178 protein-coding genes and 1 pseudogene (2 of these 179 running past the window's edge) are annotated in these 230,686 nt (G+C 35.2%); 86 read left to right on the top strand and 93 right to left on the bottom strand.

The window, feature by feature from the left end; all coding sequences use genetic code 11:
• Nucleotides 1-427, top strand: partial view of a cryptochrome/photolyase family protein gene (locus tag QMG60_RS12985; RefSeq protein ID WP_281865188.1) — the 3' end only. 1,112 nt of this gene lie to the left of the window's left edge; 427 of the gene's 1,539 nt are visible here — the last part of the coding sequence; the start codon falls outside the window, past its left edge; the stop codon is at nucleotides 425-427.
• Entirely contained in the window at nucleotides 424-1,716 is a 1,293-nt protein-coding gene (locus QMG60_RS12980; protein WP_281865187.1) for a DASH family cryptochrome, read from the top strand. Before QMG60_RS12985 ends, QMG60_RS12980 begins: the two co-directional genes overlap by 4 nt.
• Nucleotides 1,717-2,978: 1,262 nt before the next feature.
• Here the strand turns inward: QMG60_RS12980 and QMG60_RS12975 are convergent.
• From QMG60_RS12975 to QMG60_RS12940, 8 genes are all read right to left on the bottom strand, one after another.
• Nucleotides 2,979-4,190 carry an MFS transporter gene (locus QMG60_RS12975; protein ID WP_281865186.1) on the bottom strand — a complete coding sequence of 404 codons (1,212 nt, stop codon included), beginning with the start codon at nucleotides 4,188-4,190 and terminating at the stop codon, nucleotides 2,979-2,981.
• Nucleotides 4,191-4,252: 62 nt separating this feature from the next.
• Nucleotides 4,253-4,834, bottom strand: a complete 582-nt coding sequence (locus QMG60_RS12970; protein WP_281865185.1) for a TetR/AcrR family transcriptional regulator — start codon at nucleotides 4,832-4,834, stop codon at nucleotides 4,253-4,255.
• Between the two features lie 85 nt (nucleotides 4,835-4,919).
• A complete protein-coding gene (locus QMG60_RS12965; protein WP_281865184.1) occupies nucleotides 4,920-6,005 on the bottom strand; it encodes a nitronate monooxygenase in 1,086 nt (361 codons plus the stop codon).
• A 16-nt stretch (nucleotides 6,006-6,021) separates the two neighbouring features.
• Entirely contained in the window at nucleotides 6,022-6,474 is a 453-nt protein-coding gene (locus QMG60_RS12960; RefSeq protein ID WP_281865183.1) for a nuclear transport factor 2 family protein, read from the bottom strand.
• A gap of 1 nt (nucleotide 6,475) precedes the next feature.
• Nucleotides 6,476-7,210, bottom strand: a complete 735-nt coding sequence (locus QMG60_RS12955) for an SDR family oxidoreductase (RefSeq protein ID WP_281865182.1) — start codon at nucleotides 7,208-7,210, stop codon at nucleotides 6,476-6,478.
• A gap of 5 nt (nucleotides 7,211-7,215) precedes the next feature.
• The gene (locus QMG60_RS12950) at nucleotides 7,216-7,434 is read right to left on the bottom strand and encodes a 4-oxalocrotonate tautomerase family protein (RefSeq protein WP_281865181.1); all 219 of its coding nucleotides are present in this window, start codon (nucleotides 7,432-7,434) and stop codon (nucleotides 7,216-7,218) included.
• 4 nt (nucleotides 7,435-7,438) lie between these two features.
• Nucleotides 7,439-7,993, bottom strand: a complete 555-nt coding sequence (locus QMG60_RS12945) for a YceI family protein (protein ID WP_281865180.1) — start codon at nucleotides 7,991-7,993, stop codon at nucleotides 7,439-7,441.
• 83 nt (nucleotides 7,994-8,076) lie between these two features.
• The gene (locus QMG60_RS12940; protein WP_281865179.1) at nucleotides 8,077-8,652 is read right to left on the bottom strand and encodes a Crp/Fnr family transcriptional regulator; all 576 of its coding nucleotides are present in this window, start codon (nucleotides 8,650-8,652) and stop codon (nucleotides 8,077-8,079) included.
• 414 nt (nucleotides 8,653-9,066) lie between these two features.
• Here QMG60_RS12940 and QMG60_RS12935 point away from each other — a divergent pair, with 414 nt between their 5' ends.
• On the top strand, nucleotides 9,067-9,288 hold the full coding sequence (locus tag QMG60_RS12935; protein ID WP_281865178.1) for a hypothetical protein: 222 nt from the start codon (nucleotides 9,067-9,069) through the stop codon (nucleotides 9,286-9,288).
• A 271-nt stretch (nucleotides 9,289-9,559) separates the two neighbouring features.
• Here QMG60_RS12935 and QMG60_RS12930 read toward each other — a convergent pair whose 3' ends face one another.
• The 28 genes from QMG60_RS12930 to QMG60_RS12795 form a co-directional block, all read right to left on the bottom strand.
• Nucleotides 9,560-10,666: an SGNH/GDSL hydrolase family protein gene (locus QMG60_RS12930; protein WP_281865177.1), complete on the bottom strand. Its 1,107-nt coding sequence runs from the start codon at nucleotides 10,664-10,666 to the stop codon at nucleotides 9,560-9,562.
• Nucleotides 10,667-11,027: 361 nt separating this feature from the next.
• Nucleotides 11,028-11,702: a bifunctional 4-hydroxy-2-oxoglutarate aldolase/2-dehydro-3-deoxy-phosphogluconate aldolase gene (locus QMG60_RS12925; protein ID WP_281865176.1), complete on the bottom strand. Its 675-nt coding sequence runs from the start codon at nucleotides 11,700-11,702 to the stop codon at nucleotides 11,028-11,030.
• A gap of 7 nt (nucleotides 11,703-11,709) precedes the next feature.
• Nucleotides 11,710-12,732 carry a sugar kinase gene (locus QMG60_RS12920; RefSeq protein WP_281865175.1) on the bottom strand — a complete coding sequence of 341 codons (1,023 nt, stop codon included), beginning with the start codon at nucleotides 12,730-12,732 and terminating at the stop codon, nucleotides 11,710-11,712.
• Nucleotides 12,733-12,873: 141 nt separating this feature from the next.
• Nucleotides 12,874-15,093 carry a beta-glucosidase BglX gene (gene bglX / locus QMG60_RS12915; RefSeq protein WP_281865174.1) on the bottom strand — a complete coding sequence of 740 codons (2,220 nt, stop codon included), beginning with the start codon at nucleotides 15,091-15,093 and terminating at the stop codon, nucleotides 12,874-12,876.
• A gap of 153 nt (nucleotides 15,094-15,246) precedes the next feature.
• On the bottom strand, nucleotides 15,247-16,899 hold the full coding sequence (locus tag QMG60_RS12910) for a sodium/solute symporter (protein WP_281865173.1): 1,653 nt from the start codon (nucleotides 16,897-16,899) through the stop codon (nucleotides 15,247-15,249).
• An 80-nt stretch (nucleotides 16,900-16,979) separates the two neighbouring features.
• A complete protein-coding gene (locus tag QMG60_RS12905; protein WP_281865172.1) occupies nucleotides 16,980-19,820 on the bottom strand; it encodes an FAD-binding and (Fe-S)-binding domain-containing protein in 2,841 nt (946 codons plus the stop codon).
• A gap of 65 nt (nucleotides 19,821-19,885) precedes the next feature.
• On the bottom strand, nucleotides 19,886-20,854 hold the full coding sequence (locus QMG60_RS12900) for a mannonate dehydratase (RefSeq protein ID WP_281865171.1): 969 nt from the start codon (nucleotides 20,852-20,854) through the stop codon (nucleotides 19,886-19,888).
• A 16-nt stretch (nucleotides 20,855-20,870) separates the two neighbouring features.
• Nucleotides 20,871-21,614 (bottom strand): RraA family protein, encoded by a 744-nt coding sequence (locus QMG60_RS12895; protein WP_281865170.1) that lies wholly within the window; start codon nucleotides 21,612-21,614, stop codon nucleotides 20,871-20,873.
• Nucleotides 21,615-21,637: 23 nt separating this feature from the next.
• Complete coding sequence (locus QMG60_RS12890) at nucleotides 21,638-22,477, bottom strand: SDR family oxidoreductase (protein WP_281865169.1); 840 nt, start codon at nucleotides 22,475-22,477, stop codon at nucleotides 21,638-21,640.
• Nucleotides 22,470-23,876: a glucuronate isomerase gene (gene uxaC, locus QMG60_RS12885; protein ID WP_281865168.1), complete on the bottom strand. Its 1,407-nt coding sequence runs from the start codon at nucleotides 23,874-23,876 to the stop codon at nucleotides 22,470-22,472. The genes QMG60_RS12890 and uxaC overlap by 8 nt, the downstream gene beginning before the upstream one ends.
• Before the next feature lie 146 nt (nucleotides 23,877-24,022).
• Nucleotides 24,023-25,759, bottom strand: a complete 1,737-nt coding sequence (locus QMG60_RS12880) for a RagB/SusD family nutrient uptake outer membrane protein (protein WP_281865167.1) — start codon at nucleotides 25,757-25,759, stop codon at nucleotides 24,023-24,025.
• A 21-nt stretch (nucleotides 25,760-25,780) separates the two neighbouring features.
• On the bottom strand, nucleotides 25,781-28,843 hold the full coding sequence (locus QMG60_RS12875) for a TonB-dependent receptor (protein ID WP_281865166.1): 3,063 nt from the start codon (nucleotides 28,841-28,843) through the stop codon (nucleotides 25,781-25,783).
• A gap of 390 nt (nucleotides 28,844-29,233) precedes the next feature.
• Nucleotides 29,234-31,855 carry a glycoside hydrolase family 3 C-terminal domain-containing protein gene (locus tag QMG60_RS12870; protein WP_281865165.1) on the bottom strand — a complete coding sequence of 874 codons (2,622 nt, stop codon included), beginning with the start codon at nucleotides 31,853-31,855 and terminating at the stop codon, nucleotides 29,234-29,236.
• Nucleotides 31,856-31,881: 26 nt separating this feature from the next.
• On the bottom strand, nucleotides 31,882-34,080 hold the full coding sequence (locus QMG60_RS12865; RefSeq protein ID WP_281865164.1) for a glycoside hydrolase family 3 N-terminal domain-containing protein: 2,199 nt from the start codon (nucleotides 34,078-34,080) through the stop codon (nucleotides 31,882-31,884).
• Between the two features lie 11 nt (nucleotides 34,081-34,091).
• Nucleotides 34,092-35,090, bottom strand: a complete 999-nt coding sequence (locus QMG60_RS12860; protein WP_281865163.1) for a GRP family sugar transporter — start codon at nucleotides 35,088-35,090, stop codon at nucleotides 34,092-34,094.
• 19 nt (nucleotides 35,091-35,109) lie between these two features.
• The gene (locus QMG60_RS12855; protein WP_281865162.1) at nucleotides 35,110-36,705 is read right to left on the bottom strand and encodes an ADP-ribosylglycohydrolase family protein; all 1,596 of its coding nucleotides are present in this window, start codon (nucleotides 36,703-36,705) and stop codon (nucleotides 35,110-35,112) included.
• Between the two features lie 6 nt (nucleotides 36,706-36,711).
• Complete coding sequence (gene rbsK, locus QMG60_RS12850) at nucleotides 36,712-37,620, bottom strand: ribokinase (RefSeq protein WP_281865161.1); 909 nt, start codon at nucleotides 37,618-37,620, stop codon at nucleotides 36,712-36,714.
• Between the two features lie 3 nt (nucleotides 37,621-37,623).
• The gene (locus tag QMG60_RS12845) at nucleotides 37,624-40,188 is read right to left on the bottom strand and encodes a beta-L-arabinofuranosidase domain-containing protein (RefSeq protein WP_281865160.1); all 2,565 of its coding nucleotides are present in this window, start codon (nucleotides 40,186-40,188) and stop codon (nucleotides 37,624-37,626) included.
• A gap of 26 nt (nucleotides 40,189-40,214) precedes the next feature.
• Nucleotides 40,215-42,230: a glycoside hydrolase family 2 TIM barrel-domain containing protein gene (locus QMG60_RS12840; RefSeq protein WP_281865159.1), complete on the bottom strand. Its 2,016-nt coding sequence runs from the start codon at nucleotides 42,228-42,230 to the stop codon at nucleotides 40,215-40,217.
• 35 nt (nucleotides 42,231-42,265) lie between these two features.
• The gene (locus QMG60_RS12835; RefSeq protein ID WP_281865158.1) at nucleotides 42,266-43,864 is read right to left on the bottom strand and encodes a glycoside hydrolase family 31 protein; all 1,599 of its coding nucleotides are present in this window, start codon (nucleotides 43,862-43,864) and stop codon (nucleotides 42,266-42,268) included.
• 48 nt (nucleotides 43,865-43,912) lie between these two features.
• Nucleotides 43,913-44,749, bottom strand: coding sequence for a sialate O-acetylesterase (locus tag QMG60_RS12830; RefSeq protein WP_281865157.1), 837 nt, complete (start codon nucleotides 44,747-44,749; stop codon nucleotides 43,913-43,915).
• A gap of 128 nt (nucleotides 44,750-44,877) precedes the next feature.
• Complete coding sequence (locus QMG60_RS12825) at nucleotides 44,878-46,245, bottom strand: right-handed parallel beta-helix repeat-containing protein (RefSeq protein WP_281865156.1); 1,368 nt, start codon at nucleotides 46,243-46,245, stop codon at nucleotides 44,878-44,880.
• Between the two features lie 721 nt (nucleotides 46,246-46,966).
• On the bottom strand, nucleotides 46,967-48,658 hold the full coding sequence (locus tag QMG60_RS12820; protein ID WP_281865155.1) for a hypothetical protein: 1,692 nt from the start codon (nucleotides 48,656-48,658) through the stop codon (nucleotides 46,967-46,969).
• A 153-nt stretch (nucleotides 48,659-48,811) separates the two neighbouring features.
• A complete protein-coding gene (locus QMG60_RS12815; protein WP_281865154.1) occupies nucleotides 48,812-51,034 on the bottom strand; it encodes a GH92 family glycosyl hydrolase in 2,223 nt (740 codons plus the stop codon).
• A 264-nt stretch (nucleotides 51,035-51,298) separates the two neighbouring features.
• Entirely contained in the window at nucleotides 51,299-53,251 is a 1,953-nt protein-coding gene (locus tag QMG60_RS12810; RefSeq protein WP_281865153.1) for a DUF4861 family protein, read from the bottom strand.
• Nucleotide 53,252: 1 nt separating this feature from the next.
• The gene (locus QMG60_RS12805) at nucleotides 53,253-54,911 is read right to left on the bottom strand and encodes a T9SS type A sorting domain-containing protein (RefSeq protein WP_281865152.1); all 1,659 of its coding nucleotides are present in this window, start codon (nucleotides 54,909-54,911) and stop codon (nucleotides 53,253-53,255) included.
• Nucleotides 54,912-55,000: 89 nt separating this feature from the next.
• Nucleotides 55,001-56,806 (bottom strand): endo-1,4-beta-xylanase, encoded by a 1,806-nt coding sequence (locus QMG60_RS12800; protein WP_281865151.1) that lies wholly within the window; start codon nucleotides 56,804-56,806, stop codon nucleotides 55,001-55,003.
• A 30-nt stretch (nucleotides 56,807-56,836) separates the two neighbouring features.
• On the bottom strand, nucleotides 56,837-58,297 hold the full coding sequence (locus tag QMG60_RS12795; RefSeq protein ID WP_281865150.1) for a beta-galactosidase: 1,461 nt from the start codon (nucleotides 58,295-58,297) through the stop codon (nucleotides 56,837-56,839).
• Between the two features lie 442 nt (nucleotides 58,298-58,739).
• On the opposite strand from QMG60_RS12795, the gene QMG60_RS12790 reads away from it, so the two are divergent.
• Complete coding sequence (locus tag QMG60_RS12790; RefSeq protein WP_281865149.1) at nucleotides 58,740-59,810, top strand: substrate-binding domain-containing protein; 1,071 nt, start codon at nucleotides 58,740-58,742, stop codon at nucleotides 59,808-59,810.
• A gap of 206 nt (nucleotides 59,811-60,016) precedes the next feature.
• On the opposite strand, the gene QMG60_RS12785 is transcribed toward QMG60_RS12790, so the two are convergent.
• The 3 genes from QMG60_RS12785 to QMG60_RS12775 all read right to left on the bottom strand — a co-directional run bounded on the left by QMG60_RS12785 (nucleotide 60,017) and on the right by QMG60_RS12775 (nucleotide 64,128).
• Nucleotides 60,017-62,275, bottom strand: coding sequence for a hypothetical protein (locus QMG60_RS12785; RefSeq protein ID WP_281865148.1), 2,259 nt, complete (start codon nucleotides 62,273-62,275; stop codon nucleotides 60,017-60,019).
• 84 nt (nucleotides 62,276-62,359) lie between these two features.
• The gene (locus QMG60_RS12780; protein ID WP_281865147.1) at nucleotides 62,360-63,181 is read right to left on the bottom strand and encodes a TIM barrel protein; all 822 of its coding nucleotides are present in this window, start codon (nucleotides 63,179-63,181) and stop codon (nucleotides 62,360-62,362) included.
• A 101-nt stretch (nucleotides 63,182-63,282) separates the two neighbouring features.
• On the bottom strand, nucleotides 63,283-64,128 hold the full coding sequence (locus QMG60_RS12775) for a phytanoyl-CoA dioxygenase family protein (protein ID WP_281865146.1): 846 nt from the start codon (nucleotides 64,126-64,128) through the stop codon (nucleotides 63,283-63,285).
• A gap of 136 nt (nucleotides 64,129-64,264) precedes the next feature.
• Between QMG60_RS12775 and QMG60_RS12770 the strand changes: the two genes are divergently transcribed.
• Nucleotides 64,265-65,158, top strand: a complete 894-nt coding sequence (locus QMG60_RS12770) for an AraC family transcriptional regulator (RefSeq protein ID WP_281865145.1) — start codon at nucleotides 64,265-64,267, stop codon at nucleotides 65,156-65,158.
• Nucleotides 65,159-65,303: 145 nt separating this feature from the next.
• On the opposite strand, the pseudogene QMG60_RS12765 reads toward QMG60_RS12770, so the two are convergent.
• From QMG60_RS12765 to QMG60_RS12670, 20 genes and pseudogenes are all read right to left on the bottom strand, one after another.
• Nucleotides 65,304-65,430: pseudogene (locus tag QMG60_RS12765) on the bottom strand (IS6 family transposase); the annotation flags it as partial.
• A 125-nt stretch (nucleotides 65,431-65,555) separates the two neighbouring features.
• The gene (locus QMG60_RS12760; protein ID WP_281865144.1) at nucleotides 65,556-66,701 is read right to left on the bottom strand and encodes a serine hydrolase; all 1,146 of its coding nucleotides are present in this window, start codon (nucleotides 66,699-66,701) and stop codon (nucleotides 65,556-65,558) included.
• Between the two features lie 29 nt (nucleotides 66,702-66,730).
• A complete protein-coding gene (locus tag QMG60_RS12755; protein WP_281865143.1) occupies nucleotides 66,731-67,750 on the bottom strand; it encodes a LacI family DNA-binding transcriptional regulator in 1,020 nt (339 codons plus the stop codon).
• A 219-nt stretch (nucleotides 67,751-67,969) separates the two neighbouring features.
• A complete protein-coding gene (locus QMG60_RS12750; RefSeq protein WP_057116271.1) occupies nucleotides 67,970-69,232 on the bottom strand; it encodes an MFS transporter in 1,263 nt (420 codons plus the stop codon).
• Nucleotides 69,233-69,274: 42 nt separating this feature from the next.
• The gene (locus tag QMG60_RS12745; RefSeq protein ID WP_281865142.1) at nucleotides 69,275-70,660 is read right to left on the bottom strand and encodes a sugar porter family MFS transporter; all 1,386 of its coding nucleotides are present in this window, start codon (nucleotides 70,658-70,660) and stop codon (nucleotides 69,275-69,277) included.
• Between the two features lie 43 nt (nucleotides 70,661-70,703).
• A complete protein-coding gene (locus QMG60_RS12740) occupies nucleotides 70,704-71,804 on the bottom strand; it encodes a DUF4434 domain-containing protein (protein WP_057116272.1) in 1,101 nt (366 codons plus the stop codon).
• Between the two features lie 42 nt (nucleotides 71,805-71,846).
• On the bottom strand, nucleotides 71,847-72,728 hold the full coding sequence (locus tag QMG60_RS12735) for a hypothetical protein (RefSeq protein ID WP_281865141.1): 882 nt from the start codon (nucleotides 72,726-72,728) through the stop codon (nucleotides 71,847-71,849).
• Between the two features lie 14 nt (nucleotides 72,729-72,742).
• On the bottom strand, nucleotides 72,743-75,064 hold the full coding sequence (locus tag QMG60_RS12730; RefSeq protein ID WP_281865140.1) for a glycoside hydrolase family 20 protein: 2,322 nt from the start codon (nucleotides 75,062-75,064) through the stop codon (nucleotides 72,743-72,745).
• 21 nt (nucleotides 75,065-75,085) lie between these two features.
• Nucleotides 75,086-77,329, bottom strand: a complete 2,244-nt coding sequence (locus QMG60_RS12725) for a GH92 family glycosyl hydrolase (RefSeq protein WP_281865139.1) — start codon at nucleotides 77,327-77,329, stop codon at nucleotides 75,086-75,088.
• Nucleotide 77,330: 1 nt separating this feature from the next.
• Complete coding sequence (locus QMG60_RS12720) at nucleotides 77,331-78,512, bottom strand: hypothetical protein (RefSeq protein ID WP_281865138.1); 1,182 nt, start codon at nucleotides 78,510-78,512, stop codon at nucleotides 77,331-77,333.
• A 125-nt stretch (nucleotides 78,513-78,637) separates the two neighbouring features.
• The gene (locus QMG60_RS12715) at nucleotides 78,638-79,768 is read right to left on the bottom strand and encodes a family 10 glycosylhydrolase (protein WP_281865137.1); all 1,131 of its coding nucleotides are present in this window, start codon (nucleotides 79,766-79,768) and stop codon (nucleotides 78,638-78,640) included.
• Between the two features lie 53 nt (nucleotides 79,769-79,821).
• Entirely contained in the window at nucleotides 79,822-81,648 is a 1,827-nt protein-coding gene (locus QMG60_RS12710) for a hypothetical protein (protein WP_281865136.1), read from the bottom strand.
• Between the two features lie 93 nt (nucleotides 81,649-81,741).
• On the bottom strand, nucleotides 81,742-83,598 hold the full coding sequence (locus tag QMG60_RS12705; protein ID WP_281865135.1) for a RagB/SusD family nutrient uptake outer membrane protein: 1,857 nt from the start codon (nucleotides 83,596-83,598) through the stop codon (nucleotides 81,742-81,744).
• A 4-nt stretch (nucleotides 83,599-83,602) separates the two neighbouring features.
• Nucleotides 83,603-86,623: a TonB-dependent receptor gene (locus tag QMG60_RS12700; protein WP_281865134.1), complete on the bottom strand. Its 3,021-nt coding sequence runs from the start codon at nucleotides 86,621-86,623 to the stop codon at nucleotides 83,603-83,605.
• 33 nt (nucleotides 86,624-86,656) lie between these two features.
• Nucleotides 86,657-87,859: an AGE family epimerase/isomerase gene (locus QMG60_RS12695; RefSeq protein WP_057116281.1), complete on the bottom strand. Its 1,203-nt coding sequence runs from the start codon at nucleotides 87,857-87,859 to the stop codon at nucleotides 86,657-86,659.
• A 28-nt stretch (nucleotides 87,860-87,887) separates the two neighbouring features.
• Nucleotides 87,888-88,433, bottom strand: coding sequence for a GDSL-type esterase/lipase family protein (locus tag QMG60_RS12690; RefSeq protein ID WP_281865133.1), 546 nt, complete (start codon nucleotides 88,431-88,433; stop codon nucleotides 87,888-87,890).
• A gap of 118 nt (nucleotides 88,434-88,551) precedes the next feature.
• Nucleotides 88,552-90,351 carry an FAD-dependent oxidoreductase gene (locus tag QMG60_RS12685; protein WP_281865132.1) on the bottom strand — a complete coding sequence of 600 codons (1,800 nt, stop codon included), beginning with the start codon at nucleotides 90,349-90,351 and terminating at the stop codon, nucleotides 88,552-88,554.
• A gap of 34 nt (nucleotides 90,352-90,385) precedes the next feature.
• On the bottom strand, nucleotides 90,386-91,795 hold the full coding sequence (locus tag QMG60_RS12680) for a DUF5009 domain-containing protein (RefSeq protein ID WP_281865131.1): 1,410 nt from the start codon (nucleotides 91,793-91,795) through the stop codon (nucleotides 90,386-90,388).
• A gap of 84 nt (nucleotides 91,796-91,879) precedes the next feature.
• Nucleotides 91,880-93,007 (bottom strand): family 10 glycosylhydrolase, encoded by a 1,128-nt coding sequence (locus QMG60_RS12675; RefSeq protein WP_281865130.1) that lies wholly within the window; start codon nucleotides 93,005-93,007, stop codon nucleotides 91,880-91,882.
• Nucleotides 93,008-93,450: 443 nt separating this feature from the next.
• Nucleotides 93,451-94,677, bottom strand: coding sequence for an ROK family protein (locus QMG60_RS12670; RefSeq protein ID WP_281865129.1), 1,227 nt, complete (start codon nucleotides 94,675-94,677; stop codon nucleotides 93,451-93,453).
• A gap of 332 nt (nucleotides 94,678-95,009) precedes the next feature.
• Here QMG60_RS12670 and QMG60_RS12665 point away from each other — a divergent pair, with 332 nt between their 5' ends.
• The 4 genes from QMG60_RS12665 to QMG60_RS12650 all read left to right on the top strand — a co-directional run bounded on the left by QMG60_RS12665 (nucleotide 95,010) and on the right by QMG60_RS12650 (nucleotide 99,522).
• The gene (locus QMG60_RS12665) at nucleotides 95,010-96,266 is read left to right on the top strand and encodes a DUF3370 family protein (RefSeq protein ID WP_057116286.1); all 1,257 of its coding nucleotides are present in this window, start codon (nucleotides 95,010-95,012) and stop codon (nucleotides 96,264-96,266) included.
• A gap of 40 nt (nucleotides 96,267-96,306) precedes the next feature.
• Complete coding sequence (locus QMG60_RS12660) at nucleotides 96,307-98,181, top strand: PQQ-binding-like beta-propeller repeat protein (protein ID WP_281865128.1); 1,875 nt, start codon at nucleotides 96,307-96,309, stop codon at nucleotides 98,179-98,181.
• A 314-nt stretch (nucleotides 98,182-98,495) separates the two neighbouring features.
• Nucleotides 98,496-98,783: a transposase gene (locus QMG60_RS12655; protein ID WP_281865127.1), complete on the top strand. Its 288-nt coding sequence runs from the start codon at nucleotides 98,496-98,498 to the stop codon at nucleotides 98,781-98,783.
• 253 nt (nucleotides 98,784-99,036) lie between these two features.
• Nucleotides 99,037-99,522, top strand: coding sequence for an IS3 family transposase (locus QMG60_RS12650; protein WP_281865126.1), 486 nt, complete (start codon nucleotides 99,037-99,039; stop codon nucleotides 99,520-99,522).
• A 384-nt stretch (nucleotides 99,523-99,906) separates the two neighbouring features.
• Here QMG60_RS12650 and QMG60_RS12645 read toward each other — a convergent pair whose 3' ends face one another.
• Complete coding sequence (locus tag QMG60_RS12645; protein WP_281865125.1) at nucleotides 99,907-102,351, bottom strand: arylsulfatase; 2,445 nt, start codon at nucleotides 102,349-102,351, stop codon at nucleotides 99,907-99,909.
• A gap of 874 nt (nucleotides 102,352-103,225) precedes the next feature.
• Here QMG60_RS12645 and QMG60_RS12640 point away from each other — a divergent pair.
• From QMG60_RS12640 to QMG60_RS12620, 5 genes are all read left to right on the top strand, one after another.
• Nucleotides 103,226-104,974 carry an amidohydrolase gene (locus QMG60_RS12640; protein WP_281865124.1) on the top strand — a complete coding sequence of 583 codons (1,749 nt, stop codon included), beginning with the start codon at nucleotides 103,226-103,228 and terminating at the stop codon, nucleotides 104,972-104,974.
• Between the two features lie 73 nt (nucleotides 104,975-105,047).
• Nucleotides 105,048-105,920 carry a DUF1254 domain-containing protein gene (locus QMG60_RS12635; RefSeq protein ID WP_281865123.1) on the top strand — a complete coding sequence of 291 codons (873 nt, stop codon included), beginning with the start codon at nucleotides 105,048-105,050 and terminating at the stop codon, nucleotides 105,918-105,920.
• Nucleotides 105,921-105,923: 3 nt separating this feature from the next.
• On the top strand, nucleotides 105,924-106,169 hold the full coding sequence (locus tag QMG60_RS12630; RefSeq protein WP_281865122.1) for a DUF1214 domain-containing protein: 246 nt from the start codon (nucleotides 105,924-105,926) through the stop codon (nucleotides 106,167-106,169).
• A 39-nt stretch (nucleotides 106,170-106,208) separates the two neighbouring features.
• The gene (locus QMG60_RS12625; RefSeq protein ID WP_281865121.1) at nucleotides 106,209-107,954 is read left to right on the top strand and encodes an amidohydrolase; all 1,746 of its coding nucleotides are present in this window, start codon (nucleotides 106,209-106,211) and stop codon (nucleotides 107,952-107,954) included.
• Between the two features lie 94 nt (nucleotides 107,955-108,048).
• Nucleotides 108,049-108,864, top strand: coding sequence for an alpha/beta hydrolase (locus QMG60_RS12620; protein ID WP_281865120.1), 816 nt, complete (start codon nucleotides 108,049-108,051; stop codon nucleotides 108,862-108,864).
• Between the two features lie 335 nt (nucleotides 108,865-109,199).
• Here QMG60_RS12620 and QMG60_RS12615 read toward each other — a convergent pair whose 3' ends face one another.
• Nucleotides 109,200-109,640 (bottom strand): hypothetical protein, encoded by a 441-nt coding sequence (locus QMG60_RS12615; protein ID WP_281865119.1) that lies wholly within the window; start codon nucleotides 109,638-109,640, stop codon nucleotides 109,200-109,202.
• Between the two features lie 651 nt (nucleotides 109,641-110,291).
• Here QMG60_RS12615 and ppsA point away from each other — a divergent pair.
• From ppsA to QMG60_RS12590, 5 genes are all read left to right on the top strand, one after another.
• Nucleotides 110,292-112,706 carry a phosphoenolpyruvate synthase gene (gene ppsA, locus QMG60_RS12610; protein ID WP_281865118.1) on the top strand — a complete coding sequence of 805 codons (2,415 nt, stop codon included), beginning with the start codon at nucleotides 110,292-110,294 and terminating at the stop codon, nucleotides 112,704-112,706.
• Between the two features lie 104 nt (nucleotides 112,707-112,810).
• The gene (locus QMG60_RS12605) at nucleotides 112,811-113,998 is read left to right on the top strand and encodes a PAS domain-containing sensor histidine kinase (RefSeq protein WP_281865117.1); all 1,188 of its coding nucleotides are present in this window, start codon (nucleotides 112,811-112,813) and stop codon (nucleotides 113,996-113,998) included.
• Nucleotides 113,995-115,044 carry a response regulator gene (locus QMG60_RS12600; RefSeq protein WP_281865116.1) on the top strand — a complete coding sequence of 350 codons (1,050 nt, stop codon included), beginning with the start codon at nucleotides 113,995-113,997 and terminating at the stop codon, nucleotides 115,042-115,044. The genes QMG60_RS12605 and QMG60_RS12600 overlap by 4 nt, the downstream gene beginning before the upstream one ends.
• Nucleotides 115,045-115,164: 120 nt before the next feature.
• Nucleotides 115,165-115,995: an ATP cone domain-containing protein gene (locus tag QMG60_RS12595; RefSeq protein ID WP_281865115.1), complete on the top strand. Its 831-nt coding sequence runs from the start codon at nucleotides 115,165-115,167 to the stop codon at nucleotides 115,993-115,995.
• A 1-nt stretch (nucleotide 115,996) separates the two neighbouring features.
• Complete coding sequence (locus QMG60_RS12590; RefSeq protein ID WP_281865114.1) at nucleotides 115,997-117,352, top strand: MBL fold metallo-hydrolase; 1,356 nt, start codon at nucleotides 115,997-115,999, stop codon at nucleotides 117,350-117,352.
• A 4-nt stretch (nucleotides 117,353-117,356) separates the two neighbouring features.
• Here QMG60_RS12590 and QMG60_RS12585 read toward each other — a convergent pair whose 3' ends face one another.
• Nucleotides 117,357-119,864, bottom strand: a complete 2,508-nt coding sequence (locus tag QMG60_RS12585) for a cation-translocating P-type ATPase (RefSeq protein WP_281865113.1) — start codon at nucleotides 119,862-119,864, stop codon at nucleotides 117,357-117,359.
• A gap of 73 nt (nucleotides 119,865-119,937) precedes the next feature.
• Nucleotides 119,938-120,375, bottom strand: coding sequence for an OsmC family protein (locus tag QMG60_RS12580; protein ID WP_281865112.1), 438 nt, complete (start codon nucleotides 120,373-120,375; stop codon nucleotides 119,938-119,940).
• Nucleotides 120,376-120,656: 281 nt separating this feature from the next.
• Here QMG60_RS12580 and QMG60_RS12575 point away from each other — a divergent pair, with 281 nt between their 5' ends.
• From QMG60_RS12575 to QMG60_RS12555, 5 genes are all read left to right on the top strand, one after another.
• Nucleotides 120,657-121,187 carry a hypothetical protein gene (locus QMG60_RS12575; protein WP_281865111.1) on the top strand — a complete coding sequence of 177 codons (531 nt, stop codon included), beginning with the start codon at nucleotides 120,657-120,659 and terminating at the stop codon, nucleotides 121,185-121,187.
• A 33-nt stretch (nucleotides 121,188-121,220) separates the two neighbouring features.
• Nucleotides 121,221-121,889 carry a BON domain-containing protein gene (locus tag QMG60_RS12570; RefSeq protein WP_281865110.1) on the top strand — a complete coding sequence of 223 codons (669 nt, stop codon included), beginning with the start codon at nucleotides 121,221-121,223 and terminating at the stop codon, nucleotides 121,887-121,889.
• A gap of 113 nt (nucleotides 121,890-122,002) precedes the next feature.
• Nucleotides 122,003-122,167 carry a hypothetical protein gene (locus tag QMG60_RS12565; RefSeq protein ID WP_281865109.1) on the top strand — a complete coding sequence of 55 codons (165 nt, stop codon included), beginning with the start codon at nucleotides 122,003-122,005 and terminating at the stop codon, nucleotides 122,165-122,167.
• 35 nt (nucleotides 122,168-122,202) lie between these two features.
• On the top strand, nucleotides 122,203-122,682 hold the full coding sequence (locus tag QMG60_RS12560) for a hypothetical protein (RefSeq protein WP_281865108.1): 480 nt from the start codon (nucleotides 122,203-122,205) through the stop codon (nucleotides 122,680-122,682).
• Between the two features lie 21 nt (nucleotides 122,683-122,703).
• The gene (locus QMG60_RS12555; RefSeq protein ID WP_281865107.1) at nucleotides 122,704-123,534 is read left to right on the top strand and encodes a universal stress protein; all 831 of its coding nucleotides are present in this window, start codon (nucleotides 122,704-122,706) and stop codon (nucleotides 123,532-123,534) included.
• Nucleotides 123,535-123,633: 99 nt separating this feature from the next.
• Here the strand turns inward: QMG60_RS12555 and QMG60_RS12550 are convergent, their stop codons facing one another.
• Nucleotides 123,634-124,080: a hypothetical protein gene (locus tag QMG60_RS12550; protein ID WP_281865106.1), complete on the bottom strand. Its 447-nt coding sequence runs from the start codon at nucleotides 124,078-124,080 to the stop codon at nucleotides 123,634-123,636.
• A 156-nt stretch (nucleotides 124,081-124,236) separates the two neighbouring features.
• Between QMG60_RS12550 and QMG60_RS12545 the strand changes: the two genes are divergently transcribed.
• Entirely contained in the window at nucleotides 124,237-124,890 is a 654-nt protein-coding gene (locus QMG60_RS12545) for a hypothetical protein (protein ID WP_281865105.1), read from the top strand.
• Nucleotides 124,891-124,952: 62 nt separating this feature from the next.
• Here the strand turns inward: QMG60_RS12545 and QMG60_RS12540 are convergent, their stop codons facing one another.
• The 3 genes from QMG60_RS12540 to QMG60_RS12530 are packed head-to-tail and all read right to left on the bottom strand — an operon-like array spanning nucleotide 124,953 to nucleotide 127,041.
• The gene (locus QMG60_RS12540; protein ID WP_281865104.1) at nucleotides 124,953-125,663 is read right to left on the bottom strand and encodes a TIGR00730 family Rossman fold protein; all 711 of its coding nucleotides are present in this window, start codon (nucleotides 125,661-125,663) and stop codon (nucleotides 124,953-124,955) included.
• A 21-nt stretch (nucleotides 125,664-125,684) separates the two neighbouring features.
• Nucleotides 125,685-126,356 carry a BON domain-containing protein gene (locus QMG60_RS12535; RefSeq protein WP_281865103.1) on the bottom strand — a complete coding sequence of 224 codons (672 nt, stop codon included), beginning with the start codon at nucleotides 126,354-126,356 and terminating at the stop codon, nucleotides 125,685-125,687.
• A 25-nt stretch (nucleotides 126,357-126,381) separates the two neighbouring features.
• Complete coding sequence (locus tag QMG60_RS12530; RefSeq protein WP_281865102.1) at nucleotides 126,382-127,041, bottom strand: BON domain-containing protein; 660 nt, start codon at nucleotides 127,039-127,041, stop codon at nucleotides 126,382-126,384.
• 353 nt (nucleotides 127,042-127,394) lie between these two features.
• On the opposite strand from QMG60_RS12530, the gene QMG60_RS12525 reads away from it, so the two are divergent.
• The 6 genes from QMG60_RS12525 (at nucleotide 127,395) to QMG60_RS12500 (ending at nucleotide 131,025) form a co-directional block, all read left to right on the top strand.
• A complete protein-coding gene (locus tag QMG60_RS12525) occupies nucleotides 127,395-127,829 on the top strand; it encodes a thioredoxin family protein (protein WP_281865101.1) in 435 nt (144 codons plus the stop codon).
• Between the two features lie 40 nt (nucleotides 127,830-127,869).
• Entirely contained in the window at nucleotides 127,870-128,763 is an 894-nt protein-coding gene (locus QMG60_RS12520; RefSeq protein ID WP_281865100.1) for an FAD:protein FMN transferase, read from the top strand.
• The gene (locus QMG60_RS12515) at nucleotides 128,760-128,993 is read left to right on the top strand and encodes a DUF4266 domain-containing protein (RefSeq protein ID WP_057116344.1); all 234 of its coding nucleotides are present in this window, start codon (nucleotides 128,760-128,762) and stop codon (nucleotides 128,991-128,993) included. The genes QMG60_RS12520 and QMG60_RS12515 overlap by 4 nt, the downstream gene beginning before the upstream one ends.
• A gap of 18 nt (nucleotides 128,994-129,011) precedes the next feature.
• Entirely contained in the window at nucleotides 129,012-130,196 is a 1,185-nt protein-coding gene (locus tag QMG60_RS12510; protein ID WP_281865099.1) for a DUF3570 domain-containing protein, read from the top strand.
• Nucleotides 130,197-130,508: 312 nt separating this feature from the next.
• Nucleotides 130,509-130,754, top strand: a complete 246-nt coding sequence (locus tag QMG60_RS12505) for a CopG family transcriptional regulator (RefSeq protein WP_281865098.1) — start codon at nucleotides 130,509-130,511, stop codon at nucleotides 130,752-130,754.
• Complete coding sequence (locus QMG60_RS12500) at nucleotides 130,747-131,025, top strand: type II toxin-antitoxin system RelE/ParE family toxin (protein ID WP_281865096.1); 279 nt, start codon at nucleotides 130,747-130,749, stop codon at nucleotides 131,023-131,025. The genes QMG60_RS12505 and QMG60_RS12500 overlap by 8 nt, the downstream gene beginning before the upstream one ends.
• A 411-nt stretch (nucleotides 131,026-131,436) precedes the next feature.
• Here the strand turns inward: QMG60_RS12500 and QMG60_RS12495 are convergent, their stop codons facing one another.
• From QMG60_RS12495 to dnaK, 5 genes are all read right to left on the bottom strand, one after another.
• The gene (locus QMG60_RS12495) at nucleotides 131,437-131,778 is read right to left on the bottom strand and encodes a helix-turn-helix domain-containing protein (protein WP_281865095.1); all 342 of its coding nucleotides are present in this window, start codon (nucleotides 131,776-131,778) and stop codon (nucleotides 131,437-131,439) included.
• Between the two features lie 107 nt (nucleotides 131,779-131,885).
• The gene (locus tag QMG60_RS12490; RefSeq protein ID WP_281865094.1) at nucleotides 131,886-132,638 is read right to left on the bottom strand and encodes a hypothetical protein; all 753 of its coding nucleotides are present in this window, start codon (nucleotides 132,636-132,638) and stop codon (nucleotides 131,886-131,888) included.
• A complete protein-coding gene (locus QMG60_RS12485) occupies nucleotides 132,635-133,894 on the bottom strand; it encodes a site-specific integrase (RefSeq protein ID WP_281865093.1) in 1,260 nt (419 codons plus the stop codon). Before QMG60_RS12485 ends, QMG60_RS12490 begins: the two co-directional genes overlap by 4 nt.
• Complete coding sequence (locus QMG60_RS12480; RefSeq protein ID WP_281865092.1) at nucleotides 133,891-134,334, bottom strand: helix-turn-helix domain-containing protein; 444 nt, start codon at nucleotides 134,332-134,334, stop codon at nucleotides 133,891-133,893. Before QMG60_RS12480 ends, QMG60_RS12485 begins: the two co-directional genes overlap by 4 nt.
• 315 nt (nucleotides 134,335-134,649) lie before the next feature.
• Complete coding sequence (gene dnaK, locus QMG60_RS12475) at nucleotides 134,650-136,536, bottom strand: molecular chaperone DnaK (protein ID WP_057118534.1); 1,887 nt, start codon at nucleotides 136,534-136,536, stop codon at nucleotides 134,650-134,652.
• A 380-nt stretch (nucleotides 136,537-136,916) separates the two neighbouring features.
• Here dnaK and QMG60_RS12470 point away from each other — a divergent pair, with 380 nt between their 5' ends.
• From QMG60_RS12470 to QMG60_RS12415, 12 genes are all read left to right on the top strand, one after another.
• The gene (locus QMG60_RS12470) at nucleotides 136,917-138,188 is read left to right on the top strand and encodes a Na+/H+ antiporter (protein ID WP_057118535.1); all 1,272 of its coding nucleotides are present in this window, start codon (nucleotides 136,917-136,919) and stop codon (nucleotides 138,186-138,188) included.
• 59 nt (nucleotides 138,189-138,247) lie between these two features.
• Nucleotides 138,248-138,715 (top strand): hypothetical protein, encoded by a 468-nt coding sequence (locus QMG60_RS12465; protein WP_281865091.1) that lies wholly within the window; start codon nucleotides 138,248-138,250, stop codon nucleotides 138,713-138,715.
• A gap of 85 nt (nucleotides 138,716-138,800) precedes the next feature.
• On the top strand, nucleotides 138,801-139,262 hold the full coding sequence (locus tag QMG60_RS12460) for an SRPBCC family protein (RefSeq protein ID WP_281865090.1): 462 nt from the start codon (nucleotides 138,801-138,803) through the stop codon (nucleotides 139,260-139,262).
• Between the two features lie 78 nt (nucleotides 139,263-139,340).
• Entirely contained in the window at nucleotides 139,341-139,814 is a 474-nt protein-coding gene (locus QMG60_RS12455; protein WP_281865089.1) for a DUF1203 domain-containing protein, read from the top strand.
• Between the two features lie 127 nt (nucleotides 139,815-139,941).
• Complete coding sequence (locus QMG60_RS12450; RefSeq protein ID WP_134141103.1) at nucleotides 139,942-140,379, top strand: acyl-CoA thioesterase; 438 nt, start codon at nucleotides 139,942-139,944, stop codon at nucleotides 140,377-140,379.
• An 89-nt stretch (nucleotides 140,380-140,468) separates the two neighbouring features.
• Nucleotides 140,469-141,332 carry a mechanosensitive ion channel family protein gene (locus tag QMG60_RS12445; protein WP_281865088.1) on the top strand — a complete coding sequence of 288 codons (864 nt, stop codon included), beginning with the start codon at nucleotides 140,469-140,471 and terminating at the stop codon, nucleotides 141,330-141,332.
• Between the two features lie 155 nt (nucleotides 141,333-141,487).
• Nucleotides 141,488-142,480, top strand: coding sequence for an alpha/beta hydrolase (locus QMG60_RS12440; protein WP_281865087.1), 993 nt, complete (start codon nucleotides 141,488-141,490; stop codon nucleotides 142,478-142,480).
• Nucleotides 142,481-142,581: 101 nt separating this feature from the next.
• The gene (locus QMG60_RS12435) at nucleotides 142,582-142,971 is read left to right on the top strand and encodes a DUF1398 family protein (protein ID WP_057118542.1); all 390 of its coding nucleotides are present in this window, start codon (nucleotides 142,582-142,584) and stop codon (nucleotides 142,969-142,971) included.
• Between the two features lie 29 nt (nucleotides 142,972-143,000).
• On the top strand, nucleotides 143,001-143,831 hold the full coding sequence (locus QMG60_RS12430) for a ThuA domain-containing protein (RefSeq protein ID WP_281865086.1): 831 nt from the start codon (nucleotides 143,001-143,003) through the stop codon (nucleotides 143,829-143,831).
• Nucleotides 143,832-143,837: 6 nt separating this feature from the next.
• Nucleotides 143,838-144,689 (top strand): sulfurtransferase, encoded by an 852-nt coding sequence (locus QMG60_RS12425; RefSeq protein ID WP_281865085.1) that lies wholly within the window; start codon nucleotides 143,838-143,840, stop codon nucleotides 144,687-144,689.
• A 15-nt stretch (nucleotides 144,690-144,704) separates the two neighbouring features.
• The gene (locus tag QMG60_RS12420) at nucleotides 144,705-145,946 is read left to right on the top strand and encodes an ATP-binding cassette domain-containing protein (protein WP_281865084.1); all 1,242 of its coding nucleotides are present in this window, start codon (nucleotides 144,705-144,707) and stop codon (nucleotides 145,944-145,946) included.
• On the top strand, nucleotides 145,947-146,558 hold the full coding sequence (locus tag QMG60_RS12415; protein ID WP_281865083.1) for a family 16 glycoside hydrolase: 612 nt from the start codon (nucleotides 145,947-145,949) through the stop codon (nucleotides 146,556-146,558).
• A 215-nt stretch (nucleotides 146,559-146,773) separates the two neighbouring features.
• Here QMG60_RS12415 and QMG60_RS12410 read toward each other — a convergent pair whose 3' ends face one another.
• Nucleotides 146,774-147,820 carry an RluA family pseudouridine synthase gene (locus QMG60_RS12410; protein WP_281865082.1) on the bottom strand — a complete coding sequence of 349 codons (1,047 nt, stop codon included), beginning with the start codon at nucleotides 147,818-147,820 and terminating at the stop codon, nucleotides 146,774-146,776.
• Nucleotides 147,810-148,430, bottom strand: a complete 621-nt coding sequence (locus QMG60_RS12405) for a PASTA domain-containing protein (RefSeq protein ID WP_057118547.1) — start codon at nucleotides 148,428-148,430, stop codon at nucleotides 147,810-147,812. The genes QMG60_RS12410 and QMG60_RS12405 overlap by 11 nt, the downstream gene beginning before the upstream one ends.
• Nucleotides 148,431-148,682: 252 nt before the next feature.
• Between QMG60_RS12405 and QMG60_RS12400 the strand changes: the two genes are divergently transcribed.
• The 4 genes from QMG60_RS12400 to QMG60_RS12385 all read left to right on the top strand — a co-directional run bounded on the left by QMG60_RS12400 (nucleotide 148,683) and on the right by QMG60_RS12385 (nucleotide 151,758).
• The gene (locus QMG60_RS12400; protein WP_281865081.1) at nucleotides 148,683-149,654 is read left to right on the top strand and encodes a D-alanine--D-alanine ligase; all 972 of its coding nucleotides are present in this window, start codon (nucleotides 148,683-148,685) and stop codon (nucleotides 149,652-149,654) included.
• 157 nt (nucleotides 149,655-149,811) lie between these two features.
• Nucleotides 149,812-150,504, top strand: coding sequence for a YetF domain-containing protein (locus tag QMG60_RS12395; RefSeq protein ID WP_281865080.1), 693 nt, complete (start codon nucleotides 149,812-149,814; stop codon nucleotides 150,502-150,504).
• Between the two features lie 53 nt (nucleotides 150,505-150,557).
• Nucleotides 150,558-151,016 (top strand): pantetheine-phosphate adenylyltransferase, encoded by a 459-nt coding sequence (gene coaD / locus QMG60_RS12390; RefSeq protein ID WP_057118550.1) that lies wholly within the window; start codon nucleotides 150,558-150,560, stop codon nucleotides 151,014-151,016.
• A gap of 163 nt (nucleotides 151,017-151,179) precedes the next feature.
• Nucleotides 151,180-151,758, top strand: coding sequence for an alkylphosphonate utilization protein (locus tag QMG60_RS12385; protein ID WP_281865079.1), 579 nt, complete (start codon nucleotides 151,180-151,182; stop codon nucleotides 151,756-151,758).
• Between the two features lie 262 nt (nucleotides 151,759-152,020).
• Here QMG60_RS12385 and QMG60_RS12380 read toward each other — a convergent pair whose 3' ends face one another.
• Together QMG60_RS12380 and QMG60_RS12375 are read right to left on the bottom strand one after the other, a co-directional pair.
• Nucleotides 152,021-152,464: a hypothetical protein gene (locus tag QMG60_RS12380; protein ID WP_281865078.1), complete on the bottom strand. Its 444-nt coding sequence runs from the start codon at nucleotides 152,462-152,464 to the stop codon at nucleotides 152,021-152,023.
• Nucleotides 152,465-152,655: 191 nt separating this feature from the next.
• Nucleotides 152,656-154,020, bottom strand: a complete 1,365-nt coding sequence (locus QMG60_RS12375; protein WP_281865077.1) for a DEAD/DEAH box helicase — start codon at nucleotides 154,018-154,020, stop codon at nucleotides 152,656-152,658.
• 228 nt (nucleotides 154,021-154,248) lie between these two features.
• Between QMG60_RS12375 and QMG60_RS12370 the strand changes: the two genes are divergently transcribed.
• Nucleotides 154,249-155,976 carry a M14 family metallopeptidase gene (locus QMG60_RS12370; protein ID WP_281865076.1) on the top strand — a complete coding sequence of 576 codons (1,728 nt, stop codon included), beginning with the start codon at nucleotides 154,249-154,251 and terminating at the stop codon, nucleotides 155,974-155,976.
• A gap of 403 nt (nucleotides 155,977-156,379) precedes the next feature.
• Nucleotides 156,380-157,120: a DUF6882 domain-containing protein gene (locus QMG60_RS12365; RefSeq protein WP_134141081.1), complete on the top strand. Its 741-nt coding sequence runs from the start codon at nucleotides 156,380-156,382 to the stop codon at nucleotides 157,118-157,120.
• Between the two features lie 135 nt (nucleotides 157,121-157,255).
• On the opposite strand, the gene QMG60_RS12360 is transcribed toward QMG60_RS12365, so the two are convergent.
• Complete coding sequence (locus tag QMG60_RS12360; RefSeq protein WP_057118556.1) at nucleotides 157,256-157,909, bottom strand: NUDIX domain-containing protein; 654 nt, start codon at nucleotides 157,907-157,909, stop codon at nucleotides 157,256-157,258.
• A 7-nt stretch (nucleotides 157,910-157,916) separates the two neighbouring features.
• On the opposite strand from QMG60_RS12360, the gene pyrE reads away from it, so the two are divergent.
• A complete protein-coding gene (gene pyrE / locus QMG60_RS12355; protein ID WP_057118557.1) occupies nucleotides 157,917-158,564 on the top strand; it encodes an orotate phosphoribosyltransferase in 648 nt (215 codons plus the stop codon).
• 236 nt (nucleotides 158,565-158,800) lie between these two features.
• Nucleotides 158,801-159,193 carry an orotate phosphoribosyltransferase gene (locus tag QMG60_RS12350; RefSeq protein WP_095954711.1) on the top strand — a complete coding sequence of 131 codons (393 nt, stop codon included), beginning with the start codon at nucleotides 158,801-158,803 and terminating at the stop codon, nucleotides 159,191-159,193.
• A 209-nt stretch (nucleotides 159,194-159,402) separates the two neighbouring features.
• On the opposite strand, the gene QMG60_RS12345 is transcribed toward QMG60_RS12350, so the two are convergent.
• Nucleotides 159,403-160,131 carry a biotin--[acetyl-CoA-carboxylase] ligase gene (locus tag QMG60_RS12345; RefSeq protein WP_281865075.1) on the bottom strand — a complete coding sequence of 243 codons (729 nt, stop codon included), beginning with the start codon at nucleotides 160,129-160,131 and terminating at the stop codon, nucleotides 159,403-159,405.
• 94 nt (nucleotides 160,132-160,225) lie between these two features.
• On the opposite strand from QMG60_RS12345, the gene rsfS reads away from it, so the two are divergent.
• The 8 genes from rsfS (at nucleotide 160,226) to QMG60_RS12305 (ending at nucleotide 166,979) form a co-directional block, all read left to right on the top strand.
• On the top strand, nucleotides 160,226-160,597 hold the full coding sequence (rsfS, locus tag QMG60_RS12340; RefSeq protein WP_007809313.1) for a ribosome silencing factor: 372 nt from the start codon (nucleotides 160,226-160,228) through the stop codon (nucleotides 160,595-160,597).
• 15 nt (nucleotides 160,598-160,612) lie between these two features.
• Nucleotides 160,613-162,538 carry an ATP-dependent zinc metalloprotease FtsH gene (gene ftsH, locus QMG60_RS12335; RefSeq protein ID WP_057118560.1) on the top strand — a complete coding sequence of 642 codons (1,926 nt, stop codon included), beginning with the start codon at nucleotides 160,613-160,615 and terminating at the stop codon, nucleotides 162,536-162,538.
• 117 nt (nucleotides 162,539-162,655) lie between these two features.
• A complete protein-coding gene (locus QMG60_RS12330; RefSeq protein WP_057118561.1) occupies nucleotides 162,656-163,261 on the top strand; it encodes a hypothetical protein in 606 nt (201 codons plus the stop codon).
• A gap of 1 nt (nucleotide 163,262) precedes the next feature.
• Nucleotides 163,263-164,153 carry a phosphatidate cytidylyltransferase gene (locus QMG60_RS12325; RefSeq protein WP_134141075.1) on the top strand — a complete coding sequence of 297 codons (891 nt, stop codon included), beginning with the start codon at nucleotides 163,263-163,265 and terminating at the stop codon, nucleotides 164,151-164,153.
• On the top strand, nucleotides 164,143-164,796 hold the full coding sequence (locus tag QMG60_RS12320) for a phosphatidylserine decarboxylase family protein (protein WP_057118563.1): 654 nt from the start codon (nucleotides 164,143-164,145) through the stop codon (nucleotides 164,794-164,796). The genes QMG60_RS12325 and QMG60_RS12320 overlap by 11 nt, the downstream gene beginning before the upstream one ends.
• Nucleotides 164,797-165,066, top strand: coding sequence for an acyl-CoA-binding protein (locus tag QMG60_RS12315; protein ID WP_057118564.1), 270 nt, complete (start codon nucleotides 164,797-164,799; stop codon nucleotides 165,064-165,066). It begins immediately after the preceding gene.
• Nucleotides 165,067-165,074: 8 nt separating this feature from the next.
• A complete protein-coding gene (locus QMG60_RS12310) occupies nucleotides 165,075-165,854 on the top strand; it encodes a superoxide dismutase (protein ID WP_057118565.1) in 780 nt (259 codons plus the stop codon).
• Between the two features lie 66 nt (nucleotides 165,855-165,920).
• On the top strand, nucleotides 165,921-166,979 hold the full coding sequence (locus tag QMG60_RS12305) for a glycoside hydrolase family 130 protein (protein ID WP_281865074.1): 1,059 nt from the start codon (nucleotides 165,921-165,923) through the stop codon (nucleotides 166,977-166,979).
• A gap of 70 nt (nucleotides 166,980-167,049) precedes the next feature.
• Here the strand turns inward: QMG60_RS12305 and QMG60_RS12300 are convergent, their stop codons facing one another.
• Nucleotides 167,050-168,921, bottom strand: coding sequence for an alpha-amylase family protein (locus QMG60_RS12300; protein WP_281865073.1), 1,872 nt, complete (start codon nucleotides 168,919-168,921; stop codon nucleotides 167,050-167,052).
• 294 nt (nucleotides 168,922-169,215) lie between these two features.
• On the opposite strand from QMG60_RS12300, the gene QMG60_RS12295 reads away from it, so the two are divergent.
• The 7 genes from QMG60_RS12295 (at nucleotide 169,216) to QMG60_RS12265 (ending at nucleotide 178,827) form a co-directional block, all read left to right on the top strand.
• Nucleotides 169,216-170,880 carry an OstA-like protein gene (locus QMG60_RS12295; protein ID WP_082586835.1) on the top strand — a complete coding sequence of 555 codons (1,665 nt, stop codon included), beginning with the start codon at nucleotides 169,216-169,218 and terminating at the stop codon, nucleotides 170,878-170,880.
• 312 nt (nucleotides 170,881-171,192) lie between these two features.
• Nucleotides 171,193-172,386 carry an aspartate aminotransferase family protein gene (locus tag QMG60_RS12290; protein ID WP_281865072.1) on the top strand — a complete coding sequence of 398 codons (1,194 nt, stop codon included), beginning with the start codon at nucleotides 171,193-171,195 and terminating at the stop codon, nucleotides 172,384-172,386.
• 261 nt (nucleotides 172,387-172,647) lie between these two features.
• On the top strand, nucleotides 172,648-174,042 hold the full coding sequence (locus QMG60_RS12285) for a tetratricopeptide repeat protein (protein ID WP_057118569.1): 1,395 nt from the start codon (nucleotides 172,648-172,650) through the stop codon (nucleotides 174,040-174,042).
• Nucleotides 174,043-174,044: 2 nt separating this feature from the next.
• Nucleotides 174,045-174,797, top strand: coding sequence for a shikimate dehydrogenase (locus QMG60_RS12280; protein ID WP_057118570.1), 753 nt, complete (start codon nucleotides 174,045-174,047; stop codon nucleotides 174,795-174,797).
• 67 nt (nucleotides 174,798-174,864) lie between these two features.
• Entirely contained in the window at nucleotides 174,865-175,611 is a 747-nt protein-coding gene (locus tag QMG60_RS12275) for a hypothetical protein (protein ID WP_057118571.1), read from the top strand.
• Between the two features lie 247 nt (nucleotides 175,612-175,858).
• Nucleotides 175,859-177,838: a DUF349 domain-containing protein gene (locus tag QMG60_RS12270; protein ID WP_281865071.1), complete on the top strand. Its 1,980-nt coding sequence runs from the start codon at nucleotides 175,859-175,861 to the stop codon at nucleotides 177,836-177,838.
• Nucleotides 177,839-178,407: 569 nt separating this feature from the next.
• Nucleotides 178,408-178,827, top strand: coding sequence for an OsmC family protein (locus QMG60_RS12265; protein ID WP_134141064.1), 420 nt, complete (start codon nucleotides 178,408-178,410; stop codon nucleotides 178,825-178,827).
• 72 nt (nucleotides 178,828-178,899) lie between these two features.
• Here QMG60_RS12265 and QMG60_RS12260 read toward each other — a convergent pair whose 3' ends face one another.
• Entirely contained in the window at nucleotides 178,900-180,168 is a 1,269-nt protein-coding gene (locus tag QMG60_RS12260) for a tetratricopeptide repeat protein (protein WP_057118574.1), read from the bottom strand.
• Between the two features lie 45 nt (nucleotides 180,169-180,213).
• The gene (gene gyrA / locus QMG60_RS12255; RefSeq protein WP_057118575.1) at nucleotides 180,214-182,856 is read right to left on the bottom strand and encodes a DNA gyrase subunit A; all 2,643 of its coding nucleotides are present in this window, start codon (nucleotides 182,854-182,856) and stop codon (nucleotides 180,214-180,216) included.
• Between the two features lie 257 nt (nucleotides 182,857-183,113).
• On the opposite strand from gyrA, the gene QMG60_RS12250 reads away from it, so the two are divergent.
• The 3 genes from QMG60_RS12250 to QMG60_RS12240 all read left to right on the top strand — a co-directional run bounded on the left by QMG60_RS12250 (nucleotide 183,114) and on the right by QMG60_RS12240 (nucleotide 187,780).
• A complete protein-coding gene (locus tag QMG60_RS12250) occupies nucleotides 183,114-185,660 on the top strand; it encodes an ATP-dependent Clp protease ATP-binding subunit (RefSeq protein WP_057118576.1) in 2,547 nt (848 codons plus the stop codon).
• A 141-nt stretch (nucleotides 185,661-185,801) separates the two neighbouring features.
• Entirely contained in the window at nucleotides 185,802-187,169 is a 1,368-nt protein-coding gene (gene rimK, locus QMG60_RS12245; protein ID WP_057118577.1) for a 30S ribosomal protein S6--L-glutamate ligase, read from the top strand.
• Between the two features lie 95 nt (nucleotides 187,170-187,264).
• On the top strand, nucleotides 187,265-187,780 hold the full coding sequence (locus QMG60_RS12240) for a YetF domain-containing protein (protein ID WP_134141061.1): 516 nt from the start codon (nucleotides 187,265-187,267) through the stop codon (nucleotides 187,778-187,780).
• 10 nt (nucleotides 187,781-187,790) lie between these two features.
• On the opposite strand, the gene QMG60_RS12235 is transcribed toward QMG60_RS12240, so the two are convergent.
• The 6 genes from QMG60_RS12235 to hutH all read right to left on the bottom strand — a co-directional run bounded on the left by QMG60_RS12235 (nucleotide 187,791) and on the right by hutH (nucleotide 193,011).
• Nucleotides 187,791-187,922, bottom strand: a complete 132-nt coding sequence (locus tag QMG60_RS12235; protein WP_281865070.1) for a hypothetical protein — start codon at nucleotides 187,920-187,922, stop codon at nucleotides 187,791-187,793.
• Between the two features lie 221 nt (nucleotides 187,923-188,143).
• A complete protein-coding gene (locus QMG60_RS12230) occupies nucleotides 188,144-188,776 on the bottom strand; it encodes a hypothetical protein (RefSeq protein ID WP_281865069.1) in 633 nt (210 codons plus the stop codon).
• Nucleotides 188,777-188,967: 191 nt separating this feature from the next.
• Nucleotides 188,968-189,219: a hypothetical protein gene (locus QMG60_RS12225; RefSeq protein ID WP_281865068.1), complete on the bottom strand. Its 252-nt coding sequence runs from the start codon at nucleotides 189,217-189,219 to the stop codon at nucleotides 188,968-188,970.
• Between the two features lie 222 nt (nucleotides 189,220-189,441).
• The gene (locus QMG60_RS12220) at nucleotides 189,442-190,773 is read right to left on the bottom strand and encodes an inorganic phosphate transporter (protein ID WP_281865067.1); all 1,332 of its coding nucleotides are present in this window, start codon (nucleotides 190,771-190,773) and stop codon (nucleotides 189,442-189,444) included.
• Between the two features lie 30 nt (nucleotides 190,774-190,803).
• Nucleotides 190,804-191,448, bottom strand: coding sequence for a DUF47 family protein (locus QMG60_RS12215; RefSeq protein ID WP_057118584.1), 645 nt, complete (start codon nucleotides 191,446-191,448; stop codon nucleotides 190,804-190,806).
• Nucleotides 191,449-191,496: 48 nt separating this feature from the next.
• Entirely contained in the window at nucleotides 191,497-193,011 is a 1,515-nt protein-coding gene (gene hutH / locus QMG60_RS12210; RefSeq protein ID WP_281865066.1) for a histidine ammonia-lyase, read from the bottom strand.
• Nucleotides 193,012-193,652: 641 nt separating this feature from the next.
• On the opposite strand from hutH, the gene thrA reads away from it, so the two are divergent.
• The 5 genes from thrA to QMG60_RS12185 all read left to right on the top strand — a co-directional run bounded on the left by thrA (nucleotide 193,653) and on the right by QMG60_RS12185 (nucleotide 201,032).
• Entirely contained in the window at nucleotides 193,653-196,100 is a 2,448-nt protein-coding gene (thrA, locus tag QMG60_RS12205; protein WP_281865065.1) for a bifunctional aspartate kinase/homoserine dehydrogenase I, read from the top strand.
• Nucleotides 196,101-196,243: 143 nt separating this feature from the next.
• The gene (locus tag QMG60_RS12200; protein ID WP_281865064.1) at nucleotides 196,244-197,164 is read left to right on the top strand and encodes a homoserine kinase; all 921 of its coding nucleotides are present in this window, start codon (nucleotides 196,244-196,246) and stop codon (nucleotides 197,162-197,164) included.
• A 151-nt stretch (nucleotides 197,165-197,315) separates the two neighbouring features.
• Complete coding sequence (thrC, locus tag QMG60_RS12195) at nucleotides 197,316-198,605, top strand: threonine synthase (RefSeq protein WP_281865063.1); 1,290 nt, start codon at nucleotides 197,316-197,318, stop codon at nucleotides 198,603-198,605.
• Nucleotides 198,606-198,856: 251 nt separating this feature from the next.
• The gene (locus QMG60_RS12190; RefSeq protein ID WP_281865061.1) at nucleotides 198,857-199,765 is read left to right on the top strand and encodes a hypothetical protein; all 909 of its coding nucleotides are present in this window, start codon (nucleotides 198,857-198,859) and stop codon (nucleotides 199,763-199,765) included.
• A 130-nt stretch (nucleotides 199,766-199,895) separates the two neighbouring features.
• Nucleotides 199,896-201,032: a hypothetical protein gene (locus tag QMG60_RS12185; RefSeq protein ID WP_281865060.1), complete on the top strand. Its 1,137-nt coding sequence runs from the start codon at nucleotides 199,896-199,898 to the stop codon at nucleotides 201,030-201,032.
• A gap of 184 nt (nucleotides 201,033-201,216) precedes the next feature.
• On the opposite strand, the gene QMG60_RS12180 is transcribed toward QMG60_RS12185, so the two are convergent.
• Both QMG60_RS12180 and QMG60_RS12175 read right to left on the bottom strand, forming a co-directional pair.
• Nucleotides 201,217-201,612, bottom strand: a complete 396-nt coding sequence (locus QMG60_RS12180) for a helix-turn-helix transcriptional regulator (RefSeq protein WP_281865059.1) — start codon at nucleotides 201,610-201,612, stop codon at nucleotides 201,217-201,219.
• 220 nt (nucleotides 201,613-201,832) lie between these two features.
• On the bottom strand, nucleotides 201,833-202,609 hold the full coding sequence (locus QMG60_RS12175; RefSeq protein WP_281865058.1) for a hypothetical protein: 777 nt from the start codon (nucleotides 202,607-202,609) through the stop codon (nucleotides 201,833-201,835).
• A 172-nt stretch (nucleotides 202,610-202,781) separates the two neighbouring features.
• On the opposite strand from QMG60_RS12175, the gene QMG60_RS12170 reads away from it, so the two are divergent.
• The gene (locus QMG60_RS12170; protein WP_281865057.1) at nucleotides 202,782-203,288 is read left to right on the top strand and encodes a GNAT family N-acetyltransferase; all 507 of its coding nucleotides are present in this window, start codon (nucleotides 202,782-202,784) and stop codon (nucleotides 203,286-203,288) included.
• A 202-nt stretch (nucleotides 203,289-203,490) separates the two neighbouring features.
• Here QMG60_RS12170 and QMG60_RS12165 read toward each other — a convergent pair whose 3' ends face one another.
• Entirely contained in the window at nucleotides 203,491-204,063 is a 573-nt protein-coding gene (locus tag QMG60_RS12165; protein ID WP_057118596.1) for a Crp/Fnr family transcriptional regulator, read from the bottom strand.
• A gap of 240 nt (nucleotides 204,064-204,303) precedes the next feature.
• Between QMG60_RS12165 and QMG60_RS12160 the strand changes: the two genes are divergently transcribed.
• Entirely contained in the window at nucleotides 204,304-205,413 is a 1,110-nt protein-coding gene (locus tag QMG60_RS12160) for a pectate lyase-like adhesive domain-containing protein (RefSeq protein ID WP_281865056.1), read from the top strand.
• 408 nt (nucleotides 205,414-205,821) lie between these two features.
• On the opposite strand, the gene QMG60_RS12155 is transcribed toward QMG60_RS12160, so the two are convergent.
• The 3 genes from QMG60_RS12155 to QMG60_RS12145 form a co-directional block, all read right to left on the bottom strand.
• Entirely contained in the window at nucleotides 205,822-206,205 is a 384-nt protein-coding gene (locus QMG60_RS12155) for a DUF3037 domain-containing protein (RefSeq protein WP_281865055.1), read from the bottom strand.
• Nucleotides 206,195-206,977, bottom strand: a complete 783-nt coding sequence (locus QMG60_RS12150) for a HipA family kinase (RefSeq protein WP_281865054.1) — start codon at nucleotides 206,975-206,977, stop codon at nucleotides 206,195-206,197. The genes QMG60_RS12155 and QMG60_RS12150 overlap by 11 nt, the downstream gene beginning before the upstream one ends.
• A gap of 302 nt (nucleotides 206,978-207,279) precedes the next feature.
• Nucleotides 207,280-208,137 (bottom strand): NAD(P)H-hydrate dehydratase, encoded by an 858-nt coding sequence (locus QMG60_RS12145; protein WP_281867936.1) that lies wholly within the window; start codon nucleotides 208,135-208,137, stop codon nucleotides 207,280-207,282.
• A 234-nt stretch (nucleotides 208,138-208,371) separates the two neighbouring features.
• Here QMG60_RS12145 and gcvT point away from each other — a divergent pair, with 234 nt between their 5' ends.
• From gcvT to QMG60_RS12095, 10 genes are all read left to right on the top strand, one after another.
• Nucleotides 208,372-209,454: a glycine cleavage system aminomethyltransferase GcvT gene (gene gcvT, locus QMG60_RS12140; protein ID WP_281865053.1), complete on the top strand. Its 1,083-nt coding sequence runs from the start codon at nucleotides 208,372-208,374 to the stop codon at nucleotides 209,452-209,454.
• A gap of 204 nt (nucleotides 209,455-209,658) precedes the next feature.
• Complete coding sequence (locus QMG60_RS12135; RefSeq protein WP_281865052.1) at nucleotides 209,659-211,695, top strand: carboxy terminal-processing peptidase; 2,037 nt, start codon at nucleotides 209,659-209,661, stop codon at nucleotides 211,693-211,695.
• A 314-nt stretch (nucleotides 211,696-212,009) separates the two neighbouring features.
• Nucleotides 212,010-212,723, top strand: a complete 714-nt coding sequence (locus QMG60_RS12130; protein WP_012024626.1) for a YebC/PmpR family DNA-binding transcriptional regulator — start codon at nucleotides 212,010-212,012, stop codon at nucleotides 212,721-212,723.
• 291 nt (nucleotides 212,724-213,014) lie between these two features.
• Nucleotides 213,015-217,739: a hypothetical protein gene (locus QMG60_RS12125; protein ID WP_281865051.1), complete on the top strand. Its 4,725-nt coding sequence runs from the start codon at nucleotides 213,015-213,017 to the stop codon at nucleotides 217,737-217,739.
• A 2-nt stretch (nucleotides 217,740-217,741) separates the two neighbouring features.
• Nucleotides 217,742-219,817, top strand: a complete 2,076-nt coding sequence (locus tag QMG60_RS12120) for a hypothetical protein (protein WP_281865050.1) — start codon at nucleotides 217,742-217,744, stop codon at nucleotides 219,815-219,817.
• 4 nt (nucleotides 219,818-219,821) lie between these two features.
• On the top strand, nucleotides 219,822-221,120 hold the full coding sequence (locus QMG60_RS12115; protein WP_057118604.1) for a SprB repeat-containing protein: 1,299 nt from the start codon (nucleotides 219,822-219,824) through the stop codon (nucleotides 221,118-221,120).
• A 123-nt stretch (nucleotides 221,121-221,243) separates the two neighbouring features.
• A complete protein-coding gene (locus QMG60_RS12110) occupies nucleotides 221,244-222,407 on the top strand; it encodes a hypothetical protein (RefSeq protein ID WP_281865049.1) in 1,164 nt (387 codons plus the stop codon).
• Nucleotides 222,408-222,412: 5 nt separating this feature from the next.
• The gene (locus QMG60_RS12105; protein ID WP_281865048.1) at nucleotides 222,413-223,414 is read left to right on the top strand and encodes a SprB repeat-containing protein; all 1,002 of its coding nucleotides are present in this window, start codon (nucleotides 222,413-222,415) and stop codon (nucleotides 223,412-223,414) included.
• Between the two features lie 4 nt (nucleotides 223,415-223,418).
• Complete coding sequence (locus QMG60_RS12100) at nucleotides 223,419-229,793, top strand: T9SS type A sorting domain-containing protein (RefSeq protein WP_281865047.1); 6,375 nt, start codon at nucleotides 223,419-223,421, stop codon at nucleotides 229,791-229,793.
• A gap of 93 nt (nucleotides 229,794-229,886) precedes the next feature.
• A protein-coding gene (locus tag QMG60_RS12095) for a hypothetical protein (RefSeq protein WP_281865046.1) crosses the window boundary here: on the top strand, nucleotides 229,887-230,686 show its 5' end (the start). It continues 1,648 nt past the right edge of the window; the window shows 800 of its 2,448 coding nt (coding positions 1-800); it begins with the start codon at nucleotides 229,887-229,889; the stop codon falls past the right edge of the window.

Below are 230,686 nucleotides of genomic sequence, written 5' to 3'. Positions count from 1 at the left end.
GCGTTTGATGATCACCGGAAATTTTGCCCTTTTGGCCGGAACCGATCCTGATGAAGTCGACAACTGGTATCTTGGAATATACATCGACGCGCTGCATTGGGTTGAAATAACCAATACACGCGGCATGAGCCAGTTTGCAGATGGAGGAATCGTCGGCACCAAACCTTATGTCAGTTCAGCTTCTTATATTGATAAAATGAGCCATTACTGCAGTACCTGTTTCTATGATAAAGCAAAAAAAACAGGCGATAAAGCATGTCCTTTTAACAGCCTGTATTGGAATTTTTATGATAAACAGGAAAAGAAGCTCGCAGAAAATCCAAGAATTGGAATGATGTATAAAACATGGCATAAAATGAAGCCCGAAGATAAAGCTGCAATATTGAAACAGGCTGGTTACTATTTGAAAAATATAAATAACTTATGAAAACAGCAGTAGTTTGGTTTAAAACAGATTTACGAATAACCGATAATGAAACATTATTAAAAGCAGCTGCACAAAATGAAAGTGTTATTCCTGTTTATTGTTTCGATGATTCACATTTTGCAGTAACATCGTATGGATTTAAAAAAACAGGAAATTTCAGGGCCCAATTTCTTATGGAATCCTTAATTGATCTGGATAGGAATTTAAGAGCATTAGGATCTGGACTGCTTATTTTGAAAGGAAAGCCTGAAATTGAAATTCCAAAAGCAGTGAAATACTATAAAGCCGTTAAAGTGTATGCCAAACGGGAAGTTGCTTTTGAAGAAAAGTGTACTGAAAATTTAGTTCAGTCTGAGCTCTGGAAGCTTCGATGTGAATTTTTGACCTTTAGCACCAGCACTTTGTATCATGCAGAAGACCTGCCGTTTTCAATAAAAAATATACCGGATGTATTTACTGATTTCAGAAAAAAGACAGAGAAAGATGCTGCAATACGATCGGCGTTTGAAAAACCGGCAAAAATAAAGTCGCCTGAAATTCCTAAACTTGAACTGCCAGATCTCAAGCAGCTTGGTTTTAACAAAATAATTATGGACCCAAGGGCTGCTTTTGAATTTGCTGGGGGAGAATCACAGGCCTTAAAGAGACTGAATCATTATTTTTTTGAATCTCACGCAATTTTAACATACAAACAGACCCGGAACGCTATGACAGGTGCAGACTATTCTTCCAAGTTTTCTCCCTGGCTCGCCCTTGGATGTATTTCGCCAAGGTTTATTTACCAGGAACTTAAAAGATATGAATCAATTTATAATGCAAATGAATCGACCTACTGGCTGGTATTTGAATTGCTTTGGCGGGATTATTTTAGATTTATGATGAAGAAATATCACAACAGTTTTTTTCAGAAAAATGGAATTACAAATAACTGTTCAGACACAAAAAAAATAGATTTTCAGAAGCTTCAGAACTGGATTGAAGGAAAAACAGGTGTCGATTTTATTGATGCCAACATGATTGAACTCAAATTGACTGGCTTTATGAGTAATCGTGGCCGGCAAAATGCGGCAAGCTATCTGTGTAACGATTTAGCACTAGACTGGCGCTATGGTGCATCTTACTTCGAGCAGCAGCTCATAGATTATGATGTCTGCAGCAACTGGGGTAATTGGGCTTATTTAGCCGGTGCAGGCAATGACCCAAGAGGCAGCCGTTATTTCAATATTGAAAAACAGGCAGCAGATTATGATAAAAATAAAATCTTTAGAAATTTATGGTTAAACCATTAAATGGGCGTTGGCTGCATCTGTAAGAATGAAATAGAGTTTTTAGAAGATTTAAAAGTTAGCCCGCTAATTTACAGAATGATTTAAACATAGATATCTCTTGTTCAATCATCTGATTCTTTTTCAGTATATGCACAACTTTCTGCAGATTCAAAAACCTGCAAATTGTAAAGAAATCTGATGATATTCCCCAAAAGCACATCTAAACCAAACCATTTAAACATGTAAAGAAAGCCTCTTTAAATCCTCAATAAAATGATGCGAAATCTGTCCTTTACGGGTCACTGAACAGATAAATGGCGCCAATTGAAGACAATTGAGGCCATTTTTTATATAACCTTTTATTTTATTAGTCTAAAGACATAACAGCCAGAAAATATCTTACGGAAAAATACTTTATTATTTTTCGCCGCTTATAAATTAGAAATACAATATTTAGGTTCAAATTTAATTTCTCCAAGACAAAATAAGGGGCCTCAGGAGTCTTCAGCCCCGATAGCAGAGGAAATCCTTTTGTGCCGATGTTCGCACAAAAGATTGCAGCGTACAGCAGGAAGAGCTCCTAAAAATAATATTAGCCTAAAAACTAATGTCATATACAATTGACGATACTCCACTCAAAATTAAATTCCTCCAGCAGCCCTTAAACCCGATGAACTAAACACCTGGTTACCCAGACCCTGCACAACTGCCCTCATTTTGTACAATCAAAAAAGAAAAAGCATTACTCTGGCGGACAGCAAAACAGAGATCCCCAAATACCCCAAAACAGCTCCAGGACGCATTCGGACCGGCATAAATACAAAATGAACGGGTATACTCCTTTGATGTTCAGCTTTATTAAAAAACTACAACAGGGTATTTGCTCTTTAAAATAAGACAATAAGAAAACAGCGAAATTTCAGGGATGCCTGCCAAAAAAATTGAAAAGAAAATTATCTGTAAAAAGCTAAAAACACCTGCTGAAATATTAAAAATTTGTAATACTTTATACCAAATTCTATATTCATTCAATTTTATTTAACAGTTATTGTTAAGTATTATTAAAAAGAAATTATAATTAAAGCCCATAATTATGAACATTGGAATTATAGGAATCCGCAGTTTTAACTCAGAGATGGCGTTCATAAGCTTTATTAATTAAATTGACATACAAATATTTAAAAATCAACAACATATATTTTTAATAAATCAACAAATTTCAAGACTTTTTTTGTAAAAAGCCCGCTTAATTTTACTAATCGATTTAGATAAATCAACTATAGTTATACCTTTAAAGAAGAAAAGACATGACGCAGTCTATATTTATTAAAAACCATAAAAATTAAACCAATAATTAAAATCAAAGATAAGTTTGCCAATCCAAGTAATAATTGACTTTTTACTGCATACAAATTAACAAATCCATAACTAAATAATGAACTTACCACATAAGTAGCACCACCTGTAAGTCCGCTTGCGATACCAGCATTTTTTGAAAAACGGCTTAGACAATATCCATAAATAATATTAAATGTAAATCCTCCGCATAGATTTATTGCCATTGTAAAACCAATTACAGTATAAATAGTACTTACAAATTGTGACGTAGAGATCATTAACACTACTAGCACAAGTTGTGCAGATACCGCAATTGAAACTTTTTTTGCCAACGGTTTATGAATAAGAGATTTGGCTATAATTCCTCCGGTCATCACAGATAAACCTGATAATAAAGAGCTATAACCTGTTGTAATTGCCTGATAACCAAATAAACGTTCTATAATAAAAGGGCTAACTAAATTATAAATTACCACTATGCCAAAACAAATGCCGAGTATTACTATCCCCAATGTAAAATCAGCTGTTTTTAGCATTACTGAATAAGTTTCTCCAATGGATTTTAATTTAAATGGATGAAAATATTTTAGTGATTCTCCGCTATATAAAAGTTCTAAAACCAGAAAAAGCAATGATAATACCCCAAGGAAATAAAAGTTTGATCTCCACCCAAAAAGGCTTTGCATATAACCTCCTAAAAACGGGGCCATTATTGGCGCACAGGCCCAAATTATAGAAAATAAACTGATATAGTTTTTTAATTTATCACCTGAATACAGATCGACAAAGTAAGCACGTTTGGAAACTACAATAAATGCAATTGCAATTCCCTGAATAATACGCATGGCATATATGATATAAATATTAGGCATAAAAGCGATAACAAAACTTGTTGCTGAAAACACAGCCAATGAAACAATACTTATTTTAAAACGCCCAAAACTATCCAATATACTTCCTATAAAAATCTGGCTTACTCCCAGACTGAACATGAAAAAAACTAATGAAAGCTGAATTGTCCCCGCAGTTACATTTAAATCTTTTGCCATTGCAGGAAGCGATGGTAAATAAATATCTGTTGCAAATCCGGACAATGGTATAAGCACCAATGCCAATAATGTACTAAAACCTTGATGGTTTTCTTCTAAATTTCTCATTTGTAAAATTATAATTAATTAAAAATAGACCGATCGGTCTTAAATTATTAAAAAAAAATAGGTCATAAAAGATATTTTTCAAATTCCTTTTTGATACTATCCAGAACTATATTAATCTGGTCATTGTTCCTAAATACTTTTCGGCACAAAACAGCGCCTTCTATTAAAGCAAAAGTCCTGATACTAAATTCTTCTGCATTCATTTCTGAAGACAATTCTTTATCCTGAATCCCGTCTTCTACTATATTGAAAAATCTTTTCTGGGCAGAAAGAATTGCTTTTTTTACGTGTTCTCTCATGACTGAATTTGTGTCATCGGCTTCTGTTCCAAAATTCATAATCGGACAGCCTTCAACCATATTTTTGTCATTGCCGTAAACATCCAGCAAATTAAAAAGTTTCTCTTTTGCCGATTTCCCTTTAGTAACAGCTAAATCTAATTTGGAGGCTAATTGTGTCCTTAGAAATAAAAAAGACTCCGTACAGATTTCTTCTTTATTCTCAAAATTTCCATAGATTCCACCTTTAGCCAGCTTTGTAGCTTCCATAATATCACTCAAAGAAGTACCGGCCATGCCTTTCTTATTAATAAGAGGTGCCGAGGTTTCAATTATAAATTGTCTGGTTCGTTCAGCTTTAGTCATGATTTCCAAATTATAAGTTACAAATATAGACCGAACGGTCTTTATTATGCGGCTATTTTAACTATTAATAAAAAATGTATTTCGATTACCCTTTCAAATCAACAAAATACGCCGTTGTTTCTTCTATCAAAGAATCCATTAGCTCTTTTGCTTTTGTATGCTTTAAAATGGGAGCAATTTGTCCTCCCCAAAACAAAATCATATCCCATTTTTCTTGATCGAGAGCTGCTTTTCGCAAAGATGACATAAAAGTAGTTTGCAATGGAAATGGCAAAATATCTCTCTCTTTCCCCATCATTTCCTTAGTAATTCTACTGGTTAATCCACGGCCTAATCTTCCTGTGTAGGCGCGTGACAAAGTAGAATATTTTGCTGTATCTGAAAATAACATTTGTTTGTGAACAGGTAATGCATTCGATTCATCAACAGCTAAAAAAGCCGTTCCTATCTGCGCTGCACTTGCCCCCAAAGCTAATGCTGCTGCTACACCTTTTCCGTTAGCAATTCCGCCTGCTGCAATAACCGGAATTTTAACTTTTTCCTGAATTAACTGTAGTAAAACAAAAGTTCCATTTAAAGAACTTTCTGCCGAAGCTAAGAAAGAAGGCCGGTGTCCGCCAGCTTCAAAACCTGAAGCAATAATCATATCAACTCCTGAATTTTCTAAAAAAATAGCTTCGTCTACAGTTGTTGCTGCTCCAATTGTTACAATTCCCAATCTTCGGCATTGTTCTAAAACATCAGGAGGCAACGCACCAAACATAAAACTAAAAACTTTTGGGCGAACATCTAAAATCACTTGCAATTGATTCTCAAATCTGGATTGAAATGACGCTGGTCTCTCTGGTAACGGAATTCCGGTTTCCTCAAAATAAGGTTTGAATAATGCCGCAGCTTTATTGAATTGTTCATCTGTTAAACCAGATTCACAAATATCATGATCTGAAACCCAAAGATTAATGTTGTAGGGTTTATCAGTTGCGGCTTTTATTTGTTTATCAATATCAAAAATTTCCTGCGGCGTCATTGTATAGGCTCCATAACCGCCAAGTCCGCCAGCATTCGAAACGGTAGCTGTCAAGGCCACAGAGGATAAATTACCTCCTAATGGGCCTTGTAATATTGGATATTTAATTCCAAGTAATTCTGTTGCTTTTGTATTGTACCACATGACTTTACTTTTAAAGTTATTCACTTACATTCGTCAGCATTTTATTGACAATATACCATTTGCCATTAATTTTATGGAAAGATAAAAAATCCCGGTAATTAAACTCGTACATTTTTAAATTAACCTCTGCCATCGCAATTGAGTTTACCACTTTTATATTCAGAATTTCGCCTTTAAAAGGTTTACCTGAATCTTTCGGACTTTGTCTGTTTTTAACGCCGTTTAAATAAAGATCTGCTGTTTTAAAGTACGGCTGCCCGTTTACATCTCCATAAAGTAATGTTCCAGGCTGAAAAATACTTCCTAACAACATTTCATCTCCTTCGTAAATTCCTTTAAAATAATTATTTTCTATTGCAGCTGTAATGGCTTCTGTGTCTAAATTATGACTTTTCATTGCGTTACTGTTTTGTGCTTTTATGCCTTGGAATGTCCAAAGCATAAAAGCAGTTAATAAAATAGTTTTCATCTTAATTTAAGTTATGTCCAGCACCTTTTCCACCGTCAACATTGATGATTGATCCGGTAATAAAAGTGCTTTTTGCAACAGCATATACCATTTCGGCAACGTCATCGATTTCTCCCACTCTGTTCAATAAATGCAGACCAGCATTCTGATCGGCTTTATCCCCGTGCATTGGGGTTCTGATAACACCAGGAGCAACTGTATTAAAACGAATGTTTTGTTTGCCAAATTCTGCTGCCAATTGAACGGTTAACGCATGAATGGCGCCCTTACTCGCTACAGGAGCCGAAGCAGGCCAGCCGCCTAATCCATGATTTACCAATGGTGTTCCGATATTGATTACAACACCGCCTTTTTGTTCTAACATTTGAGGAACAGCTGCCTGAGTCGTAAAATAAGTTCCTTTTAAGTTTGTAGTCAAAAACTTGTCAAAGTAAGGTTCATCCACTTCTAAAAAAGGTTTGCTGTCAAAGATTCCTGCATTGTTCACCAATACATCTACAGAACCAAATTTTTCGATTGCGATTTTTACCAGTTGTTCACCAGTGTTTTTATCGCTGATATCTCCTGCATACATCGCAAGATTATCTCCTGCGCCAAATTCGTTGTAAGCAATTTCCAATGAAGCTGGGGTTACTGAATTGATTACTACACTATCGCCTCTGTCTAAAAAATATTTAGCGATTCCTTTTCCTATACCAGATGCGGCACCTGTTACAATTATTGTTTGTTTTTTCATGATATTTATTTTTTATCGGCTTTAATGCCTTTTTCTCTTAATACTGACGCTTGTTCTCCTGCATAACCCCAATCATCTAAATCGACTTCCTGAATCACGATATGAGTTAAATGCGGATCTTTGTTTAATACATCTGTAATCAGGTTGGTTATACCACTGATTAATTCCTGTTTTTGCTCTCGGGTTACTCCTTCCCGGGTCAATTCGATTTTTACGTAAGGCATGGATTTAGTTTTGAGATTGTTCTGAAATTAGGACTTCAGCAGTGATGTTAAAATCCAACTCGAAGTCGTTATAAATTAATGTGTCTCCCAAATCTTTGAAAAAATTTCCTGAACGGAATCTGATATCATATTTAGTACGATCAATAATTAATTTACCTGAAAGTTTAATTGCATTTCTGTGATTTTCTAATGTTGCTTCAAAACCAACAACGTTTGTAATATCTTTTATGGTAAGATGACCTTCAAGATAAAAAATATTCTCTGACACTTCTTTTACTGAAAGAATATCAAATGATGCTGTAGGAAATTTTTCGATTGAGAAAAAATCATCAGAGGCAAGATGACCTGCAAATTGCGTGTTAATTGCCGGATCTGTTACATCCAGAATTTTAATGGAAGCTGTATCGATAATAACTTTTCCATTGTTTAATTTTCCATCGTTTAAGATGAAATTACCTTCTTTGATACCAATAGTACCATTATGAGCACCAGTAACTTTTCTACCGGTCCATTCTACGTTGCTATTTGAGCTTACGATTTTAAAATTTGTTGTTTCCATTTTTATTGTATTTAAAAGTACAATGCAAAGGAACGGCGACTATAGAAGTTGGTTACGTGACCTAGATCACATTCTGATTTTGATTAATGAGAAGAGTAAAGTCTGCTTAAAGTTTCTCGTGAAACCCCAAGATATGCAGCAATCAAGTGCTTCGGCACAAGATTGTATAATTGAGGATATAATGCCATAAGTTCTTCGTAACGAATTTTGACATTATCATTCATAAAAGACAAAAGCCTTTTTTGAGAGGCTACATAACCTCGGTTTGTTCTCCATCGAAAAAAATGTTCAATCTGATGAAATTCTTTACAAAGTTTTTCACGATTATCATTAGATAGGCAAAGAACTTCTACATCTGTAATACAATCAACATTTATGGTTGCAGGAGTCTGATTGTATAAAGCAGCATAATCAGATGCCCACCAAGTTGGCATGGCGAACTGTAGTATGTACATTTTGACTTCATCATTAATAAAAAAAGCTTTCAAACAACCTGAAATTACAAAATACTCACATACTACTCTATCTCCTTCACTAAAAATGGTTTGTCCTTTTTTAAAAGACTGCATTTTAAAATGAGAAAATATATATTCAAATTCTTCTTCTGTCAATGAAGTGATTTTGGCAATATGTTGTTGCAATAATTCTTTGGCTTCCATTATAAAATCAGAATAAATCTTTTTTGTAAAGTTATGAAATACGTTGAACTTATTAAATTTTAGACAATTACAAAGGGTTCTGTCGCATCTGTCAGAATCAAATATAAGAATTCTAAGTAATTTAAAAGTTAAACTGCCAATTTACAAAATGATTTAAACATAGTTTTGCCGGGATTACCATCTGATTTTTTCCAAGCATATGCACAACCTCAATTCTGCTCAATGTTCGTCTGGCCGATTCAAAACTTTTAAAACCTAATCCGTTTTGTGTGCGCCATTTTATAAATCGATTGTCTTGTTTGATAATATTGTTAAGATATTTACACTGCCGGATTTTAATTTTTGAGAATGAACGTTTGTTATAGAATTTGATCGCTGCTGTATTAGAACCGCTTTTAACAATGTTTATAACTCTTGGCGCAGTTATTGCTAATTGCTTTAATTAGAAAACAAATTAATTTTATAGGCTCCTTTAGGTACGCTAATATTTTTGATGAAGCAATTAATTTAGTATCTATGGGAAGGATTAATTTGGATCCTTTTTTAACAGGTGAATTTCCTATTTCCGATACTCAGCAAGCAATGATTGCGGCAGGAGATAAAAAAAATTCATTAAAAATACATCTTGTACTCTAATACCTCAATCTTATCCTTTTGCGTTGAAGTTAATAAATATAGGCTAATCATACTTGCCAAACATGGAGACTGAGTTTGGGCAAAAGTCTCATTCATCTAAAACGTAAAACTTGATTTTTCTGAGCGCAAAATTATCCTTATTTTAAATATAAAAAAGCTTCTGAAAAATCTGAAGTTTTTTTTTTTCTTAAAGCGATCCATCCAGTTTGCTTTAGAAACAAAAAGTATCGCAATTACCTGTCATCCATAATTTATAAACTGCTCATTTGAATTAAAAAAAATGATTGTTTTCTATGAACTGAATCAAATCATCCGCCATTGCTTGCTGTTCTTTTTCTTTTGGATGTCCATTTGTGTTTTTATATGAAAAAAAATGAGAAACTATTTTTTTGTCATTTAGCTTTGCCACGGCAGCATTGACTAATTCTGGCCATATTGATCCTTCTCTGACAATATCCATATTTCCAAGGCAACAAATGATTTGAGCATTTGGATAATGCATTCTTATTTTTGAAATAAAATCAATATAAGCCTCTATAATAAATTCATTATTTGGTTTAGTAGTGCCAAAGCGAATTTTAAACTGTTCATTTTGAGGCATATTTACAATCCAGCTATCGTTTTGAAATAAATTAATGACCACTATATCCGGAACATACCCCGAAAAATTCCATTTAGAATTTGAATCCTCAGGATTTATACGATCATAAATTTCCGGCATAATCTGTGGAAACCAACTCACCATTACCCCAATTCCGCTTTTGGCGGTGCAATGATATTGTGCATCAAAGTGTCTGGCCGTGATAGCATCATAGGTCTTAAAATTATTAAAATATTTGGGGGCGCCAGAGTCTGTGCTGTCAATAGGTACATCAACACCATGTCCACAGGTTATAGAATCTCCAAAAAATTCTATCTTTCTCTTTTTTTCTTTCTTTGGCTTAAGGACGGTTGCGTTTTTATCAATTTCAAAACCATAGAATAAGGTCGTGTTTTCATCTGTGTTTGTAATTTTTACCAATTCGACCTGATGCTTTTTTAAGTCGGAGAAAGTAGCTATAATATATGCTTTTTTCCCTTTACCAACTTTTATTTTTTCAAGATTACTCGTGTTACCATCAACAATAGCATAATAATAATTGAAATCCTTTTTTACATCCAACAAGGCCTTAACCTCTTTGGTGCCTTTTACATTAATACTGACACTGGTTCCTGACCAATAGAATTCGGCACTGGAGTTCGAAAAGCCAACTCTTCCCATATAATACAGATGCTTGTCTTTTGAAAAAATGAACTTGGCTCCATTCGTTTGGGCTTGCATTGAGACAAAATGAAGAAGCAAAAAATTTAACATTATAAACCGGATAACTACTTTCATATTTTATATGTTTATTATTATTTTTTGAGCCTATATAATATCGTCTTTATATTAGGATATAAAAAGACAAAAAGTTTTGTAAAGATTAATAATACAATATATATTAGTTCTAGTTATATATTAATTATTTCATCTTAAATCTTTTATTTTTAAAGCTGAGCTATTTTAAAACTGTAATTATTTGTGATGGCATCCTAAAAATGGCTCCTTTACAAAATACCATCTCCAGCATTATAAAGGTTATTTTTTAAAAAGAAACATTACACTTGAGCTGATTAATAAACTACTTACCAAAATTTTATCAAACAAGTGCAATGCTCTTAAAAACAAAACAAAATTAGTCTTTACAATGGCGTTATTTTTATCCCTGAATTCTAATATTTTTAATGATCTCCAAAACCTGACTTACTTTAGCCTGTAAACCTTCAAAATCTTGTTTATCCAATATATCTTTTGAAATTAACTGCGAACCTAGGCCAACACAAGTTGCTCCGGAATTCAGCCATGAACTCAGACTTTCAACCGTTTGGTAAACACCACCCGTTGGCATAATGTTTGTCCACGGACATGGCCCTTTTATCGCTTTGATGAACTCAGGTCCGTAAATATCAGCTGGAAACAGTTTTACAATTTCGCAACCCAATTCTTCGGCTCTTGCAATTTCAGTAAGCGTTCCGCAGCCTGGAGACCACAATACTTTGCGTCGATTACAAGCAATTGCAATATCTTCCCTAAAAACAGGAGTTACTATAAAATTTGCTCCTAAACTCATGTAAAGCGAAGCTGATGCAGCATCTGTTATCGAACCAACTCCCAACATCATTCCTGGTAATTCTGCCAAAGCATATTTGTTCAGTTCACCAAAAACTTCATGAGCAAAATCGCCCCTGCTTGTAAACTCCATTAAACGTGAACCTCCATCATAACAAGCTTTCAGTACTTTTTTGCTTAATTCTATATCAGAATGAAAAAACAGCGGAACCATTCCGTTTTCTTTCATTTGCTGTGCCACTTCAATTCTTGAATATTTTGCCATTTTTATTTTATCTTGAAACTAATGCCGAACCATCGCCATCAATCCTATTTTCAACTTCTTTCAATGTTACCAGGTTATAATCACCGACAATCGTATGTTTTAAACAGCACGCTGCAACAGCAAAATCTAAAGCTCTTTGATTATTATTTTTATATTGCAGTAAACCATAAATCAATCCGCCCATAAAAGCATCTCCACTTCCTACACGGTCAACTACTGGCGTTACTTCTTTAACTGAGGTGCTATAAATTGTTTTTCCGTCGTATAAAATCCCACCTATTCTTTGATGAGAAGCACTGACAGAGTAACGAAGTGTCGTTGCAACAACTTTAAGATTCGGAATCACTTCAAACAATTTATTATACACTGCTGGAAGTGTTTTTTCATCCTGATAATTCGGATTCACTTTAGGGATTCCAAGCATAAAATAGGCAGTGTCAATATCTCCCAAAATCACATTACTATATTTTAGCATTTCTGGCATTACTTCACTTGGAGTTTTGCCATATTGCCACAATTTTGATCTGTAGTTCAAATCACAAGAAATTGTTATTCCTTTTTTGTGAGCGACTTTAATTGCTTCCAGACAAGCTTCGGCAGCACTTTGAGAAATGGCTGGTGTAATTCCGCTCCAATGAAACCATTCGGCACCATCCAAAACTTTATCCCAATCAATATTTCCTTTTTGAATAGTTGCCATCGAACTGTGCGCACGATCATACACCACATTGCTTCCGCGGGTTCCTGCACCTGTTTCAAGAAAATAAATCCCTAAACGTTCTCCTCCGTAAACAATGTTTTTAGACTCGACATTCATTTTTCGGATTTCTTTTAATGCAGATCCTCCTATTTCATTTTCAGGCAATCTGGTTACAAACTCCGCATTTACGCCATAATTTGCCAAAGAAACACAAACATTAAATTCACCGCCTCCATAAGATGCTCCAAACTCTTTTGCCTGAGAAAAACGAAGATGTCTCTCTGTTGAAAGACGCAACATTATTTCGCCGAATGCAACTACTTTACTCATATTTTTTTATTGTTTTACCTGCATTTTCTACATTAGTAATTAGCTGCAAAAGATAAACCGAAAGCTCAAATTTAATAATACCATAATCTCTTTGAAGGTTTGATGCTGTGCATTTCTACTTTCAGAGACTAGATGGAATCATTATTGTTTTATAGTAAATTCTTCACTCAGTTTAATATCAGATGAAGAAGCACCCAACATTACTTTAAAAGTTCCCGGCTCCAGCGACCACTTCATATCTTTATTATAAAATGACATATCTTTTGGTTCAATAACCATTTTAACCGTTTTATTTTCACCTGGTGCCAGGCCTATTTTTGAAAATCCTTTCAGCTCCTTGCCAGGTCTTGTAACAGAAGACAACAAATCTGCCAGATATAATTGCACCACTTCTTCTCCAAATACTTTTCCTGTGTTGGTTATGTCTATTGACACATATATACTTTCCCCTGAATTTATAAGATTGCTGGACAGCTTTAAATTTGAATATTCAAAAGTCGTATAACTTAATCCGTATCCAAATGGGTATAAAGGAGTAATAGGAATATCCAAATATTTATTGGTCCAGCGCACGTTTTTATTGGATTCGTTTACATCATGAGACGTTCTTTTGTAATTATAATTTATTGGGATCTGTCCGGTATTTATTGGAAAAGTTACTGTTAACTTACCGGATGGGTTGTATTTTCCAAGCAAAACATCTGAAACAGCCAGACCAGCCATTGTACCGGGCATCCAAGCTTGAAGGACAGCCAAAGAAACCTTGCTTACCAATTGAAGGTCATAAGGTCTTCCACTAAATAGAACGGTAATGATCGGCTTTCCTGCCGCAGCCACAGCTTCAATTAATTTTTCCTGTCCGCCCGGCAGTGTTATGTTGGATATGCTTGCGCCCTCACCGCTCATCCAGTATTGCTCTCCTACTGCCAGTATCACAACATCTGATTCTTTTGCCAATGCTGTAGCTTCAGGGATAAGCTCTAGTCCTTTGGGTTCAAAACCGTCAAGTTTTACCCCCTCCGCATACGAGATGACAACCGATGGATCTACACTTTGTTTAAGCCCTTCCACAAGAGAAACTACATCCTCTGGTTTCCCCTGAGAATAATTGCCTCCCCACCATGAAAGCATGTCTTTTTTGGCATTCGCCATAGGACCTATTACTGCAATTTTTTTTACCTGTCCATCAATAGGAAGCAGTTTATTTTCATTTTTAAGCAATACCATTGACTCCCTGGCCGCTTTTCTGGCAAAATCAAGATGGGCTTTGTTTAGAAGGGTTTCTTTTTCTCTTTTTGCATCAAAAAAAGCATAAGGATTATCAAAAAGCCCAAGCTTATATTTGGCTTCCAGCACATGCTTCACTGCCGAGTCAATAATTTTAATATCAACCTTTCCCTCGTTCACAAGCTCCTCCAGATATTTTAAGTAAATACCACTTGTCATATCAAGTTCAACCCCGGCATCAATTGCTTGGAGGGCAGCCTGCTTCTGATCTTGGGCAGCGCCAATTTTTACCAGATTATTTATAGTTTCCCAATCTGTAATTACCAAGTTTTTAAAACCCAATTCTTTACGAAGGATGTCAGTAAGCAATTTTTTATTTGCACTTGCCGGGATACCGTCAAAGGCAGAATAAGCAGTCATTAATGCTCCTGCTCCCGCCTCTATGGCAGCCTTAAAAGGCGGAAGATAAAGCTCTCTTAAGGTGCGCTCTGAGAAATCCGCAATATTATAGTCACGGCCTGCCAGCGCGGCACCATAGCCGGCAAAATGCTTGACACAGGCCATAACATTTTTACCGCTCTTCATCTCTGTTCCCTGAAATCCCTTTACTCGTGCTGCGGCTACAAGGCTCCCATAATAAGGGTCTTCGCCAGCCCCTTCAATAATTCTTCCCCATCTTGGGTCAAAAGTGATATCTACCATTGGGGCATAAGTTAGGTGAATACCGCCTGCAGCAGCTTCTCTGGCGGCAATTGAGGCGGATTTTTCGATATTCTCCAGATTCCAGCTTGCAGCCTCTCCTAAAGGAGAAGGGAATATAGTTTTGTATCCATGAATTACATCTTCCTGAAACATCATCGGAATACCAAGACGGGTTTCTTCTACAGCAATTTTCTGCAACCGAAGGTTGGTCATTGCTCCGTTACTTTTTAAAATGCTTCCAACTGCTCCTTTTTTAATTAGGGTTTCTAAAGAATTAGTGGTGTTGTTTTCATTGACATAGGTAGCCAGATTTAGCTGTCCCACTTTTTCTGCCAGCGTCATTTTACTGAGCAGCGCCGAAACTTTCATATCCATTTGCTTATCGCTTTGGGAACTCACTTCAAATGCACAGAACATTATTAAAGCAGTCATTATATTTTTAAGTCTATTTATGAAAAATCTTGAGCTCATATAATAATTTAATTAAAATTGTGTGCCTCCGAGACGCGTTAATCCTGTCCTGAAAGGAAATTTTACACGATTGTTACAGGATCGAATGATCCCATTTCTTTTTCTCTTACTACTTTATGTTTTCTTTGCCTTACGTCCTTTGCTGTAGAAAATTACTGCGCCAATAAGACATATAATGCCTGAAGAAATAGCAAGCTTTCCGCTCATCCCTGAAATGGAAGGAAATCCCATGACAACGAACATAGTTCCTGTTACTGAAAAAGCAACAGCATACAGCATCATTAGCCCGCCAATTACTCCATCATTTTCCTCTTCTGTCTTAGTACTTGGTGTAGACAATTTGATAAAAAAAGCTTTTACTTTTTCGTTGTAGCGGCTGTCCTGAGATAAAAACAATCCTGATAACATGAACACTCCCACACAAACTGCAACTTCTATAAGCGTTGCTATTTCCCAACTAAAAACTTTCGTATAATTCAATATAATGCCAAGTAAAATTCCAATGACCATCGAAGCAAGGGCACCCCAGGGTTGAGGCTTCCAGAAAATCACTCCCATAATTACCGGTATAATCATTGGAATTGAAAAAATACCTGATAAATATTGATTTACTTCAAAGGCTCCCCCAAGTTTCTGAACATAAAGAGCACCAATCGACACAATGGTGCCTACCAAAAGGGTCATAATCCTTGCTGCCCAAAGTGACTCTGTTGGAGAAGCATTTTTTCTAAAAAGGCGCTGATAGATGTCTCGGGTCAATACACTTGCCGTAACATTAAACTCTGCACTTAAAACAGACATTGTTGCTGCAAACATCGCAGCTATCATCAGCCCCATAATTCCAGGAGGAAGCAATTTTAAGCATAAGGCAACATAGGACATTTCAGGATTTTCTAAATCAGGCAAAATAACCCTTGCCGCTACGGCAGGAAAAAGAAAAATTACTGGAAATATAAGAAAGAGAACCGCAGACAATATTCCGATTTTCTTTCCGTCAGATTCACTCTTAGCACTGTAAAATCGCTGTATGAAAGTCCAGTTTCCTAAATATTTAATAATGATGGTCAGATAATACACCATAAGGTAAATTGGCATTCCTTTCTCACCGTTAAACCAATTCATATTATTTGGGATCACTTCCTGCATGTGCGCAATACCTCCCGCAGCATCATACGCTAATGGTACTAAAATAAAAGTTGAAAATAATAAGATTACAAATTGCACAACATCAGTCACAATGACTGCGAGGAATCCGCCAACTACAGTATATACGGAAACAACAATCCCACAATATATAATAGCTGTTTCAAAAGGTATCCCTGACGCTGCCATAACAAAAATGCCAATAGAATATAATTTAATCATGTCGTCCAATAACTTCAATAAAACACCACACCAGGAGAATATTTGGCGTATAGGCGCGTTGAACCTGGTTTCCAGAAACTCTACAGGACTGATAATACCTGCACGTTTCCAAAGTTTGGCATAAACAAACACGGCTATTAAAGAAGGAAAGATAGTAGACCACATTATAGTTATGGCTACCAGTCCATCTGAATAGGCAATTCCCGCATAAGCCACAAATACAAATGTGCTGAATTTGGTCATAAAATTACTAATACCTCCTGCTACCCATGAGACGGCACTCCCGCCTTTAAAATAATCGCCAATATTTTTAATGTATTTGCCTAGAAAAATACCAATACCAGCCATAAGCAGCATGTAAATGATAATCGTAACATAATCCAGCGTTTGTAATTGATTCATCTCTTCTGATTGTTAATTTTTTTTATTTTTTTATTTTTTCTTAGAAGCCGGTTTTCAAAAATAGCATTATTCAACTATTTTTATCTGGTACTTCTCCGACCTTCGCTGACCTCATCTACTAAATATACAATAGACTGATGTGAAATGCCTGAATGCAGGCTTAAGCCGATTTCACAGGTTCTGCTGTTTGAATATCCTCTTTTCACTTCTGGACCAAGCTGCTCCCGAAGCTCTGAGAGACCTGATGCATTAAGCTCCGGAATTTCAAAACCTTTGTCTCCAGAGAATCCGCAACAATTAGTCTGTGGTACAATTACCTGGGAAGCACATTTTTGAGCCAGTTCGGTCAGTTTGTCTTCGAGACCCATTTTTTTCATACTGCATACAGGAAAAACCGCAACAGTTTCCTGCAGAGGGTTAATTTTTAAAAAATGCAGCAAAATATCATTTATAAACTCGACAGGTTCATAAATTTTAAGTGTGCTTTTTGTTTTTTTTGCGTTCTCACGCATGGTATAAAGACAAGGGCTCATATCAGACAGTATTGGCCATTTCCCGTTTTCACTGGCTGCCGTAAGAGCATTTTCCAGAGTAAGGCCTGTTTCAGCAGCGATATCGGAATATCCTTTGCTTGAAAAAGGCATTCCACAGCACAAGTTATTGAGTTTTGAAGGATAGATCACCTCAAAACCGCCTTTGTGCAGTAGCCTGACGATTACGTCGGAAAGCTGTTGCTGACAATTATCTTCAGCAGAAACACCCATTGTCCTGTTAATGCAGGAAGGATAGTACACAATCTTTCTATGACTAGTAATCTGATTTTCTAAAGACTTCAAAGAAGATGCTCCACTAGGCATAAAATTGTTCCATTGCGGTATTCTGTCTCCTGAAACAAATCTCATAAAACCTGAAATCTTGTACATTATTTTATTGCCAAGCAGTAATTGAAATAAACGCACCACAGAAAGCATTCTATTTAAAACTGCTGTTATAAATGATAAATGGGCTGCAATCCAATATGCTGTCCTAGAAGGTTTTCCTATATGATTTTTTCTAAGCTCCTTTACAAATGTACCCGTATCAATGTTCACAGGACAACTTAGTGCGCAAAGCCCATCGGTTGCGCAGGTGTCATCAGCCTTAAACTGAAAATTATCAAGAAGGGCTTCAAGCTCTTTTGGATTTTCTCCCGTCGCATGAAGTCTGCTAATCTCACGGTTAACCGCTATGCGCTGTCTTGGAGAGAGTGTAAAATCAGCCGAAACACAGTTTGGCTCACAAAAACCGCATTCAATACAAGGATCAATAATAGCATTAGAAACTGGAATAGGTTTTAAATTTTTCAGATGAATTTTAGGATCGTCATTTAAAATAACGCCAGGATTTAGAAGGTTTTTGGGATCAAATATGGCTTTTATTTCTTTCATTAGTCCATAGGCTTGTGTGCCCCACTCCATTTCTACATAAGGAGCCATATTTCTACCTGTGCCATGCTCTGCCTTAAGAGATCCGTCAAATTTATGTACCACAAGATCTGCCACATCATCCATAAAATTAGCATAGCGGTCAATCTCACTTTGAGAATCAAAATTCTGGGTAAAAACAAAATGAAGATTACCTTCAAGTGCATGCCCAAAAATTACGGCCTCCTTATAGTTCCATTTCATGAACAGCTTTTGCAGTTCCAGGGTTGCCTCCGCCAATTGCTCCACTCTAAAGGCAATATCTTCAATAATAACAGTAGTGCCACTCTGTCTCATGGCTCCTACTGATGGGAAAAGTCCTTTTCGGATTTTCCATAATAGCGCATACTCCAATGGTTCATCAGTGAAAACTGCCGGAAATTCTATAGGATACGGCGATACAATATTTAAAATAGACGAGATCTGTACTTGTAAAGTCTGTGAATCTGATGCTCTTGTATCTACCAGCAGTGCACAGGCATCGGGTCCTAATGTCTTAATATAAGCCGGAACACCTCTATCGCTTTCTACTGATCGAAGTCCCGAACGATCAATCAGCTCTACCGCCGCTACAGGAGCATTCTTTAATAAACTTACCACCCGGCAGGCACTCTCAACGTTTTGAAAAATCATGAGAGAGGCCGCTTTGTACTTATGGTTTTCTACTGTCTGCAGCGTAATTTCTGAAATAAAACCCAGCGTGCCTTCCGAACCGATCATTAAATGCTCGATAATTTCAAAGGGATCATTATAATCTATCAGGGCATTCAAACTGTAGCCCGTTGTATTTTTCATTTTATATTTGCCTGAGATTCGTTGCGCCAGCACAGTATCTTCTTTGGTGCGTTGAGCAAGGCCCTGTATTTTTTTTAGAAGATCAGGCTTTTGTTTTTGAAAAGCTGTCCTGCTGATGGCATCGGCTGTGTCAAGAATTGTCCCATCAGCAAATATAATGCGCATTGATTTTACAGTATTGTAAGTATTCTGAGCTGTACCACAGCACATACCGCTTGCATTGTTGGATGCTATGCCTCCAATCATTGCCGCATTTATAGAAGCCGGATCGGGCCCTATTTTTTTGTTATAGGGATCCAGTAAAATATTTGCCCTTGAACCTACAATTCCGGGCTGCAGACGGATGGCGTTTCCATTGTCTAATATCTCATAATCTTTCCAATGCTGTCCGGCAACCACCAGAACAGAGTCCGTTACGGCCTGTCCTGATAAACTAGTTCCCGCAGCCCTGAAAGTTACGGCAAGACCTAGTGCAGATGACTCCCTTAAGATAAAGCCGACTTCCTGCTCGTCTTTTGCCTTGATGACAATTTTAGGGATCAGTCTGTAAAAACTTGCATCAGTTCCATATGCCAAAAGCGACAACGAATCATGATAGACCCTCTGCTTATCGATAGTGGAAACTAATTTGTCAAACAATATTTTATAATTACCTGAAAGCATTCTATTTTGGATTTGCTCCCAAAGGAAGCAGTTTATTTTAATTGATCAATGGAATTAAATAATTTTTATTTAATTCCACAGCCATGCATAAGTCCTTTTATATAGCCAATCCCAAACAGATTTCCTTTCATCTCATAACCGAAATGTTCGTTGCTCTCTCCGGCCATTGTTGGTACGTGGTCTGACCGCAGCGGACCGTCAAATCCGACTGCCTTATAGGCCTGCATCATTTTGAACATATCAGTTGGCCCGTTATCATGGAAGGTTTCCCTAAAATTTTCAGGTGTTCCCACAACATCTCTTATATGCACAAAAAATATTTTATTGCTTTTTCCGTGCTTTTCAATCATTGCTTCTACATTTTCATTCATGGTGGTATAGGTTCCCTGACAAAAAGTAAGACCATGTGAGGGACTTTGTGAAAAAGATAAAGCCTTGTCGATAGCATCGGCCGATGTTAAAATACGGCTGATACCGTGCAGCGGGGTAATAGGCGGATCATCAGGATGAAGCGCCATTTTTATTCCGTTTGACTCCGCCACGGGCATAATCTGCTCTACAAACCACTGGTAATTTTCCCAAATTTGATTTTCAGTAAATATTCCATATTGCGATGCCGGCTCAAGAGCAGCCTCTTTCATGGAAAATCCGCTGACAATCGCACCTCCTCTTTCCTTAATATCTTTGCGGGTTCTGTACCAGCCGGTCACCATAAAATTGTAACAGAGCAATCTCACGTCCAGTCTGTTCATATTTTCAAGCATTCGGCAGTATTTTTCAATATCCTGTTCTTTGCCCGGAAGCCCTAATTTTATTCGGGTCATATCAAACTGATCTCCTTCCAGTCCGTATAACTCAAAGCCTGCATTGGTATAAATTTCCTTTGACTTTTCAAAAGAATCAAAATTGTCAATAGAAGGCATTCCTGTAATTTCAGGTGCTAATTTTGCAATCGCATAGTCAATCCCCATCTGTCTGCACAGCTCCCATTTTTCATCAGGGGTATTGCCAAAAAATAAAAATGATAATTTCATTGTATTTTATTAGAAATTAAAAATAGCCTCCCTTGTCTGTAATATCTCTTACACTCTGTCCTTCAGCAACCCACCCGAATATTTTTTTCTCGTTTTCCTTAATTTCCTCAGCACGCACAAGTACCTCAAACGCAATATCTCTTGGAACTACTAGTACGCCATCAACATCACCCAGAACGATATCACCTGGCTTTATAATTACATGTCCGATCTGAAGCGGCACCTGATAATCTGTAATCAGACAACGTCCAAGACTTCCATTAGAGGAACGGTATTTATAGAAAACAGGGAAATCAGCTTCAAGAATCTGGTGGGTATCACGAATGCCTCCATCCAGACAAGCTGCCCTGATTTTTTTTCCCTTTGCAGTCGCGGTCATTACACCGCCCCATGAAGTTGATTCTTCGTCCTTGCTGCTGTCCCATACTACAAAAGCATTTTCATGCATTTCATCAAGCATCTGAGTACGAAATTCCATTTCTCCTGATACTTTTGTACTTGTTGAACTCTTAACGGTGAAGGCAAATCCGGCTACAGTTCTATATTCTCTTAAAGGCAAAATATAATTTGGCAGGGCCTGATTCATCAAACAGAATTCTCTAAGCACATCATTAATAGCACCTGTATATAATTCCTGGAACCTGTTTAGTAATTCATCATCTGAAACCGGAAAGGTTGCCTTCGAAATATTCTCGCGCATTTCAATAAGCTTATCAAGCTTCATCATGCTTACTTCTTTTTTGTATTGATCTGTACTCATATCTTTTTAATTTTAAATTTAGTTTAAACTCCTGATGATGATAAAAAACCGCCATCTATAGGAACAACAATTCCAGTTACAAATGAAGCGGCCTTATCATCGATAAGCCAGTTCATGCATCCGATTAATTCCGACGCTTCTCCAAAACGTTTCATTGGAGTATGCCCCAACACATTTTCAGCACGGGCTGTCTGGGAGCCATCCTCATTGTACATGATTTTTTTGCTTCTTTCATTTAAGAAAAATCCCGGTGCAATTGCATTTACTCTCACATTGGCTGGTGCAAGATAAGTGGCAAGCCATTGTGTAAAATTGGCTATTCCGGCTTTTGCCATTCCGTATGCTCCTACTTTTGTCAAAGGACGGTAACTGTTCATAGAGGCAATATTGATGATCACACCCGATTTTTGTGACGCCATATCTCTTCCGAAAACAAAGGAAGGAATGACTGTACCCATGGTATTGACATTAATTACATTTTGAAAGACGTCCATATTTAGATTAAAAAAACCCTTAACGCCATCTTTACCATTAAGTTCGTCTTCCTGAAATTCAGTAGTATTTGTAAGGGCATCCATTTGATTGCCACCCGCTCCGTTTATAAGTACGCTGCAGGTGCCTAATTCTTTTTTTATAATTTCTTTAGCCTCAGCAACGGATTGGGTATTGGAAACATCAACAGCTATAGAAATAGCAGTACCGCCCTGTTCTTTAATCTGTTCCTCTACTAATTTTAATTTCTCAAGTGTTCTGCCAAGCAGTGCTAACTTATATCCCTGAGATGCCAGATTACGGGCCATCTCCGAGCATAATGTTCCACCCGCGCCTGTAACCACCGCAACTTTTGATTGTGTATTATTCATTTGATATCATTATTTTACTATTGTTATAGCATATATCGGTTATTAATTCTTTTAAGTACAAGTCATTTTTTGGCAGTAATCCTTTCTCTACCCATTCACCAATTATATTGCACAAAATTCTTCTGAAATAATCATGTCTGGAGAATGATAGTATGCTTCTTGAATCTGTGGTCATCCCTACAAAACGACTTAGCAGCGAATAATTGGCAGAAGCCAATAACTGCGCCTTAATGCCTTCAATATGGTCATTAAACCACCAGGCAGGTCCGAACTGAACTTTTCCAGGCGTGCCGTCTTCTGCAAAAGAGCCCGTAATTGTAGCAAAAGCTTCGTTATCAGATGGATTCAATGTAAAAAGCAATATATTTGGCAGCCTATTATTTTGTTCCAGTGTATCTAAAAAACTGCAGATGCTGGCTACGGCAGCACAACTTCCAATGGAGGCGTACCCTCCAGCAGCTCCAGCCAGGTTTCTAAGGCGTGAACTGGTGTATCGCTGTGCACCTATATGCAATTGTAAAGTCCATTTTCGTGACGCAAATTCTGCTCCAAGTACTACTAAAATATGCGACTGAAGTTGCAGTTTTTGATCTTCATCTAATGTCTTACTGTTCAGTACAAATTCAAAAAGTTCCGAAGCATCTTGTTCTGATACCTCTAAGAAAGTAAAGCCAGCATCAAGCGCCTGATCTGCCAGCCTGCAGCCATTTTCATGAAAATGATCAAGCTGGAATTGGATCGCAGACCTAAAGTCAGCGTAATTGTTTATTGCTATCCCTGAATGTTTGGATAAATTCTGTAGAAAACCAGCCGTTTCCCATGCATCGATTTGTAATGCGAGATCACATCGCAGTGAAGGCAGTACTGTAAAATTAGAATTTTCTGAAGCCTCTTTGTGCACTGTTAAATCATCAAACCAATTGTCTGAGGTACATAAAGTATCTACATTGAATTTTTCCATTAAAGATCTGGCAGAGAATTCATCACTTTTTAGCAGCTCATTACAGCGGTTCCAGATAGTCTCGGCACTTTCCTCATTAAGCAGTTCTTCAATTCCAAAAATATTTTTAAGTTCTAAATACGACCAGTGAAAAAGAGGGTTGCCCATTGTTTTTGGAAATGTTCTGGCCCAAGCCATAAATTTTTCCTTGTCACTTGCGTCACCTGAAATATAATGCTCTGCTATACCGTTAATACGCATTGCCCTGTGTTTGTAAGGATCATTGCATACCCATAATTCGGCGATATTGCTGAACTTTTTGTTGCTTGCCAAATGGTCTGCATTGATATGGTTGTGGTAATCCACAATTGGAAGTCTTTCGGCTATTTCATGAAAAAGAAATAAAGCCATAGGATTTTCCAGAAAATAATCTTGTCCAAGAAAATTAAAGTTTGACATTTATAGTAGTGTATGTAATTCAAAGTCATTTATATGTCTGAATAAATATTCAAAGGCTGTCCATAAGAAATTGGTATTGTATATAACCCCGTATACAGTTACATATACGGGGCTACTCTAAAAACAAAAACTAAGTAAACCAAAACTTAATATCCAGGATTTTGGGCTAGTACGGCCCCTGTATTGGCTTCAATTTCCTTTTGGGGAATCGGCCATAAGTCATATTTAGGTGCGTAGGTAGGTCCAGTAAGCCAATTATATTTAACTACACGCTCTCCATATTTTCCAACACGGCGCAACGTAATTTGACGCTGTTCCTCAAAAACCATTTCCCTTGTTCTCTCATCCAAAATGTAGTCTATGTTAACATTTCCAGGGGTAACATTTACTGCACCTGCTCTAGCACGCACAACATTAATATCATCAGCAGCTGCAGATAAATTACCTAAAGCCAGATATGCCTCAGCTCTTAATAAATAGGCTTCTGGTAAACGAAGAATATACGTATCATGATATGTTGCTGCAGCTCCGCTTCCTAAAAGAAGTGGATTTGCTGGATCATATAAACCAGCCGGATGGTCTCCTGGAGTTGTTGCTTTAACAAACCACTTATAAAATCTCCAGCCTCCGGCATTTGCCACCTGCAACGGAGTACCCACGCCGCTTCCCATATTTTTTCCTCTAAACTGCGATACTTTTTTTCCAAAATAGGCAGAAGCTGGATTATCATAGACGGCATCTTTTATTAAATTAGCATCATTACAGCGGATATCACCTGCATAATTTGCTGGCCATAATCCGCCACCTGTATCATTTACAGTATTTGTAGTGTAAGCTGTAGGCTGTAAAAACGATACTCCGTTTCCGCCTACATTATCATCAGAGCGTCTTCCCAAGAAGCCGGGCTTACCATCCGGATCTGTAATACTCCAAACAGCAGGATTGCAATTACGCTCAAACATATTAGCTCCTCCTGCATCTGTCGATTTGATAATACCTCCTGGTACATCGGTCTCAAACTGGGCTACCCAAAGTGCTTCCTTATTACCAGACGATCTGTTTTGATTTCCCCTCTGCCATAAATCCCAAAAAACATCCTTTCCAAAAACTGTAGAACGGGTTCCAAAACGTGCTTTCATTAAAGCCACATTAGGATCATTGACCACTTTTGAAATTTCAGTAACTGCTTCTGCATGGCGCCCTAATGATATTAAAGTTTCACCTAAATAAAAACTGGCCACTATGTTAGAAACCCTACCGTCTTTCACTTTGTTGATCGGCAGCATGCCATCAGCGGCGTCTTTAAAATCAAGCGCCATCTGATTTAGAATTTCTTCTCTGGTTGCTCTTACCCTGTCCAGAACCGGAGTTTGTGAAAATTCGGTAACAAGCGGAACCCCGCCATATAGATATACCATGTCACGATAAGCTTTTCCTCTAAAAAACTTAGCTTCCGCAATTACCGGTATTTTCTGCTCGGGAGTTAAGCTTGATTTATTGACATTATCAATTAATAGGTTAGCCAGTGCTATAATTTTAAAATTTTCCTGATAAAAAAAAGTCGGGGCATAATTAGAAGGTACCAAAGCAGTAACTAAAGAGCCCATTTTTTCATTTGTTCCAGTTCCTCTGGAAGAAAAATAAGAATCTGTTGCATAAAGTAAAGAATACGAAACATCAGAGGTACCAATGTAATATATATATCTTTCCTTTACATAAAAATTGGCAATAACCCCTTCGATTCCTGCACTATTTGAAAACACATTTTCTGCAGTATAAAGCGCTATAGGATCTTCCTTAAGAAACTCGTCCTCATTGCATGATGCAAATGTGCCAAATAACAACAATGCGGCAAAAAGTTTTGTATAATTAGAATTTTTCATTTTAGATGTATTTTTAAATTATTAGAAAGTAAGGTCCAGTCCTAAATTAACACTCTTCATAACTGGCAGGGCAGGATAAAGATCATTTTGAGTGCCAGGAATTTTTGGAGAAATACCCAATCCTGAAACTGTTTCCGGGTCCCAGCCTTTCCACTTGGTCCAGGTTGCAAGATTCTTTCCGCTTACATATAATTTTACATTAGCAAGCCCTGCTTTCTTTACAAGATCTTTGTCCATTGTATAGGCAAATGATATATCCTGCAACCTCACAAAACTTCTGTCTTTATATGGTGAAAAGTCAGATACTGGAGAGATGGAGTTAGGTCTGGCATATTCTGCATTAGGATTATTTGGAGCCCAGGAATCAATATCACTAAAATGATTATTTGCAACATAGGTAGTCAAACCATAATATCCTCCATTATTTGACCATGGATCATTTAAGGCAATACCTCCCTGAATTGAACTGATAAAGAATTTAAGCGAAAAATTTTTGTAAGTTAAATTATTACTGATACCAAATTGATAATTTGCCTCTGTATGTCCGATAAATGTCCTGTCTTTTGCATCAATTATTCCATTATCGTCCAAATCTTTAAATCTGTAAGATCCTGGCTCTGAGCCCGCAGGTATCGCATCACCAAGCTGATAAATTCCATCCTGAACATAAGTATATACCGTTCCTATTGATTTTCCAATAAAAAAGTTATTTTGAACTAAGTCATCTTCTTTACCATCATTATTTAAATCTTCACCTGTTAAGTGAGTAATTTTATTGTCATTATGTGAAAAATTGAAACCCAGATCCCAATTCCAGTCTTTGGATCTAACAGGGTTAAAACTTAAGTTAAACTCAAATCCTGTATTTTGAACTTCTCCAATATTTACCCTTACGGAATTAACACCCGAGGTAGCACTTAAAGCTCTGTCAAATAGCATGTCGTTAGTTGATGAGAGGTAATAATCTGCACTACCTGAAATACGGTTATTAAAAAATGCGAAATCCAGTCCAATATTATAACCTTCTGTTTTTTCCCATGTTAAATCCGGACTTACCAATCCATTTAAGGTAAAGCTATTCACTGTTTGTGTATTATCTCCAAAAACATATTGATTATTGGTACTCGAAGAATAAGTATACTGTGATGAATAACGTGGTGAAGTATTACCATTTAAACCGTAGCTAGCTCTCAATTTAAGCAGGTTAATCTGCGAATATTTAGATAGAAAATCTTCCTTTGACATAACCCAGCCCACAGAAACTGCAGGGAAATAGCCTATTTTATTTCCTTCTGCAAAAGCAGAATGGCCGTCCCTGCGAATACTTGCATTAAATAGGTATTTACCATCGTAATCATAAATAATTCTGGCTGTTGTGGATAGGAAAGATTCTTTATAACCTCCTGAACCTACTTTTGGAATAAGCCCTACTCCTAGGTTATTGTATCCTAAAGTCTGATTTGAAAATTGGCTTGCAGATGCATCGGTGAATTCATTTTCAATTCTGTTCCATCCATAAACCAAGGTGGCATTTAACCCATGCATATGTTTTTCATCTAAATGAGTAACATAACTCAGGATATTATCCAGAGCAGTATCATAGGTACTTGAATTATTCTTATAAGCGGTCCCTTGTTTGTTGGCTCCGTTTGGATTCGAATTAAATCTTTGATTCCATCGGTAATTGTTATTATAATTTATTCGATAGTTTAGCCCTTTGATTCCTGGGATATCAATAGAAGCATAGGCCTGAGCGCCGATATTATTTTGCTTATCCAAATCATCGGACAGAACTGATAAAAATGGATTTTGCAAAGCATTTCCTGCAGGGTTTAATCGCAAGCTGCCATCTGTATTATAAGAAGTATTCAACGGACTCATTAAAATAAAATCCGAAAGACTTGGTGAAACTCCGGAACGATCAGAAAAAACTCCAAAAGCATTAACTCCAACTTTTAGCCACTTATTCACCTGCGTATCAATATTTATACGTACAGAATTACGTTTATAATTATCATTTAGAATCCAGCCAAGCTGATCGGTATAACCAGCAGATAAAAAGAAAGTAGTGTTTTCACTTCCTCCTCGTACACTTAACTGATGATCTACTATAAAAGGACTGTTATTCTGACCTGCCTCAAACCAATTAAAATCAGTTCCGTTATTAATAGAATTTTGAATATCAAGATTAGCTGCTATACCACTATCAGTTAAATAGTTGTAATTTGGATTTGGTGTAATATAATCAGGTGCTAAAAATCCTTTTGTATATTGGTTTAATCTTGAGGATTCTATAAAGTCCTCTCTATTTAAAGTTTTTCTGTTTTTAATAGGAGATTGAATAGAGTAAAAAGTAGAATAACTCACCTCTGTTTTCTGGCTTTTTTTACCCTTTTTTGATGTCACCATAATGATACCATTTGCTGCCTGAGCACCATAGATTGCCTTGCTGCTTGGATCTTTCAAAACATCTACAGATTGAATATCTGCCGGATTTAAATCTGTAAAAGCCCCGCGGTATACTGCACCATCCAGAATAACTAAAACTCCGGTATTACCTCCAAGAGTATTTCTTCCACGAACTGTAATTGTTTGATCGGTACCTGCTGTAGCGGTTTGTCCGATGGTTACTCCAGGAAGAGACCCCTGAAGTGATTGTAAAATACTGGTATTAGGAGAATCTTCAAATTGTTTTAAATTTGCAGAACCAACCGCGCCTGTCAAATCCTTCTTCTTTTGAGTACCATAACCTACAACTACGACCTCATCCAAGGCTGTTCCTGCCTCGACAAGAACTATCTTTAAAGATGTTCCCTGACCTGCCGCAGTTTCCTTAGTTTTAAAACCTACATAAGTAAATATTAGTATAGATTTTGAATCCTGCACCTTCATTGTAAACTTACCGTCAAAATCTGACGAGCCACTATTTGTGGTTCCCTTCTCTAGGATATTTACGCCGGGAATTGGCTGACCTTGCGAATCAACAACTACTCCATTTACCATTTTTTCTTGTGCATTCATAGAATGAACAACCAAAAACAAAACAAATGAAATAAATAAATTAAACTGCTTTTTCATTTTCATAATAAGTTGGTTAAATAATAAGTTAGTTAGTTTTTTTGATCTGTGCTCGGGCACAGAAATGTTTTTTAAAAAAAGCTCTTTAGAAGCTTTTTTAATCTGTGCCCCTGCACATATTATAAATACAAATATATATTTAAAATTTTAGTTTCCTAATTTAATTTCTAATAACTTAAAAAATGTAAATAAAAAAAATGAATACATCAATAATAAACACATTTAAATAATAATTAAATAAAATACAAACTAATATTTACGAATTTATTGCTAGACATTCAACAATTTTACCGCTATTACATTAAATAATTATCGATTAAACATGGAATTAGTAAGAAAAATGTAATAAATTAGAAAATCTTAAAGAAAGGGTTTTCGATTTAAGTCTTAATTAGACTACGGTAAAATTTTTATTGATTTTTCGGCAACAGTTCCATTTTTAAGAAATTGTGATGAAGGCTGAGCGCCGCCAACTGAAATTACAATATTTCCAGTCCATTCTATTGCCAGACCGTTTTCATCTATTACACTTAAATCTTTTGCGGAAACTTTAAATGTAAGAGTCTGAATTTCCCCTGCCTTCAAATGAATTCTTTGAAAACCTTTCAGGGAACGAATAGGCACCTTTACATCAGTACCATTATGTGAAATATACAATTGAGCAACCTCATCTCCTGCTCGCTTGCCGGTATTTTCTACTTTAACAGAGATAGAAATATCCTCCCCTTTTTTAACACTTGAAACTGCCTGCAGATTACTATATCTAAAACTGGTGTAGCTAAGACCAAAGCCAAAAGGATACAAAGGTTCGCCTCTATAATATCGGTAGGTCCTGTTATCCATTGAATAATTTTCGAAATCCGGAAGATCTCCCACATTTTTGTAAAAAGTAACAGGAAGTCTTCCTGCCGGATTATAATCTCCAAACAATACATCTGCAATTGCCTGACCTCCCTCCTGTCCAGGATACCATGCCTGAATAATAGCAGGAAGATTTTTAGCTTCCCACTCAAATCCCATTGCACTGCCTGACATGTTGATATAAATTACTGGTTTTCCTGTTGCCTTTAAAGCCTGCATAGTTTGTGTCTGCAAGGCCGGAAGATTGATATTAGTTCTGTCGCCTCCTTTAAATCCATCGACTGAAACCGGCATTGATTCTCCTTCAAGCTGCGCCGATATACCACCAGCAAAAATAATAACATCAGCATCTTTTACTTTTTCGGCCAAAGCCTCAGGAGAAATAGCTTCGGTTACCCCTATATCGAATTTTACCTCAGCATTATCATTATACTGCACATATTCTATAACAAGCTTGTATTTTTTTCCCTTTTCAGCCTTAAAGGTATAGTAGGAGGTTTTTAAATCCGTATCTATGACTTTATTTCCGTCAAGATATAAAACCGCATGATCGTCTCCCATCAGGCTAAATGTTGTTTCTTTGGTATCATTAGGTACAAAATCAGTTGTCCATCGAACTGAAATATCTCTTATTACAACCTTATTATCAATAAGATGTCCGTCTCCCCATTTAAAATCGACATTTTTATCAAGTTTCTCAATAAGCGGGCTGCCTTCAAATTTTGTGTTTTGAAAATAGGAGGCTTTAAAACCTAACTTTCCTTCGGAGACAAATTCTTTTTCATTATAACGCGACTTGAATACTTTATTGTCGACTAAGTTAATTCCCTGTTCAAACAGCACATTGCCACCAACCTTACTTTTTATTCCTTCCAAAAGGGTGCTAATATGTGAAGGATAACCATAATAGTTAGCCAACATAACCGACTTATCATTTGCATTTGGACCGACCACTGCTATTTTTTTTATCTTCTTACTTAGTGGCAGCAGGTTGTTTTCGTTTTTAAGAAGCACCATTGACTCCTGCGCCATTTTTAAAGCATGAGCTTTATGCGAAGGACTTTCCAAAGCTGAAATATTGATCTTTGACATCGGAGCTGATCCTTCTGGGTCAAACATTCCCAATCGAAAACGTATCGTCAGCAGTCTTTTAACCGAAACATCTACACTTTGTTCCGAAAGAAGTCCCTGAGCAATTGCGCTTTTTAATGCTTTATAAGTAGGATCTGAAGAACATTCGCAATCCGTTCCGTTTAAAACTGCATCTGCGGCCGCGGTTTCCTTATTCGAATGCGTTTTATGCGTTTTCCAGAACATGCTAATTCCTCCGCAGTCTGAGGTAACGTAACCTTTGAAGTTCCATTGTTTTCGAAGAATATCCTGCATAAGAATATCACTTCCGCAACAAGGTTTGCCTTCAAATTGGTTATAAGCGCACATAACACCGCTTACCTTCGCATCTACTATTAAATCACGAAAAGCAGGCAGATAGGTATCCCACAAATCATGTTTTGAAACCTGGGCATTGTAGGTACTACGACTCCATTCTGGTCCACTGTGCACGGCAAAATGTTTGGCACAAGCCGACGCATTAAGATAGACAGGGTCATCACCCTGAAGTCCCTCTACGAATGCCTTGCCAAGTGAGCTAGTCAGGAACGGATCTTCTCCATAGGTTTCCTGTCCTCTTCCCCATCGTGGGTCGCGAAATATATTGATATTGGGAGACCAGTAGGTAAGTCCGAGATAAATACCTGATTTTCCTTTCTTTCTTGAGTCATTATATATAGCCCGTCCCTCAACGGCACAGTACTCTGCCATCTGATGAATAGACTTGGGATTCCAAGAGGCTGCCATAGCAATTGCCTGTGGATAGGAAGTTACATTATAAGGTGTTCGCGCTACGCCATGAAGGCTCTCATTCCACCAATTATAGGCTGGAATATTCAATCTTTCAATAGCAGGTGAATTGTTTACCATCTGGCTCAGTTTTTCATCCAGAGTCATTTTGGAGAGCAGATCCTCTACCCGCTGCTCGATGGTGTATTTAGGATTGTTGTAGCTATTTTGTGCCTGTAGTTTAAACTGGCAAACTAAAATAAAAAAGAACACTATTATTTTATTGAAGTTAAGAGGCATTGAGAAATGAATATTCATAGTTAGTATTTTTTAATGAACCTTACTTACTCAGTAACTTCGAATTTTATCTTTTGATCATTTGCATATAAATAAAACTCTCCGGGTTCAAATAAAAGTTTTCCGTCTGAATCGGGAAAGCTTAAATCGCGTATTGGGTCTATCTCGTAGGTGTAAACCGTTTTTTGTCCAGATTTTATCTCTTTTTTCTCGAAAAACTTCAGTTCCTTTAAAGGTCTTGAAATCGATGCAACAGGATCAGAAACATACCATAACACCGTTTCTTTTCCATCGTATTTTCCTTCATTGGAAATAATGACCTGAAACTTAATTTTTTGTTTTTTGCTGACTTTTACCGCTGACGATTCTACAGGGCTGTACTTATAGTCTGTATAGCTTAAACCATGTCCGAAATTATATAACGGCTGGGTTGAAATATCCTGATAATCGCCTTGTTTATCAAAAGGTCTGGCACTTTGGCGCATACCGTAATAGACAGGTATCTGTCCTGTAGTGAGCGGAAAAGTTATAGCTAATTTGCCTGAAGGATTCAGTCTTCCTGAAAGAATTCCTGCCAAAGGAGTTCCTCCTTCAATTCCTGGCTGCCATATCTCAATGACCGCAGCTGCAGTTTTCTCAAGTCTTGCCAATTCTAGTGGGCGGCCACTGGATAAAACCAGTACAATTGGCTTGCCTGTCTTTTGCAGGGCCTGTGCAAGCTTTTCCTGTATTTCAGGAAGCGCAATTGTAGATCTTGAGGCGTTCTCCCCGCTCCACGTCTTTTTCTCTCCTAAACAAAGTACAATAACATCTGACTGCTGCGCTATAGAAAGAGCCTCAGCAAAGCCTTGCTCATCTGATCCGTCAAAATCACAGCCTTTCGCATAATTAACAGAAACATTTTTAAATTCATTTGCTATGCCCTCAAAAATTGATTCAGCATCTTTTGCTTGTCCGTTAAAAGACCATGATCCAATTATGTTTTCCTTGTCTTTAGCCATAGGGCCAATTAAAGCAATTTTTTTAGTTTCATTTTTAAGCGGCAGAATATTGTTGTTATTTTTTAGAAGTACCATGGATTCTGCTGCCAGATTTGCTGCCAACTGTTTGCTCTGTGGCTGAAGATAGCGCAGATTCTCATCTATAATTTCTGTGTATGGATTGTCAAACAATCCAAGCTCAAACTTAACTTTCAGCACACGGCCTACAGCTTCGTCAATGGCCTTTATTGTGATTTTTTTTTCTGCGAGTAGTGCCGTAAAATTTTCAAGGTAAATATTATCTTTCATGTCCATTTCTACTCCTGCCATAAAAGCTTTCTGAGCTGCTTCTTTTTTATCTTTTGCAACTCCCTGATATGTTAATTGCTCTACTGCATTCCAGTCTGATAGGACAAAGCCTTCAAATTTCCAGCGGTTTTTAAGGATTTCAGTTAATGTGTAATAATTAGATGTAGCCGGAACTCCGCTGATATCGTTGAAACCGCTCATAACAGTGGCGGCACCAGCATCAATACAGGCTTTATAAGGTGGTAAATAGGTTTCCCACAGTGATTGAGGCGATACATCACTAAAACGATAATCGCGTCCGCCTTCGCTCATTCCATAACCTACATAGTGCTTAAGACAGGCGGCGATAGAAAAAGGATCTGAAAGTTTGGCTCCCTGATAGCCTCTTACAGATGCGGCGCCAAAGACAGCGTTTACATATGGATCTTCTCCATAACCTTCAGAAACTCGTCCCCATCTGGGATCTCTTGCAACATCAATCATAGGCGAAAAAGTCCAGTCTACACCGGATAAAACAGACTCTCTTGCCGCTTCGGCGCAATTTAATTTTACAAGCTCCGGATTCCACGAACAGGCTTGCGCAATTGAAATTGGATAAACGGTGCGAAAACCATGAATAACATCAAAGCCAAAAAGAACCGGAATTCCAAGACGGGTCTCCTCCATTGCTTTCTTTTGAACTGCGTTTCTTAAAACCGGATCAGCACTGAAATAGATTAAAGAACCTATTCCCGCAGGAAGTTTTTTAATCTCTGGCCCAATATTATTGGGATTACTGTTGAGTCCGAAAGTATATTGATTAAGCTGAAGTACTTTTTCCTCAAAAGTCATCCGTTTAACTAAATCAGCGACTCTTTCCTGGACTTTTACTGACTTATCCTTATATAATGGCACTTGTCCACTTACCAGGTTCAGTGTAAAAATCACAACCATTGTTTGAATTATAGTAGGTCTCATAATAATTGTTATTATTTTTTTGCTAGAATGATTAAAAGAATTCCAACAAGATATAATGCAAGCATTAAATACAATTTTCTTGTGGTTCCCGGAGAAGCATCTGCAAATTCTTTCCATATAAAAATTCCCCAGATTGCCGCAATAATTGTTGCTCCCTGCCCTAATCCATACGATATGGCAGAACCAGCCATGCCAGATGCTATTATATTAAAAGACATTCCAAGATGCCAGACAGCACCACCAAAAATTCCTATTAGATGATCTTTGGCAGAACCTTTAAAATAATCACGGGCACTTAAGCGGGTTCCCGAAAAAGGAAAACGCATTAACAGCCCATTAAAAATAAAATTGCTCCCCACTATACCCAGTGCAAAAAATACCAGCGCAGTGTACGGAGTGAGTTTACCCGATTCAGGAACTGTAAAATCAGCATATATCGAAGCAGCAACATATTTATAGAAAAAGCCCATCAGGACTCCAGCAATAATAGCAAGCAAAAGTCCTTTAACTGAAAATGATCCTGCAATTGTGGAAACCTTCTTATAGGCGTTTGCATTGAGTAAAATGGCTATTGCAATTAATGCAACCCCGCCAAAAAGCAGTATTGCATTGCCCTGTGGATTGTCAGCATAGTTTACCAGAACTCCTAATATTAAAGCTATTCCTATCCCCACCGGGAATGCAACGCTCATACCGGCTAGGGCAATAGCTGAAACTAAAAGGATATTGGCGAGATTAAAAACAATACCGCCAATAAGTGCAGAAAATATATTTTCTTTATTGGCCTGTGCCATGTTCTCTAAAAATGGCATTCCGGTATTGCCGTAACTTCCCATAGTAAAGGCCATCAATAATGACAAAAGCAAAATGCCTATTGCATAATCCCAATAAAAAAGCTCAAAACGCCAGTGCGAAGAACTTAATTTGGTGGTATTGGCCCACGATCCCCAGCAAAGCATGGTGATAAAACAAAATAAAATTGCTGTGTTATATGAATGAATTACAAACATAATTTAATGTTTTTAATGATTATAAAATTGTGATATTTTTCCAGTAGGCACTCCCGCCAAGCTTGTTGCTTGCCTTAATTAATACATTTTGGAATATTCTTATCTTTACCTCCTGACCCTGATATTTTTTCAAATCAACTAGTACTTCCTGCCATTTTTGGTTTTCTGAAACAGATTCAATAACAGTACTATTAACTTTTTCATCGTCTACATAAACTACTAGTTCCCATGGCCGATCCGTATCTGAACCCGCTATAATTTTTAGTTCCTTTTGTTGTTTTAAATTAATTATACGGCTTAGATTGAGCCTGCGCACTTCATCTCTTGGGTAAGTAACTAACACATTTTGGTCAAGATCTAAATAGGTGCCGCCCTTTGGTCCAAAAAAACCTGCACCTGCAAGCTGCCATGCCGGATTCCAAGTCTTTGTATATTCGGCAAGACTAAAAAGCTCTGCAGGCTGGGGAATAATTTGATCAAGGGGAATAGAAAGACCTTTTGCTGATATCGAAGCTCCATTTTTTAATAAAATTTTCTGACCAATCAAAGCAGTCCGTTTTGAAAGCTCAGTAATACTTTCATCGATAGCCGGCACAAATTCAATCTTGCCCATTTTATCTCCAATTATTCTGTCACCTAATTGCTGCATTAATCCGGAAGGGATTCCCGAAGTTCCTTTCATTGCCATAATAACTCCCGCAGCATTGGCAGCATTACAGTCAGAATCTGTAAAATCAAGACTTCTGGATGCCAGATTAACCGTTTTTAAAAAATCCCCCTCTCCAAACCACAGGCAGGCTGCTATGATGCCGCCATTTGCAACAGCATTGTTTGTATTAGGGTATTCAATATGCCACTTCTGCTCTATAGTTTCCAGAATTTCCTGCACTGGTGTGCCCCCTTCAGCCATAGCAATGACCATGTTCAGACATTTTTTGTACGGGGATTTGTCATCAAGTATCGAAGCTGCTTTACGTACGATTGTTTTGGTATCCTTCTCTATAAATCCCAGACTAATGGCTGTAGCTACAAAAACTGCCCCGTCAGCACCCTCTGCATATCCGTTGACATGACCATATTGCCTTGCCATCCGACCAGCAAGATTAGGCCTTCCGGGTGATAATGCACCATAAACATCTGCACTGAACTGAGGGCCAATTGTAAACCAGAATCTATTATAAAGAGGATGGCCTGTTAAAGGTGCCTTTACTCCTTCATCAAGCAGTTTTCTGGCTTCAGCACTGGATCCCCATGAACCGCATTTATTTTCCTTCCACATTTCCCCAAGCTCTGCTGCAGTCATTTCGGTACCATATTTTTCAAAGCCTTTGATGGCAATCATCTCATAATACCAATCATCATCAAGAAGTCTGGAACGCAATTGTGGCTGGATTTGATCAATCCATTTAACAGAGGCCACAGTGTGCTCAGAAGGCAATGCCATAAGTGTGGCGATGATCTGTCCAGCCCATATAGCGTGAACCCTATCCTCATAATCCTCAAGGGATATCTTAAAAACTTCTTTATGTGTATCGCTGCTGTTTCGTTGTTTTATATCTTGTCCGAAGGCGACAGTACAAAATAATAATGTGAATATTGATGGAAGTAATTTCATAGAACTTTATATTGTAATTTCTTCTCTAAAAGGTGCAGATATTTGGGCTCCCATTCTTGTTACTGATACCGCGGCAGCCTTGCAGGCAAATTCAACTGCTTCTTTCCAGCCTCTATCTTCAGACAAAGCAACAATAAGGGCACCGTTAAAAATATCTCCGGCAGCTGTTGTATCAACTGCATTTACTCTTGGAGATTCAATAAGATCCTTAAAAGATTCAGCAGACACGTAAGCGCCTTTGCTTCCCATGGTAATGATGGTATTTTGTACTCCTCTTGATTTGAAAATTTCTGCAGCCTTTCCCGCTGAAATGGCATCGGTAACTTTAATTCCTGTCAGCAGTTCTGTTTCGGTCTGATTGGGTGTAATTAGAAATAATCCATCATACACTTCATTAGGTAAAATCGCTGCAGGAGCAGGATTTAATATCAGGTATTTATTGTTTATTTTAGCATGTCTTGCAAGGTCTGCAACAACCTCTATAGGCGATTCCAGCTGTGTAATAATCCATTTGGAATCAGCTGCTTTTTCAATCCCCGCCAATACATCATTTGGTCTAAGTAATGCATTGGCTCCTGACGCCACTATGATGGAATTCTCACCCTCAGAATTAACTGTTATTACAGCCACACCCGTAGGTGCATCCTGATCCTGTGCAATACAGCTTATATCAATATTTTCCTGATTATAATGCGCCATGGCATTGTATCCAAAAGTATCGCTTCCGACTCTGCAGATAAATTTAACATCGGCTCCGGCTCTGGCAGCTGCAACAGCCTGGTTGGCACCTTTTCCTCCTTGAAAAATGTAAAAATCACCTCCAAGAATCGTCTCGCCTGGTTTTGGAAATCTTTCTGTTCTTAAAACCATATCGGTATTAGAACTTCCTACTACAATTATTTTACTCTTGTTCATGGCTTATTTTATTGTTTTAATCCACGTGGAAATAACCCCGCCACTTTGCCCCGCATCAGCATAGGGCACTAACAAAACATCTTGCGGGCCATTTTTAGCTTCTGCTTTCACTTTAAATATTTCACCTCCTATCCAATTCTTCGGCAAAGAAAAACCCGAGAACTGCAATTCAAGATCTTTTGGATTTACGCTAATAGCGCTCAAATCCAGATCACCGTTAAGGCTCTTATCGAAGGCCAGTATTTGAGGACCGCGCTGCAAGGCTACCTGATCGGGGTAGCTTTTACCTCCCTGAAGTAGTATAATTGGCAAATGAAACCAGATCTCTATTTGATCCCCTTTTTTCCAAACCCTGTCGATAGAAATGATTTCAGTATTAGTCTCTGTTTGCTTTTGACCATTTACCTTGATAGTAAAATCAGCAGTCCAGTATGGCTTTCTAAATTCAACTGGAAAGTGACTTTTAGCATTATTGTTCACAGTAATAAGTACTTTTTCATCTTTAAGAAAATCTCCTGTCGTGGTAAAAGAAATTTTATCACTTCCTGAAGTCGTGCTATATGTTCCAGGCTGATACAATAGAAAAACCGGGTTGTGGTTTAGGCTTCCGTTACCAAACAGCGGTATCATGGCAATTCCTCTTGGCACACTGCTCATGCAACAGGTAATGACACTGCGATATGGTTTTTTACCCACCAAAGGCGTATAATAACTGACTGCTCCTGTCTGCGGGTTTTCTGCCCCTGTTAGATGATTATAAATTGAACGTTCCAATTCGTCGAGATATTTAATCTGCCCTGTAATGCAGAATAATTGGTAATTGAGCTGTACCCAGGTAGTGGTTACACAGCCTTCTCCCATATTGTCCTTATCACTTGCAGGGAGAACATGATCATCCTGAAAATGTTCAAAAGAGCTTGTCGTGCCGGTTATATACAACCTGTTGGCAACAATATCATTCCAAGCGGTCAGTATAGGCTCCAGAAATTGCTGATCGCCCGTGAGACGATACAATTTTGTTATACCTAAAAAGTTCGACATCATTTCATAGGCTTTGGCATTGGCAACTTTATCGACTCTTTGTTCTGCATTCAACGTGGTTATGATTTTCGGTCCGCCTGCATTATCAAAAGCTTTGATCACCGTATAACAATAATCCAGGTATTTTTTATCGCCCGAAAAGCGATACAGTTCGGCCATAGATTCCAAAATACAAGTTGCTGCCATGCCCACATGGCCTCCTGCCTTTACGATGTCTTTCTGTCCTTTCTCAGTGCCAAAGGTTTTCATGATCAGATCGCCTATTTTCTCACTGGAATTGAGTGCTGGTTTGAATCCCGACAGTTCATAATAACGTAGTAATCCCATCAGATCATAACGGTGGCTCCAGACATCCCAGCTGGTCCAATGGCTGTCCATATCATATGTTCCCAAATAACCGTCTGATAACTGTGCCCCTATAAGCTGTTGGGCAGTCCTGTCGATCTGATTTTTCAATACAGTCGTGGGATGGTTTTCATACGAATTGCAGGCTGCTTCCAAAAATTTGCCAACGTGTTCCCCTATCCACGAATGATTTCCCGGACGATTGATAAAACCTGCCAGCAATGCATCCTCATCTACTTGATAAAGGCGCTTCTCTGTATTTGCTTTTATTTTTTCGCCAAGCCAGCCCTGAATCGCAATCTTGTTTAAGTCAGACGGAACATATTTTTGCTCGGCTTTATAATTGACCGCAGGCAGAGCCCTTTTATAAACGATGTCTTCAAACCCATACTCTGCATTCCACTTCTTAATATATTCCATTGAAGCAATAGACACAGTGTAAACTACTTTCACAAAAGAAGTTTTGGTTTTATAAGGAAATCCTATTTGAGTCTCTCCAACGACAAGTGATGTTTGTTTTTGTGCAGTATAAATCTTATTGCCCTGAAAATTATAAAAATCTGCCTGTATTACTCCTGAAATGATATTTGGGGATTTGTTTGCCACAATCAATTGGTACTCCAAATCTTTATTCTGGATTGGCGCTTTTGTGTCTGCATTGCTGAGGTTTGTTTTATAAGCAAAAAAATTGGCAGGTGCAGCAGCGATAAAGGCAGGCGTTTTTGAAATTTTAAAGGATCCCCAATGTCCTACCCTGATGGCAATTGTATTTTCCTTGTCCCATAAAATATCCTCTCTGGAAACAAGGTAATTTCTATAGGTATCCCCTGATCCGGTAGAACCCAGCAGCTTTCCATTTAAGTAAGTGTCGTCTGTCTGCAGAATTTTACCCATGCTCAAGGTAAGCAATCCTGTTTTTTTGAATTCTGACTGAAGTGAAGATGGAATTATGACTTTCTTGCGAATCCAAAGCGTCCTGTTTGCAGTTGTCTTATGATCGTCGCTCCACTGCAGATCCTTTAACTCTTCCCAGGAAAGATCATTATATTGCATCTGGCTGAATTCGCTTTTATCCTCAAAAGAAATTTTCCAGGGTCCTTCTATAACGAAGTTTTGTGCTGAAGCCTTTATTGCTGTCAGACAAAAAACTAAAATTAAAATGCCGGTATTAAATATTTTCATAATTATTGTTCAGATTTAATTTTATGCTATTGCTTTTTCAACATCAAAACAACTGCATCATTAGCAGCGATAGTTAAAGATGATCCTGAAGGCTTACTGCCGTATAATGCTGATTTTACATTCCAGCCCTCTTTTATTTTAATTTCAGCAGTACTATTCTCTGCACTGTAATTAATAAGAATAACTACTTTCTCACCGGCAGAAATCTCATGCTCAGTTGTACCAATAAAAGAATTAGACTGCTTTAAAATGCGCTTGTTGATTAGCGGTTTGGCAATTTCTTTATATATCGCTGCATAGGCAGGCTGTTCTTTATCAAAAGCCCCAACGGTGGTGGTAAGGTTGTTTTCAAGCGGAAAGGTCAGCAGGTAAATAAAACCTTTTCCATAACTGGTTTTTAAAAACAACGGATTACCATCTTCCTCGGAAGCCAGTACGGTTGCATTTTTAGGATTTATTGCTAATTTACGTTCTGATTTTGTACTGAAATTCAGCACTGATCCATCTATAATGGCATTAAAACCCACCGACCCCCTGCGTTTCATATTGGTTAGAACTTCAATATCCAAAGGTTCATTAAACGTAGGCAGATAGGCATCATCCAGTGACATATATAATGTCGCGCCATTTTTAACCTTTTCCAAAAGCTTAAACCAGTAATCCTTGTAAAAAGGATCGATTCCTTTTAGGGAAGGCAGCAAATATAATGGGGCATCAACTATTTCCTTATCGGCCTTTTGGAATTGAAAATCAAAGCCTGCCTGCTTAGCGAGAACAAAACTGGAATAGGCTACAGACCATATGTCCTGTCCCTCGGTTAAAATACATACCGCCTCTGTTTTTCTCGCTGGCAGTGTTTTAAAGGGAAGCTTATCAATGAAGCTGCTGAAATCCTTAAAGACGTTCATAACCGGTTTAAGTGTTCTATCTTCTTTAATAAGTCCTAACTCAGCTTCAACAGAAGCATAATTGTAAGGCGGATATTTAAAACTGAGCTGATCATACGCGCACCACCAAAATGTACCCATACAATCATGTGCCCAATTAGAAAACAAAGCAGTTCTGGCAAAAGCAGCCTTTTCTTTTTCACCACCTGTCATAGGTCCCATAACTCCTGTTTCTTCTGTCAGGGCTGGTTTCCCGCCAATATCTCCGTACAATCTTGTTTCAGCCGCGGCATGTAAAATCGTCCGCATAGAATTAATTGGGTCCTGACTAGTAAACCTGGTCCATAAAGAATACGGATGGGTGGTTAAAATATCGGTTGTTGCGGCCTGGTCTATAATTCTCCATACGGCATTTTTCTCTGCCTGCAAGCTGTGCATACCCGATATGACAGGTCTTGTAGTGTCTTCACTTTTAATGGCACCGGAAATAACAGACGACCATAAATAGGCCTGATTATTATTTTCTAATTTCTGCATTTCATTACATTCATTTCCAAAATCCCACGCAATAATAGCAGGTTTGTTTTTTAAACGTTTGACAAAAGAAGCAACAAATTTCTGTTGCCAGACCAATGCTGCTGGATCGGTCATGATATCCTTTCCTTCCAAAGCAGGCGGAACATATAATTGTCCGCTCATCCATCCTGTAATAAGTCCCACAACTAATTTTAAGTTATACTTCTGTGCCAGATCAGCCAAAATCTCAAAATGCTTTAATTGCTCTTCGCTCATGCCATCGCTTCCGTTGTCTGCCAAAGGCAGTGGTTGCTCGTTCTTGTCGGCAAAATATTTAACCTCTCCACGGCCACCATAGACTATATGCAGCGGTTGGAAATCCGGCCAGAGCGGAAACACCCTTAAGACCTTGATTCCGTTTTCAGAAAGCTGTTTGAAATCTTTTTCTATAATCTCGGGTTTCCAGTCCTTCCACATGTGAGTTCCTGCATGTGAGGACCAATAATTAACCCCAACTGCAAAAGTACCCGGAGTTTTAAGCAGTCTCTCCTGTGCTTTGATACCTGCAATGCTTACCAACAAGAACAGCAGCATATACATATAAGGCATACCCTTCCTGTTTATCTTATTACTGTTCATAATGTAATTTGTTATTAAGAAATACTATTTTCAATTTATTTCTGCAGTATAAAATACGGCAGACGGTTTAAAGGGACTTCAATAGTGATAGCCTGACCTCCTTTATATTTCTTTCCTAAATCATCTATCCAATTTCCTTTAGGCAGTTTTACAGATCTTGTATTTCCTTTTACTACCATAGGAGCAACCAAATATTTTTCACCTAGCATAAACTGCGTGTCACAAGACTCAAAACCCTGATTAGGAAACGAATATTCAAGATGACGCACAATTGGCTCACCATCAATCGCGGCTTTTTGTGCCAACCCAACTATGTAATCACCCATTTTCGCATGCAGCTGAGCAGCTTCTCTTACAATTACTAAATGTTTTTCATCCAAGACCCTCCATGGAGCAACAGAAAACTGCATCATTGGCATTAATGCCTGAATCTGAGCTGAACGAACCATCAATTCCTGATCGAATTTTGAATAATCAATATTCTCGAAATTAGACAGTAGACCTCCTCCTATCATATCCGGACACGTAAAAGGATGCCCTATTAATCCAGCAGATACCATATCGGGAATTAATATTTTTAATTCATCCCACGAATATCCCTTATCCTGAAGACGTTGCGCGAGAGGCTGATTTCCGTTTTTCCATCCTGCTCTAAATTCATTAAATTTAAACTCCGCTCCCAGTTTTCCAAATAGTTCTGCCTGCACAGGACCGCTGGTATTGGTGTCTTCATTAGAGAACACCTTTGATCCTTTTGTGTAGAAATCAGAATCAACGGCATCGAACTTAAAGCCGTCAATATTATAGGATGTCTGGAGTTTGGTCAGTTTAGACCTCAACCAATCAACAGCAAACGGCTGGCTTAAGTCCAAACAGCCACTGTATCCATTCCACCATTTAATAATGGCAGGTCTGGCTGAGTCTTTCTTCAGCACAAGGGCTTTGTTTTTTGACAAATATCCAAACTCTTTCCCATCAGGGCTGACAAAAGGGGTTAGCCATAACATAACTTTAAAACCTTTTTGATGAAGTTCTTCCACCATGCCTTTGGGATCAGAGAATTTAGAAGTATCAAAATCAAAGTTTCCATAGTCTTTCGACCAGATATCATCAATCATAAAGACGCCTGAAGGAAAATTATTGGCTAGAATATCCGCTGCATATTTTAATATTTTTGGCTGGTCCTGATTGTAATTTAGCTCAATCCACATATTGTATTGTGGCATTTTGAACATCAGTTCATCAGGAGTTTTGCCCGAGGCAGGAAAATGTAGTTTCATTGCCCCCAGATAGGCATCACGAAGCGATGAACCAGAAGAAACTGCATTTATCTTTTCAAAATCGGAATGAAGGACCACATTGCCTTGCTTCAATTCAAAAGCAAAAGGTTGGTCGCTCCAAATATAGCGTCCTTTATTGGAAATTAAAAGTGGTGCTGCCTGGTTACCGCGATTGTCTGTACCCAAATTGTTTAATTTTTCATCCGGTCCGTAGGGCTGAAAGGTAATATCCTTCAGCGGTGTGTTGCAGAATGCCTTTGCGGTATACGCTCCATACCATTTTTCATTAGGAAGGGAGGTAACGGTTGAAAGTATATTTTGTGCCGATAATCCAAATGAGTAAATCAAGAGCACAAGGGTAAAAATTTTATTTTTTTTCATTGCCAGGGTTAATTATGATATTTATTTTAATGTTTCAAGATATTTTTGAGCCATTCGGATACCCATTTTTCTTTGGGATGGAGCATCAAAATGCAAATTGTCTCCTATATTGGTAAAGTCATCTGTAGGTATCGTATATACATTTTCATCCTCCGAATCCACCGCATCTATTGCCTTATTAATGTTTTTTATATATTTATTATCAGTGAATTCACCAATGTGGCCCGTTATAACAGTAATTTGCTGGTTATCGGCAATACTTCTGAAGGAAGCAATAATATTTTTTAGTTTTAAATGATAATCCTTACTTCCCTGCGCTGTAGCGTCGCTTTCTCCCTGGTGCCACAGGATGGCTTTTACAGTTCCGTAATTCGCTCCCATTTGCAGTTTGTCACGAAAATTTGATAGCAATTTTATATTTCTGTGAATAGAATCTCCAATCCATTTATTTATCGAACTTCCGCCAACTGCTACTGGAATTAAAATTATATTGACAGAATCATTTGCATGTGCAAGAATTTCATTTGCAAAAGAAACTCCACAGTCCAGCCCTTTCATGCTCTCTTCAAAATCATGCAACGGCTCCCTGGCCTTAATTAAATTTCCATCCTTATTTATTGTAAGGATGCGAGGGCTGCTAATGGTATCCAAAGGACTCACTTTTGCACGGCCCGCCATATTGGACTGGCCTGCCAGTACAAAAACCCAAGTATTTGATTTCGAATAATTTTCGGGCAGATTTTTTAAAACTGCTGAAGATTTCTGCTTCCTGTCACTTTGTGCAAATAGGGATCCTGCTGTGTAAAAACACAGAGAACCCATAAAGAAGAAGAAGAAGAAGAAATAAAAAGTTCTCAAAATGATATTTTAAAGATGAATAGTATATTATTTTTTGGGCAGAATAGAGAATTGAAAAACGAGCCCTAATGGTGTGAGATTTGCTCATTTCCTAATCTTTTTTGAGATATATCTTTATAAAAAAACAGTTATTTAATTTCGTAAGCACCGCAGTCAATACTTGCCCCTTTGTATCGTGCATTACCTAAAATATCAAAAGCTGGATAGTATTTTTTTATGTAACCAAAATCTATTGCTTTGCTATTCTCTTTGAGTTTAAAATCACCAGCTTCCGCATTCACAAACATCGGATTTACTGTACTCCCTAACGTTGGCAAGTCATCTCCTAAAGTACTATTGAAATAAATGTTATTTCGCTGGCTATAGTTTTCAGCATTCGCTACAGTATTTACTTTCTCTCCTGTTCTTGCGTAAAGGATATTATTATAAACGGAGCAATTTTTGCTTTTAATAGTGGCTGATTTTCCAATAATTGTAATTTCTCCTTCGCTAATTTCAGGAGTTGAACAATTTTGATAGCAAGTATTATTTACAATATTGACATTACTTGAATTGTAAACATGGATTCCTCTGCCACCATTATTATATACAACATTATTCTCAATTAGTGTTTTACCACTGTAATCATTTACATTAGCATAATCAATAATAATCCCGTTACCGTCAGTAAATTTACAGCCACCATCTCGCCATGGAACTAGCATTTTGTTATTATAAAGAATATTGTTACGTATAATATTTCTATTAGCATCTGTATCTGTATTGAAATTTTTTAATTCCAATAAACTGATACCGCTGGTACCATAAATTGAATACCATGCGTTATCATATATGGTACAATTTTCAATTTTGATATAATCACAATTTATGGCGGCTACTCCTGCACCTCCACAATCGTAAACAATACAATTTTTTATATTGATATGATGATAAAATTCTCCCAAAGGATTATTAAATGCAGAAGTTCTGCTATCTGCTAAAATTCCATTGCCATTGTAAATTGATTGAGGAGCACCTGTAACTTTGCATCCGCCGGGCTGATTTAACGCATCGGTAAGCGTTATATTATCATTATTTCCCTGTACAGTAAAACCATCTATTTCAATATAAGATCCCTTAATGTAAATACCCACCCAGCTTGTATAAGTGATTTTTGGTTTGTGGCCCGGAAAATTTCTCCAAACCACCCAAGCCGTAGGGGTACCTGATGTTTTTTCTTCGAAATTTGAATAAGTTCCATTTTTTACCAAAACACCGTCCCCGGGAGCAGTAACAGCGGCTGCCTCTGAAAGTGTTTTAAATGCTGTTGCTTCAGTTAATCCGTTTCCACTTGCAGTAACAGAAGCGTCCACATAATATGTTTTTCCTGTTATGGGAGTTTGTACCTCTGTATTAACCGTTGTAGTTTCATCTTTAACTGGATCATTGTTGTCGCTACAGCTATATGCTAATAATATGGTAAATAATAATGTTTGAAAGATGGTCTTTTTTTTCATTTGTGGTTATTTAATTTAGTTAGTAATCAGCGAATAAAGTAAAAAAATTAACTATGTGCCCCTGCACAGAATTTAAAAACATACAAATATCAACTATTTTTTATATTTACTTTTAAATAAAGAGTGTTTTTTTATTAAAAACCTAATTTTTGAGATTCTAATAAGAAATAACCATTTTTTTTTATAATTTTCACAATCCTTTATTCATTCCTTAAAACAACTAAAAAATCATCAGCATTTTAAAAGCCCTTCAATGCCATCAGTTCCATTTTCCAATGGAACATTTAGTTTAAAAGAAATTTATTGTCAAAAAAAACTATGAGATAAAGAATATTATAAAAAAAGCCATGAAAAATCATAGCTTTTACTTTTATTAATCTATTTAGAAAGTAGTAACGTTTTACTTGACCAATCACCGGGCTTATCAGCCATCTCAAAAACTAAAATTCCTCCCTGCATGACTTCATCATGCTAAATCCAGGATTTATTGAAAGATTTATTATTAAGAGTAGCAGATTTATATCTCTATTTTTATCACTTAGATTCTTGGCAATAATCTTCAACGACTTATTTCTGTTAGAATTTGAGAAGTGTTTGTTGGCAATCAAATCACAAATTTTAATGATATTGGCTTAACAAAAAGCAGCAGAGACTACTCTGCTGCTTTTTAGTTCAAGATTAAAATGTACCCGATTTCTAACTATTTTATTTGAATATTAATTTACTCGAACACCTCACCGGTTACGTATGCATTTTTAGTAATGTGCGCTGCGCTGAGACTCATCATCTTACTGCCACCCATATAAAGGTTAGTGAATTTTAATCCAGTAACACTTAAAGCGGGCGCCAGAATACCTTCACCATCTGTGGCCGAGTTTTGATTGGGAAGACGTACGTTATCAAACACAAAATTAGATACTGAATATTTGCCTGTATTAGTAGGGGCATATAGACTAAAAAACCTATTTTTCCAATACGAGCTTGGGGCAGTACGTTGCTCTACAAATACGTTTTTAATGGATATATTATTGAATGTTCTATTTGTGGGTTGTGTAGCCTTTAAAAGCACTGTTTCCATAACATTTTCCTGCCCTATAAGATCTATATTATCATAAGTAATGGTATTCGAAGAACTATAATTATCGAGCATAAGCAGATGTCCCCCATTTCCACCCTGCCAGATTACAATATTAGACAGAGTACAATTATTAGAACCATGTGAAGTTACATCATCGTTAGCAAATAAGAAGCAATCGTTGACAGTATTATAATCACCGTCAAACCAAATCGGATCTGTTTCTGGGTTCCAGTGTACTTCTTTTAGATCCCTAAAAGTATTATGATGGCTGGAATGGGTTTCGTTGTTAGTACCTTCATTACCATAAGTACAGGCAAAAACCCATTGAGCGGCATTTACTATGGTAAGCCCCTCCCATGTAACATTGTTAACGCCATTCCAGGCACGGTGCCCCTGATCTGGAGCGAAAGTGGAATTGTCCCATTTGATATTTCCGGTTGAACTAAAATTAAGGTTACCGCTTGTTATGATTCCCTGTCCAAGAAACTTTACATTATTTGTGCCTTTTGGCAATACAAAATTTCCCTGAACAATGGCTCCGGCCGGAATATTTATTCTGGCACCTGAATTAATAACCATATGGTCCACATTTGTAATAGTTCCTGGTGCAAAGTTGACAGCTCCTGGCGCAGCAGTTTCTAAAGTTGGTTCAGGAGGGTTGCCAAATATGAAAAGCGGGTTTAGCCTATTGCCATTCATGTCTAGAGAAAGCTTTTGATTCGCATTGATAGAGAATGTATATTGGTAAGTATTTAATTTTACTGGGATGATGCCTAATCGATTAGGTCTAACTACACAACCCGATAAGGCCTGAATGCCTGTTACGCGAATATCTATTGTGTTCCCGCTGGCAAAAGAAAAGTTCGCAAAAGAAGCAGAGGTTTGAGGCCGTCTGTCAGAACCATTTGCTACAGCATAATTATCTGTCTTAAAAACCTGCACTTCCTGATAGATACTAGAAGAGCTTAATTTTACTTCAACCCGATAATCATTAGAAATGGTCAAATGCTTAAGCGGGTTAGAACTGTTTGCAGCGTTAAAATTGTCAATAGTAGTCTGGCTAATAATTGGAGGTACTGTTAGCACACCCGCAGAGGCTAACACAGCAGTTTTTGCTGAGATGCTGTTTTTTTCAATTTGTACTTCTCCAGTTTCCTCTAATTTTTCACAGTTGGTAAACCCCACGAAGATAGCAGTGAGGTAAAATACTTTTTTTAAAGTGTTAATTTTCATAATGGTTTTTTCTTGATAGTTAGTAATAGTTTTATAGCTTGCGGCCGTACGCTCGCCCAGATTGTTGTGGTTATTTGTATTGTCGGCTTTAATATTTTGCATTTAAGGCAATTTTCGCAACTCTAATTTGAAACTGAATCTTCGATGTCTTATCAAACTAAAATCTAAAACTAAGCTGTACTGCCCTAGGAATATACTGTATTTTGCTTTATATAAATTTTATATACAGATTCTGCCTTTATCTAAATAATATTATTAAAGCAAAACTGGTTTTTCTCCCATTACAAATTCAATGGTACCTCCATTTTCAATCTCCTTATGAGTAAAAATTGAGTTTTTCCATGTCTTGCCATTAATTTTGCATGACTGGATATAGACATTTTTATCCGAGGCATTTTTTGCTGTTATTATTACTTTTTTTCCGTTACCAAGGGTCAGTACCGTTTTCTCAAAAGGAGATCCCGTCAGGTAATAGATATTTTGACCCGCATTAGGAAAAAATCCCATTGCTGAAAACACATACCAGCTGCTCATCGCACCACTGTCGTCATTCTCTGCATTGCCTTCAAGAGTAAATCTTTCTTTCATTAATTTTCTGATATAAAAACTCGCGAGATCTGTACGGTCAGCATAATGAAATGCATGCACTGCCAAAAAAGCGGGCTCATTTCCATAATCAATCAGATTGTTGTCAAATGCATATTGCAGCTTTTTGGCAAATGCTTCTTTTCCTCCGCTTATTTCAACCAGCCTTTCAAACTGATGTGGAGTAAAATAAGAATAGGTCCAGGAACTTCCTTCATAAAAATAGTCCTTCCAGGATCCCCAGTTCTTTTTTATGTCTATGGTTACAAATTGTCCATCTAAATTCTTAGGAACTATAAAGCCATTAAATGCATTGCTTTGCGCGTTTTTATCCCAAAGATTTATCCATTTCGTGCTTCTGTCAAAGTATTTTTTATAATCCTCTTTGCTCCCAAGGGATTTTGCCATTTGTGATGCGCAAAAATCATTATAAGCGTATTCTAAAGTCACGGAACAGCTCATTTTTCCTGCCGGAATCCAGCCGAGTTCTTTATACATTCTGCTGTTGTCAGGCTTTCCATAGCTGATGCCGTTTCGCTCGTTATCTGCATTAAATTTAACAACTTCATAAGCCTGCTTCCAATCCACTCCTTTAACGCCTTTAACAAAAGCATCTGCTATTATGTTATCAATGTTATTTCCTCCCTGTTCAGACATCATGTCGTTCCCTGCGACATACGCATCTTTGACCCTGCCATTTTTTTTCAGGCGGGCTATAAACGAGTTAATTGTTCCGCTAACCATCTCAGGATTGGTGAGTACTTTTAGCGGATAAAGCGTACGCCAGGTATCCCATACCGCCAGATGGTCATCCCATACTGCAGTGTCTTTGCCAAAACCAACCATATCGTTTGTTTTGTCACGCGGCATAATAGAGCTATGATATAAAGCAGTATAAAAAATACGCCTTTCTGCTTCTGTTCCTCCTTGTATCTGGATTTTTCCCAATTCCTGATTCCATTTTTTTCTGGCATTTTCCCTTACCTGATCATAATCCCAATGAGGAATTTCGGTATCAAGCCAGGCTGCTGCGTTCTCTGTACTCTGCATCGAAACGGCAACTTTCAAATAAACAGCCTCATCTTCTTGCGTAGTATAGTGTGCATAGGCGCCAATACGGTCTTCCACTTTATCTGTAACCTGCTCAGCGCTTCCTTTATTTATACTGCCATTACTAAATGTACCTTTTGACTGAGGCACTTTGCTTAGTCTTATGCAAAAGAAAATTTTATAAGGACCGTTGGAAAAACCGCCAATGTATTGACCGTAACCTCTTAATTCTGTACCGTCTGAGTTACTGAAAGCTACTTTTCCTTCTAAAAAATTTCCCTTTGGAATCTTCATTACAGTTGCGATATCCGTAATATTATGACTGAGGTCAAAGAGAATATTTGATTTGTCTGACTTCGGAAAAGTAAATCTGTAGATTGCAGAATGCTGCTGTGGTGCGATTTGAGTTTTGATTCCATAGCGGGTCAAAGACACCGAATACTCAAAAGGAAGTGCCGTTTCAGCTGTTTTAGGAGAATCGTGTTCAGCTTCTCCTATAGCCAGTCCAATCTGTGGTGAAAACAAAATTTGACCGTATTTGCCCCATCCCGTTCCGCTGACATGCAACTGGGCAAATCCTCTTATCGGCTCTCCCATAATGTATCCGTCCATATCATAATTTACAGCTCCGGGAGCCGTCTGCGGACTTGGACTTATAGACGCATTAGGAAGCTGTGGCCCTAATATGCAACTAGTGTTTTTATCTCGGACACCTATAAAATTGTCCACATAATCAACTGCGATTTTCTCTCCCTGCTGTGAATATCCAATGAAACTATTTAAAAACAGGCAAATCAGTATTATTCTAGCCGATGCAGCATTCTTAAAGCACTTATAAATCATAATAAGAAGTATTGTAGAAACTTGTTTCTATGTTAAAAATTATGTTTTTAAAAAAGGAAAAACATTTTTTCCAGTCATTAGTATTTTGTTTATAATGATTAAAAAAATACATTTCAAATATATCAGCATGCTCTTCATCGCGGTAAGACGCATCGTTCAGAAAATAGAAAAAATAGCTTATTACCGAGACAACATCATTCCCTTTGAAAACAACATCTGTAAAATTGATTAGTTGTCGAAAAAAATTTATTAGTAATTGAATTCCTATTTGTAAACAGCTGTCCTGTCCATGAAGTCAATTACACTGGCTTGTAACTTGATATAGCTGAACCAATCTTCCTTGTTCTTAAAAAAAGAACTATGATCCCATCCTGCTCCCGCGTAATAAACAAAGGGAACATTGGTTTTTATCTTAATCAGAACATATTGGTCACCCTCATACCAGCCATAGCCAATAAAATTCTTAGGATCAGCCAAAACTGCTGAACCTATGCTTCCATTCTCAGTACTGATATTTTCCCATGTACTTACTGTTGCCGATTTTTGATCTTTGTCAACTTCGGGATGTCCATAGGTCGTTATTCCAATGCCAATAGTAAGCTCAATATCTTTATCGCTTTTTATGGTGCTTGTTACTTTAAAAAGATTGGTTCCGAGTCCCATTTCAATGACTTTTTTTTCTTCCAAGGCAGTAATACCCGGAACATTCCACGTTTGATAATTAAGCTGTACACCAATACCATCCGTTTGATTTTTAAGAAATTTATAGCTGTCAAAAGTTGCTGAAGGATAAGGTTTTCCATCTATCCAAACCGCTATAGCGCCACAGCCTCTGAGTTTGCCCATATGATAAAAATCAAGACCTTCTCCCCTGTCGATATGATAATCCTTTCCCTGATCATTTAGTTTGTACCAATTATCTATAACTGGATAATCTACTTTTTTAGTCCAAACATCTATGCCATTGCCGACTTTAGACCTTACGGAAGGCCCATAAAGCCTGTATGCAATTCTGTCATTCTCCCATGCTATATCACTTCCCCTTTCAAATTTCATATAGGTTCTTACTGTTTTTGGTGAATCAGCAATAGAATAAATTCCCATTCTTTTTAAAGGTTTTACATTGGCGATGCCCATTTTGGCTGCCTGACTGAAAGCCAGAACAGCGGGACCAAAAGCATGATGATCATTAAATACCCATGGGCGGGATTTGTAGTCTTGTTTTGTTCCATTATTTGGCGCGAGACAGCTGAAACAGGTATGACTCACAGAACCATCTGTACCTATATAAGACAGGTAGCCTGCAAGGCCAAGTTTGAAATCCTTCATGTATTTTTGATCAAGTACTTTTTTTTCAAGCATAATCCCCAAACCATACAAAAGCAATCCGCTTCCTGAAGTTTCAACATAAGAAGTCTTATCCGTCATTTCCTGATGCCACAAACCTTCTTTATTTTGATATTTTATTACATCTGTAAAAAATTGTCTGCCTAATTCTTCGACCTCCTTATATTTAGGATGTGTATGCGGCAGATCACGAACTAAAATCGCCAATGCAAATGCACCCCAACCGTTTCCCCTGCTCCAATTATCCTCAGAGATGCTTCCTGGTCTGGCAAATCCTCTGGCCTGATGAAGCAGACCTGTCCTTTTATCTTTTAATATTTGGAACAGACCCAGTGTTTCATCTACAGCCATGTTTATAAATTGCTGATTTCCTTTTTTAAGTCCAGCGTATAATAGATATGGACTTACAGCAAATGCAACGTCTATAAAAATTTTATCACCAGTTGCAAAATTAGCAGTCATTAAACCTTCAGGAGAACGGTTTTGCAGCTGCATCATCTTCTCTGCTGTAGTGTAAATTTGCTTATCAAGGTCAGGCGCAACATTTTTCCATGCCAGATAAGACGCTCCAGAGCCGCCTGCTTCATAGGATATAATGCTTCCCTTTGCATTTATGGAACCGTCTGAAAACAGTTTATAGGTTGAAATGGTATTTTTAAGAATATCTTCATTTCCCGGCAGTAGCGAAAACTCACTTATTCCGTGCAAAAGCAAGGTACCGGCATAAAAATCCAATTCAGTATGCTGTATACCCTGCTCGTAAACTGATTTGATAATGTGCCTAACATCATAGGAAGTATTTGTTTGTTGTGCATGACATAAAAATACTGAGCAGAAAGTCAAATAGCAATATAAAAAAAGAGCTCTCATATTATTTTTGAATGAGAAATTTGGATAAGAAATTTTTACCAGTCTCGCCAGCAACTTTTAATACATATAGGCCGTTGGTAAATTTATTGGTGTTAATACTAATTAAATCCGTTCCTGGAACCAACAAACGAGTGTCATTTTCACTGTAAACTAATCTGCCCTGTAGGTCATATATAAATACATTGTACTTATCAGCCTCATCCGATGGTATTTTTATGGTTATGGCCTCTTTAGCAGGATTGGGATATACTCTTAATCCTCGTCCTGATTCTTTTTGAATTACATTACCTGTGCTAAGATTAGGACTATATTCAAACGCTCCAATATCACCCTGATTTCCTGCTGCTCTCACCACATCGTTAAAATCTTTAGTCGACAAAGGAGATCCTGCCACTTTATTTATAGCAGGCGACCCTTCTTTTAATCTATAATCATTTGATGCCGGATCTGTAAATTTAGGATCCTGTGTAATTGCATTTGTCCCGGAGAGCAAAGTTGATCCGAATAAAATATTATTATCTATAACAATAGGATAGGTCTGATTGTTTCCCCTTATTTGTACAGGCGATGAGGCTATTATATTGTTTCTTATATTAAATCCGTAGTTTGCTGCATTTGTAGCTTCAATCAACAGACCGCAGTTCTCCCAATTGCCTCCACTTGTACCGCAGTTAACAATAGTATTTTGATATACATCAATCTCCTGCAAAGGCCCATTGTTAAGATAGCCTGCAATTCTGATACCTACTCTTTTTATATTATATACAACATTATCGTGGACCCTAATACCTTTTGCCGTACCGCCTTCCTCGCTGGCTATAGTAATTCCCCCACCTCCAATATCATAAACTTTGTTGGCATATACTTCTATATTATTGATGTTTTTTTGATAGGCATCTACATAAATACCAACACGGTACAAATTAAAAACCGTATTGTGGTGTATGCTCCCGTTACTGCAGGCATTTTTTGCATCAATTCCCTCTCCTCCGTTAGACGGATCTGTAGGCCGATCAGAAACCGTATTGTATCCAACCTCAAAGGTATCCACGCTTGCCATTGTAATACATTCATTTGTCCCGGCTGCTTTATCAGGATATACGCAGGCCTGCTGCACTTTATTGTTTAATACCTGGATATTTGATGATGTAGCGCCGATTATTCCGGAGGCTCCGGTATTGTAGGTACTGCAATTTTTTATGGTAATGTTTGAGCTATTAATTGCTATAATGCCAGCCCATTTTGAATTTATAAGACGGAGGCCTTCAACTATAATCCAGCTTTTCAAATTTGTCGCATTTGTTCCTGCGATCGTAATAAGTCCGCGCCTGTTTGAGACTGTAGGGGTTGCTGAAGCTGCACCATCTATGATTACTTCCCCCGGAATTTCTGCCTTGTAAGTAATAGGAAGGAGCGCTGTGCCGGAATTTGCCATATCAATCTGTGCCGTTGGAGAATAGGTACCAGATTTTATGATTACCACATCTCCTGCCACTGCAACTTGTGCAGCTTTATTTATCGTCAGATAAGGCTTCTCAATCGTGCCGTCATTGGGAGAATCATTGCCGGTTGTTGCCACGTAAATATTTCTGGCACCTGAAACAGATGTTGTCAGAATAGCCAGCAGTAAAATCAAATTTATAAAGATAGTCCGTTTCATATTTTTATTTTATTAGTATTTTAAATTTAAAAGCGATTCTATTATCTTAAAAAATCATAACAAGTACTTTGTTCGCAATACTGCCAGTATTATAATTTTATGTCCAATTTTTGGCTTTCCTTATTCAACTGATACATTACTTTTTTTACCACACTTCCATTTGTTACCGTTATTTCATAAAGTCCAAAATGTCCTCGTGAACTAACATCGCCTTTGCTGTCAGATTGCTTTATAAAATTGGTTTTCCACTCCTTGGTTACCAGATCACGCCAAGCCTGGGCATTTGGTTTTGCAGTCCAGTCTTTTCTAAACATAGCGGCATCAGGTTTCCAGTGTTTGGGTTGCCAGAAACCCCAAATCGTAAATCCTGTTACAACTGGAGAACTGTAACATGCAATTAAAAAGTCTCGTGTATAGTCCGCCTGCAGTTCCTCATCTTTCATGTTGATATCAAACTCTGTAATCTGAACAGGAAGCCCAGAAGATTTAAATAATTCAAGATCGGAAATTACCTGCTCTGGGTTCCTTGGCTGTCTTCCCACATGGCCCTGAATTCCTATTGCATCAACAGGAGCTCCTTTAGTTCTCAATTCACTAATTAATTGCAGGTATTCCTTAATGTTTTTCGGGCTGGCGATACTGTTAAGCATCCCATATTCATTAATAAACATTTGGGCCTGAGGATCTATAGATTTAGCAATCTGAAACCATTTTACTTCAATATCTTTTGGCAGATATGCAAAAAATTCTTTTTCATGCACTAGTTCATTTATAACATCCCATCCAATTACTCTTCCTTTTAAGATAGATGTTTTTTCGCGTATTTCATCTTCAATGTATTTTTCGAATGCCTTGGGATCCTTCTCTGCAAGTGTTTTAACACTTGCAGGATTAAATTTCCATGCCGGCCAGACTAAATTATGTCCACGTTGCCTGAATCCATTTTTTTCCAGCCATTCAAATGCTTTTATGGTTTGTTGCTGCTTCTTTTCATTTTGTTTCCAGGAGCCTCCTTTAAATCCGTTTTCTATAACTGCTGTATTAAAAAGTTCTAAAAGATTTTTCTCGTATTCATTTGAATCTGGCAGATCTTCAGCTAAAATTTCTTCGTTAACAGCGGTTCCCCAAATAAATTCTGAAGTTTTCATTTTGACCTCAACTTTTGCCCCCTTAACAGCATTACCTTTTGAGTCTGTTATATGAATAGCAATTGGTGCTGTTCTGATTTCTTCGATTTTTTTTAAGGCTTTAGTTCTCCATGCCGCATTCTTCTCGCGTCCTAAATAAGTAAAACGCGTTACTGGCAGTTTTTCCAAAGAAATTTTATTCTCAAAATTTAAAACAACCACGTCTTTTATTTCTACCTTTTGCGGTAGCGCTCCAAGTGAAAGATAAATTTCGCCCTCTCCCAAAGGTATATCAGTTAAAGCTGTAAACGGAATATCATATTCTTTCCATTCAGGTCCGGCGCCAAGCTGGATAATAATACTTTTATCACCATCATAGTTTTTGCGGCTCATGTAAAAATTCACCACAGCTTCCCCAGATTCCTGCCTTGCATAAAGTGCTCGCATAGCCAGCTTTGCTAAAATAACATCTCCTTTTTTTACGGGCTTACTGCAAATCCATTTTACATTGACATCGTAATGTGATTTTGCTGTTGCAAAAACTTCAGCTGTAAAAATTGTATTGCCATCCTTATCTGTTTTACCCTCGAAAGTGGCTTTCTTATCGGCTTTTGATCCATCTCTGAGAACAAAATCAGTCTGGGCATTTTCAGGAAAAATATTGGTTGGTTTTAATGCTTCAAGATCTGAAGTAAGCTTATAGCTTCTCTGTGCACTAGCTCCTGCACAAACTAGCAGAAGAAGTACAAATACTTTTTTGTATTTCATGATTTAATAAAATAAAATTAGGAAAGTGAACTAAGGTGTCTTGATTTTCAGGAGACTTTTTTCAATTATCAAAACAGGGGAATCATAGATTAAAATATCTTTGAAAGTAAAAATATCTCCTTTTTTACTCCATTTATCAGCAGGTATACTGTAAACTTTTCCAGATAAAATATCAACATATACTGGGTTTTCAAAATTTGCATTGGAAAATGAAAAATCCTGAAGTTTGCCTGTGTTTGAATTCAAAGGAATATTCTCGTCCATCCAAATTGTGTAAACCTGTTTTTTGGAATCTTTATGCTCATAACCATAAACTGATATACTCCTGTCGGTACCACAACTGTATCGGTGTTCTCCTTTTTCTGCTCCAGTTATATTATAGGTGTGATGCAGGTCTGTTATACGCTGCAGCGAATCATCAAAAATGGAAGCTATATTTTGCATGGCATAATACGCCATTTTTGGACGGACTGCTTTTCTTGTTGCATCGGATTCAATAATTCCCTTTACATTCAGTTTAGTAATAGGGCTTCCGGCCATACCATAATTCATATCAATAATTCCCAGTATACTACATTGGATATCATGCCCAAGATTGCCAAGCATTCGTCGTGAATTCCATTTAGCCTGAGAGAGTTCTGTCCAGTCATAATCACCTAATGCTCCTCTTCCACCACCACCAAATGACGGGGCTCCATTTTCTCCTTGTCTTAATTTAATTTTAGTGCTGTACTTATTAAGAACAGAACGTAATTCAGATACACGTCCGTAATTAGAATCCGGATTATACACATAATCATGGTAGGTCATATTATCAAATAGATTAAGTTTCTTTTTATCGTGAAGAACTTTAAAAAACTTATCGGCATACTGCAGATCAATATGTCCGAGGGATAGTCCAGAGATTATTGCCTGGGGCTGAATACTCTTTATAATTTCGGCTGTGCGAATATTTAATCCAGCTACTTTTTCTGGTGAATTTATTTTATTATCGCCAAAATTAGGTTCATTCCACACTTCCCATTCGTGAATTTTATCCTTATATCTAATTACTAAAGCTTTAACCCATTTATCCCAGGCAACAAGAGCTTCATCAGAAGTAGGAATCCCTGCGCTTAAATTAATACCTCCGCCGCCTTCATAGATTGGATTTCCATAAGAAGTTTCCAGCCATATTTCTAAACCGCGTTTTACAGCGTCATCAACAATTTTGTCCAGCCAGCTCCAGTCATATTTCCCTTTTTCCTTTTCTGTTTTGGCCCAGCCAGCCTGCATTCTTAATCTTTTTATTCCAAGAGGCCCTAAATATTCTTTATATTGATGGTAATCGGTCATGTCTCGATCGAGCGTCTCACAGCCAATAATCCAATTAGAAGTCTTTATTTCTTTGGCATCACGATTTTGCACTGTTCCAATGAACTCTAACGGTACCTCAAAATTTGTATTATTTAGTGAAGCCGTACTTTGACTCCAAATTAATTGTACTACCAATAAAAGGTATATTGATAATGGTAACTTTTTTGAGAAGAAGGCGCAAATAATATGACTGGTGGTTTTAAACATGATGGTTAGCAATTTTATTCAACAAATTATTATAAAATAATTTTTTTTATTGTGTGCCCGTGCACAGATTACGCAAAAAAATATATATTTGTAGCAAATATCTAATTTTTTTTGAATACAGCAATAAAAAAATGAATAAATTTTCCTTTTGATAAATTTAAGCACAAAAAAAAACAAATAAAACAATACCAAAGATAATATTCAATCTAAGTTCATTCCTGCATGTATGATTATATTCTAATCACTAAACTCGAATTGTACTGTTATCCTAGAATATTTTTATTTTTATGTATTTTTGATGGAATATTCGATAATAGTCTGCGAACTATTTACTTTTGTCAATCGAGTCAATAAACTTAGCCAGATTACTATGAAAAAAAACTTAACAATTAATGAAATTGCAAAAATTGCAAATGTATCCAGAGGTACCGTTGACCGTGTAGTTAATAAACGTGGTTATGTGGCAGAAGACAAACAAAAACAAATTGAGAAAATTATAAAAGAATATAATTTTACACCCAATACCCATGCCAGAAATCTAGCATTAAGCAAGAGCCTTAAAGTTGCTGTAATCTTACCTGAGCATACAGTGGGAGAATATTGGGAGCCAATTGTAAATTCAACAGAAACAGCAGGAAGAAACTATTTGCCTTTCGGTTTGAAAATAAGCTATTATTTTTATGACCAGAATAATATTGATAGTTTTAAGAATATAGAAAAGACGGTTTTTATTGAAAAATACAGTGCCATTATAACCTCACAACCTCAAAATGCTTCTATAAAAGCTTTTCTTCGAAAATGTACAACTAAGAAAATTCCTTTTGTATTGCTGGGAACTAATAATACTAAATATGGTGCATTATCCAGTTTGGGACAAGATGCCACACAAGGAGGAAGACTGGCAGGAAAGCTGATTAATTACGGGCAGGAATCCAAAGCTAAATACCTCATCTTTAACATCTATAACGAACAAAATATCAACCCTAATGTTGTAAGCAGAATTGAAGGCTTCAAATCCTATTTTAAAGAAAACAAAAAAATAAAAACGGATCTGATTAATCTGAGTATCAATGATGAAAACCTATCGGCTAAAATAATGGAGAAATTAAGTACCCTTACTAAAAATGATGGTATTTTTATTCCAAACTCAAGAGCACACATAGTTGCTAAACTATTGACCAAAGAAAATAAAGTACGCTTTTTGGCTTTTGATCTTGTAAAGGATAATATACAATATTTAAAAGAAGGCGTTATTGATTTTCTAATCAATCAAAAACCTTATGAGCAGGGATATAGAGGTGTTGAACTTCTTTACAGATATCTTGCAACTTTTCAGGAACCACAGAAAATTATTAATATACCTGCAGAGGTCATAACAATCGAAAATCTGACTTTTGATGAGGAGAGCGACTTTACCGACAAAGAAAAAACTTCTGCCTAAAATCCAAATTTAACATCACTATTAAAGTTCATAGATTGAAGGCTATTGAAATGAACCAGAAAACTTAAATATAAGTTTTTAAGCATATTTTTCATCTTTCCATTCACAATAATTTTTGAAATTCAAATAGCGAAAAAAAGCCCAAAATATGGACTTTCTTTCGCAGCATCAAGAACAAATTTACTATAATATCCTTTAATTATTTATCAATATTCCTTAAGTTTGAAATAGCAGTACAATGGCCATGTATGCGGATGAGAACAGTAGCCCTGGAATGCCGTTTTGGTTTCATTTGGAGCAACCCAAAAACTATAAAGCCCTTCACGATATAAGGTTGAATTTACTTCATCAGCAGCCGTCCACTGCCCTATCCAATATTCAGGATATTGCCTGGCAAAATTATCAAAAGAAAATTTGAGCAACAAAGATTGGGCCTCTTGTTTATCGAAAGTAGCGACCCCCAGCAAGACAGGATATTCTAATGAAAACCATATCCCGCCATCCTCACCATCTGCTTTTCCTCCCCATAAAGGTTCTTCCCTGGTTCTTATTCCTATTTTTTCAGGGTCCAATAACTTTGCTTTAACATACTCATAGATCTCTTTTTTTCTTTCTACTGGTAAATTTGGAATCTGAAGCAAATATCCCTGAGGCTCGATACAAACATTTTCAATACCAAACTTTAGTTTGTGATTTAGGTAGGCCCTCGCCGAGAATTTTCTGTCTCCAAGATCTTTTAAATATGCCATTTCAATTTTAAGGCGATAATCTTCCAAAGCGGAAATAAAAGATAATGCTTCCTTATTTCCTGATTTTTTAAGTACATCTTCGAGTTTTGGCAAAATAGCCAGGACCATCGCCGAGTTTAAATGAGATTCTGCAGATCCTGCAAATACATTTGGAGAATACTTATGAAAAAAACTGTCGCTCCAATCTGAGTTTAACATCTTTACCAAGCCGTTTGGGCCAGTACCCACTTCATCTCGTAAGTAAATAAAATATTTTTTTAAAATATTCAAAAGTATATCACTCTTTCCATATTCGGCAGGAAAGTAGGTTAGCTGTTCATTCAAAAATCCATAATCTTTTGTAATCAGCAGATATTCAGAAATTGTATTAAAGAAAAACAGCTGCTCATCACTTTCCTTAAAAATAGAAGGTGCAGAATATCCATATCCGGAATTTCCTCTCTTAATTTCTCCATCAGTTTCTGAGTGCTTGATTACATAACGAATAGATGATTTCGCCAATTCAGGATTAATATAACAGGCCGCGAGTGCTGCCTGCAAATGGTCCCTGTTTGAAATATTGTCTCCAAAATGATAACTGTAAACAGATCCCTGAGGAATAAATGTTTCTTTGTAATAGTCATTGTATTTTGAAGAAGCTTCTATAAAATGGCTGTTCCATAACATTTCTCTTTTAAGTATAGGATTACTTTCATGTGACAAATCAGGTAATTTACTTTTCCACATTTTTGCAAAAACACCTTCAGACTGCTCATTTAAATCGGCATCCTGAAATAAATCATTTATCTGATTTTCGATTTCAGATAAATTGTTTAATTCCTGAAGGCCTATCACAATATGAAATGTTCTGCTCTCATTTGGCTTTAACTTCACTTCAATATTTGTTACCAGTGTGTCCTTACTGACACTTACACTGCTCTCTTTTAAATCATTTTTTTTACAGTACATAAATACAGATGAAGGATTTACATCATGCACATATCTCTCGTTCTTAGAAGGAAACAGCAAAAAATTGTTGGGAACAGAATTGATCTTACCTATTGCTATTTGTTTTTTTTCATCTACTGAGGTTGTGGTGTTATAGACTATTGGACGCTTAGCAATTGGTATATATTGTAAAGCATTTGCCACCGAGTTAACAAGCATGCATTCCTTATATACTAAATTCTGAGTCGTCTGACTATTGTTTTTAAGAAGTACCGAAACAACAAAAGAAGGATTTCCAGAATTTATAGCTTTTGATGGTTTGACAGAAATTAATCTGTTGCAGATGATATCCTTTTGTACTTGATAACTGTACCGTGCAAAGCCCACTCCAAAATATTTTTTGACCAGATTATTGTCAGTTGATATTGAGTTTAACCCAACCAAATTAATCCGTTTCTTTTTATTTAAAACAATACTTGCATCGTTCCATCCATAATTGGGTTGGGAAGATGCGTTTATTCTTGTCCATACTCTTTGTGCGTTGAATAGCTCATATATTCCACTAGTATGCGTTATCAAGGACATTTTATAATTTCCAAGCAAGAAATAAGGGTCACTCGGCAATCCAGAATCCTGACCGGTTTTATCTTTGGCATAAAATGGAAGATTACCTGTATATTGATAAAAAGGGAGCCCCAAGGGTGTAAATCCCCAATCGCCAATCCCGTTACTCTTTACCGCAGTTAACGGTATGATTAAAATTACCAAAAGAATTATTTTTTTTAACATGGTTTTATTTTTTGTTTTGACTAGACAAATTCGTTTAAATGATTATACTCAATAAAAGAAAATTCTTTATTTGTGCAATATATATTATAAGAATTCTGCATAACGCTTTTTAAGGAAGTTCATCATATAAATATTAATATCCCATTGATTGGCAACCGGCATTCCTGAAAACGGAATTGTCTGCATATAAGGCTCTGGGCCAAATTCTGGAGTAATGGTTAAAAAATCTGCTACGGCTTCGAATCTTTCCTTTACTATTTGATCCCACCATTTCAAATGTGCTTCAAATGCTATTTTCCATTCAGGGGATCGTGGGTCGCCAACCTGTGGTGATTCAGGCTGTCCTACTCGAGCATGTATGTGAATAGTTCTGGAAATAGCAAGGTTGACTGCATCTTTTTGCTGCTCTAATAAACTTTCAGAAACAACACACCAATGCGAAAAATCTGCTGTTATTCTCACCTCTTGATTTTCTTGCAATAAATTCTTCGCAATGTGCGCAGCAAACAAGGCTTTGTTACGATGTGTCTCATGTGATATCGTAATTCCGGTATTATTGCTGATTTCACTTGCGGCCTGAAAAAGATTTTTATTCTGTGCAGCTGAAAAATAATCTTTTCCGGTTTGTGAAACAATCAATATTGGTTTTAATTCTGCAATGCTCTCTAAGTGTCTTTTAAAGTTATCTTTATGAGCTCCAAATTCTTCTTCAAAGGATTGATAATATTGTCCTATTAATTCCAGACCTTCACTTTTTAAGGCTTCTTTTATTTCAAGCTTCTCCTTTTCTTCAAACGGTATTGGACTTTCAATTCCATCATAACCTGCAGCTCTAACCTTATGGGCAAACTCATCCCATTGTAAATTTTCGGAACCCCATCTTGGGCAAAAGAATTTTATTTTCATTATAGTTTTTATATGGCTATCCTTGAAAAGACAAAATATTTTTTATTCTGCTTCTCTTTAGCAATTAAATTTAACTAATTCAAAGATGATATCTTTAAATTTCAAACCTTGTCTTCCCAACCAGTCTCTTTTAGAGCAGGATCATTTTCTTTTTTTAAGAAATCAGCAGATGACAAGGATTCATGATCCCAAGTCAAAATAGCTTCATCCGGAACAATATCTACGGGTGTTTTCCAAGATTCAGATGTTTCATTATACGCAATATTAGACTGAAGGGTATAACAAGATATTAAGGACCATCTTGGATAATCTGATAAATTTGCTTCTGACCTGTGAAGCAGATTACTGTGAAAAAGAAGGGCGTCGCCCGGCTGCAGTTCTGCATAAACCAGATCCATTGTTTTAAGTGCATTATCAACCATCTGCATATCAGCTCCAACTTGCTCGCCAGCAAAGCCGTGATTAATTCTGCCCATCTTATGAGATTCACTAATAACCTGCAGACAGCCGTTCTCTTTATTCGCCGGTGTGAGTGCTATAAGTACACTCATCATTTGTTCAGGAAACATAAACTGATTTTTATACCAGTATCCATAATCCTGATGCCATTCCCATGCACCTCCCACTTTTGGTTCTTTCTGCATAAGCTTAGAGTGGTAATGGCAAACTGGAGCACTGTTTCCTAAAATCTGACTTACGGCCTTAACAACTTTATTGGAACGTGTGAGATAGCCAAAAACATCATTTCCGGGTGTAAACCATAGTGAAAGTTTGGTTTTCTTTCCAGATTGATCGTTTAAATCAAGTGCATTTTTTGCCATTGCCTGATCATTCACGGCAGTTTGGTAAAGCAGGTCAATTTCTTCCTTACTGCAAAAGTTTTTCACTATAATAAATCCTTTATCGTGATACTCCGCAATCTGTTTTTCTGTTATTTCATTTCTCATGTTGCTTTTTTTTTGCTAAGATAGACTAGCTGCAATGATGAAATCTACCAGATATCTGTTCAAAACTGATGGTTTTCTAACATTTTTTGCGTCTGAAAATAGTTTCATCTATATTTGATTAGCTAAACAATAAATAATGAAACCTGTCTTAGATTATCTGGCTAAAAATTTTGATGAATCTTTTGCTACAAGATTATTCAATTACAATTATTTTCCTACACCCTGGCATTTCCATCCAGAGTATGAATTAGTTCTGGTAGTGGAAAGCACTGGTACAAGAATTATAGGAGACCACAGGAGTGAATTTGGCCCCGGAAATCTTGTATTAATAGGACCTGATCTGCCACATCTTTACAGGAACAATCCTGAATTCTATCTGCCTAACACTGAACTTAGGGCCAAATCAATTGTGGTGCATTTTAATCGTGAAACTTTTAGTGATGGATTTCTTTCTCTGCCGGAAAGTAAAAATCTTAACCAGCTTTTAATTCAATCGTCAAAGGGAATAAATATAACAGGCCTTACAAATACACTTGTAAGCAGAATGCTTTTTGAGCTTATAGAATTAAATGGTCTGGCGAGATGGCTCAAACTTTTGGAAATTCTAAATTGCATTGCAGAATCAGACCATTTGGAATTAATCAGTACTAATTTCATAATTGGCAGAAATGGTGTTGAGTCTGAAAGAATGAAAAAAATACTGCATTATGTTTACCAGAATTTTAAGCAGGATATTAAAATTGAAACAGTAGCCGGGCTTGTTAATATGGCTAACAATTCATTTTCAAGATACTTTAGTCAAAGAACCCGTCAGTCATTTACTAGTTTTTTAAATGAAATACGATTAACCTACGCCACAAAGATGTTAATCGAAACACAAAAAAGTGTCTTGGAGATTAGTCTGGAATCTGGATTTAATAATTTATCACATTTCAATTCGCAGTTCAAAATACGTTATCAGCAAAGTCCTTTAAATTTCAGAAAAAATTATCTGCACGCAAATGAAAACTTCAGGATTGGGACAACATAAAGGAACTTCTGGTGGATAAATGCCTTACCGTACACTATAATTGTAATTTAATTCTCAAGTATGTCTGAATAGAGTACAAGTAAAAATAAGACCTGTAAATCAATAAAGTATTATAAATAAAAACCTTACTTATTGTGGCAATAAGAAGCGTAGCATGATATACAATCCCCCCCCTTATCTTCAACATCTCGATAACTTAACGTAAACCTAAGCTTGAAACATACCGCATGGAGAATGATTGACTTTGGATAGCAATCACCTTTAGTATTCATTTTTTATTAGTTTTGAACAGCTAAAGATAAAACTTAGTCATAGATGCTACAGAACCGTTTTCTTATATTGTAAAAGGTAGTATTTTTTTATTTGCCAACATTTATAAAAATAGCAGCGAGAATGACTACAAATTATTTCCTTTTTTTTCCTTTAAGTTCAAATCATAGAAAACTCTTCCAAGTTGAGCAAGAAATGGCAATCCTACCGTATCATATTCATAAATGTCATCATTAAATATCTCATCTTTGTTAACCAGTAAGGTTGCGCTGATGATGAATTCAACTTTATTCATCTCATCTATTATATAAGCACAATCTATTAGTGTACCGTAAGCGTCACCAACTTTATTATATATTTTTATGTTGCTCGGTATAGGATCTTTTGTATCGCCAAACATAAAAAACTTGCAGTAGCTATCGTAATACTCTTTTGGATCAAAACCTGCATTTCTGGGTAAATTCTGCATGTCATACAAAAGAAGTTCTCTATTCTCTGCCGATAACTCAAAACGTTCTTTGCTTGAAAAATTATCAGGAAAAACAATTCTTTTCATAATTCCGTGTAATGTTTCTAAGGGAAGATAATTCTTTCTGCTAAAATCCATAGGAGAATTAATCAATTTACCATTTTCATAATATCCTTTGCCCTTTGATGTTTTATTCAGTTTTAAAGGCAAAATTTTACTGTCGGTAACCCTTGGAATGATGATGTTTCCACCATCTTTCTTGTAAAACGTTATCCCTTTGGTTTCTGCTGCACCAGAATTTGTGGTAGATAAACGGTGACTTATCCGAACTTTTTTTAATCCTTTTTCTCTCAGCTTGCTGTTAAGATAATCCCGTCCCATAAATTCATAAAAATCATTACTTGCCTCGTTTGAACTTACAGCAAAAATTTTACGCAAATCATCTGAAAAGGATAACTTGGTTGAATCATTATTTATAGTGAAAACAGTATTTACGTCAACCCCTTTCATAGCATTGAGCTTTTCCAACGCCAAAACTGCAATAGGAAGTTTAACTGTACTAGCCGGGTAATAATAATTTGAAGCATCAACATTGTATTTATAATCCTTTAAAATAACTTTTCCGTTATTTTTTCTCTTTACCGAAGTATAAACAATTTGGAGCTCATACAATTCAGACTGGTTTGCAACTTTCTTTATAATTTCGGAATCACTCTTTAAGACCTGATTGATCGGATTATTATTTACTGATTTACAGCCTGAAAAAAAACATAGAATACTTAATAACAAAAAGAATCTTTTCATAAGTTTTGTATTTAGAAAGAACGCTAAAATTATTTAGATAGAGACGAATCACGAATAATTAATTCAGTTTTTAATATGCTTTTTTGAAATGATTTAACCTCATCTCTATTCTCTAGGAGAGACAACATTGTTTCCATTAGCTTGGCAGAGATCTCAGAAAGCGGCTGAGAAACGCAGCTAATAGAAGTTGGACACAATCTAAACATATCATGATCCTCAAAAGAAATAATGCCGAGTTTTTTCAATAAAACATAATCATTTTCTTTAAAAACTTCCAATCCGCTTTGAGCAAGATAATTAGTTGAAAAAAAAACAGAATCCAAATTAATATTTTTAACAAAAAAATCTCGTATATATTCTTTTGCTTCCGCAAGTTTATTTTCTGGAATCTTAAGGATGTTTGGTTTGAGCCCACATTCAAAAATTGCCTGATCATAGCCATTCAGACGATCTCTCATTTGAGACTGGTTTGAAGTTGTTGTAATAAAACCAATATTCTTAAAACTATTTTTAATTAAATGTAAAACCGCATCATTTGAAGCTCTCACATTATCAATACCAACATAATTGCATTGCAAATCCTCAAAAAACCTGTCCATCAAAACAACTGGGATATTATAATTTATAAGATCCTCAACCGTATCTTTTATACCTGGAGAAGGAACAATTATAAACCCATCAACCTGTCGAAAATTAAACAAATCTATAAGTTCTCTTGACTTCTGATCATTATTTTCGTTACTGCAAAATATAACTTTATATCCCTTTTTGTAAATCATGTCTTCAAAAATCCTAGCAAGCTTCGAGAAAAAACTGCTTGAAATGTCTTCGACCATGAAGACTAAAATTTTTGATCTTCCTGTTCTAAGGCTCTGCGCAATTTGATTTGGCTTGTAGCCGATCAATTTAGTATAATCCAATACTTTTTGAGTCATTTTTTTTGAAATATGTTTTTCTTCCGCTTTGCCATTTAGCACGAAAGAAACCGTTGATATTGAAATATTCAAGTGATCGGCAATATCTTTTATAGAAACTGGTTTACTTTTCATTTAAAATCATTTAGATCTTTTAGTATAAGAATATTAAAAAGGAAGGCATTACTACCTTCCTTTTACATTAAATTATAACACAAACAATTTTCATCAATAATCTACAAGCAAAAATTAATTTACTAAAAAACATTTTATTGAATCCAACTAGTGCAATTGGTAACCAAACCCTTAAACCACTCAAATTGGTTAGTGAAATAATTTAACATCAAATTTTTGTTATGCTTTTTCAGAATAATCTAAGTCTACATGAAAGGTTTCTTTGAGCTTTGATAAGGCCAGCAATGAAATTGATGACAATAGAGTTCCTACTACCATTGCTGCGCAGATAATATCACCGTCAAAAATGTAGTCTCTAAAATAAGAGTAAACTAATATTATTAAGGGCAGTGAACCGCGTACAAAATTTGGTGCAGTAGTCGTAACTGTTGCACGGATGTTGGTTCCAAACTGCTCTGCGGCAATTGTTACAAACAAAACCCAATATCCAACAGAAACGCCCATTAAAAGACAAAGGAAATAAAATACATTTGCAGAAATCCCCGCAACGTTTAGATATACAAACACCATTACTAAATTGAAAGCCAAAAACCAGTACATTACTTTTTTTCTGCTTTTCAGCAATTGGCTCAAAAGTCCGCTGGCAATATCTCCAAAAACCAAACCTGCATAACAAAATGCAATTGCCTTTCCCGCTTCAATAGTCTCGGCTTGCGGTATGTTTAGTGCTTTTGCAAATTCAGGTGAAAACGTAATTAATACGCCAACCAAAAACCACAAAGGCATTCCAATCAAAATACAGTTTATGTATTTAAAAAATCGTTTTCTATTAGTAAACAATGATAAAAAATCACCTTTCTTTTCATTCTCCTCTTGAACTCTTTTGAAAATTCCTGACTCGGTAATACTAATTCTTAAAAACAATAATAAGATTCCTAAAACTCCTCCTGCGTAATAACATAAGCGCCAATCCTGAAAAATTTCATAAATAATATAGGCTGCAACCGCTCCAGAAACTCCAACAGAAGCTACAATCATAGTTCCGTAACCACGTTTTTCTTTCGGAAGGGATTCTGCCACAAGTGTAATTCCTGCTCCAAGTTCTCCTGCTAGACCAATTCCTGCAATAAGTCTCCAAAAAGCATACGCTCCAATTGTGTCCACCATTCCGTTTGCAATATTTGCAACCGAATAAATAAGTATCGAACCAAATAAAACAGAAATTCTACCTTTTTTATCGCCTAAAATTCCCCATAGAATACCGCCAAAGAGCATTCCGAACATTTGCATACTAATTAAATATTCTCCCTGATTCCGAATGGCATCGCCTGTTATTCCTAAGTCTTTCAAACTGTCTGTACGGACAATTCCGAATAGTAAAAGATCATATATATCAACAAAATAACCTAAAGCAGCCACAATAACGGCAGCATTTAAAATTGACTTTGGTTCTTTTGCCTGAAGCTTTGAAAAGAGTTTCATAATTGGTTTTGGTTTGATAGTGTTTATAGTAAGTACGATGGTTTAATGTGCAATCCAAATATCTTCAATTTCTTCTAAAGATTTTCCTGTAGTTTCAGGCACATAAAAACGTGTTATTAATAGATACGGAATACACATTACGGCAAAAATCCAAAACGAAATTGCCGGACTTAATGATTCTAATAATACCGGTGTTAATTGTCCGATAAGATAAGAACCTATCCAAAGAGAGAAACCTGCCATTGACATTGCTAATCCTCGTACTTTTACCGGATACATCTCAGATATTAAAACCCAAATAACTACACAGATTGAAATAGCACAGAAGAAAATGTAACCAATAATTAAATACAAGAGAATATTCGGATTCTTGAATCCTAAATAAAAATAAGACCCGATAGCAATAAGCATGGCGAACATTCCTGTTACTCCTATATATACTAATTGCTTTCTTCCGATTTTATCAACCAGATACATTCCTAAAACTGTAGATAATACGTTTACAACACCAATTACAATCTGAAAATCTAATGATCCCTGAGATGCCATTCCGGCTTCTTTAAAGATAATTGGTCCGTAATAAAAAATAACATTTACACCCATGAATTGTCCTAAAATGGCAAGACTCATTCCAATGAATAAAGCGGTTCTATAGCCAGGCTGGAATAAAATTCTCCAATCCGATTTTTCTTTATTTGAAATTGATTTCTTTGTGTTTGCTATCTGCTCTTGCGCTTCCTGAGCACCAAATAACTTTGTTAGAGTTTTTTCGGCTGCAGCAAGATTATTTTTAGAAATCTGCCATCTCGGACTTTCTGGTATAAAAAAGATAATTAGGAAAAATAAGAAAGAAGGAACTCCGCACAATCCTAACATTCCTCTCCAAAATTCTGTCTGAAAAATGACTTTTGCCCATTGCGCCTCAAACTGACCTGACATAGCCCAGCTTAAAACTTTTGCATTGGCAAAATAAGAGGCAACAATGCCAACTGTAATAGCCAATTGATAAAGCGTTACCAATGTTCCTCTGAAACGTGCCGGAGAAACCTCAGATATATATAACGGAGAAACAACAGAAGCTACACCAATCCCCATTCCGCCAAGTATTCTAGCCCAAATAAGCGCTTCAAAGCTATTCACAAACATACAGCCAGCTGCAGAAATTGTAAATAAAGTTGCTGCCAAAAGCATCGTCCATTTACGACCTAAAACATCTGATATTTTTCCAGCAAAAGCAACTCCTATAATAGAGCCTATTAATGCGCAGCCCACATACCAGCCCGTTGAAACATTATCTAATGCAAACTGTTTGGCCACCTGTTCGATAGTTCCGGATATAACCGCAACATCGTAGCCGAAAAGAAATCCGCCGATGGCACCTATTATAGACAGGAAGATTATATATTTAAAATTCTCTTTTTGATTCATTTTTATTGGTCGTTTTGGTTAATTAAAATTATAATCTTCATTTTTATTTGATTCCGAAATACTCTTTATATCGATCGTATAAATGTCCTGCCTGTAAATAAGCAGACTGCGGACTCATAAAATGCGAAAACTCAAAAGTGATTCCTTTTTGATATCCCGCTCTTTGAGCCGCTTCAAGTTTTAATCTCAATTTTTCAAATTTGATTGGAAAAAATTTAATTGGCATATCTCTGTCAAAAGTTTCAGCATTTGTCCAGCATTCTAAACCATATTTATCTCCTAATTTTTTATTTACTGAGAAAAAAGCGTCTAATTCATCATAATCAATATGTCCATCCTGAAACGCGCACGCATCAACTGCACCTTTGATTCCGTCAAATATTTCGCCCCATTCTTTTTCATGTTCCTGAACCGAAACTGCATCTTCTTTAGATAATTTGCCTGATGCTGCCATTACTGCTTTTTTACCGTCAATCCAAGGCGACATAAATGTTGGCAATCCGCCGGAAACATCTTTACATAGTTGCCCTAAAGTTCTGAATGATTCTATCGCTCCTTTGGTTTTACGGCTGATTTCTCCACTTAAATACCAGCCGGCAAAACTTTTATAGTGTCCATATTTTTTCCAAACTTCTTCGATCACAAATTTATTGGCTTCGATTTCAGTCGTCATATCTCCTGTATCCCAATAAACTCCAGAATCGTATAATCCGAAGTAAAATTTCATTTTATGTTTATCTGCCAAACGTAAGTACATGTCTAAAAGATCTACACCTGGTTTGTAACAGCCTCTTTTATTGATTAAATAATCTGAATTGTAAGTAATAAATTTTCTATAACCTGAACGAATCATAATAACCGTATCAATACCTATGGCCTTCATGTGTGCAAAATCTCGATCCCACTCTTTTTCTCCCCAATTTTGATGCGGAATATCATGTGAAATTTCGTCTAAGAAAGTTCCTGTAATTCGTAATGCATTTCCCTGTGGAACTAATAATTCCGGACGTTCTTCTGTAATTATTGCCGGTTTTTCAACATCTTTTATAGACGAATTACTCTCAAAAGAACTCAATAATGGAATACTCACTGCAGATGCTGCTCCCAATCCTAATTGGCTCAAAAAATCTCTTCTGGTTTTCATTTTTTTATGTTTTTATAGCTTAGTAGTTATTTTTTTTTAATTTTATCTAGAACCAAAAATATCAATTGATTCTCCGCTTTCACCAAATGAACTTAAATTAAAGTAGCTTTTGGCAGGACATTGCATATCTGTAAAGCGTTTCGTATGCATTGGCGCTTTTACAACATTTCCATTTACAGAACGAAATAAAAAGGTTTCAGTCCATTTTGCTCCTGTCACTTTTGCTGATGTCGGCTGGGCTGGTTTTCCTTCATTTGCTACCTGATCAATTGCATTTACACGTTTGTATTGCGCCATAAAGTTTGGATCGTAACCATCAGCATCAAAAATTTGCTCATATTTTTTGCCAGCGCCTTCAACAATAAATTTTATTTTTTTAGCTTCGATCAACTGAATACTGATTGTAACCGTTTCTCTAGGATACCAATAATATTTGGCTTCGGCAGGCGCATTAATGTAAAGTGAGGTCTGACCAGATTTATAGCCTGTACGGCGCAAAAATGGACGAAATGCTTTATGTTCTTTACTAATAGAACCATCTTCTTCACGAATGACTTCCCAAGTTAAACCAATATCTGTTTCCTGCTCATCAGAGTTTCCTCCTAAATAGACTGATGCATTATCTAAATAAGCTCCAGGTTTATTAGGGTTTGTTCTTGAAGGATCATATGTTAAAACTGGAAGCGTAACCGTTCCTCCAATTCCTAACCAAAAATCTTTGCTGGAATATGCTTTTCTATAATAAGCTCCTGCAAAACAAGGGCTTAAAGGAGCAGGCAAAATTTCCTTCTCAAATTTAGTTTTGATTTGTTCTTCTATACTCACTTTTACAGCTGGTTTTGACTGCGAATTGCTCTCTGAACAGCCAGCCAGAAAAATCATGGATGAAAGTGCGTATATTTGAATTAAATGGCTCTTTTTCATTGTAATTTATGGTGTTACTTAATTGTAATTTCGTCTACAAATAAAAATGTAGGCTGTCCAGCAGAATAATGCCATTCTGGAATTTTCTCAAAAATTGGCGCTTTGATTTTTACATATCTTCCTTCCTGCGAAGCAAAAATGGCCTTTAAGTTTGTAATCTTTGGGCCGTCACCTTTCTCTGCAATTTTTAAATCTTCGCTATGAACCTGTGTAAAATTTATTCCGTCTGTAGAAACAAAAACATGAAACTGTTTAGGTCCAAAAATCCAGTCGTTCGGAGAGGTAAAAGTGTTCATGCTGACTTCTGTTACCTGTTGAACAGATTTTAAATCTATAGTGGCTTCAAAATCGTCTTTATAAAGCGCTATCCAATCTCCGGTACTGAAAGCTGTGGTTCCTGTTCTTCCGTCTACCAATGTTTTTCCTCCATTGAAACGATACCGTTCGACAGGTTCATTTTTTAATACGATTGGCTTTGCAGTTGCTTTGTTGAATTCAAACTTTTTGGTAAAAACTTTACTGGGATAATTTTGCGAAATAACTGCTGCTTTTACAGTCACAGCAGCATTGATAATTATACTTTCTGTATATTTTTTACTTTTTATAGTTGGTTCAGCACCATCTAGAGTGTAATAAATTGGAGATTTACTTGATGTTTTTAAGTTCAGAATCAATTGACCATTTTCGGTATCTACTATATATTCTGGGGAAACCTCCAAAATATGTTTTGCATAATTGTAATTCAGCTTATCATAGATTTTTAAAAAATCTGATAATCGATTCAAAAAATCACCATAATTCTTTTTATCTGCATTTGTCCAAACTACTTCGCTTAAAGCGGCAAGTCTTGGCAAAACCATATATTCTGTCTGTGCTTCGGTATTAATATATTCTCTCCAAATATTTGCCTGCGCGCCTATGATAAGTTTTTTTTCATTTTCGGTCAATCCGTTTGGAATTGGTTCGAAAGAATAAACGCGTTCAATGTTTGTAAAACCTCCAATTGCTAAAGGTTCTGAAGCCGCATCGGTACTTTGATAATAGTCAAAATAAACATGCGAACTTGGTGTCATAATCGCTTTATGACCTTGTTTTACAGCATCTACTCCTGCCTGGGCACTTCTCCAAGACATTATAGTTGCATTTGGTGCAATACCGCCTTCGAGTATTTCGTCCCAACCAATTACTTGTTTTCCTTTGGCATTTAAGAATTTTTCAATTCTGGACATACAATAACTCTGCAGCTTTTCTTCAGCACTATGGTGACTGTCTTTCTTCAAACCTAATTCAATAATTTTGGCTTGGCATTTAGGACATTTTTCCCATCTCTTTTTTGGGCATTCGTCTCCTCCTATATGAAAATATTTCGAAGGAAAAAGCGGAATCAATTCTGAAAAAACTCTTTCTAAAAAAGTAAAAGTTTGTTCGTTTCCAATGCAAAGAACATCATCTGAAACTCCCCATTTTTTATACACTTCATAACCTTTCCCAACACAGCCGAGTTCCGGATAAGATGCCAATGCTGCAACCATGTGACCTGGCAGGTCAATTTCAGGAATAATCGTTATAAAACGATTTTGCGCGTAGGCTACCACTTCTTTTATCTGTTCCTGAGTATAAAATCCCCCATGAGGTTTTCCGTCATAAACTCCTGTCTGTTTTCCTACTTGAGTTTCGTTTCTAAATGCACCTATTTGCGTTAATTTTGGATATTTTTTAATCTCTACGCGCCATCCCTGATCATCTGTTAAATGCCAATGAAAAGTATTAATATTATGCAAGGCCAGTAAATCAATATATTTTTTTACAAATTCTACCGATGCAAAATGGCGGGCAACATCCAAATGCATTCCGCGATACGCAAATCTCGGATAATCTGTAATCTCAACAGCCGGAAGTTTAATTTGTGATTTGGTTTCATTTTCCAGCAGTACTTTACGCAAAAGCTGAACACCATAAAAAGTGCCCGCACTTGAAGCTCCGTTTATAAGAATTTGGTTTTCAGTTACCGAAAAATTATACGCTTCTTTATTTTCGTTTTTATAGCTGTTTTGCAAAACGATTCCTTTTCCCTTTGGAGCTGATACCGAAACAATAAGTTGTAATCCGTTTGATAATTTTATATATTCTGATAAAAAAACAGCAGTTTGCTTTAGATTTTCATCATTTTTTGGATAATATATTTTTACATCAGAACTAAGAACAAAAGATTGGCCTTGCTTTTCTTTAATATCCTGAACTAATGGAATTGTTTTGTACAAATTGTATTTATCTGTCTGGGCAACGGCCAAACCAATTTTAAAAAGACAAACTATGTAAATTATATATATCTTCATGCTAAATATATTTTATGAAACTTACTTATTAGGAATTTTATTGGTCATTTTAAAAACCAATTCTCCACCCGATGCAATCTGATCGTGTGCAAAAAATAAAGAATTCAACGTTTTTCCGTTCAGGGTTACTGATTCTACATATTTATTTTGAGGACTATTGTTTATTGTCTTTACGATCAATTTTTTTCCTTTTTCCAAGTCGATTGTTACTTTATCAAATAATGGTCTTGAAATCGTGTAAGTTGGATCTGCAGGAGCAACCTGATAAAAACCTATGGCATTCAAAATATACCAGGACGACATTTGTCCACAGTCTTCATTACCGCTTAAACCATCCGGAGCATTTCTGTACTGCTCTTTCATGATTTTATCTGCCAATTCCTGTGTTTTAAAAGGTTTGTCAATGTAATTATAAAAATAGATAATATGGTGGCTTGGCTCGTTTCCGTGAGCATACTGCCCGATTAATCCCGAAATATCTGCAGATGCTTCTGATCCTTCCACTTTTGCAGTTGTATTAAAAAGGGCATCAAGATTTTTTTCAAAAGCTTTTTTTCCTCCCATTAAATCAATTAATCCCGAAACGTCTTGAGGTGCAAACCATGTCCACTGCCAGGCATTTCCTTCACAATATGGACTGTTCATGTGATCTGAAAACGAAGGATTAAACGGCTCTATAAATTTTCCGTTACTGTCTAAGGCGCGCATAAAACCAGTTTCTTTGTCGAAATATTTTTTGTAGCGCATGCCTCGTTCCGAAAGCCATTTATAGTCTTCTGTTTTTCCCATATCTTTCGCAACCTGCGCCAATGCCCAATCGTTATAAGCATATTCTAAACCTCTTGAAGTAGCAAAAATCACATCTTTATCAGCTGGAATAAACCCCATTTCTTGATTGTATTTTTTCCCTTTCGTCATTAGCCATTCCCAAATAGCAGGATGATTTACTTTTACTCCTGTTGTATCATAAGGTATTGACCGCATCATGGCTTTGTAAGCCAGTTCGGTATCATAACCACGTATATTTTTGGTATAAGCATCTGAAATTACAGATGTAGCGTGCGCACCAATCATTGTTCCTGTATAATTGGCTGCCAAATCCCACATTGGCAACAAACCTCCCTGCTGATATTTTAGCAGAAGTGAATTGATAAATTCGTTTGTTTTAGATGGACTAATTAAATCGATCAAAGGCATTTGAGCCCTGTAGGTATCCCAAAGTGAAAATACAGTGTAATAAGTTCCAGAATCTAATGTGTGAATTTTTAAATCCTGCCCGCGGTATCTCTTGTCAAAATCAGAATAAGTTGACGGATGAATAAAAGCATGATACAATCCTGTGTAAAAAATAGTTTTTTGTTCTTCTGTTCCGCCTTCAATTTTAATTTTCTCGAGCTGTTTTTTCCAAAGTTCATTGGCCTGCTGTTTCGCTTTATTAAAATCCCAATTCGGAATTTCGGCATCTAGATTCTGCAATGCTCCTCTTTCGTCGACAGGAGAAATTCCAACTTTTACTTGTATGTTAGTAGGATTTTCAAAATAAAGAACAGCTTTGATATGATCTGCTTTTAACAGTTTTCCTGATACTGGCTTATTATTTTTATACAATTCAACTTTAAAAGGTTTATTGAACTTTGCATAAAAATAAACATAGTCCCTTTTAGACCAGCCTTCTGTCAATCGCATTCCTCTAATTTCAGTATCGCTTACAATTTCGATAGAAGATTCCAAAACCTTTTGATTGTGAAGGTTGTGATGCAAATCAATAATAATTCCGGCTTCTTTAGAAGGGAAAGTATACTCGTGAAAACCAGCGCGTGTAGATGCTGTCATCGAAGCTTTTATGCCATTATCAAAATTAACCGTATAAAAACCAGCTAAAGCCTTTTCATTTTTATGCGAGAAATTCAGCGGATAATATTCTTTCAGACTTCCGTTTTCTAATTGCAGTTTACCAGAAAAAGGAGTAAAAAGAATATCAGCAAAATCGGTCATTCCGGTACCACTCAAATGTCGGTGTGAGAATCCTAAAATACTGGTATCTTTAATATAATAACCGCTACATGCATCCCATTCCAGCGTTCTGGTATCCGGACTTAACTGCACCATTCCGAAAGGAACTACTGCTCCCGGAAAAGTATGACCATGCCCGCCAGTACCAATAAATGGATTAACATACTGCGTTAGATTTTTTAATTTTTGAGCTGTTGTTTTTATTGAAAAACTCAAAATAGCGAGTAACAGTATCGGAAGATTTTTTTTCATTTTATAATAATGTATTTATATTTTTTTCAAACATTTTCCAGTCTGATTCATTAAGTTCTAAAACATAAGCGTAGCCTTTCTCTGTTTTAGTTTTCTGCCACATATTTACAATTTTTTGCTGATCACTTTGCAATAGATTACCATTTTTATCCCAAATTTCTTTTGTGCACAAACATCCCATTGAAGGAGTCTGTCCATAAAAAATCTGTTTTTTGTAAATTTCCTGATCGATGGTTGTTCCATGAAAATGAATTTCACCTCTTCCTGCTTTTCCTGCCCAATACGTTTGTTGAATATTTAGATTCGATTGCAACTTTTTTGGAAAAAACTGCATATAATCTTCCAATAGAAAATCCTTTTTTTCATTATTATAAAAAACAGAAGCTTCGCATTCAAAAGGCAAAAACGTAACAAAACTCAAAGTCGGTCCGATAAAAACATTCTTAGATTTGGCAAGACTTTCAATTTTAAATAAACCGGTTGGCGTGTTTCCGTTGGTAATATACATAGGCAGATTGGTAGAGCTTCTTGCCAATTGATCTACTAAAACAACTTTTCCATTTTCTTTTAGTAAAATTCCGTTTTCATCCTGAACAAAAACTTTGCCTGGCAAATCTCTGTTTTTGTGCTGAACAGAGTATAAAAATTTAGTTTTTTTAGTAATGTTGTATTGTATTAATTCAATAAGATCCGAAATAGAAATAGACTTATATTCAGGTTTTAATTCATTTCGCAAAGCCTGAATTACAGCGTTATCATTATCAGTAAACTTCGTATTTAAAAGCTGTTTAACCTCTTTTTTATTTTGAACTAAATAATGTATTGATGTTGCAAAGATTGAAGCGTTTTCATTTTCATTTTCTGCAATATCAGTCATTTCTAAAACAAAATCTTTTGGAAAACAAGCAAATACGGATTCAAAAATTTTCTTTAAATCGTATTTTGATAACTGTTTATAATTTGATAATGCCTTTTTTAAAACGCTAAAATTCTGTTGTGAATTATCGATTAAAAATGAAGTTGCCCATGCATAACTATTCCAGTTTACAGGTTTATCAAATTTTAGGTAAGCTTCGGCTTGATGATTGATTATGGAGTCTTTTAGTTTTATAAGCAGATCTGCTCTTGATTTTTTTGATGCAAAAACAAAAGATTGTTGCTGTGCAAAACCAGTAAAGCTCATTAAAAAAATGAGTATCAAAAATAATGGTATATTTTTTTTCTGGCGCATAGTGAACTTTTTCTCTGCTTAGTGTTTATATAAACACTACTGCCAAAATCTATTTCCGGCAGTAGCATTTTTTAAAATTATTTTGAAGCGTATTTAGTAGTAAAATATTCTGAATTGTATTTTAATCCTTCAAAAAAGAAGAAAATTTCACCGCTTACATAATTGTTTCGGTTCTCGTTTACCATTTGTTCTAAAAACTGATTAGAAGCATTGTAAGTTCCAGATTGAATTAAAACTCCTGCATACAATTTTGAACGATCTGCACTATTCTTAACATAAGAAACCTGGGATTTTAATGTCTGCGAATAAGCTGAAAAATCATAACGGTAAATCTGTGGAATTACATAATCACAATATTTTTTATCCAGCCATGTTGGCCAGTCCTGCAAATAATTGTCCTTAGCCCATGGGTGTACACTTGGCGCCATAGAAACGATTACATTAGGTTTTACTGCCTTTACAGCTTTGTATAAATCACCTAAAAATTCTGTCAGTTTATTAGCTCTCCAATCTTTCCAGGCAGCATCATTTTCATTTGCCGGCGGATCAGTTCCTTTTTCCGTTTTATAAAGCTGCACAGTGTAATCGTCATAACCTCCTTTTATTGGCATTGCTGGGAGTCTGTCATCACCTTGAACTCCATCAACTTCATATTTTTTTACAACTTCCAAAATCAAAGATTTCATGAAATTCTGAACGTCAGGATTAATTCCGTTCATCCATTCAAATCCATTAGATGAAACCAATAAATTTTTAGAAACGTCTTTGGCTGCCCATTGCGGGTACTTCTGTAAAATCACACCGCCCTGCTGTCCATTTGAAGCGGCAAAACCATATTCAAACCATGCATGAACTTTCATTTTTTCTTTATGCGCTTCGGTAATCATTTCCAGCAGGGGATCTCTTCCTGCATAACTTTCCATAATTGGGATCCCAAATTCTTTATTCATGATTTCACTTGGATAAAGTGTTCGTCCTTTATTCCAAACCACAACATAAATATCTGTAATATTCGATTTTTTACAGGTCTGTACTGTTTCTTTTATCGCATTTAAGGAACTTAATGCCGTAGACGCCACATTGGTAACCCAAATTCCTTTTATTCCTTTTGTAGTTTGAACTGGATTGTTTGGGTATACTCTAGGCGGTTCTTCACTATTGCATGAAAAAAACAATATGGCAATAGATAAGATTAATAATTTTTTCATTTTGTATAATTTTAAAAGGAGATTTTCTCTTTTCAGAGAAAATCCCCAAAGCTTTATTGTTCTAATTTATATACAGCTAGTTTATCGTTTGTACCATAATACAATACGTGCAGTTTACCATTTATTACTGCAAAATCTGCATCGGTAGTATTATTGGCATTTGAAACGGCGGCTCCTGTCACTTCTAAAATTGGACTTTCAAGAGCTGTTGTACTTGCCGTTGTGTAGTCTACCAGTCTGAAAACGTGTTTTCCGCCTATAAAAGCAACATAAGCAATATATTTTCTTCCTTTGTAAACAATAGTTTTACAATCTGTTGTTACATTTCCTGATGCCGTTTTGAATGTTTCAGAGAAAGAACTGCTTAACAAGTTTAATCCACTGTAAGATGTTCCTACAGAAGCCCCGACAAATCCTGAATCGTCTGGCTGTACGCTGTAGTAGAAACCAGTTCCAGAATAAGGGAATGACTGCTGTGTTGGTGTTGGATTTAAAACTCCGCCTGTAACTTTCCAGATTAATACGTTTGTTTTTTGCGCAAGCGGCACTGTAATCGTTGCATCTCCATCTAATGATCCAGAAATGCTGATACCAGCTGTTCTAGGCGCAGATGTTAATCCTAAACTAGTTTGTGAGAATGTAATATATTTTGTTGGGGCTGTATCTGTAGCAGAATTCCATTTTACGATTGATATCATATCTGTTGGTGCAGCTAAATTACCTAAATGTACCCCAAGAATTTTTCCATTGTCATCAGTTGCTAATTTTCTAATTCCAAAAAGTGCTCCTGTATCAAAAGTGTTAGCTCCTTTATCTAAATTATTTAAATAATTCCCTGAAAGATCAAATACCTGAATTCCTGCAGGAGGATTTGATCCTGTTGGCACAGCATTAGTAGCAATAACAATTTTCCCGTTAGAAAATGCTGCTGAAGAACCTGCATTGGCAGAGAAATTAAATTGAGCATGCGATTTTTCTAAAAGCGGGTTCATTTTAATAATCGGGTTTTTAACTGTAAACTCACGTTCGATTCCGTCTGTTCCCGTTGCTTTTACTTTAAATCCTAACAAAGTATTTACATTAGTTCCTTTAAAATTAGGATCAACTGTATTTCCAAAAGCTGCATTGATTACAACGGTCGCATCTGAGAAATTAGTCAAGTAAGGAACTACTGGCTGAATGATATTTTTATCAGCATCTACTATAATAATTTCTGAAGTTGTGTCTCCATTAATTACCATACTGTTGATTTTTGCCGGACCAACTTTTTCAGAAGTAAACACGACATCGTATTTGTAAATCGTTACACCATCGGCTCCTAAAACTTCTAAACTAAACGGAGCTTTACTAGGCAGATTAAATGTATAATCTTTCTCTGTTCCGTTTACATAATTGTTTAATGTTCCGTTTTTAAATTCGTAAGAAACAGCCAGTTTTGTAATGTCTGTTCCAACCGGAATCTGAACAATAATTGAAGTTTTTCCGAAGAAAATCTTATCTTTTGCAATTGGAAGGCCAGCTACAGTCAAACTCGTTAAACTTGGTGGAGACTGTACAATAAGTTTCCAAACACTGCTCTGTCCATCTTGTCCATAAATGCTAACATCAATTGGTTTTGTCAAATCGCGGTTAACATTATTTTCTGGAGTTACTACGGTTCCGTTTGATACTAAAATTTCTGTTTTAACGTCTTTAAGGTTTGTACCTGCTGGCAAAACAACCTTTGCCTCATTCATATCATTCTGCGCAATGTTGTATAAAACATTATTCAATTTAACGGCTACAATCCTGGCCGATTGATAGCTGCGATCGTCTTTAAAACTATCATCACATGAGGACAATAGAATAAGACTCATAAGCAAATAAAATATTTTTCTCATTTTTCTATGTTTATATTTTTTACTTCGATTAACTAGTAAAGTCAATCTTCGCTTAATTTATTTGACAATAATCTAATTTCTAAAAGGAAACAATTATTGACCGTAACCATCATTTTGCGTAAGCTGAGGCGCCTTGTTTCTTTCAACCTGAGGAATCGGCCATAAATAGAATTTATCATTCCAGTTGTTTGGTCTGTCTGCATCTCTCTGGCGTAGTTTGCTTCCGTAAGCAGCATAAAGTGCTAAGTCATTCAAATCTCTCTCAGAACCTGGTGTCCCATAGGATGGAACCATATCTGCAGTTACTTGAGTAAATCCGTCGGGATAAGTACCAGGATTATTACCCGTAGCTGGGATTACTCCTGTTGCAATTGGGAATCCGTATGTTCTTTCTGCATTTTCCAATGCTCCAGTTCTCCATCTTCTCATATCGAAGAAGTGTAATCCTGCTTCTCTAATAAGTTCTACTTTACGTTCTCTGCGAACCAATTGTCTTAATTTTGCCTGATCTGCCAATGTTGTTGCCGGCATGTTTACTCTGGCTCTAACTTCGTTGATCGCTCCAGTAACGGTACCGTCAATTTGGTTTAATTCGATTTTTGCTTCAGCGTACATTAATAAAATTTCTGCATAACGCATCATTAAAATGTTGTATGAAGGCTCTGAAACAATTTCGTCATTAAAGTAATTGTATTTTCTCCATAGGTATCCAACTCCACTCTGAATGTAACCGTATTGTGCTACAGATCCTGTGTAATCTAAATTCGTAATTGAAGTTGCATTGTTTGCCGCGTCAAATGCTGTAGTCGTTGGCTTGTATAATTCCATTAAGATATTCAGCTTTACTCCTCCATTATTTGCAATGATGTTCGATTTATGTGTGTAAATAGACATTTTCAAACGCGGATCTCTGTTGACAAACGGATTTTTAGGATCGTAACCAGAACCTGGCTCATCGATTCTTTTTCCGTTTGTCATTTCAAAAGTATCTACTAATAACTGGGTTGGGAATCTTCCTGACTGTCCTCCAACTGTTCTTGCCATTTCACCAAAAGATTGGTAATGTGTCTTTTTTGATGCCTGATCTGAATAAGAAAGTGCAAAAATATTTTCTTTTTTAACTGGCCCAGTAAGCTGTCCCGCTCTTGTAAATAAATCGTCGAAGTTTGGTGCTAAAGATCTTCCAGATTCCTGAATAATTCTTCTTGAAGTCTGTGCTGCAATGTCAAAATAAACAGCCGCTTTTGCTGCATCCTTCGTTCCTTTCATACCAAAACCTTCTTTGCACCATGATCCTGCGTACAAAGCAATTCTAGCTTTTAGACCCAAAGCATACGATTTGTCTACGCGCCCTAATTCTGCAGCCTGCCAAGGCAATTGTGTACTCGCTTCTTCAAGATCGTTCAATAAATAATCAACGATTTCCATCCAAGGTTTTCTTGTAGCACTTTTTTGCTCTTCTGGAGTTACCGATTTTGTAAAGAAAGGCACATCTCCGTACAATGAAACTAGATAATGGTAATGTGTTGCTCTAATTACTTTATTTTCTGCAACATATTGTTTTGCTTTATCGCTTAAACCGTCAATATAAGGGGCAGAACCTTCGATAACGGTATTGGCTCTTGCTATTCCTTTGTAGAAATTAGCCCACTGTCCCTCCACAATAAAGTTATTTTCTAAGTTAACATTGTTTACGCCAATCGAGTTATTGTCGGCTCTTTCGATACCCATTGGCGTGTACATATCATAAAGCGTGAAAAATGGCAACTGGCTGCTCTCCATATACAGACCTTGGTAAGATCCGTTTGTTCCCTGTTCGATCGCCGCTTCATTGTTATAAAAATTTGAGGACAAATAATCACTCAAAGGCTCTTTGTCTATATAGTCTTCACAAGATCCTAACCCAATGATAAGGGTTAATCCGAGAATTGTTTTTTTGATTAAATTCATTTTGTTAAAATTTTAAGTTAGCACCTACAGTAACCGTCTGCATAATTGGGTAAAATTCCCCTCCAAGATTTCCACCGTAATTTACCTCAGGATCATATCCTTCAAAGAAATTACTTAGTGTCCATAAGTTTTGTCCGCTTACATAAAGACGAAGACCATCAATATGTGCTTTTTCTAAGAATGTTTTTGGAAGACTGTATCCAATAACAACGTTCTTCAATCTTAGATAAGCTCCATTTTTTACCCATTTATCAGAAGCTACAAAGTTATCTGCTGAGTTCGCCTCTGGCACTAAAATTGGGTAAGCGGCATCTTGGTTTTCTGGTGTCCAAGAATCAACTTGGTGTGCAAATAAATTTGATCCGTTAAAGAATGGTCTAACTCCAATACCGCTCATTAGCACTTTTCGTTCTCCAACTCCCTGAAAGAAACAAGTAAGATCGAAATTTTTATAACTTGCCGTCAGGTTAACTCCGTATTCATAGTGTGGAAAAGGATCTCCTAAATACACTTTATCATTTTCTGTAATAAGAGTTGGATTTGCTCCAGTCGGATCCATTTTTACATACTTCACATAACCTGGTTTTGCTGCGTTAGATAATTTAGGAGAATTAGCTACATCTGCTGCATCTACATAATATCCGTCTGTTTTATATCCCCAGATTCCGCCGTTAGGGTAACCTACAGTAACTGATCTGTCTGAGTTTGGACCGTATAATTTTGTAATCTCATTTTCATTGTTGCTTAAATTACCTGTAATGCTGTAATTAAACTCTCCAATATGATTTTTATAAGTAATACTAGCTTCCCATCCTTTATTCTGCATATCTCCAGCATTGCTGTAAGTTGCGTTAAGACCTGTATAATACGTTACAGGATAAACTAAAAGCATATCATAAACATCTTTTATATAATAATCAAACGTTGCAGAAAGTTTTCTGTCGAAGAAAGCAGCATCCAAACCAAAATTGGTTTGTTTTGATTTTTCCCAAGTAATATTAGGATTCGATAAGGTAGTCTGTGCTACACCCTGAGCCAGTTGTTTATCTAACCAATAACTGTATCCAGGCTGAATTGTTGATGCATATGGATAGTTTCCAATATCCTGATTTCCTAAAGTTCCAATGGAGGCTCTAAGTTTAAAGTCACTTACATACTTTAGAATTGGTTCCATAAACTTCTCCTTACTCACCATCCATCCAGCTGAGAAAGATGGAAAGAATCCCCAGCGCTTCCCTTCTACAAATCTGGAGGAACCATCATAACGTCCAGTAGCTTCAAAAAGATATTTTCCATCAAAATCATAATTAAATCTTCCATAGAAGGACGACATCGCCCATTCTGTTGCTCCGCCTGTTGCAGAAGCTGTTGCTCCATCACCGTTTACTAAATAATATCTTTCTAGTTCGAAACCATTTTTGCTTGCGCTGATGTCTTTTAGAATATTATTTTCACTTTGAGTACCTGCCATTATTTTAAAATCGTGATCTCCAAACTTCTTAGTGTAAGAAGCCTGTGCTCTAAAATAATTACGAACATTAGCACTGTAAGCTTCAGTAACTCCATCTCTTGCAGGATAATATCCCTGAACTACACCCTTTAATGAAGTCAAATACGGTGTTGTAATAAATGTTCCTCTATTTTCTGTTTTTCTATAGCTGTATTGTGCTAAAAGTTCTAATCCTTCTTTTGGAGTTGCAATTAAAGTTGCATTTAGTAAAACCTCAGGTCTTTCAATGGTCTGACTTCCTGAAGCTTCTGCATTTGCTACCGGGTTGTCGCCATTTTTGCCATATCCCCAGTTTCCGTCAATTTCACGGACTGCTGAAAGTGTTGGCAGCATGTATAACGCTTTATTGATAATTCCTTTAGGAGTTGAGATTCCTGGTGTTTGCTGAGTAGAAGTTCTATATGATATTTCGTTGTTTAACTTTAGCCATTCGTTGATTTTTGCATCCGTATTTAATCGTACATTAATTCTTTTAAAATCGTTATTTTCGATTAAACCGTCTTGTTTAAGAGAAGTAATTGCTCCAAAATATTTGATGTCTTTTCCGCCCCCAGATAATGATAAATTATTATTAGTCATTACAGCGCTTTTTTTGATCGTAGCGTTTTTCCAGTCTGTATCGTATCTGTTCCAGTTGTCCGGTTTATAAGCCCTTTGATCGGCGATCATTTGTTCTCTTTCCGCTCTCTGATCTGCTGGAATAGTAATTCCTGCGTTATCAAATGAATTTAACTCTGCCTGAAGATAATCTGCTGCCTTTAATACTACTGGCATATTTGTCGGTGATTGTATCGCAGTGTATGAATCCAAACTTACTTTCATTTTTCCGTCTTTACCTCTTTTAGTAGTAATTAAAATTACTCCGTTAGAAGCTCTTGATCCATAGATCGATGCTGACGCTGCGTCTTTTAAAACAGAAACATTTTCAACTGTATTCATATCTACCTGATTGATATCCATTTCGATACCGTCTACCAAAACCAGTGGAAATGTACTTGAGTTAACAGATCCAATTCCGCGAATTCTAATATTAGAACCGTCACTTCCCGGCTCACCAGAAGTCTGCTGTACCGTAACTCCGGCAATTGTTCCCTGAAGTGCTGTAGACATAGAAGCAATCGATCTTTTGTTTAAATCTGATCCTTTTACCGTCCCGATAGCTCCCGTTAAAGTTGCTTTCTTTTGCGTTCCGTAACCTACAACTACAACTTCCTGCATTTGGTTTGTCACAGATTCCATTTTTATTTTTACAGAAGTTTGTCCTGTAACATCGACCGTCATATCCTTAAATCCGATATAACTTATCAGTAATAATGTCTTCTGGTTAGGCACATCTAACTGAAAGGCTCCGTTAAAATCTGTCGAAGTTCCTGTTTTTGATCCCTGAATCAAAACATTGGCTCCAACCAACGGCATACCATCAGCATCTGTAATTAACCCTTTTAGCTGTTTTGTCTGTGCCTGCATAATAAGCGAGAACAAACAGAACATCAAGAATAATATCCCTTTTTTCATAGTTAATAATAATTTGGTTTTTGATTAATTAGTTTATTTTAAAGTCGTCCATAATTCATATAATCCGCGTGGCACATGGAAACAACCTTTCCATTTTCCTCCTTTTGCCTCAAGAAGTGGTTTTCCCTCTCTTGTTAAATAACCAAACCATTCCCCTTTGTATTTCTCATCTCTAAAGTGGTTCCAGGTATATTCATGTAGTTTTAAAAACCACTCTTTGCTTTTTTCATTTCCGGTAAGTTTGTAAGCTTTGGCGAACGAAATCATCGTTTCTATGTGTACCCACCAAAGTTTTTGGTTCCATTGCAGTTCTTGCGTTGGATGGCCTTTAATATCTAAGAAATAATAAATACCACCGTGTTCTTTATCCCAGCCAAACTCTGTAGTCTTTATTAAAATTTCTTCGCATTTTTTTATTAATTCCGGCTTATCATAACGTGTTGCAATATCCATGAGGAACCACATAGACTCATTTCCATGCCCTGGATTTATGATTCTTCCTTCGAAACTGTCACTGAAAGCACCATTAGCCCCTACATTTTCCATTATAATGCCATGCTCTTTGTTTAAGAAATTAGTCATAATATCTTCAATAAGCGGCGGCACCATTTCATCAACTACTTCTTTTCCAATCACTTCTTCCAATAACAAAGACAGATTACATAAAATCATTGGGAGGGAGAAATTTTTCAACTCCCTTGTACCATTAAATGCTTTACTCCATTTTCCCTTTGGATTATTTTGTCTTGCCAAAATGTTATTATAGGTATTTACAGCAACTTCTTTGTGTAGAGAGTCGTTGGTAGCTTTATATAATTCGCCAAAAGCCATAGCTGCAAAACAATCCGAAAAAATATTATAAGGCACTACCAAAGGTTCTCCTTTTTGGTTGAGAGAGAAATACCAATTTCCTGCAGCATCTCTTCCGTTCTTTAATAGGAACTTTGCACCATGAAGGGCAATATCAAGCCACTTCTGTTTTTTTTCTACCTTATTATAAAGCATAGAAAAAGTCCAAACCTGTCTTCCCTGCAGCCAGATAAATTTGTCTGTATCGTAAACGCTCCCTTGCCTGTCCAGACAAGTAAAATAGCCTCCGTACTCTTTATCAAGCGAGTATTTTTCCCAGAATGGAATCACTTCTTCTAATAATTCATCTTTATATAAGTCTGCGTATTGGTACAAATCTGTATTTTGAATGTGGTCAAATTTGATATCACTATTAGGCTCTAACATTTACTCTATATTTTTTAGTTTATTATTTCTATTCTATGTACTTTTTTATAAGAGAAGCCCACAAAAGGTAACCAGGTCCCAAAAGATGTAGTCCATCATTTGTATAAGCTTTGCTGAGTTTTCCATTTTCATCTAAAAAATTAGGAAAAAGGTCGACGAAAACAACGTTATTCTTTTCCGCCAATTTTTCCAATTCTATATTGACTTCTTTAATAATCTGCATTTTACCCTGATGATTTTTGAATGTATCAAACTCATCATTTGTTGGAAGAATGCTTTGGATATATATTTTCGTTTTAGGGCTTTGGTCTTTTAATATGGAAACTATTGTCTGATAATTTGTTAGGATTGTTTCGCGACTAATTTTTAGAGCTATATCGTTAATTCCAATCAGAATAAATACTTTTTTTGGCTCTCTCCTTACGATTTCACCCATTCGATCTAAAACACCTAATGTGATATCTCCAGAAATTCCCCGGTTTTTGACATGCTGCCCTGAGAAAATTTCATCCCAGTTAGCACAATTAGTTATACTATCTCCAAGTAAAATAATTTCATTTTTGGCAACTGGCATTGTTTCGAAAAAAGAACGTCTCTGATCATAGAAATAATTATGAAAACTCTGACTGCTTTCCTGAGCACATAGCCCCGCAAAAAAGGTCGAAAAGAAAAAACAACAAACTCTAAGCATTTTATTTTCCTGATTTAATATGACCTGAAAAATCAATTTCTATCTCAAATGGACGAAGGGTCCTTTCGATTAAAACTGCCAAATCTTTTTTACTTATTGGATTATTAGAATAATTTCTCTTTTCGATTTTAGCGCCAGCTTTTGTAAGTATATTTGCGGCATCCTGTTCTGTCAGCAAATCTGTTTTTTTAATTACTTTATTTTTAGCATTAAACTGATTTAGGCCTTCTGTAAATTCTTGAACAGAAATGTTTTGTTCTGGATAAAACCAAGTTCTGTTGGCCCATTTGTAGCTTTCTCCTTTTGTTTTTAAAATTCCGGTAGCTGTAATTTTTTGAATACTTTCAAAAGCTGGATCTGTAGGCTTCACATCATACAGCGGCATGATATACGCTTTTTGATTTAAAAGTGATTGTTGTACTTCTCTTACCGAAACCTGACGTGGTTCAACTTTATTTTTAACGGCAATTCCTGCCAAAGTTCCTGCTGCCTGACCTGTAAGTAAAACAACAGGTTGTAAACGTGTTGCACCATTAATTAAATTTGAAGCTGAAATCGCTTTATCAGAAACAATAAATCCGTCAACTTTTTCAGGGATTAATGATCCAAGAGGAACATTATAAGAAGGTACAGGTGGAAATCCAAGATCTGGGGCATTAGGATTTTGTTTATGATGATGATCTACAGGATAATCTCCAACAGAAATTCCTGTTTTGTATAAAGCTTCTTTTTGATTGTAAGGGTCCGCTACGTGGTTATAAGTCAAAAACGAAACTCCTTTTACTCTTCTTCCCTCACGATAATAAGGAGCATAAGCCAACAAATCTGAAGTTTGAAATTCGTCATCTGCTAAACCAAGATTTTTATATCCCAGTTCATTTTGTATATAGTAAACAAACTGTAAAGTGTAATTTCTCGCTTTTAGCAGTTCTTTATTTCGGTCTTCTCTCGATAATTCAACCACATCCAGATATACATCATTACCTTTTTTAGGCCAATTGATCATGTATTTATTGTTTGGCATTTTTCCATAAGTCAGCATTTTGTCGCAGTCAATTTCTTTGTGATCAACCGTTTCCATACAAGAACCAGTAAAATTTGAAGCTGAATAATTTTCTGGCTTGGCGATGGTTTTATCAATACCTTTTCCATAATCTTTTAAAATAGCAACCCAAGTTAAATCCTGTACTATTTTATTCGGTTTTAATGGTGCATTGGCTTCTTTGGTTTCTTTTTGAGAATCCATTCCTAAACGGTAGGCTGCTCCCGCCATTTTAAGCGTTTCACCTATATCAGTAGCATCGATTGTAATTTTTGCCTGAACCTCTAAAATGTCATTTTTATCATTTTTGAAAGAAGCTCCTTTAACTATATTTCCATCTTTAATGATACTTGCCACATAATAGCCATGAATAATTTGAAGATTTTTTTCTTTTGATGCAATTTGATTGAAGATTTTATTTCCTACCGAAGGCTCAAAAAGTGTGTTGCTTACCCAGCCTGTTTCAAGAGCTGCGGCGCCGCCGTAATAATCTCTAAGCGCACCTCTGAATTCGTTCCAGATTCCCGAATCAAGGTTATGATTACCATCGCAGGCACCAACTCCCTGCAAAGTGAACATACCGCCTATCCAAGGCGATTCTTCTACGATTAAAGTATTAGCACCCAATCTGGAAGATGCAATACCAGCAGAAGTTCCGCTGGTAGAGCCTCCAATTACTAAAACGTCAACCGTCTTTTTGGTGATATTCTGCGAATATCCGTAACAAAATAAAAAAAATGCAATTATTTGAATTTTCATAACATATAATATTTTTAATAGCTAGATTGAATTTTCAGGTTCTCCAAAACCATTTCTTTCTGGAGAAAAAAATCGTTATTAAAATGGCAAGTATCGTAAGTATTAAACCTCTCAGGAATCCCATAAAAGCGTTTTCGTTAAATGCATCGAAATAATTTGTGATAGTTAAAATGGTTAAAACTGGCATTACAACCATTGATGTTGCAACGTAGGCAATCATTGGATTCTGTCCTGTTAAAACCAAAAATTTGGTAGCTCTGATATATTTGAAATAATCACAAATCATAGAGAAAAATAATACTGCTAAAAAAGCCAGCCCCGATGTTACAAAATAATAACTGTAGGTCGAAGAATCTTTACGAATTCCACCTTCGTAAGCTTCAAGAAATAATCCTAACATTAAACAGTAAGCTCCTGCAGAAAAAAGTTTTTTCCAAAAAACACCAAATCCAGAAGTATCCGATTTTAAAAGGAAATAATTCAAAATCAATAAAACTAAAGTAACTGCCAGATTTATTTCTAATTGACGTGTAAATAAAAAATAAACATTGCTAACAATAATTGCCAAAGAAACTAAACCTGTTGCAATTGCTTTATTATCATTTTGTTCCTCATTACTTTGCGGAGAAATAGTCCATTCCTTTATATATTCTCCGGCAAGAGTTCCCGGAATTACAATGAAAAAATATTTTAAATAGTAGAATTTATAAGCCCATGCAAACGGTGTAAAATCATACAATTGCTTTACCCAGCCTTCATTTGTACTGGCTAAAAAAGTGGCCATAATAAAAGGCAAAACCAATAATCTATTCTCAGGTTTTTTAAATGTAAAAATATAAATCACACTCGCTAAAAACGCCATATTGGCAAGTACTACAAGAATAATATCGCTGTAATAAATATCAAAATTATGATTGTCTTTTCCCTGATAATTCGTTAAAAACATTAATGCAAATCCTAATGCAAAAGCAGCAATCTTTATTATGAACGAGCTCGTTTCCTGTTTTTTAAAGTATTTCGCAAAAGAATCCGACATAAACATTCCAAACATCAATGCAAAAGAAACCAAAGAAATAACACAAGCTTTAAGATCAACCGGACTGCTAATTACGAATGGTCTCATGTGCATGAAAAAAATAGCGAAAAAGACCAATTGCAATCCTCTTGAAAATGCATTTAGAGAAAGGCTGCATTTACTAGCACCATTTTCTAATTTGCTACCCAATGAAAAAGGAAATGCAGCACCCATTGAAAATAAAAAGAAGGGAAAAACAAGATCTACCCACGTTATCCCATAAATATTAGGATTAAATGATGAGTTGGGTGGCACTTGAGCATGTGCCATCCAGGCAGGTAAATAAGTAAGTACCATTTGTCCAGAAAGTATCATGGCGATGATTGCAAATCCTCTTAAGGCATCAATAGACAAAGCTCTTGTTTTCATATCTAGATTTTAATCAATTATTTTGAGACAATTTTATACCGTCGTTATAATAACTATCTGCTTATTCATTAACTTTTTTTCAATTTACTTTTTAGTGTATTCTTGAGAAAAATAATCTGGAAAAGCTTTCAATCCCTCATAAAAAAAGAAGGACTCTCCTTTTATTCCCAGTTTTCTATTGGTATCAATCATATTCTTTAAAAAATCAGGTTTCGGATTTACACCGTTGACTTGAAGCAGAACCCCACAAAAGAATTTATCTTTCTGATCTTTTTTAAGAAATTTTATTTGGTCTTCCAATGTAGCAGTGTAACTCTCAATTGTTTTTCTGTAAACCTGCGGAATTACATAATCGCAATATCCTTTGTCCAACCAAGTTGGCCAGTCTTGCAGGTATTCTTCTTTTGCCCACGGATGAATACTTGGAGCCATACTCACAATCAATTGAGGTTTGATTGCTTTTAATTCTTTATAAAGCGCGCCTAAAAAAACGGTCAATTTATCAGCCCGCCAAGTAAGCCAATCAGCATTTTTATAATCTTCTGGAGGATTATTACCGTTATGTTCTTTTTTATATAAAGCTACCGTATAAGGATCATAGCCTCCAAGCGAAGGCATTGCCGGCAGACGGTCATCTCCCTGAATTCCATCTACATTATAGTTTTCAACAACCTCCACAATCAATGATTTTACAAAATTCTGAACTTCAGGATCAATAGCATTCATCCATTCAAAACCATTTTTTGTAACTAAGTTTCCTTTATTATCTACTGCTTTCCAGTTTGGAAACTTTTTTAGGATAGCACCTCCATTCTCGCCGTAAGAAGAAGCAAAACCAAACTCAAACCATGCATGAACTTTAATATTTGCTTTATGCCCTGCTTCGATCATTTCTTGCAGCGGATCTCGACCATTAAAACGTTCCATAATTGCTTTGCCAAATAAATCATTCATTATCTTACTTGGATACAAAGTCGTTCCTCTATTCCAAACCACAACATAAATATCTGTAATACCAGATTTTTTGCAGACTGCAACCGTCTCTATTATATTTTCTTTTGAATCTAAAGCTTTTGAAGCAACATTAGTCACCCACACTCCTTTAATTGGAGAAATTGGAGTTGAAGCAATAGTTGTTTTCTGAATTCCTGCACAGCAAGAAAGTGAAAACAATAAAATAGGCATCATGATAATTTTTAAAATATTATGCATTGTTTTTGGTTTATTATTACCGAACAAATATATAAAATTTTACTAACTACAATGTAGTTATTAAAATTATTTATTAATTAGATTTTAAATAATTTGAATTAACCTGAACAATTACATTTAAGATCCTCAGTAAATACAGCAAATGAACATAGAATATATAATTAAATTATTTTTACCTTTTTAAGGATATTTTTTTTTCAAAAAGAAAATAATTCGCACAAAAAAATCATATTGTCAATTTTACAGCATAATAAAAAAGTAATTATTACTAATAACAAAATGAAATTATATTTATTACATAGGGATGGAAATCATACAGAATGGACAGATCAATTAACTTTAAAAACTTAGTTTAAAAAAGGACTGGTCACTACTCAAAAGAAGTAATAAAAAAAAACTCTATAAATAATTTTATAGAGTTTTGAAGAATTTTATAAAAATAATTATTTAAAAAAAGGAGATAACATCTTTTCTTTTACAATGCAGCAAGCTCCAATAACACCCACACGATGCCCCAGTGTTGATTTCTTTAATTTCATATCTCTATTTACCAAACCTAGCGAATGCTTTTTCAGTGCTGATTGTATTGGAAGAAGTGCAAAATCTCCAAGCTGAGAAAAGTCTCCTCCAATAACAAGCAGATCTGGATTGAATATATTAAGCAAGATAGACAGATAGCGTCCCATTTTTTCACTTTGTCTGGTAACCAGTTCTATACACAAGCTATCTTCGAGATTTATCGCTCCCGAGATAATATCTAAATGCTGCAGATCCTCATTTTCATTGAGTTCAATTTTAGAATGCTTACCTTCTTTTAAAGCTTCTTTAAATTGTCTTACTAGTGACCAGCCTGAAATTTCAGTTTCCAGACAGCCTAATTTCCCACATTGACAAATGATTTCATTTTCAAAAAGGGTACTATGCCCAAACTCACCAGAATAGCCAGACTTTCCGTAGTAAAGCTTTCCATCTGTCATTATACCAATAGCAACTCCCCAGCTGTAATTCAAGAAAATTATATTTTGCTCATCATCCACAACACCTTCACAATATTCACCAAAAGCCATTGCTCGGGTGTCATTTTCAAGATGAACCGGAAGTCCAAGCTGTTCTGAAATAATTTCTGTCAGAGGCCTGTTTTCACTAAAAAAATAATTATAACTAAAACCTTCCATAGAATTAATACGCCCGGAAAAGTTAATACAGATCCCTACAATCAATTTTTTCTCTACAGAACTTTCTTCAATATAGTTATTAATAAGAGTACAAAACTCCAGAAGAGATTCCTGAGAATTTTTTAATGCAAAGGGAACACGCAGATCAAGGCTTATAAACTCATTTTTGATATTCTGCAAACCAATAGACATATGGGTCCTTCCAACCTCAACTCCTAAGAAAAAAGCACAAGTTGGATTGATACTATATAAAGAAGGTCTTCTTCCTCCACTGTTGGTTATTTTTCCCATATCTACCACATTCCCTTCCTGTAAAAGCTCGTTGACCGCTTTAGTAACAGTAGGAACACTAGACTGCAATTCAGAACTTATTTCTGCAATTGTAGCATTTCCCGCAGAAAGCAATCTTTTTACAATTGACTGTCTGAGCATATGCCATTTTTGTCCTGAAAGACTATTGTCTTTACTAATATCAAGTAAATCTTTTAAATTCATTTATCTTCGATTTTGGTAAATTCTTCTACAAACATAACTCATTTTTAACTTAACAACCTCTTTTTTTTTTTATTACAAAAATTAAAACACAACCTTAAATTTTACATTCTATAATTTGGCACTGCAAATGTGTTACATATTACAACCTATATCTGTATGAAAAAACATCTTAAAAATACATGTTTTTTATTTATAGCCAAACATTTAAAAAATAAATATATTATTTAACAAACAATTAATAAATATTTTTATAAATAAGGTTAAATATATTAATTTTTTGCTATTTTAGCAAACAACTAACTGATTATCAACCCCCATTAAATTAAACCAATATGAAAGCAAAAAAACTAATATGCATTGTTATTACAACTATTCTTATTTATGCCTGTTCAAATGAAGAAAATGTAAAGGAATCCGTTTCTCAGACAGTATCAAATAAAACAGCAAAAGCACAATTAGCCGTAAATTCTCTAGTTTCTTCAGACTGGACTTCAGGAACTCTGTCCACTTCAATTGTACCGCCACAAAACTTGAAACACTTGAGTGGTAATTTATCTGAAAAACCAATTTGGAAAAGTAACAATCCAGAAATTATACGAGGGAATGGATGGCTAATGCAAAATGCACGCGTAGATTCCAGCAGAGGAGGTTCGTCAAATCCTCTTTCTGGTACTTTTGGAGTTTATCTATTTCACATCAACCAATCCGGTTCTGTAAAATACTTACACGTTTTAGTTTCAAACCCTCAAACCAGTGCTCTTACAATTAGTGGAAAAGGCTCTACCTATACCAATTCTGAGAAACCGCTAAATGGAAGCGCAACAGGTCAGAGTTATTTTGTCTCAAAAGACTGGCTTCAAAATACGCCTCGTACAACATTTAACAACGTAACCATTAATCCGTCAAAGGTTTATGAAGTTTATAGAGCAACCTTAGCAAACAACAATATGGTAGATGGGTCTTATGAAATAACTGCTTCACAGGGTGTATATGTCTACACAGTCGTTACTTCAACTGGATCTATTAACGATGCGGTAAATGCTACTCAGACGGCGGCCGCTGGAGATATTTATACCGAAAGTACGAATACGTATGGTCGAGAAGCTGGAATATATACTGAATCTGGATGGTCTGGAACTACTGACATTGACTTACCAACTGGACCAGCCTACATGGGATTATGTCTTAATACAAGTTCGAAATTTGCTGTAGGTGGAACATATTTGCAAAATCAAAATGCTCCGTTCTCTTATAAATTAAACGGAGCTTCACAAAATACTTATGGAAACTACGGCCACAAATATACCTTGACTCTTAAGCTAAATAATCCAAACAGTACCTCAAAAAATGTATCGCTTACATTTGCTTCTAACTTTACATCAGCAACAAATTCACCTTCCTTCACTTTCAACGGGCCACTTTATTTAAATGGAGCTTTAAAAAATATTTACACTACTCCAACACAGCCGGCACAGAATCTGGCAACTTGGAGTATTCCTGCTAACTCATTTTTTAATGCCACAATAACATTTTATGTTCCAGGTTTAATTACGACAGGACAACAGTTAATTTTAAAACAAACTAATTAATTATACTATTTTGCCGATAACAAAAATTAAAGAATCACAAATGATTTCTCTACACAACCTATTAAAAACTTTTTTATTAGCTGTACTTTTTTTTCAGTATTCAATAGCTCAGAACAAGCCGTTTACTTTTGCACATATTACTGATACACATATTGGAAGTGAAAATGCTGCAGAAGATCTTGAAATGTCTGTAAAAGATATTAATAATAATTCTGATATTGAGTTTGTAATTCACACAGGTGATGTGACCGAATTTGGTTCTGATGAAGAATTGTACACGGCAAAAAAAATACTCGATAAACTCAAAAAACCTTATTACATTGTTCCTGGAAACCATGATGCAAAGTGGTCTGAGAGTGGATGTAATACTTTTTTAAAAGTTTTTAAAAGTGAATGCTTTGCTGTCGAAAAAAATGGTTTTCTATTTATAGGTTTGGCATCAGGACCTAATATGAGAATGTCTCCCGGACAAATTCCAAGAGAACATCTTGAGTTTTTACAAAATGAGCTCAAAAAAAATCAAGCAAGAAAATTACCTTTAATTTCGGTAAATCATTATCCATTAGATTCAGGACTGAATAATTGGTATGAAGTAATCGATCAATTAAAAAAGCAAAATATTCAAGCTCATTTAATGGGACACGGACATTCCAACAAAGTCTATAATTTCGAAGGAATTCCAGCTGTTATGGGCAGATCTAATCTTCGTGCCGATAAAACAAAAGAACCAAAAGACCAAATTGCGGCATATAATATCGTTAGAGTAGAAAACAACAAAATGATTTATTCGGAACGAAAAGCAGGAAAAGAAACTTCAGCACCTTGGGCCACAATTGAATTAAAAGATCATTCTTTCAGCAAAGACACAGCTATATACAAAAGACCTGATTATAGTATTAATTTAAAATATCCAAATGTTCAAGTAGTCTGGACTACTCAATTTTCTTCGGATATTGGCAGTGGCGTTGTATTAAGTGGCAGTATTGCAGTTACAGCGAATACAAAAGGAGAAATTACAGCCTTGAAAGCTGATACTGGAAAAAAATTATGGACATACAAAACAAAAGGGAAAATATTCTCAACACCAGCAATTGAAAATAATATTGTGATCGTAGGCTCATCTGATAATTCTATATATGGATTAAAATTAGCTACCGGAAAAAAAATATGGAAATTTACCACTAAAAAATCTGTACTGGGATCTCCTGCAATTGAAAATGATAATGTTTTTATAGGAGGTTCTGATGGTATCTTTAGAGCGTTGAATTATAAAACCGGAAAATTAATCTGGCAGTACAATGATGTTAGTAATTTTGTTGAATGCAGGCCTTTGGTTTTCCAAGAGAATGTGTACTTCGGGTCATGGGGAAATAGTTTTTATGCCTTAAATAAAAATACGGGTACATTGGTCTGGAAATCAAAAAATTCAGGCAGCCGAATGCTATCACCAGCAGCAGTATTTCCTGTTGGAAGTTTTAATAAAATCTTCATTGTTGCTCCAGACCGCTTTATGACTGCCTTTGATTCGAAATCAGGAAAGGAAATTTATCGTTCGAAAGAGGTAAGCTGCAGGGAATCGATCGGTATTTCAAAAGATGGTGCTATAATTTATATAAAAAGTATGACTGATGGCAGCTTGACTGCAATTGATGCGCAAAGTGAAACCCAAAAGATACTTTGGAATGTAGACACAGAACTAAGCTACGAGATTGCCCCTTCACCTATAACAGAATCTGGCAGCCTTGTTTTTGTCCCTGGACAGAACGGAATAATTTGTGCTGTAAATAAAGATTCGCAGAAGGCAGAGTGGAGATATAAAGTTTCCAATACGCTGATAAATGCCGTAACCCCTTTTGGAACAGATAAAATTCTGATCAGCACAATGGATGGAAAAGTAATCTGTTTAAAGTACTAATGAAAGAATATTTTTTTCACAATTAAAACCTCCTTTAATTTTGCTGCAAGAAGTAAGGCAGTTAAATATGATTGCTCTGAGAATATAAAGCAAAATCAATTTTTATTTTCATGTGCAGATCACAGTAAAAAAAGAATATCATTATTGCGTTTGCGGTGCCGATAATATTTACTACCGAATAAATGGAGATTGGAGTTGATACCTTTTTGCGACTAAATTCTTAGGCTGTGTTTATCTGAAGCAATAAAAAATGAATATATATAGCCTAAAATTTCTGACTGGCTGCTAACTTTATTCCCGCTAAATTAAACGGCATGAAAAATAAAAGGAGAACCTTCACTTTAGGCTTTAAGATTCTGGCCGCTTCGATGAGCATCCACTGCAAAAGAGTCTGTGACGTGGCAGGAGAACTCAACATCAGTGCAAGAACCCTTCAGCACTGGAAGAAGCTTTACCAGGAAGGCAGATTTACCATAAAGAAAACTTCAAATGAAATATACCATAAAAATGAGCTGCAGAAGCTTCGGAAACAGATAAAAGAATTGGAAATTGAAAGGGACATCATAAAAAAGGCTCAAAATATCTTCTCCGGGAGCGGGTGAAATATGAATTCATCAGAGAAAACTCGAAAATATTTCCCGTTGAGAAGATGTGCCGGATATTTCAGATCCACAAAAGCAGTTTCTTCCGATGGCGCAAAAGAACACCCACCGCAAGGGCAGAACGAAAAGCCCTCATCATAAGCGAAATTATAAGAATTTACCACTGGAGCCAATGCCGATACGGAAGCCAGAGAATTGATAAAGAATTAGATTCCATAGGGATAAAATTTCCAGAAAATTTGTCGGGCAGATTATGAAGGAAAACCATCTGAGAAGCATTGCAAAATCTAAATATAAAAAGACTACAAGCCCAACCCGCAATAACAGATCAGCAGAAAACAGATTAGAACAGATTTTTAAGGCAGCCAGAAGAAACGAAATCTGGGTTTCTGACATAACCTACATTGAAACAGGTGAAGGCTGGCTCTATCTTACTGTAGTGATAGACCTTTTTGACCGTAAAGTGATCGGCTGGTCCATCAGCGAGACAATGCGGGCAAAAGATACCAGCATTGCTTCCTTAAGAAAAGCTCTTCTAAATCGTCCCCTACAGCATAATCAGGAATTACTCTTTCACTCAGACCAAGGAAAGCAATACGCCTGCTATGAGTTTACTACCCTATTAGAGAAAAATAAAATAACCCAAAGCATGGGCCGAAAAGGAAACTGCTATGATAACGCAATAGCAGAAAGCTTCTTCAAGACATTAAAGGTAGAACTGGTATACCAAAATAAATAAGACTAAAGAGAAAGCAGAAAAATCAATAACCGATTATATCGAGAACTTTTACAACACCTGCAGAAGACATTCTGCACTCGGAAACTTAACGATCGAAGAGTTTCAGAATCAGCAGGCAATTAAATAATAGCTTTACATATGACACTGGCGTTAAAGTAGATGCACATGTATTTAGATTTAACAAGAACTTATAATACTGTATTAAAACAATTTGAAGGCTCAAGTTCGAAATATTACTCCAATTAAGTTTATAATATAACTCTAAGTAGAAAAATCTTTTTACAAGACACATAAAAAGCAAATATTTACACATCAATTAAAAAAAAACTTTAAAATCAAATGATTCTAAAGTTTTCTTATTTTATATCAGTTAAAAAAATATTGTTAATCTTTATTCAAGGCCCTCTGTGCTTCTTTTTGAAAATCAATATATTCTATTTTCTCTACAGAAATGCCAACTCCTAAAATTGTACCTCCTTTAAAAGTTCCTGGAGTTTTGTATTCGTTGCTTACAGCATCACCACTATCATATCCTATGCATAAACCGTCTCCTGAAAGAGTAAATTTACCAGCTTGTGTCCTCATTGGTCCTTCTGCAACATTTTTTTCATTGACGTACATTTTCATCTTTCCAATTTGTTCACCATGATCTCCGGTTTTTTCTCTAATAAATTCCATTCCCAGCGTATATTTTCCAGGTTTTAGAATTTCCAATGAGGTGAATTTTTGCTCTGGAGCAATTCCTAAAAAATTATAGATATAATTTAATTTTCCATCTTTAATAAAAAAAGTATGACCGCCAAAACGCGAACCGTGTGCAAATATAACCCCTGATACAGAAGCTTCTTTGATCTCTACATCAGCAATTATTTTGTATGATCTTCCACGAATATTTACAGCTACACCTTCTGGTACCGGGGCTGTCCCCGCGTAATAAATATATCTTTCTCTCGTTTTTTCCTCAGATGGCCTTACTGTTGCTAAGACTTCTACAGCTGTCCTGTCATCTAAAGGAAGTACCAGATTTTTATCGGCTTCATCGATCCATGTAGCAATTAGTTCTTTTAATTTATCTGGATTTTTTTTAGCTAAATTATCAGACTCTGAACGGTCTATATTCACATTGTATAATTCCCATTCATCCTTATCAAAATTTCCTTTTCCCGACAAGGGTGCATGAAGTGCCACAGCTTTCCAGCCATCTTTCCAGATTGCTCTTGAGCCTAACATCGAATAATATTGAATGTGTTTTTGAGTGAGATCATTTGGTTTACCATCAAAACTATAACGCATTGATACTCCAGAAATAGGATATTGTCCAATACCATTATGTACTTTTGGCATTTCAAGTCCACAAATGTCTAAAATTGTAGGAACAATATCTGTTGAATGGTGGTATTGATTACGTACTTCGCCTTTGGCTTTTATTCCTTTTGTCCATGAAATTACTAAAGGATCGCAAGTTCCACCAGCATATTCGCTGTATCTTTTAAACATTTTGTAGGGTGTTGAAAATGCCGCAGCCCATCCTGTAGGATAGTGCTCATATGTATCAGGACTTCCAAGCTTATCGATGTATTTCATATTTTCGGATAACTCGTCGGGATACCCGTTAAAAAATTTATTTTCATTGACAGAACCTGATGGTGAACCTTCTCCTGAAGCACCGTTATCAGCAGCATAAATTACAACCGTATTCTCTAACTGACCGCTTTTTTCTAAGTAGTCTATTACACGCCCTACCTGAGCATCTGTATATTCAGAAAATGCAGCATATACTTCAAGTAATCTCGAGAACAGCTTTTTCTCATCTGGATTCAAAGTATTCCACGGTTTTACATAATCACCTGGATTAGAAACATCTGGAGGCAATGGATTTAAATCGGTTAGTTTAGTATCAGCAGGAACGATTCCTTTTGAAATCATCCGAGGTAAAACCCATTTACGGTAAGCATCATAACCTTCATCAAATTTACCTTTATATTTATCAATATATTCCTGAGGTGCCTGATGAGGCGCATGGTTTGCACCCGGGCAATACCATAAAAACCATGGTTTTGAAGGATTTGTAGCTTTTTGATCACGAATATATTCAATTGATTTATCCGCTAAATCTTTAGATAAGTGATACCCTTGTTCAGGACCATAAGAAGCTTCTGTAAAATGATTATCTTCTACTAAATCAGGATACCACTGATTTGTTTCTCCACCAAGAAAGCCATAGTATCGATCAAAACCTAATTGTGTAGGCCATTGTTTCCGACTTGCGCCAGAGGCAACGTCCTGTTCTGGTACATTATGATTTTTTCCAATCCAAAAAGTACTCCAGCCATTTTCTTGTAAAACTTGAGCTATAGTGGCACATTGTTCAGGAATACGGCCGTGCGCACCCGGAAATCCATCCGCACCTTCAGTAATAGAGGCATTCCCTGTTAGATGATGATTCCTACCCGTTAAAAGTGTTGATCGTGTTGGAGAACATAAAGCGGTAGTATGCCATTGTGTATAAATTAAACCATTATCAGCTAATTTTTGCAATGTTGGCATGTTAATTCCTCCTCCAAAGGGAGACCAAGCTGCCTGTCCTGTATCATCAAATAATATAAAAAGAATATTTGGTGCAGCTGCTGGCGCCGCTTTAGGTGTGTAAGGTCCCCAATCTGCTTTTGAATCACGAATATCTAAATTAATTACGCCGTGAAAATTTTCTTTTCTGACTTCTCTAGGATCAGCTTGGGCTGATAATTTATTTGATATGTTGGAGAAAAATAAACATAAGATAAAAAGCGATACACTTTTTTTTAGAATAGCATTTTTTTGATTATCCATAATTCCATGTTTATTAATGATTATTGTTTTTTGAACCATATTCTTAGGTCCTTTTAAATAAAGAAAGTAAAGAAAGAAAGAAAACTACTAAATCAAAGCATTCAATGATTTATCAGATTTATCAAACAAAATTGGAACAAGAACCCCTAAAAAAAAATGATCCTTATCACGATGAAAAGTGATAGGGATCATTTTCTCTTTATATTCCAATTTTTGGGATTCCCTTCTTATTTCCTACAAAATTTAAAGCAGTTTTTTAGCATTTTTCACAAGTATAAATTTTGTGGCAGAATCGTGGCGCATGAAGCATATTAAAAATAGAAATCCAGCAAAATCAAGCCCTATCAAGTTTAGTTTCGAAACTTTTAGAAACTTCATTAATTATCATTTTATTTAGGATACTGAATTTCTTTCCACATTTGAGCAACAGATTCATTGAAATCTCAATAACTTGTTTTTATTTCTCATTTAAATTGTTTTCGCAATATGCTTCCAATTCACTTGACGCTAGAATTTGGTTTATTTCTGAGTTGATATATGAGAGGATTTAAAATAGCAAAGTGTGAAAAAATGCCACTTTACTATTTCTCCAATTTTCGTTAGCATATCCAAAACAATGAATAATAAACAAAATGAAGTAATATAATAGTATTAAAAATGATCCTGATCAATTTGAAAAGTGATAAGAAACATTTTTATACGCAGTGGAAATTCTTACTTTTAAACTTAATTAAAGAAACCCATTTAGATATTTAGCAAAAAAAAAAAACACTAAAATATCTTTCAGATTTTCAATCCATTAATTGGATAAACAAAGACATAATATCAAAATTTCCAGTTATAATTATTACACACAACCCAATTTAGAAAGCACATGAAAAACTTGATTTTATTGCTTACCTTTTCCTTTGTTATGGTTTCTTGCAGACAAGAAACAGCAAAAACTGATAATACTGGCAAACCCTCATCTATCAGTACAGTATATTACAACGGAGATATTGTAACCATGGAAGGCGAAAACGCTGCCTACATCGAAGCAGTAGTGGTAAAAGACGGAAAAATTACTTTCACAGGAAGTAAAGACGAGGCGATGAAACAAGCCGGCGAAGGCCATACCATGGTCGATTTAGAAGGAAAAACGATGATGCCGGGTCTGATAGACCCGCACTTGCATCCCAATCTTGGTGCTATGATTTTGAATACCAAATTTGCTGCACCTTTTGACTGGGTTTTTCCCTGGGGAAATGTAAAAGCCGTCAGAGGACATAAAGCATTCATAGCCAAAGTAAAAGAATATGAAGCTGAGTTAAAAGAGCCTAAAGAACCTCTTGTCGTTTGGGGTTTCATGGAGCCTTTTCACGGAGACATTTCACGTAAAGAATTGGATGGAATTTCTACAACACGACCGATTATGATTTGGCAATATTCTGCACATGTAATGTGGTTGAACACCGCTGGTTTGAAGTATTTGAATATTACCCAGAAAGAAACCAAAGGAAACAGCCAAATTGATTATGGTGCCGGAAAATTTGTAGAAGCTGGATTTTTCAATGTCGTTGTTCCGAAATGGGCACCGACCATTAGAAATGATGGAGTTATGAAGACCAATATGTTAAAACTTCGTGACCTTGTACATATGGGCGGACTAACTACCATTGGCGATATGGGTACCGGTTCATCGGGAGAACTTTGGGGCGATTTTAAATACATGAAGAATAATCTGGAAAACGATAAGACACCTTTCCGTATGCAATTTACCCCCGATGTAAATACATTGAACCTGGTAAATGGCGGTGATTTTGAAAAAACGTTTACCGATGTAAAGGAGTTTGGCAAAAAGACTTCGCCACATATTATAATAGAACATGCCGTAAAACTTTATGCTGATGGTGCATTTTTTGGTCAGAATTTTCAAGTTTTACCTCCAGGATATTTGGACGGGCATAGCGGCGAATGGATTATGACCCCTGAAAATTTAAACAAAGCCATGAAATTTTGGTGGAACAAAGGTTATCCTATCCATATTCATTGCAATGGCAGCATGGGATTAGAAACCATCTTGGATGAACTGGAAAAATTACAAAAAGAATTGCCACAATTAAAACAAAGACTCACCATAGAGCATTTTGGAGAATCTAAACCTGAACAGTCTGCCCGTATTGCAAAATTAGGAGCGGTGGTGTCTGCTAATCCCTACTATCTCTATTCTATGGGTGATAAATATGCATCCACTACTGTTCTAGGCCAGCAAAGAGGTTCAGAAATGGTTCGTTTGGGCTCATTGGTTAAAAACAAAGTGAAGTTTGCCCTGCATTCCGATTTCACTATGGCTCCTATTCAGCCACTGCTCCTGGCTTGGATAGCAACTAATCGTGTAACGGCCGATGGAACTTTGATGGCGCCTCAAGAAAGAGTATCTGCTTATGATGCATTGAAAGGCATCACGATTAATGCGGCTAATTTAATGCAACTGGATAAAATTACGGGATCCATAAAAGTGGGTAAAAAAGCGGATTTCGTCATACTTGCTGAAAACCCTTTAAAGATAGACCCTATAAAAATGAAAGACATTAAAGTGTTAGAAACTGTCTTTGAAGGCAGATCATTTCCTTTAAAAGATTAGTTAACAGATTATTTAAATAATAATTTTTAATCATTTACATACAGATTTTTAATCAATTAAACAGTTAAATAGTATGAAAATCTTAACATCTATCCTTTTATCATCGTGCATAGTATTATTCACTAGTGCTTACAGCCAGAATACTAATAAAAGTAAAACAATTGAAAAATTGAGTCCCACAATAAACACCTTTAGCAAACCACCCAAAAAGAACACCGAAAAGCTGTTTGATCCAATTACCCTGCCCAATGGAAAACAAAAAGTAACTATCGATAATTTTGTCCGCGCCGAAACTGATAACTATTTCAAAATCAGAACAAATGACGGGTGCTTTGGTAAATTATGCCACAACAGCGGTCCGGCAGATGTTAATCATCAATCCATAATCCGCACCAATCGCGATACGAGGTATTCTTATGGGATTTTTGATCTCAGCTCACCCCTTAGCATTACCTTACCCCAGACCAAAGGGCGTTTTATATCGATGATGGTGATCAATGAAGATTCCTATATCCGGGTATTTTATGAACCGGGCAATTATACCTTGACCAGAGAAAATGTTGGTACCCGATTTATTCATATAACCATTAGAACTTTGGCAGACCCCAATAGTCCTGAAGATAATAAAATAGTCACAGCAATACAAGAATCCATTGTTGTCAAACAAGCAAGTACGGGCAAGTTGGAAATTCCCGATTGGGATGAAGAGAGCCTTACAAAAACGCGTAATTTACTTTTGGCATTGGCCAAAGATTTACCTAACAGTAAAGCCGCTTTTGGCACAGAATGGGAAGTAACCCAAGTACGACAACTGTTAGGAACGGCGGGGGGATACGGTGGAAATCCAGAAAAAGATGCTATTTATCTTAATTTAAATCCACCTAAAGATGATGGTGTAACTGCTTACACCCTGACTCTGAAAGATGTTCCTGTTGATGCTTTTTGATCTGTGTCTTTATACAATGAAAAAGGGTACTATGAAGTAAATAAATACAATAGCTATAATTTCAATTCGATAACATCCAAGAAGAATCCGGATGGCAGCGTAACCATACATTTTGGAGGAGATCCCAACCAGCCAAATTTTTTATATATCATGAAGGGATGGAATTATATGATTCGACTCTACAGGCCTCACAAAGAAATTTTGAATGGAACTTGGAAATGCCCGGAATTAGTAGAAGTGAAACCATAAAAATCAAATGATTTATTTTTTTAATTAACTAATAAGCTTATGAAAAATTCAATCTTATCAATATTGGCATTTGCAATTTTGACGGTCTCCTGTAAAAAAGACGAAAAATTGGCGGCAGATCAAGGTTCAGGCAATAAAGCTACCGTTTATTACAACGGAGACATCATCACCATGGAAGGAAAAAAGCCCACTTATGCCCAGGCGATTGTAGTTAAAGACGGAAAAATACTATTTGTAGGCAAGGAAGAAGAAGCCATGAAGCAAGCAGGATCTGGACACATTATGGTAGATCTGAAAGGAAAAACGATGCTCCCGGCATTTTTAGATGCCCATAGCCATTTTCTTAATGTTGGTTTTACCGCATCGGTCGCTAATTTACTGCCGCCTCCGGATGGTCCCGGTGCCGATTTTGCTTCAATTATCAATGCAGTGAACCAATATAAAAATTCAGCAGACGGTAAAACGATGCTTAAAAAATTTGGCTGGATTTTAGGAAATGGCTACGATGATTCCCAGCTCAAAGAAGCGGACCACCCAAAAGCTGCTGATTTGGATAAAATAAGTAGCACTGAACCAGTAGTTATCGTACATCAATCAGGACATTTAGGGGTACTTAACTCCTATGCCATGAAAATGCTAGGCATCAATAAGGACACCAAAGACCCCGCGGGTGGAAAATATCGTAGAAATGCTGATGGGACGCCAAACGGCGTATTGGAAGAAGGTGCTTTTTTTGCCGTTCTATTCCCAATTTTAGGCAAAGGAGATGCACAGGCCAATAGAATGTTTATTGATAAAGCCTTGGTTGAATATGCTAAAAATGGTTATTTGACTGTACAAGAAGGCAGGGCTACTTTACAGCAGATGTCCCAGTTAGAAGATGGAGCAAACAGCAAAAAGTTCTATTTAGATATTGTTTCCTATCCTGATGTTGCGCTGGGTGTAGAAAAAATTATGAAAAGCCCTTATTACAGCCCCACGCATCACTATAAAAATAAATACAGAATTGGCGGTGTGAAATTAACGCTGGATGGTTCGCCGCAAGGTAAAACTGCATGGCTCTCCCACCCTTACCATATTCCGCCTGCAGGTGAAAAAGCAGATTATAAAGGACAAGGCGTAATGACCGATCAACAGGCGGATGATTATGTAGCACTTGCCTTTAAAAATAAATGGCAGCTATTGTGCCATACCAACGGCGATGCTGCAATTGACCAGTATTTAAAAGCGATTGATCTCGCGGAAAAAAAATACAATTATCCCGATCACAGAACGGTACTCATTCATGGACAGACATTGCGCAAAGATCAAATTCCGGAATTGGTCCGCCTAAAAGTGATCCCTTCATTATTTCCAATGCATACTTTTTATTGGGGCGATTGGCATGCCCAATCCGTTTTGGGGCATCCCAGAGCTGATTATATCTCGCCGATGAGAGATGCAATAGATGCAGGACTTATTACAACTTCTCACCATGACGCACCCGTTACCTTCCCTAATTCGATGCGAGTACTCGATGCAACGGTTAACAGGGTCACCAGAAGCGGAAAAATATTGGGGCCAAACCAACGAATTACTCCTTACGAAGGATTGAAAACACTGACAGAATGGGCAGCAATCCAATATTTTGAAGAAAACTCAAAGGGTACATTAACGAAAGGAAAGCTTGCCGATTTGGTAATTTTGGATAAAAATCCATTAAAAATAAAACCTTTAGACTTGAATACCATTCAAATTCTGGAATCCATCAAAGAAGGAAACACGGTGTTTAAAATAAAAAAGTAAAATGAAAAATTCACATCATTGTCCCTCAAAGCGTTTGCTGGCCTTATTTATTTTATTTACAATAACATTTGGATACTCCCAAAAAAACAACTCAATGGGGATCAGAAAGCTGATACAAGCAAACGGTATTCAAATCGAAACCTTTATTTATGGAGATGGTCCTGCCGCTTTAATTATGGCAGCCGGTAATGGCAGACCGGCAATCCAGCTCGATGAACTCGCTCAGGCAATTGCATCAAAAGGAATCAAAGTTGTTACCTACAACTACCGAACTTTGGGAGCCAGTACTGGAAAAATTGAGGGATTAACACTCCACGATTATGCAGTTGATCTTTGGAAAGTGGCAGACGAACTCGGTCTCAAAGAAGTTTACCTGGCTGGAAAAACGTATGGAAATCGCGTGGTGAGAACCGCTTCTCAAGACCGACCTGAACGTGTATTGGGTATTGTTTTAATTGGTGCAGGCGGTGAAGCACAGCCATCTGCAGAAACTATGGCGCTGTATCAACGCTACATGGATCCCTCAATCAGCAAAGAAGAATGGCTTAAATTGCAAGGACAGCTTATGTATGCTCCAGGCAACGAGCATTTGGCTTTGCTGGATCAGGCACAAGGCGAATTTCCAGCCTTGGCCGGACAACAAGCCAAGTCTAGTGATGCCACACCAAAAGAACAGTGGTCTACGGGTGGTACTGCTCCAATGTTAGTTATAACTTGTTTATTAGATCGGGTTGCAGTTCCTGAAAGCGCTTTAAATATAGCAAAAGAGAGACCTAAAACCTGGCTGGTCGGATTGCCTTTATGCGGTCATAATATGCTGAACGAAAAAGGGAATGATATCAAACGCCTAATAGTAGAATTTATACTTAACACTCCTTCTGATGAAGTAAAATCAGCAAAACAAGATTAATCATAAAATATTCAAGATGTAAAAACAGAATTAAATTACTGTCTTTACTGTTTAAAGTAATAACTCTCTTTCTTTATTTTACTAATCCGGCAATGATTAAAATAGCCGAAAACAATGATGCTAAAAGCATATTAAGATGCGGCTACGTCAATGGTCGAAAAATTAAAATAGTATATAACTCCGAAAATAAATCCCTTCAAAAGACATAAAGACTCTTAAATTACTGAAAATTCAGATAATTCAATATTACTTTTACTTCAGGAATCTAAAACACAAATTCATAAATTATAAATGAATCCCAAAATAACTACTCTGAATTTTGTGGGCAATACGCACTATTTCAACTGTTTTAATGCATCTTCCAGTTTATATTTCTCCCGCATATAGTCTTCTTCCAATGAGTCAATGGTAAACTGCAGAGATGGGTCATACTGTTTAATACCACCTGCAAATTCTTTAGTAAATTTTACTTTTTTCTTCAATAGGTCAAGCTGCTGCTGAGCCTCTTCAATGCATGTATTCAGGTACTCGCGCTCATCCGGCGGATGAGTTTCTACTAGTATTCGCTGCTGTTGAATAATCAGCTGTGCCGATTTAATTATACTGTCAGATTCTCTGTTTAATAAGAGCCACTTTCTAAGCAGATTATCATTTATGCCAGAGGTTTCATATTTATCTATATCGATACCATTTTCACTTGAGTCTGTCCAGTCCTTCTGCTGGCAGCAATAAAGCAGTACTGCCAAAGCAGCTGTTATGTAGAATCTTGTTTTCATATTGATTGCTTATTTAATTTTTGCTCCGATTATTATTGTAAAAGCTCATTGCCGGCCAGTCTCATTCCTTAATTAAAAAAAAGAAATCTTTCTATAATTATTTTCTATTTCGCAGCCACTGACCTACTGGTTCAAGAACTTTAGTGCAATCATCACACAGAGATGTTATCGAGCTAAGATATCTAAAATGTATTTCTGTTTCCTGCCCAGCATTAATACAAACTGCTTTTGCCTTATCCAATACCTTCAAAAACAAACTCTATTTAGGATACCCCAGCAGTTTAGAAAGTTCCTTAGCACTCCAATATTCATTGCCATTTTTGTCTTTTTTTCGAAGTTTTACAAAAACTGATATACTTTTCTGTTGTGTCTTTTGTTGCTTCTATATTGCAAATTTTTCAATTATAAAAAATAGAACGTAACTAGTTATAATATGATCCAATTCTAACTTTATTTTTATACATAATCCACTATTCTACAAATGTCATGTATTATTTAGCGATGTAAAATGATATGCATCACATATCTGCATATCATAAATAGTTAAAAAAAATTAATAGATGACTGCCGTCATTTCCAATAATTACACATCAACTTATTTTTATTAAATAAATAAAAGCCATAAGTACGAGTGTCTAAAAACAATTAAAAATGGAAAAATATATTTTAAAATTTAATCAGATAGGGATAAATGATATTAGTAAAGTAGGCGGCAAAAATGCTTCTTTGGGTGAAATGTATAACAATCTTATTCCGCAGGGAATTAGAATTCCAAATGGTTTTGCAATCACCACAACTGCTTATAAAGATTTTATAAAGCATAATAATCTAAATGCCCGATTAGATGAGCTGATGAAACTTCTGGATAAGAAAGATTTTATGAACTTAAATGAAATCGGTTCAAAAGCCCGAAAGTTATTGCTGGATGCAAAATTCCCGCTGGATCTTCAAACTGCCATTTCATCTGCTTATACAGACTTATCCAAAGATAATGAAATGACCGTCGCCGTACGAAGCAGTGCTACGGCAGAAGATCTGGACAATGCTAGTTTTGCCGGACAACATGATTCGTTTTTAAATATAAAAGGAACTATGCCGCTTATATATGCCGTTAAATGCTGTTTTGCCTCCCTTTATACAGACCGAGCAATCAAATACAGATTAGATAAAGGTTTTGATCATGATAAAGTATTCCTTTCAGTAGGGATCCAGCAGATGGTTCGCTCAGATCTGGCTTGTTCCGGAATAGGATTTACACTTGAACCCGAATCAGGATTTCGTGATTTGATTCATATTGCAGGTACCTGGGGTTTGGGCGAAACCATTGTTCAGGGAACTGTAACTCCGGATGAATTTCTTGTATTTAAAACTTCTCTTAAAAACAATAAAAAAGCCATCTTACAAAAAAATCTTGGTACAAAAACTAAAATGCTTATTTATAGTGAAAATTCAGCCGGTATCAATTCAACTGTTATAAAAGTAACGCCCAGAAAATGGTGCAGTAAATTTGTTCTTCAGGATTCTGAAATTGAAAAATTAGCCAGATGGGCACTTATAATAGAAGATCATTATAGTAAATCAATGGATTTTGAATGGGCTAAAGACGGTATGAACGGCGAGCTTTACATTATTCAGGCCCGACCCGAAACTGTGCATTCCCTGATCAATCCTTTGTCTATAACTTCTTATAAATTAGAAAAAAAAGGAGAAGAAATCATAACCGGTGAAGCTATAGGAAATGCCGTTACCAGCGGTATTGCGAGAATTTTGCATTCACCGAAAGATGCTTCGGCACTACAAGAAGGAGATATTCTCATTACTAATTTCACTAGTCCAGACTGGGATCCTATCCTTAAAAAAGTGGCTGGAATTGTTACCAATAAAGGAGGAAGAACAAGTCACGCTTCTATAGTTGCCCGTGAACTTGGAACTCCTGCTGTAGTAGGAACAGAAAATGCCACCGAGTTAATAAAAGATGGTGATGTAATCACAATAAGCTGTGCCGAAGGAAAAACAGGATATATATATAAAAATAAATTAAAATACGTTCAAACGATCACAGCACTTGATACAATTAAACTGCCTGTGCAACCAAAAGTGCAGCTTATTGTTTCTGAGCCGGAAAAAGCTTTTGAACTTTCTTTTTATCCTAATGATGGCGTGGGATTGCTTCGTATTGAGTTTATCATAACACATACTGTTAAGGTACATCCCATGGCACTGATGCATCCTGATAAGGTGATTGATCCAGCTCAAAGCACAGCAATTAATAAACTTACAGAAAATTATGACACCAAAGCAGATTACCTCATCGAAAAACTCTCGCAGGGTGTAGCAACAATCGCCGCCGCTTTTTATCCTAAAGAAGTTATTGTCAGAATGAGTGATTTTAAGAGCAATGAATATTCTGGACTTCTGGGAGGTACATTTTTTGAACCTCAGGAAGAAAATCCAATGCTTGGTTTTCGCGGTGCCTCTCGTTATTATCATGAAAAATATCGCGAAGGATTTAAGCTCGAATGTCAGGCTATGAAAGTAGTTCGTGATGATATGGGGCTCACCAATGTAAAACTCATGATTCCGTTTTGCCGTACTCCTGAAGAGGGGAAAAAAGTCATTGCTATTATGGCAGAGTACGGTTTAAAACAGCATGAAAATGGACTAGAAATATATGTCATGGCCGAGATACCCTCAAATGTTTTACTTGCTAAAGAATTTGCGGAAATTTTTGATGGTTTTTCTATAGGCTCAAACGACCTTACACAGCTTACATTGGGTATTGATCGAGACTCCGAATTAATCGCTGCTCTTTTTGATGAAGAGAATGAAGCTTCTCAAAAACTTATTCTTCAAATGATACAGACAGCAAATAAAATGGGAAAAAAAATAGGTCTTTGCGGACAAGCCCCAAGTGACTCTGCAGAATTTACAAAATTTTTGGTCATGGCTGGAATTAACAGTATTTCTTTCAATGCCGATGCTTTGGTAAAGGGTATTAAAAATATTAATGCAGTTTTAAAAGACAATAGTAATGGACATAAAATGCATATATCTGGTCGCGAGTAAGTTTACATAAGCGGACCAATTTTTCTTACCAAAAAATAAGTATCTAATAAATTGGTTATCAAAAACAATTTGCGACATTTGCTAGACCAAAAACCGATTGCGACATGAAAAATCAAGCACTTTTAAAGGCAATTATTGATAATGCAATCGATGGCATCATAACAATTAATGAAAAGGGAATTGTAGAATCTATAAATCCTTCTGCCTGCCGGCTTTTTTTATATGATCCAGAAGAAGTAATCGGGAAAAACATTTCACTTTTGATGCCTTCTCCCGACCGGGAAAAACATGATTCCTATATAGAAAGTTATAAATCTTCTGGAATTCCTCATATCATTGGCCATGACAGAGATGTGCTCGGCCGAAAAAAAGACGGCAACATTTTTCCCTTCCGACTTGGAGTGAGCGAAGTGAAATTTGAAGGAGAAAGAATTTTTGCAGGTTTCATTCATGACATGAGCCACCAAAAAGAAGCCGAAAACAGACTCATGCAGTACACCCAGCATTTGGAGGAACTGGTAAAAGACCGCACCCATTCGCTAAATGAAACAATTGCCGCATTAACTCAGACTAAGGAAGAGGTCAGCAGTACACTGGAAAAAGAAAAAGAACTCGGTAAAATTAAAAGCCGCCTCTTATCTATGGCTTCGCATGAATTCAGGACACCGCTCAGCACCATTCATCTTTCCACTTCTTTGATTCAGCGCTATTCAGAAGATTTAAATAATACCAAAATTGAAACGCACATAAGAAAAATTAAAAGTGCTGTTTCAAACCTAACGACTATTCTGGATGATTTTCTGCTTCTTGAAAAAGCGGAATCTAATAAAATTACACTCCAGATATCCTGTTTTGATCTTCAAGATTTTATAAAGGAAATCATAAGTGAATTAAAGCTTCTCACCAAAAAAAAACAAAAAATCATAAGCATTCCCAACACAGAAGTCACTTTAGTAAAATTAGATAAAAACCTGCTCAAAAACTGTATTATCAATCTGGTTTCTAATGCGATTAAATACTCTGGTGAAGAAACTGAAATTGAACTTTCGACAGCAATGACCTCCAGCAAGATCATTATAAATGTAAAGGATAACGGTATTGGTATACCCGAAGGAGATCATGAACATCTATTTGAAGCTTTCTTTAGGGCTCATAATACAGGAAATATACCGGGAACCGGTCTCGGACTGCACATTGTTTCACGATATGTATCTCTGATGAATGGCACCATTTCTTTTGAAAGTGCAATTAACAAAGGAACTTTATTTACTATTGAACTGCCGCGTTTATGACTAAAATACTTATTATCGAAGACAATGACAATATTAGGGAAAATGTTGTTGAAATACTGGAACTATCAGGATATGAAGTTTTTGCAGCCGGCAATGGAAAAGCCGGAGTAGAAATAGCGCTAAAAATAAAACCTGATATTGTATTATGTGATATCATGATGCCCGAACTTGATGGCTATGGAGTATTGCATATTCTCCAAAAGAATCCAGAAACACAGACAACACCTGTAATATTTTTAACCGCAAAAGCAGAGAGAGCCGATATTCGTAAAGGTATGGAACTCGGAGTAGATGATTACCTCACTAAGCCTTTTGACGATTTAGAACTTTTACGGGCCATAGAAGCGAGGTTAAAAAAACAAGAATTGCAGCAGCTGTTTTACGGACAAACGGCTGAAAACCTCAACACTCTTATTTCTAAAGAGGATGGACTTGTAAAACTTAAAGAAATAATGCTGGAAAGAAGCACAAGGCACTATAAAAAAAACCAGTATATTCATTATGAGGGAGACCACGTAACGGGCATTTATTACATTATAAGCGGTAAAGTGAAAACTGTAAAATTAACCGAAGACGGGCGTGAACTCATTACAGGCGTATACAAAGAAAATGATTACCTCGACATTAGTATTTTATTTTCTAATGACACTTATAATGATACCACAATAGCTTTAGAGGAAACCGTTTTGAGCTTTCTGCCAACCGAACAGCTCGATAAACTCCTTTTTATTTATCCGGATGTAGGCGCAAAATTCATTAAAATTTTAGCCAATGACATGAGAGAAAAAGAGGTTCGCCTCCTGCAGATAGCCTATATGTCAGTTCGAAAGAGAATAGCCCAGGGTATTGTCCATTTAGTACTACAGCACGGAATGGGTGGCTCCAGTATCAAATTCAGCAGGGATGATCTTGCCGCATTCTCAGGAACTTCTCCAGAAACAGTCAGCCGCACTTTAAGCGATTTTAAAGAAGAAGGACTGATTGCGAAAACAGCCAGTACCATTCATGTACTCAATTTGGAAAAACTCAGTAAAATAAAGAACTAATCTTCATTATGATCAAAATCATTTTCTTTAGTGATTTTGATCATCCCTTCTCTAGATAATCTGCTATAATTTTGGTTGAACAATCCTATGCTTTTTAAGTAATAGGGATCAACTAAAATTATGAAAGTAATTAAGCACTCAGGGCATATTGTTCCTTTCGACATAGAAAAATTAAGGCTTTCTCTTCAAAAATCGGGTGCTACCCCTGAACTCATTAAGGAATCGCTGGCTCAAATACAGAGCCAAATGTACGAGGGAATAACGACCAAACAGATATACAAAATGGCTTTTGCTATTCTAAAAAAAGCTTCGAATGGCCATGCAGCGCGCTACAATCTGCGTTCTGCCTTACAAATGCTTGGCCCGGCTGGTTTTTTCTTTGAAAAATTTATTGCACGATTATATGCAGCCGAAGGTTTTAAAACCAGAACCAACTTAACGCTGCAGGGAAAATGTGTCTCGCATGAAGTAGATGTAATGCTGAAAAAAGAGAATCTAATTTCGATGATTGAATGTAAATTTCACAGCAGCAGAGAAGCTTCTTCTGATGTAAAAGTTCCGATGTACATTCTTTCTCGTTTTAATGACCTTAAAGTGAAAACACATACTATTTTTTCTAACAGCGAAACTATTAATTCCTGTATTATAGTGACCAATAACCGCTTTACTAAAGATGCTGAAAGTTTTGCAAACTGCAGCGGCATAAACCTTTTAAGCTGGGACTATCCAAAAGATAACAGCATCAAAAGCAAAATTGATAAAGGAGGGCTCTATCCTATTACCTGCCTCACAACCTTATCTATGGTAGAAAAGGAAAAATTGCTGATTCTGGATCAGCTGCTTGTAAAAGATCTTATTAACGATTCTCATAGTCTTCATAAAATTGGAGTTAGCGAAAACCGAGTTCGAAATGTATTGAAAGAAGCTTCACAAATTTGTAAACTTATTTAAGATGAAAATTAAATTTATAGGAGGCTCTGGAACTGTAACAGGCTCCAAAACACTGATAGAAAGCAATGGTGTTAGAATATTGGTTGACTGCGGACTCTTTCAGGGCCTTAAAGCTCTAAGGGAACTCAATTGGGAACCGCTGCCCATTTTACCCGCAAGTATAGATTATGTGCTTCTAACGCATGGCCATCTGGATCATTGCGGCTGGCTGCCAAAACTGGTCGCTCAGGGATTTACAGGAAAAATTTACTGCACGAGTCCAACCGAAGCAGTAGCTAAGCTGGTTCTTTTAGACAGCGCTAAAATTCAGGAAGAAGAAGCTGATAAAGCCAACAAAGAACATTATTCTAAACATGAAAAAGCAAAACCTCTGTATACTGTAATTCAGGCAGAAAATGTTATTCCCTTTTTTAAAGTAGTACAGCCCAATCTATCAATTGTTGTGGCAAATGATATTGCTGCCGTTTTTTCGACTGCCGGACATATTATTGGAGCCTGCAGCATTACACTGACTCTTGAGGGGAAAACTTTAGTCTTTTCAGGCGATATTGGGCGGGATGATGACGTATTAATGTTTCCGCCAACAAAACCTTTATTGGCCGACTATATTTTTTTAGAAAGTACTTACGGCAATCGCCTGCATCCAGAGCTCGACGTAAAAAAAGAGCTGGAAACCTATATCAATAGTACTATCGAACAAAACGGAACCGTAATTATTCCAGGATTTGCTGTCGAGAGAGCGCAATCCATAATGTATATTTTATGGAAACTTAAAACAGAAGGAAGAATACCTAACATACCTTACATACTTGACACTCCTATGGGTACCAGCGTACTTGATGTTTTTCTGGAAAATATGCAGTGGCATAAACTGTCTGCAAATGAATGCCATGAAATGTTCAAAATGTTCAGAATTGTTTCTGAATTCGATCAGACCATGCGCATTATTGAAGATCCTCAGCCAAAAGTAATTATTGCCGCAAGCGGCATGGTTACTGGCGGCCGCGTGCTGTCTTATTTTGAAAAATATATAGGTCTTGAAAAAACCACTGTCATAATTGTGGGCTATCAGGCAGAAGGCACTCGCGGAAGAAAGCTTCTTGATGGAGCTGATGAAATTAAAATTTATGGTAAATATTATCCAGTACAAGCTAAAATTGTACAAATTGAAGGGCTGTCTGCACATGGCGATCAGGAAGATTTGATAAACTGGCTTTCTGCTCTTAAAAACAATCCAAAATGCATTTATTTAGTTCACGGAGAAAACCTTCCGGCAGAAGAACTAAGAATTAAAATCCAGGATAAATATGGATTTAAATGTACTGTTCCATTTATGGGAAGTGAAATAGAAATTTAAAAAATCATTTATTTCTCCTAAGATATTTTATTCCTTCAAACCATAAAACAGATACTGAACCCACTAAAAAACATAGAACCAGCTGGTAGAAAGTAATCAATTCAAAACTAAACAGAGAACGCAGAAAAGGCACGGCAAATAATACTATCGCTAAAAGTACTGTAATACTTATTATCACAGCAACCAGTTTGTTTTTATACAGCAGGGTAACCCAGATTGAATAATAAAAAGATCGATTGACCAAAGTGAGAACGATGTTAGCGGTAATTAAAGTGAGAAAAACCATGCTTCGGGTTCTGTCTTCATCTCCCTGATTATGAATGCACCATTGATAGATAAACAGCAGACCTAAAGTTATAGCAATACCCTGAAGAATACTCACAACAAGTTCTTTTGCATTAAAAAATGTTGCGGTTAACGACCTTGGCCCTCTCTGCATGGTATCTGCTTCTGCAGGTTCATTTTCATAAATTATAGAGCAGGTTGGCCCCATGATAAGTTCCAGCAGAATTACATGAAGCGGACTGAATATATTGGCATAAATCCATCCCAGCGCAAGCGGCAGAAATACAATCAGGATTATAGGAATATGTATGGAAATAATATACTGAATTGCCTTTTTTAGATTTGTATAGATTTTTCTTCCCATAGCAACAGCATCAACCATTTTAGAAAGGTCATCTTCTGCCAGAATTAGCGAAGCGGCATCTTTTGCTATTGAAGTTCCCTTTTTTCCCATTGCAATGCCTATATGAGCCGCCTTGAGTGAAGGGCCGTCATTTACGCCGTCTCCTGTCATAGCAACAATCTGTCCGTTTGCTTTCAGAGCATTTACGATTCGCAGTTTGGCATCGGGAAACATTCTGCTAAAAATGTTAATATCCATTACCTTACTTTGAAGTTCAGCATCACTCAACCTCATAAGTTCATCCCCCGTAATAGACTTATCCCCTCCTTTAAAACCGATTTGCTGTGCAATTGCATTAGTGGTTTTTGCATTGTCTCCTGTAATAATTTTTACTGCTATGCCAGCTTTATAAAATGATTGCAGGACCTCATTAATATTCTCTTTTGGAGGATCATAAAAAGCAGCTAAACCTTTAAATGCAAATGGAATTTCCTGCTGTGTTTCCGGATAATTATTTCCCGCCATATTTCCCGCCATATTTCCCGCCGCAACCCCAAGCACTCTATAACCTTTCTCGGTCAGTTTATTCATCCCAGCCGTTACCCTTTCTTTTTCTTCAGCTGTAAGATGGCACACTTCTAATATGGCTTCTGGCGCTCCTTTTGCCGCAATAATTCGATTGGCAGATTCATCTTCAAAAATATGGGTCATCATAGGCGGTTTGCCTGATAAAGGATATTCATGAATCATTTTAAAACTAGCTCTCCTATCCTTGTCGGTAAATTTTTTATAACTGTTGTGAAGCGCTGTTTCCATAGGATCAAAAGCGATGGGTTCGCTTGCCCACATGGCAGTGGTAACCAGTTCTTCTGTTTCTTTTAATTGCGTAAAAGTATCAGCATTAACTTCTGAACCTGAAGGCAGATAAAGTTTGGCTAGTTCCATTTTATTCTGCGTAATGGTACCAGTCTTATCGGTACATATTACTGTGGCACTGCCTAAGGTTTCGACCGTTTTCATTTGTTTGACAACAATACCCATTTTCATAAGTCTGCGGGCTCCTAATGCCATGAATGTCGTAAAAGCAACCGGAATTTCTTCTGGCAAGATACTCATAGCCAGAGTTAGTGCCATCAAAAGACTTTCTAAAACATTGCCTATTTTGGAATAATTAATACTCCATACCAAAATAAAAACTAGTGCCCCTGCAAAAACCATTTTTTTTACAAAATTTCCAATCTGAAGCTCCAATGGTGTTTTTTCTTCGGCAATAGCTTCCAAACTGCTCCCTATTTTACCCAGTCTTGTCTGGTTTCCTATTTCTGTTATTTTTACTATTGCAAGACCACTGGCCACATTGGTTCCTGAAAAAACCTTATTATCTTCCTTTTCCGAATCCTTAAAAACAGCCATAGATTCACCTGTCAGTATTGATTCATTTACAGAAAAATCATTAGATCTCAAAATAATTCCGTCAGCCGGCACCAAACCGCCTTCTTCAACAATTACAAAATCTCCCACCACAATATCCTGTGTTTTGATATTTTGCCGCTGCCCTTCTCTAATCACTTTACATAAAGGCTGTGTAAATTCCTGAAGCTTTGCCAGAGCATTCTGGCTTCTTTTTTCCTGATACAGTGAAATGGCAACAATTAATAAAATTGAAGCTGAAAGAAATACAGCATCACTATATTGCCTATTGATAAAATAAATACCTGAAGCAATTAACAATAAAAGAACCATTGGTTCTCCGAATATACTTTTAAAAAAATCTAAAAACCTGTTCTCTTTTTTATGATTATAAGTATTGGTTCCAAATTTTTTCCTTAAATCAGTTGCCTCGTTAAAACTTAATCCTTTTAATTCCCTTTCGTTAGTATTCATAGTATCTTGAAATAAAATTAGGCTGGAATGCAGTATTATATATAAAGATGCGAAAAATTATGATTAAAATGCATTAAGATATTATAACTGAAGGAAATATATGCAGCCTCACTTTTAGAGCCTTTAAAACTACACTGTGATCCCTGCAGATTGACAATATTTTCAAAGCTCTATTAATCTTATCTCTTTCCGTGATCACAACTACTGGTCTAATCACAATATCTGTTATCTCTGAAAATTCATCAGAGATGAGTATAGATGCTCGGGCTGTAATTGCATAACTTTTAAATGTAAGGCCTTTATGTTTTGCAGCACTAAAAAATCCTGTCATATAAGAACTTTCTACAGAAGCAATAAATAAATGTTCTGCCGACCAAGCGGCTTCATCTGATTTTTTTAAACAAGAATGCGAAGCCACTTCTATAGCATCATTAAATATAACAGCTCTTAAGATTGCCTTTTGATTTTCCTGCCAATGCAAATCTACCTGAAATTCCTGTGAAGCTTCCATTTTACTTTTTTCCTGTTATATATAGCTCTTTAGAGGCATGTGTTCTACTAAATTAAACTATTAGCATACTATAAAAAATGATTCTAGTCACATTTTCCACTACCAGATATTAAATAATTTAAACAGCAAATAGTTTTGCGAATGACTAAGATCATTTTACTTTTTAATGTTTTTATGCACTTTTACTAAACAAAATAAACTACTCAAAGAGCATTTCTAACAAAATTGTAAAACAGTTCTTCGAATACTAGTTCGCATTACTTACTAAAAAACAAAAAACCATGAAAAATCAAAAACTTTTTATTGCGCATTATCAAACACAGCAACAGACTGAAAAGGCCATAAAAACACTCAAAAAAAATGGTTATGATATTACAAAGCTCTCTATTATAGGGATGGAATGTTACACAGAACAAAATGTTTTAGGCTATCAAAATATTTATGACAAAATGGAAAGGTGGAGTATTACCAGATTATTTGCCATTGGCCTGTCGGGATTAATATTTGGCACCTTATTATTTTTTAATCTGATTGTCAGACTGCCTTATCTCAGAGTTCCAATTATAGCTGTCTGCATAATCATACTTGCTCTCTCCATAATACCACTATTTATTATAGCGGTTTCAAAAAATAATACGCTAAAATATCATACGCAGATCAAAGCCAGAAAGTTTATGCTCTGCGCAAATGAAACTGCTGCAGAGATAGACAAAATGCGTGTATTACTGCAGATACATATTCCAAAAGAAAATTCTCCTAGTGAAAAAGAAAATCAAATCCTTTTAGAAAATGAAACACTAGAATTTTATTAAACGGAAAATTATAACTATCTAAATAACTATACGATGAAAACAAATGAAGAATTACAAAGAGACGTTCAAAACGCCATAAAATGGGAGCCACAGCTGCATGCGGCAGAAATTGGCGTAACCGCTAAAGATGGAATTGTGACGCTGATGGGAACAGTCGATGCTTATTATAAAAAAATCGAAGCTGAAAATGCCGCCAAAAATGTCGATGGTGTAAAAGCTGTTGTCGAGGAAATTGAAATAAAATATTCCAACAGTACAAGAACAGATGAGGATATTGCAGTTGATGCCTTAAAAGCTTTACTTGACAGCTGGAATGTTCCTCAGGAAAACATTCAGGTTAAGGTCGAGAAAGGATGGGTTACCATTGAGGGACATGTTACCTGGAACTATCAAAAAGAAGCAGCCGAAAAATCTATTGCGCATATTTCAGGCGTTAGAGGTGTGACAAATCGCATTAAAATTAAAGCGGAAATACAAAACGAGATCGAGAAACATAATATAAAAAGAGCGCTCTCCAGCAACTGGACCTTACATTCTGAAAATATTCTGGTTAAGGTAGACGGCACAAAAGTCACCTTGACTGGTTCTGTATCTTCTATTTATCAAAAAGATCTGGCAGAAAAAATAGTCTGGAAAACTCCCGGCATCTGGGCTGTAGATAATCAGCTGGCTGTAGAACATAAATATACTCCAGTATTGTAATAAAAGAGAGAGATTGTTCTTTCTCTTTTTTAAAACTTGAAAAAAAAAATTACATAACTGCATAATTTTAAGAATCTGACTAAAAGTAAAAATTAATTTAAAAATCAAATATTATGGAACCAAGCTGGATCATACTAACTGTTAGTGGTGCTGTCGTACTAATTATGATGATTTATATTTTCAGACTAAATCGAAAAGACAAAAAAGCTTACGAGGAAGATTTAAACAATTCCTCTAATATTTTTGATGAGGAGTCTGAAGTAAATGATATCCATTAATATTTAATGGCATTATTGATTTAATACCATACAGAATGAAAACTTTGATGATTAATATCGCATTTGTACTTACATCTCTATTGCTTTTTTTAAATCGGTATACAGCTTTATATATAAATAATTCGATTATACATTTTATACTATTATTGGTAGCTGCAATTTCATTTATTTTTATTGCAGGACAGCTTTTTGGAAAATTACAAACAACAAAATCAAGATTAGTAACAATATTGATTGTTGGCTGTCTGTGTTTTATACAATCTTTTCTTACTTGGGGAGGTGACTGGAAAACGCAGACTATACTTTACCAGAATAAAGTCAACTTCAATAAAACGATCGAATTTCAAATGCGCGGTGACCGTTTTTCTTTTGGATACAAAAAACGAGTAATTAACAGATTAAAATTATTTCCCGGATTCGACTGGACTACTGACGTTGATACAGCTAAAATTAACAGCAGACAATGGAAGAAAGTAAATTTATATGTAAATGAAATGAAGTTTGATTCCAATTAACAGCATTAATACTTAGAAAATATGAAAAAAATACTTGTTACCACCGACTTGTCCTATAATTCCAAACCAGCGGTGCGTTTTGCCATACAGCTGGCTTCCCAGACAGGATATGAACTTGCATTTCTTTACGTAAATACATCCTTTATCTTGGATCCTTTTTCGGCCCTTACTTTTGCAGATCTTCCCGAAACGGATACTGAAGTTCTGAAAAAAGACTTGACTAAATTTATACATACCCTTTACAAACAAACTGGTAAAAAGCCAGGCAAAGTAAGTTACACAGCAGAGAGTAAACTGAATGTAAATGAGGCAATTATTGATTGTGCTGTGAAGCTTAAAGCGGATTATATCTGTATGAGTACACGAGGCGGAGGTCTAGTGCATAAATTATTAGGCAGTCATACTAATGAAATACTGCATGTCTCTCCTATTCCAGTTTTAGTTGTGCCCAAATATTATAGAATGAAATCTTTAACTTCTGTCCTTTATCCATCTGATATTGAAGATATAAATACAGAACTGCCTTTGATCAAAAAATTCGCTGCTAAATTAAATGCATCTATTGCAGTCTATCACTATGATTATTTTGCAAATGAGGATGAGATCAATAAAAAATTAAGCAGAATCGATCATAAATTTAAATCAGAAAAAGTTTCCTTTTACTTTAAAAAATTAAAGCCAGAAATATCTTTGCTGCGTCACCTCCAGATTGATATTATGAAAACCAAACCGTCTATAATAACTATGTTTGCCAAAGAAGACCGAAGCTGGTTTGAACAGCTTTTTCAATCAATTAAAACTTCCGAAAAGGGCTTTGATACCAAAACCCCAATGCTTGTTTTTAGAAAATAATAAATGGCAGAAAGATACAAACACCCTAATCGCCCTGCCATTATTTAAATAATTACATTTCTTAATTCCCAAGTGCAGACAGGTAATTAAACAATCCATTTACTGTACTTTAAATTCTTGAAATTCACATAAAGAAGCTTCAAGTTTAAGTTTTTCCTGCAGATAATCTAATTTCAGCGAATCTAACTTATGTAAAATTGAGGAATTAAAACTTTCAGTGTTAGTTTCGTACTCTTTAATATAATTGACTCTTCTTTTTAATTCTTCGAGGTGATATTTCGCCTCATGCAGCCTCTTTTCTTTGCTCTTATTTTTCCCTTGTATCTTCATTTCTTCCTCTTGATAGCTAATAATTAATTCAGCAGAGGTAATTATACTATCTGATTCCCTATTAAATGAAAACCATTTTCGGAGAGTCTGCTGCTCGATGTTTTTTATTTTCATTAATGAGTCTGTGCTAAGACTTTCATCACTTAACGAATTCTTATTCTGGCAGGAATATAACAGTAAAGTCATAGCACCCAGGATGTTAAATTTTGCATTCATTATTTCTGCTGTTTAAAATTTATATAATATTCATTGAATCAGTATTTTACCGTGTTAAAAACTTATGTTTTCAAATGGTGATTTTGGTCATATTTTCATCGAGCCGGAAATCGTAATTTTATTTTATTGAAAAACTAATTATAATTCTAAAACGATATGAAACCATTTGCTTGCAGCCTTTTAATTTTCTCGGTCTTTTTTGTTCAATGTTCCAGTTCAAATATTACCAGCAGCTGGCACTCGCCAGAAGCATCAACTAGTCTGCAGCATGGCCGCATTATAGTAGTTGGGTTAATGCCAGAATCTGATAAAAGACTACAGCAGAAAATGGAAAATCATCTTGCTGATGACTTATGTAATCTTGGCTACGATGCTGCCGCCTCATCCGATATTTATAATTTTGAAACATATAAGGGGCAGGATCAAAAACAGATAATAAAAGAATTAAAGCAAAATGGGATTATTGCTGTTTTAACAATTGTACTGCTTGATAAACAAAAAGAAACCTATCATGCACCCAAAAGCATGTTTGACGCTGCAGAAGCCGATACTAATAATTTTGATGTTTATTATAATGCCATATACAGTAAAATAAATGAACACGGGTATTATGTAAATAATACCTATTACTTTTGGGAAAGCAGCTTGTTTGTTATGCCAAATCAAGAATTAGTATATTCAGCCAAGACCCAGTCTTTTAATCCTTCTAGTGCTCTTTCTCTTGCACACGAATATGGCAGATTAATATTAAGTGATATGCTGGAACATAATGTAATCACGAATCTTAATAAACAAAAAGAAAAACTGTAGCAGTTACAAATTATTGCCAACAGTGTAGAATTTAACTTAAACAGAGCTAAAACATACAAAATTTAAATTTGGAATTTTGGTTTTAGGCCGTAATGTTTAATGCTATGCTCCATGATAAAAAGTCTTGCTTCTTCAATATCGTCTGTTATCAAGAATAATTTAGAATCTAGTTCGTTTATAGTTGCCTGCTGTTTCAAATGTTTAATATGATCAATTAGATTTTTATGATATGCTGCATTAAATATAATAATGGGGAAGTTTTTAATTTTTCCGGTCTGTATCAGCGTAAGTGCTTCAAAAAATTCGTCCAGCGTACCAAAACCGCCAGGCATGACTATAAAAGCAAAAGAATATTTCACTAAAAGTATCTTTCGGATAAAAAAATGTTTTGTCACAACCCACTTGTCAAGGTACAAATTTGGTATCTGGTCAATAGGAAGTTTTATATTGCACCCTACTGATTTTCCTCCAACTTGTTTTGCTCCCAAGTTTGCGGCTTCCATAAGGCCTGGTCCGCCTCCAGTCATTATGGTAAAACCAAGTTTGGCAAACTCGCCGGAGGCTTTTCTTGTAAATTCATAATAAGGGTGATCTTCTTTAAAACGCGCAGATCCAAAAAAAGTAATACAAGGCCCAACAGTGTACAATTTTCTGAAGCATCTTATCAATTCCCACCAAATAACTAAAATAAATTTCAGCTCGGTTAACCTCGACTGCGGTCCTTCTAAAAACTGAATTTCTGACGAATCGCTATTAGGTCTTGCATTTTTCATGGTTTATATCTTTTAAATCTCTTAGCAGAGATACGGCTGTTCCAGATTCACTTTCAAATGGTTTATCACTTTGATTACTCCTGGCGTTTTGTAAGCAATTTTTTCAGCTTCTTCTTTTTGAAAAATAGAACCCACAGTTCCAGATAGCTGCACGGTCGCTCCTGCAATCTCAATATTTATTTCATCCACATCCAGAGCCCAGTGTCTTTGAAGCGCTTTCTCAAGCAGCTCTTTTTCTACAGGATGAAATGTTTCCCTCCTAAGTTTAATATTATTTGTTACTCCTGCTATTCCTTTTTGATTTTCGACAAGTTCCGCAGCAATATCTCTTTGAAAATTCCAAGGTAAAATTCCGTCAAGAGTAACCCAGCCGCTTTCTACAGTAATGCAGACAGCTTTTTTGGGTATAATATGATTTTCATTAAAATTACTAACAATCTGCTCGGCAATCTTTTGATCTGAAATTACAGCTGATTTTTCAATACAAACCTTTATTTCATCTACAATTGCAGCGATGCCTTTAATTTTCTTAGCAGCATGCAGTGCCTCTTTTTTCTTAACAAGTGAATCAACATTGCCTGTAAGAGTTACTATTGCTTCTTTTACGATCACACCAATTTCTGCTGGATGCAGCAGCGGTTCTGATTTAATTGCCTCCTGCACTTCTCTTTGTAAAACTTCATTACTTTTCATATCTAATGTATTAGTCTTTTGCACATTAATTAAATTCTACAACAATCTCATTATCAACATACCATACACCAGGCGTATTCCAGGCAATTCGTTCTGCTTCCTCTTTTTGAAAGAGAGAATCAACTATACCGCTGAGATATATTGTTTTGCCATCGACCCTGACTTTAATGTTATCAAAATCAAGAATCCAGCTCAGGCGGAGGGCTTTCTCTACTACTTCTTTTGTCATTTCGTCTTTGATTTCAGCTTCGATTTTTATATTATCAATCACGCCTCTAACTCCTGCCAGATATCGAATAGCATTATCAGCTGCTTTTCTTTGAAAATGCCAATGTAGAATGCCATCTAGTGTTACCCACCCATTCTCTACATTAACTTTTATTTTATGATCAGGCACAGCCCAATTTTCATGCAGTGCTTTACTAACTGCAGCTTTAATTTCGGTATCGCTTTTAATAGCTGAAAAGAATAAATCAACCTTAATATCATCTATTACTCCTGTTACACCTGCAATATTTTTAACTGCCTGCTCCGCCTCTTTTTTTTGAGTGTAATTATCCACTGTTCCGCCAAGGGTAACAATACCATCTTGAACAGTAACATCAATTTCATTTGAGCGAAGCAACGGCTCCCATTTGATAGCCTCTACTACTTCTTTGCGTAAAACATCATTATTTTTTTTCATGACAAAAATTTTTAAATTTTACTGAAACTAAATTCCAAGCCATTTTAAGACTTGGATCTGTAAGCAAATTTGAAGTAATAAAGCAGAATTAAAAATGATCCTGATCAATTTGAAAAGTGATTAAAAACATTTTGAAATTAAATGCCAGTACGTACTTTTAAAATGAATTTAAAGAATCCATTTCACTAATACCAACACAAGAAAAACAAAAGTATCGTTCTGAATTTCAAACAATTTATTCTAGAAAAACAGAAGTATAAAACTTGAAAAAATTAATCAAATCTTAAGCTATAAAAAAAAATAAGATCCCTCCGAATTCGTTATTTCGTATATATCTAAAAACAAACGCCAAAATGAAGCTAATTACATTATTCCTGATGTTAACAGTGCTTCCTATAAATTGGGAACCTGACTTTAATAATGCAAAAAAAATTGCAAAAGAAAAGCACGAATTAATTCTTTTGAACTTCTCTGGTTCAGACTGGTGCGGACCCTGCATCGTAACGCGCAAAGAATATTTTGAAAGTCAGGTGTTCACAGATATGGCAAATGAAAATTTAGTACTGGTTAATGCTGATTTTCCAAGAAAAAAGAAAAACATCGGAACAGCCGAACAAGTTAAGCGTAATGAAGCCTTAGCTGAAATATATAATAAAGAAGGCAGTTTTCCTCTAACACTTCTTCTAGATGCTGATGGCAAAGTAATCAAAACCTGGCACGGAAAACCTGAAACCTCACCTGAACAATGGACTGCCGAAATAAAAGCGATCTGTGAAAGCCGAAAATAACATATTTAAAAAGCAAAAATATTCACAATCCCTAAAACTCATGGGAAACAACTTTACCATTACAGTTGTAGCTGAAAATGAGAAAAAAGGAAATGAGAATATTAATCTTGCTATTGAAGAAATCAGGCGGATTGAAAAGCTGTTGACTACTTATAGCACAGATAGCCAGACCAATCTGATTAATGATAATGCAGGAATTCAGCCTGTAAAAGTAGATCTGGAAGTCTTTAATCTTATCGAAAGATCCATTGGAATTTCGAAAATCACACAAGGTGCATTTGATATCTCTTACGGAAGTATCGACAAAAGTCTTTGGAATTTTGACAAAACAATGACCACACTTCCTGATGCACTGACAGCAAAAAAAATGGTGCACCTTATTGATTACAGAAATATCATGCTGGACAAAGAAAACTCAACTGTATTTCTAAAAGAAAAAGGAATGCGGATTGGTTTTGGAGGTATTGGAAAAGGTTATGCCGCTGAAATGGCCAAACAGATCCTTTTAAAACAAAATGTTCAAAGCGGCATTATAAATGCCAGTGGAGATCTGTCTGCATGGGGATTACAGCCCGATGGAAAAAAATGGACAATTGGCGTAGCAAACCCCGACGCTCGAAATGGTGCATTTTCGTATATGGAAATATCCAATAAAGCAGTAGCAACCTCTGGCAACTATGAAAAATTCGTAACCATTAATGAAAAAAAATATTCGCATACCATTGACCCAAAAACAGGGCTGCCAATAACCGGAATAAAAAGTGTTACCATTATCGCTTCTAATGCAGAATTTGCAGATGCAATGGCAACTCCAATAGCAGTTATGGGAATTAAGGCAGGCTTATTTTTAATAGATCAGATCCCTGATTTATATTGTATTATTATCGATGACAGCAATAAAATTTACACATCAAAAAACATTAACCTGAAATGAAAAAGCCAAAGCAAAAAAAACTGGTACTGTTCTGCAGCATTGCTTTTACAGCTATTCTGTTCACCTCTTGTACTTCGGTAAAAGAATACCAGAAGGGAAAAATCAACGATTCTGAAATGGTACTTTCTAATCGAAAAATCGAAAAGACAGAACTCAGTTTTCAATCCTACCGTGAAGGAGCTTCCGGAGCAAATTCAGGAAAAAGCGGTGGCGGCTGCGGGTGTAACTAATTTTGATACGATAAAAAAATGAAAAGAATATTCATAACAGGGTTTGCTTTATTGGCACTATTTCAGGTAAAAGCACAAAATGTTCCTACTGATTCTATTAGTTATAAAAGCAAAAAATTAAAGCTGGAAGAAGTAAATCTGGTTTCCAGTTATTATAAACAGGATGGAGATAATTCTGCCGTTACTGGAGGTATTGGTTCTGAGCACCTTACAGATATAGCAAATACTATTGATGTAAAATTAGTAAAATACGGAGAAACTGGAATTAAGCACACTTTTGACATCGAAGCTGGTATAGATCACTATACCTCAGCATCATCAGATATGATTGATTTGAGTGCCAATTCATCTGCATCTTCTTCAGACAACCGCTTCTATCCTTCTTTGACTTATTTGAGAGAGAATGAAGAAAAAGGAAGAACATTGGGAATTGGTGTTTCATCATCAACGGAGTTTGACTACCAGTCCTTTGGAGGAAACATCAGCTTCTCACAAAAAACAAAAGACAGAAACGGAGAATTTACAGCTAAATTTCAGACCTTTATAGATCAGTTAAAATTAATTGAACCAGTCGAGCTCCGCCCTCCAGGCCAGGAAGGCTATGGCAGCGCCAACCGTAATACTTTTGCAGGAACTTTAAGCTACTCGCAGGTTGTAAACAAGAACCTGCAGGTAATGCTTGTAGGAGATGTAATCAGCCAAAATGGATACTTAAGCCTTCCTTTTCATAGAGTTTATTTTGCAGATGGCTCGGTGCATCAGGAAAAAATGCCGGATACCAGATTCAAAATTCCATTGGGAATCAGAGCCAGTTATTTCTTGGGAGACAATATAATTATTCGTGCTTATTACAGATATTATACTGACGATTGGAGCTTAAAAGCGCATACTGCCGATATTGAAATTCCTGTGAAATTAACCCAGGCTTTTTCAGTCAGTCCTTTTTATAGATATTATACACAAACAGGAACTAAATATTTTAAACCATACGGAGAACATACTGCAGCTGATGAATATTACACCAGCAATTATGATTTATCTAAGTTTAACAGTAGTTTCTTTGGAATGGGAATGAAATTTACGCCTCTAAACGGAATTTTTGGACTTAAACACTGGAATACATTAGAACTCCGTTACGGGCATTATACTAGAACTACTAATATGACTTCGGATATTATAAGCATTAACATTAAATACAAGTGATAGTTGTCATAAACTAAAACTTACGCATTTTATTCTACTAATTCACTATTAATACCCTAAAAGTAAAATTATGGATAGCCAATGGAGATCTTATAGTGTATCCAAAATGTTGATGACAATAAAATTAGGAATTATTAATATAAAAGAGGCTTTGGGGAGCCTCTTTTTAATTTGAGGCAATTATCGTATATGGAGTTGACATCTTTTTTGCAAGTAAAAGCTAAGGCGGTTTTTGTATTTAAGTTTTTTACCAAATCTTTTTCTATTTTCAAAGTTTTGGTGTAAATTTACACCAAATCAATTTTTATCATTATGACACGACAAAGTATATCATTAACTGCTCCTAATGAAGAATGGTTAAAAAATCAGGTTGATACAGAAGAGTTTAGCAGTAAAAGCGAAGCCATTAACTTTTTAATAAAAAAAGCACGTGCACAAGAAGAGTTTTATGACTTTGTAAGAGCTAAATTAGATAAGGGAGAAAAAAGCGGCTTTGTAAAAAAACAAACTAAGGAAGAAATGTTAGCGGAGTTTAAAAAGGATTTGGGAGATGTATAGCTATTATTTAAGTAGCGAAGCCAAAGAAGATTTAAAAAGAATTTATTACTACGGTGTCAGTAAGTTCGGAATGAATCAGGCCGATCACTATTTCAATATGTTTTACGATTGTTTTGACAAAATAGAGCAAAATCCATTTTTATTTCCATCTGCCGACCACATCAAAAAAGGATATCGTTATTGTGTTTGCGGTGTCGATACTATTTACTACCGAATAAATGGAGATGAGCGAATAGAGATTATTACCATTATTGGGAGGCAAGACTTTTAGATCTGGTGTTGTTACCTTTTTACAACAAAAAGTTAAGGAATTTTCAAAAGAGTTTCCATCTGAGAAGCATCTAAATTTAAATTTATCAATAATAAAAAATATTGATATCTTTACAATCATATTATACAGAATAACATCACTAAATATCAATTAGTTAAATATTAAAAAAGCGACAATTAAAGTTCGGGTGCAGAATCGGTTCACTTAGGTTTAAGACATCATAAAAAGGTAGCGTAGATGCGGGTTTGAGCGATATAGTTCGAATCCTGCTCTCCTTGAAACAGTTAAAAGCTTGTCGAAGCAATTAATTTTGAAAGGTTGTTGTATTTTTCTTTAGATAGCTTATTTGTACTAAATCATTTTTGTAAATGTAATGGAGGGCCATAATTAATTTTGTGATCTATTAGTCTTCTATTTATTTCGATTACGAATAAATTTCAATGCTTCTGATTCAATTTCCTGTATTGTTTTCTTTTTCCCTTTAGAAATCCATTCTAAAAGTTCTTTTTCAAAAAAATACAGCTTTTTACCATATTTATAGCACGGAATTTTTTTCTGCCTTACAAGACCGTAAATTGTAGGCTTTGCTTTTCCGATGAGCCGGCTTGCTTCTTCAATACCTATAGGAATACTTTTTTCTTTAGATTCATATATCTGCACATTCTGAATCAGAAGTTTGATCTCGGCAATTTCTTTCACTAAATGAGCTACTGCTTTGGGCAGGTTCTCAAAAGAGATTTCGTTTGTGTCCATAGCTATCGTTTTTAACAGTTATGGTGCAAATGAAAAAAGTGTTTCTGCTGTGTCCTTCTTCACAGCAGAAACACTTGATAAACACAGTGCTTTATATCTATTGGCAGTTAAAAATCTGTAAAATCTTCCATAATCTTTATAAGCCCCTTCTGTTCATCATCTTTCAGATGCGTTTTAATGCTTTTCTCTTCAACATCTTTTAAAGCGTCAGCAAAAGTTAATTTTAAAAATTGTGCGGTCCTGTCCTGTCTGGTTACTTTAAAACAATTCCAGATATTCCAGCCAAAATGATACAGATCGAGATTAGACAAATCTTTTACTTTTACTGGTTTAATCTTTTCAAAATTTATGCCTTCAGCATATATGATTATATTCCTGCCCAATTGCTTCAAATCATCATCCGAAACGTACAGCGCAAACTCTTGCTGCGCATAACGGATGGCAGTATCAATTCTGGCTTGTTTTTGATTTCTGGCTGCATTTTGCCTCTCCTTCCTTAACTGCTGAATATCGATGGCTGAATTTTTATTTTCAGGCATTCCGGACTTAATTACACCATCTTCCTGCTCCTCTTTTATTTTTTTTTCAAGGTATTCATTTGGAATCCTGCTGTCAGGCGATTCATTTTTTTTAGTCTTCAAAAAACGATTCAGCACACCGGCTGCTAATTCGTTTAGAAATAAACTTAGAATCGCAAACATTAAAACTCCAAATCCAGCGCAGATCCAAAAGAAAACGCCGGCCGTATATTCATCCGCACCTTTTTCCAGAAGGACCAGTCTTCCAATTGCACCTACAAAAACACAGACTAAAAAAACAGACAGGTAAACTGCTATATATTCAAAGTACTTTATTTTCATTTCCCTGTTTTCTTTAAAGATTCCAATTGTATTGCCTGCGAAGCTCTGTTTTTCTTCTCATCTATTACTTTGGCGTAGATTTGAGTAGTTTTTACGTTGGTATGCCCGAGCATTTTACTGACCGTATAGATGTCTGTCCCGCTTGAGAGCTGCAGTGTTGCAAATGTATGGCGGAAGCAGTGGAAGGTAATGTTCTTTTTAATGCCGGCAGATTCAACCCATTTTTTCAGAGGGCGTGAAATCCAGGACGGGTCCGGCAGATCCTCAAAAACAAGCTGCCCGGGAAGCCTTGGTTCTCCGCAGAGCTGGAAAGCCTGCCGGGAAATAGGCATATATTCCACACCCCTTGTCTTTTTCTGCGTGAAATGCAGTTTGGCCATACCGTCTTCCAGGCTTATCTCTTTCCATCGGAGCTTCTGAATGTCGGAATGCCGCAGGCCGGTTAGAGCAGAGAAAAGCGCGGCTCTTTTAAGGACGTCTTTTTCACAGGGTGTTTCAGCCAATGCATTCAATTCTTTAATGGTCAGATATTCACGTCTTGACTCCTGATCCGGAATGCCTTTTATTTTTGAAGATAAATCAACTGTTAGATATCCATCGATAAAGGCCTGCTTTAAAGCCGCTTTAAAAATGGAGAAATACCTTGCCGCAGTGTTGCGGGAAAGTATTCCTTTTTTGCCTCCTCCGAGCGGGGCACCCAGCAGAAACAGTTTAAAATCTTCCGACATTGTGATGTCAACCTCGGAAAACATCAGGCTGCCTTTGGAATAGCTTTTTAAAAATTCTCTTGTCCGCTCCCAATTGATCTGAATGGATTTTGAACCTCGTGCGTGTCTTTTAGCCGCCACAGCAGCTAGATATCTAATAAAATCCTCTTTTCCTTTCTCTTTCTGTTCCGCCAATAGGTTATCAGCATCACTGTACAGATCTGTATTATCGTATTCCTTCTGCCGGATTTTGCGCACTCCGTCCGCATACAGCATTATTTCACGGTCGCTTTCGCTTCTGCACATTATTACCCCGTTATCGGTGCGTCTGGGTTTGTAGGATTTAGTTCCGTCTGCATCTGTGCGGGCAGTTCTTTTCTTGTCCCACTCCACTGTTGTTACGGATCTGTTTAAATATTCACGGATTCTCTGGGGCGTTTTCTTCCCGGAAACCTCAACAGGATAGCTTTCTATATAAACATACCATTCTTTTCGGTCTACTGCCTTTCGAAGACGAACAGTCACCTTGGTTTTTGCTAATTGTTTCATATAAAATCATTTCCGTTATACAAGTTATCAATTTCGCTTTTTGGAGCATATACATATTTTCCAATCTGTCTGGTCGGGATCGAATATTTCCTGATATGGCTGTAGACAGAACCTTCAGATATTTGAAACCTATTAGCTATTTCGCCGATAGAATAGCAGTCTTCTTTTTCAAGGCTGTATAATTTTTTCTTCGGTGGGCTTTCAGCCTGCTGCAGGATGCTTGCAGGGCCGAACATCTCTTCCATAACTCTGCGGTCTATTCTTATAAGGCGGGATCCCAGATTAATTGAAGGAATTTTTCCCTGCCCGACAAGCCGGTAAAGGGACTTATTGTTAATGCCAAAAAGCATGCCAGCTTCAGGAACAGAGATAAATGCCCTGTTCTCGGGTATTTTATCCGTAAGCGCTTTGAGCTCCTCTTCAATTTTAAGCCGTTTCATCTTCAGTTTGTATGCTTTTTTACTGCATACATGGGAGCAGTAGACAGAAGTGACGGTTTTAGGAAGAAATCCTTCCCCGCAGTTAATACATTATTTATCAGATATTTTCATTATCTTTGTCTCCTCTTAAGGTACCATAAGGGACATAAGTCCCACTTCGTCTCCACTTAAGGGACAGGTACAAATATGGTACAAATATATGATAAAAAACGATTAAAAAACAGCAGAATCTAAAAAGGGCTAAAAAGAAAAAGCGCTGTAAACATTACGTTTACAGCGCTTTAGCACTTATTGTTAACTGATATTAATCAGTACTTACTTAACTTCTTCGAATTCAACGTCTTCAACATTGTCTCCCGAAGACTGCTCTTGTTGTGGAGCAGCTTGTTGACCTTGTTCACCACCTTGAGCGTACATTGCTTCTGTAGCTGTTTTCCAAGCTGCATTTACATTGTCTAATCCTTTTTGGATTGCATCAAGATCTTGAGATTGGTGAGCCATTCTCAATTCAGTTAAAGCATATTCGATAGCTGTTTTGTGCTCATCTGTAAGTTTATCTCCTAACTCTTTCAATTGAGATTCAGTTTGGAAAATAGTACTATCAGCTTCGTTCAATTTCTCAGCTCTTTCTTTTGCAATTCTGTCAGCATCAGCGTTAGCTTCAGCGTCTTTTTTCATTTTTTCGATTTCTTCAGCTGTTAATCCAGAAGAAGCTTCGATACGGATATCATGAGATTTTCCTGTTCCTTTGTCAGTTGCAGAAACTTTGATGATACCATTAGCATCGATATCGAAAGTTACTTCAATTTGAGGAACTCCTCTTGGTGCTGGTGGAATACCATCTAAGTGGAAACGACCGATAGTTTTGTTATCAGCAGCCATTGCTCTTTCTCCTTGTAATACGTGGATTTCAACAGATGGTTGAGAATCAGCAGCAGTAGAGAATACTTGAGATTTTTTAGTTGGGATAGTTGTGTTAGACTCGATTAATTTAGTCAATACACCACCCATAGTTTCGATACCTAAAGAAAGAGGTGTTACGTCAAGTAACAATACATCTTTTACATCTCCAGATAAAACTCCACCTTGAATAGCAGCTCCAATAGCAACAACCTCATCAGGGTTAACACCTTTAGATGCTTTTTTACCGAAGAATTTTTCAACTTCGTCAGCGATTCTTGGCATACGAGTAGAACCTCCTACAAGGATTACTTCGTCGATATCAGATGTAGATAAACCTGCATCTTTTAATGCTTTAGCAACTGGTTCCATAGAACGTTTTACTAAAGTATCAGATAATTGCTCAAATTTAGCTCTAGATAATTTTTTCACTAAGTGTTTTGGTCCAGAAGCAGTAGCAGTTACGTATGGTAAGTTGATTTCTGTTTCAGCAGAAGATGATAATTCAATCTTAGCTTTCTCAGCAGCTTCTTTTAAACGTTGCAATGACATTGGGTCTAAACGTAAATCAATACCTTCTTCAGATTTGAATTCGTCAGCTAACCAGTCAATAATAACTTGGTCAAAATCATCACCACCTAAGTGAGTATCACCATTTGTAGATAATACTTCGAATACACCGTCTCCTAATTCAAGAACAGAGATATCAAAAGTACCTCCACCTAAATCGTAAACAGCAATTTTTTGATCAGTTCCTTTTTTATCTAATCCGTAAGCAAGTGCAGCAGCAGTTGGCTCGTTGATGATACGCATAACTTTAAGACCAGCGATTTCACCAGCTTCTTTTGTAGCTTGACGTTGCGCATCGTTAAAGTAAGCAGGAACAGTAATAACTGCCTCAGTAACTGTTTGACCTAAATAGTCTTCAGCAGTTTTTTTCATTTTTTGAAGTGTCATTGCAGACAATTCTTGAGCAGTGTATAAACGACCGTCAATATCCACACGTGGAGTATTGTTGTCACCTTTTACAACACTGTAAGGAACTCTTTTTGCCTCATCTTGAGTTTCAGCAAAAGTGTGTCCCATAAAACGTTTAATAGAAGCAATCGTTTTTGTAGGATTCGTTACTGCTTGTCTTTTTGCAGGATCACCTACTTTAATTTCGCCACCTTCAACAAAAGCGATGATAGATGGTGTAGTTCTTTTTCCTTCTGCGTTAGGGATAACAACTGCTTCGTTACCTTCCATTACAGAAACACAAGAGTTCGTCGTACCTAAGTCAATTCCGATTATTTTACCCATTTTTTATATATTTAATTTTTGATTTAATTTCATAACTCAGGTGGCATAAGTCAATCTTTATGCCAATATAAAAAACCAAAGTAATTTGTCAGTTTTAATAATGGCACAACAAAAATCATCTGACAACATGACATTTTTCAAACCTGACAATCATGGCATGATATATTTTTTCATGTCATTATTAAGGCATTAAGGAGCTATTTCCCGCTATCCGCTATATCTTTTATGCCTCCCAAAGCTTCGAAACCGGCATAAAGGGATATCGTTGCTATCGGGGCTAGGACAATCATTTTTATAATTACTTTTCGTACTATCAAATCAGAATAATTTTTAATTAAATACTGAATTACTTACATTAGCCTTTTTTCTAAATAATATAAATGGAGAATTACAGCATCATTATATTCATACTTGCCATTGTCATAGGATTATCTGCCTTTGCCGACACAATAAAATTACCTCAGCCTATTTTATTGGTTATAGTGGGAATTGCAATTGGTTTTATTCCGACAATGACCGAAATCGAAATCAATCCCGAGATTATTTTCCTGATATTTCTGCCTCCATTATTATATGATGCTTCTTTTAACATATCGCCAAAAGATTTCAAAACCAACATCAACACTATCGGAGCTTTGGCTGTTTCATTGGTTTTTATGACCGCTGCGGGAATTGCCGTTGTTGCTTATTTAATGATTCCAGGAATGACCTGGCCGCTTGCTTTTGTATTAGGAGCAATACTTTCGGCCACAGATGCCGTTGCCGCGATCAGCATTACTAAAGGATTAAAATTGTCACACAAAACATTAACAATTTTAGAAGGAGAAAGTCTTATAAATGATGCTTCTGCACTTGTAGCGTACCGTTTTGCAGTTGCTGCAGTTTTAGGATCTTCTTTTATAATCTGGAAAGCTACCCTTGAATTTATATTTTTACTCGGAGGTGGATTTTTAGTTGGTTTTGTCATGGCAAAAATCCTGGCTTTTATTTTAAACAGAGTTCATAAAAACGTAAACGTAACGATAAGTTTCATGCTTTTAATGCCGTTTGTGGCGTATTTAGTTGCTGAACATCTGCATGTTTCTGGTGTAATTGCAGTTGTAATTTTAGGGTTAGCAATTGCTCGTTTCAGCAATAAAATTTTCCCCGAAAGTCTAAAAAACCAATCTAAAAGTCTTTGGGACATTATTATTTTTCTTCTAAACGGATTAATCTTCATCTTAATCGGACTTAACTTTCGCTACATTTTAAAAGATATTGACGAAGGAATGGTTTTGCCTTATATTGGATATGCTGCAATTATAACAGTTGTAGCTTTGTTAATTAGAATGGCAAGGATATTTCTTCAAAAAATCAATCTCCAAAAAGCATTTCAAAACGGAAAAGGAAAAAGAAAAATCAGCGAACATGCACTTCTCGATTTTAATAACAGTATAATTTTAAGCTGGTCTGGAATGCGCGGAATTGTTTCACTTGCCATAGCAATTGGACTTCCAAAATTTCTTGAAGACGGAACTCCGTTTCCAGAACGCAATGCTATTATCTTTATTTCTGTAGCAGTTGTGCTTTTAACTCTTATTGGTCAAGGACTTACTTTGCCATTGATTGTTAAAAAACTAAATCCTAAAAAAACAGAAAAAGCTCCATCTTGATTTTAATCGTTTTACGCATAATATAATTTTCCCTAACCAATAACTATAAACCACAAAACATGAATTCAGAATTACAAAGCCAATTTGACGAATTTGACAAACCTCCCGTAATAAGACGTAAATTATTACCTTGGTGGATTAAAACTTTCTGCTGGATCTTTATGCTTTTAGCTGTCGCTGCATTTGGCTCGCTTATTACAAATCTTTTTGTGCCAAATGTAAATTTATCTCTTTACGGGTTTTCAAGCAACACAGCATACTCTGGAACTGGTCTTTTTATCATTGCGATTATGCTTTTAAAAGGATTTGCAGCCTATTCACTTTGGTTCGAAAAACCAAATGCGATTAATATTGCAAAATTAGATGCCGTTTGTGGTGTCGCAATATGCATTGCTTCTATGTTTATAATTCCTTTTAGTATGGGAGATGGTCACTTTTCACTAAGGCTCGAAATTTTATTATTAATTCCTTATTACATAAAAGTTAACAAGATAGAATATGAATGGGATAATCTCGAAACTATCTAACATAGAACACAGATTAACAACTAATTAAAAATTTAATACTAATTTTATCCTACTCCGTTTTTGTTTAATTTAAAACTCATCAGAAATGACTTCAGATATTCTTTCGACAACACCAGATTCCGAAATTGTTACGACGCGAATTTTAAATTTCCCGCAGGAACTGGTTTTTAAAGCTTGGAGTACTCCCGAACATTTGAAAAATTGGTGGGGACCAAAAGGTTTTACGAATACTTTCAATGAATTTAATTTTTGCGAAGGTGGCAAATGGAGCTTTATCATGCACGGTCCGGAAGCAGGAAATTATGCCAATGAATGCGAATTTATAAAAATAGACAAACCGAATCTAATAGCGTGGAAACGTCATTCTAAACCATTATTTCAAATTCTCACGACATTTGAAACTGTTGCCGAAAATCAGACAAAAGTTTTGTTTAAAATGCTTTTTGAAACCGAAGAAGAATGCCAAAAACTCAAACCGTATGTTGTCGATAAAAATGAAGAGAATTTTGATAAGTTAGAAGATGAGTTGGGACGAATGGCCTCGTAAATATATCAAGTAAAAAAAACACAGCAAGATTTGGATTTTTTTTCATTCGAACAAACATGATTTTTGCTTAAAAAAATTATGGAAACAAATTTTAAAATCAAGCCTTTAAATCATGTAGAGTTTTCAGGCTACTTCGAATTAACAAATCTAGAACTAGAAAAAATCGGGGCAATTAAAATGATAGTCGATAAATTCCCGGGGTTTCCCTGCAGAATAAGTCTAGAAGATGCACAAATTGGGGAAGAAGTTATTTTATTGCCATACAACCATCATAAAACAACTTCTCCTTATCAAGCAAGCGGACCGATCTTTATACGAAATAAAAACTCTACACCAACATTCGAAATCAACCAGATTCCACAACTGTTTAATCATAGATTACTTTCGTTGCGTGGTTATGACAAAAACGGTATAATGAAAGAAGCATCTGTAATTGAAGGAAAGACTCTAAAAGAGCATATTATTAAAACTTTCGGAAACGAAAAAATAGATTACATACATATCCACAATGCAAGACCAGGCTGTTATAACTGTTTAGTTGAAAGAGCATAAAAAATTTGTTTTCTAATATCTAATGAAATTGGAAAACAATAAAAAAATATGCACGCATAGTAATTTTATAATATTCTTTTATTTTTTATTCGTAATTTCGATTTCTCATCAAAATTACAACTATAAAATGGCTTCATTTGTAAAAGAAATATCTTTCCGCTGGTCAGATCTTGACCCAAACTTTCACGTTCGTCACAGTGCTTATTACGATTTTGGCGCGCAGCATCGTATTGAAATCCTTGAAGAACTTGGGTTAACATTAAAAGTAATGCAGACACAAGGTTTTGGTCCTGTTTTATTTAGAGAAGAATGCGTTTTTAGAAAAGAATTAAAACTTTCTGACAAAATATTCATTCATACCAAAACTTCAAAAATGAAAGCCGATGCTTCTCGCTGGTCGATTATTCACGAATTTAGAAGAGAAGACGATACCCTTTGCGCAACAATTACTGTAGACGGAGCCTGGATGGATACCAAACTACGAAAATTAGCTTCTCCAACTCCAGAAATTGCAGTTCAAGCGCTGAGTATTTTTCCAAAAAGCGATGATTTTGTTGGACTTTAAAAATAAAGTGTATTTATCTTAACTTTATAATCCAAAAAACGATATTTGAATATCTGTTTTTTGGATTTTTTTTCTCAAAATTAAAATTTATGATCGATTACTTTAAGGACTTCCGAATCGGTATTTTTATAACTATAATAATCATTATCACAATCATTCTTGGCGCGATTACAGATCGAGTGCTTCGTTATCTTTTGTACAAGAAAGAAACGAATAAAGAATATGATGCCACTGGGTTTAAATTCTTAAAACACTTAATTATAACGCTAATTTACATACTTGGGTTTGCCTTTGCCTTAATCCAAATTCCTGAATTTAAAATCATTGGACATTCTTTTTTAGCAGGTGCTGGAGTTATTTCTCTGGTTGCGGGTTTGGCTTCTCAGCAAGCTTTGAGTAATATTGTCAGCGGCATATTTTTAGTCATTTTTAAACCGTTTAAAATCAATGATAAAATCACCATAAATAATTTTGTAGGTACTGTTGAAGATATCAATTTGAGACAAGTCGTTCTAAAAGATGCCGAAAACAATAGAATTATTATTCCGAATTCTGTTATCAGCAATCAAATTATTGTGAATACTAATATGCACGATACAAAATGCTGTAAAATAATCGAAATTGGAATTGGTTATGATTCTGATGTTGAAAAAGCATTGGAAATCATAAAAGATGAAATCGCCAAACATCCTCTTTTTATTGATATCCGAACAGCAGAAGCCAAAAAGCAAAAAACTCCCCTTGTTATAGCACGTGTTGTCGCATTGGCCGATTCTAGTGTAAACCTAAAAGCGTGGGCTTGGGCAAAAAACTCTACTGACGGATTTGTAATGTACTGCGATTTACTGCAGAGCATTAAAAAAAGATTTGATGAAAACAATATCGACATTCCGTATCCACAGCGTGTTGTAACTTTAAAAAACATTGATCTAAAAAATCTAGATCTAAAATAATCTGAAATAATCTTAGAAGTCATTCACCAAATTATTGCTTTAATGGCTTAATTTTTAACTCAATCGGTTTTTTCCCATAACTTTAAGAGTGGATTTTTTGGTTTTAAAAATGCATAGCGGTAATTTTATAATCCTTAATAAAAAACCATTTTTAAATGAAAACTTTAAAACTCCTTATACTTTTACTGCCGTTTTTTAGTTTGGCACAAGAACAGAAAATCAAACAGTTAGACATTAATTTAACGAATTATGAATATCCGTTTCCTGTCCAATTTTTAGAATTAAGTAATCAGCGTCAAGCACTTAAAATTGCTTATATGGACATTAAACCAAATAATTATAACAATAAAAATATTGTACTGCTTCACGGAAAAAATTTCAATGGAGCTTATTGGGAAACTACCATAAAGGCATTGACAAAAGAAGGTTTTAGAGTGATTATACCCGACCAGATTGGTTTTGGAAAATCGACAAAACCTGATAATTTTCAATATACTTTTCAGCAGTTAGCTCAAAATACCAAGAAACTTTTAGATCATTTGGGAATTGAAAAAACAACCATTTTAGGTCATTCTATGGGCGGAATGCTGGCAACACGTTTTGCGCTAATGTATCCTGAAACTACAGAAAAACTAGTTTTGGAAAATCCAATTGGTTTAGAAGATTGGAAATTAGTCGTTCCTTACAAACCTGTAGATTGGTGGTACGAGTCTGAATTGAAACAAAATTATGAAGCCATCAAAAAATATCAAATGGCTAATTATTATGATGGAAAGTGGAATGCAGATTACCAGAAATGGGCAGAACTCGGCGCGGGATGGACAACAGCTCCAAATTATGACCGCGTGGCGTGGAATTCTGCACTTTTATACGATATGATTTTTACACAGCCTGTTTTGTATGAATTTAAAAACATCAAAAGTCCGACGCTTTTAATCATTGGAACGAGAGATAAAACTGCTTTAGGAAAACCTTTGGTTGCCGCAGAAGTCCAAAAAACAATGGGAAATTATGCTGAATTGGGTAAAAAAACGCAGCAAGCAATTCCGAACTCAAAATTGGTTGAAGTCCCAAATACAGGACATTTACCGCATATCGAATCTTTTGATTCATTTATAAAACCATTAATCGTATTTTTGAAACAATAACTTTTTTGTCTGCCACAAATTACACGAATTTGCACTAATTTTAATGTGCATCAAACTAAAAAATAATTCGTGGCAAAAAAACTAACTTAAAAACTAAAATTATGTTTACAATTGAACAAATAAAAGAAGCTCATGCAAAAGTGAAAACTGGAGCTGATTTTCCAAATTATATACAAGATTTAATCATCTTAGGCGTAAAAGGATACGACACTTACGTACACGACGGAAGCGTTGTCTATTACGGTTTAAACAATTATACAGCCGAAGCTGAGGAAAAATATCCTGAAATAAAAGTGGCTGATTTTCCAAACAAAGAACTTTTTATCGAATTCTTAGTAAAACATCAGCACGGTGAAACTGATTATATGACATTCTGCAAACATTGCGCACAATGTGGTATTGCAAAATGGCGTGTAGACATTATTGAAATGACTTGTACTTATTTTGACAAATCTGAAAATGAGATTTTGATCGAAAAAATTCCTAGTTAATATTCATGTCCTTTTTTAATCAAAATTCGATGGGCATTTTTAAAAGAATTATTTTATTTTTTGTTCTAACAATTTCTTTCTTTGGTTTTTCTCAAAGCAAAAAAGAAAATCCAAAATTTAAAGTAATTGCTTTTTACACCGCAAAAAACGATCAGGCGCATATTAGCTTTGTCCATGAGGCCAATAAATATTTTCCAAAATTGGCAGCAGAAAATCATTTTCAGTATGATTCAACGAGCAATTGGGAAAATCTTAATGCTAAGTTTTTAGCAAAATATCAAGTGGTTTTATTTTTAGATACACGCCCGGAAAAGAAAGAAGAACGGGAAGCTTTTCAAAAATACATGGAAAATGGCGGCGGTTTCATAGGATTTCATTTTTCAGCATTTGCTTTAAATGATTCCAGTTATAATCAGGATTGGAATTGGTATCATAATACTTTTTTAGGATCTGGCGAATATGGAAGCAACACCTGGAAACCAACTTCGGCAGTTCTTAGAGTTGAAAATCAGCATCCTGTCACCAAAAATCTGCCAAAGACTTTTACATCAGCACCAAACGAATGGTATCGATGGTCTAATGATTTGACGAAAAATCAAGGCATCGAAATTTTAGTCGCAATTGACGAATCCAGCTTTCCATTAGGAACTGGTCCAAAAGCACATGAAATTTGGCACAGCGGTTACTATCCAGTTGTATGGACGAATAAAAAATATAAAATGCTGTACGTAAATATGGGGCACAATGATATTGATTATGAAGGCGGTACAAACAAAACCTTATCGTATACTTTTGAAAATAAAACACAAAGCCAGTTAATATTGAATGCATTGCTTTGGCTCGGAAATTCAAAAAAATAAAACAAAATGTCTAATTCAATTTCTCCGTTAATTACAGCAGAAGAATTAATTCTATTAAATCGTTCAGATATCATTTTAATTGATGCGCGAACGGGTGCAGACTCTTTTGAAATCTATCAAAAAGAACATTTAAAAGGAGCGCGATTTGTAGACTTAAATCGAGATTTAGCAGCAGTTACAGAAAATCCCGCAAACGGCGGACGACATCCTTTGCCAGCTGTGGAAGATTTTTCGAAAACACTTTCTTCTATCGGAATTTCAGCTTCAGACCATGTTATAGTTTATGATGATAAAAATGGTTCTAATTTCGCAGCCCGATTCTGGTGGATGATGCGCGCTGTCGGACATGAAAAAATTCAGGTTTTAAATGGCGGTCTTCAGTCTGCAATTCAATCTGGTTTTCCAACCAGTTCTGGAATTGAGATTTTTGATAAAACAACTTATCCTGTTCAAAAATGGAAATTACCGCTGGCAGAGATAGAAGAAGTCGAAAAAGCCCGTAAAAACGATCAAAATATTGTAATTGATGTTCGAGACAAAAACAGATTTGACGGACTCATAGAACCTTTAGATCTAATTGCGGGACATATCCCTGGAGCTATAAATGTACCGCTGACTGAAAATTTAGACGAAAACGGATTTTTCAAATCTCCTGAAGAATTAGCCAAAAAATACAAAGCTATAATTGGAGATAAAAAAAGCGAAAATACAATTGTACATTGCGGTTCTGGCGTTACAGCCTGTCACACTTTATTAGCAATGGACTACGCTGGACTTCCGATTCCGAAATTATATGTAGGTTCTTGGAGCGAATGGTCGAGAAACGATCGCGAAATGGCATTAAAAGAGAATAAATAATACTAAAAATACACCATGCAGCATTGGGATATACTTTTATCAAATCAGGTAAATAAAAAAGCATTTATAGACAATATTTTAAACGGTGAAGCAAAAGGAGAATTAGCGGTTTTTAATAACCAAAAAGGAATTCTGTTCTCTGATATTGCAATCGAGAAATTCATAGAAAAAGAGTTTCAATACGACAGCGTTGAAGCCTCTAAAACATCAAATAGACAATTAAGAACCTTTTCTTCTGGAGAACGCAAAAAAGAGTTTTTACGTTACTGCATTGAACAAAAACCCGAATTTATCATTTTTGATAATCCGTTTGATCATTTAGATCAGCCTTCAAGAGTAATCCTCGCTGATTCTTTAAAAGATCTCACAACCGAAATTGCTATTATTCAAATTTTAAACCGTACTGTTGACGTATTAGATTTTGTTCCAAATAAAGCGTTAATAAAAGACAATACTTTCGAATTACATGCTTTAGTGAAAACCGAAAACCACTTTAAAACTTTAAATACAGCAGCAATTCCAAAAGCTTTAGAACCTCATGACTTTCACGAAAGTGTATTAATTAAACTAGAAGATGTTTCTGTAAGTTACGAAGAACGTAAAATTATAAATAACATTTCGTGGACCGTAAAACAAGGCGAATTTTGGCAGTTAATTGGTCCTAACGGTTCTGGAAAAAGCACTATTTTATCCTTAATTACAGGCGATAATCCAAAAGGTTTTGGGCAGAATTTATTTTTGTTTGGCAGAAAAAAAGGAACTGGCGAAAGTGTTTGGGATATTAAAAAACAAATTGGAATCTTCGCAACTTCGATGACCGATTTATTTCAAAAAAGCCACACTTTAGAACAAATGATTTTATCTGGGTTCTTTGACCAGATAGGACTTTATACGGAACCAACAACACATCAAAAGCAAATTGTAACGCAATGGCTTGAAGTGATAGAAATGTCACATTTGCGTAAAAAACGTTTTATTGATCTTTCTGTTGGACAGCAGCGTGTGGCTTTAATTGTCCGCGCCGTTTTAAAACATCCGCCTTTATTAATTTTAGACGAACCAGTTGAAGGTTTAGACGACGAAAATGTAGAATTGGTAATTCAATTAATCAACACTATTAAACAGGAAACTAATGTAAGCATCATTTACGTTTCTCACCGAATCGAAAAAGGCCTTGCTCCTACTTCTGTCTTCGAACTTTTGCCAGCTGAAACAGGATCAATCGGAAAAATAAAATACCACTCAGAATTAAATTAAATGAAAATTAAAATTGCATCAATTCTTATTTTACAGCTGTTATTCATTTCTTGCTCGAGCACTATTTCAACAGTAAAAAAAGAATATACTTTAAACAATTCAAAAGAACTAAAATCAGATTGGACGATTAATTCTAAAGAATGGATTCTAAAAAAAGACACTCTTACAGGAAATGGTTCTCTTTCTCCTTGGGGAGTCTTGGTTTCGAAAAAACAGCTTCCAGAGAATTATGAAATTGATTTAAAAGTCAATATGACAGGAGAATCTTTATTTGAAATAATGCTTAATTTGGATAAAGGAAAATACATTAGAACATACTTGTACCAAATTGATCAAAACATAGTAATTGGCGATGGAATTTATGATAAAAAAGACAATTCGTATGGTAAACGAGGCGGAAAAACGTTGTTTAAAAAACCAATGGAATTAGAAAATAACAAATGGTATTCCGTAAAAATTAAAGTCCAAAACAATCAATTATTCTTTTCTGTAGACAACAAAACTTCTTTAGAATGTTCTCTTGAAAAAAGCAATTTAAACCAAAAAGGAAAACTAGGTTTTATAACCAACGGTGAAGTAAAAATAACTGGTTTAAAAATTAAATCTCTTTAAGAATTAAATTAATAACATAAAGCATAACTGTAGAGAAGCACCGCAGTGCGTCTAACACATTGTGAATATTCGTTGAGGAGACGCACTGCTGTGCGCCTCTACAGAATATTGGAATGGTAAAACGAAAAAAGCTCCGAAAAGGAGCTTTTTCTATTTCATTTAGTTAAGGAAAAATTATCTAATTATCTAATTGACAAATTCCCTAATTTATCTAATTAAGCATCTTCATCCTCAACATTATGCGACTTCACATAATTACGCCACTTTTCGATACAATCTTGAAAATCCTTTGGTAATTCTGTATCAAAACGCATTAATTCACCTGTATTTGGGTGAACAAAACCAAGCGTTTTAGCATGCAGTGCCTGACGAGGCAAAGCTTTAAAACAATTGTCTATAAACTGTTTGTATTTTGTAAAAGTAGTTCCTTTTAAGATTAAATGTCCGCCATAACGTTCATCATTAAACAACGGATGTCCGATGTGTTTCATGTGCGCACGAATTTGATGCGTTCTTCCAGTTTCCAGTTTACAAGAAATCAAAGTTACGTAACCAAAACGTTCCAAAACTTTATAATGCGTAATCGCCGGTTTCCCAATTTCTGGATCGTCAAAAACCGCCATTTGCATACGATCTTTTAAGTGTCTTGCCAGATTTCCTTCAATGGTACCGCTTTCAGCCACAACATTTCCCCAAACTAGAGCAATATACTCACGTTCAGTCGTTTTAGCTTCAAATTGTTTTGCTAAATGTGTCATTGCAGCTTCTGTTTTAGCCACAACCAAAAGACCAGAAGTATCTTTATCAATACGGTGCACCAGACCAGGACGTTCACTGCTGTTCATTGGCAGATTATCAAAATGATGTGCCAAGGCATTTACCAAAGTTCCGGTGTAATTTCCGTGACCTGGGTGTACAACCATTCCCGGCTCCTTATTGATCAATAAAAGAGCATCATCTTCATAAACAATATTCAGCGGAATATCTTCAGGAAGAATATGATTTTCAAACGGCGGATGCGATAACATAACCGTAATCACATCAAAAGGTTTTACTTTATAATTTGATTTTACTGGAATATCATTTACAAAAATGTTTCCTTCAGTTGCTGCGTTCTGGATCTTGTTGCGCGTAGCATTCTGAATCAAATTCATTAAATATTTGTCAATACGCAAAAACGCCTGACCTTTAGGTACTTCAAATCTGTAATGCTCAAATAATTCGTCTTCCAGATCTAAATTTTCTTCAATATTATTGTTCATCTTGTGGGGTTTCTGCAGGCTCAGTTGCTGTACTGTCTGCCTGACTTTCATCTACATAGCTTGCTTTTCCGTCGCCTAAAACCAAATCGATTTTAGACGCTTTCAATACGCGGTCTCCTACTTTTAAATTTCTGCCTTTTAAACGCATTTCCAATACCATATCTTTTCCAAGATTCGGAATATAAGTAATCGTTCCTGGCTCAAGTCCTAAAGCTTTTAAAGTCGGAACTGCTTCACGATACGTTTTCTCGATCAAATCAGGAATTTTAACAGAAGAAAAGCCTGAAGCATTAATCTTAATATAAATTTTTCTTCCCACTTTTACTTTAGTTCCCGGCAGCGGATCCTGCTCAACAACACTATATTTTGGGAATTCACTTCTGTAATCAACACTGTCCAGCAGTACGTAGTCTAAATCCAGTTCATCCAATTTCTCTTCTACTTGTTCCTCAGTCAGTTTAGACAAATTCGGAACAGCTATTTCATGTCCGTGATCAGTTGTAAAAGTCAACCAATGCATAAATAAATAACCAATAACCGCAATGATAGCTGCGGCCGCAAGCAATTGCAAGAAAAAAACTCGGCTTGTTAAATACTGACGTAAACTCATAAATTTATTTTTAATAGCGACAAAGATAAAGTATTTCGTTTCAAAAAAAATGATAATTTTGTTTAAAACAAGAATGCAAGAAATTGTTTGACTGAGCGAAGTCGAAGTCCCGTTTGCCGAATTACTTTGCGGGGACTTCGACTTCGCTCAGTCTGACAAATATAACGAACAAACATAATTCGTAAAAATTAGTACAATTAGAAACAATAAAATCGATTAAATAACAAAACGATTAAACAAATAAACAATAAAATGAAAAACATTGCCATCATCATGGGCGGATATTCAAGCGAATACAAAATTTCACTGATCAGCGGAAACGTTGTATACCAATATCTTGATAAAACAAAATACAACGGATTTCGAGTTCACATTTTCAAAGAAAAATGGGTTTATGTAGACCAAAATGATGCCGAATTCCCAATCGATAAAAATGACTTTTCAGTAACAGTAAACGGAGAAAAAATAACTTTTGATTGTGTTTTCAACGCAATTCACGGAACTCCAGGCGAAGACGGATTAATGCAGGCATATTTCGAATTAATCGGTATGCCGCAATCTTCTTGCGATTATTACCAATCTGCACTTACATTCAATAAAAGAGATTTATTATCGGTTTTAAAACCATACGGAATCAAAACGGCAATCTCTTATTATTTGAACAAAGGAGACGAAATCAATACAGCTGAAATTGTTAAAAAAGTTGGACTTCCATGTTTCGTTAAACCAAACAAGGCAGGTTCAAGTTTTGGAATTTCTAAAGTAAAAACCGAAGCTGAACTGCCAATTGCAATCGAAGTGGCGTACAAAGAAGACAATGAAATCATCATAGAAAGTTTCCTTGACGGAACTGAAGTTTCTGTGGGCGTAATTAATTATAAAGGTGAAATTAAAGTTTTACCTATGACTGAAATCGTTTCAGAAAATGATTTCTTTGATTACGAAGCTAAATACGAAGGAAAATCACAGGAAATAACACCTGCAAGAATTTCTGATGAGTTGACTCAAAAAGTAGGCGAAATAGCAAAACGTGCTTACGAAGTTTTAAAGATGAAAGGTTTCTCCCGAAGCGAATTTATCATCGTAGACAACGAACCGTACATGCTGGAAATGAATACTATTCCAGGTTTAACGACAGAAAGTTTGATTCCGCAGCAATCAAAAGCAGCCGGAATTTCACTAGAAGATTTATTCACCAATGCGATTGAGTTAGCTCTAGCTTAAAAAAGATACTAAGGTTCTGAGATGCTAAGTTACTAAGATCTCAGAACCTTATTTTTTAACCCAATACTGTCAGGCTGAGTGAAGTCTAAGTTATCAAAAGCTTAAACCTAAAAAACTTAGAAACTTAGCCCCTCAGAACCTTAGAACCTTAAAAAAAATGAAAGAAATCTTTGAATGGAATAGATTGTTATTTAACGAATTACCCCAGGTTTTCCTTCTGGAAGTAATATTTCGTTCAACGGTTATGTTTACTATTTTACTGCTTACATTAAAGTTAGCTGGTAAAAGAGGAGTAAAACAATTATCTATATTCGAAACCGTAATTGTTATTGCGCTTGGTTCGGCCGCCGGCGATCCAATGTTTTATGAAGATGTCGGAATAATACCGGCAGCGATTGTTTTCTTAGTTATCATTATCCTATATCGCGGTGTAACATGGCTTACTGGAAAGAGTAAAAAATTCGAGGAATTTATAGAAGGCAAAACCGAATGTTTAATTAATGATGGAAAATTTTCTATCTCAACTTTTAGAAAAGAATCTTTGGCTCAGGACGAATTTTTCTCTGAATTAAGAATCAAATCTATTGAACATTTAGGACAAGTAAAACATGCTTTTATAGAAACAAGCGGAGAAATCAGTGTCTTTTTTTACAAAGATGAAGAAGTGAAACACGGCCTTCCTATTTTGCCTTTACTTTTTCATCAAAAAAGTAAAAACATTCTAAGTGACGGAATTTATTCCTGCACTTTTTGCGGTCATACCGAAGAACAAAAAAAAGGAACCGCAAAATGTAAAATCTGTAAAAAAGACGAATGGGTTCCAGCAATAAAAACCCTTAGAATTACCTAAATAAAGATCAAAACTTAGAATCTTAGTAACTCAGAACCTTAGAACCTCAAAAAATGAGAAGAGCAATATTCCCCGGATCCTTTGATCCTATTACACTTGGACATGAAGACATTATCAAAAGAGGAATTCCTTTGTTTGACGAAATTGTAATTGCGATTGGTGTAAATGCCGAAAAAAAATACATGTTTTCATTAGAAGAAAGAAAGCGTTTTATTGAAGAAACTTTTAAAGACGAACCGAAAGTATCAGTTATCACTTATGAAGGTTTAACCATTGATCTGGCAAAAAAACTAAAAGCCAATTTTATTTTAAGAGGTCTTCGCAACCCAGCAGATTTCGAATTTGAAAAAGCTATTGCGCATACGAATAGAAAACTTTCTAAAATAGAAACAGTATTTTTATTAACTGCTGCAAGTACATCATTTATTAGTTCGAGTATTGTTCGTGATGTATTGCGTCATGGAGGTGAGTATGAAATGCTGGTTCCTGATGCGGTTAGGGTTAAGAAATAACACTACACGCTAAGTCATAGCAAGGAACAAAGCAAACGGACTATGCTTACTTTGTTAAAATTAAGTATGAAATTGCTTCGTTCCTCGCAATGACACAAAAACATAAACTTGCAAGCGAAGCAAATTATAAGTAATTTCGCATTTTTAAAATAAACACCAAACAATGAGTATCGAAAGAGAATTAAGCAAACGAAGCGGATCTAAATGTGAACTTTGCGGAAACGAAGAAAACCTTAAAGTTTATCAAGTACTGCCAACTCAAAAAGGCGGTATAGATGAAGCTATATTAGCCTGTAATACTTGTATTGACCAAATTGAAAATCCAGATAACGTCGATTTAAATCACTGGAGATGCCTTAACGACAGCATGTGGAATGAAAATGTTGCTGTGCAAGTTGTTGCTTGGAGAATGTTAAGCCGTTTGCGTGCTGCAGGATGGCCTCAGGAATTATTGGACATGATGTATTTAGATGAAGATACTCTCGCATGGGCACAAGCAACTGGCGAAGGCGAAGATGACGAAAATAAATTAGTTCATCGTGACAGTAACGGTGTTGTACTACAACATGGATATTCTGTAGTTTTAATTAAAGATCTTAAAGTAAAAGGATCCAGCATGGTTGCCAAACAAGGAACTGCTGTGAGAAACATTCGTTTAGACCACGAAAACGCTGAATACATCGAAGGAAAAGTTGATGGACAGCAGATTGTGATTATAACGCAGTATGTGAAGAAGATTTAAATAAAGTTGCTAAGGTTCTGAGATGTTAAGATTCTAAGTTTTTTTTTGAATACTCAGTATTTAACCGCAAAGCACACAAAGATTTACGCAAAGTTCACAAAGTTTTATTCACAAAGCTTTGCGAACTTTGTGCTTTTAAAAGCCTTTAAATAAAAAAACTTAGCGAGCTTTGCGTTAAAATTAAAGACAAAGTTTATCAACCTGAAACTTGAAACAAAAAAGCCGTTCAAATAGAACGGCTTTTTATACATATATCGAAAAATTATTTTTGAAATAATTTATTGATTTGGTCTTTTACGAATGGCTCAGAAACGTTGTTTGTTGCTGCGTCTCTTTCTTTACCAGAAACCATAAACTGAACTGTAGATTTGTCTGGAACCACATTTCCTGTGTAGTGCAACCAAATGTAGTTGTTAGGTAACTCTAATTTGATATCGTACAACGGAGAAGCTGTAAATCCGCCCATGATAATGTTGTATAAAGAGTTATAAGCATTATCGATGTTCTTGAATGAAAATTTTCTCAAAGTCGAATCGTCATCACTTTGAACAATAGTGTAATACACAGTGTATTCTTCACCAATTTTCTGAATGTAGTTGTTATTTACTTTTCCTAATTTTTCTACAGGAACCGTTTCTAGAACCTTAACCTGTGCAAACGAAACAAAAGTAAAAAACAATGCGGCAAGAGTAATAATCTTTTTCATATAGTATTTGGGGTTACAATTTTACTGTAGCAAAAAAACATAGAAATATTGAAAAAACACCTATCAAATCATTATTTTTTTAACATAAAATTGTAAAACTTAGTTAAAGAATTCTAAACATCTGAAATACAAGGAGATAAATCCAAAGTCAAAAAAACTCTTTAATCAAATTATTCGCTCGTTTAGCATAACTAATATCTCCCTCTTTTCTCCTCTTCTTCTTTCTTGATGACATTTCGGGCAACCTCAATTTTGAACTTTTTGCCTTTCATCTTTTCGTCCTTAATATTTTTCAGAAGTTCTTTTACCTTATTGAATCTTACGGCTGCAAACGAAACAAAATCTTTTACTTCAATTAAACCTAAATCGTCTTTTTCTAATTTTCCCTTTTGAGAAAAGAAACCCACAATATCAAATTTATTTAGTTTTGTTTTCTTACCGCCGCTGATATAAATAGTTTGAAATTGAGGTGGATTTGGCAGTGAAACTTTTCCTTCAACATTTAAAACTGCCATTTCATAATCAATATAATCTAATTGTTTTTCACTTTCGTGAATGATAACATAAGACGTTCCAGTTGCCTGCATACGCGCTGTACGCCCATTTCTATGCGTGAATTCGTCTTCTTTCAATGGGAGGTGATAATGAATAACGTGTTTCATTTCTGGAATATCCAAACCTCTAGCTGCTAAATCCGTTGTAACCAAATAGCTGACGCTTCCATTTCTAAACTGAATTAAAGCGCGCTCACGTTCGTCCTGATCCATTCCCCCGTGATAATAAACCGAATAAATTCCTTTTTCGTTTAAAGTATCGCTGATACGTTCTGCAGCATCGCGATGATTACAAAAAATAATCGCCGATTCTGAATTTAAAGAACAAATTAAATTGAACAAACTCTGTAATTTATCTTTAGCTGGCGAAACCACCATTTTCATCGAAAGATTAGCTTTTTCTTCTTCCTCTGGAATAAAATCTAAAATTGTTGGATTTACAACGCGTGTGTATTTCGGAATTTCAATATCGGAAGTTGCCGAAACTAAAACCCTTTTATTTACTTTCGATAATCTGCCAATGATGAAAGACATTTGTTCGTGAAAGCCTAATTGAAGCGATTTATCAAATTCATCCAAAATTAAAGTCTGAATTTTATCGGTTCTAAAAGTATCTCTGTCAATATGATCGGCAATTCTTCCTGGCGTTCCAATTAAAACCGCAGGCGGATTGCTTAAATTTTTGATTTCTGTGTCGATTGAATGTCCACCGTAGCAGATATTTACTTTATACTGCGTTCCCATTTTTTTCCAAACCTGTTCGATCTGAAGTCCAAGTTCGCGGGAAGGAACCAAAATTAGACATTGAACAGAAAGAATCTCAGGCTGCAATAATTCTAAAATTGGAAGCAAAAAAGCCAATGTTTTTCCAGATCCAGTTGGAGAAAGTAATAAAACGTTGTTTTCGTTTAAAATGGCATCTTGCGCCATTTCCTGCATTTCGTTCAGACTCTGAATCCCTAAATTCGAAAGTATATTGTTGGAATGGTGTTTTTTATTCATTTTGCAAAAGTAGGGAAAGTTTTTTAACCGCAAAGCACGCAAAGGTTTACACAAAGTTCGCAAAGTTTAGTTCAAAGCTTTGCCAACTTTACGTTTTTATAAAACCCATACATAAAAAACCTTGCGTGCTTTGCGGTAAAAAACACAAAGTCAATCAACTTGAAACCTGAAATTTGAAACTTTTAAACAAATAAAAAACTATATTTGATTTTGATTAAAACCAAAACCATGAAACTTTTTACCTTTTTCATTTCACTTTTCACCATTACCCTTTTCGCTCAAAACAACAAAAAATACGACACTTTTTTTGAGAAAGGAAACGGAAATCAATCGGCAACTTATCAAGAAACTATCGCTTATTTTAAAATGCTCGCTGCCGATTTTCCAACTATTCAAATGAAAGAAATGGGACTGACAGATTCTGGAGAACCTTTGCATATGATTACCTTCAATCCTGACAAGGAATTTGATTTTGATAAAATACAGAAAACCAAAGCCGTTTTATTTGTTAATAACGGTATCCATGCAGGTGAACCTGACGGAATAGACGCTACCATGCAATTCTACAGAGATTTGGCAATTGGCAAACTGAAAGCGCCTAAAAATACTGTTTTAGTTACCATTCCCGTTTATAATATTGGTGGTGCTTTAAACCGAAATTCGACAACTCGAGCGAACCAAGACGGACCCGAAATTTATGGTTTTAGAGGAAATGCGAGAAATTACGATTTGAACCGCGATATGATGAAATCTGACACAAGAAACACCAAAAGTTTTGTCGAGATTTTCCAAAAGATAAATGCCGACGTTTTTATTGACAATCACGTAAGTAACGGTTCTGATTATCAATACAAATTGACGTACATTATGACACAGCATAATAAACTCGGAACTGTTTTGGGTGATTTTATGAATAACGAAATGATGCCTGCTTTGGTCAAAGATCTTCAGAAGAAGAAAATTGAAACTACGCCTTATGTCGATTCGTTTAAAGATACTCCAGACAAAGGTTTTGGGCAGTTTGTAGATAGTCCGCGATACACAACGGGTTACACTTCCCTATTTAATACGATTGGTTTTGTAGTTGAAACACACATGCTGAAAAAATATGCAGAACGTGTAAAAATGACCTACGAATACATGAAATCGACTTTGGATTTTACCGATGCGAATTATCAAAAGATAAAAGATTTAAGAGCAAAGAATTTAGAACAATATCAGCCTAAAAAATCATATACTCTAAAATGGGAATTGGACAGTACAAAAGCGACCACTTTTTCGTTTTTGGGTTATGAAGCAGGTTACAAAAAAAGCGACGCTACAACAGGAAATCGTTTGTATTATGACAGAACCAAACCATACAAAAAAGATGTTCCGTATATCAAAGAATTCAAATCGGTAAAAGATGTTATTATTCCGTCTGCTTATATCATTCCACGCGGTTATTGGAATATTATTGAACTTTTGAAAAACAATAATATCTCGTTTAAACAAATTAAAAACGATACAATTATAGAAGTTGAAAGCTACAGAATTGCCGATTTTAAAACTGTTCCGTCTGCTTACGAAGGGCATTATTTACACAGAAACACGACCGTAACTTCTAAAATGGTTAAAATGGCTTTCGCCAAAGGAGATTACATTGTTCCAACAAATCAAAAAGGTGTAAAATATCTTCTAGAAGCTTTTGAGCCAGAAGGTGTTGACTCTTTCTTTAACTGGAATTTCTTCGATCCGATTTTACAGCAAAAAGAACATTACTCAGAATATATTTTTGAAGATACCGCGGCGCAGCTTTTAAAAGATAATCCAGCTCTAAAAGCAGAATTAGAAACCAAAAAACAAAACGACCGCGAGTTTGCTAAAAATGCAGAAGCACAGTTAAATTGGATTTACAAGCATTCTGTTTATTATGAAAAGGCACATATGCAGTATCCTGTTTATCGTGTTTTGTAGATTTTTTTACTGCCTTTTTTTTAACGCAAAGTGCGCTAAGTTTTTTTCTCTTTAGAGTGGTTTTGAAAAACGTTAAGATCGCAAAGCGAGAGACGTTTGTGACGAGATAATATATTCCATAGGAATATCTCACCGGTAGAAAAAAAATATCGTTTTGATGAATGTGTCCTGTAGGGACACCTGTTTATGGACATAATTACTCCGTTAATCAAACGTTCCTAAGGAACGTATAACTGTAATTCATTTTTTTTTCTACCGGTGAGACATTCCTACGGAATGAGTTTTTTAATTGCAAAGTTCAAAATTCACAAAGCAAGTATAAATTTAATTAACGTTTTTCTGACTTATTTTAAAAGTTATATATTTGAAAACATCAATTTAAAATTCTAAAAATCATAAAGAAATGGGACTATTCAACAATCTTTTTAAAAAGAAAGAAGAAAATACAGAATCAACTACTAATCAGCCAAACAATACTATACACTTCGCATCTGAAAATGATTTTTTAGAAAAATTTGGAGCAATTGCTTTGGAAAAACAAAGAAATCTATTTGAGATAACTGGCGGCCTTTCTTGGAACGTCGATATGAATAAAGAAGAAATAACTTTTGGAGATGATCTTACATTTCCGATGCAGGTTTTGGGTTCTTTTTCACATTCTTCAGAAACATGGCTTTGGATTTGGGACAACAAAGCGGGAGGTTATGCAGAATCTGTTATGAAGCAAGCTCTTTTGTTAAAGAAATACGGCGAAGAAAATAATATTGATTTATTAACAGTTGGAAAATTTGATGCTACTCAGAACGATTTACATCTAATAGGAATGATTGCTGTTGAGATGTTTAATGCAAGTGGTTATTATCTTGGAAATTACGGTCAAGGGACGATGGTTGTTACCATTAAATCTGATGCAGTAGATAATGTTGAGAGCGAAGAATTAGCTCGAATTCTAACTGTTTTTCCAGAACTTATTTCAACATTTGAAATTCAAAACCACAAAAATGCTTTTACCAATTATCTTTCTCAAAAAGGTTATGAACTGACATCTAATGGAAATGAAATTAAAGCCGAAAAGAATGGAAATGTAATAAATGCGGTTTTTAATGATGATAATCTTTTGATAAAATTAAATGGTAATTCTTAATACGAAAGTGAAGTTCGCGTGAGGGATAGAGCCAAGCTACCGTAGTAGCGGCGAAAGCCCGACAGCAATAAAAAAAATACCCAATGAACGCAAAGTTGATTGGGTATTTTTTTTATTGGTGGCACGCCCCAATACTTAAATATCTGAATTTGGACCTGATCGATATGGAACAGGCGGTGCAATTTTTTCTACTCGAACTTCCTCTTCTTCAAACAACAATTTGATGTTTTCGTATGAGTTTTTAAGTGCTTCTTTGATTTGCTCTGGGTTTAGCCAAGCCACTTTTTCGATGCCTTCTTCTATTTGTCCGTGAGGAGTTCCCTCAAAATCTGAATGCATTTCGAACCAATGCGTGATTTTTAATTTGTATTTTCCGTTGCGTTTGAAAATATGATAGGTTTTTTGCAGTTTATTGATTATACGAAGTTTATTTACTCCAGTTTCTTCCTCTACTTCGCGCATGGCGGTTGCTTCAATGTCCTCGCCTTTCTCGATTCCGCCCTTTGGTAAATCCCATTTTCCGTTTCTAAAAATGAATAGAACCTCGCCTTTCTTGTTGTACACAAAGCCTCCGCCAGCTTTATTTACTGGAATTTTGGCTTTAAGGGTTTTCATTATTTCACTTTCGTCGGGATGATATAAAATAGCTTTTTGAATTTTATTTTGAAAAATTTTTATGATAAGCTGTTCGATATCAATGCTCTCCAACAAGAACAATTGGAAATCTGTTTCTTTCGAGATTTCATTTGTCAAAAAAAGTGGTTTGTCGTTTACAAAAACTTTATACATTTGTACTATGATTTTTAATAAAGATACTGCCGAAAAAACAGCCGAATTGCTTTTGCAAATAAATGCAATTAAATTGAATCCCGAAAATCCTTTTACATGGGCTTCTGGTTGGAAATCTCCTATTTATTGTGATAATAGGTTAATTCTTTCATTTCCGAGCATCAGAAACTATGTTCGTGATGAGTTTGCTAAGAACATCGAAAAACAATTTGGAAAACCCGATGTGATCGCTGGTGTTGCCACTGGAGCCATTGGAGTTGGAATTTTGGTTGCCGAAAGTTTAGGACTTCCATTCGTATACGTGCGTCCGGAGCCTAAAAAACACGGAAGACAAAACCAAGTTGAAGGTTTTTTACAAAAAGGACAAAATGTTGTAGTTGTCGAAGATTTAATTAGTACTGGAAAAAGCAGTTTGATGGCTGTGGAAGCTTTAAGAAGCGAAGGTGCGAACATTAAAGGTATGGCGGCGATTTTTACATATGGTTTTGGCATTGCTGAAGAAAATTTTAAAGAAGCTAATATTGATTTATTTACTTTGAGCAACTACGAAAATTTATTAGACTTGGCGGTTCAAAAACAATATATCACTGAAGATCAGCAATCGACTCTGCTGGAGTGGAATGAAAGCCCGTCAACTTGGGGACAAGAGGAGTAATTTTAGATTTTAGTCCCGAAGCCTCGGGATAGATTTTAGATTTTAGATTTTAGATTTTAGATTTTAGATTTTAGATTTTAGATTTTAGATTTTAGATTTTAGATTTTAGATTTTAGATTTTAGATTTTAGATTTTCTAAAAAATCGCTTCGCTCTTTTTTGGAATTTGGAATTTAAAAAATTGGAATTTATTTTTTTGCTCTTTGTCACTTTAAATAATAAAAAAATAAAAAATATATGAACTTAGAAAGTCCAAAAGTTACTGTTCAGAAATCAGCTCAAGATTTATTCGATCAATTGACTGATGTTAAGAATTTTGAAAAATTAATGCCGGATAATATCGCTAAATTTGAAGTGACTGGTGAAGACGCTTTTATTTTTGGATTGAAAGGGATGCCTGAAATCAAATTGAAAATGAAAGACAAAGTGGCTCCAAACAAAATTGTTTTGGGTGCAGCAAGTGACAAACTTCCGTTTACTTTGACTTCAAACATTGACAGCATTTCTGATTCTGAAAGTGCAGTTCAATTGTTTTTTGAAGGAGAGTTTAATGCTATGATGGCAATGATGGTTAAAGGACCAATCAGCAAATTCATCGAAACTCTAGCAAATAATATGAATAAGCTTTAATAATGGTTAATTATTAATTGTGAATTATAAATGAAAGGCCTGATTTTATTATCGGGCTTTTTTTTGAATGCCACGAAGGCGCTAAGGCACAAAGTTTTTTATTTCATGCAGATTCTACTCATTCAAACATATTTCTTTAAGTCATAAAACTTAGCGTCTTCGCTTTCAAAAAAAAACTTAGAATCTTAGCATCTCAGAACCTTAGCAACTTAGTAAAGCATTTTAACCTCCTTTATATCAAATTCTACAACAGAATCATCTTCTAATAAAACCTGCAATTTTCCAATTGGAGAAACGCCTTGAATGATTCCCATGAAATTTTGATCGTTGAGGTTTTTGAAAGGCATTGGAACTCCTTTTTTGAATAAAGAATTAAAATAATCGGTCCATAAATCTTTTGCAGAAGTCTGCCATAACTGTATTTTCTCCTTTATTTTTTCTACTATTAAAATTGCTAATTCTTCTTTATCAAAAGATTTACCTGAAATTACTGCTAGAGAAGATGCATTTGGCAAATCTGCATAATCAGTTTGGTTTACGTTCATCCCTATTCCGACAACTGACACGATCCTGCCATCGCTTTTTATGGTGTTTTCGATTAGTATGCCAACCAATTTCTTATTGTATGACAGAATGTCGTTTGGCCATTTTATGCATATATCAGGAATATTTAACGATTTTAGCACTTCTGTAACTGCTAATGAAACAACGACACTTAAATTAAAGACTTGTTCGTTATTAAATAGAAAATCCTTTACCAATACACTCATAATTAAGTTTTTACCAGCTTCAGACTCCCACTTTCCTCCCATTTGTCCTTTGCCTTTTGTCTGATTTTCAGCTGTTACCACAGTAAAATTCTCTAGTTGATCCTGACTTGACAATGCCTTCAGGAAATCATTTGTTGAATCTATGGCATCGAGTTTGATTAGTTTCATTAAATAATTTAGATAACTTAATTTAATATTTTGTTAAGGTTCAAAAATAATCACAAAATTTGGTAACTTTACAAATTCACATATAAAATAATTCATGGCGAAAAAGACGATTAATAATGATGTTCTACTGGCGAACATAATCAAAGGGATTGAGGAAGTAAAAGGAAATGATATCGATATTCTTGACTTAAGAGAAATAGATACAGCTGTATGCGACTATTTTGTAATTTGCAACGGTAGCTCAAATACCCAAGTTAACGCCATCGTAAACTCAATTCAAAAAACAGTATCAAAAGACTTAAAAGATAAACCTTGGCACGTAGAAGGAACCGATAATGCAGAATGGGTTTTAATGGATTATGTACACATTGTAGTACATGTTTTCCAGAAACATATTCGCGAATATTACAATATCGAGAGCCTTTGGGGTGATGCCAAAATAACTACAATCGAAAATAAATACTAAAGAAACTTTCATTAAATGGCTAAAGATAATAATCCAAATCCGAATAAATTTAAAATAAGTCCTTGGTTAATATATACCGCAATACTTTTAGTTTTTTTATTTATAAGTTTTGCTACCGGAGGATCTAGCTTAAGCGAACCTGCTCAATTAACTTCTTCTAAATTCAACACGCTTTTAGAAAAAGGCCAGATTGAAAAAGTTATTGTGTACAACAAAGCTGAGGCTGAAGTATATTTAAATGCTGCGGCTCTTAAAGACCCGTCAAATAAAAAAGTTGCTGAAGATATTTTCAAACAGCCAAACAAAGGTCCGCACTATACGCTGGAAATTGGTAATGATCAAATATTTCAAACAAAACTTGAAAAAGCGGTTAGCGAGGGCAAACTGAAAGATTTTAATTTCCTTCAAAAAAACAATTGGAGCGATATTTTAATCAGCTTACTTCCTATCATCATCATTGTTGGTGTATGGATTTTCATCATGCGTAAAATGTCTGGCGGAGGTGCTGGAGGCGGCGGACAGATTTTCAATATCGGAAAATCTAAAGCCAAACTATTCGATGAAAAAACAGATATCAAAACTACGTTTAAAGATGTTGCTGGTTTAGAAGGTGCTAAAGAAGAAATTCAAGAAATTGTTGAATTCCTTAAAAACCCTGAAAAATATACCAATCTGGGAGGTAAAATTCCAAAAGGTGCTCTACTTGTAGGACCTCCAGGAACTGGTAAAACTTTATTGGCAAAAGCTGTTGCCGGTGAGGCTCAGGTACCTTTCTTCTCTTTATCAGGTTCTGATTTCGTTGAGATGTTTGTAGGAGTTGGAGCTTCACGTGTACGTGATTTATTCAAACAAGCAAAAGAAAAATCTCCTGCTATCATTTTCATCGATGAGATTGATGCTGTTGGTAGAGCAAGAGGAAAAAGCAATATGTCTGGCGGAAATGACGAAAGAGAAAACACTTTGAACCAATTACTAACAGAAATGGATGGTTTTGGGACAAACTCTAACGTAATTGTATTAGCTGCAACCAATAGAGCTGATGTCCTTGACAAAGCTTTAATGCGTGCAGGACGTTTTGACAGACAGATTTTTGTAGACTTACCAGATATTCGCGAAAGAGCTGAAATCTTTAAAGTACACTTAGCTCCTATCAAAAAAGTTGAAGGTCTAGATTTAGATTTCTTAGCTAAACAAACTCCAGGTTTTTCGGGTGCAGATATTGCAAACGTTTGTAACGAAGCTGCCTTAATTGCTGCACGTAACAACAAAGCTGCTGTTGACAGACAAGATTTCCTTGACGCAGTTGATAGAATTATCGGTGGTTTAGAAAAGAAAAACAAAATTATAACTCCAGAAGAGAAAAGAGCAATTGCTATTCACGAAGCTGGACATGCAACTGTAAGCTGGATGCTAGAGCATGCTGCGCCACTTATCAAGGTAACTATTGTACCTCGTGGACAAAGTTTAGGAGCTGCTTGGTATTTACCAGAAGAGAGACAAATCGTTAGAACAGATCAAATGTTAGATGAAATGTGTGCTACTATGGGTGGTAGAGCTGCAGAGAAAGTAACTTTCGACAGAATTTCAACTGGTGCTTTGAGCGATTTAGAAAAAGTAACGCGTCAAGCTCGTGCTATGGTAACGATCTACGGATTGAACGATAAAATCGGAAATGTTACTTATTATGATTCAACTGGACAAAGCGAGTATAACTTCTCGAAACCATATTCTGATGAAACAGCAAAAATTATTGATGCTGAAATTTCAGAGTTAATCGAAGGTCAATACCAGAGAGCGATTCAAATCTTAGAAGAAAACAAAGACAAACTAAATCAACTAGCTGATATTCTGATTGAAAAAGAAGTTATCTTTAAAGATGATCTAGAAAATATTTTTGGAAAACGAACTTTTGACAAAAATTTGGAAGAAGTAGTTTCATAAATAATTTACGAAATACGTAATAATTTTTTAAAATCTTAATTCAAAATACCCTTTTGAATTAAGATTTTTTTATCTTTGAACGTTTTCAATTAACATGTAAAGTATTTCATATAAAAAATGAATTTTTTCAAAAAAATATTTGGCTCAAGCGAAGCCGCTTCTGACGAAGAGAATGAAAGCGAATATGCAGGTACATCTGCACAGAACAGTCATTTATCTTTAGACGAGCAATTTATTTTCAATTTCAAAAAAAATGGAGGTAAGTTCTTGTACTGCGAAAACACTGAAGAAGTTGCTGAACAGTTTGAAAACATATTAGAAGAAAATGATTGGTTTGAAAGTGAAGTTTTGTGTTATGAGTCAGCTTTGTTTAGTTTATTAGAAGAAAATAAATTATTTTACATTGCTCCTTCTAAACCAAAATTTTTATTGGCAAGCTGTGAAAACCTTATTGCTGATGAAGGTTCAATTTTATTTTCATCAAAACAAATTAGACAAAATAAACCAAACGAATTACCTGCAAATATTGTTATTATAGCTACAACCAGCCAGATCCTTCCAATGAAAAGCGACGGATTGAGCGCTATAAAACGTAAATACGAAAGAGACTACCCTACTAATATCACTACCATAAAATATTTCGAAAAAGCCAAAGAAGAAGACTTTACGCAATACGGAAGTGTTGCCAAGAATCTTTATTTATTGCTTTTAGAAGATCTTTAAGATGAATGAAACACTGAAGAGAACCATTTCTGGTGCTGTTTATATCGCTTTATTACTAACTTCGATATTGTTTTCTACCGAAAGCTTCATTACACTTTTTGGTATTTTCTTAATTATAACTCTTTACGAATTTTCTAATCTCGTTAATTTAAACAAAGTATTTTCTATACTTTTTGGAATGTCAATTTATGCGGCAACAATTCTCATAAGTCATTACAACAAACAGACTAGTAAATTTATAAACGATACTTTTAATTCTAATATTACTTTAGAAACCAACATCAAACAGCTGGATTTAATTCTTTTGGCAGTTACACTAGTCGTTTCTATAAAATGTATTATATTCTTATTTTATGATTCAGTTCAAAAAATAAGCACTTCTTCAAAATATTTATATTTGCTTGGCTACATTACACTTCCTTTTATTTTTATCGTTAAAATCTCATTCGGAACTAATGACTATAATCCGAAAATTATTCTTGGATTATTTGTTTTGATTTGGACTAATGATACTTTTGCGTATTTAGTTGGAAAATCAATCGGTAAGCATAAATTGTTCGAACGTGTTTCCCCAAAAAAAACTATTGAAGGTTTTCTTGGCGGTGTTGTTTTTGCAGCTTTTGCAGGTTTTTTAATCTCAAAACTGTACATTCAGCCCAATCCTGAATTTAGCAATAAATCAATTTTAATCTGGACGATAATTGCTTTAATTGTAAGCATTTTTGGGACTATTGGAGATTTGATTGAATCCAAATTTAAAAGAATTGCAGGCGTAAAAGACAGTGGCTCGATAATGCCGGGACACGGAGGTATTTTAGATCGATTAGATAGTGTTATATTTGTAGCACCAATTATATTTTTATTTTATCAAATTTTATATTATGTTTCATAAAGAAGGAGGCCCGTCCATTTTATTAGGTGTAGTTTTTACAGTCGTTGTGGTTTTATTAGCCGAAAAATTTATTGATATCAATTGGCTTAGAACTCTAGTTCAAATTGCAGCGCTTTTAGTTTTGATCATTATCTTGCAATTTTTTAGAAATCCTAAAAGAATTGCAATTAAGAACAGCGATCATATCCTTGCTCCTGTTGATGGAAAAGTTGTGGTTATCGAAGAAGTTTATGAGGGAGAATATTTTAAGGATAAACGTTTACAGGTTTCTATTTTTATGTCTCCTATCAATGTTCACGTAACTCGTTACGCGATGGATGGTATCATTAAATTTAGCAAATACCACCCTGGAAAATTTCTTGTTGCATGGCATCCAAAAGCGAGTGAAGAAAACGAAAGAACTACTGTAGTTATCGAAAATGAAACATTTGGCGCTATTCTATACAGACAAATCGCTGGAGCATTGGCTCGTAGAATTGTAAATTACGCCAAAGAAGGAATGCAGGTTGTTCAAGGAACAGATGCTGGTTTCATTAAATTTGGATCAAGAGTAGATTTATTTTTACCTTTAGGTACACCTATCAACGTTGAATTGAATCAAAAAGCGATTGGTGGAAAAACAATTATTGCTACGAAAGCATAAATGGCTGAGAAAGATTTAGATATTCGCTTTGCGGAAGCTGTAGAAATTGCAATGACAATGACTCAGGCTTCACTGCCGCAAGATGTGCAGTTAAGACTTTACGCTTTTTACAAACAGGCAACTTTTGGTACAGCAGTTTACAATCAATCTGAAAATTTTGATTTGAGAGATGCGTTCAAAACTAATGCCTGGATGCAGATTAGTCATATGTCAATTGATGAAGCGAAAGAAAATTATATCGAGATCATTAACTCATTATCATCAAAATAAATAACATTATGAAGAAAAACGTTGTTCTATTTAGCACTTTAGCTTCATTTTTACTATTATTTTCCTGCAAAGAAGATAAGCTGACCGAAGTTGTTGAGGTTCCTCTTCCGACTAAAGAAGAGAAAATAACTATTGGTTCGCCAAATGATGTTAAAGCTGATCCCGGTTCTTTTGAAATGACAAAATTGTCCTTTAATTATGACGGTCTTGCACCTGCAATTCGAACTTTGACTTTAGAAACTCATTATTCTAAACATTATTTATCTTACACAAACAATTTTAATAAAGAAATTGTTTCTACAGAATTTGAGAATATGCCTATTGAGGATATTTTGAAAAAGATGGATTTAAATAATGCCAAACTTCGTCAGAATGCTGGAGGATATTACAACCATACGCTTTATTTTAATGTTTTAACTCCAAAAGAGCAAACTCCAAAAGATACTCTTGCCGGTTCTATTAATAAAGAATTTGGCTCTTTCAACAATCTAACGAATCAATTTAAAGCGCAGTCAGAAAAGCAATTTGGTTCTGGATGGGTTTGGTTAGTAGTTGACCGATATGGAAAACTTCAAATTACAACAACTCAGGATCAAGACAATCCGTTAATGAAAAATGCATTAATTCCAGGAACACCTATTTTAGGAATTGATCTTTGGGAACATGCCTATTATCTAGATTATCAAAACCGAAAAGGAAGTTATATTGATGCTTTTTATGAACATATTAATTGGGAAAAAGTAAACGAATATTATGTTGAAGCGCTCAAAAAGGTTAAAAAAGTATAGAAAAAAAGCTGGTACGAATTAAGTATCAGCTTTTTTTTATACCTTTTATGTACTTATACGAACATTATGAAAGATATTGCCAAGCGTTTTGCAGAAAATCCTATAATTTCACCATCCGATTTACCGCCAAGCAGAGAAGGATTAGAAATAACTTGTTTACTTAATCCTGGCGTATTTCAATTTCAAAATAAAATCTGGCTTGCAGTAAGGGTTGCCGAAAGACCAACGCAAGCAGAAAACATTATCTCATTTCCTATACTTACAGAAACAGGTTTAATAGAAATTATAGAAATTCTTAAAGATCACCCCGAACTTATTGCCACAGATGCCCGTGTAATTAATTATCAGGGAATTGATTACCTAACTACTTTATCACATATACGCTTGCTATGCAGTGATGATGGAAAACAATTTTACGAACCTGAAAACTATCCCTATTTAGTTGGTGAAGGAATTCTGGAAACTTTCGGAATTGAAGATTGCCGCGTTTCTCTCATTGAAGGAAAATATTACCTGACATTTACTTCGGTATCTTCTAATGGTGTTGGAGTTGGTTTACGAACTACAACAGATTGGAAGAGCTTTCAAAAACACGGAATGATATTTCCTCCCCACAATAAAGATTGTGCAATTTTCGAAGAAAAAATAAACGGCTTATTCTATGCCTTACATCGTCCGAGCAGTGTAGATATTGGTGGAAATTATATTTGGATTGCTTCTTCTCCTGATGGCATACATTGGGGAAATCATAAATGTATTATTAAAACCAGAAAAGGCAATTGGGACAGTAAAAGGGTCGGCGCTGGCGCAGCACCAATAAAGACAGAATTTGGATGGCTGGAAATTTATCATGGTGCTAACGAATTTCACCAATACTGTCTAGGCGCTTTTTTAATGGATTTAGAAAATCCTTCAAAAGTAATTTCGAGAACAGAAACTCCTATTATGTTTCCTAAAACAGATTATGAATTAAGCGGCTTTTTTGGCAATGTGGTTTTTACAAATGGTCATATCATAGAACCTGATGGAGACACTCTTACTGTTTACTATGGAGCTTCTGATGAATTTGTCTGCGGTGCTAAGTTTTCAATTAAAGAAATCCTTTCACTTCTAATAGAACTTTAAAAAAATAAACCTGCTTAGATTCAATAAGTTCTAAGCAGTTCTTATTTTAAACACTTTTTTTAATTACTTCTTAGTTTACTTCATAAATAAATGATTCAGAAGGTTTTATTTTAACTCGTGCTGAAGCTTCACCATTTTTGACTGTAAGATAAGTTTTGCTCTCTGAATACAATTTATCTACAAGCACATAAGAACCATCTTTTAGATTCCATTTTGAAATAACCGATGAAGGAATTTTTAAGTCAAATTCACTTTCTTTCTCAGAAGAGAAATTAGTAATTACAACCAATTTTTGTTTTTCAGACCAGCGAGCATAAGAATACAACAAAGCATCATAACCTTCATTATTTTGGCGATTTGCAGATTGAATCTCTTCAAAACTTCCCATCAAAGCGCTGCTGTTAATGGTAAAATTCAATAACCGTTTGTAAAAATCACGAAGCTTTTTTTCAGAATCAGAAAGCTGTCCGCCGTCAAATTTTCCGTCGTTCATCCAACGCTGATGATTCGGAACTCCGATATAATCAAAAATAGACGTTCTGGAAGGTTTTCCAAAACCAGCATCTTCATTTCCAGCCTCTCCTACTTCTTGTCCAAAATAAATCATTGTCGGCGAAGTGCTTATAGTTGCCGAAACAACCATTAGTGGCTTTCCTCTTTCTGGAGTTCCTGCAAAATCAGGACTTGCCAAACGCTGTTCATCATGATTATCCAAGAAATGAAGCATATGATGTTCGATATCCGACATTCTGTTTTGAATCTCGGTCAATTCATCTGGTGAAGATTTTCCTCGAATAACATCTTTCAATTTATCGTAAGTCTCTACTTTATCATATAAATAATCCATTTTTCCTAAATGGATGTAATTGCGGTATTCATTAGGGTTATAAACTTCTGCCAGTAAAAATGAATTGGGATTTTCCATTTTAATGGAAGAGTTCATATAACTCCAAAATTCGTACGGAACCATTTCTGCCATATCATAACGGAAACCGTCAACTCCTTTTGCTGTCCAATACAAGGCAATATCTCTGAATTTCTTCCAAGAATCAGGCACATCTTTATCCTGCCAAAAAGCAAAATGCTCTTTATACGATTTCTGATCAAAACCAGCTGGAAGCTCAGGAAAATCTTTAGTTCCGTCAGGGCGCACGCCGTAATTTACCTTCACGGTTTCATACCAGTCATTTTGATCTGGTTTAATTTTACGAGATCCGTTTCCTGTCCATTTAGCCGGATTTTCATCAAACTTTCCATCAATAAGCGGATGTTTTTCTCCATTTAATGGAATATCTCCATCTGGAATTTCAAAATGTTCTTTTGGAATATAGTAGAAATTATTATCTCGTTTGTATTCAACATTCACATCATCATCGGCACCAAAATCTTTTACTCCTGCTGGATTCGATTTTCCTTCGTATTTACGAGCAATATGATTGGGAACAATATCGATAATTACTTTCAAACCTGCATTATGTGTCCGCTTAACCAAGGCTTCAAATTCTTCTAAACGCTTCGCTGGGTTTTCGGCCAAATCTGGATTTACATTATAATAATCCTTAACGGCATATGGAGATCCTGCACGTCCCTTAACTACTTCTGGATCATCATTTGATATTCCGTAAGCTGTATAATCACGTACCAGAGCATGATGAGGAACGCCGGTATACCAAATATAAGTAACTCCTAAATCTTTTATTTCGTGTAGCACTTTATCTGTAAAGTCATTAAACTTTCCAACACCATTTTCTTCTATGGTTCCCCAAGGTTTATTTGTTTTATTTTTATTCCCAAATAGGCGTGTAAAAACTTGATAGACTACAACCTTTTTTTCGGCTGCCGTTTCTTCTTTTGCTGTACTCATTTTTAATTCTTGTGTTTTACAAGCCGAAAATAGTACAGTTAACGTAATTCCTGCTGTAATTAATCTTTTACTTATCATATAATTGCTGTGCTAACTAAATATAGTCTTTAAATTTTAAAGCTCCTAAATAGAACGCATTAAAAACTATTTTCTAAATGTAACTCATTTTTTAAAATTCAGAACCAACTCTTTTTAATTTGCATCATTTTGAAGTTGGAATAGCGCAACTACAACGTGAGAGTTGTATGTTTTGTTGAAAAAATAAATGAAGCAGAATTTGTCATTTGAAGTGTTGATGACTTATTATAAATTAATCCTAATAACAGTCATAGGTTGTAACCTTTTTTATAAATTTGACAAAAATTTAATCAGTTGAAGAAATCACTCTTTTTCATATTTATTTGTCTGTCTTTTTTAAGCGTTCAATTTACTTTCGCGCAAGCAAAAAAAACTGCTAAGGCTCCAAAAACTATCGTTATTGAGAACGCTGATTTTTCTGATGTCGATCAGGTCAATGTTCCAGATGCGCTTTTACTAACAGGAAATGTAAAAGTAAATCATGACGGCGTTGTATTAACTTGTAATAAAGCCTATTTTTTTCAAAAAGAGAATTATTTAAAAGCTTTTGGAAATGTACAATTAGTGCAGGGTGATACTTTGTTCTTAAACAGTAAATATGCAGAATACAGCGGTAATGAAAAAAAAGCTTTCGCAACAGGAAATGCTGTTTTGACTTCACCAGATGCGACTTTGCAGACGGATACCATTAATTTTGACAGAAATATTCAAGAGGTTTTTTATAATACTAAAGGAACAATTGTAAACAAAGACAATACTTTGGTCAGTAAATCTGGAAGATATTATGTGGAACAAAAGAAATTTCAGTTTTTAACGGAAGTTACTATTACGAATCCAAAATATGTAATCAAATCGAATCATTTGGATTATTACAGTAATTCTGGCCATACTTATCTTTTTGGCCCTTCAACAATTACGAGTAAAGCTAATTACATTTATACCGAAAAAGGATTTTACGATACGAAGAAAAACCTAGCTCATTTTCTGAGGAAATCCTATATTAAATATGACGATAGGCGTATTGAAGGCGATAGTTTATTTTATAATCGAAATACCGAATTTGCATCGGCAACTCGAAATGTAAAAATCACAGATTCTATAAATAAAGGAATTGTAAAAGGACATTATGCCGAACTTTACAAACTGAAAGATTCCATGTTTGTTACGAAAAGAGCCGTTGCAATCAATTTGGTTGAAAATGATTCCGTTTATATTCACGGACAAAAGCTGCTGGTTACAGGAAAGGAAGGCGAAAGAATTTTAAGAGCTTTTAAAAATGTTCGTTTCTATAAAATAGATATGAGCGGAAAATGTGATTCTATACATTCTGACTCTAAAAGTGCTCTGACGAAGTTAATTGGAAATCCGATTTTATGGAACGGAGAAAGCCAAATCACAGGAGATGTGATGCATTTGATAGGCGATAATAAAACACGAAAAATAGATTCGTTAAAAGTCCTCAATAATACTTTTCTAATCTCCAAGGATACGCTCGGAACGGGCTATAACCAAGTAAAAGGACTCAATTTATTTGGAAAATTCAGGGATGGAAAACTGCATGATGTAGATGTCGTCAAGAATACAGAAGTTATCTATTTTATGCGGAACGACGCCAATGAGCTTATCGGAATTAATAAAAATGTCAGCAGTAAAATCAATTTGATTTTAGAGAATAATGCTGTTGAAACTATTACTTTTTACAATAAAGTTGACGGCGATATTTTCCCTGAAGACGAACTTCCTGAAAACGCCCGAAAGCTGCGAGGAATGGTTTGGCGCGGCGATGAAAGAATAAAATCTAAGGATGATATTTTTACCGCAGAAGATAATGAAATGAACGATAAACTGATTAAAGAAGGAAAAGACGAAGAAGAGAAAGGAAAAGATACTCCAATGAAAGTGCGAAAAGAAACTTTGAATTACGATAAGAAGAAGCCTGCGGTTAAGAGCAGTAAGTAAGCGGTCAGTATTCAGTCGCAGTTTTCAGTATCAGTCACTGTTTAGAGTTCTTTGCGATTTTTTAGTCGGAGTAAGAGTATGCAGTACTTTACGAATTATTATTTTCTAAAAGTTAACCTAAGCGTAAAGTAAAAAAACCTTTGCAACTCTGAACCTTAAAAAAGTTTTCAGTCGCAGTCGCAGTTTACAGTCTTTTGCGAATTATGAACTCACAAAAGTTAACCTAAGCGTAAAGTTAGAAAACCTTAGAACCTCAGTACCTTTGCTACTTTGAACCTTAGAAAACCTTTGCAACTTTGAACCTTAAAAAAAATGAATCCAGATTTTATAAAATACCAGGCACAAACTTCTCCTTACCCATTAGGAATGGAAGTTTCGCACGCCATCGGATCTTACATATACGACACCAACGATAAAAAATATTTAGATTTTGTAGCCGGCGTTTCGGCTTGTACTTTAGGACATCAACATCCGAGAGTTAATCAAGCTATCAAAGATCAATTGGATAAATATTCGCATGTAATGGTTTATGGAGAATATTCGCAAAGTCCAGCAGTTCAATATTGTAAATTGATGGCTTCTCTCCTGCCAGAATCTTTAAATAAAACCTATTTAGTCAATTCGGGTACAGAAGCAATAGAAGGCGCTTTAAAATTGGCCAAAAGAACCACAGGACGCAGTCAGCTTATTTCTTGTCATAATGCTTATCATGGTAACACAATGGGTTCTATGAGTGTTATGGGATTTGAAGAACGCAAACAGGCCTTCAGACCTCTGCTTCCAGATGTTGATTTTATCACTTTTAATAACGAAGAAGATTTACAAAAAATAACAACCCGAACTGCAGCAATTCTGTTAGAAACTATTCAAGGAGGCGCAGGATTTATTCAGCCGGAAAACAATTTTCTGCAAAAAGTCCGAAATCGCTGCGATGAGGTTGGAGCTTTGATGATTGTAGATGAAATCCAGCCAGGTTTTGGGAGAACTGGTAAACTATTTGGTTTTCAGAATTATGACGTTGTTCCTGATATTGTTGTCATGGGTAAAGGTATGGGCGGCGGAATGCCGGTTGGTGCTTTTACTGCTTCTGCAGAAAGAATGGATCTTCTTACCGAAAATCCAAAATTAGGGCATATAACCACTTTTGGAGGCCACCCTGTCATTGCGTCAGCTTGTTTGGCTACTTTGCAGGAATTAACTGAAACAAATTTAATGGCAGAAACATTGGAGAAGGAAAAACTCTTCAGATCGCTTTTGGTACATCCTTTGATAACAGAAGTTAGAGGAAAAGGATTAATGCTGGCTGCAATGACAGAATCGGCAGAAATTACCAACGAAGTCATTTTAAGCTGTCAAGACAAAGGTCTTATATTATTCTGGCTTTTGTTTGAAGGATGTGCTATAAGAATTACACCTCCTTTGACCATCTCAGAAGATGAAATTAAAGAAGGCTGTGCAATTATTTTAGACGTTATTGATGAAGTAATGAAAAAGAATAACAAATAAAAAACGCACTTCTTTTAACTACTTAAGAAACATTAAGTTATATTTAATTCAATTAGATTAAAGTAAAAACTTTCCAGCATTAATTAAAAAAAGAATAAAACCGAAGTTAATCCCTTAATATAAAAGGAGATTTCTTCCCAAAATAAAATAAAAAACGCTATATATTGTTAATTAAATTGTTCAAAACAATTAATTCTCTTTCCTTACAACAATTATATGGTTGCCTAAATTTATAACAGGCTAATTTCAAAAATACGAAGTATGCAATTAAGCAACGAAGAAGAAGATTATAACCTATCCTTATCCAAATTTGAGTCGATGTTAAAAACTAACAAAGTACTCTTTTTTGATTCTGAAGAATTTGAAGAAATAATTCTTCATTATTTAGATATAGGCAAGGCTAATTTAGCAAAAAAGGCCTTGAAACTTGCATTAGACCAACATCCTAAATCTACAGGCTTAAAATTAGTACAAGTAGAAATGCTGGTTTATGATGATAAACTCGACATTGCTGAAAAGCTTTTGAATGAGTTGTATGCAATTGAACCCAACAACGAGGAAATCTATATCCAAAAAGCCAATATCTGTTCTAAAAGAGATCAGCACGAAAAAGCGGTTGAACTGTTAAAAATCGCACTGCAGTACACTGATGACTATGCAGATGTGTATAACTTGATTGGAATGGAGTATCTTTTTATGGATAACCTTGAAATGGCAAAAGAGAGTTTTATCAAATGTCTTGAAGAAGACTTAGAAGACCAATCTGCTCTTTATAACGTGGTATATTGTTTTGAATTTTTAGATCAAAATCAAGAAGCTATTGCTTATTTAAATGATTACATCAACAAAAATCCTTACAGCGAAATTGCCTGGCATCAGCTTGGGCGTCTTCATTATGGCGTTAAAGAGTATGAAAATGCCATTCGTGCATTTGATTATGCAACGCTGATTGATGATGAGTTCTTGGGCGCTTTTATGGAAAAAGCAAAAGCTTACGAACGTCTGAAAAAATACAATGATGCAATTGAGAGCTATAACAGAACTATCGAGCTGGACGATGCAACATCTTATGCCCTGCTTCGAATTGGTAAATGTTATGAAAAACTTGGAAATTTAGCGAAAGCGATTCAATACTACAATCAAACGGTTCACGAAGATCCGTTATTGGATAAAGGATGGATTGCGATTACCGATTTTCATCTCCGCCAGAAAAACTATCAAAAAGCATTGTTTTTTGTGAATAAAGCTTTGGCAATTGACAATCAAAATCGTTTGTACTGGAAAAGATATGCGACTATCAATAAACACATGAATTTCTTTGAAGAAGCCGAATTTGGTTTTAGAAAAGCGGTTGAGTTTGGAGATTACGCATTAGACACTTGGTTGTATTGGGTTGATATTCTTCAGTTTTTAGGAGAATTTGAAAGCGCTATTCAGACTTTATTACAAGCTTCAGAATATTTCCCTGAAGAAAATGAAATCGAATATCGTTTAGCCGGATTATACTTTATGATTCAAGATAATACAAAAGCTAAATTTCATTTAAGCAATGGTTTACGTCTAAATTTTGACAACTATATCTTAATTGAAGACTTGTTTCCAGTAGTATGGGCAAAGAAAACAGTAAAAAATTATATAGAAAAACATCGTAAATAATAATGGTTGATATTTTATTAAGAAGACGTTTTGGATTATTGGGCCGTAACATCAGCTACTCTTTTTCAAAAGGTTACTTTACAGAAAAATTTAATAATGAAGTTTTTGCTGGCAACAGCTATGAAAATTTTGACATTTCTGAAATTAATTACTTTACTGAATTGATCAAAAACAATCCAGATTTAAAGGGCTTAAATGTCACTATTCCATATAAAGAACAAGTTATTCCTTTCTTAGATAAACTATCAAAAAAAGCATCTTTAATTGGTGCAGTAAATACTATAAAATTTACCAAAAACGGTAAACTAAAAGGATACAATACAGATTATTATGGTTTTAAAAAATCGCTTAAACCATTATTAGAACCACATCACAAAAAAGCTTTGATTTTGGGAACTGGCGGGGCTTCTAAAGGTGTGGCGTTTGCTCTTGACGAACTTGACATTCCCTATACTTTCGTTTCAAGAGAAGCCAAAGAAAACATTATAGATTACGATTTGATCAATGCCACAACATTTGACAATTTTCAAATTATAATCAATTGTACTCCAGTTGGTACAAGCCCAAATATTGAAGCTTGTCCAAATCTGCCTTATGAATTCTTTACAGAAAAACATATTGCATACGATCTGATTTACAATCCGGCAGAAACAACTTTTTTGAAAAAAGCAAAAGAACAAGGAGCTGTTATAAAAAATGGCCACGACATGCTGATATTTCAAGCTGAGAAAGCCTGGAAAATCTGGAACAAATAAAACATAGGATAAAAATAAAATGTTAACGTATTTTTTGTAATTTTAAACCACTTATTAACAGGTGGTTATGAATAAAATACAATTACTTAGCATTTTATTTTTTTTATTTAACAATCTCCTTTCCGCTCAAGAAATCGATACTTTACAAAGTCCTTTTTCTGAGCCTCGTTATCATTATTTTCTCAAAACAATTATTTTATTTGACGAATATTTAGATACTGATAACGGATCATATAATACCACACAAGTTCGAGTTTTACTGCCAATAGGAAATAAAGCCTGGAACTTACGTTTCGATCTTCCGCTAATTTCTGCAAATACCAATTCAATCAACAAGACAGCCATTGGAGATGTAGGTATGGGCGTCAGTTATATTCCATATCTTAAAAATAATAACGGAATAGCTTTACGTACAAGAGTTTATGCCAATACCGCAGCAGACCCGAATTTCGGAACTGGAAAATGGGTGGCTATGCCGGCTGTTATTTTTGGAAAATATTTCAATCAAAAGAAATTTCTCTGGATTTCGACTTTAGAATATCAAGGTAGTTTTGCTGGACAAAATGAGCGAGATGATATCAGCGTCACACTTTTTGAAAATGTATTACTTTACTTTTTTGGAAAAAACTGGGTTGCTGCCGATGCTGCTTTTAGATACAATGCTATTCTAGAAGGGTTTCAAAATAATGCTTTTGTTGAATTCGGCAGAAAGATCACTCCGACAAATTTAGTTTACATACATCCAAGCGCTGGATTTGGCGTTAATCGAACCTATAATTTTGGTATTGAAATGGGAGTATTAATCCTTTTTTAATATCAAAAAGAGAGCAGATACTTTATATATTTGTATTTATAAAAGAAAAACCTAAAAACAATATAAATTTAGAATTTATAGATACTTCAATAATTCAACAAAAATATATTCAACATTATAGCGAATAAGTCTAAAGAATAAGAATTTCATCGTAAAATACAGCATAAACAAGTGATTTATTTTGTATTTAGAAACACCTTTACTATCTTTCGCACTGTTAAAAACAAAAACCTTACACATTTTAAAGATGTTAGAAGAAAAGAATGACAACCTGCAAGAAGCAGACGGAAAATCAGGAATCGAAATAAACGATTCTACAACAAATGATGCAGCTGAAATATCTAATCCTGAAACTTTAGTCGAAGATTCAACTTCAGAAACTGAAGATTCATTAGATACTAATGAAAATGCACATCAAGAAGCGCTGGATGAAATTACAAATTCAAACGCAGCAGAAAGTGAAGACGAAACTTTAAAAGAGCGTCACGACATTCCTATGCAGGATTACAACACCTTTTCTTTGGATGCTCTTGTTGATGAACTTAAAAAACTGGTTAATACAGATAAAGTAATGTCTGTAAAAGATCATATTGAAGAAATTAAAAAAGCTTTTTTATTACAATATCACCATCTTCTAGAGGAAAAGAGAGAAGAATTTAATGCTTCTAATCCAGATCCAAGTGAAGAATTTGAATACCATTTACCTCTAAAATCAAAATTTGATGAATATTATAATATTTTTAGAGAGAAAAGAAATGTACACTTTAAACACTTACAAACTAATCTAAAAAGCAATTTAGAGAATCGTCTGGCAATTGTAGAAGAATTAAAAGAGTTAATCAATCCGCAGGAAAACATTAAAGATACTCTTAAACATTTTAATGAATTAAGAGAAAGATGGAAAAATGCCGGTGCAATTCCAAAAGACAAATACAATCACGTTTGGAATAACTACCATTTCCACGTTGAAAATTTCTACGACTACCTTCACTTAGATCGTGAAGCTCGAGATCTAGATTTCAAACACAACTTAGAATTAAAACAAAAAATAATCGCTCGAGTTGAAGAATTAGTAGAAAATGCTGATGTTAATAAAGCTTTCCGCGAACTACAGGATTTACACCGAATTTGGAAAGAAGAAATTGGGCCAGTTTCTAAAGAACATCGTGATGCTATTTGGAATAAGTTTAGTGAATTAACTAAAAAAATACACGACAAGAGAGAAGTACTGTTTGAAAGCCAAAGAGCTAACGAACAACAAAATCTTGAAGCTAAAAAAGAGATCATTGCCAAAATTGAAGTTTTGGGAACTGAGAAAGTAAATTCTCATTCACAATGGCTGGTACAGATTCAAAAAGTAGAAGACTTAAGAAATGAGTTTTTTGCAGCAGGAAAAGTTCCGTCAGAAGTAAATGAAGAAACTTGGGCTGCATTTAAAACAGCCGTTAGAAATTTCAATGCTTTTAAAAATTCTTTTTATAAGGATATTAAAAAAGACCAAAACGACAATTTAAATAAAAAATTAGCACTTGTTGCTAAGGCTAAAGAATTACAGGAAAGCACCGATTTTCAAGCTACAACTCCTGTAATGAAACAGATTCAAGAAGAATGGAAACAAATTGGTCATGTTCCTAAAAAATATTCAGATAAAATCTGGAAAGAATTTAAAGATGCCTGCAACCACTATTTTGATAAGTTAAAAGAACATAAATCTGAAGAAAACGGTGAAGAAGTAGCTGCTTTTGACAATAAAAAAGCATATTTAGAAACCCTAAGAGCTTTCCAGTTAACTGGAGATCACAAAACAGATTTAGATGCTATAAAAGCACATATTGAAACTTGGAAAGGTTTTGGAAAGGTTCCGTTTTCAAGACGCCATATAGAAGGAAAATTCAATAAAATTCTAGATGCCCTTTTTGAAAAATTAAGTTTGAGTAAAAAAGAAACCGAAATGATGCGCTTTTCTAATAGAATTGATTCTTTATCTGACAGCAACGACACACGTAAGTTAGACAACGAAAAAATATTCTTAATGCGTAAAATTGAAGAAGTTCAAAATGAAATTTTCCAATTAGAAAATAACATCCAATTTTTTGCAAATACTAAAAATGCTAAAAAAGAGAATTCAATTGTTCTTGAAGTCCGCAAAAACATTGCGATTCACAAAGAGAGCCTTGAAGTTTGGAAAGATAAATTGAAACAATTAAGAAACTTAGGTAAGGAATAGACTTTAGTTTATATTAATTTTATAAAGGAGTAATGCTATTTTCATTGCTCCTTTTTTTGTGGTTATGCTGGAGAGAGTTTTACCGCAAAGTTCGCTAAGCTTTTGTATCTATTGGTTTTTGTAAAACATTAAGTTCGCAAAGCTTTGTGTCAGCATTGTGATGTAGATCTTTGTCAAAATTTAAAACTTTGTTATCGGATAAACGACAACATTGTCGATAATTACTATTGAGGACAAAGCTTTGCGAACTTTGTGTTTTATAAAACTTCCTAATTAACAATATTAGCGTTCTTTGCGGTAAAACTTTTTAATATTTTCAATAGCAACGCGCTTCGACTTCGCGCAGCCTGACAAACGCGGCTAACATCCAGACTTGAAATCTGAACTTGAAACTTGAAAACTTAGAACCTTTTCACTTTTCACTTTTTACTTTTAACTTTTAACTTTTCACCTTCCCATAACAAATTCATAAAACTATTCTGAAAAATATTGTTTATATTTGATAGACACATCATTAATTGATAATCAACAAAATAACCTTTACAATATTAATTTTAATAACTACAGAAATGAAATTTACAAGAAAAGCAAATGCCAACTGGAAAGGAACCGGTATGGAGGGAACTGGGAAAATCAGCACACAAAGTACAACATTAGATAACGCACAATTATCTTTTAAAACTAGATTTGCTGACGGAGTTGGAACAAATCCTGAAGAATTAGTTGCTGCAGCGCATTCTGGATGCTTCACGATGCAATTAAGTTTTTTATTGAACGAAGCTGGCTTTACAGCAGATGATTTAAATACAGAAGCTACAGTAACTTTTGAAGATGGCTCTATAACTTTAATTCATTTAGATTTAAAAGGAAAAGTTCCTTCAATCTCTGCAGAAGAGTTTCAGGCTACAGCAGCAAAAGCAAAAGAAATCTGTCCGATTTCTAAATTATTAAATACCACTATTACTTTATCTGCGGAATTAATCAGCTAGAAAAATTATAGCTATAAAAAAAACCATTCGCATGCGAATGGTTTTTTTTATGTACTCTACTGAGTTTATTTATTACATTTTAGCTTTTAATGCTTTAGCTTCAGCAGTCATTTCAAGAGCACTGTAAACTCCTAATAATGTTTTAGAAACGTCTTCATTTTTAGGATCTAACTCGTTAGCTTTTTTAAGGTAAGGAATCACGCCTTTGAAAACACTTTCTCTTTGAGCTTTTAAAACATCGTAACGTTTCATGTCTTTAGCAGAAGTTCCCAATTTATTCATTTCATCAATGATTGGTTTTTCAGCTTCTAATTTCAATGCTGCAAGATTTAAGTAAGCGTTTGTATAATTAGGATTGATTTCTATTGCTTTTAAGTAATATTTCTCAGCATCTGCATTGTTTTTTGCACCTGCACTAATTACACCTAAGTTGAATACTAAATCAGCATTTTTTGGATCTTTTTCTAAAGCCTCGTTAACTAATTTTTTATACATTTCAAAATCCTTAGTTTCAAGATACAAATTAGCTTCAGTTAAAATTAATGAAGAATCATCTGGATTTGCTTTTCTAGCATCTGCGATAGCTTTCTTAGCTTCTTCTGTACGTCCTTTTTGAACTAAGATCAAAGCCAAGTTTTTGTAGATCTCACCTCTTTTTGAAGGAATAGCTTCAGTTTTTGGTTTTTCGTGAGTTCCTAATTTTACAGCCATATCTCTTTCTTTTGCATTTGCAAAACTATCATCATTTCCAGATGCTTTGTTTACAGCTGTATACATTGTTCCTTTTCCAGAGTAATTCAGTTTTTTCAACTCTTCATACATTGGTAAAGCAAGGTCAAAATCTTGTGCATTTACTGCAGTTGAAGCTGCATAATACAAGTTAATTGTATCGTTTTTGTCTAATGCATAAGCATCATATAATTTTTTTGCACCTTCTACATTTTTGTTAGCCTGAGTATCAGCAATAGCAGAATTAATTAATTTTGCTTTGATACTGCTGATTGAAGTCGCTGCCTGAGTAGAATATTTCTGTTTTCCAGAAGTTTTTTCAATTTCAATTAACTTTTTGTAACTCTCTGCAGAAAGTGATAGATTTTTGCTTGTTTCAATATTTTTATCAGCAAGTTCCAAATAAGCATTTCCTTTTACAAAATAGAATTGAGCCTGCTCTGTATCTTTAGCATTAGCAACCATATTTTCAGCATCGTTTAAGATGGTAACAGCTCCTTGAGCATCTCCTCCTTTTAAAGCCTTTTCAGCACTTTTAATTTGATCTTTTTGAGCAAAAGAAGCTACAGAGATCAATAACGCTGAAGCAAGTATTACATATTTACTTTTCATAGTGATATTTATTTGTATTTAATTTTCTTTTTTAATCTATTTTAATTATTCTTCAGACTCTTCTTCGTCGGCATCTTCGCCTTCGTCATCAATTACCTCATCATCAGAATCGTCATCATCTTCTACAGGTCCTTCATCTTCAAGAACTTCTAAATCAGGTTTAACTCTTTCAATTCCAGATTCGATCACATTACCGTCTTCATCAACGACAACTTCTTCTACGTCATCTTTCATTACTTTTGTTACAGCAGCGATAGAATCTTTTCCTTTCAAGTTAATCAATCTAACACCTTGAGTTGCACGTCCCATTACACGTAAATCCTCAATTGCCATTCTAATTGTTAATCCAGATTTATTAATAATCATTAAATCATCTGCATCGGTTACAGCACTGATTGAGATTAGTTTTCCTGTTTTCTCTGTGATATTAAGAGTTTTGACCCCTTTACCTCCACGGTTTGTAATTCTGTAAACATCTTCACCATCTTCGTCAACTAATTTGGTACGTTTACCGTATCCATTTTCAGTTACAACTAAAATTTGCGAATCGTTAACATCGTTTTTACCAACGGTAACCATACCAATTACTTCATCCGTTTCATCTTTTAAAGTAATTCCACGAACTCCAGAAGCTGTTCTTCCCATCGGACGCGTTTTCGTTTCTTCAAAACGAACCAATTTACCAGATTTAACTGCCAAGATAATTTGGCTTTCTCCATCCGTTAATTGTGCTCCAAGTAATTCATCACCTTCTTTAATAGTAATAGCAGCAACACCATTTACACGAGGTTTAGAATATTTCTCTAAAGAAGTTTTCTTCACCTGACCTTGTTTAGTTACCATTACAAGGTTATGCGTATTGATATAATCTTTATCTTTTAAGTCCTGCGTACAAATGAAAGCTTTTACTTTATCATCACTTTCAATATTCACAAGATTCTGAATTGCGCGGCCTTTTGCTGTTTTACTTCCTTCCGGAATTTCATAAACACGCATCCAGAAACATTTTCCTTTTTGTGTAAAGAACATCATATATTGGTGGTTTGTCGCCACGAACATGTGCTCTAAGAAATCCTGATCTCTTGTTCCAGCACTTTTCTGACCAACTCCACCTCTATTTTGAGTTTTGTATTCTGTCAGATTCGTACGTTTGATATAACCTGCATGCGAAATTGTAATTACTACATTTTCATCGGCAATTAAATCTTCGATACTTACATCTCCACCAGAGTATTCTATTTGAGAACGTCTTTCGTCACCGTATTTGTCACGAATTTCGATAAGTTCTTCTTTAATTAAATCGGTTCTTAAATTAACATCTGCTAATAAAGCTTTCAAATGCTCAATTAACTTCATTAATTCCTCAAACTCAGCTCTTAATTTATCCTGCTCCAGACCTGTTAACTGACGTAAACGCATCTCAACAATCGCACGAGCTTGAATTTCAGATAATTTAAATCTTTCGATTAATTTTTCTCTTGCTTCGTCTGTATTTTTAGAACCTCTTATTAACGCAATAACCTCGTCGATATTATCAGAAGCAATGATTAATCCTTCTAAAATATGCGCTCTTTCTTCTGCTTTACGCAATTCAAATTGAGTTCTTCTTACTACTACATCATGACGGTGCTCAATAAAATAGTGAATCATATCTTTTAGATTCAACAATTGAGGACGTCCTTTTACTAATGCAATATTATTTACACTAAAAGAAGATTGTAATTGCGTATACTTATATAAGGTATTTAAAACTACGTTTGGCGTAGCATCACGTTTTAAGATATAAACGATACGCATACCATTTCTATCTGACTCATCACGGATGTTGGCAATACCTTCGATTTTTTTGTCGTTAACTAAATCAGCCGTACGTTTGATCATTTCGGCTTTGTTAACTTGGTATGGAATCTCAGTAACAATGATACATTCTCTTCCGTCAACTTCTTCAAAACCAACTTTTGCACGCATTACAATACGTCCTCTACCCGTTTTAAAAGCTTCGCGAACACCTTCGTATCCATATATTATACCACCTGTTGGAAAATCAGGAGCTTTAATATGAGACATTAATTCGTCAACTTCAATATCGTTATTATCAAGGTAAGCTAAAGTACCATTGATAACCTCAGTTAAATTGTGTGGCGGCATGTTGGTTGCCATACCAACTGCAATACCTGTTGCTCCATTTACTAACAAAGTAGGAACTCTAGTAGGCATTACTTTTGGCTCATATATAGTATCGTCAAAGTTTAATTGAAAATCAACTGTCTCTTTTTCGATATCTGCCATAATTTCTTCAGAAATTTTGCGCATTCTGGCCTCAGTATAACGCATTGCTGCAGGACTATCTCCATCGACAGAACCAAAGTTACCTTGACCATCAACTAATAAATATCGCATACTCCACTCCTGAGCCATACGTACCATTGCGTCATAAACAGAAGTATCTCCATGCGGGTGGTACTTACCCAGAACCTCCCCTACGATTCTTGCAGATTTTTTATGGGCAGATCTTGAAGTTACACCTAAATCATACATTCCATAAAGAACTCTTCGATGCACTGGTTTCAAGCCATCTCTAACATCAGGAAGTGCTCTCGATACGATTACTGACATCGAATAATCGATGTAAGCTGATTTCATTTCATCTTCTATGTTAATAGGAATTAACTTTTCTCCTTCAGACATAAGTTGTTATATTAAATAATTATATTAGTTTCAAAGCGTGCCAAGATACGTTTTTTTGAAATTTTTTCAGCTATTTCCTTACACTTATTTCAATGATTTATTAACAACTTTATTTTGCCTTTTAGTTAATAAATTAAGCGTTTTTTAACGCTTTTATTCTCTTTTTTTTCGTCTATTAGCTGTCAGGAGATCTTGAAGGGTACGGTTTTTGTTTTTGAAACTGTAATTCACTAAATTTACAATACCAATTATATATTATGGATGATAATTTTTCACCAAGAGTAAAAGATGTTATTACATACAGCAAAGAAGAGGCTTTACGTTTAGGCCACGACTTTATTGGTACAGAACATCTAATGCTGGGCATTTTAAGAGATGGTAACGGAAAAGCTATTCATATACTTAATAACCTAGCAGTCGATTTAGATCATTTACGCAGAAAAGTAGAAATACTAAGCCCTGCCAACCTGAGCGTTGAAGTAAATGCAGAAAAGAAAAACCTTCATCTTACCCGACAGGCAGAAAGAGCCCTGAAGACCACTTTTCTAGAAGCAAAAGTATTTCAAAGTTCATCAATTAGCACGGCCCACCTGCTGTTATGTATCTTGAGAAACGAAAACGATCCAACAACCAAGCTATTGAATAAACTTAAAATAGATTATGACGTAGCTAAAGAACAGTATTTAAATATGACTCCAAACGAAGAAGAATTCTTAGAAAACTTGCCAAGAAACGAATCGTATAACGACGATTCAGGACAAGATGACAGTCTTAAAGAAAGTAGTTTTAATAATCCCGCCAATAAGTCAAACAAAAAATCTAAGACTCCAGTTTTAGATAATTTTGGGAGAGATTTAACAGAAATGGCCGAAGAAGGGAAATTAGACCCAGTTGTAGGACGCGAAAAAGAAATTGAGCGTGTTTCGCAAATTCTAAGCCGTAGAAAGAAAAACAATCCGCTTCTTATTGGAGAACCTGGGGTTGGTAAATCTGCTATCGCAGAAGGACTGGCTTTACGTATTATTCAAAAGAAAGTATCACGTATTCTTTTCCACAAACGTGTTGTAACTCTTGATTTAGCAAGTTTAGTTGCTGGAACAAAATATAGAGGACAATTTGAGGAAAGAATGAAAGCCGTAATGAACGAGCTTGAGAAAAACGATGATATTATTCTTTTTATTGATGAAATCCATACTATTGTAGGTGCTGGAGGAGCAACAGGTTCGCTTGATGCTTCAAACATGTTCAAACCTGCTTTAGCAAGAGGAGAAATTCAATGTATTGGTGCTACTACTCTTGATGAGTACAGACAATATATTGAAAAAGATGGTGCTTTAGAAAGACGTTTCCAAAAAGTAATCGTTGAACCAACTTCTGTTGAAGAAACAATTGCAATTTTGAATAACGTAAAAGATAAATATGAAGATCACCACAACGTTACCTATACTCAAGAAGCAATTGAAGCTTGTGTGAAGCTGACAAACAGATATATGTCTGAGCGTTTCCTACCAGACAAAGCGATCGATGCTATGGATGAGGCTGGATCACGTGTGCACATTACGAATATCGACGTTCCGAAACAAATTTTGGATTTAGAGCGTCAGTTAGAAGAAGTTCGCGAGCTTAAAAATATGGTTGTTAAAAAACAAAAATATGAAGAAGCTGCTAAACTTCGCGATGATGAAAAACGTATAGAAAAAGACCTTGCCACTGCACAAGAACAATGGGAAGAAGATTCTAAAAACAACAGAATTGAAGTTACAGAAGATAATGTAGCGGATGTTGTTTCGATGATGACTGGAATTCCTGTTAATAGAATTGCACAGACAGAAAGCAATAAATTAGCTCAATTACCTGAATTAATTCAAAATAAAGTAATTGGTCAAAATGAGGCTGTTCTTAAAATTGCTCGTTCTATTCAACGTAACAGAGCTGGACTTAAAGATCCTAACAAACCAATTGGTTCATTCATCTTCTTAGGTCAGACTGGTGTTGGTAAAACACAGTTGGCCAAAGTATTAGCAAAAGAATTATTTGATTCTGAAGATGCTTTAGTTCGTATTGATATGAGTGAATACATGGAGAAATTTGCGATATCTCGTTTAGTTGGAGCGCCTCCAGGATACGTTGGTTACGAAGAAGGCGGCCAATTGACAGAAAAAGTTCGTAGAAAACCATATTGTGTTGTACTTTTAGATGAGATCGAAAAAGCACATCCAGATGTGTTTAATATGATGCTTCAAGTTTTAGATGACGGATATTTAACAGATAGTTTAGGTCGTAAAATTGACTTTAAAAACACTATTATTATCATGACATCTAATGTTGGTGCACGCCAATTGAAAGATTTCGGACAAGGTGTAGGATTCGGAACTGCTGCAAAAGTTGCTCAAGCCGATGAAAACTCAAAAAGCATTATCGAAAATGCATTGAAGAAAACTTTTGCTCCTGAATTCTTAAACAGAATTGATGACGTAATTGTATTCAACAGTTTAGAAAAAGCTGATATTGATTTGATTATTGAAATCGAATTGAAAAAACTGTATTCTCGTATTGCTGAACTTGGTTACAAATTAAGCTTAACAGACAAAGCCAAAGCATTTATTGCTGAAAAAGGTTTTGACAAGCAGTTTGGAGCTAGACCGCTAAAAAGAGCAATTCAGAAATATGTTGAAGATTTGTTAGCCGAAGAAATCATCACTTCGAAAATACATTCAGGTGACGAAATCATGATGGATCTAAAAGATGATTCGCAAGAACTTTCAGTAGAAATCCATAAAGCCGAAGAGCCGACTAATCAATAAATTAGTTTAAATTTATAACAAAAATAATCTACCCGTTACGTTTTCATAACATAACGGGTATTTTTTTTTGGATAATTTAGTATCTTTAGTAAAAGCAAATAGCTATTTTTGAATTTAAATTCTATAACAAAAAAACAAAATATGCTTCAAAACAAAGTCATTTTAGGCAGCGAAGAATGGTGCTCATTTCCAGAACTTGGAATCCCGACAATCAAGGCTCGCGTTGATTCTGGTGCTAAAACTTCTGCAATGCACGCTTTAAACATAGCTCCTTTTATAAAAAATGATGCCAATTGGGTAAAATTTGATATTAATCCAATTCAGAATAATATTAAAACGATTATCCATTGCGAAGCACCTTTAGTAGATAAACGAATTGTTAAAAGTTCAAGCGGCTTTAGAGAACATCGTTACGTTATTCAAACCAGCCTAAAAATTGGTGATGCCAAATGGCCAATCGAAATGACTTTGACCAATCGAGATTCTATGGGATTTAGAATGCTTTTGGGACGCGAAGCCATGAGTGGAAGGGTTTTGGTTGATCCAGAACAAAAATATCTTCTAGGGCAGCCTACAGCAGAATCTTTAAAAGAATTATATCAAAATTCTGAAAAAGCTAGTTCTGGTTTACGAATTGGTCTTCTAGCCAGTAATCCTGAATTATACAGTAATAAAAGAATCATGGAAGCAGGCGAAATGCGTGGTCACGAAATGCATTTCTTGAACATTAAAGAATGCTACATGAAACTCGATGCCAAAACTCCAGAGATTCATTATAGAGGCGGAAAAATTTTAAATCAGTTTGATGCTATTATTCCGCGTATTCGACCAAGCATTACTTTTTACGGATGCGCTTTAACACGTCAGTTTGAAGCTTTGAAGGTTTTCGTTTTAAATTCTGCTACAGCTATAACACAGTCTCGCGATAAGTTATACTCGCTGCAATTGCTTTTAAACAGCGGTATAGACATTCCAACAACTGGATTTGCCAATTCTCCATTGGATACAGACAATTTGATTAAAATGGTCGGAGGTTCACCTTTAATTGTAAAATTACTGGAAGGAACGCAGGGAAAAGGTGTTGTTTTGGCCGAAACCAAAAAAGCTGCAGAAAGTGTTATTAACGCTTTTAAAAGTTTAAATGCTAATATCTTGGTTCAGGAATTTATTAAAGAAGCCAATGGAAAAGACATTCGCTGTTTTGTAATTGACGGAAAAGTGGTCGCAGCTATTCAGCGTGAAGCTATGCCGGGAGAATTTAGAGCCAATATTCACCTTGGCGGAACTGCATCTGTAATTAAAGTTACAGCCGAAGAGAAAAAAATCGCTATAAAAGCAGCAAAAGCAATGGATTTAAAAGTAGCTGGAGTTGATATTATTCGTTCTTCTAAAGGTCCGCTATTGCTTGAAGTAAACTCTTCTCCAGGTCTTGAAGGAATTGAAGGTGCAACTAATAAAGATGTTGCAGGCGAAATGATTAAAGCTATTGAAAAGAATTTCAAGTTATAAGTTCATTTCAACTTAATACTATATAAATATTTTTGCAGCTTTGCCAAAGTTTAGAACTCTGGCAAAGCTTTTTTATTTAACTTTAAAATAAAAACATGTATTCTCAATATTTAGATATTATTACAAGAAGCGTTGCCGTATATTTTTTCATGACTATTGCCTTGCGAATTTTTGGTAAAAAAGAACTTTCGCAATTAAATACTGCAGACATAATCTTGATTTTATTGATTAGTAACTCCGTTCAAAATGCAATGGTTGGTCCAGATACAAGTCTGTGGGGAGGCTTGGTAGCAGCTCTAGCGTTATTTATCATTAATTTTATCATCAAAAAACTGACGCACAGATATAAAGGCCTGAACGATTTTTTAATGGATAAACCTGAAGTCCTAATTCACGACGGAATATTAGATTTCAAAACCTTGAGCAGATTAGATATTTCGCATGAAGAATTAAAAGAAGCTGCCCGCGAACACGGTTTAGAACATCTAACAGATATAAAATTAGCCATGCTTGAAATTGACGGAACTATTAGTGTTATTTCTGGCGACAAAAAAGAGCTTAAGCAGACACACTTTAAGCGTAAGCATAATCATAAGAATTTGAGGAAGTAAAAGAGTACTTTTAGAAAGCGCTTTCATATAATTCTTCGAATTCTTTATCAGAAACATTTTCATTTTCATATTGATTTTTGTTCGAAATACCATCAATCCAATCTATTCTAACAGTTGCTATTCCATAATTAAAACTTTTCACTTCATTATATTTTAGGGCAGTTATTTCTTTTCCTGTATCATCTATGAATCCCCCATTTATAGTTCAGTTCATTTTCTTGCGAATAAGAAATACATGCAATTATTGCAAAAACTATGGTTATTATTTTTTTCATTCTTATATTTAATTTTTATCTAACAAAAAAACTCAAACTAATAAGCACTTTTATTAATTTGAGTTTTATATAATTAAATATTCTGAAACTATTTTTTTGCTTTTATTTGATAAGGTGGATTCGCCATTCTCTTTACCATCCAAAACAAACAAATTATACTTAAAACAATTGTTATAATCAAAAATGGATAATATCCGACTGCTTTTGCTATTTTTTCAAACAGATAAACATACCATTTCACAATTCTTGTTCGTTTTGATTCATAATCTTGAACACCATAAGCAAGCCAGGTAAACAAACCTCCTACCACTGCTACAAATAAAGTTGCTAATCCAGGTGAAACGGCAGCCTGCATTGCGGTAAGTTGTTTTTCTTCTCTTTTAAAACCTAATGCTTTGAATTGTTCTTTAATCGATTTTTCTGCTTCTTTAGCTATATCAACATTTTGAAAATCGATGGTTTCATAAGATGTACTTCCTTCCTTTGATACACCAAACATAATATGAGAATCATTTCCTACTTCAAATTCGTATTCTACTACATCTTTTACATTTATAATTGATTCAAATTCAGAAGGTTTAAACACCTCTTTATCTATTCTTTCAATGTTTAAATTAGCATTTTCTTTAGTAATATTTCCAATTATATATTCTCCATAAATTAAAACCACATTTCCATCTAGACCATTAAGGATGATTGGTTTATCAAAAATCTTTTCCATTTTATCTTTTTTAACTGTTATTACGAAAAATCACTACTAAATAATTTTGCGAAGATCTTTTTATTCAATTGCACTAACAGCCTCTAAAAGTTTTTAAAATTTCAATTTAAGACATTTTTCAGCATTCTTTTTGATACAAAAAAACCGATTTCAAATTGAAATCGGTTTCTCTATATAAAAAAATCAACATTTTATCTAAAATAAGGCCAGACAAAATCATCGGCACTTCCTGTTTTGGACCAAGACGTTTTCCAACCCGAGAAAATCCATTTACCATCTATTAACACATAAGTAATGATATCGCCAGAAGTATTTCCTGAACTCACATAATAGACGCGTGCTTGGGAATGTAAATATGTCAAAACTTTTTTTGAAGCTTTTCCATTTATCATTGAGCTTACTTCTTTTGGTACTAGAAATTCTTTTTCATGTTGCCAAGTCAAATATTCACATTTTGCGATTGAGAAAAGCCAAAAGGAGAACAAAGATATAACGGCTACAATTATTATGAGTTTAAGTAGTTTCACTTTACAAATAGTACTAAGTAAGTTTTATTTTACAAAAATAATATTTTTCAAATAAAAAAAGCTAGTTCAATAAGAACTAGCTTTCATATATATTGTTCAAATATGATTTACATCTCACATTTTACAAAAAACATTTTATTAAATAAACACGCTTAGTATAAAATACACCAACCCTGCCAATATAGCTGAAATCGGAATCGTTAATATCCAAGCCCAGATTAAGCTTACTGTAACTCCCCAGCGAACTGCAGATACACGTTTTGTTAATCCAACACCAATAATAGATCCTGTAATGGTATGCGTTGTACTTACCGGGATTTTTAAATGCTCTGTAAAATAAAGCGTTAAAGCACCAGCAGTTTCAGCAGCAACACCTTCAAATGAACTTACTTTTGTGATTTTAGAACCCATTGTTTTTACAATTTTCCATCCCCCACTCAAAGTTCCTGCAGCAATTGCAGAATAACATGCTAATGGAATCCAGCTTGGCATTACACCTTTAATACCTGCATCATCGTTTGGAAGCACAACATCTAACCAAGCGTCCATATGCACTCCTGGATTTGTATTGATATATACCGCAACCGCAGCAGCGATAATACCCATTACTTTTTGAGAATCATTTCCTCCGTGCCCTAAACTAAATGCTGCAGAAGATAATAATTGCATTTTTTTCAAAGCTGCATCTGCTTGATGTAGATTTAAGCTGCTAAATATTAAACAAAAAGCACTAACAGTTAGGATGATAAAAGCAACCAAAAACCATTTAATGTTATGAGCTTCAAAAGCTACACTCCAAAAATGAGAATCAAATCTTGGTTTTTCTATTTCAGAATATGGTACCATTTGACTGTAAACAAACCAAATAGTAGCAATCATTAAAAGTACAGTGAAAATTTTAGGACCAATACTTTTACGAGAAGCATTTAACAACCAAATCGAAATTAAATATGAAGCTAATGCTCCTAATAATGGTGCAAGAACAATAAAGGCAATAATAATAAGAACTCCCGAAGGCATTGCTCCGTCTTTTCCAGCTTTGTACCAGCTTACAATTTCATACCAATAATGTGTTGTTCCATCTTCTCCAATATAACCTGAGAAACCATGAACTGCAATAGCATGTGCTACAGCTGCTCCAGCAAAACCTCCAATTAATGTATGTGAAGAACTTGAAGGAATTCCAAGCCACCAAGTCAATAAATTCCAGCAAATTGCTGCAATTACACCGGCTAGAATTACAACCAGGTTAATTTCCATTGTGTGCGCTGTTTTAGCAACAGTATCTGCAACACCAAATCCGAAAACCCAATAAGCTAGAAAGTTAAAAAATGCTGCCCAAAGAACGGCCTGAAAAGGCGTCAAGACCTTTGTAGCAACAACAGTCGCTATAGCATTTGCTGCATCATGAAAACCATTGATGTAATCAAAAATTAAAGCTAATACTATAATTAATATAAGTAGCGTCATAAAGTTATAACTTCAGAATGAAAAATTGAATTAAGAATGTTTTACAGAAATAGATTCTAGTATATTCGCAACACTCTTACATTTGTCTGTTGCTGATTCTAAAACAGATAACACTTCTTTATATTTAATAATATTTTTAGCGTCTGTTTCGTTTTCAAAAATTTCAAAAACTGCTTTGTTATAAACGTTATCAGACTTGTTTTCTAGTTTGTTAATTCTAGTACAAGCATCTTTAATGACTTTGAAATTCTGTAAATTTCTCAATTCTTTTACCGCGCTGTCAATGTTTTGACAAGCTTCAAGATTAATTTCTGTCATCTTTCTGATAGATTTTGTAATCTTATCAACTTGATACAGTCTCATACGGCTTGCAGCACCGTGTAGGTAATCTGCAACGTTGTCAATAGAAGTAATTAAGGTGTGAATATCTTCTCTATCAAATGGTGTAATAAAGTTTCTACTCAATTCCAAATTGGTTTGACGAGTAATGTCTTCACCTCTTTGCTCTAGTTCGTCAATTTTTTGAAAAAGAACTTCTCTTTCTTTTAATGGTAAATTTACAGCTTCGTGTAAGTTAGAAGCTAATTCAATTAAATTGCTTGAAGCCTCTTCAAAAAGTGGAAAGAATTTTTTGTCTTTCGGCACTAAAAATTGGAAAATACTGTTTATTGACATTGTTTTATTTTTGATAGTGCAAAATTACTTCAATAATATTTTGCAATGTTAAGCCATTGTTAACAAATCGTTTTCTATTTGGAAACTCTCCAAGAATAAAACCGTGTTTTCTATATCATTATGTAAGATTCTATCTTCTTTGACCAAAGGCACAACTTCTCTATAGCTATTCAAAAACATTTCGATAAAATCACTTGATTTTAGAGGCTCTCTATACGCAATTGCCTGCGAAGCATTCAATAATTCGATTGCCAAAATACGCTCTAAATTATCTAAAACACGTAAGGCTTTTGTCGCTCCGTTGGCTCCCATACTTACATGATCTTCCTGTCCGTTGCTCGAAACAATGCTGTCAACGCTTGATGGAGTTGCCAATTGTTTGTTTTGACTTGCGATACTTGCAGCAGTATATTGCGGAATCATGAAACCTGAATTTAATCCTGGATTATCTACCAAAAATGCAGGAAGATTACGTTGTCCAGAAATTAATTGATACGTTCTTCTTTCAGAAATACTTCCTAATTCTGCCAGAGCAATTGCCATAAAATCTAAAGCTAAAGCTAAAGGCTGACCGTGGAAATTTCCGCCGGAAATAATCTGATCGGCTTCTATAAATATATTAGGATTGTCTGTAACCGAGTTAATTTCGGTTTTGAATACTTTTCGAACATAATCAATCGCGTCTTTTGAAGCGCCGTGAACCTGTGGCATACAACGGAAAGAATAAGGATCCTGAACGTGTTTCTTTTCTTGAGCGATAATTTCACTTCCTTCCAAAAACTCATTAATACGCTGTGCGGTTACAATTTGTCCTTTGTGCGGACGTATATAATGTATCAATTCGTTGAATGGCTCAATTCTTCCATCAAAACCTTCCAAAGAAATAGTTCCGATTAAATCTGCCAGATACGAATATTTGTAAGCTTTAATTAAAATATGAGCTCCGTATGCACTCATAAACTGGGTTCCGTTTAACAAAGCCAAACCTTCTTTGGACTGCAGAACAATTGGTTCCCAATTAAAATGTTTCAAAACTTCTGCTGAAGCGGTCTTTTTCCCTTCAAAAAGCACCACTCCTTCTCCTATTAAAGGTAAAGATAAATGTGCTAAAGGTGCTAAATCTCCGGAAGCTCCCAGCGAACCTTGAGTATAAATTATAGGTAAAATATCATTGTTGTAGAAATCTACTAAACGCTCCAAAGTTTTCAATTGAACACCAGAATGTCCATAACTTAAAGATTGGATTTTTAGCAAAAGCATCATCTTCACAATTTCAGACAGCACTTCTTCTCCTGTTCCGCACGCATGAGATTTTACTAAGTTTTCTTGAAGTTTAGATAAATTTTCATTAGAAATCTTTACATTACAAAGTGATCCAAAACCAGTGTTGATTCCGTAAATTGGTTCAGAATGTGATGCCATTTTCTTATCAAGATAATCACGGCATTTTTGAACGTTTACTTTTGCTTCTTCAGATAATTCAAGTGTTTTATTATAAGATAAAATTTCTTGTAAGGTTTCTAAAGTAATCGTTTCAGTACTTATATAATGGATTTCTCTCATGACGTTTTTCAATTTAAGATGTCAAAATTCAACAAATCAATATTAAAAAGCAACATTTTATCACAATAATTAAAATTTAAACAAATGCGATGAGATGCTTTTAACTTTTATTCAATTTTAAAAATCTGGCTTTTCACTGCTTTTTAATCATCTTTTCATTAAAAATCAATTCATTGTAAAGGCATTATTATAGAAAACTGCCTCTTGAAATATGTCAAAACCTCAATTTAGCACATTTAATTTTAACAAATACTCAATATTGAATTATTGAGATTTGAATTATTAAAATATTCGCAAAAAGGCTTTAAGAGTTTTTAATAGCCCTAAAAAACTGTACTTTTGAAAAATCAAAAATGAAAAGTAACAGCGTAAAATATCAATCTACAATGACAACTCCAACTCGAGTTGCAATTGCTGCTACCATTATTTCTACTACAACAACTACTACCCCTTAGGGGTATGCATTTTTACATATAATCCTAGGTTACCTATACTTTTTTCTTGAAAGAAGAGAGTTATTGGATACATAAAAAACATTTACAAAAGAAAAAAAAAGTCGCAGTTTTCAGTTTCAGTTCACAATTATAATCTTTGAACCTTTGTTACTTAAAATCTTTGCACCTTATTAAAAAATATCAAAAATGAAAGTATTAAAATTTGGCGGAACTTCGGTTGCCAATGCTCAAAATATAAAACTCGTTCTCGAAATTATTAATCAAAAAGCTAAAAACGAAAGACTAGTTGTCGTAGTTTCTGCCCTTAGCAAAGTAACCGATTTACTGCAGTTGGCTGCCGCAAAAGCTGCTGCAAATGATGAAGATTTTAGAAATATTGTTGCCGAAATCGAGAAAAAACATCTTGACACTCTTAAAGAACTTATTCCAGTAAGCGAACAAAGCAGTTTGCTAAGCCACGTAAAAAGAATTATCAATCACTTAGAAACGCTTTTAGACGGTTGTTTTTTATTAGGCGAATTATCTCCAAGAACTGCCGATACTATTTTAAGTTTTGGTGAATTACTTTCGTCTTATATTATAGCGCAGGCTTATAAGCAAATTGACAAAAATGCAGCTTACAAAGACAGCCGTGAATTAATAAAAACAAATGCCGATTTCGGAAAAGCAGTTGTTAACTTCGAAGTTTCAAATAAACTGATTCAGGAATATTTTGCATCGAACGAATCAAATATCAATATTTTACCTGGTTTTATTGCTCAGACTTTAGACGGAATTACTTCGACTTTAGGACGCGGAGGATCTGATTATACTGCGGCAATTATCGCTGGAGCATTAGACGCGGACCAATTGGAAATCTGGACTGATGTAAACGGAATGTTTACTGCCAATCCAAAAATTGTAAAGCAGGCACAGCCAATTGCAAACATCTCGTATCAGGAAGCGATGGAATTATCGCATTTTGGTGCTAAAGTTTTGTATCCGCCAACAATTCAGCCGGTTTTAAGAAAAAACATTCCGATTCTGATCAAAAATACTTTTGAGCCTGAAGCCGAAGGAACTTTAATTTCAGATCGTGTTTTAACAAAAGACACCGTTGTAAAAGGAATCAGTCATATCGATCATATTTCGCTTCTAACACTTGAAGGTCCTGGAATGATTGGAGTTGCGGGTTCGTCACGACGTTTGTTTGAAGTATTGTCTCAGGAAAAAATCAACGTCATTTTTATTACTCAGGCTTCTTCTGAGCACTCTATTTGTATCGGAATTTTAAATTCTGATGCTGATAATGCCGAAGCTGCGATTAACAGGGCATTTGAAATTGAAATTTCGCAGAACAAAATCGATCCTTGTTATGTAGAAAAAGATCTTTGCATTATTGCTTTGGTGGGCGAAAACATGAAAAATCACCAAGGTTTGAGCGGAAGAATGTTCAGTACTTTAGGAAAAAACAACGTAAACATTCGTGCGATTGCGCAAGGTGCTTCTGAAAGAAATATATCGACTGTAATTAACGAAAGAGACGTTAAAAAAGCATTGAATACGCTTCACGAAAACTTCTTTGAAGAAAACACCAAACAGCTGAATTTATTTGTAATGGGAGTTGGAAATGTGGGTGAAAAATTCATCGAACAAATTCACAGCCAGAAGAAATTCTTAAAAGATAATTTGAAAATTAATGTCCGCGTAATTGCGTTATCAAATTCAAGAAAAATGCTTTTTGATGAAGACGGAATTTCATTAAAAGAATGGCAGTCGGCTTTAGATAACGGCGAAACTGCAAACGCAGTAGATTTTATCGCTCGTGCGAAAGAACTAAATTTACGTAACAGTATTTTTGTGGATATTACAGCAAACGCAAGCGTTTCTGAAACCTATGAGCAATTCCTAAAACAAAGTATGGCGGTTGTAACCTGCAACAAAATTGCGTGTTCATCTGCTTACGATAATTATAAAAAACTAAAAAGCTTATCACGCCAGTACAACGCTCCGTTTTTGTTTGAAACGAATGTTGGTGCGGGACTGCCAATTATAGACACCGTAAAAAACTTAATTGCTTCTGGCGATAAAGTTCATAAAATTCAAGCGGTTTTATCGGGAAGTTTGAACTTTATTTTCAACAATTTTGATAAAGACAATTCTTTCCACGATGTGGTAAAAGAAGCTGGAGTTCAAGGTTTCACAGAACCAGATCCAAAAATTGACTTAAGCGGAATCGACGTAGCGCGTAAAATCTTGATTCTTATTCGCGAAAGCGGTTACGAAATGGATATTGACGCCATTGCAAACGAATCGTTTTTGCCAGCAGAATGTTTAGCGACAACAAACAACGAAGATTTCTTTGCATCGTTAATCAAACACGCTTCTCATTTTGAAGGTATTTATAATGAAGCTCTAGCGAAAGATTCTCGTTTGAAATATGTAGCGCAATTCGAAAACGGAAAAGCAAGCGTTGGTCTGCAATTTATTCCAAAAGATCATCCTTTCTACAATCTAGAAGGAAAAGACAATATCGTTCTATTCTACACCGATCGTTACGTAGATCAGCCTTTATTGATCAAAGGAGCCGGAGCCGGAGCTGCAGTTACAGCATCAGGAATTTTTGCAGATGTAATTCGCATAGGAAACGTGTAAAAGATACTAAGATACTGAGTCGCTAAGATTCTAAGTTTTTTTCTTAACTAAACTTAGAATCTCAAAGTCTCATTCACTTAGAATTTTAAAATAAAATTGCAAAGAAATCTTAGAATCTTAGCATCTTAGAAACTTTAAAAAAAATGGAAATTAAACTATTTTGCCCAGCAACTATTGCAAACCTCTCATGCGGATTTGACGTACTCGGACTTTGCTTAGACAATGCGGGCGATGAAATGATTGTTCGAAAAGTAGATCAAAAAGGAGTTCGAATCACAAAAATTGTGGGTGCCGATTTGCCTTTGGAAACCGAGAAAAACGTTTCTGGAGTTGCAGCTTTGGCCATGCTTGAAACTCTAGACGAACTTGATTTTGGATTTGAAATTGAAATTTATAAAAACATAAAAGCGGGAAGCGGAATCGGAAGCAGTGCTGCAAGTTCTGCCGGAGCGGTTTTCGGAATTAATGAATTATTAGGAAGACCTTATTCTCGTAAAGATTTAGTTCAGTTTGCAATGCAGGGCGAGAAATTAGCCAGCGGCAACGCACATGCAGACAATGTTGCTCCTGCCCTTTTAGGCGGTTTTACTTTGGTAAGAAGTTATGCACCGCTTGATATTATCAGAATTGATAGTCCAGAGGAATTGTACGCAACGGTGGTTCACCCGCAGATTGAATTGAAAACCTCGGATGCTCGTTCGGTTTTAAAACAAAATGTTTCCCTAAAAAGCGCCATTATGCAATGGGGAAATGTGGGCGGATTGGTTGCAGGTCTGTACACCAAAGATTACGATTTGATCGGAAGATCGCTTCATGACGAAATCGTTGAACCTTTGAGAAGTGTTTTAATTCCGGGTTTCGATTTAATCAAACAAACGGCTTATGAAAACGGCGCTTTAGGTTCTGGAATTTCAGGTTCTGGCCCATCAATTTTCGCATTAAGCAGAGGAAAAGAAACCGCAGACCAAATCGCAAAAGCCATGAGCGAAGTGTACGAAAAAATGAGTTTACCGTATGAAATTCACGTTTCGAAGATAAACCCTGATGGTGTCCGCATCCTTTAGCACTTCGTGCGCAATAAGCTGTAAGCAATAGGCTTTAGGCTTTGAGCCTCGGGACTTAAATAAAAATATTTAAAACAATTTCAGGCTTCCATTTACACAAGGCAAAAAGCTTAAAGCGTATTGCCTAAAGCCTAAAGCAATAAAAAAAAAAATGAAATACTACAGTTTAAACCACAATGCCCCAAAAGTTTCTTTTCAAGAAGCTGTTATACAAGGATTAGCAAGTGACAAAGGATTATATTTCCCAGAAAGCATCACGCCTCTTGATCCTTCATTTTTTGATAAAATTGAAAGTTTAAGCCACGAAGAAATTGCTTTTGAAGCGATTAAACAATTCGTAGGCGACGAAATACCTACTGAAAAACTAAAAGAAATTATTGCCGAAACTTTAGTTTTTGATTTCCCTGTTGTGAAAGTCGAAGACGGAATCTATTCGTTAGAATTATTTCACGGACCAACAATGGCTTTTAAAGACGTTGGAGCGCGATTTATGTCACGTTGTTTGGGCTATTTCAATAAAAACAAAAAAGACGCTAAAAACACTGTTTTAGTAGCGACTTCGGGCGATACAGGCGGAGCTGTTGCGAGCGGATTTCTGGGCGTTGACGGCGTTGATGTTGTCATTTTATATCCATCAGGAAAAGTGAGCGATATTCAGGAAAAACAATTGACGACTTTAGGACAAAACATTAAAGCGCTTGAAGTGGATGGCGTTTTTGACGATTGCCAGGATATGGTAAAAAGAGCGTTTTTAGACGAAACTTTGGCGCACAAAAACCTGACTTCGGCAAATTCTATTAATATTGCGCGCTGGTTACCGCAAATGTTTTATTTCTTCTTTGCTTACAAAGCGTTGAAAAGCCAAAACAAACCTCTAGTTTTCTCTTGCCCAAGCGGTAACTTCGGGAATATCTGCGCTGGAATTATGGCAAAAAAATTAGGTTTGCCAATTGAACATTTTGTTGCTTCTACAAACGTAAACGACACGGTACCAAGATTCTTAGAAAACGGAAAATACGACCCGAAACCTTCTAAAGCGACCATTTCTAACGCAATGGACGTTGGAAACCCAAGTAACTTTATTAGAATTCAGGAATTATACAATAATGACTTAAAAGCTTTTGAAAAAGATTTCTCTTCTTATAGTTATACTGATGAAGAAACTCTTGAAGCTCTAAAGAAAATTTATAACACAGACGGTTACATCGCAGAACCTCACGGCGCTGTTGGATATTTAGGTTTGAAAAAAGAACTTCAAAAATATCCTAACGCCATTGGTATTTTCTTAGAAACCGCTCACCCAATTAAATTCTTAGATGTAGTTGAACATGCTTTAGGAATTACGCTTCCGATTCCAACACAGATTGAGAGTGTTATTAATGAGGAGAAAGTTAGTGTGAAGATTGGGACTTATGAGGAGTTGAAGGATTTCTTAAATTAAAAAACATATACAAAGATGATTAAGCGAGTAAAAAAAATTACCCGCTTTTTTTATTGCATTACCATAAAAAATATACAGTAAGGAAATCCGTAAAAATTGGCAATAAAAAAACTATACATTTGAAAAGCAAGAAAACGAAATAAAGTTTCGCATATCTCCCCTTATTCAGTTGTATAAACGAAATTTTATCCGCCTATAAACAAGTTAGGGGTAATGCTAAAAAACACTTTACGATAAATATTCATTTCATTATGACAGACATAAAAGTTAAATCAATTTTTTTAAGACCAAACAGAATTATTGAAATATACATTTGGATATTTATTAGTTTGCTAGTTGGAGGTAGACCTTTTTATTGGGGAGTGGTTTGTGGAAAATTTCGTTATTCAGAATTCTTTATGGAATTTTATATGGAAATACTTTTCGCAATTTTAGTATTTCTTTTTCCATTTCTTTTCCAACTTATTTTTGCAGAATTACCTTTTGAATATCTTAGAAACAGAAGATTTAGAAACATTCATCATGAAGATCTGGCTTCAAAAATAGATTCAAAACCAAGTAAAAAAATACAACACAATAATATTGCTGAAGAAACTCTTGAAATCAAAAAGGAAATTAGGTCACAGAAAGAAGAAATACTTCTTGAAAAGTATTTAAACCAATCTAAAGATATTGCAGATAAATTATATTCCAGGTCAGGTGCATATTTGCTTATTGGATGTTTAATTGCATTTTTTGGTGTATTATTTTTCTACTTTCAAACAACAAGTCTTCATAATTCTTTAGCACCGATAATAAAAGATTTGAGCGCATCAAAAATTCTTTTTGAGTATCTACCTCGAATAGGAACTCTAGTTTTCGTTGAAGCGATCGCATTTTTTTTCTTGAAACAATACAGAGTAACTATGGAAGAATACCGTTATTATGAGGCTATTAAAAGACAGCGTGAAAATCAATTGACTACTTTGAAATTTTTCAATGATTACAAGGAAAAACCAGATTATTTTGAGAAATTAATTCAAGCGTTAAATTTTGCGGAAAATCCAAATAAATTACTTAGTGGGGAAACTACTAGCATTATTGAACAAGAAAAATTAAGTAAAAGTGACTCTGATGTTATTGAAAAAGTTGTCGAACTACTAAAATTGTATAAAAAATAAGCCACACTACAGCTAACAGCTACTACCTCCGCTAGCGCGAGCGTCTCGCTCGTGACACAATGAAATTCAAAAACCAATTGAGATAGGTACAAGTGAGACGCTTGTACTTGTAAGAGAAAATATAATAAAAATGCAAAATTTCATATTTTATTCATGGCAGTCTGATTCTCCAAATAATAAGAATAGAGGATTTATCGAAGATTGTTTAGAAAAAGCTATCAAGGAAATAAATAATGAAAATATAAATCTTGAAGTTGCGGTTGATCGAGATACAAAAGGAATAAGTGGAACTCCAGACATTGTTCGCACAGTCTTTTCAAAAATTGATTTAGCCAGTATATTCATTGCTGATATTTCTTTTATAAACCCTAATACAGATTTTAGGAAATGCCCAAACCCAAATGTTTTAGTTGAACTTGGTTATGCAGCAAAAGTACTTGGATGGGAAAAAATTATTTGTATTTTCAATACAGAATTTGGTAAAGTAGAAGATCTGCCATTTGATTTGAGATTTAGACGTCCATTAACATATAAATTTGATTCTGAATCAAAACTAGCTGTAAAAAAAAAATTGATTGGTATACTCAAAAATGAAATTTCAATCATAATTGAACAACAAGATAACAATAGAGATCTAAAAATATTTCTCAAACAGCAAGTTGATAAAGAAATTATCAGCATTTGTAGCCACTTATACAAAATGATATTAGGTTATGGACCTTTTACAGAAAGTCAGCTTTATGAAGTAGTTAATTTGACACTAGAAGAATTAAAACTGAAATTGTTTGAAAAAAAAATCATTGGTTTTACAGTAATCAAGGATTGGAAATATTATATTAATACATTTAAATCGATATTGAACCAACCTCTTTTTGCACATCAAGCCGACCAAAATTTAAATAATGCAATGATTCAAGTTATTAAAACAATAACTACTTTGTCAGTATATCAAAAGCATCGCAATATCTTTTATGATACTAAAACTGAAGTTAAAGATCTCAGCATTGTTTATGGGAAAGATTTGAATGAAATAAATCCAGAAGACAGATATGTTCTAATAAAAAAAGTAGATGAAGAAAAAGGAAAAGTTGTTGATTCTGGAGTTATTCAAAAATACAACATTGATAAAGCAACAAATTATTTGATAATAAATGATGAATTCGATAACTATGTTGAAGCAATTTTTAATCTTTGTAAATCTTTACAGAGTTATATAATAAAAACTGGCAATACTATAATTATTGACCCTTTATACTTCAGAGTTTAATCTTTATTGATACCAAACATTTAAATACTTCCAGCACGAGCATCCTGCTCGTAAATACAAGAAATTCAAAAATCAATTGGAACGTGCACGAGCGAGACGCTCGCGCTAGCAACAAGAAGCAAGAAACAAAAAAAAAGACCTTCATCAAAGGTCTCTTTTCAATTTAATATATCTTCAAAAACAGTTATTTCCCATTCAATAACTTCTCCAAATACTCCACTTTATCTTTTTCAGCTTGCACCAAACGTTCATAAAGTTCAACTACTTTATCTAAAGGATTAAAAGTACAATTGCAATTGTAATCACCTGAAGCAATTGCACTATGATCTTGAAAAGTATTTCCAATAATATTAAAAACCGCTTCTTCCGAAAAGTTCTTTAAAGCTTCAACAGAAACATCAAGAGCTTTTGCAATCTCCATTAGTTTTTGTTCGTCTACAGTTTCACTGTTTTCAATAGCAGAAACTGCCTGCTGACTTATTCCTAAAGCCTGTGCCAGTGCTTCCTGTTTCATATCTTTAAGCTCTCTGATACGGCTTATATTTCTGCCGATATGTTTTGGTTTTATTGCTGTACTCATAATTCAAAGATATTTAAAATTCTGAAACGAAAATAGATTTTGGTAAAAAACAAGATTTTTTTGTAAGATACTTTTTATAATTCAAAAATATAGGTTCGGACGCGGATTTGACGGATTCGTTATCACGAAGACACGGATTGACACAGATTTATTATTGAATAAAAAAATCCGTTTAAATCAGCGTTTTTGCGAAAGCAAATCCGTTTCATCCGCGTTCTATTTAAGCGGTTTTCCTCGTCCCAACCAAATACAAAATCTTCGCAGGTCCAGATCTTATTTTTCCAACTTCCCAGTTAAAACTTTCTTTGTTATTTAATTTAGAAATCAATTCATTCATTTCTTCAACAGAATAGGTTCTTAAAGACGAAACTACACCATCCCACAAAACCAAAAGCGGCACAATCGGAATTAAGTAGGTAAAAATGATTCTGCCAATTTTAAACGGTCTTATAAAAGGTGTTGTCAGCAAAACACTAATTGGCGAAAGAATCATGGCAATAATACTTGGAACGCTTCTCTCCTGCCCTTCAAAAATCGCAATCGAACTATTGGTATCAACAGCATTCTGCAGAATCTGCTGTGCATCTTTAGGTTTAAAATGATGAAGCGATAAAAATTGCGTGCGAAGTCCTTTCAGGTTTTCGGGAACGTTTCTGGCATCAATCGGAGTTGTAATAAATTCGAAATTATCGGATTGTTTTTGAGTATATTCGAATGCAGAAATATTCGGAAAATAATCTGTCAGCAAAATCTTGAGACTGGGATTGTTTTTTCGCAATTCGTTATTCAGCCAAATCAGTCCGCCACCACCGCCCGATGCCAAATCAATAATTTGATTGGTCTGGCTTTCTTTTAATCCCTTTTCGATAATAGGAACAATAGCTTTGTATATGGCAGTTTTATTCGAAAGAAACTGTAAAAAATCAGTCATATAATCTCTAATGAATTCGGGAAGCCATTGTTGATCTTCAAATTCAAATAAGTGAATCCTGCTCATACTTTATTGATTTTGTGTTCAATACAAATTTCTATATTTTTATTTAAATATTTACTACCCTAAATTTAAAACATCTTTTTCTGATTCACCATCAAATTGTAATTTTGCATTTCACATTTCACATTTCACATTTCACATTTCACAATTCACAATTCACAATTCACAACCCTATATGATTACAAAAGCATTACTCGAAGATATTCCCGCATTAACAACCTTAATAAATTCAGCCTACAGAGGAGAAACTTCCAAAAAAGGCTGGACAACCGAAGCTCATTTATTAGAAGGAAAAAGAACCGACGAACCCGAAATGACCGAAATCTTTCTGGATCCAAAAAATACGATTCTGAAATTTACAGAAAATGACAAGATTATTGGTTCGGTTTTATTGGTTGAAAAAGGACACCAATTGTATTTAGGAATGCTGACGGTTTCGCCAGAACTTCAAAACAGCGGAATCGGGAAAAAGCTTTTGGCTGAAGCCGAAAATCAGGCTAAAACTTTAGGATTGTCGAGTATTATTATGACCGTTATTTCGGTTCGTGAAGAACTTGTGGCTTGGTACAAACGCCACGGTTATGCTGATACTGGCAAAAGAGAAGCTTTTCCAGAAAGTGAAATTCACGTTACGATTTCTGATGTGCCTTTGGAGTTTATTTATTTGGAAAAGAAGCTTTAAGTTTTTTTTGCCGCGAAGGCGCTACGGCACTAAGTTTATTTTTTATTTTAATCTCGCAAAGACGCAGAGTCGCAAAGTTTTTTTATGCAGTTTCCATACATAAAAAGAGCTATCAAATTGTGCAATTTTCACATAGCGTTAGACGCACAGCAGTGCGTCTCTACAAAAAACTTTGCAGCTCTGTCCTTTTGTCCCTTTTAAACTAAGAAACCCTTCTTTTAATCTTTGAGAGAAATTCATGTGAAACTCCCAAATAAGACGACAAATTCTTATTGTTAATACTTTGTACTTTTTGCGGATAACGGTCTTTAAAATCAAGATATCGTTGTTTTGAGGTTTTATTCAAAACATCTAAAAGTCTTTGTTGAATCGCTACATTCGCGCGTTCGATCATCAGCACATGGAATTGCATGAGTTTTGGAACTTCTTCAAACAATTGTGCTTTTTTGACTTTGCTGATTACTAAAATTTCACTGTCTTCAATGGCTTTAATGTTGTAAGTTGTTGGTTTTTGATGGTAAAAACTTTCGAGATCACACATCCATTCATTTTCAAAAGAAAAGAAAATTACGGTTTCTGTTCCATTTTCATTTAAGATGTAGGTTTTAAAGGAGCCTTTTAGAATAAATCCTTCATAACTGTTGTTGGAATCTTGTGTCTGCAAAAACTGATTTTTCTTGAGTTTAATAAGCTCTGCTTTTGAAACAATAATGTTCCATTCTTCATCTGTGAGCGGAACTTTTCTCTCAATGTTTTTTCGTAGTAGGTTGTACATTCTTTTGTGGTTTTTTGTTTAGGAATAAATTTGTTTTTCAATTCACTCTTTATTAGGGGCTTAAAAAATGTAATCGATTACGTAAAAATAGGTTATTTATGCATTTTTGTAAATTTTGAACTGTTAAAAAAACATATTTATTAGATTTTTTTTCAAAAGTTTGAACTTGTTCAACTTTTTTCGTTCAAATTATAATCAGATTTGTGTTGTTAAACTTTTATAAATAACCAAACTTTAATTATGAAACTACAATCAACACTCTCAATGTTTTTACTAACATTGACTTTCGGATTTACAGCATGTAATTCTGAAGAAATTGCTTCAACAACCACAGAAGCGAGTACTGAAACAACAATCGAAGCTGTAACCACTAATCCAACAGCAAAGATTGGAAACTGCGCTGAAGTTCCTGGATGGGCTTCACAAAACGGAGGCACAACCGGCGGAGGATCATCTGCTGAAACAACTGTAACTACCTACGCACAGTTGAAATCGGCTATTGAAAATACTTCGGTAAAAGTGATCAAAGTTTCTGGAACTATCACAATTACAACAAGATTGTCTTTCCAAGACCAGACTGGAAAAACGATTTACGGAGCAAATGGTGCAAAATTGGTTTCGACTAATCAAACTAAAGATGCTTCTGGAATTATCAACATTAAAAGGTGCAAGAACATCATTATTAGAAATCTAATTTTTGAAGGTCCTGGCGCTTACGATACTGACGGATGGGATAATGCCATTCTAGACGAATGTACTAATGTTTGGGTAGATCACTGCGAATTTAGAGATGGTGTTGACGGAAACTTCGATATCAAAAACAAATCAGATTATATCTCGGTTACCTATTCTAAATTCCATTATTTAAAACCACCAAAAGCGGGAGGTTCTGGAGGATCCGACGATCACAGATATTCTAACTTGATTGGTTCCAGCGACGGTGCAACTGGCGACCGTGGAAAATTAAGAATCACTTTTGCAAGATGCTGGTGGGCTCCAGGCTGTAAAGAAAGAATGCCAAGAGTTCGTTTTGGAAAAGTACATTTGGTAAACAATTTCTTTAACAGTACTGTAAGCAATAAATGTGTTGCTGCAGGTTTTGAAGCTGATATTCGAGTAGAAAGCAACGTTTTTGAAGGTGTAAAAACTCCTATCGATTTAATGACTGGCTTTACTGCCGTAACTGCAACTGACAATGTTTTTACTAGCACAACAGGAAATCAAGCTGGAAGCGGTACTGCGTTTACACCTCCATATTCTATTTTAAAATTGGACAAAACTGCTGTTAAGGCTGATATTTCAGCGAATGCAGGAGCAACTTTAGGCGGTAATGTCTGCGGTTCATTTTAAATGACTCTGGATAGCAGAATTGAGTTAGTTTAGTTTTTATTTTTTTAAACCATATAAGTTATATAAGATAATTTAAGTTTTAGTCTAAATTATATTATATGTTTATATGGTTTTGCTTTTTTGTTTGCCACGAAAGCACAAAGACGCTAAGTTTTTTTTAATCTCGCAAAGTCACGAAGTTTATCATAACGCAACCATATAGTTTGTCATTTCGATCCCGAGGCTTCGGGATCGAAATCTCCGCGAGAAGCTCTACAAAGATTGGATTCTCTTTACGGAGTTACTTGTGGAGATTTCTCGTTCCTCGAAATGACAAGATTGGGGATAATGCATGAAAAATAAAACTTTGCGACTTTGCGAGATTCCTTTTTAAGCTAAATCTTAAATTATCTTATGTAACTTATATGGTTAAAGCACAAGTTCCTGAAACAATCTCTGAATCGTTTTCTCCAAATCCTGACACAAACCCGGATGAGGTCTTGACGTTTGAATTGCAGAACTTCTAATAGCGGTTAACCATCTAAAACGCTCTGGGATTTCAAATTCGGCAATTGGACCGCCGTCTTTGGTTCCGTTTGTTATTTTTTCTAATGAAGTCAGATTGCATTCTAATTGTTCAATATCAAAATCGGCAGAAAGGGCTTGGATTTTTTCTTTATTGAGATGGAAAAGTACTTTTATAAATTTGGCTTTTTTGCAAAACAGAATGATTCCGATATTCAGGAATTCTTCGCGTTCTACCCTTGGCACAACACGAATTACAGCATATTCGTATAGATGATTATCTTGCATTTTGAGCCTGATTTACAAATATTTCTGAATTCTCTAATCTCGTCTTTAAAAACTGTAAATATACATTTCGCAGTCCTTCTGGTGTTTCATCTGTATCTTCCCATTGCAGCCAGTCAACTGGAATTGTATTGACAATTTCTTCTAAAATTTCTGGTGTTAGAATTGCTTTAAACTCGGCATCGACTTCTTTTAGAAGTGAAGCCTGAGGCAATAAAACATGATCTTTGATCAACGCAAACGGACTTTTGGCATGTTGTTCCCAATTGTTCCAAGAATGATGAAAATATAAACATGCTCCATGATCGATCAGCCATAACTCTTTATGCCAGATCAGCATATTGGTATTTTTGAAAGTTCTGTCAACATTCGTGATATAGGCATCCAGCCACACAATCTGCGAAGCTAATTTAGCATCGACAGTTGTTACAACAGGATCAAAAGTTATGGCTCCAGATAAAAAGTGAAGTGCCAGATTTAATCCCTGACTTCCTTGCAGTAAATCCTGAATTTCTTCATCGGCTTCTGTTCTTCCAAAGGCTTCATCGAGATTTGCGAATACCAATTCGGGAAGCTGCAGTTTTAAAGCTTTTGCTATTTGTCCGCCTACTAATTCGGCTATAAGGGCTTTTACGCCGTGTCCGGCACCTCTGAATTTTAATACGTATTTAAAATCGTCATCGGCTTCTGCCAAAGCGGGTAAAGAACCGCCTTCGCGCAGTGGCGCTATATATCGCATGACGTTTACCGTTCTGAGATCGAAGTTGTTTTTCATAAATACAAACTTACGGATTTTGATTTTAGATTGCAGAGTGTAGATTTTAGATTTTTTTCAGATTGTAAAATTGTTTTACGTAGATTTCAAATAGATTTAAGCTGATTTTGCTGATTCTCTATTCTTAATTTTACTCTCGCAGGTTCTGCAGATTTATTCATTTTTGTCATCCTGAGCGAAGTCGAAGGAGCGTAAAGATATTCCTCAAAATTTATTCCTTGTTGAGTTACTTGAGTGCCCCTCGACTTCGCTCAGGGTGACAAGTAGTTCGATATAATATCAATTGACTAATTGACTAATTTTCAAATTGGCACATTAGCTAATTCCAAAAAAGCTTTTCCTAAATATTTAATAATTGTAGAAGCTGTAAAAGATTCATAGCCCGTTTTTGGCAAGGCTAAATCGGCTGTTAAGCCATGAAGGTAGACGCCAAATTTTGAGGCGTATTTGGGTTCATAGCCTTGTGCTAAAAGACTTGTGAGGATTCCGGTAAGTGTGTCGCCGCTTCCTGCGGTTGCGAGTGCTGCGTTTCCTGTTGTGTTTTCGTAAACCGAAGTTCTATTGATAATGAATGTCGGTGCGCCTTTCATGACGATTATGACTTTATATTTTTCTGAAAAAGCAATTGTTTTTTGAAATTTTTCCGATTCTGAATTCCATTTTCCTATCAAGCGTTCTAATTCTTTTGGATGAGGTGTTAGAATCGTATCTTCTGGAACTAATTCGAGCCAAGATAAATTCTGCGCAATAATATTTAAAGCATCTGCATCGAGGACTAAAGGCACTTTATTAGACCTTAAAAATTCAAATAAAGCTTTTTGAGTTGCCAGCTCCTGTCCTATTCCTGGACCAATTCCGATTGCCTGCGGGGTTATTGGCAGATGAATATTGGTAATAAAATTGACGTTTTCATCGGTTGCAACCATCACTTCTGGAATGGAAATTTGAAGGATTTGATAACCGCATTTGGGTACAAAAGCTGTTACGAGTCCGCAGCCTGTTTTTAGACACGATTTTGAGGCTAAAACCGCTGCACCTATTTTGCCATAACTTCCGGCAATAATCACCGCATGACCTTGTGTCCCTTTATGTGCTTTGGAATCTATTGGTTTGTATAATTTCAGAATTTCTTCTTTTGTAATTAAATACGATGATTTCATTTGAATACTTTTATATAATAAAATTACATAAAAAATCGAAATCATGATTGTTCTTTTGAAACTGTTAGCCCTAGCCCTGATAGAAGCGGCATCCTTTTGTTTTTTTCTTTAAAAAACAAAAGATATAGCGGATAGCAGGAAATAGCTCCTAATCATTGCGAAATTTATAATTTAGAGTATCTTTTTTCGATATTTTTTGAATAAATTTGCGACTGAATTTTATAAAACAACACAATGAAAAATACTGCGCTTACGCACATACATGAAGGTTTAGGAGCAAAAATGCTTCCTTTTGCGGGTTATAATATGCCTATTACTTATGAAGGGGTTAATGCTGAACATGAAACGGTTCGTAATGGTGTGGGCGTTTTTGACGTTTCGCATATGGGTGAATTTTTGTTAACGGGTCCAAATGCTTTGGCTTTGATTCAGAAAGTAACTTCAAATGATGCTTCGACTTTGACAATTGGAAGAGCGCAATATTCTTGTCTTCCTAATAATGAAGGCGGAATTGTTGACGATTTGATTATTTATAAAATGAAAGAGGAAGAGTATTTACTGGTTGTAAATGCTTCGAACATTGAAAAAGACTGGAACTGGATTTCTTCTCACAATGATTTGGGAGTAGATATGAAAAATGTTTCTGACGATTATTCTTTATTGGCAATTCAAGGTCCTAAAGCGGTTGAAGCTATGCAGTCTTTAACTTCTGTAGATTTGTCTGCGATTACTTACTACCATTTTGAAGTGGGTGATTTTGCTGGTTTTAATGATGTAATTATTTCTGCTACAGGATATACTGGTTCTGGAGGTTTTGAAATTTACTGCAAAAATGCTGATGCAGAAGCAATTTGGAATAAAGTTTTTGAAGCTGGTGCGTCTTTCGGAATTAAACCAATTGGTCTTGCAGCGCGTGATACTTTACGTCTAGAAATGGGATTCTGTTTGTACGGAAATGATATTAACGATACAACTTCTCCACTTGAAGCTGGTTTAGGCTGGATTACTAAATTCACAAAAGACTTTACAAATTCTGAGAACTTGAAAAAGCAAAAAGAAGAAGGTGTTTCTAGAAAATTAGTTGCTTTTGAAATGCAGGAACGTGCGGTGCCAAGACACGATTACGAAATCGTAGATGGTTCTGGAGCTGTAATCGGAATTGTAACTTCAGGAACTATGTCGCCTTCTATGAATAAAGGAATTGGTTTAGGATACGTTACAGTGGCTAACAGTGCTGTTGACAGTGATATCTTTATTAGAATTAGAAAAAATGATGTTCCTGCTAAGGTGGTTAAACTTCCGTTTTACAAGAAATAGTTTTTAAAACTTATATAATTTGAGAATGCATTACTTAGTCAAAGTAATGCATTCTTTTTTTGCTTTAAACTGAAATGTATTTGTCAAAAATATCAATTTGTGCATTTTGTAGGTAAAAACTTTTTGTCGTCGATATTTTAGTAAAAAGACTACTATTTGTGAAAAAATAAGTGTAACTTTAATCTGAACGATGAATTCCCATTTATGAAAAAAATTTCACTACTCCTTTTTTTGCTGACATCAACTGGATTTTTTGGTCAGAACAGCGCAGAAACTTGTGAAATATTAAACAAAATAAATGCGCTTATTCAAGCTGAACATCTTAGACCTAAGCCTGTTGATGATAGTTTATCTGTGTTCGTTTTTGACAACCTCATTAACGAGCTGGATCCTTCTCGTAATATCTTTTTTAAGAGTGAATACGACGAAATGGCTGCCAAATACAGATACAATTTAGATGATTTAATTCTGAAAAATGACTGCAGTTTTCTTACTGATATAAAAGCTAAATATGTAAATGGCCTTGTTCGAACTAAAAAAGTATTAGAAAAGATTCAGACTACACCAATAGACTACGCTAAAAAAGATACGATTCGTTTTTACAAAAAGTCTTTTGCTTTTTATTTAAAGAAAGAAGATATAGAAAAGGTCTGGAATAAAAAACTACGCTATCAAATATTAGATGATATTGCCGAAACCAGCAATAATCTAGATTCTATAAAAGCCAATTTTAAGTCAATTGAATTGGTGTCAAAAAATAAGATCCTTACCAATGAAATCTGCCGTTTTAACACTCTACTAGACACTAATACAAAGCAGGAAGAGAAATTATATAATTTCTTCTGCACTTATTTTGATCCGCATACGGCTTACTTTAGCGATGATTCGAAAACGAGTTTTGTAGCTTCTTTATCTAAGGAACATTTATCTCTCGGAATGACTGTTAATTTGAATGAGAAAAATGAAATTATTATTGATGAGGTAGATCCAAATGGGCCAGCCTATCAAACGGGACAGGTTAAAAAAGGGGATCAGATTATTTCTATTTCAAATCAAAAAGAAACTCTGCAGGTTTCGTGTGCCTCGTTAGAATCTATTTCAACCATGATTTTATCGGAAAATAATAGACATATTACACTTACTTTAAAACGCAATTCGGGCAAAAGTTTTGATGTTTATATTGAGAAACAAGTCATGAAAGACGAGGAAAACTCTGTCTTTAGTTTTATAATCGGTAAAGACAGTAAAATTGGTTATATTAAAATCCCGAGTTTTTATGCTGATTTGGATGGAAACAGCCGAAAAGGCTGCGCTGATGATGTGGCAAGAGAGGTTGTAAAATTGGAAAGAGATAACATAAAAGGACTTGTTATTGATCTAATTGACAACGGCGGCGGCTCGATGGAAGAGGCTATAAAATTGGCTGGTATGTTCGTGGATTACGGTCCGCTTTCAATTGTAATTGATAATAAAAAAGAAAAAACGGTAATTACAGATCCTTTCAAAGGCGTTATCTATAGAGGTCCAATTGTGGTTTTGGTAAACAGCAACACAGCTTCTGCAAGTGAATTTTTCTCTTCTATTATGCAGGACTACAATCGTGCATTATTATTAGGAAGCAGTACTTTAGGAAAAGCGACAATGCAGACTATTCTTTCGCTTGACGAGGAAAAAAATACTGATTTCTTAAAAATTACTATTAATAAATTTTATAGAATTACGGGAAGAAGCCATCAATATATTGGTGTAAAACCAGATGTTGTGCTGCCGGAATTTTACGAAGATATTTATCAGAAAGAAAGTGATTTTCCGACTGCGATCAAAAATGACAGCATTGAGCCTTTTTTGAAATACAAAACCTATGTAAAACGAAACTTAATTGATAAAATCGCTAAAAATAGTTCTGCTAGGCTTGCTGATAATTATTTCTTTAACAACATAAAAAAGATTAACCTTAAAATTGACAAACTTGTAAATACGCCTAAAGCAGAAATCCCGATGACTTTGGATGCGGTTTTTAAACAAAAAAAGACTTTTGATGCTCTTTGGACTGAAATCAATACTTTTAATGATGAAAATAATCCGCTGGATGTTTATAATTCCAGTATTAATCAGCTTTTACTAGGTGCTTATCCGACGGATAAAACCATAAATCAAGATCAGATGGACAATCTTAAGACTAATCCTTATCTGAACGAAGCGGTAAATATTATTAATGAATTTAATGGCGGGAGTAAATAGCTTTTGTTTCAGGTTTCAGGTTTCAGGTTTCACCGCTTTTTTTAACCGCAAAGTCCGCAAAGATTTACCCAAAGTACACAAAGAAATTTTTTAAGTTAATTTTATAAAATAATAAGAGTTCGCAATGCTATGGGGACAAAGCTTTGCGAACTTTGTGTTTATAAACATAACTTTAAAGAAAAAAACTTTGCGAACTTTGCGGTTAAATTCAACACAAGACATAGGACTTGAAACCTGAAATAAAAAAGAGTTGTTTTGTTTTTGGAAAAATAAGGAATAACCGTATTTTTGCATCTCAAAACTAAAAATTAGAAATGGGAAGAGCATTCGAATTTAGAAAAGGAAGAAAAATGAAACGTTGGTCTGCAATGGCCAAAACATTTACCAGAATTGGTAAAGATATCGTAATGGCTGTTAAGGAAGGCGGTCCGAATCCAGACGCCAATTCTAGATTAAGAGCTGTTATACAAAACGCGAAAGCTGCCAACATGCCGAAAGACAATGTGGAGCGCGCGATTAAAAATGCAAGTAATAAAGATACTGCCAACTATAAAGAAATTTTGTTTGAAGGATATGCTCCTCACGGAATTGCAATTTTAATTGAAACTGCTTCTGATAACAATAATAGAACTGTAGCAAACATTAGAAGTTATTTTAATAAATGTAACGGAACTATGGGAACTCAAGGTTCTGTTGAGTTTATGTTTGACCACACTTGCAACTTTAGAATTGCAAAAGATGGTATCGACGCTGAGGAATTAGAATTAGAATTGATTGATTTTGGTGCCGAAGAAGTTTTTGAAGATGAAGACGGAATCTTAATTTATGCACCTTTTGGTAGTTTTGGAGCGTTACAAAAAGAATTAGAAAATAGAGGTCTTGAAATTCTATCTTCTGGTTTTGAACGTATTCCTCAAATAACTAAAGAATTAACTGAAGCTCAAATCGCTGATGTTGAAAAATTAATTGAGAAAATCGAAGAAGATGATGACGTTATGAACGTTTATCATACAATGAAAGAAGAATAATCTTCTACAATACTTGATATTAAAAGGCTCCAGAATTATCTGGAGCTTTTTTTTTACCAGAATGTGGAAAACCGTAAAGATTTGTATTACAAAATGTTTACATTTGGCAAAAATTTAACAGTCTATTACGTTTTAAACCAATTCTATAAATTGTATGGATTAAAAAATTAAAAAACCAAACTGATTCATTTTAAACAAATTAGAGTCCCAATTGCCTGTCAATGCAATTCTTATTTGTTAAAAAGATTTACATATATCCAAAAATAATACCACAACCAAACCTACTAAAAATTGAAAAAAATTACTTCAAAGTTTTCCTCTTTTGTATTAAGTATAGTTTTATTTCTCGTAAGTTTTAATAGTTTTTCTCATACTTATCTCGATACAATAAGTAATAAAAGAAAACCTATACCTGCAAAAAGCATTATTTTAAATAATGCTGCCAAACAATCAAGTAGTTCTTCCAAATATGAGTTGAATACTGAAAGTGAATTCACTAATTCATATATTCAAAAAAACTATCCAATTGGCGATCCTACAAACGGATTTTTAGATAAGGCTAAGGAAGTTTTTAAGGAAATTGATAAAACCGAAAACGTTACCGATTTTTTAGAGCCTAAAAGCTTAGCGCAGCTTCCGCTGGGTATTAAAAAAACTATTGGAGGAATTCAATATTCTTTAGGTATAAGTAATGCAAAATTTACTCCTCAATATACCGAATTAACTGCATTTGTAAAAATTGTACTTCCGCAGACTGATTCTTTAGGAAACAGAAAGGAACTTTTTTTTGGGGCAAATAACATTAAACTTTCTCACAAAGGAGGTCTAGTTGGCGACACCAATCTTGTTTTACTAGGTGATGTGCCTATTAAAATGTTTGGAGACAAAACGCTATTAGTACTAAAAGGCGGCATGGAAATGGCCACTGGAGAGGTTAAAAACAAAACCTATGTAACCATTGATTGTAATGGTTTTAAAGAATTAGGTGTTGAGGCAGATGTCATTTTCTCCAGAACAATGCTTGAGCCTGTTGATGCTACTTACAACGTCATCCCCGGCACCAGTCAAGTCAAGTCCAGTTTTAAAGCTGTTGTTGGTAACTGGAATGATATTTTAATAGATATCAATATACCTACTTTTCAACTCACTAAACATCCTGGTTATTGTTTTGAATTAAACAATGCTGTTATTGACATGAGTGACTTGCGTAACTCATCTAATGTCATATGGCCAAAAGACTATGAAAAGGATTATTTAGTTCCTGGAAATGAAAAATTATGGAGAGGATTTTTTGTCCAATCTCTTAAGTTAGTTCTGCCTTCTCAATTTAAAAAGAAAGGTACTAACGAACGAATTACTTTCAAGGCAACCAATTTGTTAATTGACAGAATGGGAGTTTCTGGAACTTTTTCTGGAGAAAACATCTTAAGTCTTGGAGAAGGAAATGCGTCTGGATGGCAGTTTTCCGTAGATCGTATTGAATTAGGTTTTAGAGCCAATTCTCTCGTTGCTGCAGGGTTTAGCGGAGGGATTGTTTTACCAGTTTCTTCAGGACAATGCACGGCAGAAGGAAGAGGTGAACTTGGCTATACTGCGGTTTTTAATACTATCGATAATGAATATCTTTTAAAAGCAGAGATCAAAAATGATATCTGTTTTCAAGTATTTAAAGGAAATGCCTCTTTAGAAAAAAACTCTTATGTTGAGTTAAAAGTTAAAGAAGGCAAGTTTTTACCAAAGGCTGTTTTATACGGAACTTTATCACTTAACGCCAGTAACAAACCTGCTACAGCCGTTGATGCAATAGATGGTGAAAAATATGTAACTGTTTATGACGACAAAGGGAATGTTATTGTTCCAACAAAGAAAGAGACAGTTGCTTTTAAAGGTATTATTTTTCAAAATTTAACTTTACAAACAGTAGTTCCCTACATAACAGCCGACTATTTTGGATATAAAAATAATCCGGAAAAAGATGCATCAGTTAGTAATTTCCCTGTAACAATTAATGAAATTGCCTTAACCGCAGATACGCAATCTGCCAGTTTAAAAGTCGATTTAGCCATTAATTTGATGAAGGACCAATTTAATGGAGAAACTAAATTCTATGTAATTGGAAAATTTGCTCCAGAAGAAGGGATTCAAAAGTGGAAATTCGACCGTCTTAAATTTGAAGAAATAAAAGTCGCCGCCGATCTTGGAGGTGTTAAATTTAAAGGAAGTATTACCATATTAGACAATGATCCTATTTATGGAGATGGCTTTAAAGGAATGCTTGGTGCTGATTTTACAGGCGGTATTTCTGTTGAAGCAAATGCTATTTTTGGTTCTAAAAGCTTTAGATACTGGTATGTTGATGCAATGGTCGACAACCTAAATATTCCTGCTGGCGCCATTACCTTTAAAGGTTTTGGTGGAGGTGCTTACTACAAAATGAAAAAGGACGGATTCAGCAGCAGTTTTGTTGCTTCTGGATCTAATTATGTTCCTGATGAAGATTCTGGCCTTGGTGTTAAAGCCATGCTTAAGTTTGCCGGAACTGCAACTGCCGATGCTTTTTGGGGTGGTGCTGGATTTGAAATCGCTTTCAACACTCACGGTGGTATTAACCGAATCAGTATTTATGGAGAAGGCCACGTAATGCAGACTTTTGAAATACCTGGAGTTGACGAACTTAAAGATGCTTTAAAAGCAGTAACTGAAAACGAGTCATTAATGTCTAAAGTTGCATTGGAAGCTCTAAAAACTTCAAATCTATCAAAAGCAGCAGAAGATTTATACCCTACTGATGTTAAACAGCGAATGGGAATTAATGCCTTTGCTGCAATCGAATATGATTTTAGATCTAAAACATTACACGGAACATTTGATTTATACATAGATACTCCTGGAGGTTTTATTAAAGGTCGTGCTTCTGGAAACCGAGCAGGATGGGCTGTACTGCATTTTGCGCCAGATAAATGGTACATTAGAATGGGGACGCCAACAGACCGATTGGGGATAAAATTAGCCATAGCTTCTCTTGAAGTTGAAGCTGGAGGATATTTCATGATTGGTGATGATATTCCTGGCAGTCCTCCTCCACCTGCTATTGTTGCTCAAATTCTTGGAGTCAGCGCAGATTCGCTTGATTATATGCGAGATGAAAATAGTGTAGCTTCGGGTAAAGGTTTTGCTTTTGGTTCTGATTTTAGTTTAAAAACTGGAGATATCACTTTCTTAATCTTTTATGCAAACTTCCAATGTGGTTTTGGATTTGACATCATGGTAAAAGATTATGGCGAAGCACAATGTAAGGGTTCTGGACAAATTGGTTTAAATGGCTGGTATGCTAATGGGCAGTCTTATGCTTATCTGCAGGGCGAGCTCGGAATCAAGATTAAATTATTCATGATTAAAAAGAAAATATCCATTATAAAAGGAGGTGGAGCCGTTCTATTGCAGGCCAAATTACCTAACCCCGTCTGGATTCGAGGTTATTTAGCAGGAAATTTTAGTTTATTAGGAGGAGCCGTTAAAGGAAGTTTCAGATTTAAACTAGAGTTTGGAAAACAATGTGAATTTGTTAATGATGCTCCATTAGGCGGTCTAAAAACAATTGCAGATATCACTCCTGCCGAAGGTGCAAAAGATGTCAGCGTATTTGCTGTTCCACAGGTTGGATTTAATATGCCTATTGAAAAAAGTTTCACATTGGAAGAAGATTCTGGTGTAAAAACATATAAACTGAAATTAGAAGAATACAGTATTAAAAAAGATGGTGTTGCCATTGTTGGAGATATAACATGGAATCCAACAAAAGATTTGTTAAGTTTTACGCCTTCTGAAGTATTGCCTCAAAATTCAAACCTTACCTCTACAGTAAAAATAAGTTTTCAGGAATATGTAAATGGAACTTGGAAAACGGTTTATGATGATGGACAAATAGCTACTGAAACTGAAGTTAGAAATTTCACTACAGGACTTGCTCCAAACTATATTCCGTTGACGAATATTGCTTATTGTTATCCGGTAATGGATCAGAAATATGTTTATCAAAACGAATCGAAACAGGCTTATGTTGTTTTAAAACAAGGTCAGACTTATTTGTTTGAATTAAAAGAGGGACAATCGCAAAAAGCATTTTATAAAACGGGAACAAACTCAAATACTGGAGCAATTACATACAATACAACTCTTAAGAAAGTGAGTATAGATTTACCTGTTTTACAGACATCTAAGCCGTATAATATTTCATTAATGACACTTGAAACAAAAACTGATGCAAACAGTAATTTAAAAGAAAGTTATACGACACAGGATTTAGGTGAAGATGCAAGTCTTACTGTAAAAGACAACAAACTGGGAGAAGTTGTTACCGGCGGACAAGGTGTAGAATTATTACAATATAATTTCAATACAAGTCAGTACAACAGTTTCTCAGAAAAAATGGCTGCTAAAAAACCTAAACAAACGTTGACAGAAATTATTTATTCTGATGTTCATGCTTTACAATCATTAAACAGCTCTACTGAGCCTTTTGATGAAATCGAAATTATTGGTAATGCTAAAACGATGAATGTCCCTTTGATAAATGTTGAAGCAATATTAGATGACAGTTATTACAAAAATGAGATTTTCCCATTAGTATATCAAGGATATCCATTAGAGACAGATTTACAATTTGACAGAAGCACAACAACTCTTGGTGTTCCGCCTACAAAAGGTGTAGAAACATTGGCTTGGTATCAAGATTATATCATTAATAATCCGACAAGTTATATGCTAAAAGAGTATCTGCCTTATCGATATAATCTGCCATTTTACTATAAAACAGATTTTGTCAATTTAAGATATAAGGTAGTAAATAAGTACTTAAACACTTTAAACCAGCAAATGATTTCGAAGTATGATTATATCATAAATGGTAAGTTCCCGTACATCAAACAAGGTCAATATAACATAAAACTGAATTACACTCTTCCAGGAGGACAATTAGGAAGCAGTTCTATATTCACATTCAATAAATCAATTTAATAATGAAGTTCAAATTTTTCTTTATCCTTTTTTTAATTTTCACTTTTTCTGGAATTGCTCAAAACAATTCTAAGGAAAACAACGACATAGAAAAAAAGAACGAAATCCAAGTAATAGCTAGAGTTCAAAAAGACCGCATTTTATTGCGCTGGGCTGTAAATACTCCAATTGCTTGGAAAAAATTAAACGCATACGGTTATTTAATAGAAAGATTTACAGTTACAAGAGATAATAAAACGCTGGCAAAACCAGAACGTGTTGTGTTAGCACAAGCTTATAAACCTCAACCTGTAGAAACCTGGGAAAAATTAATTGATGAAAATGATAATGCTGCAATTTTAGCTCAGGCTATTTATGGCGAAAGTTTCAGTGTAACTGGAACAGACAATTTAGAATCGATAGTAAATCTGTCTGAAGAAGCAGAACAACGTTTTACTTTTGCTTTATATACAGCTGATAAAGATTTTGAAGTTGCTAAAAAAGCAGGTTTAGGTTTTGAAGATAAAGATGTAAAACAAAACGAAAAATATGCTTACCGAATCTCTTCGAATGTTCCTGAACAAGAATTGAGCATCGTTTATGGTGGTGTATTTGTAAGTTTAAAAGAATATGAACCACTGCCAAAACCAATGGATCTTAGTGCTCATTTTACAGACAACAGTACCATGTTAAGCTGGAATTTTAAAATTTTAGCTCATGTTTATGGAAGTTATTACATAGAACGGTCTACTGATAAGGTTAATTATAAACGACTTACAGATAAACCGTACACCAGTTTAAGTCAAGAAAACGCAAATAATAACAGAATCTTTTATGTTGATTCTATTGCTAATAATACGTCTTACCATTATCGTATTCAAGGTATTTCTCCGTTTGGGGAATTAGGCCCTTATTCTGATGTAGTTTCTGGTAAAGGAAAAGCTTTATTGAAATATGTCCCACATTTGACGGTAAAAGACTTTAAAGACGATTCGACAGTCACTTTAACTTGGGAATTTCCAGAAGAAGGCAATAATGAAATCTCTGGATTTGAGCTTAATCGTTCCGATTATGACGATGACAAATACACCAAGGTAGTCAAAAACATTCCTGCTAAGGATCGTACTGTAACTTATAATAAGCTGCTTGCTACAAATTATTTTACGATAACAGCTGTTGGAAAAAATGGAAACAGCCGTACCTCCTTTCCTATGCTGGTTCAGCCTGTCGATTCAATTCCGCCAGCAAAACCAATTGGTTTAAAAGCAACTATTGATTCCTTAGGAGTTGTAAAAATATCTTGGACTCCAAACAAAGAAAAAGATCTTTTAGGATATCGTATTTATAAAGGAAATACTGCTGAAGAAGAATTTAGTCAGCTGACAGTGAGTCCGCATGAGAAAAATACTTTTGAAGATAAAGTAATTCTTAAAAGTTTAAATAGCAAAGTATATTATAGAATTATCGCTGTCGATTACCGCTATAATATGTCTCCTTTCTCTGAAACATTAATTGTGAAAAAGCCAGATATTATACCTCCTGCTTCGCCTGTTTTTACCAAATATGAAATTAAAGACGGCGCCGTGTTTTTAGAATGGGCAAACAGCCAAAGTGAGGATGTAAAATCTCATCAGCTTTATAGAAAAGAAAATGATCAGGAAAAATGGGAATTAATATGGAGCGGTATTGATAAGTCAGAGTCTTATCAAGATAAAAAAACGATTGAAGGTGCAACTTACAGATATGCCATTTTTGCTAAAGATGAAAGCGGATTAGTTTCAAATCCCTCACCAGAAGTTGCATTCTTTGTTCCCAAATATACCGTAAAACCAGCTGTAAAAGGTTTCTACGCACAAGCCAATACTACTACAAAAAGTATCGACTTATCTTGGAGCTATGATGAAACCGGTATAGAAAGCTTTGAAATTTATAAAGCAACCAATGCAGAACCAATGCAGCTGATTCAAATGGTAAAGCCTGAAACTAGAAAATTATCTGATCCAACGCTTACGATTAATACCACTTATAAATACGGAATACGAGCTCTTTTTAAAGATGGAAGAATGTCTAAAATGGATTTTTACACCGTTAAATTTTAATTGAATGAAAAAGATATTCATTTTACTTTTTCTTATTTCTATTCCGAAAAGTTTTGCGCAAACTTATTCGTTTGTTTTGGCATACAGTGCTCAAGGCACACTTTGTAACTATGGAGCTCACGGAGCTTATATGAAAGCTGACAATGTAAGTATTTATGATGGTGTCACTTATGGAACTTATCCAGCTAATTTTAATAATAGGGCATTTACTCTTAAAAAAAATTACACTTCATTTGAGTTTATGCTTAATGATGGATGCAATGCCAATTGTAATGATAAGCAGACATTAACTCTAATGAATTTAATTAAAAATAGAAATGTCACATTATGGGGATGTTCAGCAACTCAAAGGTTTGCTGTTGATAATTTTGTCCCAAATGTATTTATTAAAAATCTTGATACTGCTAGTCCAAATGAAATATGTGCTGGATTTCAGTTAGGATTAGCTGCTTTTCCTACCGAATTATTACCAAATAATGCTCCAGATTTTCCAGCCGAAGTTTATCATTGGGTATACTCATTAGATAACAAACAAACTTGGGTAGACGTTCCTACATTTATTAACGGAAATCGAACCAATGATATTTCAACAACGACATTTTCAATTCAACAGTTACTTGGTAATAATCATACTAATTATTTTAATAAAGTTATCTATTTTAAGCTTGCTTACGGAGATACCAATCCACTGGCAATAACCTATTCGCCTTGCGCTCCTATTGCAGAAAATGTGACATATGCAGCGCCTAAATGTAATGGTGAAAATATTGAAAAAATTGATGTCTTTTTTGATCGAAACTTTTATTCTGGAGAAGATATTAGCATTATGTATGTGGTAAATACAGATCCAACTAAAACAACTCCACATTTTCAAAATACTGAGATAATAAGCTCTCTTACTTTAGATTCGGATTATAATAAGTATAAATACACTTTTATCAATCCTGGAACACTAGAGCATGGTGAAACTTACAATGTTAAATATCAAACAAGAAGGTACGGAGCCAATACTGGATCGTTACAAAGCGCCAGTACTCCTTTCAAATATTTAGATCCACCAAAATTATCATTTGAAATAACAAATCAGCAAAAACCATCATGCAATGGAGGTAATGATGGTTTTATAGAAATTACTATTAATAGTGGTAATGGACCTTTTCATTTTTATAAAGACGGAAATGAGATTTCGGCCGAAGTTAATAACGGAAAATATTACTTAAGAAATTTAGAGGGAAAAGATTATAACATCCAAGTGACAGATGCTAAAAATTGTATCGATAAAACAGCTAATGATCCAATTTAAACATTCGGCTGATATAAGAAAACAAGATTAAAACTAAAAAAGTAAATGCCTTAAATACTTAAAAGAGTATTTAAATTAAAGGATTAGTTAACTGTATTGATAAAAACGCAAACGAATAAAAAGATGAAAACAAAATTACTCTCTGTATTATTTCTCTTTTTTGGATTAATACACTTTACAAATGCACAAACCAAATATGGTATGCTGGTAAAAACAACATTAGATCCATTTCAAGGCTGGAATGGGAGTCATGCTGGAAATTTACGAATTTCAATAGGTTCACAATCCGTTAGTAAAGGTAGTAATACCACTGATGATGTTGTAGTAGCATACAAATTCTTGTATATAACAGATAATCCAACTCAAATTGTTTGTTCAAGCAGTACCGCTGGGAATAAAGACGGGAGTGATTGTAATTTAGACAGAAACATCCCTTACAATAAAGATACTTTTGATTCTGGTTACTTTGGAGGATGTATTGGAGATGCACAAATGATGGGAATTTATCTGCCGCAGCCGGTAAACACAAATGTTTGTAAAAATGATGTAATCTCGTTAACGCGAGGCTGGAATTGGCAATATAGCTACGATGCCGTTAATTGGACTAATTTTGCTAGTTCATATCAGGCAAAGCGTGCAATTTCTTTTACTATGGCTGCCTTGGGAGGTTCTGACGGAAAAACTAAATTTTATGTAAGAGCTGGATACGATACAACTTTTACAGATTATATTATATATGATATTATTCCTTGCCCTCCTGGATTAGTTGGTTCCCCTTTAGTTAGCAGCACAACTTGTGTAAACAATAATGATGGGAAAGTAGTTTTTACTTATGACAGAGATTTAGTAAGTAATGAACGTTTTGAATTTAGCTTTTATAAAAAACCTGATAATATACTTATTGCAACTCCAGCTTTAACTATTGATGGTGTAAATAGAAAATTAAATTTTTCTGGTTTGGCAGCAGGAGATTATTCTATAAAATATCAAACCTTTATAGGAGCTCAGCCAACGAGTACAAATCCAGCACCTGATCCAGTATTTACCATACCTGCTGCAACTCCTTTTTATTTTCAAATCACTGAATTACAACCTCAGTGTAATAATCAACAAGGAAAAATAAAATTAACTGCCTCAGGAGGAATAGCTCCATATTATTATAAAATAGATTCAAATGCTGAGGTTCAGTTTACATCTCCAACTAATGAAATAGATGTTACTTACGGTGAACATTCTATTAAAGTAAGAGATACAAATTCTTGCATTGATTTAACAGCAAATCAATAGTAAATATGGAGAAACTTTACTATTCTTTTTTTATTGCTTTGTTACTCTTTTCAAGTGTTCATTCGCAAAATGTAAATGACAACAGAGGAAACTGTGAGACAATACAAATAACAAATTTGAGAACATATGCCAACAGAACAAATGACCGTTTGTTTTACTATTATAGTACTGATGGTATGTTTTGGATTCCTTTTGACAGAACTCAAGAAGATTATAGAGAGGGATTGATATTTAGAGCAGATCAGGACATTCATAGTTTTATAGGTATAGAAGACGAAATAACTCCTTATACAGGTCCATTATATATTAAAGGTGAATATTTAACAAATGTTGGTTCAGCACCTGATCCTTATGACGTCGTTAGAAGATGTCAGGAAGCCAATATGAATACTCCACCAAATAAACCGCTTCCTTGCCCTAACGGTGCTGATGTAATTGGAATAACGTCTGCTTTTTATTATATGATTCCATGTTCTCCACTTTTAGTCGGCGAACCCATAAAAACCAATACTTATTGCAGTTATGGTAATGATGCAGAAATCACATTCAATTTTGATCGAAAGTTGGCAGATAATGAGCATTTTTTGCTCAATCTTTCAAAAAAAGTGACAGAAACCTCTTTTCAGATTATTAGAGATGCTACAGTGACTGCAAATGAATTTATAGATAAAAAATATACTTTTTCTAATCTAGCACCAGGCGAGTATTTATTTAGATATCAAACTTTTATTGGTGCACAGCAAAACAGTGACAACGAAAGGTCTTTTACAATTAATGCTAATCCGCCGTTAAACTTTAGCATCGTAAACCAACAGCCTTTATGTCATGATGAAAATGGCCAGATTCAAATTGAAGCATCAGGAGGAACACCTCCCTATTTTTATAAAATAAATTCAGATCCCGAAGTCGAGTTTACAACACCAATAACTTTGGCAGTTGCAGGCAGTGACTACTTAATTAAAGTTAGAGATAAAAACAACTGTATTGATACAAATGCAAACGATTAAAAATATGAAGAAAATTCTACTCTTTTGTTTACTATTAACGTCCTTATTTACTTATTCTCAAACGGGAGTAAAAAAAGTGACTATTGGTAATCCTCCAGCAATTGTTATCGACGGTACACCAAAAGATGCTTCAGGTTTTGAGCAATATAATGGTCGCATCGAAAATTTTGGTATATCTGGCGGAACATTACTAAATAATGCAGATTATATCGTATCATGGAAAAAGGATGGATCAGATTTTACTCCAACTAATTTAAATGCACTTTTGGGCGGAAGCTATGTTGTAACGGTTACAGATTCTAAAAGCTGTTCTACTTCCAGAACTTTTATCGTAGGTCGACCAGATCCACTACAAGTTACTCTTTCTGGCAATACCACTATTGCGTGCTCTGGCGGTACTGGGAGTTTAATTGCGTCTGTCTCAGGTGGGACTGCTGGTTACGTCTATGAGTGGCAGAAAAAAGGAGGAACTGTCCAAAATCCAACTTATACTACCGTATCTGGACAATATACTTATAATCCTTCAGGTCTGTTAACAGGTACCTATAGAGTGGTTATTACAGATAGTGCAACTCCTGCTAATACTGTTACATCAGCTGATATTTTCCTGGGAGAAAATACTAAAATAACAGTAACAAACAAAAACATTGTAGATGTAAAATGTAAAGGAGAATTTACTGGAAGTGTAAATTTATCTATTACAGGAGGAACAGGAAGCTATAATGTAACTTGGTTAGATGGTGCAACTGGCCCTAATAGAAGCGGCTTAAAAACGGGAAATTATGACTTTACTATCACCGATACAAATGTACCAACATGCTCTATATCAGGATCTGCTTTTGTAAATGAACCTAGTACAAAGGTATCAATTAATCCAACAATAATTCAGACACAACCCTCAACTCCTACTGCTTTTGACGGAAAAATCAAAATATCAGGAACTGGAGGAACTCCAGGCTATACTTATGCTTGGTATAAAGGAACCACACAAATTAATCCAGATCCTGACAATGATGGTGAAGCCGTTGGCCTTGACAATGGAACTTACCATGCTGTTGTAACAGATGCTAATGGCTGTCCGATCACAAGTGCAGACATGGTACTAAATGCATTAGCTGTAACAATTGATGCTCATACTGATATTAAATGTTACGATGAATCAACAGGAAGTATAACTGCAAGAGCTTTTGGTGGTCTTGGTTCTGGTTATACTTACAAATGGTATAAAATTAATAATGGTGTTGAGACTAATCTTTCAATAACAACACCTCAAATTAACGCTATTCCTTTTGGTACTTATAGAGTGAGAGTCAATGAAGGACAAACCCCTTCAGCGTTTATTGATTATACTCTTATACAGCCAAATCAGCCATTGCAAGTAACTCATACTAAAGCTGAACCAAGCTGTTATGGGGGAAATAACGGCAGCATAATCCTTACTGTTTCTGGCGGAACCGTGGGAAGCGGGTACACCTATTCTTGGAGCAACGGAAGTACTGCAAAAGATCAAACTAATCTAACTGCGGGAACTTATTCTGTAACTGTAAAAGATGCAAACGATTGCCCTCAAACGATAAGCGGAATTATTATCGGTCAGCCTGATGCTATTACCATTCCAACACCAACAATAACAAACGTTGCTATTAATGGACAAAGTACTGGTGCAATAACGCTTAATCCTATTAGCGGTGGAACTCCAAATAATGGAACTTACACATACAAATGGACATACGATAAAGACAATACATTTTTAAAAAATACACTAAATATTTCTGGCCTTAAAGCTGGAAAATATACTCTGGTGGTTACTGACAAGAATTCTTGTACTGCAACACAAACATTCACTATTGCAGAAAATCCTGAATTGATTGTGACTCTAAACGAATCTAAATCGATTAAATGTTTTGGAAATACGAACGGAGAAATAACAGCTAATGTAAGCGGAGGTGTTTTAAACTATACATATAATTGGTACAAAAACGGTAACTTAATTGCTGGAAATACCAATATTATTACAAGTTTAGGATTTGGAAAATACAAACTAATTGTTACTGATAATGTTAATGCTATTAAAGAAACAGCAGAACTCGATCTTAAACAGCCCGACCTGCTAACTGTTTCATTAACTTCAAAACTACCTGTTCTGTGCTATGGAAATAGTACAGGAGCAATTAATATTACAGTAGCTGGTGGAACTTCACCATATAAATATGTTTGGAAAAAAAATACAGAAACAAATACTTATGCGACAACAGAGGATTTAACAGGGCTTACATCAGGATCATACAATGTTTTAGTAACAGATGATAATGGATGTACAATTCCATTAAATAATATTGTAATTACTCAACCATCAGCGTCATTAACAATAAACGATGTTCAGGTAAAAGATTTAACTGGATTTGAAACTAAAAACGGAATCATAGAAGTTAATGTAACTGGCGGAACTGCTGCCTACACTTATGAGTGGAGAGTTAAAGGAAACACAACTATTATTGGTTCTGCAAAACTCCTAAATCAATTAGATGCCGGCACTTACGTTCTAACTGTTATTGACCAAAATAGTTGTTCAACAAGCAAAGAATATACATTAATACAGCCGCCAAGATTAGATATTACAGGAATTCAAATGACGCCAAATACGCAGGTAAAATGTTATGGCGACAAAACTGCCGAATTAACTGCAACCGTTATTGGAGGTGTTCCTGCTTATATTTATAAATGGTATAATGCTTTAGCTCCAACAACTATCTTATCAACCACAAAAACGGTTTCTAATTTAGGAGCAGGAAAATATATCGTTGCTGTTACAGATCAAGAAAACAACATCTTGTACGGAATTAACGAATACACTATTACACAGCCAAACCCTTTAGCTATAACCAATACAAAAACAGAGGTTTCTTGTAATGGCGGAAATGATGGAACAATTAATCTAACCATAACTGGAGGTTCTTTAGATTACAATATCATATGGGATTACGATTCAGCAAATAATAATGGAAAAACTAATATTACTGGCCTTCCCGCTGGAACTTACAACGTAACGATATCAGACAAAAATGCTGTAAACTGCTCAATTAGTAAAACTATTATTATTACAGAACCAACAGATGCATTAGCCATAGCAAGCGAGAATGTTAAAAATGCTTCTGGATTTGGCTTGAGCAACGGAAAAATCACCGTTCAAATTTCTGGCGGAACTCCTGCTTATTCTTATAAATGGTTTAAAAATAATGTAGAAATCATTGGTCAAACTACAGCTGTTTTAGACAATCAATTAGCTGGATCATACAAATTAGTGGTAACTGATAGTAAAAATTGTTCTATTGAAAAACCTTACACTATTATTGAACCATTAGAACTTAAAGTAAATATCTCAATCGCAAAAACTATTGATTGTTTTGGCGCAACAGGTATTTTAAAAGCAAAAGCTGCTGCAGGAACTGGTGTTCCCAACGCACAAGGATTTTATACTTACAAATGGTATAAAGAAAACGGTACTTTAATCAATACAACTTTAGATGCTGAAGCAGCAACAGGAAACATTGTAACAGGTAAATATTATGTGAGTGTTATAGATTCAAACAACAATCAAGTAACTTCTCCTCTATTTGAAATTAAGCAGCCAACTCAAATTATTGTTACAACAGCAAACAAACAAGATGTTACTTGTTATGACGGATTTGATGGAGTCGTAGAAATTAATGTTACCGGAGGAACTCCAGATATCGTTGCGGGAGCCCCTGTATATACTTATTTATGGAGTAACGGAAGCGCAGCAAAAAACCAATACAGCTTAAGAAAAGGCACTTATTCTGTTTCGGTTTATGACGGAAATTTATGTGTGGGAACTTTAAGCAATATTATAATTGATCAGCCGCAAGATTTCGGATTTGATTTAGACAAAATCGTACCAACTATTCCAACCGCTGGAAATAGTGACGGTGCACTGCATATCGAAATCGTAGGTGGAGTTGCTCCCTACAGATATGTATGCAAAGACAGCAACGGAACTATTATTAAAGATGTTCCAAATTCGACATTAAAACAAATTGATTTTACAAATCTTGCTTCAAGCATATATACAGTTTCTGCAACAGATGCAACTGGATGTACAAAATCAACAGAATTTGATTTTAACAATAATGTATTAGAAATCAGCATTAGTCAATCGGCAGAAATTACTTGTAACAATGGTCAGAATGGTTCTATAACTGCAGTGGTTAATGGCGGATTTGGTATAAGAACTATTTCTTGGTACAAGAACGGAATAAAAATTCCAAACGAATCTAGTGCACTATTAAACAATCTGGAAATTGGAACTTATTATGCAATTGTAAAAGATTTTAATAAAGTAGAAGTTACTAGTAAATCAATTGTAATTACACAGCCAGATGCTATAGTAGTAACAAATACACAAAAAAATGTGAGCTGTCTAGGTTACAATGATGGTACAATTACTCTTACTGCTTCAGGCGGAAGCAATATATTTCAATACCGTTACAAATCGCAAGATTCTGGATACAGTAATTGGGTAGCTTTTGATAATTTAACCGCAGTAATTCCTAATTTAAAAGCAAACACTTACGACATACAAGTACAAGACAGTAAAGGTTGTAATTACACTTCGATTGTAAATGTTGAAATTACAGAACCTAAACAACTTGTAATAATTCAAAACACAGTTACTCCTGCTACAGGTTTTGGACTTTCTAACGGAAGCATCAGCATCACTGTTCAAGGCGGAACAACTGCTTATAACTATAAATGGTTTACAAGTTCAAATGCTCAAGTAACTGGGACAACCTCAACAGTATCAAATCTAGCAGCAGGTAAATATTATGCAATTGTAACAGATGCTAAAGGATGTTCTGTAACTTCAGAACTTTACGAAATATCACAACCTGCATTATTAGTAGTAAATATTACGCCAGTAAATGCAGTTTTATGTAACGGAGATAAAAATGCAAGTCTTAGAGCAAACGCAGCTGGTGGTCTTGCTGGTTACACATATAAATGGCATGCTGTTCCAGATACAGGAGTTTTAGGAACAAATGTAACTTTAGGAAATCTAGGAATCGGAACGTATTATGTTGAGGTAACCGATACCAAAAACAACGTTTCTAAAAGTGATTCGTTTATCATTAATGAACCTCAAAAACTAGACAATACACTTTCTGCAGATTACACATTGTGTGGTGACGGAAATGATTGGACAATTGCTCAAACTCCAGTTGGCGGAACCAAACCATATAATTATTTATGGAATACTGGAGCAACAACAGAAATTCTAAAAAATGTTGCACCAGGAACTTATTCTGTAACAGTTACCGATTTTAACGGTTGCAGTTTTACTAAATCTATTTCGTTTGTTGCTCCAGCACATCTTGATGCTTCAGAAACCATCAAAATGCCAACATGTTACCTTGGTTCTGATGCGAAAATTGTCGTAACTCCAATTGCTGGTACTGCTCCATACACTTATTTATGGAATACAGGCGAAAAAACAAATACACTTAGCAATGCATCTGCGGGCGAATATTCGATAGAAATTACAGATTTCAGAGGTTGTAAAATCACAAGAAATTACACTGTTGTTGATCCTCCAAAAGATGTGATTTATCTTGGAGAAGATGTTACGCTCTGCTACAAACAAAGTCTGACAATCAATGCAACAATAGATGATGATAAAGCAACTTATCTGTGGACTTCTGATAAAGGTTTCAAAAGCACGAATGCAATGATTACTGTTTCTGAACCTGCAAATTATACTGTTGTGGTAACAAACAAATTAGGCTGTCAGGCAACAGATACCATTAATATTTCAAGTCAGGAATCTGATATTAGCGCTGAGTTTGCCATGTCTTCTCAAGTATTTGTAAATGAAAAATTCATTATCGTTGATATTAGTAATCCAAAAGCAGATAAAATCGAATGGATATTACCTTCAGAAGCAGTTGTAACTACCAATAACGGAGATTATGCCGAAATGAGTTTTGCAAAAGCAGGCGAATACGATATTACTATAAATACAGAAAAAGGAAGATGTACGGCTAATCAAACCAAAACAATTTTGGTTACAGAAGGAGAATATGTCGATCCAGATGAAACAGATTTACAGAAAAAATTCGACTTGAAAATTTATCCAAATCCTTCTAACGGAGTATTTACCGTAGATGTAACATTAGATAAAGTAATGCCGGCAAGCATAAAAGTGTATAACTTAAATAATAACGTAGTAATTGCTTCCAAAAGTGAAAATGGAAAAGATGCATATTCGTTCAATTTTAACTTAAGCGGACTTTCATCAGGGATTTACTTTGTATTGTTTGAATCGCAGCAAGGAACTAAGCTGAGAAAATTAATTATACAATAAGCCCGGTCATTAAAACAAAAAGTCAATTTTTAATAAAATAGTTCGAAATATAAGGTTAGCCCTTCCCTATTTCATTGCCCTGAATTTATCATAATGAATTTAAAAAGAATATTATTTTTTAGCATCGTATTGTGTAATGCCTTAGGATTTGCGCAAAATTTCAATGTTGAAGAATTAGGAAAAGCCAAACTAATAAATGTCTCCGGTGGTGCTTCTGCCAGCGGAGTATTCTATTCTGGAAATGCAGCCAGAGAGCCTTTTACCTATTTCTTAAACGGAAATATTAATGTGAACGTCGCAGGTTTATATAATATACCTTTTTCATTTTCGTATACCAGTCAAAAATTTGGGTACAATAAGCCTGTTCTTATGAATCGCTTAAGTATTCATCCTTCTTATAAATGGATTACAGGGCATATTGGAGATGTGAGCATGACTTTTTCTCCTTATACTTTAGCAGGACATCAGTTCACAGGTTTAGGTGTTGATTTAACGCCGCAGGGAAAATTTAAGATTAGTGCAATGTACGGACGTTTGGTTCGAAGCAGCGAATACGATGTTTTAAACACCGAACTTGTTCCTACTTACAAAAGATTTGGTTACGGATTTAAAACCCAATATTCTTTAGAAAAAATAAATCTTGGACTTACCTTTTTTAAGGCTAAAGACGAGATGAATTCGCTATCAATTCCAATTCCTTATGAATTAGGTGTTTCTCCAAAAGAAAATGCGGCAATTAGTTTTGAAACTTCTTTTAAACTATTCAAAAAATTACAAGTTTTAACGGAATTTGCCAATAGCAGTATTACCGAAGATACAAGAGTACTCGATAATAGAAAAGCCGAAAATGTTGCTTCTTTATTTTTAAACTCTAACTCAACAACAGCAAGTTA

The organism is Flavobacterium sp. GSB-24 (assembly GCF_027924665.1).
Classification (GTDB): Bacteria; Bacteroidota; Bacteroidia; order Flavobacteriales; family Flavobacteriaceae; genus Flavobacterium.
Note: the sequence above shows the minus strand (reverse complement) of the source record. Positions and strands in the feature narration are given on the sequence as shown.

What these genes read in the sequence shown, in the direction of transcription:
- QMG60_RS12980 (WP_281865187.1), top strand. Translation starts at nt 424, where the DNA reads ATGAAAACAGCAGTAGTTTGGTTTAAAACAGATTTACGAATAACCGAT.
- QMG60_RS12975 (WP_281865186.1), bottom strand. Translation starts at nt 4,190, where the DNA reads ATGAGAAATTTAGAAGAAAACCATCAAGGTTTTAGTACATTATTGGCA.
- QMG60_RS12970 (WP_281865185.1), bottom strand. Translation starts at nt 4,834, where the DNA reads ATGACTAAAGCTGAACGAACCAGACAATTTATAATTGAAACCTCGGCA.
- QMG60_RS12965 (WP_281865184.1), bottom strand. Translation starts at nt 6,005, where the DNA reads ATGTGGTACAATACAAAAGCAACAGAATTACTTGGAATTAAATATCCA.
- QMG60_RS12960 (WP_281865183.1), bottom strand. Translation starts at nt 6,474, where the DNA reads ATGAAAACTATTTTATTAACTGCTTTTATGCTTTGGACATTCCAAGGC.
- QMG60_RS12955 (WP_281865182.1), bottom strand. Translation starts at nt 7,210, where the DNA reads ATGAAAAAACAAACAATAATTGTAACAGGTGCCGCATCTGGTATAGGA.
- QMG60_RS12950 (WP_281865181.1), bottom strand. Translation starts at nt 7,434, where the DNA reads ATGCCTTACGTAAAAATCGAATTGACCCGGGAAGGAGTAACCCGAGAG.
- QMG60_RS12945 (WP_281865180.1), bottom strand. Translation starts at nt 7,993, where the DNA reads ATGGAAACAACAAATTTTAAAATCGTAAGCTCAAATAGCAACGTAGAA.
- QMG60_RS12940 (WP_281865179.1), bottom strand. Translation starts at nt 8,652, where the DNA reads ATGGAAGCCAAAGAATTATTGCAACAACATATTGCCAAAATCACTTCA.
- QMG60_RS12930 (WP_281865177.1), bottom strand. Translation starts at nt 10,666, where the DNA reads ATGAAAGTAGTTATCCGGTTTATAATGTTAAATTTTTTGCTTCTTCAT.
- QMG60_RS12925 (WP_281865176.1), bottom strand. Translation starts at nt 11,702, where the DNA reads ATGGCAAAATATTCAAGAATTGAAGTGGCACAGCAAATGAAAGAAAAC.
- QMG60_RS12920 (WP_281865175.1), bottom strand. Translation starts at nt 12,732, where the DNA reads ATGAGTAAAGTAGTTGCATTCGGCGAAATAATGTTGCGTCTTTCAACA.
- bglX (WP_281865174.1), bottom strand. Translation starts at nt 15,093, where the DNA reads ATGACTGCTTTAATAATGTTCTGTGCATTTGAAGTGAGTTCCCAAAGC.
- QMG60_RS12910 (WP_281865173.1), bottom strand. Translation starts at nt 16,899, where the DNA reads ATGAATCAATTACAAACGCTGGATTATGTTACGATTATCATTTACATG.
- QMG60_RS12905 (WP_281865172.1), bottom strand. Translation starts at nt 19,820, where the DNA reads ATGCTTTCAGGTAATTATAAAATATTGTTTGACAAATTAGTTTCCACT.
- QMG60_RS12900 (WP_281865171.1), bottom strand. Translation starts at nt 20,854, where the DNA reads ATGAAATTATCATTTTTATTTTTTGGCAATACCCCTGATGAAAAATGG.
- QMG60_RS12895 (WP_281865170.1), bottom strand. Translation starts at nt 21,614, where the DNA reads ATGAGTACAGATCAATACAAAAAAGAAGTAAGCATGATGAAGCTTGAT.
- QMG60_RS12890 (WP_281865169.1), bottom strand. Translation starts at nt 22,477, where the DNA reads ATGAATAATACACAATCAAAAGTTGCGGTGGTTACAGGCGCGGGTGGA.
- uxaC (WP_281865168.1), bottom strand. Translation starts at nt 23,876, where the DNA reads ATGTCAAACTTTAATTTTCTTGGACAAGATTATTTTCTGGAAAATCCT.
- QMG60_RS12880 (WP_281865167.1), bottom strand. Translation starts at nt 25,759, where the DNA reads ATGAAAAATTCTAATTATACAAAACTTTTTGCCGCATTGTTGTTATTT.
- QMG60_RS12875 (WP_281865166.1), bottom strand. Translation starts at nt 28,843, where the DNA reads ATGAAAATGAAAAAGCAGTTTAATTTATTTATTTCATTTGTTTTGTTT.
- QMG60_RS12870 (WP_281865165.1), bottom strand. Translation starts at nt 31,855, where the DNA reads ATGAATATTCATTTCTCAATGCCTCTTAACTTCAATAAAATAATAGTG.
- QMG60_RS12865 (WP_281865164.1), bottom strand. Translation starts at nt 34,080, where the DNA reads ATGAGACCTACTATAATTCAAACAATGGTTGTGATTTTTACACTGAAC.
- QMG60_RS12860 (WP_281865163.1), bottom strand. Translation starts at nt 35,090, where the DNA reads ATGTTTGTAATTCATTCATATAACACAGCAATTTTATTTTGTTTTATC.
- QMG60_RS12855 (WP_281865162.1), bottom strand. Translation starts at nt 36,705, where the DNA reads ATGAAATTACTTCCATCAATATTCACATTATTATTTTGTACTGTCGCC.
- rbsK (WP_281865161.1), bottom strand. Translation starts at nt 37,620, where the DNA reads ATGAACAAGAGTAAAATAATTGTAGTAGGAAGTTCTAATACCGATATG.
- QMG60_RS12845 (WP_281865160.1), bottom strand. Translation starts at nt 40,188, where the DNA reads ATGAAAATATTTAATACCGGCATTTTAATTTTAGTTTTTTGTCTGACA.
- QMG60_RS12840 (WP_281865159.1), bottom strand. Translation starts at nt 42,230, where the DNA reads ATGAACAGTAATAAGATAAACAGGAAGGGTATGCCTTATATGTATATG.
- QMG60_RS12825 (WP_281865156.1), bottom strand. Translation starts at nt 46,245, where the DNA reads ATGAAAAAAAAGACCATCTTTCAAACATTATTATTTACCATATTATTA.
- QMG60_RS12820 (WP_281865155.1), bottom strand. Translation starts at nt 48,658, where the DNA reads ATGCAAAATATTAAAGCCGACAATACAAATAACCACAACAATCTGGGC.
- QMG60_RS12815 (WP_281865154.1), bottom strand. Translation starts at nt 51,034, where the DNA reads ATGATTTATAAGTGCTTTAAGAATGCTGCATCGGCTAGAATAATACTG.
- QMG60_RS12810 (WP_281865153.1), bottom strand. Translation starts at nt 53,251, where the DNA reads ATGAGAGCTCTTTTTTTATATTGCTATTTGACTTTCTGCTCAGTATTT.
- QMG60_RS12805 (WP_281865152.1), bottom strand. Translation starts at nt 54,911, where the DNA reads ATGAAACGGACTATCTTTATAAATTTGATTTTACTGCTGGCTATTCTG.
- QMG60_RS12800 (WP_281865151.1), bottom strand. Translation starts at nt 56,806, where the DNA reads ATGAAATACAAAAAAGTATTTGTACTTCTTCTGCTAGTTTGTGCAGGA.
- QMG60_RS12790 (WP_281865149.1), top strand. Translation starts at nt 58,740, where the DNA reads ATGAAAAAAAACTTAACAATTAATGAAATTGCAAAAATTGCAAATGTA.
- QMG60_RS12785 (WP_281865148.1), bottom strand. Translation starts at nt 62,275, where the DNA reads ATGTTAAAAAAAATAATTCTTTTGGTAATTTTAATCATACCGTTAACT.
- QMG60_RS12780 (WP_281865147.1), bottom strand. Translation starts at nt 63,181, where the DNA reads ATGAAAATAAAATTCTTTTGCCCAAGATGGGGTTCCGAAAATTTACAA.
- QMG60_RS12775 (WP_281865146.1), bottom strand. Translation starts at nt 64,128, where the DNA reads ATGAGAAATGAAATAACAGAAAAACAGATTGCGGAGTATCACGATAAA.
- QMG60_RS12770 (WP_281865145.1), top strand. Translation starts at nt 64,265, where the DNA reads ATGAAACCTGTCTTAGATTATCTGGCTAAAAATTTTGATGAATCTTTT.
- QMG60_RS12760 (WP_281865144.1), bottom strand. Translation starts at nt 66,701, where the DNA reads ATGAAAAGATTCTTTTTGTTATTAAGTATTCTATGTTTTTTTTCAGGC.
- QMG60_RS12755 (WP_281865143.1), bottom strand. Translation starts at nt 67,750, where the DNA reads ATGAAAAGTAAACCAGTTTCTATAAAAGATATTGCCGATCACTTGAAT.
- QMG60_RS12750 (WP_057116271.1), bottom strand. Translation starts at nt 69,232, where the DNA reads ATGAAACTCTTTTCAAAGCTTCAGGCAAAAGAACCAAAGTCAATTTTA.
- QMG60_RS12745 (WP_281865142.1), bottom strand. Translation starts at nt 70,660, where the DNA reads ATGAATCAAAAAGAGAATTTTAAATATATAATCTTCCTGTCTATAATA.
- QMG60_RS12740 (WP_057116272.1), bottom strand. Translation starts at nt 71,804, where the DNA reads ATGAAAACCAGAAGAGATTTTTTGAGCCAATTAGGATTGGGAGCAGCA.
- QMG60_RS12735 (WP_281865141.1), bottom strand. Translation starts at nt 72,728, where the DNA reads ATGAAAAAGAGCCATTTAATTCAAATATACGCACTTTCATCCATGATT.
- QMG60_RS12730 (WP_281865140.1), bottom strand. Translation starts at nt 75,064, where the DNA reads ATGAAGATATATATAATTTACATAGTTTGTCTTTTTAAAATTGGTTTG.
- QMG60_RS12725 (WP_281865139.1), bottom strand. Translation starts at nt 77,329, where the DNA reads ATGAAAAAAAATCTTCCGATACTGTTACTCGCTATTTTGAGTTTTTCA.
- QMG60_RS12720 (WP_281865138.1), bottom strand. Translation starts at nt 78,512, where the DNA reads ATGAGCTTTACTGGTTTTGCACAGCAACAATCTTTTGTTTTTGCATCA.
- QMG60_RS12715 (WP_281865137.1), bottom strand. Translation starts at nt 79,768, where the DNA reads ATGAAAAAATTATTAATCTTATCTATTGCCATATTGTTTTTTTCATGC.
- QMG60_RS12710 (WP_281865136.1), bottom strand. Translation starts at nt 81,648, where the DNA reads ATGAGAAAAATATTTTATTTGCTTATGAGTCTTATTCTATTGTCCTCA.
- QMG60_RS12705 (WP_281865135.1), bottom strand. Translation starts at nt 83,598, where the DNA reads ATGAATTTAATCAAAAAAACAATTCTCGGATTAACCCTTATCATTGGG.
- QMG60_RS12700 (WP_281865134.1), bottom strand. Translation starts at nt 86,623, where the DNA reads ATGAAAAAAGGGATATTATTCTTGATGTTCTGTTTGTTCTCGCTTATT.
- QMG60_RS12695 (WP_057116281.1), bottom strand. Translation starts at nt 87,859, where the DNA reads ATGTTAGAGCCTAATAGTGATATCAAATTTGACCACATTCAAAATACA.
- QMG60_RS12690 (WP_281865133.1), bottom strand. Translation starts at nt 88,433, where the DNA reads ATGCCAGTTGCCAAAAATGAAATTATTTTACTTGGAGATAGTATAACT.
- QMG60_RS12685 (WP_281865132.1), bottom strand. Translation starts at nt 90,351, where the DNA reads ATGAAAATTCAAATAATTGCATTTTTTTTATTTTGTTACGGATATTCG.
- QMG60_RS12680 (WP_281865131.1), bottom strand. Translation starts at nt 91,795, where the DNA reads ATGAAAACAAGAGCTTTGTCTATTGATGCCTTAAGAGGATTTGCAATC.
- QMG60_RS12675 (WP_281865130.1), bottom strand. Translation starts at nt 93,007, where the DNA reads ATGCATAATATTTTAAAAATTATCATGATGCCTATTTTATTGTTTTCA.
- QMG60_RS12670 (WP_281865129.1), bottom strand. Translation starts at nt 94,677, where the DNA reads ATGAATTTAAAAGATTTACTTGATATTAGTAAAGACAATAGTCTTTCA.
- QMG60_RS12665 (WP_057116286.1), top strand. Translation starts at nt 95,010, where the DNA reads ATGAAAGCAAAAAAACTAATATGCATTGTTATTACAACTATTCTTATT.
- QMG60_RS12660 (WP_281865128.1), top strand. Translation starts at nt 96,307, where the DNA reads ATGATTTCTCTACACAACCTATTAAAAACTTTTTTATTAGCTGTACTT.
- QMG60_RS12655 (WP_281865127.1), top strand. Translation starts at nt 98,496, where the DNA reads ATGAAAAATAAAAGGAGAACCTTCACTTTAGGCTTTAAGATTCTGGCC.
- QMG60_RS12650 (WP_281865126.1), top strand. Translation starts at nt 99,037, where the DNA reads ATGAAGGAAAACCATCTGAGAAGCATTGCAAAATCTAAATATAAAAAG.
- QMG60_RS12645 (WP_281865125.1), bottom strand. Translation starts at nt 102,351, where the DNA reads ATGGATAATCAAAAAAATGCTATTCTAAAAAAAAGTGTATCGCTTTTT.
- QMG60_RS12640 (WP_281865124.1), top strand. Translation starts at nt 103,226, where the DNA reads ATGAAAAACTTGATTTTATTGCTTACCTTTTCCTTTGTTATGGTTTCT.
- QMG60_RS12635 (WP_281865123.1), top strand. Translation starts at nt 105,048, where the DNA reads ATGAAAATCTTAACATCTATCCTTTTATCATCGTGCATAGTATTATTC.
- QMG60_RS12625 (WP_281865121.1), top strand. Translation starts at nt 106,209, where the DNA reads ATGAAAAATTCAATCTTATCAATATTGGCATTTGCAATTTTGACGGTC.
- QMG60_RS12620 (WP_281865120.1), top strand. Translation starts at nt 108,049, where the DNA reads ATGGGGATCAGAAAGCTGATACAAGCAAACGGTATTCAAATCGAAACC.
- QMG60_RS12615 (WP_281865119.1), bottom strand. Translation starts at nt 109,640, where the DNA reads ATGAAAACAAGATTCTACATAACAGCTGCTTTGGCAGTACTGCTTTAT.
- ppsA (WP_281865118.1), top strand. Translation starts at nt 110,292, where the DNA reads ATGGAAAAATATATTTTAAAATTTAATCAGATAGGGATAAATGATATT.
- QMG60_RS12605 (WP_281865117.1), top strand. Translation starts at nt 112,811, where the DNA reads ATGAAAAATCAAGCACTTTTAAAGGCAATTATTGATAATGCAATCGAT.
- QMG60_RS12600 (WP_281865116.1), top strand. Translation starts at nt 113,995, where the DNA reads ATGACTAAAATACTTATTATCGAAGACAATGACAATATTAGGGAAAAT.
- QMG60_RS12595 (WP_281865115.1), top strand. Translation starts at nt 115,165, where the DNA reads ATGAAAGTAATTAAGCACTCAGGGCATATTGTTCCTTTCGACATAGAA.
- QMG60_RS12590 (WP_281865114.1), top strand. Translation starts at nt 115,997, where the DNA reads ATGAAAATTAAATTTATAGGAGGCTCTGGAACTGTAACAGGCTCCAAA.
- QMG60_RS12585 (WP_281865113.1), bottom strand. Translation starts at nt 119,864, where the DNA reads ATGAATACTAACGAAAGGGAATTAAAAGGATTAAGTTTTAACGAGGCA.
- QMG60_RS12580 (WP_281865112.1), bottom strand. Translation starts at nt 120,375, where the DNA reads ATGGAAGCTTCACAGGAATTTCAGGTAGATTTGCATTGGCAGGAAAAT.
- QMG60_RS12575 (WP_281865111.1), top strand. Translation starts at nt 120,657, where the DNA reads ATGAAAAATCAAAAACTTTTTATTGCGCATTATCAAACACAGCAACAG.
- QMG60_RS12570 (WP_281865110.1), top strand. Translation starts at nt 121,221, where the DNA reads ATGAAAACAAATGAAGAATTACAAAGAGACGTTCAAAACGCCATAAAA.
- QMG60_RS12565 (WP_281865109.1), top strand. Translation starts at nt 122,003, where the DNA reads ATGGAACCAAGCTGGATCATACTAACTGTTAGTGGTGCTGTCGTACTA.
- QMG60_RS12560 (WP_281865108.1), top strand. Translation starts at nt 122,203, where the DNA reads ATGAAAACTTTGATGATTAATATCGCATTTGTACTTACATCTCTATTG.
- QMG60_RS12555 (WP_281865107.1), top strand. Translation starts at nt 122,704, where the DNA reads ATGAAAAAAATACTTGTTACCACCGACTTGTCCTATAATTCCAAACCA.
- QMG60_RS12550 (WP_281865106.1), bottom strand. Translation starts at nt 124,080, where the DNA reads ATGAATGCAAAATTTAACATCCTGGGTGCTATGACTTTACTGTTATAT.
- QMG60_RS12545 (WP_281865105.1), top strand. Translation starts at nt 124,237, where the DNA reads ATGAAACCATTTGCTTGCAGCCTTTTAATTTTCTCGGTCTTTTTTGTT.
- QMG60_RS12540 (WP_281865104.1), bottom strand. Translation starts at nt 125,663, where the DNA reads ATGAAAAATGCAAGACCTAATAGCGATTCGTCAGAAATTCAGTTTTTA.
- QMG60_RS12535 (WP_281865103.1), bottom strand. Translation starts at nt 126,356, where the DNA reads ATGAAAAGTAATGAAGTTTTACAAAGAGAAGTGCAGGAGGCAATTAAA.
- QMG60_RS12530 (WP_281865102.1), bottom strand. Translation starts at nt 127,041, where the DNA reads ATGAAAAAAAATAATGATGTTTTACGCAAAGAAGTAGTAGAGGCTATC.
- QMG60_RS12525 (WP_281865101.1), top strand. Translation starts at nt 127,395, where the DNA reads ATGAAGCTAATTACATTATTCCTGATGTTAACAGTGCTTCCTATAAAT.
- QMG60_RS12520 (WP_281865100.1), top strand. Translation starts at nt 127,870, where the DNA reads ATGGGAAACAACTTTACCATTACAGTTGTAGCTGAAAATGAGAAAAAA.
- QMG60_RS12515 (WP_057116344.1), top strand. Translation starts at nt 128,760, where the DNA reads ATGAAAAAGCCAAAGCAAAAAAAACTGGTACTGTTCTGCAGCATTGCT.
- QMG60_RS12510 (WP_281865099.1), top strand. Translation starts at nt 129,012, where the DNA reads ATGAAAAGAATATTCATAACAGGGTTTGCTTTATTGGCACTATTTCAG.
- QMG60_RS12505 (WP_281865098.1), top strand. Translation starts at nt 130,509, where the DNA reads ATGACACGACAAAGTATATCATTAACTGCTCCTAATGAAGAATGGTTA.
- QMG60_RS12500 (WP_281865096.1), top strand. Translation starts at nt 130,747, where the DNA reads ATGTATAGCTATTATTTAAGTAGCGAAGCCAAAGAAGATTTAAAAAGA.
- QMG60_RS12495 (WP_281865095.1), bottom strand. Translation starts at nt 131,778, where the DNA reads ATGGACACAAACGAAATCTCTTTTGAGAACCTGCCCAAAGCAGTAGCT.
- QMG60_RS12490 (WP_281865094.1), bottom strand. Translation starts at nt 132,638, where the DNA reads ATGAAAATAAAGTACTTTGAATATATAGCAGTTTACCTGTCTGTTTTT.
- QMG60_RS12485 (WP_281865093.1), bottom strand. Translation starts at nt 133,894, where the DNA reads ATGAAACAATTAGCAAAAACCAAGGTGACTGTTCGTCTTCGAAAGGCA.
- QMG60_RS12480 (WP_281865092.1), bottom strand. Translation starts at nt 134,334, where the DNA reads ATGAAACGGCTTAAAATTGAAGAGGAGCTCAAAGCGCTTACGGATAAA.
- dnaK (WP_057118534.1), bottom strand. Translation starts at nt 136,536, where the DNA reads ATGGGTAAAATAATCGGAATTGACTTAGGTACGACGAACTCTTGTGTT.
- QMG60_RS12470 (WP_057118535.1), top strand. Translation starts at nt 136,917, where the DNA reads ATGGAGAATTACAGCATCATTATATTCATACTTGCCATTGTCATAGGA.
- QMG60_RS12465 (WP_281865091.1), top strand. Translation starts at nt 138,248, where the DNA reads ATGAATTCAGAATTACAAAGCCAATTTGACGAATTTGACAAACCTCCC.
- QMG60_RS12460 (WP_281865090.1), top strand. Translation starts at nt 138,801, where the DNA reads ATGACTTCAGATATTCTTTCGACAACACCAGATTCCGAAATTGTTACG.
- QMG60_RS12455 (WP_281865089.1), top strand. Translation starts at nt 139,341, where the DNA reads ATGGAAACAAATTTTAAAATCAAGCCTTTAAATCATGTAGAGTTTTCA.
- QMG60_RS12450 (WP_134141103.1), top strand. Translation starts at nt 139,942, where the DNA reads ATGGCTTCATTTGTAAAAGAAATATCTTTCCGCTGGTCAGATCTTGAC.
- QMG60_RS12445 (WP_281865088.1), top strand. Translation starts at nt 140,469, where the DNA reads ATGATCGATTACTTTAAGGACTTCCGAATCGGTATTTTTATAACTATA.
- QMG60_RS12440 (WP_281865087.1), top strand. Translation starts at nt 141,488, where the DNA reads ATGAAAACTTTAAAACTCCTTATACTTTTACTGCCGTTTTTTAGTTTG.
- QMG60_RS12435 (WP_057118542.1), top strand. Translation starts at nt 142,582, where the DNA reads ATGTTTACAATTGAACAAATAAAAGAAGCTCATGCAAAAGTGAAAACT.
- QMG60_RS12430 (WP_281865086.1), top strand. Translation starts at nt 143,001, where the DNA reads ATGGGCATTTTTAAAAGAATTATTTTATTTTTTGTTCTAACAATTTCT.
- QMG60_RS12425 (WP_281865085.1), top strand. Translation starts at nt 143,838, where the DNA reads ATGTCTAATTCAATTTCTCCGTTAATTACAGCAGAAGAATTAATTCTA.
- QMG60_RS12420 (WP_281865084.1), top strand. Translation starts at nt 144,705, where the DNA reads ATGCAGCATTGGGATATACTTTTATCAAATCAGGTAAATAAAAAAGCA.
- QMG60_RS12415 (WP_281865083.1), top strand. Translation starts at nt 145,947, where the DNA reads ATGAAAATTAAAATTGCATCAATTCTTATTTTACAGCTGTTATTCATT.
- QMG60_RS12410 (WP_281865082.1), bottom strand. Translation starts at nt 147,820, where the DNA reads ATGAACAATAATATTGAAGAAAATTTAGATCTGGAAGACGAATTATTT.
- QMG60_RS12405 (WP_057118547.1), bottom strand. Translation starts at nt 148,430, where the DNA reads ATGAGTTTACGTCAGTATTTAACAAGCCGAGTTTTTTTCTTGCAATTG.
- QMG60_RS12400 (WP_281865081.1), top strand. Translation starts at nt 148,683, where the DNA reads ATGAAAAACATTGCCATCATCATGGGCGGATATTCAAGCGAATACAAA.
- QMG60_RS12395 (WP_281865080.1), top strand. Translation starts at nt 149,812, where the DNA reads ATGAAAGAAATCTTTGAATGGAATAGATTGTTATTTAACGAATTACCC.
- coaD (WP_057118550.1), top strand. Translation starts at nt 150,558, where the DNA reads ATGAGAAGAGCAATATTCCCCGGATCCTTTGATCCTATTACACTTGGA.
- QMG60_RS12385 (WP_281865079.1), top strand. Translation starts at nt 151,180, where the DNA reads ATGAGTATCGAAAGAGAATTAAGCAAACGAAGCGGATCTAAATGTGAA.
- QMG60_RS12380 (WP_281865078.1), bottom strand. Translation starts at nt 152,464, where the DNA reads ATGAAAAAGATTATTACTCTTGCCGCATTGTTTTTTACTTTTGTTTCG.
- QMG60_RS12375 (WP_281865077.1), bottom strand. Translation starts at nt 154,020, where the DNA reads ATGAATAAAAAACACCATTCCAACAATATACTTTCGAATTTAGGGATT.
- QMG60_RS12370 (WP_281865076.1), top strand. Translation starts at nt 154,249, where the DNA reads ATGAAACTTTTTACCTTTTTCATTTCACTTTTCACCATTACCCTTTTC.
- QMG60_RS12365 (WP_134141081.1), top strand. Translation starts at nt 156,380, where the DNA reads ATGGGACTATTCAACAATCTTTTTAAAAAGAAAGAAGAAAATACAGAA.
- QMG60_RS12360 (WP_057118556.1), bottom strand. Translation starts at nt 157,909, where the DNA reads ATGTATAAAGTTTTTGTAAACGACAAACCACTTTTTTTGACAAATGAA.
- pyrE (WP_057118557.1), top strand. Translation starts at nt 157,917, where the DNA reads ATGATTTTTAATAAAGATACTGCCGAAAAAACAGCCGAATTGCTTTTG.
- QMG60_RS12350 (WP_095954711.1), top strand. Translation starts at nt 158,801, where the DNA reads ATGAACTTAGAAAGTCCAAAAGTTACTGTTCAGAAATCAGCTCAAGAT.
- QMG60_RS12345 (WP_281865075.1), bottom strand. Translation starts at nt 160,131, where the DNA reads ATGAAACTAATCAAACTCGATGCCATAGATTCAACAAATGATTTCCTG.
- rsfS (WP_007809313.1), top strand. Translation starts at nt 160,226, where the DNA reads ATGGCGAAAAAGACGATTAATAATGATGTTCTACTGGCGAACATAATC.
- ftsH (WP_057118560.1), top strand. Translation starts at nt 160,613, where the DNA reads ATGGCTAAAGATAATAATCCAAATCCGAATAAATTTAAAATAAGTCCT.
- QMG60_RS12330 (WP_057118561.1), top strand. Translation starts at nt 162,656, where the DNA reads ATGAATTTTTTCAAAAAAATATTTGGCTCAAGCGAAGCCGCTTCTGAC.
- QMG60_RS12325 (WP_134141075.1), top strand. Translation starts at nt 163,263, where the DNA reads ATGAATGAAACACTGAAGAGAACCATTTCTGGTGCTGTTTATATCGCT.
- QMG60_RS12320 (WP_057118563.1), top strand. Translation starts at nt 164,143, where the DNA reads ATGTTTCATAAAGAAGGAGGCCCGTCCATTTTATTAGGTGTAGTTTTT.
- QMG60_RS12315 (WP_057118564.1), top strand. Translation starts at nt 164,797, where the DNA reads ATGGCTGAGAAAGATTTAGATATTCGCTTTGCGGAAGCTGTAGAAATT.
- QMG60_RS12310 (WP_057118565.1), top strand. Translation starts at nt 165,075, where the DNA reads ATGAAGAAAAACGTTGTTCTATTTAGCACTTTAGCTTCATTTTTACTA.
- QMG60_RS12305 (WP_281865074.1), top strand. Translation starts at nt 165,921, where the DNA reads ATGAAAGATATTGCCAAGCGTTTTGCAGAAAATCCTATAATTTCACCA.
- QMG60_RS12300 (WP_281865073.1), bottom strand. Translation starts at nt 168,921, where the DNA reads ATGATAAGTAAAAGATTAATTACAGCAGGAATTACGTTAACTGTACTA.
- QMG60_RS12290 (WP_281865072.1), top strand. Translation starts at nt 171,193, where the DNA reads ATGAATCCAGATTTTATAAAATACCAGGCACAAACTTCTCCTTACCCA.
- QMG60_RS12285 (WP_057118569.1), top strand. Translation starts at nt 172,648, where the DNA reads ATGCAATTAAGCAACGAAGAAGAAGATTATAACCTATCCTTATCCAAA.
- QMG60_RS12280 (WP_057118570.1), top strand. Translation starts at nt 174,045, where the DNA reads ATGGTTGATATTTTATTAAGAAGACGTTTTGGATTATTGGGCCGTAAC.
- QMG60_RS12275 (WP_057118571.1), top strand. Translation starts at nt 174,865, where the DNA reads ATGAATAAAATACAATTACTTAGCATTTTATTTTTTTTATTTAACAAT.
- QMG60_RS12270 (WP_281865071.1), top strand. Translation starts at nt 175,859, where the DNA reads ATGTTAGAAGAAAAGAATGACAACCTGCAAGAAGCAGACGGAAAATCA.
- QMG60_RS12265 (WP_134141064.1), top strand. Translation starts at nt 178,408, where the DNA reads ATGAAATTTACAAGAAAAGCAAATGCCAACTGGAAAGGAACCGGTATG.
- QMG60_RS12260 (WP_057118574.1), bottom strand. Translation starts at nt 180,168, where the DNA reads ATGAAAAGTAAATATGTAATACTTGCTTCAGCGTTATTGATCTCTGTA.
- gyrA (WP_057118575.1), bottom strand. Translation starts at nt 182,856, where the DNA reads ATGTCTGAAGGAGAAAAGTTAATTCCTATTAACATAGAAGATGAAATG.
- QMG60_RS12250 (WP_057118576.1), top strand. Translation starts at nt 183,114, where the DNA reads ATGGATGATAATTTTTCACCAAGAGTAAAAGATGTTATTACATACAGC.
- rimK (WP_057118577.1), top strand. Translation starts at nt 185,802, where the DNA reads ATGCTTCAAAACAAAGTCATTTTAGGCAGCGAAGAATGGTGCTCATTT.
- QMG60_RS12240 (WP_134141061.1), top strand. Translation starts at nt 187,265, where the DNA reads ATGTATTCTCAATATTTAGATATTATTACAAGAAGCGTTGCCGTATAT.
- QMG60_RS12230 (WP_281865069.1), bottom strand. Translation starts at nt 188,776, where the DNA reads ATGGAAAAGATTTTTGATAAACCAATCATCCTTAATGGTCTAGATGGA.
- QMG60_RS12220 (WP_281865067.1), bottom strand. Translation starts at nt 190,773, where the DNA reads ATGACGCTACTTATATTAATTATAGTATTAGCTTTAATTTTTGATTAC.
- QMG60_RS12215 (WP_057118584.1), bottom strand. Translation starts at nt 191,448, where the DNA reads ATGTCAATAAACAGTATTTTCCAATTTTTAGTGCCGAAAGACAAAAAA.
- hutH (WP_281865066.1), bottom strand. Translation starts at nt 193,011, where the DNA reads ATGAGAGAAATCCATTATATAAGTACTGAAACGATTACTTTAGAAACC.
- thrA (WP_281865065.1), top strand. Translation starts at nt 193,653, where the DNA reads ATGAAAGTATTAAAATTTGGCGGAACTTCGGTTGCCAATGCTCAAAAT.
- QMG60_RS12200 (WP_281865064.1), top strand. Translation starts at nt 196,244, where the DNA reads ATGGAAATTAAACTATTTTGCCCAGCAACTATTGCAAACCTCTCATGC.
- thrC (WP_281865063.1), top strand. Translation starts at nt 197,316, where the DNA reads ATGAAATACTACAGTTTAAACCACAATGCCCCAAAAGTTTCTTTTCAA.
- QMG60_RS12190 (WP_281865061.1), top strand. Translation starts at nt 198,857, where the DNA reads ATGACAGACATAAAAGTTAAATCAATTTTTTTAAGACCAAACAGAATT.
- QMG60_RS12185 (WP_281865060.1), top strand. Translation starts at nt 199,896, where the DNA reads ATGCAAAATTTCATATTTTATTCATGGCAGTCTGATTCTCCAAATAAT.
- QMG60_RS12180 (WP_281865059.1), bottom strand. Translation starts at nt 201,612, where the DNA reads ATGAGTACAGCAATAAAACCAAAACATATCGGCAGAAATATAAGCCGT.
- QMG60_RS12175 (WP_281865058.1), bottom strand. Translation starts at nt 202,609, where the DNA reads ATGAGCAGGATTCACTTATTTGAATTTGAAGATCAACAATGGCTTCCC.
- QMG60_RS12170 (WP_281865057.1), top strand. Translation starts at nt 202,782, where the DNA reads ATGATTACAAAAGCATTACTCGAAGATATTCCCGCATTAACAACCTTA.
- QMG60_RS12165 (WP_057118596.1), bottom strand. Translation starts at nt 204,063, where the DNA reads ATGTACAACCTACTACGAAAAAACATTGAGAGAAAAGTTCCGCTCACA.
- QMG60_RS12160 (WP_281865056.1), top strand. Translation starts at nt 204,304, where the DNA reads ATGAAACTACAATCAACACTCTCAATGTTTTTACTAACATTGACTTTC.
- QMG60_RS12155 (WP_281865055.1), bottom strand. Translation starts at nt 206,205, where the DNA reads ATGCAAGATAATCATCTATACGAATATGCTGTAATTCGTGTTGTGCCA.
- QMG60_RS12150 (WP_281865054.1), bottom strand. Translation starts at nt 206,977, where the DNA reads ATGAAAAACAACTTCGATCTCAGAACGGTAAACGTCATGCGATATATA.
- QMG60_RS12145 (WP_281867936.1), bottom strand. Translation starts at nt 208,137, where the DNA reads ATGAAATCATCGTATTTAATTACAAAAGAAGAAATTCTGAAATTATAC.
- gcvT (WP_281865053.1), top strand. Translation starts at nt 208,372, where the DNA reads ATGAAAAATACTGCGCTTACGCACATACATGAAGGTTTAGGAGCAAAA.
- QMG60_RS12135 (WP_281865052.1), top strand. Translation starts at nt 209,659, where the DNA reads ATGAAAAAAATTTCACTACTCCTTTTTTTGCTGACATCAACTGGATTT.
- QMG60_RS12130 (WP_012024626.1), top strand. Translation starts at nt 212,010, where the DNA reads ATGGGAAGAGCATTCGAATTTAGAAAAGGAAGAAAAATGAAACGTTGG.
- QMG60_RS12120 (WP_281865050.1), top strand. Translation starts at nt 217,742, where the DNA reads ATGAAGTTCAAATTTTTCTTTATCCTTTTTTTAATTTTCACTTTTTCT.
- QMG60_RS12115 (WP_057118604.1), top strand. Translation starts at nt 219,822, where the DNA reads ATGAAAAAGATATTCATTTTACTTTTTCTTATTTCTATTCCGAAAAGT.
- QMG60_RS12110 (WP_281865049.1), top strand. Translation starts at nt 221,244, where the DNA reads ATGAAAACAAAATTACTCTCTGTATTATTTCTCTTTTTTGGATTAATA.
- QMG60_RS12105 (WP_281865048.1), top strand. Translation starts at nt 222,413, where the DNA reads ATGGAGAAACTTTACTATTCTTTTTTTATTGCTTTGTTACTCTTTTCA.
- QMG60_RS12100 (WP_281865047.1), top strand. Translation starts at nt 223,419, where the DNA reads ATGAAGAAAATTCTACTCTTTTGTTTACTATTAACGTCCTTATTTACT.